Genomic DNA, 227,176 nt, shown 5'->3' with positions numbered 1-227,176 from the left:
ATTTATTATTTTTTTGATAGAAAATATAAATAATAAAAAAAGCGCTTATATAAAGCGCTTTTTAATAGATTCTAATTATATTATTTTTTTACCATTTCGGCAAGAATTTCAATTTCTCTTTCCGATGCATTTTTTGGATGATTTGAATATAATTTCAAAATTTCATCATCAAATTGATTTTTGAAATTTACTTCCTCAATATCTCTTAAATTTAAAAGTGCTTTTGATCGAACGTAAGTCGATTCACTTCTTAGAGACATCGTATATAATTTTTTAATATCGTCTTCTTCAAAATCTGTAGATTTCCAACTAGAATATTTCAAAAGAAACTGAGAAAATAATAACGAAGCTTTATTATTGTTGATATTCTTTTTTAATGAATTTTGTAATAATGAAAAACTTGAAACATTTTTGATGCTCTCCCCTATTGCACTTTCAATTGCAATACGTTCAGGTTTTGTCTCAACTTTAAAATATTTATTGATTTCTTTTAAAGAATTATTGATACTGTTTTCTTCTTTTTTACCTTTTTCTTCCCAGGCATCTTTCAATCCAACAGTTTTGTTAAATACTAGTTTTGAAGAAGTTGAGTCTTTATCAACAGTAAAATACCCTAAACGTTGAAACTGAAATTTATCTTCGTTTTGAGCTGTTGCCAAACTTGGTTCAACAAATCCTTTGATGATTTCTAATGAATTTGGATTGACAAAATCTAAGAAATTTTTCTCTTTATAACTGTCCGGAGCTTCATCTGTAAACAAACGATCGTACATACGAACTTCTGCTTCTACAGCATGTGCAATAGAAACCCAATGCAAGGTTCCGGATACTTTTCTTTGACTCGCTTCTGTTCCGCTTCCGCTTAAAGAATCAGTATCGTAAGTAACATGAATTTCAGTAATATTTCCGCTAGCATCTTTTATAACACTTTCTCCTTTAATGATATACGCATTTTTAAGACGTACTTCTTTACCTAAAGTCAAACGGAAAAATTTAGCCGGAGCTTCTTCCAAAAAGTCTTCTCTTTCAATGTATAATTCTCTTGAAAAAGGTACTTTTCTGAAACCTGCATTCTCATCTTCCTGATTATTTTCGGCTTCTAACCACTCTTCTTTTCCTTCAGGATAATTTGTAATGACCAATTTTACAGGATCTAAAACAGCCATTACACGAGGTGCAATTTTGTTTAAATCTTCACGGATACAAAATTCTAAAACGGATACATTTATTAAATTATCACGTTTTGCAATACCAATTGTGTTGGCAAAATTACGCAATGAAGCAGCCGTATAACCACGTCTTCTTAACCCTGAAATAGTTGACATTCTTGGATCATCCCAACCGTTAACGTGCTTTTCCTTAACTAGTTGCTGCAATTTTCTTTTACTAACAACTGTATGTGAAAGGTTACGTCTTGCAAATTCTCTTTGCTTTGGACGAATCTGATTTTCATCAATAATCTGGTCTAAAAACCAATCGTATAATTCACGGTGAGGCAAAAATTCAAGTGTACAAAATGAGTGTGAGATTTCTTCTAAATAATCACTTTGCCCGTGTGCCCAATCGTACATTGGATAGATTTTCCAATCGTCTCCGGTTCTATGATGATGCCTGTGCAAAATCCTGTACATGATAGGATCACGCATCAACATATTGGTCGATTTCATGTCTATTTTTGCACGAAGAATATGTGTTCCAGCCTCAAATTCCCCGTTTTTCATTCTTTCGAATAAATCTAAATTTTCTTCAACAGAACGATTTCTGTATGGACTATCAGTTCCGGTTGTAGACGGAGTTCCTTTTTGAATTGCCATATCTTCAGAAGACTGACTATCAACATAAGCTTTATCTTTTTTAATTAATAAAACAGCCCAATCGTATAATTGTTGAAAATAATCAGAAGCATAACGTTCTTCTGCCCAGGTATAACCTAGCCATTCGACATCTTTTTTAATAGCATCGACAAATTCCTGCTCTTCTTTTTCCGGATTCGTATCGTCAAAACGTAAATTTACAGGTGACTGATAATCAATTCCTAAACCAAAATTTAAAGCAATAGAACTTGCGTGTCCAATATGTAAATAACCATTTGGTTCTGGTGGAAAACGAAAATGAAGTTTAGTTTTGGAAAGACCTGATTTCAAATCTTCCTCTATGATTTGTTCAATAAAATTGAGTGATTTCTCTTCTGATGCCATTATTTTATAGTAATTTTAGCAAAGATAAAAAAATAGATGATAGATAGGGACTTAGGGTTCATAGACTTTGAATTAAATTTATTAGTATTTTTGTATAAATATTAAGCGTTATGAGACAATTAACTGTTACAATTCCAGACGATTTTTACGAAACTTTTATTAGTTTTTTTAAACATGTTCCTGATGTTTCTATTGATGAAAACACTACGAATGAAATTCCGCTATGGCAACAGGAAATGGTTTTAGAACGATTGAAAAATGCTAAACCAGAAGATTATATTAGCTGGGAAGAATCTAAAAAAAGACTCAACACTAAATGGAATAAATAAATGTATGAAATAATTATTCTCATACACGCTGAGCAAGAAGTAGATGAGACTGCTGAATATTACGAATCTTTATCAAATGGCTTGGGAACAAAATTCTTTAATGAATATCAAGATTATGTAGACACTTTAATAACATTTCCTTTTTTCGAGGAAAAATATAAAACAGTTCGTACATTACCATTAAAAAAATTTCCTTACACTATTCATTTTACAGTTGATGAGAAGAAAAAAATAGTTTTCATTCTAGCGTTAACATCTAATTACCAAGATCCAAATACTACAAGAATAAAATTATAAAAATGGGAGTTATAAAACTAAAAAACATTCGAACTTTCTCCTACCACGGATGTTTAATTGAAGAAGGAAAAATAGGATCTGATTACACTGTTGATCTAAAAATTAAAACCAATTTACAAAAATCAGCACAAACAGATCATCTATTAGATACTGTTGATTATGTACATTTGAACAGAATTGTTACTGAAGAAATGGCAATTCGTTCGCATTTATTAGAACATGTGGCCAAAAGAATCAATATTCGGGTACTTGCAGAAATAGAAATGATAGAAAAAACAACGGTTTGGGTTTCTAAAATAAATCCTCCTATTGGTGGTGATGTTGAATCAGTTACTATAAAAATGACGGAAATTAGAAAGTAATTCTTTCAGACAAAAAACTAATTTTTTAAAATAGTTACTTTTAAAGTTTTTAATTTTAAAGATTTTAGTTACTTTTGCCATCCGTTCAACTACGGCGTCGTGGCCGAGCGGCTAGGCTGGGCTCTGCAAAAGCTCCTACTCCGGTTCGAATCCGGACGATGCCTCTAAAACCTTCAAGGAAACTTGGAGGTTTTTTTATGATTAATTTTTAGAAAAAATTAGATAAAGATTTACGTTCGAATCCGGACAATGCCCTAAAACCTTCAAGGAAACTTGGAGGTTTTTTTGTGGTTAATTTTTTTTAAAAATTAAATAAAGATTTACGTTCGAAGCCGAACGATGCTTCTAAAAACCTTCAAGGAAACTTGGAGGTTTTTTTGTGCCTATTTTTTCGCATTTTATGTCATTTCTGAAATGACAAGATTGCGTCAAACCCGCAATTATCTTTGTCAAAGTTTCAAACTTTGACAAAGATTTAGAACACAAAAAAACCTCCGAAATTCAGAGGTTTAATTTTATATTTTAAGGTTATTAACAACTACTTCTTCTCAATCTTCTCAAAAGCATTTCTAACCATTTCTTTTTCACCTGGAAACCAGCCTTGTGTTATTAAAACCAATCCAAAAATCATTAAAACAATACTAATTACTTTTTTAATTTTTAGAATATTTCTTGGTGTCATTTTAGATTTTAATTGTTTGGCTAATAGTATCTTAATACAGTCAACTAGCAAATAAGTAATAATAACTGAAGTAAAAAAGGTAAACATTCTTGAGTTTTGCATTTCTAATTTTGGTCCCACAGAAATGATAACTGCAAGCCAAAAACCCAAAACTCCAATGTTAATAACGTTGAGTAAAAAGCCTTTTATAAACAAACTACCATAATTTCTTTTTATAATATCACGATCTATTTCTTCGTCATCAATTTTTTCTTCATTTCTTAATCTTACGAAAGAAATAATTCCATAAGCCACCATTATAATTCCACCAAAAATAAAGAGTGCCGGTTTATCTTTTAAACTCTGAATTAATCTGTAACTCCCTAAATAAGCAATTGCTATAAAAAAAATATCACCTAATACTACACCAAAATCAAAGACAATTGCAGCTCTGAACCCTTTTGTAATACTGGTCTCTAATAGTATAAAAAATACCGGGCCTACCATAAAACTCAGGAAAATTCCCCATGGCAGCCCAGCTAAAATATCATTTATCATTCAAATACAAATTGATTTATTTTACTTCTTCAATCTTACCACCAAGAACAGTTTTTTGATTGATTTGTTTTGGTTTTCCGTAAATATAAATAGAGCCTCCTGCGCTAACTTTTGCATCAACAAGAGTAGAAGCATTCACATCTGCTTTTCCTCCCGCAGAAACGCTTACTTTAGTTTGAGAGGTCGCTAATTTACTTCCTAGGAAATATCCGCCGGCTCCTAAACTTGCATCAAGGTTATCTGCTTTACCGGTTACAGTGATTTCGCCGCCAGAAACAGAACTTACTTTCAACTTATCAACATTCAAATCTACATTAATTTTACCACCTTCCTGAGCACTTACTTTAAATGAAGTTGCTTTCAATGTTTCCTTGCTGGTAACTTCTGCACCTTCATTCACATCGATTAATTCAATGTGTTTATAATACAAAGTCACTTCAAGATCATTTCCTGAAAGAAGTTTTGGAAAAGGCATTCTTATTTTTAAAATACCATTTTTATTAACAGCTTCTAATTCTGTTTCTCTTGCTCCTTTTATAACAACTTTATTTTCAGAAGACTGAACTAGTTTTACACTTAATTTATCATAAACTTTCACTGTATCAAAATCACCTAATTCTTTAGTAACCTGACCAAAAGACATTTGTGCAATAAAAATTGCAGCTCCTATTAATAACTTTTTCATCTCTCTATTTTTTTAATTTAACAACTATTCTGCTCTTCTTAAAAAATGGAAATCCAGTTGTTTTTTAACCAAATCTGCATTTTTTACTTTAACATAAATTTCATCTCCCAATTGCAATATACTATTTGAAGTTGCGCCAACTAAAGCATATTGCTTTTCATCGAAAGTATAATAATCATCTTTAATTTCTCTGATTCTTACCATTCCTTCACATTTGTTAGAAACAATTTCAACATAAATTCCCCATTCTGTAACTCCTGAGATAACTCCCAAAAATTCTTCGTCCTGGTGATCCTGCATATATTTAACCTGCATGTATTTAATACTATCACGTTCAGCATTTGTTGCTAAACTTTCCATATTAGAACAATGCAAACATTTTGTTTCATAAACTTCATCATCTACAGAAGCTCCATTATCCAGATAATATTGTAGCAAACGATGTACCATAACGTCAGGATAACGACGAATTGGCGAAGTAAAATGACTGTAATAATCAAAAGCTAAACCATAATGACCAATATTATCTGTTGAATATTTGGCTTTACTCATACTTCTAATTGCAAGAGTATCAATTAAGTTTTGCTCTTTTTTACCATTTACTTCTTCCATCAATGCATTCAAAGACTTCGAAATATCACCTTTGTTACGGAAATCAATTTTATAACCAAATTTAGCAATTACGGTTTGCATCGCAATTAATTTGTCTTCATTTGGTTCATCGTGAATTCTGTAAACAAATGTTTTTTTCTGTTTTCCAATGTATTCAGCTACTTTTCTATTGGCTAAAAGCATGAATTCTTCAATCAAATGATTGGCATCTTTAGAAACTTTAAAGTAAACTCCTTCTGGTTCACCTTCAGCATCTAAGTTGAATTTTACTTCTACTTTATCAAAAGAAATAGCACCATTGGCCATTCTTTTCTTTCTTAAAATCTTAGCTAATTCATCTAATTTTAGAGTTGCATTTTTTATTTCATCCGAAACTGTATAAGATTCTCCGGTAATAGAAACATCAACTGGAATAGTACTATCTTTTGTTTCAATGATATATTGCGCTTCTTCATAAGCAAAACGCTGATCAGAATAAATTACAGTTCTACCAAACCATTGGTTAATAACCTGAGCATTTTCTGAAACTTCAAATATGGCAGAGAATGTATATTTCTCTTCATTTGGACGTAGCGAACAAGCAAAATTGGATAAAACTTCAGGAAGCATCGGCACTACTCTATCTACTAAATAAACAGAAGTTGCACGTTGATATGCTTCATCATCTAAAATTGTTCCTTCTTCCAAATAATAAGAAACATCGGCAATATGAATACCAATTTCGTAGTTTCCATTCTCCAACTTTTTGAAAGACAAGGCATCATCAAAATCTTTTGCATCTTTTGGATCTATCGTAAACGTAAGCGTATCACGCATATCACGACGTTTTGCAATTTCAGATTCCTGAATTGAAGTATCTATTTTTTGAGCATAAACCTCTACTTCTACCGGAAAATCTGCAGGTAAACCATATTCTGCCAAAATCGCGTGAATCTCCGTATTATGTTCTCCTGGTTTTCCTAAAACCCTGATTACAGATCCAAACGGACTATCAGCTCTTTTTGGCCAGTCTTCAATTGTAACTAAAACAACATCACCATTTTCTGCTTCTCCAATTTTATCTTTTGGAATAAAAATATCCGTATACATTTTAGGATTTGCAGTAGAAACAAATGCAAAATTTGCCTGGATATCAATTACTCCAACAAACTCTGTTTTGTTTCTTTCTATAACTTCAATTACTTCACCTTCAGGTCTTTTTCCTTTTCTTCTGTTATAAACATAAACTTTTACTTTGTCTTTGTCTAATGCACGATTCAGATTATTGGTCGGAATAAAAACATCTTCTGTAAAATCAGGACAAATAAAATATGCCGTTTTTCTACTCGTCATATCAATTGTTCCTTCGTAATAATCCTGGCTTTCGACTTTTACTAAATATTTACCAGGTTCAGTCTCTATTATTTTCTTTGAAGCAGCCAGAATCTTTAAATCTTTTATAATCTGATTTCTGCTTTTTGTATCATCAAGTTCTAACTTTGCTCCTATCTGTTTATAATTGAATGCTTTATTTGGGCTTTGCGATAAAATTTTTACTATTTTGCTTGAGAAATCTTTCTCATTTTTTATCGGCTTTCTAATTTTCTTACTCATAAATCTTTTTCTTAAAAAGTTAAAATTACAAATAAGATACCACATTATAGATTTTAACAAATAAATTATTAAAAATATAACTTTCGTATCTTTATAAAAAGACACTTTATGGAAAGCTTTAAAACCATCGCAATATTTAATTATCAGCACGAAACAGTGGTTCTGAAACACTTATTAGAGCAAGAAGAAATTCCGTATTTTTTTGAGAACGAAATAACACTTTCGGTTGTTCCAATGTATACTTCGGCACTCGGCGGAATTAAACTTAAAGTTCATCCAAACGATTTCGAAGAAGTTCAGCAAATTCTTGACAATCTTAATAACCCTCTTAAAATCGTTTAAACAGTTTCTTTTTTTCAGTTTCAAAAATTTTTTTCTCTTTTCAAATTTCAAAGTTGTCAACATATATTAAATACAACAAAAAAGAAATTTTAAATTTAATTAATTTTTGATGGTTATTATAGCTTGTTAATATGTCGAATAAATTTATTTTTAAAAGTATTGAAATGAAGTTTCTCTTAGTTATATAGAGTTATCAACATAGTTATATTTTGCTAAATGATTAATTTATAAGACTTTTTGTATTTTAATTAACAACGGTTGACAACCAAAAACACATTCAATTTGTAGATAAGTTCATATGTTGATTTTTGTTGAAAATGGCATTTTTGATATTGATAACTTTTCTAAAAATTCATCAAACTTTATTAGGTTTTTTGATTCCGGTTTTGGATTAGGTTTTTTTTCGACACAACCAAAAAATACTTCTAATTTTCTATCTTAACTTATTAACAAATAATGTTAATTTAAAGTTAACTGAATATCAACGAATTAGGTTTAGGTATTAACATTCTAAAATTTTAACAAAAAAGTAAAATATTCTTAACTGATTTACAGATAATTACAAGTTATTAAAATTGTTGATAACGTATAAGATTTTGATATGAAGTAAGTTATAAATTTAGTTTTTTTTACCGCTAATTTCACGAATGTACACGAATTATATTGATTTGTTAAATTGTGTTCTAAAAAGGTTTAAAAGAAAAATATTAGTGAAAATTAGCGGAATTAGTGGCAACCATTTATTAATTAAGTAAATTTGCAATACACAACTTAATAGTATTTAAAATGAAAATTTCGATAGGAAACGACCACGCAGGACCGGATTATAAAAAAGCAATCGTTGCAATGCTTAAAGCAAAAGGATATGAAGTAACCAATTACGGAACAGATTCTGAAGATTCTGTTGATTATCCTGATTTTGGACATCCGGTAGCAAATGATGTGTCTGAAGGAAAAGCTGATTTTGGAATTGTCATCTGCGGAAGCGGAAACGGAATTGCCATGACCGTTAACAAACATCCAAAAGTAAGAGCTGGTTTATGCTGGACTAAAGAAATTGCTTATTTAACACGTTTACATAATGATGCCAATATCGTGAGTATTCCGGCACGTTTTACCTCGATTCCACAAGCAGTAGAAATTGTTGAAACGTTTTTAACAACCGCATTTGAAGGAGGAAGACACCAAAACAGAGTGAATAAAATCGCCTGTTCGTAAAAAGTCAAAAAAATCGGGTGCTACGCACCTATAAATAAACACACCGGGCGGATTTTTAATTCATCCGGTTTTTTATTTAAAAAGCTTAAAAATTAATAAATTAACTAACTGATAAATAGTTATTTGTAGAGTTGTTAACAATGGAAATGTTTATATTTTATGGGTTAATTTTAGATAAACCAATACAATTTGAATCAAAAGAATTATCCCAAATTTAACAATAAAAGAAGATTTACTCGTTTTATGTCTAAACAATAACATGGCTAACAATAATCCGATTGAACCTCCAAAAAAAGCGATTGTAAATAATGTATTTTCAGGAATTCGGTATCTGTTTTTAATGGCTAAATATTTGTCATATCCTGCAATCACAAAGGTTAGACAAGTTATAATTAAAAAATACGCGAATAAAACTTCCATAGGCTTAAAATTAAAAACAAAGATATTATTTTAGCAGAATTATTGATTAATTTGCTTCTTTATTTTAACAAGTAAATTATATCATTTTGTAATTAAGAATTATTTCATTAAAAGTTATGACTAATATTCAATTCATTGCCAAGACTGTTCAAACAGCAGCGATTAACATTCAAAACACGGTAAAACTGTTAGAAGAAGATTGTACGATTCCGTTTATTTCCCGTTATCGAAAAGATACAACCGGAAATCTTGACGAAGTTCAGATTGAGCAGATAGCAAAACTTCATAAAGAATATGAAGCGATTGTAAAACGTAAAGAAGCAGTTTTAAAATCGATCGAAGAGCAAAAAGCACTTACACCCGAATTGAAGCAAAAAATAGAGCAAAGTTTTGATTTACAAGAAATTGAAGATTTTTATTTACCTTTTAAAAAGAAGAAAAAAACAAAAGCCGATGTAGCTCGCGAATTTGGTTTAGAACCATTGGCAAAAATAATCATGTCTGAAAATGATGTTGATGTTGATTTTATTTCGACACAATATTTAAATGAAAATGTCATTAATGAAGAAGCCGCAATGCAGGGTGCACGGGATATTATCGCCGAATGGATTAATGAAAACATTTATGTTCGTAAACAACTGCGACGATTATTTAGTAGAAAAGCAACAATAGGAACTAAAGTTGTTAAAAAGAAAAGCGAAGAAGAAGGAGCCCAAAAATTCAGTCAGTATTTTGATTGGGAAGAACCGTTGACAAAAGCACCATCTCACCGATTATTAGCAATGCTTCGTGCAGAAAATGAAGGTTTTGTAAAAATGAAAGTTGATGTTGATATTGATGAGGCTTATGATATTATTGACGAAATAATCATTAAAAAACAAAATAGTACAACGGCGCATTTGCAATTGGCAATTGAAGATAGTTATAAACGATTATTGAATCCGGCGATTGGAAACGAAACCTTACAAGAAGCAAAAGCAAAAGCCGATGCCAACTCAATTCAGGTGTTTGCGAATAATTTAGGTCAGTTATTATTGGCGCCGCCTTTGGGCGAAAAACGAATTTTGGCAATCGACCCTGGATTTAGAAGTGGTTGTAAAGTAGTTTGTCTGGATGAAAAAGGCGATTTATTATACAACGAAACCATTTATCCACATGCACCGCAAAATGAGGAAGCAATGGCGATTAAAAAAATTCGTTCTATGGTAAATGCGTATCAAATTGATGCCATTTCTATCGGAAACGGAACGGCTTCGAGAGAAACTGAATTTTTCATAAAAAAAATCGCTTTTGACAAACCCGTTCAGGTTTTTATCGTTTCTGAGGCTGGAGCTTCGGTATATTCGGCATCAAAAATTGCACGTGAAGAATTCCCAAATTACGATGTTACCGTTCGTGGTTCGGTTTCTATCGGTCGACGACTTTCAGATCCTTTGGCCGAATTGGTAAAAATCGATCCAAAAGCCATTGGCGTAGGCCAATACCAACACGATGTTGATCAAACTAAACTAAAAGAAGAATTAGACAATACGGTAATTCGCTGCGTGAACTCGGTTGGAATTAATATTAACACGGCTAGTAAACATTTGCTAAGTTATGTGAGTGGAATAGGAGAGAAGCTTGCAGAAAACATTGTGCAATATCGTTCAGAAAACGGGCCGTTTGAAGATAGAAAACAACTTAAAAAAGTGCCTAGATTAGGCGATAAAGCATATCAGCAAGGTGCGGCTTTTATTAGAATTTCGAATGCAAAAAATCCGTTGGATAATTCTGCAGTTCATCCCGAAGCTTATCCGGTTGTGGAAAAAATGGCAAAAGATTTAAATCTTTCGGTAAACGACTTAATTGCAAACAAAGAGAAAACGGCCTTAATTAAAGCCGAAAAATATATTACACCAGAAATTGGTTTATTAACTTTAAAAGACATCATAAAAGAGCTTGAAAAGCCAGGATTAGACCCAAGAAAGTCTGCGAAGGTTTTTGAATTTGATGCAAATGTAAAATCGATCAAGGATTTAAGAACCGGAATGATTTTACCGGGTATTGTAAACAACATTACCAACTTTGGCTGTTTTGTTGATATCGGAATCAAGGAAAGCGGATTGGTTCACATTTCTCAGCTAAAAGCAGGTTTTGTAAGCGATGTAAATGAGGTTGTAAAATTGCACCAGCATGTTGACGTGAAAGTGACTGAGGTTGATGAGGATAGAAAGAGAATTCAGTTGACGATGGTTCTTTAAATCTAAATTCCAATTCTGTATTTTTGTTAAATTCAAAAATAAAAAAATCCCAAATTACGATTGTAGTTTGGGATTTTATGTTTCTGGGATTATTTCAAAATCACCTTTTTGGTAATACTTTTATTTTCGTTTGAAATTTTTATCAAATACAAACCAGACGAATGATTGGTCAAATTAATTTCGGTGGTTTCGGCATTTGTTTTTTGTTCGGAGATAATTTTTCCTTGCGGAGAAATTACTGAAATCACAGATTTTTCGGGAGCAAAAACAGTAAACTTATCGGCACTGGGATTTGGATATAAAGTAACAGTCGAATTTTCTAACTCAAATTTATCATTTGATAATGTTGCATTCAATGGTAAATAAAAGTTACCCGTTAATAACAAAGAATATAATGTTTTTAACGTGTGATTAAAATAACTGTTAGGCTCGTTTAAGTTTTTTAAATCAGTATAAGAAGCATCAAGATGCGTTTGATTTTCTCCACCCATTGCAGCGCAGGCAAAAGCTCCAACAAAAGTTGCATTATGCCATTGTCCTATTAAAGAACCATTTTGGTTGTAGCCATCTTTTATATTGGCAGATCCGCCCAAATTTACGCGAACAAAATCGGATGATTTTTTAGAATAGGTTTTAGCATCGGCATTGCCAAACCATAAATAATCTACAGCAATACGCCATGGAGTTCTGGCCGCATCATACGTATAGGTCTTTCCTCCGTTATTATAGCCTCCAGCTTCAGAAGAATAAGCTCCGGATGCCATGCACCAATCAGAAACTAATCCGCCAGTGGCATTATTTACTGTTAAATTGCTATTGATAATGGTATAAGATTTAGCAGCAACCGAATTCCAAAAAGCCGTATCGTTTGTAAAAGTTCCAAAAACTCTGTAATAGGCTGGTGAGAAATAAGAAGGATTGGTGATTTGGCTTCCGCCGAATTGATCTCCGGGCTTTAAAACAAAAGTATTTGCTTCGACTTCATGTGCTTTAATAGTAGCGATTAATGTTTTGGCATCCGTTTTATAATTGATATTTCCGGTGCTTGCCCATTGATAATCGGCTACGATAAGAGCAAAAGCTGCGTCCAGTTCAGCATCTGTTGCACCATTGGGGCCGTCAATTCCGGAACAGCCATTGATTTTCCAGTTCATAACACCGTTTGAATTGACATTGTCTTTATAATACAGCCAAAGTCCGTCGAAGAGCGTTTTATCGGCCATATAAACAGACAAAAGCATTCCATAACCAATTCCTTCAGAAACAGTTTTATTAGGATCGTCAAATTTTATTCGTTTTCGGCCATTTGTACAATCTGCAACAAAATTGTTTTTCCAGGTATCATAATTAGTCTGAGCATCCTGGCTATTTTTGTTGGTTGCCATAAGGCCATTTCCATAAACTTTGTTGGCAGGAAAAGGCTGAGTAGGGTTTTGTGAATAACTTTTGAGACACAAAAATGCAATACTTACTAAAAGTAGGTTTTTCATAAAATATTATTTATTTGATTTAGGGACTCTAAAAGTAAGAATTTTTAGATATAAAAAAAATCCCAAACAACAATTATAGAATTGTTGTTTGGGATTTTCAATAAATTTGAAGGTTATTATTTAGTTTCCTCTTCTTGTTTTTTAGCAGGCGCAGGTTGATCGTCTTTAGCAGCGTTTTTAAATTCCTTAATTCCACTTCCTAAACCTTTCATTAATTCTGGAATTTTTTTACCTCCAAAAAGTAATATCACAATACCTACTATAACAAGGATTTCTGTAAGACCTAATCTTCCCATGGTTGTATATTTAATGCCGAAGCAAATTAATTCTTAATTTTGACGCAAAGTTATATAGAATATACGAACAACAAGTGTTTTTGGATTAAAAATTTATTTTTTAGAGCGTTAAATATTTTATAAAATAAGTAAATTAATACGCTTGCCAATTTTTGTCTGATATTAACAAGGCGATTAATTATTATATTTGCGAGTATATCTTATAACAATGGCAAGGAAAAAACGCGATTTACGGAAAAAATTATATACAAAAAATCGATTGGTAATTTTGAATGAAGATACTTTTGAAGAGATTTTTTCATTTAAACTAACCTTAATGAATGTTTTTGTAGTTTTTTCTTTGGGTGGAATATTCTTAATATTAGTAACAACTTTTATTATCGCTTTTACTCCATTAAGAGAATTTATTCCGGGATACTCTTCAACGCAATTAAAAAAGAACGCAACACAATTGGCCATTAAATCAGATTCTCTGGCTGTTGCTTTAAAGAAAAACGAAGCTTATATAAAAGGAATTCAAAAAGTATTGAGAGGCGAACTGGAGTATGCAAAATTCAATAAAGATTCTATTTTATCAGAAGCAGAAGAGACTCCGCACCTTAATATGAAAGCCTCAGAAGAGGAAATTGAATTGAGAGAAGAAGTAAATAATATAGAAAAGGAGTCAGGCGGTACTGGAAATAAAAACAAAAAAGCCAAAAAATAATCAATACAATGTCAATTAAATCAGTAGCAGCAAAATTATTTGCCGGCAAAATATACCATCAAACCAAAACCTGGGCCAATAAACCTGTTGAAACACAATTGGCAGTTTTTAAGAATTTAATCAAAGATGCAAAAAGGACTGAATTTGGGATTGATCATCATTTTGATAAAATAAAAACGTACGAAGATTTTAGGAAAAATGTTCCGGTTCGCGATTACGAAGATCTAAAAACCTATATCGACAAAGTTAGAGCAGGCGAAAAAGATATTCTCTGGAAAGGAAAACCACTTTATTTTGCCAAAACATCCGGAACAACATCCGGGGCAAAATATATTCCGCTTACCAAAGAATCAATGCCTACGCACGTAAATGCAGCGCGAAATGCTATTCTTCATTATATTAATGAAACCGGAAATGCAGATTTTGTAGACGGAAAAATGATTTTTTTGCAGGGAAGCCCTATTTTGACTGAAAAATACGGAATTAAATTTGGAAGACTTTCCGGAATCGTGGCGCATTTTGTTCCTAAATATCTGCAGAAAAACCGAATGCCTTCGTGGGAAACCAATTGTATAGAAGACTGGGATACAAAAGTAAATGCAATTGTAGACGAAACAATTAAAGAAGACATGTCGGTTATTTCCGGAATTCCGGCCTGGGTTCAAATGTATTTTGAGCGTTTACAGGAAAAAAGCGGTGGAAAAAAAATAAGCGAGATTTTCAGGAACTTTAATCTGTTTATTTACGGTGGCGTAAATTACGAACCATACCGAGCCAAGTTTGAACAAATGATTGGTAAAAAAGTCGATAGCATTGAGTTGTTTCCAGCTTCAGAAGGATTTTTTGCCTATCAGGATTCACAAAAAGAAAAAGGAATGTTGTTGCTTTTAAACTCAGGAATTTTTTACGAGTTCATTAAAGCCGATGAATTTTTTACAGAAAATCCAAAAAGACATACTATTGGCGAAGTAGAAACAGGTGTAAATTATGCTTTAATAATTTCTACAAATGCCGGACTTTGGGGATATAATATAGGAGATACAGTTCAGTTTACGTCTTTGTTTCCGCATCGTGTAATTGTTTCGGGCCGAATTAAACATTTTATTTCTGCTTTTGGCGAACACGTTATTGCCAATGAAGTCGAAAAAGCGATGAAAGAAGCAACAGAAGCAACAAAAACGGTTATAAACGAATTTACAGTTGCACCACAAATTAATCCGTCAGGCGGATTACCCTATCACGAATGGTTTGTAGAATTTGAAAATGAGCCGGAGAATATGCAAGTTTTTGAAGAAGCAATTGACAATTCGATGCGAAAACAAAACATCTACTACGATGATTTGATTACCGGTAATGTTTTAAGAAAAGTGGTTGTAACCAAAGTTTCTAAAAACGGATTTCAGGAGTATATGAAATCGCAGGGAAAATTAGGCGGACAAAATAAAATTCCGAGATTATCAAACAATAGAGATATTGCAGATAATTTGAAATAGGAAAAATAAAATGGATAAACATATTTCATATGAGCAAATTAAAAATCGTGAATGTGATTTTTATAGTTCAATATCGTTTTTTTTCTGAGGAAGAAGGAGGAAGAAAAATAAATCCTGGACAAGGTTATCGTTCAGATTTTATGTACGCGGAAGATGAAAAATCTATAAAAATATGGATGATCTGGCCTGAATTTTTAGATAATGAAAATAATGTAATTTTAGATAAATCTATACATGTTTCAACTTTCGGGAAAGCCAAAATGTGGATCGTAACCGGAGTAAATCAAGAATTACACAAATCAAGAATTAAAATTGGGAAAAAAGGTTATTTTATGGAAGGCCCAAGGAAAGTAGCAGAATGCGAGGTGATTGAAATCTTAAGATTGAAATAGCAAAAGGTTTATTTATGAAATATAAATATTATTTGAGACCTGGATATAAATCTCAAGATCTGTTAATTGAGATAGTTAGTGGTGCCGAAGACGAATATTTTCTCACAGACTTATTAGATTCACTTTCAGAAATAAATCCAAAAGTTGATAAAATGAATGACCTTTGGATGAATGATGAAATTGAGATAGAAGTTAGCTCAGATATTGGTTTATTCTATGTTTCAAAAGACATTTGGGATCTGGCTTTTATAATGTCAGATAATCAGGAATGTATCAATAAGATAAATTTGATTTTACTAAAAGATAAAAATTTCCATAAAACAGAAGTTAACTTCGAGGATTATAAATAACAATACAATAATAAATAGTTTAAAATTATCAAAATAAGAGCGATAATTTGAAATAGAAAACTTAAGATAAATTCTTCTTCTAAATTTTTTAAATTGCAGATAATAAATTACTTACCATAAAATTATATTGTAATAACAGTTTAGTAATAATGATGTTTTGCAGAGTTAACGTTTTTAATTCCTATTTTCGCTAAAATTAATAATACTCAGATTAATCTTCTAAAACAGAAGATTTTTAAAATATAAAGCATGAAAGAAACCAAACATATATCAAGATCAAGAGCGCAGGAATCATCTGCAGCGATTGAAAAAATGTACATAACAATGCGTCACTTATTCAACCGTGGTTTTTATAAACCTATGGGAGTTTCTGGGGATAGTTTACGCGAATCATTATTGGCTTTGCGTCCGGAAATTTACGGAAACATTGGTGAAGAAAAAGTAGAACTTAATGGTCTTTTATACGTTATAGAGCGTCTTCCGATAGGAATTGAACAATGTCGATTTATTAATTTAACTTCAGATGAAGGATATTCTAAATCACATTTTCAGGCCATTGTTCCTCCAAAAAGAAGAAGAAATTGTTATCGAATTGATGAGGAACAAATGAATGTTGAAATCACCCGAGGACGATCTGACATTTATGATATTCTGACGCATTTGACTTTTATTTTTATCGAATCGCACAAAATAAAAAACAGAGTTTTATTGGATGACGGTGGCGAAGTTTCGCGCGATTGGATGAAATTGGAACAAGCTGTATTACAAACGAAAAAGCTTTCTTTAATAGAAAAAGAAAAAGCAATCTCACATGTTGCCAATATTTTAGGCAGAACATTTGAAGAAGTTTTGGATATTTATGATGCTTTTGGATCAGAAAATGCTCCGGATCGTTTTTTGCACGTTATTTATTGGTTAGGAAAACTAGCGATAGAAGAAATGATCGATAATAATAAACGTACAATCACTTTTAGTCCTGTTTTGAGAGAACGTCTTGGACATCATATTCATGGTGAAATCTGGGCAACAAATATCAAGGAAGTTTTAAAAGCTAATAGCCTTTTAAAGCGCCCAATTCATGTGATAAGTGCGAATATGCACAGTGTAATGAATTCGATTTTTGCAACGCCGTTGTTGAAAACAAAATTCAAAGACAAATCTGATTTCTTTATTTATGAAGAACTAAGCAAGTCTGGCGCAAAAGAACTTAGAGCACACGTTGAAGAACTGGCGTTGAAAAACGGAATGATTTCATTACCGGATAGTTCAGGAACAAATATTGATGTTCAAATTTTTGACACGGCCAAAATTGACTGGTCAAAAACGGCATTTTCATATGGAAATATAGATGAAGAAAAACCTGTAATTATTGTAATGGATTATGCATTTGGCGAGCAGGCTTATGAAACTATCGACGAACTTTTAAAACCGTATAAAAAAGAAACGTTACTAAATGTAAAATCAGTTTCGATAATGGGTAAAGCCGGAATTCTGGAAGGCGGAAAAGGCGATATTATGATTCCGTCTGCGCATATAAATGAGGGAACGGCAGATAATTATTTCTTCGAAAATGAATTAACAGGCGCTATGTTTGAAGGTAACGACATTGCTGTTTTTGAAGGCGCAATGGTTACTGTTTTAGGAACATCATTGCAAAACAGAGATTTGCTAAAATTCTTTCACGAGTCGACCTGGGGAGTAATTGGTCTTGAAATGGAAGGTTCTTATTATCAAAAAGCAATACAATCGGCATCAAAAATTAGAAAAAGCGTGCCGCATGATATTAAAGTTCGCTATGCTTATTATGCTTCAGATAACCCATTGGAAACCGGAAGCACACTTGCTTCGGGCGGATTAGGAACAACTGGTGTAAAACCAACTTATTTGATTACTATTAAAATTTTGGAACAAATTTTCAACGTAAAATAAAAACCTAAATGAGTACAAAAGTACCCCAAAATACCACAGATCAGGAAATTGATATTTTTCAGCTTTCAAAAAGTATTGGTAATTTTTTTGATAGAATTAATGCTGCAATTTTTCAGTCGATTCAATTTTTTGTTCGAAACTGGGTTGTTGTTCTGATTTTGCTTATAGTTGGTTTTGGTTTTGGATGGTACTTAGATTCCAATAAAAAATCATTTGAAAATCAGGTAATTGTTACACCAAATTTTGGAAGTGTTGATTATTTGTATTCTAAAATCGATTTAATTCAATCTAAAGTTATTTCTGGAGATACTTCTTTCTTAAAAAATGTGGTAGGAATTTCAGATCCAAAATTAATTAAGAAAATAGAGATTAAACCTGTTGCTGACGTTTATAAATTTATAGAAGACAAAGCGCAAAACTTTGAACTTATAAAATTAATGGCTGAGGTTGGCGAAGTAAGAAAAGTTTTAGAAGATAATGTAACGAGTAAAAACTATACTTTTCATACAATTTCTTTCGTTTCAGGTAAAGCTATAAATGAAAAAGAAGTAGTTGAACCGTTGATGAAATATTTGAATGATTCTGAATATTTTGCCGCAATTCAAAAAATAGGATATAAAAATCTGGAACAGCAAATTGCTCAAAACGATACGATATTGCTACAGATAGACAATGTTTTAAACGGATTTTCGAATAAAGTAAAAGGAGGTTCAAACAACGACAAACTGATTTATTACAACGAAAATTTACAGCTAAACGATATTATAAAAACCAAACAAAAATTAGTTACAGATCAGGGAGAAAACAGATTAAAATTAATAAGTTTTGACAAAACCATTAGAGAAATTAATTCGACGCTTAACATAAATGATAATAAAATTACAAATGGAAAGCTCAAGTTTTTATTTCCAATTTTCTTCATATTTATTTTTGTCCTTATCAGCTTATTTTCTAAATTTTACAGCAAACAGCAGAGAATTCATAATACAAAATCAATTTAAAGGATATTCTCTTTAACATACACCAATTGAAAATCAATATCATATTTGAGAAATTATCTCGAAACCCATTTTTAAAACAAAGTTTTGCCACTTTGCTTTTAAGGGTTTTTGGAGTTCTCTTGTTGTTTGGTTTTACAGTTCTTCTAACCAAATCTTACAGCCCAAAATTAGTAGGGCAATATGATTTTGCAAGATCGTTTTTGATATCGGTTAGCAGTATTTGTATGTTGGGCTTTGATCAGTCCATTTTATATTTTAAAGGGAAATTAGCCAGTGACAATGCGATTTCAGAATTGAAAAAGATTTACGCTAAAATGGTAAAGATGCTTTTTGCAACTTCTGTACTTGCATTTATTATAATTCTAATGATCGATGACGAAATAGTGAATGGTTATTTTAGTGATTCTGAGGTATATCTTATTTTTCTAAAAGGTGCTGCAACCTTATTTTTTTACGGGCTTTCAATATTAAATACAGAAGTCATAAGAGCTTTAGATAAACTCTACATTGCAGAATTATTCAGAAACATTCTCAAATATATACCGCTCATAATAGGTTCTATCGTTTTGCTTTACTGGAATAAGGAAAACTATTTGGTTGATGTTTTCTTTTGGGGATTTGTTTTATTAGCAATAGTGAGTTCAGCATTGGTTTTACATTATTTTAGAAAAGTAAAAATTGTAAAAACAGCTTACAGTATTTCTAGTAAAGAAATTTTTTTTAAATCATATCCAATTGCCATCAGCAGCATGGCTATGTTTTTATTAATGTGTTTTGATATTATGTTTTTAAAAAAGTACCGTAATGATGAAACAGTTGCCTTTTATTCTATTGGAGTCAAATTAATGACTATTGTTTCTGTAGTTATTTTGTCAATCAATATTACGATTTCGGCTAAAATTTCAGAATATTTTTCAAGTGAGAACAAAGCAGAACTAATAAAAACATTAAGAAATAGCTCGCGTTTAATTTTCGGAATTACAGTTCCGGTAATTATTGCAATGTGCATTTTTTCAGAAAATATTCTGAACTTTTTTGGCCATCAATATGTGGTCGCCCAACAGGCATTTTTAATTTTAATAATAGGTCAGGGAGTTTGTTCTGCATTTGGAGCCGCTCCTGTTTATCTAAATATGACGGGAAGACAGCATGCTTTTCAGGTTATTTTGATAATCGCTGTTATAATTAATTTTATAATGAATCGATTTTTAATTCCTGTTTATGGCATGAACGGTGCCGCAATTGCATTTGTTTCCAGCTCTTTTTTTTGGAATTTTATGGTTGCGATAATCATTTATAAAAAAGATAAAATAATAGTTTTTTTGAATTAAAATGAAATAAATGAGTAATCAGGAAAAAGCTGTTTTTTTTAGCATTATTATTCCGGTTTATAATGTGGAGGATTATCTAAACCAATGTTTAGACAGTATTTTATGCCAGATCTATTCTAATTATGAAATTGTTTTGGTCAATGACGGTTCTACAGATTCTTCTTTTCAAATTTGTCAAAAATACCAGCAAATTTCATCACACATACAATTAATTAACAAAGAAAACGGAGGTTTGTCAGACGCCAGAAATAAAGGCTTATTAGCGTCAAAAGGCGATTATATTATTTTTACAGACAGCGATGATTACTGGTCAGGAGATTCTGTTTTAAGGGATTTGAATAATCTGATCGAAGAATCAAATCCGGATTTGATTATTCATGAAGAAAGCCGTTTTTTTTCTGAAAAGGATGTGCATTGCAAGTATAACCAGCGTTTTATTAAAAACAAAACAGGAAAATTAGATGACGAAATAATCAACTTGGTTTATTATGATTTGTATGTTGCATCTGCCTGGGACAAAGTAATTAGAAGATCAATTTTAATAGATAATCAATTGTTTTTCCCCTTAGGGCGAAAATCTGAAGATATTGAATGGTGCGGCCGATTAATGCATTACATTGACACTTTTAGTATTTACTCTAAATCATTTTACATTTATCGTCAGGTTAGAAAAGGATCTATAACTACAAACGTAACCGAAAAACATATTGAAGATGTTTATTTTATGGTAAAAAATGGTTTAAATGCACCAAAAGCAAATTCTGAAAATATTAATCAGGCGATAGAAAATTATTGGGCTTTTAATTATGTTGTAATTTTAAAAGATTTTTATGTACTCTCTTCAAAAACGAGAAGTAATATTTGGAATGATATAGTTTCCTGGAAGTATTTGCTTCAAAAAAAGCGAAATTTAAGAGTTGATAAAGTGGTAACTTTTTATCAATATTTACCGTTCACAGCATTGATACTTTTTTTAAACGGATATAGAATTAAAACAATTTTGTTCAAGAAATACAGAGCTTTAAAATAAAAAATAAGTATGCAGAAAAATATTAAAAAAAGCACCGCAGCATTTTTGCTTATTGCGATGGCCAATTTGGTTGTTGCATTTGCCGCTTTTTTTATTTTGCCACCCCGTTTTTTTTATGATGCAGCCATTATAGCCTATGATAAAGGAAATTTGATAGGATATTTAGGAAGTTATCCCCTTTCAATCTTATTCTATAAAATTTCAGGGTTCCGTTATTTGCCATTTCCCGTAATAGCGTTAATTCAATTCCCCGTTTTGATGTATGTTTTGTATAAAATTGGTATTCCCGATAGATTTGAAAAACTTAATGTCAAGAACATTTTGGTTTATATGGGAATTTTAATGATTGCCATTTTTATCTCAATGCCATCAAAAGAATTTATAACCTTTTTATACGTAACGCCAATTGTTTTTTTGTGTATGAATGATGAGGTATCGCTAAAGAAAACAGTTGTATATACCATTTTAATGTTGTTGTTTTTTGGAGCAATTTTTCGTCCTTATTTTGCCTTAATTCCTATTATTGGCGGCGGAATGTATTTGCTTAGTTTGATAAGCTTTAAGAACAAAACGATAACAACAATTTTTTACGGTTTATTAATTGCCTTTTTTTTATCATTGAGCCACGGTATTATAAAAGGAAAATATCTTTCAGAAATTAGTCGTGAATTGGTAAACAATGACCGCGTAGGTTCTGCAGATGCAAATTCTATGATTGTTTCGCCTGTAAAAACAGATACCTGGTATGGAGAAATGGTGAGTGTTTTTTACGGCTTTTTTACAGTGAATGTTCCTTTAAATGGATTAAAATATATATTTTCTCCTCAAATTATAATCTTTATAATTTGGCAGCTTTTGTTGTTTTACATTTTATTGGTTCGCTTTTCTAAATGCCTAAAAGAAAGAAAAACGTATTCAAAAGAACTTCTGATTTTATTGATTCTTTTTTCCTTTTTTATTGTTCAGGGTGTATTCGAACCAGATTTAGGTACTGCAGTTCGACATAAAATAGGCATTTTTCCTTTAATTTATTTTGCGTTATACTATGAATCTTTCCGAAAAGAACTTCAATAAAATATTCCATGTTTTTTTATGTCTCATCGCTGTTGCGATGATTTTTAGAAAACCATGTTCATTGCTTATAATTTTATTTGCTGTTTTTAATTTGGTTTTTATTCGAAAGTTAAAATTTACCAAAACGAGCCTTATTTTAATGGCCTGTATTGCTTCACCTGTATTGTTGGAGTTATTGTTTTTTTGGAACAACGATTCTTTTACAAAAGGACTAAAAGCAATAGAAAAAAGCACTTCGTTATTATTGTTTCCAATTTTTATTATTGGTAATTATCAACGCATTAATTTTTTGAGAATAACACAAATTTACAGCATTGCAACAACAATTTTAATGTCGTTGTTGTTTATCCGTTTTAATGTTATTTATCCCGAATTGATGAATAAATACCTTAACGGAATCGATTTATGGGAAATGGGATATCAATTTGCAGACAGTATTGGCATTCATGCTCCGGCTTTAAATATGCACTTGGCTTTTGTTTCGGTTTGTGCTCTGTTTTTTGTTTTTTACAGTATTAAAAATGAGGAAAAAAGAAGTTTTAAGATTATTCGATTAATTGTTTTTCTTTTATCATTTTTCTTCGTCCTTTTTGTGAATACCAGAATAGCATTGGTTAATGTTTTGGCTGGATTTGCGATTGTTTTCTTTCTTGAATTTAAATCAAAAATAAACGTAAAAAAAACGGCAATAATTTCAATAACAACTTTGATTTTACTAGGAAGTGTTTTGTTTTTCTTCGTTCAGAAAAATCCATATATGAAAGAGAAATATTCTAAAACAACTTTTGCTTATATGGATAAAGTAGGGAAATTGGATGAAATTGATCATCCTGAAATTAAGGTTTTCAATTCTTTTGTAACCCGTCTTTCTATCTGGAAATCTGCTTGGGAATTGTCTGAAAAAAATCTTCCTTTCGGAGTTGGAGCATCTGACGGAAAGCCGGAATTGGTAAAATATTACAAACAAACCAATCAGCATTTTTTGGCTAAATATGAATTTCCAACACACAACCAGTTTCTTGATTTTTTATTAAAGTTCGGGATTCTGGGACCTTTGGTTGTTATTCTTTATATTTTCACAATAGGATATTTGGGCTATAGTTTGAAAAACGCGATAATACTTTCATTTTTTATGATCTTCTTTACTTCAAATTTAACCGATGATTTTTTACTTCGTTTTGATGGAATAGCTTTCAGTGGATTATGGTTTTCTATTTTTGCAAGTTATTGGCTTCAGCAGAAAACGATTCTTGATAAAGGGCAAAAAGCTGCTTAAAATTTTGATTTGTATCAAATAAATCTTCGCATCTTTTTAATGCTTTTTTTCCAAAATCAGCTCTTGTTTTATTCTCTTTTAGAATTTCAAAATAATTTTCAAGTTCATTAATATCATCAAAAAGAAATCCTGTTTGATTCTGCAGTACAATATCTTTATTACCAATTATATTGGTTGCAATAACTGGTTTTTCTAAAACCATTGCTTCTAATAATGCAATTGGTAAGCCTTCCCAAAGAGAAGTTTGGAGATAAATATCGATTGAATTTAAAGCTTCAAAAACGATATTTTTATCCATAATCCATCCGGTAATCTTAATATTTTCAGAAGTAATTAAATGGCTTAGTTCGCCATTGCCTATCCAGATAAAATTAAAATCCGGAAACTTTAGGGCAATATCATTAAATAATTTAGGGTTTCTTGCGGCTGTGATTCGGCCTAAAATGCCAACAGTTAATTTTGAGTTTTGATGAGGTAAAAAGTATTCACGAATAGGCGGAATATCTACACCATTTCTCACCAATTTTGAGGGACCAATTTTTTTAGCAATTTCAAATTCGGTATCGCCACATGCCACAATTGTTCCGCCAAATAATCTCTGAAAATTTTTTTCAATGATCGAATATAATTTTCTGGAAGATTTTGAAATATCAGTTCTTAGAAAAGCATATCCGTGAGGCGTATAAAAAACTTTCTTTTTTTTGAATAGGAAAAAATAAGCAATTCGACCTAAAACACCTGCTTTTGATGAATGAAGATGAATTACATCAGGATTAATTTTTTTAAGTTCTTTAATTAATTTAAAAATAGATTTTAGATCTTCAAAAGGAGAAATCTCCCGAACCATATCGAGATGAATCAGATTAACACCATTTGAAAATTCAGAGTTTACTTTCTCAGAACTAATTCCTTTTCTATTACTGCTGTAGACAATAGTGGTTTCTACATTTTTACTTATTTCATCATCTCCAAAAAAATTAGACAAATCTCTAAAATAAGTATATACACCACCTTCTAGTGCTTCAACGACATGTACAACTTTCAAAATAATTAAATTTAGTTTAGTAAAAGTAGAATAAAGCAATTAATAATGAATTAAAAATTGAATCTCTCTTTGCATAAAAATTAAGTCAATTTAAAGGCAGGATATTTTATTACATTTGTGGATATTTGCAGAGATTATCAAAACCAATAGGTTCAATAAAACCATTATGAAAAGAATACTTATTACCGGAGCGGCGGGTTTTTTAGGATCGCATTTGTGCGATCGATTTATCAAAGAAGGATATTTTGTTATTGGTATGGATAATTTAATAACCGGTGATCTTAAAAACATCGAACATTTATTCAAATTAGAGCACTTTGAGTTTTACCATCATGACATCACTAAATTTGTTCATATTCCGGGAAATTTAGATTATATATTACATTTTGCTTCGCCGGCAAGCCCAATCGATTATTTAAAAATTCCGATTCAGACATTAAAAGTTGGATCATTAGGAACACATAATTTATTAGGTTTGGCCCGAGTTAAAAAAGCAAGAATTTTGATTGCTTCAACTTCTGAGGTTTATGGAGATCCTTTGGTTCATCCCCAAACCGAAGAATACTACGGAAACGTAAATACAATTGGACCAAGAGGAGTTTATGACGAAGCCAAACGTTTTCAGGAATCTATAACAATGGCTTATCATACTTTTCACGGTGTTGAAACCAGAATCGTTCGTATTTTTAACACTTACGGACCAAGAATGCGTCTCAACGACGGTCGTGTAATTCCGGCATTCATTGGTCAGGCACTTCGTGGCGAAGATTTAACCATTTTTGGAGACGGAATGCAAACGCGTTCTTTCTGCTATGTTGATGATCAGGTTGAAGGTATTTTTAGATTGCTTCATTCTGATTATGTTTATCCCGTAAATATTGGAAATCCGGATGAAATCACAATTAAAGATTTTGCCGAAGAAATTATCAAACTTACCGGAACAAATCAAAAAGTGGTTTATCATCCGCTGCCAGTAAACGATCCGTTACAACGTCAGCCAGATACAACCAAAGCAAAAGAATTGTTAGGTTGGGAAGCAAAAGTAAGCCGTTCTGAAGGAATGAAAATTACATATGATTATTTTAGATCACTTTCAAAAGAAGAACTTTCAAAAGAAGAGCACAAGGATTTTTCGAATTATATAAAATAGCTATTATAAGTCAGGCTATTTAAAATCACATGTGCAATAAAATGATTGTATAGAGGAACAAATTATGACAGTATTTCAAACAGGAAGATACTCAAAATATATCAGGCCAATTAGTATTTTAATTGATCTGACAATTATTACAGTATTAAGCTTTTTTATATTTAAAGAGCTGGTTTCAAATATGTTGGTTTTTGTTTTGTATCAATATGTTGGCTGGGGTTTAATAGCTTTTTCAACACATTTTTATGATGTGTACAGGTTTACAACTCCAATTGAAATTGCCGCAAAAATGCTAAGACAGGAAATTTTATTTCTTCTCGTTGTAATTGCATTTTTTCCTTTTTCGCCACAAGTTGTTTTTAGCCAAACTGCCATTATAATATTTATAGTGTTAGCGATATTATTGGTAACAATTTTTAAATTCTCATTGTTTTTTTATTTAAAAGAGTACAGAATAATTACAGGAAGCAATTATCGAAGTGCTGTTATAATAGGTTTTACAGAAGAAGCAATTCGATTAAAAAACCTTTTTGAAACCAGAAAAGATTATGGATATCGGTTTTTGGGATATTTTTCGGATAAGAAATCAGGCGAGAACATCACAGGAAAATTGACAGATTTAAAACCTTTTATAATTGAAAATGAAGTAGATGAAATCTATTGTTCTTTGAATGAAGTATCAAACAAATATTTGAAAGATTTGATTGATTTTGCCGATGAAAATAATAAAACAATAAAGTTTATTCCAGACACAAAAGAGATTTTTTCAAAGAATTTAAAAATAGATTATTACGATTTTTTCCCTGTACTTTCGTTAAAGCAGACCATGCTTAATGAACCGGCAATACAAGTATTGAAACGTACTTTTGATGTTGTTTTCTCTATTTTAATCATTGTGTTTGTATTATCCTGGCTAGGCCCAATATTAGCAATTCTAATAAAATTAGAGTCTAAAGGCCCGGTTTTTTTCACACAGGGAAGACCTGGATTAGGAGAAAATGAATTTGTATGTTATAAATTTCGCTCTATGCGAATTAATAAAACAACCGAAACAGAAGCTTCAAAAAATGATCCCCGAGTTACGGCAATTGGTCGTTTTATGAGAAAAACCAGCATAGATGAATTACCGCAATTTATTAATGTTTTAAAAGGAGATATGTCGGTCGTTGGGCCAAGGCCACATCTTTGGTCGCAGAATAAAGAATACGGAAACAAAGTAAAAAAATATATGATTCGTCATTGTGTTAAACCCGGAATTACCGGATTGGCACAGGTTAGTGGTTTTAGAGGTGAAATCACAATAGAAAGAGACATGATTAACCGAATTAAATTTGATGTTTTTTATATCGAAAACTGGTCTCTTATTTTAGATTTGAAAATAATTCTTCAAACCGTAATCAATATTTTTAAAGGCGATAAAAAAGCATATTAATGAATGAATTAGTTTCAATTATAACGCCAACTTTTAATGCCGAAAAATTTATTCGGGCAACGATAGAATCTGTGCTAAATCAGAGTTATCAAAATTGGGAAATGATTTTGGTTGATGATGCTTCTACAGATAAAACTGTTTCGATCATAAAAGAATTTGCTCAAAAAGATAACCGTTTAAAATTAACCGAGTTGCCTAAAAATTCAGGAAATGGTTTTGCGAGAAATATAGCTTTAGAAATAGCAACAGGAAAATATATTGCTTATTTAGATGCAGATGATATTTGGTTGCCGATAAAATTGGAAAATCAGATCAAGTTTTTGAAAAACAATAATTTACCCTTTACTTTCAGTTTTTATGATTGTATAGACGAAGAAGGAAATTCTTTAAACAGGCGAGTTGAAGCACCTTTAGAATTGACTTATGATCAATTGTTTTTTTGCAATTACGTTGGCAACTTAACCGCAATTTATGATGTAGATTTTTTCGGAAAGATCGTTATCGAAGCGACTCAAAAAAGACAAGACTGGCGATTATGGCTTACAATTTTAAAACAAATTGAAGTAACGAAACCAGTACCAGAGATTTTAGCCCTTTACAGAATTAGGAAAGATTCCATATCCTCTTCAAAATTCAAATTGATAAAACACAATTTTGGCGTTTATCGGGATTTCCACGGATTCAATTTTGTGTTTTCTGTTTTATTGATGACGCGATTTTTATTTACTCAGTTGATTATTAAGCCTCGATATATAAAGAAGATTTAGTTCTTCAAGGTCGCAAATTGCGACCTTGAAGAATTTCGTTTTTATTTCAATCTTGATGTCACAATTTGTGACATCAAGATTTGAGTTTAATTTTAAGATCACAATTTGCGACCTCCAATAAATCATTATTTCTTATATCCAATTTTCACTCTTTCACTTTCATTTTCTTTTTTTTCTGTCAATTCATCCAAATAAGAAAAAACCAACTCTATATTTTTATCATGATTCTCCAATTTCTTTTGAATCTGTAAAATGTCGACTTTAATTTCTGTTGTGTCCTGAAGCATTTGTCTTACTTTTGTGAAAATGCGCATAATTTGAATATTGGTTTGAATTGCTTTGTCGCTTTTCAATATACTTGAAAGCATTAAAATACCATGTTCTGTAAAAGCAAATGGTAAATATTTTAAGTTTGATCCTCTACCATTCTTCAAGGTCACAATTTGTGACCTTGAAGAATCATATTCTATTTTGGTAAGCTCAAACATGAAATCTTCTGGAAATCTTGACAAATTTCTTTTAACAGCTTGTTTTAAAACTTTAGTTTCAATCTGATAAAGTGAAGCTAAATCGCTATCAAGCATCACCTTTTGATTGCGGATAAAATATATTTTGTTTGAAATAGTTTCTTCAGAAAGTAAAGATTGATCGTCCATAAGTTTTAATTAAAAAAACAAATGTAAGATTTTATTTATATTATAAATACGATTTGAATTGCTTTAATTTACCACGATTGGTTCTTTCTAAAACATTTTTTCGGGTAAAAGTGAAGTTTAAATTTGGTTCAAGATAAAGGGCAATTGCTTCTTTTATTTTGTGAATTTGTTCTGCAGTTAATTGATTTTCAGAAACATATTCAATTTCAAAAGAATCTAATTTGGTTTGTTTGATAATAAATTCTTTTACATTTCCATCATCTTCAATGATGCTTTTTGTAACGTAATAAAATGTCAAGCCAGGAGATTTTTTTCCGCTTGGTAAAATGGCAACATCGTTTGTTCTACCAACCAATTTTTTTAAGATTGGTTTTTGCGGAGTACTTTTTTCATCCAAAATTCCAATGTCTCCAATATCATATCTGATAAATGGATTTGCTTTATTGAAAAGAGAAGTAATTACAATTCGGCCTTCTTTTCCGTAAGGAAGAATCTGATTATTTTCGTCCAAAATTTCAACAAATAATGTTTCAGCATTTATTTGCCATTCGCCTTTTGTATTTTCAAAAGCAATCAAATCCAATTCTGAAGCTCCGTATTCATTGATAATTGGAATACCGAATTGTTTTTCCAACAATATTTTATCCGATTCAAAAAGCATTTCCGAAGTAACAAAACAAGCTTTTAAAGTCGGACAAATTTCACGTAAAATGATATTTCTTTTTTCTAAAAATTTAGCAAACAAAACGATCGAACTCGTGTAACCATTGATATAATCGAATTTTTTCGTTTTAAATTTTCCCAGGAATTTTTCTAAAACTTCATCAGATAAATCAAAAACCGGAAAGCGAAAACGTCTGCTCAAAAAATCCTTAAAACGTTCTTTTTGGTATCCAATAAAATCCATTGGAATGCCGTAAAAACGCGCTTGGTACGAATGATTGAAATCAATATTAAACCATCCAAAACGCATAATATTCGATGCCCACGTCAGAGCGTGAGAATATTTATCTTTGGCAAAAACAAAAGGAGTTCCGCTAGATCCGGATGTTTTGTTGAGGTAAACGTTTTTTAATGTATATCCTTTAGAAAGTCTTTCTACAAGTGGTTTTTGTAAATTTTGCTTGTTTAAAATGGGTAAATCTTCCCATTTGATATTCGTTTTATTTCCAACTAATTCCTGGTAAAAAGAATTGTTTTGTAAATGAAAATCAACAATTTCTCTTTTTTTATCCTGAATGAATTTCGCATGTTCCTCAGTAGATAAATTCACAATTGATTCTAATTCGGCTTTTGCCTTCTTTATCGGAAAACCATTTAATTTTAAGGAAAGATCGAAAAGTGACAGCATTTTTTGAAGATAAATTTTCACCAAAAATAATATTTACCAATTACTAATATAGAAGAATCAACAACTTTTTAAGATTTAATTATTTTTTACGTACAAAAGCAATTATTTTTGCACCACAACTAAATACAACTATACCATGACAATTTTACTATTGGGATCAGGCGGAAGAGAACATGCTTTTGCGTGGAAAATGATTCAGAGTCCGCTTTGCGAAAAACTTTTTGTTGCACCAGGAAATGCGGGAACAGCTGCAATTGCTACAAATGTTGCAATGTCTCCAACCGATTTTGATGCTATAAAAGCATTTGTACTAAAAGAAAATGTAAAGATGGTTGTTGTAGGGCCAGAAGATCCGTTGGTAAAAGGGATTTATGATTATTTTAAAAACGACGAAAGTTTACAACATATTCCGGTTATTGGGCCATCAAAATTGGGTGCTCAATTAGAAGGAAGTAAGGAGTTTGCTAAAGAATTCCTGATGAAACACAATATTCCAACCGCAGCTTACGATAGTTTTACTGCTGAAACGGTGGAGAAAGGATGTGCGTTTCTTGAAACTTTACAACCTCCATACGTTTTAAAAGCGGATGGATTAGCAGCCGGAAAAGGTGTTTTGATTATTCAGGATCTTGAAGAAGCTAAAACTGAATTGAGAAACATGCTGGTTCACCAAAAATTTGGAGCAGCAAGTTCAAAAGTAGTTATTGAAGAATTTTTGGATGGAATTGAGTTAAGCTGTTTTGTTTTGACAGACGGAAAAAGCTATAAAATTCTTCCAACCGCTAAAGATTACAAACGAATTGGAGAAGGCGATACAGGATTAAACACAGGCGGAATGGGAGCAGTTTCTCCGGTTCCTTATGTTGATGCTGTTTTGATGGAGAAAATTGAAACAAGAATCGTAAAACCAACAATTGAAGGTTTCCAAAAAGACGGAATCGAATATAAAGGTTTTGTATTTATTGGTTTGATTAATGTAAAAAATGAACCAATCGTTATTGAATACAATGTAAGAATGGGAGATCCTGAAACTGAAGTTGTAGTGCCAAGATTAGAATCTGATTTGGTTGAATTATTCTTATCAGTTGCTAATCAGGAATTAGATTCTTTCGAATTAAAAGTAGATCCAAGAAGTGCGACTACAATTATGGTAGTTTCCGGCGGATATCCTGAAGATTTTGAAAAAGGAAAAGTAATTACAGGATTAGAAAATATTACAGATTCTATTGTTTTTCATGCAGGAACAAAATTAGATGGCAAAAATGTCGTTAGTAATGGAGGACGTGTATTAACAGTAACATCTTATGGAGATGATTTCCAACAAGCCATAAAAAAATCTTACCAAAACATAGATAAACTAAATTTTGATAAGATGTATTTTAGAAAAGATATTGGCTTCGACTTACTTTAAAAAAGAGTGAGCTGTAGTATCTTGGTTTTCTGTTCCAGCGTCATCAAAAATGCGTAATTGTTTAATCCAATAAACGATTGCGCATGAGCAGATGATCATAAAAATCCAGTTAATTGTATTTGCACCAAACCATGTAACAAGTTCTAAGCGACGTAAAAAGTCAAGTGGAGCAAATAAAATGTTAACGAATAAGTATTGTATTCCTTCAAAAAAAGCTGTCATAATTTCTAAAATTATATGTTATTTATTGTTGTGTAACGCATTGAAATCAAATTCAGATTATAGAATCTTTTTTCAACTTGTTGGTTTTACTTTTTAAACAAGTATTATATTTACAATCACAAAAGTATAAAATATCCTTATGATAACAAGTGTTTTTAGAAAATCTACGCCATTAAATTATTCGTTGGTCGTAATTTTAATACTGGTTTTCTTTTTTCTGTTTCAATTTCAGGAACCATCATGGATGAGTTCTTCATTTTTGGCGTTTCAGAAAATAAGTTTATTGTGCTTTATATTTGCTTCTTTTTTTCTGATAAATTTTATTGTAAAAAAGAACGGACTCAGTAAAGACAATGGTTACGCGATATTTTTTTACTTATTGTTTATATTGTTTTTCCCCACAATATTTAATAATGCAAATGTAGTATATGCCAACTTTTTTGTTTTGCTGGCACTTCGACGATTGATTTCTTTACAATCTTTAAAAGCTTCAAAAGAAAAAATATTTGATGCTTCTTTTTGGATTTTAATAGCTTCTTTATTTCAATTTTGGTCTATTCTTTTCCTGATATTGGTTTTTATATCGATTATTTTTCACGTTTCGCGCGATTATAGAAACTGGGTTTTGCCATTTATAGCACTTATGGCCGTTGCGGTTATCTTTTTACTGATCTCTTTAATCTTCCATATTAACGCAATTGAATTTTTTCAAAAACGCGCTGTGGTTGATTTTAATATTGATTATTTTAAAAACAATTACGAAAACGGAGCACTATCAATTTATGTTGCCGTGTCATTATTTTTTGTCGTTTCGATGTTAATGACTTTTTCAAACAGACCTCAAATTGTGCATTCTTCATACAAAAAAATCGTAGCCTGTTTTTTTATAGCGGCTTTTGTTTTCATTATTTCGCCAGATAAAAGCAACGATTTATTATTGTTCAGCATTGCTCCTTTAACAATGATGGCGGCAAGTTATGTCGAATATGTGCAGCAAAAATTAAACAGCGAAATTGTATTTTATACTTTAATTGCGTGTAGTTTATTTACTTTTTTCAGCCAATTATAATTTGCTGCCGTAAGCAAGATCACCGGCGTCGCCCAATCCCGGAACTATATAATTTTTTTCATTCAGTTTTTCATCAAGAGACGCAACCCAAAGATGACAATTGTCCGGAAGATTTTTTTCAAGATAAGCTACACCTTCCGGAGCTGCAATAACGACAACAATATGAATTTCGTTTGGAGTAGCATTCTGAACCAATTTTTCATGAACTGCCACTACTGATTGTCCCGTCGCCAACATGGGATCAAGAAGTAAAACTGTTTTATTATTGATATTTGAAACGGCTTGATATTCAACCCGAATTTCGAACTCATGATCGTTATTCGGATGATATCTGCAAGCAGAAACAAAACTATTTTCAGCATGATCAAAATAATTTAAAAAGCCATTATGCAATGGTAATCCGGCTCTTAATATTGAACATAAAACCAAATCATCATTAATTTCGGTAGTTTTTTTAATGCCAAGCGGCGTTTGAATATCTACATTTTTATATGACAAATTTTTGCTTAATTCATAAGCCATAATTTCGCCAATTCGTTCGATATTTTTTCTAAAACGCATACTGTCATTTTGAACATTTACATTTCTGATTTGACCCAAAAAATGATTTAAAACGCTATTATTTTCAGATATATAATGAATTTTCATGTGGAGTTTTTAGAATTATCAATGATTTGTGATACTAAAATGAAAAAACCAACGTTTTTTTCACAGCATAAAAGTATAAAAAGTATCTTTGCTTCTCTAATAATTAAAGACATGTTTTCAAAATTAGCATATTCTGTTTTCGAACAAAGCATCAAAGATTATCACCAGTTTGATAACGTTGATCAACCTATAAACAATCCATATTCTAAGGATAAATTCGAGCATTTATTATATTTAAAAAACTGGATTGACACTGTTCAATGGCATTTTGAAGATATTATTCGTGATCCGCAAATTGATCCGGTTGCAGCATTAACTTTAAAAAGAAGAATTGATGCTTCGAATCAGGAACGTACAGATATGGTGGAATATATTGACAGTTATTTTTTGCAAAAATATAGTGATGTAAAAGCAAAAGATGGTGCAAAAATCAATTCTGAAAGTCCGGCCTGGGCTTTTGACAGATTATCTATTTTGGCTTTAAAAATTTATCACATGAACGAAGAAGCTACTCGTGCTGAGGCTTCACAAGAACACAGAGATAAATGCCAGGAAAAATTAAACATTCTTTTAGAGCAAAGAAGTGATTTGTCTACAGCTATTGATGATTTGTTGGCAGACATCGAAAGTGGAGAAAAATTCATGAAAGTGTACAAACAAATGAAAATGTACAACGACGATGAATTAAATCCTGTTTTATATCAAAATAAAAAATAATTGGCAAAATTGTCCAATATTAAGCATATAGCCGTCATGAGACTTTCCGCAATGGGAGATGTCGCCATGACGGTTCCTGTTTTACGCGCTTTTGTAAAACAATATCCGGAAGTTAAACTAACAGTAATTTCACGTCCGTTTTTTAAACCATTTTTTGAAGGAATTCCCAATCTGGATTTTTTTGCTTTTGATGAAAAAGAACGTCACAAAGGTTTCGGAGGACTTTTACGGTTGTTTCAGGATGTCCGGAAATTAAAAATTGATGCTTTTGCAGATCTTCATAATGTATTACGATCTAAAATTGTGAGTTTGCTTTTCGCTTTAAGCGGAAAAAAAAGAGCCACTGTTGACAAAGGCCGTGAAGGAAAAAAAGAATTAACCCGGGCAGAAAATAAAATATTCAAACAATTGCCTACAATGTTCGAAAGACATGCAAAGGTTTTTGAAGAACTTGGTTTTCCTCTGGATTTATCAAAGGCAACTTTCCCTGAAAAGGCAAATTTGAGTGTAGAGATTATTGGCGGTCAAAATCAAAAATTAATTGGAATTGCACCTTTTGCACAATATGATTCTAAAGTTTACCCTTTGGATTTAATGACTGAAGTTATTACAACTTTGGCACAAAACCAAGATTATAAAATTTTGCTTTTTGGCGGAGGAAAAAAAGAAATCGAAATATTAGATTCACTTTCACAACCATTTGAAAATGTAATAAACATGGCTGGAAAAATTAAATTTCAGCAGGAATTACAACTAATAAGCAATCTCGATGTAATGCTTTCTATGGATTCCGGCAATGCACATATTGCAGCAATGTTAGGCGTTAAAGTTATTACGCTTTGGGGCGCAACGCATCCTTATGCTGGATTTTTGCCGTTTAATCAAAGCTTGGAAAATGCTTTAACTTCAGACAGAAATCAATATCCGAAATTGCCAACATCTGTTTACGGAAATAAAATTGTTGAAGGTTACGAGGATGCTATGAGAACGATTTCTTCGAAGACTGTTGTTGAAAAGATTCAGCGGTTATTATAAAAATTCCCAAATAGAAATATCTAAAAAAAATTCCAAATCCTAATTGTAAAGTTGGGATTTGGAATTTTTTTATTGGAATTTAATTTCTCATAAATCAAGAAAAAGATATCCTATTGGTTTCTTTTTGTTTTTATCGACTACGATTTTAACAAAATGATTTTCTTTTTCGGTAGCGAGTAAAATGTGTTCAAAATCTTCGGTCGAATTTCTGTAAACCTTGTGTATCAATTGAGATTCTTTGATTTTATTTGATAAAATTTTAGCAGCTTTTAATTCACTTATATAAGGCCAAATATTAAAAAAACTATCGGTAGAGACTGATATTTCTGCCATTTCCCCAGTTATTGTCGAATTATACTTTTCTTTCGAAAGTAGTTTAGGAACTTTTCTGTTTCTTCTTTTTTTAATTATAAAGTAGACACAAAACAAAGATGTTACAACAAAAAGGAATATAAAAGTTAAACGGAGGTAGTGATGCATTGCCATAATTTAATGTTTTAAACGTGTTGACAAATAGAAATAGCTTTACATAGATAAAAATGTATCAGCTTTTGAAGTACTAATATACTAAAATTTTAGCTCGTTTTTTAAAAAATACTTAAAATATAACATGCTTTTTTATCAATTACACATAGCGGTTTTAATTTTAAATTGGAATTTTAATTTTCACAACCAAATTTTTTCATCACGGCATCTTCCATAAATATAACTTTTAAGATTTGAAATTGTAGCTTGATAATCAGGAACTTCAAAGCCAAATCTTTCGTGTTCCATTTGTGCTTTTTCAATTTCGTTACAGCCTTTTATAACTTCCCTAAGCATGTCTAGCATTGCCATTTCTTTATTATTGTTTTTTTGAAATTTAAACTCCACAATTTCATCTTGCAGTTCTTCACAATAATCAATAAGTTTTACAACTTCAGGTTCATCTAAAAGGTATTCCTTACTTTTAAAAATTTCACGTACTGATTTCATAATAGCTAATATTAAATTCCAATCCCGAAGTCTCGGGATAAATCCCAAATTCCAATTTGACAAAGATTGCTAATAATTACAAACAAAAAAAATTCCAAATCCCAATTGTAAAGTTGGAATTTGGAATTTAATTTTTTATTGGAATTTTAACCTCTAAACATCATCATAATCTACATAAATAGATTCTGAAGTTGGGTGAGCCTGACAAGTTAAAATTAAACCTGAAGCAATTTCTTTATCGGTTAAAATAGAATTTTTAGTCATTTCCGCAGTTCCGGATGTTACACGCGCTAAACAGCTGCTGCAAATTCCGCCCTGGCAAGAATACGGAGCGTCGATTCCTTGTTTTAAAGCTGCATCAAGAATGGTTTGTTTTTGAGACATTTCAAAAGAAACTTCATCATCATCAACCAAAACAGTGATTTTTGTATGTCCTTCTAATGAAGTTTTTATTTCATGTTCCTGAGATGAAGAAGTAAAAAGTTCAAATTTAATTGCGGAATCTTTTACGTTTTTCTCTTTCAAAATCGACGAAACGGTATTGATCATTTCTTCAGGACCGCACAAGTAGAATTTATCAAATTCAAGTTCTTTGTGTTTGTTGTTCAAAACAAAATTTACTGCCGATTTTTCGATTCTGCCAAACAATGCGTTTTCAGCTTTAGCCTGACTAAAAACAAAATGTACAAAAAAGCGTCCTACATATTGCAATTGCAAGTCGTGCAATTCCTGGTAAAAGATCGCGTCTTCTGGAGTTCTATTTCCGTAAACTAATACAAATGAGCTTTTTGGCTCACTTTTTAATATCGATTTTATAATAGAAAGTACTGGAGTAATTCCGCTTCCGGCAACAAAAGCGGCATAATTTTTTTGTCTTTCGACATCTGGTTCAAAAGTAAATTTTCCTTCTGGCTGCCCTACTTCAAGAACGTCTCCTGCTTTTAATTTAGTATTGGCAAATTGCGAAAACAAACCGTTTTTTACTGCTTTTACAGCAATTCTTAGTTCGCCGCTTTCTGGCGCTGAGCAAATAGAATAAGCACGGCGAATTTCTTGATTATCAAGAGTTAACTTTAAGTTTACATATTGTCCGGCAATAAATTTATAATCTAATTTTAGTTCTTCGGGAACATTAAAAAGTATCGAAACCGCATCGGCAGTTTCACGTTTTACCTCTTTAATTATAAGTTTTAAGAATGAAGGCATGATTTAATTTTTATGCAAAAGTAGCAAACGGCGCTTAATTGATAGATACGAATTTATTATTTTTAACTTTTTTTGTAATGTTTTCTTACATTTGGACTCTTACTATAAACTCAAAACCAAAACAATGATTAGAAAGTTTATTTATCTGGAATGGAAAGCCTTTACCAGATCTGCATCTTTTGGAGCAAATCTGGCCATGAAAATTTTAATAGGCTTTTTAATGGTCTATTTCTCGGTCATCTTTATCGCAATGGGCGTTGGTACCTTTTACCTGCTCAAAGAAATGAATTTTGAACCATTATCAACAGTCAATAGATTTTTGATTTATTATTTTTTATTCGATTTGGTCATTCGTTTGTTAATGCAGGCAATTCCTGTTCTTAATATAAAACCGTTATTGGTTTTACCTTTTAATAAACCTACAATTGTTCATTTTTCATTGGGTAAAACAGCTTTGTCCTTTTTCAATTGGGTTCATGCGCTTTTCTTTGTTCCGTTTGCAATTGTATTAATAATAGAAGGTTATGATATCATTGGAATTGCGTTTTGGCTTTTTGGGATTTTCTCTTTAATATATATCAACAATTTTCTAAATATTATTTTAAGCAATATCGATAAATTATTTGTTGTTTTTATAGCAATTGCTTTGGTTTTAGGAATAGCCCAATATTATAAATTATTTGACATTACAGTTTTTACAACACCATTTTTTCAGGGACTTTATAGCAAAAAGGGATTATTTTTAATTCCGGTTTTAATTTTAATTGCGTTGTATCAGTTTACGTTTAAATATTTTAAAAACAATTTATTTTTAGATGCCGGACTTTCTAAAAAAGAAGATATTGCAACGACCGAAAATTTAGTTTGGCTAAATCAATTTGGAACTTTAGGAACGTTTCTTAAAAATGATATTAAATTAATCCGAAGAAACAAAAGATCAAAAACGACTCTTATTATGAGTTTTTTCTTTTTGTTTTACGGATTGATCTTTTTTGGAAACACACATCAACCGGAAATCATGCATATTTTTGCCGGAATATTTGTTTCGGGCGGATTTTTATTTGTCTTCGGACAGTTTGTACCAAGCTGGGACAGTTCGTATTATCAGTTAATGATGACACAAAACATTCCATATCGCGGATACATTACTTCAAAATGGTGGCTGGTTGTAATTGCCACTTTTATTTCGACAATTTTAGCATCATTTTATCTTTTGTACGGATGGGAAATTTATTTAACCATTGTCGTTGGAGCCATCTATAATATAGGAGTCAATTCGCATTTGGTACTTCTTGGAGGTGCATTTACAAAGACTCCAATTGATTTAAGTAATGCCGGAGGCGCTTTTGGAGACAAAAAAGCATTTAACGTAAGCGCCATGTTGTTGACTTTACCAAAATTATTATTGCCTTTGGGATTATACGGCATCGGACTTTATTTAGGAAATAAAAATCTCGGATTACTTTTAGTGGCAGGAGCAGGGGTTTTGGGTTTTATTTTTAGGAACAGTGTTTTTTCATTAATCGAAAAAAGATATAAAATAGAAAAGTATAGTACTATCAATGCTTACAAACAAAAGAGTTAATTAGACAATGTGCCAATTGATGATGAGATAATTTATCAGATTTTTTAATCTAAAATCAATCCCGAAGCTTCGGGACTAAAATCTAAAATTACAGATGATACAAGTAAATCAGCTTTCAAAAATATATAACGGAACAACAGTTTTAAACATTAAATATCTTGAAATACCAAAAGGTCAAAGTTTTGGATTAGTGGGAAATAACGGAGCAGGGAAAACTACTTTTTTTAGTTTACTGTTAGACCTGATTCAGCCATCAACAGGAAATATTAAAAGCAATAATATTGAGGTAAATACAAGTGAAAACTGGAAATCATTTACAGGTTCATTTTTAGATGAAAGTTTTTTGATTGGCTATTTAACTCCCGAAGAATATTTTTATTTTATTGGAGATTTGCGCCATCAAAATAAAGCAGATATAGACGCTTTGTTAGCCGAATATGAAGAGTTTTTTAATGGAGAAATTCTCAACAACAAAAAATATCTTCGTGATTTGTCTAAGGGAAATCAGAAGAAGGTGGGGATTATTGCCACACTTATAGGAAATCCTGAAGTTGTTATTCTGGATGAACCGTTTGCAAATTTAGATCCGACAACTGTAAGCCGATTGAAAAAAATTATAAAAGAGCTGGCACAAAATCCAAACGTTACAGTTCTGGTTTCCAGCCATGATTTGCAGCATACAGTGGAAGTTTGCGATCGTATTGTTGCACTTAATAAGGGTGAAATTGTAAAAGATATTCAAACATCAGAAGAAACCTTACAAGAACTCGAATCGTTTTTTGCTGTTTAAAGTACAGTTATATCAAAAAGAAGCGTAATTTTACGGGGCATTATACTAAAAATCCTTTTTAGAAGTTAATTGATTTAAAATCTTTTCTATTGAAAAAGAATACTCTTAAATATAGTTCTGCTTTGGCATTTCTGTTTGTTTTGATAGCTTGTTCTACCAAAAAGAACACTTTTTTGTCAAGAAATTCTCACGCTTTAAGTACAAAATATAATATTTTGTACAATGGCGGTATTGGTTTAGACAAAGGCTTAAAATCTATTCAGGCAGATAATAAGGATAATTTTTGGAAGATGCTTCCTATTGAAAAAATGCAGGTTGATGAAAATTTTTCTGAAGAAGGAAAAGCAAAAAATGCAGATTTTGAAAAAGCAGAAACCAAAGCAACAAAAGCCATTCAGAAACATTCTATGAATATTGGGGGAAGAGAAAAAAACTCCCAAATTGATGAGGCTTACTTAATGTTAGGAAAAGCCAGATACTACGACCAGCGCTTTATTCCTGCCTTGGAAGCATTCAACTATATTTTATATAAATACCCAAACAGCAGTAATATTTATACAGCAAAAATCTGGCGCGAAAAAACCAATATGCGTTTAGGTAACGATGCCATTGTAGTAAAAAACATCAATCTTTTATTAAAAAATACGGATTTAAATAAGCAAACATTTTCGGATGCAAATGCATTATTAGCAGAAGCTTTTTTAAATTTAGAAGAAAGAGATAGTGCTGTGACGAAGCTTAAAATTGCAGAAGAATTTTCTAGAATAAACGAAGACAAAGCGCGCTATCGTTTTATTCTTGGACAAATGTATCAGGAAATTGGAAAAAAAGACAGCGCCAATTATTTTTATGATGGTGTAATCGATATGAACCGCAAAGCCGACAGAAAATACATGATGCATGCGTATGCTAAAAAAGCGCAGATGTATGATTATGAAAATGGCAATGACACAATATTTTTAAAAACCTATAATGATTTAGTAAAGGATCGTGAAAACAGACCTTACTACGATGTCCTTTTTTATGAAATGGGGGTTTTTTATGATAAAAAGAAACAGCAGGAAAATGCTTTGAAATTCTATAATAAATCATTAGCCAGAAAATCGCAAGATTCATATTTAGTAGCTTCGACTTATAGAAATATAGGAGATATGTATTTTAAAAATACAGATTATACAATGGCTGCAAAATATTATGACAGTACATTGGTAAAATTAGATCCGAAAACGAGAGAATACGCTTTTATTCAAAAAAACCGAAAAAACCTGGATGACGTCATTAAATATGAAGCAATTGCCAAAAGAAATGACAGTATTATAAAAGTTCATGATTTACCGGCACCAGATCGAAAAATTTATTTTGAAAATTACATCGCTGAATTAAAAAAGAAAGATGAAGCCAAACGTATTTTAGAAGAAAAGGAAAAAGAAAGACTGGCAAACATAGAACGTAATTCAAATTCTGGTGGCGGGCCAACAGCTGTGAATCCTGCATCAATAGGAAAACCTTCAGATCCAAATGTAGGAGCGATTATGCCGCCTGACGGAAATTCGACGGTAAGTACTTTCTATTTTTATAACCCTACAACAGTTGCCTACGGTAAGTTGCAGTTTAAAAAAATGTGGGGCAACAACCGAACTTTAGGAACAAACTGGAGATTGGCAGCTGTAAAATCTGCAAATAATGTTGCATTAAATGATACTTTAAATAACAATCCGGATGCGATGAACGCATTAAAAGACACCATTGTTATTGAAAAGTACACCACAGAATTTTATGAAAAACAGCTTCCAACATCTCAAATTGTAATGGACAGCATTGGCAAAGAACGAAATTTTGCTTACTATCAGTTAGGACTTATTTATAAAGAAAAATTTAAAGAGTATAATTTAGCAAGCGATAAGCTGGAACAATTATTAAAAAACAATCCTGAAGAGAAATTGGTTTTGCCATCGATGTATAATTTGTATAAAATCTATCAAATTACAAATCCTGCTAAAGCCGAAGCTATAAAAGCAAATATTACAGGAACTTATCCAAATTCGAGATATGCGCAAATTTTGAATAAGACAAGTGAAGATGATTTAATTACACCCGACAAAGAATACAAGAAATGGTATAAGCTGTTTGAAGAAGAACAATATTATGTTGTTTTAGACAATATTGATAATTTAATAAATCAATATTCAGGTGATGAAATTGTTTCTAAATATGAATTGTTGAAAGCGAATACTTTAGGAAAGACAAATGGTTTAGCGGCTTATAAAAAAGGTCTTGAAGCAGTTGCAGATAATTATCCAAATACCGAAGAAGGAAAAAATGCACGCGAAATCCTGGAGAAACAAATTCCGAGTTTAGAAAAGCTTGATTTTACAACAGTTGATAATAAAAACTGGAAAATTTTATATCAGGTTTCTAGTACTGATTCTCAAATAAGTAAAAAAATTGAAGAAGCAATAAGAGTATTTTTATTAGTTGAAAATTATGAAAGATTAACAACTTCTGTAGATAAGTACAATAAAACCTACAATTTTGTAGTTATCCATGGAATTAAATCAGAGGCGTATGCAAATGATGTTGTTGGAATCTTAAGAGATGATAAAAAATATAAAATTGCACAGCCAGGAATTATTATCTCGAGTGACAATTATAAAGTTATTCAAATCAAGAAAAACATTGAAGCGTATTTAGCCCCCAAAAATCCATAATAAAATGTTTGACAAAGTAAAAAAAAACGGAACTGAGCAATTAGGTAAAACAAACAGAATTGTAGAAGGCACATCCATTATTGGCGATATTGTTTCTAAAGCCGATTTTAGGTTAGATGGAGAGTTAATAGGAAACTTTACATCACAGGGAAAATTAGTAATTGGTGCAAGTGGTGTTATTAAAGGAGAAATTATTTGTAACAATGCCGATATTGAAGGAGAATTTCATGGAAAAATAAAAGTACTTGAAATTCTTAATATTAAGGCAACAGCAAGAATTCATGGAGAAGTTGCTGTTGGAAAATTATCTATTGAACCAGGAGCCGAATTTACAGCTACTTGTACGATGTTGAAAAACAATAACGAAGTAACAAATAAAGATGGAAAAGGAGCCCAACAAAAACAGGCGGAATAAATGGTTGCCGCTAATAAATATTCCCGTTCAAATGGGAATTATTATTTTTTTGTTTTCCTATTTTGGTACTTGGTTAGATGAAAATCATCCAAGTCCCAAAGTTTATTATAATACGATTTTTGTAATGCTTGGTGTTGGACTTGCCTTATATAATGTTATTCGGCAAGTAAACGACATTAATAAAACAAAGTAAATTACGTTTAAAAGTGCTTTAAATAAATATTGCATCTTTGCATAAAAATTATTTCAAATGCTTTTAAAAATTTACAAACCTATTTTACAATTGTTCTTTTTAGCTTTAGCAGCATATATTTTGCATAAAGCAGCTTTTTTACTTTTAAAAGTTAACCCCCAAAACTTTTATTATAGTATAGAATTTTTGTATTTAATTTTTTTCGGAATTTCCGCATTGTTATACCTTATATTATTAATAGTAAAAAAGAAGAATTTTGAAATTGTTGGAATGGTTTTCCTGTTCGGGACCTTTACGCAAATGTTATTAGGATATTTAATTTTGAGACCTATTTTAGAAAGCAAATCGGAAGAGGTCATGATTGAGAAAATCAATTTTTTTGTAACATTTATTTTATTTTTGTTATTTGAGACGCTTTTAACTGTCCGATTATTAAATGAAAAGCGTTAAAATAACGATTCTGTAAAACAAGGTTTAAAAATAATTTTTCATATCCTTTTGAATATTAATAAAAAATGTACCTTTGCACCAAATTTCAGAAACGTAAAAATAAGATTTTTAACAGATATGGTGATTTCAAACAGACCGCTTAAATTTATTCTTGCAGCTTTAGTAGCTTGTCTTCCAGTATCGGGTTTTGCAAACTCAGAGAATGACACAACGCATGTACAAACTGAGGTAGCTCATGAGGAGAAAGTTGTTTCACATGATAATCATGCAGAAGCAGAACATGTAGCACAGGATCCAAAAGCAAAAGTTGATGCTTTTATTGATCACCACTTACAAGACTCTCATGACTTTGTTTTCTTTTCAGATGATAAAGAAAATAAGCATTATGGTTTTCCATTACCGGTTATTCTTATTGACGGAGGTTTGAAAATTTTCTCGTCTTCAAAATTACACCATGGAGAAGAAGTTGCAGAAGTTGATGGAAACTTCTACAAACTCGTTCACGGTAAAATATACAAAACAGATGCTGCCGGAACAATTACTTTTAATGAGCACGGACATCCTGAAAATGAAAAACCGTTAGATTTTTCTATTACAAAAAATGTTGTGTCAATGCTTTTTGTTGCAGTACTATTATTCTTCATGTTTACCGGTTTAGCCAAGTCATATAAAAAAGGACCAATCCCAACTGGATTTGGCAGAGTTTTAGAACCGCTAATTATTTTTATCAGAGACGAAATCGCTGTTCCAAATATTGGTGAAAAAAAATACAGAAAATATATGGGTTACTTATTAACCGTATTTTTCTTTGTATGGGTGTTAAACTTATTAGGTATGACTCCACTAGGAATTAACGTTACAGGAAATATTGCAATCACGGTTTGTTTGGCAATGTTTACTTTCATCATTACACAATTTAGTGCAAACAAAGATTATTGGGGACACATCTTCTGGATGCCGGGAGTTCCTGTACCTATGAAAATTATCCTTGCACCAATCGAGGTGTTAGGAACATTAACAAAACCATTTGCTTTATTAATTCGTTTGTATGCAAATATTACTGCAGGTCACGTAGTAATTATGAGTTTAATTGCGATGATTTTTGTTGGAAAAAATTTAGCTGCAGATTTGCCAATTTCTTTAGGATTAACATTATTTATTTCTGTTATCGAAGTTTTAGTTGCATTTTTACAGGCATTCATTTTCACTATGTTATCATCACTATTTATAGGTATGGCTGTTCAGGATCATGATCATGCACATCACCATGAAGATGAAACAGCAATCATTTAATTTTTTTAGAAGTTTAATTTTATATATATAAATACTTATGGGAACAATTCCAACTTTAGTAGGTGCAGGTTTAGTAGTAATCGGTGCAGGTTTAGGTTTAGGTAAAATCGGTGGATCTGCTATGGACGCGATTGCTCGTCAACCAGAAGCTGCTGGTAAAATTCAAACTGCGATGATTATTATCGCGGCTTTATTAGAAGGTTTAGCATTTGCTGCTTTAATCTTAGGAAAATAATAAAGAAGAAAATAACAACATCTTTAACGGTTGGTTAAAGGTGTTGTTACCTTTTAAAAAAAGAAATTAAATATTTTAATATAGTATAAAATGGATAAGTTAATTAACGATTTTTCATTCGGTTTATTCTTTTGGCAAGCTTTAATCTTGTTGGTTTTAATTTTACTTTTAGTAAAATTTGCCTGGAAACCTATCATGCAATCTATTACAGATAGAGAAGAAGGTATTAAAGATGCATTACTTTCTGCAGAAAATGCAAAGAGAGAAATGGAAAACTTACAAGCTGATAATCAAAGAATTTTGAATGAAGCTCGTGCTGAACGTGACGCGATGTTGAAAGAAGCTCGTGAAATGAAAGAGAAAATGATAGCTGATTCTAAAAACGAAGCACAAGAGCAAGGTCAAAAAATGATCGAGCAGGCAAAAGCTGCTATCGAAAATGAAAAAAATGCAGCAATGGCAGAATTGAAATTACAAGTTTCAACACTATCATTAAGCATTGCTGAAAAATTATTGAAAGATGAATTATCTAACAAAGAATCTCAAACTAAATTAGTAGAGAAAATGTTAGGTGACGTAAAGTTAAACTAAGATTATGGCAAGTACAAGAGCAGCAATTCGTTATGCAAAAGCAATTCTAGACTTAGCAAACTCTAAAGGTGTTGCCGAAGCTGTCAATAACGACATGAAGTCAATTGCATCAGCAATTGAAACAAATGAAGAATTGAGTACCTTTATTCAAAACCCAACTACTAAGGTTGAAGTAAAAGAAAGTGCTCTTTTAGAAGTTTTTGCAAATGTAAATGGAGTTACTAAAGGTTTATTTCATTTATTATTTGAAAACAAAAGATTCGAAATTTTAGAAGCAATTGCTTTAGAATATAAAAAATTATTTGATGAAAACAATGGTGTTGAAGTAGCAACAGTTACAACAGCAATTCCAATGGATGCAGCATTAGAAGCTAAAGTTTTGGCTAAAATTGCAACATTATCAGATAAGAAAATTACAATTGAAAATGTAGTAGATCCGGCAATTATTGGAGGATTTATTTTAAGAATAGGTGATAATCAATATAATGCTTCTGTGGCAAACAGATTGCAAGTATTAAAAAGAGAGTTAAGTAATTAGTTTTATTACACATAAAAGTGTCTAAATTATAAATTAAGATGGCGGAAATCAAACCTGCTGAAATTTCAGCAATATTAAGAAAGCAAGTAGAAGGTTTTGAATCTGGTGCTACGCTAGAAGAGGTAGGAACAGTACTTCAAGTTGGAGACGGTATTGCTCGTATTTACGGGCTATCGAATGTACAATATGGTGAGTTAGTTGAATTTGACAACGGACTTGAAGCTATTGTATTGAACCTTGAAGAAGATAATGTTGGTGTGGTACTTTTAGGACCATCAACAGGAATCAAAGAAGGATCAACAGCAAAAAGAACACAACGTATCGCTTCTCTTAAAGTAGGTGAGCAAATGGTAGGACGTGTAGTAAACACTCTTGGTTTTCCAATCGATGGAAAAGGACCAATTGGTGGAGACTTATACGAAATGCCTCTAGAAAGAAAAGCTCCTGGAGTTATCTTCCGTCAGCCGGTAACTGAGCCATTACAAACAGGAGTAAAAGCAGTTGATGCTATGATCCCGGTTGGTCGTGGACAACGTGAGCTTGTTATTGGTGACCGTCAAACAGGTAAATCAACTGTTTGTATCGATACAATCTTAAATCAAAAAGAATTTTACGATGCAGGAAAACCTGTATTTTGTATATATGTTGCAATTGGGCAAAAAGCTTCAACTGTAGCAGGAATTGCTAAAATGTTAGAAGAAAAAGGTGCAATGGCTTATACCGTTATTGTTGCTGCAAATGCTTCTGACCCAGCTCCAATGCAAGTTTATGCTCCTTTCGCAGGTGCTGCAATTGGAGAATATTTTAGAGATTCAGGTCGTCCGGCACTTATTGTGTATGATGATTTATCTAAGCAAGCTGTTGCTTACCGTGAGGTTTCTCTTTTATTAAGAAGACCACCGGGACGTGAGGCATATCCTGGAGACGTTTTCTACTTACACTCTCGTTTATTAGAGCGTGCTTGTAAAGTAATTGCTGATGACGGAATTGCTAAAAACATGAACGATTTACCAGATTCTATTAAGTCTATCGTAAAAGGTGGTGGTTCATTAACTGCATTGCCAATTATTGAAACTCAGGCTGGTGACGTTTCTGCATATATCCCAACAAACGTAATTTCGATTACAGATGGTCAGATTTTCCTTGATGGAGATTTGTTCAACTCTGGAGTTCGTCCTGCAATTAACGTAGGTATCTCTGTATCTCGTGTTGGAGGTAATGCTCAGATTAAATCAATGAAAAAAGTTTCTGGAACTTTAAAATTAGATCAGGCTCAATTCCGTGAATTAGAAGCTTTCGCTAAATTTGGTTCTGACCTGGATTCTGTTACATTAAACGTAATTGAAAAAGGAAAAAGAAACGTTGAAATCTTGAAACAAGGTTTGAACGATCCTTATCCTGTTGAAAACCAAGTTGCAATTATTTATGCTGGATCTAAAAACTTATTAAGAAACGTTCCTGTAAATAAAGTAAAAGAATTTGAAGCTGATTTTATTGCTTACTTAAACAGTAAGCATAAAGATACGCTTAACGCGTTGAAAGCTGGTAAATTAGATGACAACATTACTGATGTTATCGAAAAAGCAGCAAAAGAAATTTCAGCAAAATATAACTAATAAGATAATTGTCAATTAGATAATTAGAATCTTTAAGAGTTTTCTAATTATCTAATTTTCAAATTGTCACATTCTTTAATCGACAAATGGCAAATTTAAAGGAAATCCGTAATAGAATTACTTCCGTTTCATCGACGATGCAAATTACATCGGCAATGAAAATGGTTTCTGCTGCAAAGCTTAAGAAAGCACAAGATGCAATCACTGCAATGCGCCCTTATGCCGAGAAATTAACGGAGCTGTTACAAAATCTTTCTGCTACACTTGATGGTGAAGTAGGTGGTGATTACACAACTCAACGTGAGGTAAAAAAAGTATTGCTTGTTGCTATAACTTCAAACAGAGGTTTATGTGGAGCATTCAATTCAAACGTAATTAAAGAGATTAAAAACCGTACCGAATTTTACGCTGGTAAACAAGTTGACGTTTTTGCTATTGGTAAAAAAGGAAATGATGTTTTAAGTAAAACACATAAAGTTCACGGTCATCATAATGCAATTTTTGATCATTTAACTTTTGAAAACGTTGCCGGAATTGCTGATAATCTTACAGAAAAATTCTTATCTGGAGAATACGACAGAATTGAATTAATCTACAATCAGTTTAAAAATGCTGCAACTCAAATTGTTCAGACAGAGCAGTTTTTGCCTTTAGCTCCAATTAAATCTGATACTGCAGTTTCAACAGGAGATTATATTTTTGAACCTTCAAAAGAAGAAATTGTATTGACTTTGATTCCTAAATCATTGAAAACACAACTGTATAAAGTTATACGTGATTCATTTGCTTCAGAACACGGAGCGCGTATGACAGCTATGCATAAAGCAACTGACAACGCAACTGAATTAAGAAACCAATTGAAATTGACTTACAATAAAGCACGTCAGGCAGCTATTACAAACGAGATCTTAGAGATCGTTGGTGGAGCAGAGGCTTTGAACGGATAATTTATTCAAGACATACAAAAAAAGCGCCGACAATTAATTGTCGGCGCTTTTTATTTATAGTAGTTTGTAGTTTTCTTTTTAAAACTTATAAAATGGTGATTCTCAATTCATTCATAAACCGAGAATCAATACCATTTTATAAAATTACTAGACAGATAAAAATCTGCAGTGCTTTGTCTTTCATGGGAACAAACTAGCTTTATTAGTCCCAATGCTCTGTTTTTTTAAGGGTTACATTTCAGCAGAATCAATCCCTTTTGCTTTGTCTTTTATGGGAACAAACTAGCTTTATTAGTCCCAATGCTCTGTTTTTTTAGGGTTACAATACAGCAGAATCAATCCCTTATGGCTTTGTCTTTTATGGGAACAAACAAGCTTTATCAGTCCCAGTGCTTCCTTTTTTATAAGGGTTGTATTTAGCTTTCTCAATCCCTGTATTACAAATTTAAGAAGATACGTTGTAAAAAAAGTTATATAATTTTTATGAAAATTTTATACATTTCACATGTTTTAGTTTTGTATCTTATAATTGGCTATAAAAAAAATTGAGTATTTTTGACTTCCATTTACTATTATAATGAAATTACAGATACAAGAACTCACCACAATTAAGGAAATGCTGCAGCAAATTGAAACGATGCGGTTTCTTTATCCTAATCTTTCCATTGAGAAATATGAGGAATATCTTTCTCAAATGGTGCCTCATAACTATATACAGATTGGAGTTTTTGAAAATGAAGTTTGTCTTGGAATTACCGGCTGTTGGTCGGCAACAAAATTATGGACAGGTAAATATCTTGAAATTGATAATTTTGTAGTTAATCCTGAATTTCGTTCAAAAGGAATTGGAAAAATACTAACGGATTATATTGAACAAAAAGCAATAAATCTCGATTGCAGCAGTATTGTCCTGGATGCTTTTACTGGAAATTTTGCGGCGCACCGTTTTTACTACAATCAAGGTTATGGACCAAAGGGTTTTCATTTTGTTAAAATTTTAGACGAAAAAAAATTAACAGTATAAATTATGTCTAAGTTTTTTTATTGAATCAACAAAATCAATAATAAACGAAAGAATTGGTTATTTTTGTCTTACAAACTTTATTACATACATATTTTGGGATTATATAAAAATCTATTCAAACAAACGGCTATTTACGGATTAGCGACAGTATTACCCCGAATGCTAAGTTTTTTATTAGTGCGGCTTTATACCGGGATTTTACCAACGGCTGAATACGGAGAAGTTTCGATTGTTTTATCATGGATGGTTTTCTTTAACGTGGTTCTTTCTTACGGAATGGAAACCGCTTTTTTTAGATTTTACAGTGCCGAAGAAGATAAGCAAAATGTAATTGCAACATCAACTATATCAATATTTTGGTCGTCAATTGGATTTCTTTTTGCAGCATTAATTTTTAGAAATACCTTAGCAAATTGGGCAGAAGTCGACGCACAATATATCACTTATTCGGTTTGGATATTGGTATTGGATGCTTTGGTTTTGGTACCATTTTCAAAACTAAGAGCCAACCAAAGACCAATGGTTTATGCAGCAATAAAAATAGGAAACGTAGTAATTAATATGCTGCTTAATTTCTTCTTTTTAATATACCTGCCAAAACTTGCAGCTGCAAATCCTAATTCGGTTTGGGATAATTTATATGTAGAAAATTTCCAGATTGCTTATATTTTCATCGCAAATCTATTGGCAAGTTTAGCCACATTTGTTGTGCTTTCGCCAAATTATCTTTATTTGGGCAGAAAATTTGATCCCGTACTTTGGAAAAAAATGATGAAATACGGTTTACCAATTTTGGTTGCCGGTCTTGCATTTGCAGTAAACGAACATTTCGATAAAATTTTACTTGGATATTTGTTACCTGAAAATTTAGCGAAGTCAGAAGTTGGAGCTTATTCGGCCTGTTATAAATTAGGTTTGTTCATGGTTTTATTTGCAACCGCTTTCAGATTAGGAATTGAGCCTTTCTTTTTTAGTCATGCAAAAAATGAAAATGCCCCGCAAACATATGCAGTAATCACAAAATATTTTGTGATTTTCGGATCGCTAATTTTATTGGGAGTAATTGTTTTTGCAGATGTTTTAAAATATCTATTGCTTGATAATAAATCCTATTGGGAAGCCATGAAAGTAGTTCCATTAATTATTCTGGCGAACTTCTTTTTGGGTATTTACAACAATCTATCGGTTTGGTATAAGCTGACGGACAAAACAAAAATAGGCGCTTACATTTCTATAGTTGGCGCAATCGTAACTTTGGTTTTAAATTATATGTTAATTCCAAAATACAGTTATTATGGTTCAGCAATTGCAACCATTTCCGCTTACGGAAGTATGATGTTGATCTCATACATTTTAGGAAATAAATATTATCCAATACCTTATGATATGAATAAAATTGGCGCTTATTTGGGCATTTCAATTCTGTTTTCGGCAATTTCTTTTTATGGATTTAGAGAAAATTATTTTGTTGGAATCCCGTTATTACTAGCGTTTATCTATTTTGTTTATCATAACGAAAAAAACACAATCAAAGGAATTATGAATAGAAAGTAATCTTACTTTTTAATCTTTTAAAAATAAAAATGAAAATACAAATAATCAATAAATCACAGCACGCATTACCTAATTACGAAACAATTGCTTCGGCAGGAATGGATTTACGTGCGAATTTAACCGAATCAATAACATTAAAACCATTAGAAAGAACCATTGTAAAAACGGGACTTTTTATTGAATTGCCAATTGGTTACGAAGCACAAGTAAGACCAAGAAGTGGTCTGGCTGCAAAAAAAGGAGTAACCGTTTTAAATTCTCCGGGAACTGTTGATGCTGATTATAGAGGAGAAATAGGTGTAATTTTAGTAAATTTATCAAACGAAGAATTTGTAATCGAGAACGGAGAACGAATTGCACAATTGATTATTGCCAAACACGAAAGAGCAGAGTGGATTGAAGTTGGAGAACTTTCTGAAACATCAAGAGGCGAAGGCGGATTTGGAAGCACAGGAGTGAAGTAGTTTTTTAGTTTTTAGTAATCAGTTTTCAGTCGCAGTTTACAAACAACAGTTTATAAACTTTGCGATCTTTAAAATGAAAAAACTTAGAAATCTTTGCGAATCCCGATAGCTATCGGGATTGCGAACTTTGCGGTAAAAAATTAGAACAAATTTAATTTTTACGCCAGCATCATAATTTGAACTAACCAAACTGAAGATTTTAAATCTTCCCATATTAAATAATTTCAAAATGAAAATAATCGTTCCAATGGCGGGTCGCGGATCAAGACTTAGACCACATACATTAACAGTACCAAAACCATTAATTCCGGTTGCCGGAAAATCTATAGTGCATCGTTTAGTTGAAGATATTGCCAAAATATTAAAAGAACCAATTGAAGAAGTGGCTTTTATTTTGGGAGATCCTGCTTTTTTTGGCGATGATCTTGTAGAAAGTTTAGAAGAATTAGCTGGAAGTTTAGGAGCAAAAGCCTCTATTTATCGTCAGGATTTGCCTTTAGGAACCGGTCATGCGATTATGTGCGCCAAAGAATCTTTATCAGGTCCTGCTGTAATTGCTTATGCAGATACTTTGATCAGAGCAGATTTTGAATTAGATCCTTCTGCAGATGCTGTAATTTGGGTAAAACAAGTAGATCAGCCGGAAGCATTTGGAGTTGTTAAATTAAACAGTAACAATGAAATAATAGAATTGGTAGAAAAACCAAAAGAATTCGTAAGCGATCTTGCCGTTATCGGAATCTATTATTTTAAAGAAGTTGGCGATTTGAAAAAAGAACTTCAGGGTGTTTTGGATAATAATATTCAGAATGGCGGTGAATATCAAATTAATGACGGAATCAAAGCAATGATGGCTAACGGAAAAGTTTTTAAAACTGGAAGTGTAGACGAATGGATGGATTGCGGAAACAAAGATGTAACTGTAGAAACTAACACCAGAATGTTAGGATTTTTACATAATGATGGCGAACATTTAGTAGATTATAACGTAACTTTAGATAACTCAACGATTATTCCGCCGTGTTTTATTGGCGAAAATGTAGTGTTGAAAAATACAACAATTGGTCCAAACGTATCTTTAGGAAATGGATGCCATGTAAGTGACAGCGTTATTAAAAACAGTTTGGTACAAACTTTTTCGCAAATAAAAAATGCTAACCTGGACAATGCAATGATCGGAAACCACGTTAGTTATGATGGTAAGTTTACAAGTATTAGCATTGGCGATTATTCTGTTTTAGAATAATAATTTAAAAAGAAATTATGTAAATGATGAAAAAAAGAGTTTTAGTAATTTTAGTATTCGCTTTGTTCAGCAATGCATTTTCGGTTATGGCGCAAACCAATCCGGAAGATATTGCTATGGCAACAGATGAATATCAGGACTCTTTTTATGAATCATTGAAACAAAAAGGAATTGAAAATTACGACAAAGCAATCGTATCATTAGAAAAATGTATCAAACTAAAGCCTAATGATGCCGTAGCTTATTTCGAATTAGGCAAAAATTACCTGTCTTTAAAAGATTATGGTAATGCCCAAAGTTCTTTTGAAAAAGCGACACAATTAGATCCAAAAAATAAATGGTACTGGCTTGGAATTTACGATGTAAGTTACGAAACCAAAAACTATCCTTTGGCAATCGAAACGATTCAAAAAATTATTCCGTTTGACGAAGAATATAAAGATGATTTAATTTCGTTGTATATGATTTCAAATCAGTATGACAAAGCGCTTACAACGATTAATGAAATGAACGATAAGTTTGGAAAATCTGAAGATCGCGATCGTTATAAAATGCAAATTTTATCGCAGGGAAAATATCAAAATGCAGAAGGTTCAAATTTAATTGATCAGATTAAAAAAAATCCGAAAGAAGAATCAAATTATATAGATCTGATTTCTTTGTATTCAAAATCAAATGAAACAGATAAAGCTTTGGATGTTGCAAAACAATTGGCAAAAGAAATTCCAACATCAGAGTGGGCGCAGGTAAGTTTGTTTAAAGTGTACTTAGATGCTAATCAGGCTGACAAAGCGATTAATTCGATGAATATAATTTTGGCAAGCTCAAAAATTGATTCGAAAATAAAACATCGAACGCTAAATGAGTTTTTAATTTATACCAATAAAAATCCGCAATATGCTCCGGCTTTAGAAAAAGCAATTGGTTATTTTGATAATGACCCGAACGTTGATGTTGCAAAAGAAATAGGAAAATTTTATCATAGCAAAAATCAGTTTGAAAATGCAATTAAGTATTATGAAAAAGATTTAAGCGCCAATTCAGATACAGATCGTGAAACCAATTTGCTTTTGCTTGATGCTTATACACAGGCTAAACAATTTGAACCTCTGACAAAAAGAGCCATGATGATGATTGAAGTTTACCCGAGTCAGCCGCAATTTTACTATTTTGCCGGAATGGGAAGCAATCAGCTCAAGCAATTTAAAAATGCAAAAACCGTTTTAGAAATGGGATTGGATTATGTGGTTGATGATGCTAAGCTGGAGGCAAATTTTAATTTTCAATTAGGAGAAGCTTATAATGGATTGGGAGACGCTAAGAAAAAAGAGGAATACTTTTTGAAGGCAAATGAGTTATTAAAGAAAAAGAAATAAAAAGAGAAGTTCAAGATGAAAAAATATATAGCATTTGTATTGGTATCAGTTTTTATGATTTCATGTAAATCTAAAGCTGTTGCGGTACAAAACAATACGACAGAAGTTGCACCAAAAACGGATAACAAAGTAGTAGAGAAACATTACGACAATAAACTAGATTTCAAAACATTATACATAAAAGCAGCTGCCAGATATGTTGATGAAAAACAAAGTCAGAATGTTACTGCAGAAATTAAAATTGAAAAAGATAAACAGATTTTAATAAGCGTTCGTTTTCTTGGAATCACAATGGCAAAAGCATTGATTACACCAACAAGCGTAAGCTATTACGAGAAAATAAACAGTACCTATTATGAAGGAGATTTTACCAGTTTAAGCAAATGGCTGGGAACAGAACTTGATTATAGCAAAGTACAAAATTTACTGGTTGGAGAAGCTTTAGACGATTTAAGAAAAGGAAAATACATCCAGACCATTGTAGAAAACATGATTCGTTTAGAAGATGAAAAAGAAACTAATCTGAAAAAAGCTTTCTTTCTTGAACCTGAAAAATATTTGCTGCAAAAAGAGCAGATTTCTCAGGCAACAGAAAATATTATGTTAGAAATAAAATATGCTGATAATAAAACTTTCGATCAGGGAAATCTTCCAACAAGTATCGAAATTAATGCAATTCAGCCGAAAGGAAAAACAGACATCAATTTAAATTACAATAATATTTCGTTTAATGAAGAACTTTCTTTCCCTTATAGCGTACCGGGTGGTTATAAGAAAGTTTTAATTAAGTAAATTTGCAAAAAGAAAAAGATAAACATGCCGAAATTTCTCCTCAGCCTAATTTTTATATGTGCCACAACTTTTGGATGGGCACAGGATTCGCAGCAAGAAAAACTTGAACAGCGAAAAGCTCAGATTCAGCAGGAAATTAGAGACAACGAAAAAATGTTGCAATCTGTAAAGAAAAAAGAAAAATCAGCAGTAAATGTGTTTTTAATTCAGGCTAATAAAATTAAGCTGAAAGAAAAACTTATCAATACAACGGCAAAACAAGAAAAGATTCTAAATAACGATATGTATATTAACCAATTGAAGGTTAATAAACTAAACAGAGAATTGGCTATTTTAAAAGAAGATTATGCCAAAATGATTTTAAAATCGTACAAAAGCCGCTCTGAACAAAGTAGAGCCATGTTTATTTTATCTTCAGAAAGTTTTCTGCAAGCCTATAAAAGAGCACAATACTTAAAACAATATACCAATTTCAGAAAAAATCAAGGTTTAGAAATTGAGTCAAAAACCAATGAATTAGTTGATTATAATACCAAATTGGACGGACAAAGAAAAGTTAAGAAAAAAATTATTGCTGAAAACGAAAAAGAAAAGCAAAGCTTAGAAGTTGAAAAGAAAGAACAGCAAAAATTGGTTAACGAAATTAAAAAAGACAAAAATAAAATTATTGCCGATACAAGATCTAAACAGCAGGAATCAAAAAGAATTGACGCAAAAATTAAGGATCTTATCCGTGAACAAATTAGATTAGCCAATCAACGGGCCGAAGAAGAGAGACGTAAAAGAATCGCAGAAGGTAAAGCCAGCGAAGCAGATAAAGCTGAGGCTGCAGCGCCTAAAAGTTATTCATCAGATAGAATTACATTAACCCCGGAAGGTAAAATTTTAGCTGCCGATTTTAAAGCAAACAGAGGAAAACTGCCTTGGCCGGTAGAGAAAGGATTTATATCTCTTGGCTACGGAGATCAGCCACATCCAGTATATCCAACATTGACGGTTCATAACTCTGGAGTAGAGATTACTACAGAACAAGGAGCAAATGCGCGCGCAGTATTTGAGGGAGTAGTATCAAAAGTTATAGCCTTGTCGCCTGTAAACAAAGCTGTTTTTATTCAGCATGGAGATTACTTTACAGTATATCAAAATCTAAGTCAGGTATCTGTTGAACAAGGTGACAAAGTAAAAGTTAAACAAAGTATTGGAAAAGTAAGAACAAGTGGCGATACCGGAAAAACAATTATTAAGTTTTTGATTCTTCAAAACACATCAAATAATAATCCGGAAGGATGGTTACAAAACAGATAAAAAAAGGGAGCAATTGGCTCCCTTTTTTATAAGTATTTAATTAGCATATTGTTCAAGAAAATATTTTACAACATCTGTAGTTGTAACAATTCCTTTAAGCTGACCATTATCTACAACAGGCAAAGCATGAAAATCTTCTTTCACAAAAATTTCTGCCAAATCCCTAATTATAGTATCAGATGAAACGGTTTTGGGTTTTGAAGTCATAACCTGCGAAATAGTAAGCATGTCGAGAATGGCTTCATCTGCACCTTCCTGTCCTTCAAACAAAGCACCGAAAGTTAATCGGTTGATATCTGTTCGGCTTATAATACCAATTACATCTTTACCCCGAACAATTGGAATGTGTCGAATAGCATTTTTTCTTAATAGCTCAACAACATTTTTTAAGTTGTCATTTTCATTTGCAGTCACTACGGTTTTGGTCATGATATGACTGATTGGTTCTCGCTTTTTCATAGTTAAAGAGTTTATTATTCTATCAAAGATGTATAATAATTCTCATAAATAATATGATTTTTATCATCACCAAACAATGAACCAACTAGAGGATTTATTGGTTTTTTTGATGAAAAAGATTGAAATTTGAAATAAAGAAGATAAGAATGTAAAAATCATTCTATTGTTCATTTGAAAATTGCATTGATGAAATTTAAAAATAGTATTTTTGCAGTATGGAAACAAATAGACAGAAAAAAATAGGCGGTGTCATCCAGAAAGATCTGGTTGATATTTTGCAAGGTGAAGTGCGAAAAAACGGAATTAGTAATTTGGTAATTTCGGTATCCAAAGTTAGTGTTACTTCAGATTTATCTGTGGCAACGGTTTATTTAAGCATTTTTCCTCAGGATAAAGCGAAGGAAACTTTAGAAGGAATAAAATCAAATACCACATTAATCAAACACGATTTATCACAACGTGTACGTTTACAATTGCGTCGTGTACCAAATCTGGTATTCTTTATCGATGACTCATTAGATTATATTGAGAAAATTGACAATGCTTTATCAAACAGAGAAAACCCAATAGAAAACCGTGATCTTTTAGAAAAAAGAAGAAAATCATAAATTGAATTTCCCCCTTTACATAGCCAAACGTTACATTTTTAGCAGAAGTAAAAATAATGCTATTAATATTATCAATCGTATTGCCAGCTTAGGAATCATAGTTGGTACAATGGCTTTGTTTGTGGTTTTATCTGTTTTTAGCGGATTAAAAGTCTTCAGTCTTTCGTTTACAAACGAAATAGATCCTGACTTAAAAATGACAAGTACAATTGGAAAATCATTTTTGATAACCCCGGATCAGGATAAACAGCTTAAGAAAATTGACGGAGTTGCTTCGTATACCAAAATTATCGAAGAACGTGTTTTGTTTCTATTTAAAGACAAACAGCAGGTTACATATTTAAAAGGAGTTGATAGTCTTTATCCCGTAGTAAATGACATCAACAAAAAACTTTTTAACGGTCAATGGATTAAGCCTGAAACGTATCAGGTTGTTGTGGGTTATGGAATTGCCCGAGATTTCTCAATGGGAATTTTAGATTTCGAAAACCCGCTGCAGATATTTGCGCCGAAACCCGGAAAAGGAGCTTTTGAAAATCCCGAAGAAGCATTTAATAAAACCGATGTTTTACCGGTTGGAATTTATTCCATTAGCGAAGATTTAGATTCTAAATATGTATTTGCTGATTTAGGTTTAGCACAGGAATTACTGATGTATAAGCCTAATCAAATTTCGGGAATTGAATTTCATTTAAAAGAAAATGCAAATGAAAGCGCAATCAAAACTCAACTAGATAAAATTTTCAAAAACAAAATCACTTTAAAAAATAGAGCGCAACTAAATGAATCTCTATATAAAATGCTTAATACCGAAAATATTGTCGTTTACCTGATTTTTACTTTAGTAATTATCGTGGCACTTTTTAACTTGGTTGGAGCATTAATTATGATGATTTTAGAGAAAAAAGGAAACTTAAAAACCCTTTTTAATTTAGGAACTGAAATTAAGAGTATCCGAAAAATATTTTTACTGCAAGGAACTTTGTTAAGTGTTTTTGGTGGAATTGTTGGACTTGTTCTGGGTATTATTTTAGTCCTGTTACAACAGCAATACGAGCTGATTATGATAACGCCAACTTTAGCATATCCGGTTGTTTTTAATCTGGAAAATGTATTGATTGTGATGACAACAATTGTTTCGCTTGGTTTCGTAGCATCTTTAATTGCAAGCAGTCGCGTAAGCAAAAACTTATTAGATTAATATTTCTTCCTAAAAATATTACTATATTTATCCTCTCAAAAAGTACAGCCTTATGATTGTTTCTGCTTAGTCCTAACTTATTTCTTACAATAATTAGGATACTTACGTTTATTTTCTTGAGTTCAGATATAGTGTATCTGGGCTAATCTTATCATTTATCCTAACAAATCATGACAGAAACTACAATAAAGAGAAGTTTATTTTCTAAAATTTTCACCACATTAACACAAGCATTAAAAGGCGATGAATCTTTTGATTACACCGCCGGAAGTATCAAAAAAGCAGTTATTTTATTAGCCATTCCAATGGTTTTAGAAATGATGATGGAATCCGTTTTTGCTTTAGTCGATTTATATTTCGTCGGACATTTAGAGCACAGTAGTTTTGCAATTCAAACCGTAGGTTTAACCGAATCTGTTCTTACTATTATATATTCCCTCGCAATTGGAATGAGCATGGCGGCAACCGCAGTTGTGGCAAGACGTATTGGAGAAAAAGATCCTGTCGCAGCGGCAAAAGCAGGAATGCAGTCCATCATTATTGCATTTGCTGTAAACAGTGTGATGAGTATTTTCGGAGTTATCTATGCTAAAGATATATTAATGTTGATGGGAGCATCTGCAGATGCTGCAGAACATGGTTACCGTTTCACACAAATTATGATTGGCTCAAGTTTATGTATCATGCTTTTATTCTTAATTAATGGAATATTTCGTGGAGCAGGAAACGCAGCAATTGCCATGAAAAGTTTATGGCTGGCCAATATTTGCAATATTATTTTATGTCCAATATTAATTAACGGTCTTGGACCAATTCCGGCATTTGGATTAACAGGTGCAGCTTTGGCTACAACTTTAGGAAGAAGCATTGGAGTATTATACCAAGTGTATCATTTGTTTTCGGGAAACAATGTTTTAAAAATCAAAATTGCCTATTTCGCACCAGATTTCAACCAGATAAAAGCATTAGTAAAAATTGCAGCTCCGGGGATTTTACAATTTGTAATAGCATCCTGCAGCTGGATTTTTCTGGCACAATTAGTAGCAACAACCGGAGGCGATCACGGATCTGCGGGCTATCAAACTGCGTTGCGAATTATGATGTTTTTCATTCTTCCGGCTTGGGGGTTAAGTAATGCCGCCGCAACTTTGGTCGGGCAAAATTTAGGAGCCAAACAAATTGAACGTGCCGAAAAATCTGTGTTTACAACAGCTAAATACAACGTGATTTTTATGGCAACCATTATGGTTATTACCTTATGTTTTGGAAAATATATTATTTCATTTTTCACGAATGATGAAATGGTCCGAACAGTTGCAGTTGAAGCTTTACAAATTATGAGTGTAGGATTTATTTTCTACGGAATTGGAATGGTTTTAATAAACACTTTCAATGGAGCAGGAGATACCTGGACACCAACGGGAATTAATTTCTTCGGATTTTGGTTGTTCCAAATTCCGTTAGCTTATGTATTAGCAAAACATTTTAATATGGGGCCAACAGGAGTTTTTATCGCAATTCCAGTTGCCGAAACAGCTATAACTTTAGCAGGGATTTTCTTTTATAAAAGAGGAAAGTGGAAACGCATTCAAGTTTAGTTTTAAAATAAAAAAAGGCCTTCAAATTTTTTCAAGATCTTTTTTGTAAGAAATTTACATTAATTTTGTTTTTGTAAAATTTAATGTTTCTTATGATTAAAATTAATTTAGAAAACACTTTTGAAGCTATATATGTAAGTTCTAATTTCGATGTTTATATTTTTGAATCTAACTTAAAGAATAATAAAATAATTCAACTTAAAGTTAAGTTTACAAACATTGCTGATTCCTTATTACCCAATGTTTACAATTTGGCTTTTGGTCCATTTGATGAGTCTGGAAAAATAGATGATTCTATAAATCTTAAACATAGAGATAGCAATAAAGTTTTTTCGACCATTATCTTGTTTTCTATCATCTTTTTAAAAAATAAACCTCATGCAACGATTGGTATAGATGGTTCAAATGATTTACGAGCTAATTTATATCACAGAATGTTTAGATATAATTACAAAAATTTACAGGATTTTATAGTTATTATTGGAGTAGATTGGTACGTGAGATTATTAAGAAATGGATTAATTGAGTTAGATGTTGATGGATCAGCTTTTTTTAAACCAAAACCAGAGCCATTTGATTTTAAAAGAAAATCACATGATCTTTACAGATATTATATGTTTAATTTAAATCAATAATTTTTAAATTTGCTTTATGAAAGATTCAATCCAAAATAAGATTAATAAAATTCAAGAAATTGCATTAGCTTCCGAGATGAAAAAAAACCTGATGGATAGTAATATCATTGAGTTTCATAATGATGATAATTTGTCTAAATCTATTAGAAATGCTAAAGAAGCTGAATTGTTTTTTTCCGATTTAAAGTCAGCAATTGATCTTGCAAAAAGGAATTCAACAAAAATGTTTTAGAATAAATGGCATTCTCTATACTTAAATTTACAAAAAAAGACCTTCAAATTTGAAGGTCTTTTTTTGTAAAGTAGATCTTTGTCAAAGTTTCAAACTTTTGACAAAGATTATATATTTTAAACAAACTCATATCCTGCATAAACCTGTTCAATTTCTTTCATAATAGCAAAAAGATTTTCAGGTTCATCAGTTGTAACGAGTTTTTGTTTGTATTCTTTAAAAGAGTGGATTCCTTTGAAATAATTGGTATAATGACGTCGCATTTCAACAATTCCCAAACGTTCGCCTTTCCATTCCATCGACCACATTAAATGGTTTCTGGCGGCTTCTACACGATCAATAACTGTTGGTGCAGGTAAATGTTCTCCGGTTTTAAAGAAATGTTTGATTTCGTTAAAAATCCACGGATATCCAATTGCGGCGCGGCCAATCATGATGCCGTCAATTCCGTATTCATTTTTATATTTTAATGCTTTTTCAGGACTGTCGATATCGCCATTTCCAAAAATTGGCATTGTAATTCTGGGGTTATTTTTTACACGTGCAATATGCGACCAATCGGCGTGGCCTTTATACATTTGCGCGCGGGTTCTGGCGTGAATTGTTAAAGCCTGAACACCAATATCCTGAAGTCTTTCTGCAACTTCATCAATATTAATAGAACTGTCATCCCATCCCAAACGGGTTTTTACCGTTACAGGCAAATCAGTACTTCTGATAACGGCTTTTGTCAAACGCACCATCAAATCAACATCTTTCAAAACTCCGGCTCCGGCTCCTTTACAAACCACTTTTTTTACCGGACATCCAAAATTAATATCAACCAAATCTGGTTTTACTGTAGAAACAATTTTAGACGAAAGCGCCATTGCTTCTTCATCTCCACCAAAAATCTGAATTCCAACCGGACGTTCGTAATCAAAAATATCCAGCTTCATTCGACTTTTGATAGCATCGCGAATCAATCCTTCCGATGAAATAAATTCTGAATACATCATGTCAGCGCCATGCGTTTTGCATAATCTGCGAAACGGCGGATCGCTCACATCTTCCATCGGTGCGAGTAATAAAGGAAATTCGGGTAATTCTATGTTGCCAATCTTGACCATCTTCAATATTTTGTGCAAAATTACAACATTTAGTTTAATTTGTACCAAATTGAGGTTCAAAGGTTCAAAGTAACAAAGTTGCAAAGGTTTTATATTGAGAGGCGAAATCTTTGTCCCTCTGAACCTCTGCAACTTTGCACCTTTTTATTGAACTCTATAATCAAAAAAGCGAATTGGTTTTCGGCTCATCGGATTAAAAACCAAAGGATTTAATATTTCTTTTGGAGCAAATTCTATTTTTGGAGTTACTCTTAATTTGGCTCTAAAGTGATCTTTTATTTCTTGTAAAAATTCAGGGGTTTGATTTTTGGCAGCGATTTTTATCAGGATTTCATCTGTTCCTAAATCGTTGGTAGAGATTTCGATAATATGGTTTTCGATGTTATCAAAATCGCTCAAAACATCATTCATCGCTGGCGGATAAAGCGTAGTACCTTTATATTTAATCATTTGCTTTTTACGGCCCACAACCGGACCAACACGAACGGTATTTCTTCCGCACGCGCAAGGTTCATTATGAAGCTGTACAATATCTCCGGTTTTAAAACGCAATAAAGGCATGGCTTCAATACCCAAAGTAGTAAAAGTCAACTCGCCAATTTCACCATTTTTTACCGGATTATTTTCTTCGTCCAAAACTTCAATAATAATTAATTCCGGATGATGATGACCGCCAATACCATGTTCACATTCTGTAAAAGCAGTACTCATTTCTGTCGAAGCATAAGTCGAAAACAACTGAATATTCCATTTTTCAGTGATTTTTTTAGACAAAGTATTCATCGAAAAATCCTGATTTCGTAATGATTCGCCAATGCAAATTGCACCTTTTATGCTCGAATTATTATAATCAATTCCATGTGCTTCTGCATATTCAATTAACTTCAATAAAAAAGAAGGAACCGTAATTAAGTACGAAGGTTTGTATTTTAAAATAGAATCCCATTGCAATTCCGGAATTCCCGCACCAACGCGAATAACACCAACCTGCAGTTTTCTTAATCCTAAAAAGTAGGCAAGACCAGCCATAAATTTTCGGTCAATTGTTGTCATTAATTGTACAACATCGCCTTCTGCAATTCCGGCGCAGGCAAACGAAATCGCTTCGTTATAAGCCAGTCGGTCCAAATCAGAATCGGTTAATCCAAAAGTAACCGGATCACCCAAAGTTCCTGAAGTCGAGGCATAATCGATAATTTTATGCTGCGGAACACACACAAAATCATCATTATATTGTTGTAAATCTTCTTTTGTCGTTACAGGTAAATGCTGTAAATCTTCCAGCGTTTTAACTTTCGAAATATCGATATTCTGACCGGCAAAAAGACGTTTGTAAAAAGGAGAATTTTGACTGATATAAGATAAAAGTTCGGCTAATTTCTGCTCTTGAAAATTTTTAATTTGTTCTAAAGAATCCTTCTCTATTGTTGGAATCGTGTTCATTTTCTTTTGAGTTTTTTTAAATATTTTTCAATTGCTTCTTTATCAGGAACAGTTGTAATTTCTTTGGTTAATGCTTTTTCAAAATTGCTTTGCGCAAACTGAAAATATTTCTGTTCGTAAAAATACAATCCCGCTTTATAATACACAACCCAATAATCCGGGTTTAAAGATTGGTAATTCTGAATAAATTCGAAAGGAATTTTCGTTTTATTCTTCAAATACAAATCCATTTTGTGATCTTCAATTCTAAACTTTTGATAGTTTAAAAAAGCCGTAGTTTCTAAAAAAGGATCTTTGGCAATATTAAGGTTTTCTTCTTCAAATGAAACAGGAAGATCTGTTTTTCTTTCTTTAAAAATCGAATCTAAATTATAACACACAAACTCGCCCAACTGATAGGGATTTGAAGAAACCCATACTAATTTTTCTTTCGGTTTAAAGATAACTCCGTGATGTGCCATTAATTGATTTAGTGCTTTTTCGTTACCATAACCCAGTGCTATATTTTGTAAACCATCTTTATTTCTCAAAATATCAGCTGCTATTTTTGGATTAATTTTTGGGTTTTCGCTAAAAAGTTCCTGCATTCTGTCATAACGATATTTCGAATGACTGTTGGCAATTTGCGACAGATTTCTTTCATCGTTTTTAAAAGCATCACTTTGAAAATGGTTTGAACAAATTAATTGATTGCTGTTTGCGACATCAAAAACATCCATTTTTTCGGGAGAAACTTCAATCAAAACGGCTTTATTATCGTGTGCACTTCCAACCATAATAGATTCTGAAACAAACAATTGTCTTTTTTTTGCAATTGCAACTGCTTCATCAATATTCTTTGCGTGCTGTAAAATCTCCCGGGTTAAAATCGAAATTGGTGTTTTGGCAATTATCGGAATTTTCGATTTTCCGGCATTGATCGTTACCGTTAAACCTTCCTTATTCATTCCCGAAACCGTACCCACCATTCCGGGCCAGGTAACCGTCATAAAAGGATAACCCTCTTTCGGATTTATAAACGCGACGATTTTATTTTCTGCGAAAGCATCATTTACATAAAAATCAAAATTACGGCCGAGAATTAAATTTCCATCTTCAGATTTTTCACCCCAGGCAGCAAAAGACGAACAGCCAACCAAAGCCAAATCCTGTAAAGCGTGACCAATGTCGTGTGCGGCATGCAGGTATAAACTGCGTTGATATTGGGGTGCGATGTTATTGAAATCCTGCGAAGTGTATTGCGAAACGCCGTAAATTTCCGTTTGATATTCATTGGGAACATTCAAATATAATTTTCGATTGTACCATTTTAGAAAATTCCGAAGTAAATTTTGCTGAAATTTTGAAGGAACAATATCTTCAATTCTGCCGAAAAATATTTGTTCCTGTTTCTTTAAAAGTGAATCTGATAAAGCGCCGGTTGTAAGTCCGATTTCTAATGGATCACCTTCAACATACAATTCCCAAAGGCCTTGTTTGTTTTTTAAAAGTGAATTTTTTCCAGATGTAAAAAGTGCATTTGAATGTTTTGTTACAACTGGTTTTACAGTATTATAATTCGAAATTTCCGGCAAATGATGCATTGATTTTGAGGTACCACAAGAAACAAATATCAGTATAAAAAATATAAAGGATATATGTACAAACTGGTTTCTCATAACACTTTTTTTATTCAGATGCCTGATTGATTTTAGTTACTAAATATTCTTTTCCAACAATTTCAGAACAGGTTACAACCGCTCCAATTGTTACGCCTAAAACGCCATGCATATTAATACTTTGACCTGTAAGGTAAAGATTGTCCAGTTTGGTTTTTGACGGAATCAAGGTTTTCATCGGGTTGCTGGCATCCTTTACATAACCGTACATATTGCCATTGCTGCCGCCAATATAATCGCGGTAAGAAAGCGGGGTAGAAGTATGAATCGACTGAATGCATTCTTTAATTCCCGGAAATTTTATCTCGATTTCTTTTAGAAACTTTTCGACTTTTCTGGCTTTAAATTCTTCATAACTTTCGCCACGATCACTTTCTTCGGCAGTTGTATTAAACGTATTTACCCAAGGAGCAACATCATCATATTTCATGTAGGTAATAAAAGTCATTCCCTCCGCCCATTCTTCCTGCTTTTTAGAAGCATTCATAGAAGCCATAAATGCTTTTGGCCAGGATTCTTCATCATATTCATGACAAGTCCAGACTTCGCTGCTTTTCTTAAAATGATAATGATTATGGTTGATGTATTTAAAAGTTTCCGGTTTAAAAACAATGTATAAACTGAACGCAGAAATAACACCTTCGAGACTTTGAACACGGCTGAAAAATGATTTTCTAAAATGTTCCTCGCCAACCATTTTCAAAGTAGTTTTAGGTTCAATGTTCGAAATAAAATAGGATGCAGAAACCTGAGTTCCGTCTTTCATTTCTACAGAAGTTACTTTGTTTTCTTCAACATTAAATTTGACAACTTCTTTGTATTTATAAAATTCTCCGCCGTATTTTTTGAGCTGTTTTAAAAGCTGTTTCGTAATCTGACTTCCGCCATTAATGCAGCGCCAAGAACTTTGTATGTATGAGTTTACCGAAAGGGCATGAACGTAAAAAGGCGATTTATCCGGAATACCGGCATACAAAAAATTAGAACCCGCCAAAACCGCTTTTAGTTTTTCATTTTCAGTAAAAGCGTCAATGGTTTCTTTTGCATTTAACGACAGGATTTCATTGTCATATTTTCCTTCCCATTGCAAATTATAAAGAGGAAAAGATTCGCAGATTACTTTTATTTTATCACAATATTTTTCGATGTTTTCTTTTTCATCCGGAAAAAACACACCTAACTGATTGACAAAATTATCGTAACCCTGTGCGTGTGGATATTCATTTTCATCATCATCAAAAGAGATAATATCAAAACCATTATCGTCCATTTTTTTTAAATTCAAATGATCGATAATACCCAGATATTTAAAATATTTATGCAGATTTTCCCCTTCACTTAAACCACCGATATAATGAATTCCGGTATCAAAAATGGTTTTATCGCGAACAAAAGTCTGCAGATTCCCGCCGTATTGATTGTTTTTTTCGAGCACGCAAACGCTGTAACCTTCTTTGGCCAGAATAATTGCCGAGACCAAACCGCCTAAACCGCTGCCTACAATTACAACATCATACTGCTCTTTCATTTAATTTTTCTTTAATACAATTATATTATTTTCTTCCAAATCAGAAGAAAAACCAAAGTTAAGCAATGTGTTTTTTAAACCTGAATTATCGATTAAAATAATAGTGGAAGTTACAGCCGCAATTTTTTCGATATCGCCAATTTTTTCATCAGAAATTAAAACGGCATCATATTCATTTTGTAACGCCAATTCGATACTTTCTAAATAAGAAATTTTTCTTTTTTTGAGGAAATAATTGGTTTTTGCAACCAATCGTTTTTCTTCGTCATTGATAAAAGAAACTACTTTTCGCTGCGGTTCCTGCAATGTCAGTAAAACATCCAACTGCCCATAATCATTTGCTAAATGCAATATTTTGGCTTTCGCCGAAAGATGTTTATTAAGACGATGATAGATTTCTAAATGACTTTCGAGATTGCTTTTCACACTTTTTATGACTTCCATTTCCTTATAATCATAACTGTGAATCAGCATTTTTTTGAAGTATGTCGGACCTTCAAATTCCTGACGAATCTTGCGATATTCTTCTTTGAAAAATGAACTTAATTGTTTCGTTCTTTCCGCATAATTTTTTCCGAAAGAAAGATTATCAGGCGCAATTCTTTCTAGAATAGAAACCGTAACCTGACTGTGATGAATAACAAAATCACCTTTCGGAATTGCTTCTGAAGCACCATGAATAACAACAGGAACTATATCCAGATTAAATTCTTCGGCAAGGAAAAAAGCACCTTTATGAAAACGCTTAATCTGATTGCTTTCTGAACGGGTTCCTTCAGGAAAAACCATTAACGAATATCCTTCGTTTACTTTTTGGCGCAAATGTTCAACGCCTCCTTCAATTCCTTCAGAAACCGGATAAAACCCTGCTTTTCTAACCGTTCCGCCAAAAATAGGAGAATTATAAACCCAATCGCTTACCAAAAATATAATTTTAGGACTCAGCATTCCCATTGCCAGAATATCAATAAATGAGGTATGATTGGCAATAATTATGGCTGGTTTTTCGAAAGTTTCATTGTATTTATTGATAACTTTTTTATGAAGAAAAGGATTCGAATACAAAACCGAATTCATGAATTTTGAAATGAAATAACGGAACGCCTTCATTTTCGTTTTCTCTTTCATTGGAATAATCGGCATGATTGTGATGCTGAAAAGCGACATTAAAATTCCGCCAAGACCATAATAGGTAAATGAAATTACACCATGAATAAATGTTCGTAAAACAAAAGGAGGATTTCCTTTTTTCGAACGATTTGATATAAATAATTTAAAGAGAATCGGGTAGAAGATAAACGTAATAATCAATGCCGCAAAAACCCCAATTAAGGAAACCGATGAAATAGATCTAAGTGCCGGATGCTCTGCAAAAATCATCGCGCCAATTCCTAAAATAGTGGTGATAACGGCCAAAATTATTGACGTTCTGTAAATCGCAATTTCGTTTTTTTCGTTTGTGTATTCTTTTTGTAACGCACTTGTCATGAAAATACTAAAATCGACACCATGACCAAAAATCAAAGTGCAGACAATCATACTGAAAATGTTCATCTGAATACCAAAAATGCCCATAATTCCTGCCGTAACAATTCCCGTTAAGGCAATCGGAATACAGCTCACAATAACCAATTCGATTCTTCGGAAAAAGAAAAACAAGATCAGAATTACGGCAACAAAAGAATAATTGACCAGCGAATTAAAATCGGTTTTTAAAGTACTGAAAAACGTTTCATTCATTTGTTGACGGTCAATCGCAATAATATTATTTTTGGCTGTAGCCGATTTTACAAAAGTATCTCGTTGGTCCGGTTTTACTTTTACTAAAGTTGAAATTGTATAAAAACCATTTTTTTCCGTCACAAATTCTTTCAGTTGCAACGCCTGAATTTTTAAATAATCGTTTGCAGAAATGGGTTTGAAATCAAAATCTAAATGCTCAAAAAAGATGGAATAAGTTGTTGGTTTGAAACCTAATTTTGAACCTTCTGCAATTAATTGAGATTTTAAAAGTTCTTTTTTATTCGTGTTCCAAAACGAATTCCATTGTTCTATTTTTTGCTTTTGCTCTTTTTGCGAAAGCATAATTCCTCCAACCGAACTGAAATTTAAAATTTTATCCTGTTGTTTTTCTTTCGATAAAGATGAAAAAAGCTGGTTGTTGTTTTGCAAAACTTCTTCCATGCTGTTTCCGTAAGCGGCAACATAAATAGTTTTTGAAGTTAAACTCGTGCTTTCTTCCAGATCTTTTTCGGCAGCTTTAATTTCCTTTGGAACAAAATTTAATTGCGACAAATCGTTATTGAAACCAACATTATTATAAGTAAAAAAGCAAACAATGGTAATTAGAACGCAAAAACCAATCAGGAATTTATTGTTGTGAAACGAAAAATGAGCCAGTTTATCGATGACATTTTTCTTGTGATCAAAATTGTTTTCTTTTGGTTTGTACAAATGCGGCACAATCAAAAGAGAGAAAAATGCAGAAGCCATAACAATCACGGCGGCAAAAATTCCCAAATCGTTCAACGCGTCAGATTTTACAAAAAGCAGGCACAAAAACGCAACGGCAGTTGTTGAACTACTCATAATTACCGGCATTGTAATGTCTTTGTAAAGTGTTTTTACATCGCTGTTATGTTTGTAATGCGTGAGAATATGAATGGAATAATCGATCGTAATTCCTAACAAAATAGAACCAATTCCCAATGAAATCGCTGAAATAGTTTCTTTTACGAAATATAAAAACGCAACGGCAAACAAAGCACCAAAAACCGTGGGAAGAAAAATAATAAGCGGAATGAATATTTTTCGATAAAATAAAATCAAAATCAACATCAGCGTAAACATGGCGATTGATGTTGTTAGAATAATATCGCTCTTAATTTGATTGGCATTGGCAACGGCAATTAAAGCCGAACCAAAATAACTTATAGAAGTTTTGGTTTTATATTGCTGATTTAAATTATCCTGAATCGATTTTAATTTTGCCGCAAAAATGCTGTTTTTTTCTGTTTCGCTCGAAGGAAGATTTGATGTAATAAACAGCAATAATTTCTTTTTGTCTTTCGTCATTACAAAACCATTGTCGAGCGTAAAATCGTCGCCAATATTTAATTGTTGTAATTTTTTTAAAGCGATAAAAGAAATCCCAAGCGGATCCTGCAGAATAAAATCTTTGGTTATAAATCCTGAAGGAGAAATAATAGATTTGTAATTTCCCTGAACTGTTGCCGCAATACTGTCTTTTCGAAGTTTATTCTCAATCGTCGCATAATCTTTATTATCTAAAAAAAGCGGCAGATTATTGTATACAAAATCAATAGTTTCCTGAATATTTTCTTCGTCAACTTTTCCCTGAATTCCGGTTACGTAAGGTTTGCAGGATTTGGCAACGCTGTCTGAAAATGCAGTTGCCATTTGTTTTAAATCTTCGTCGGTTCCGTTTTTTTCGAGTTTGAAAATAACGGTAATTTTATCGGCAAAATTAAGTTGTTTAAGCACTTTTGCCGTAACATCTGCCTTATCGTTTGTTGGGATAAGTTTGGTAATATCTTCTTCAAATTTAATTTGTGAAGCAAAAAAACCGAAAGCAAAAAGCATCAAAATGGCCAGAAAAACCGACAAGGATTTTCTTCGGTTTACAAATAAATGAATGGCGTAGAAATAGTGATGCATGATTGTTATTTTTTTCCGCCACGAATTTCGCGAATTTCCACTAATTAATTCGTGCTAATTTGTGAAATTCGTGGCAACTCGACACAGATTGTAAAATCATTTTAATCCTTGTAATCTGTGGCAAAAACTTTAATTATTGTTGTTTTTTCTTAGAGCTAAAAGCGGCTAAAAGTATATAACTTAAAAGCCCTGATGTTAGCGCTAAAACGGATGCTAAAGTAAGACTTCCAACGATATATTGCGTAGCATTTTTTTGAATATCGTCGAGCGTAATTGTACTATCTAAAATTAGTGGGGCATCGGTTGAAACAAAAAAGCTTCCCATTTTTAGCGAACCGTAGATAACAAAAGGGATAAAAGGGGGAAAGCTTACATTGGATGCCATATAAGAGATGACTTTATTGAGCTTAAAAATTGTTGCAAAAAATAAAAGCAAAACGGTCTGAAACCCCCAAAATGGGGAAATTCCTATAAAAACCCCCAACGCAATTGCAGCCGATTTTTTAAAATTAGAATCACCGCTTTCTAAAATGTCTTCAAGAAAGAATTTTTTAAAGCCTTTTTTTTTTGCTCTTCTAAAAAAATCCCTGGGTTTGATGTACAACAAAGCGTTTAAAACCAAAACCGTATTTAAAATACTGATTCTTGTAAAATCCTTAAACGGACGAAAATGCGAAACCCGTTCTGCAGGATCGTATAAAATCTGGATCGGAATGTTTTTTACCACAATTCCTTTCCACGCAGACCGCACAATGACTTCAATTTCAAATTCAAATTTATTGGTGTAAAATTGCTTTGGAATTAATTTGAGCGGATACAATCTAAAACCCGATTGTGTATCTTCGAGTTTAATTCCAGTTTCAAATTGGAACCAAAAATTCGAAAATTTATTTCCAAAACTACTTTTCTTTGGCACATTTTCCTGTGTCATATTACGGCTTCCAATCAATAAAGAATTAGGTTCTTTTTGAATTTCGGCAATAAAATTCGGAATGTCAGAAGCAAAATGCTGTCCGTCAGAATCGATCGTGATAGCATATTCGAAATTCATTTCGATTGCTTTTCTAAAACCATTTCTTAACGCTCTTCCTTTTCCTATATTTTTTGGATGGTGAATTTGCGTGAATTGCGAATATTGTTTTAATATTTCACTGGTTTCATCGGTAGATCCGTCATTAACAATAATGATATTTTGAGTGAAATCTAAAATAGAATCCAGCACTTTTTTTAGCGTTTTGTGATTATTGTAGGTTGGCACAATAACACAAAAATTAGTAGAATTAAGTAATTCCTGCTGAGATAAAGTTGGTTGCATGGGGGGATTTTTTCTTTATCTACTTCACAAATTGTTTCTCTTTTTCAGAAAAACTTTTTGATTGTAAAACAAAGTCTTTTAGATATTCTTTCAAGGCACCGCTTTGTTCTGCGTAATGTGTTGTAATGAATTTTTTGTCTTCTTTGATATTCTTTTTATATCCCGTAATCCCTGGCACATCTTCCTGAATACTCAATCGAATCATTCTGATTTCGATATTGTTTGGATCGCTTTTTAAAGTTGCCTCAAGAAGTTTTGCACCTTCTTTAAAACGCGAAATTTTACTTCCAATTAAACTTTCAAACTTAGAATCGACCAAAATTGAAGCCGCTTTGTAGGCCACTAAAATTTTCTCGTCGCTGTTTGCAATTCCGGCAAGTTTCTCTGTAAATTCTTTAGCATTCGCTTCTGATTTAGCAACATCAGGATACATTTTTCGGATAGCTGCCAAATCTGGATTTACGGCAAAATTAATCCATAAAAGTAGTGAGAATAGTAATTTCATAATTATAATTTTTTGTACACATTGCTTAATTTCAAGGCAATGGTGTCGTTAAAATAAGTCGTGTTTTTCACTTTAACCAAATCATCTTCGGTTGTAACAATGTCAAGTTCCAAGCGCAATTCCGGAGTTGCCTCAGGATTAATAAGCGCCATGAATTTTACATTCGACAGCGTTTGAATCATCAAAGTACTTTCAGTTATTTTCTCTGTGAGTTCTTTGATAATCTGAATCATGCAAACGCCGGGCATGATAGGATTTCCAGGAAAATGGCCTTTAAAAACATCATGTTTTTCATTGACCAAAATCGTAATTGTATATTTAGAATCAGTTGTTTTTTCTTCTGACAGAACTTTATAAAAGTCTTTTAAAACCATATTTATTTTTTATTTTACTTTAAAAGTATAACTAATACCAATCTGGAAAACCTGATTTAAAATTAAATCTTCATAATAATAATTATCGTCATTATCATATTCAATGCCATCATAACCATAAATATCAATAAAGCCTTGCTTAAATCTTGCTTCAAATGTTAATCCGTTTGGCAAAGAATAACCTACTCCTGCGATTATAGAAAAATCAAAATCGATAGGATTAAAACCATATCGGCCAAAATTATCACTTGTTTTAAAATCTGCAGATGGACCGGCTAAAATGTGAAAACCTTGTCCGCCAAAATGAAATTTAGCCACCGCATCTAATGAAAGATAGTTTAATTCATATTTTGTTCTCGTTCCAAAGTCAGGATTTTGTTCACTATAATATCGACCTTCAGAACCTTGTCGCGAATAGGTTAATTCAGGTTGAAGTGTGAAATATCTATTGAATTTTATAGCCACTAAACCGCCGGCATAAAAATCAGATTTTAAACCATTGTCATCAATATTTGTTAATCTTGAAAGATTTAAACCTCCTCGTAAACCCGGACTAACCGTTACCTGAGCTTGAGACGTTAGAATTCCGATAAATAAAATAAAAGCAAGTGTAGTTATTTTTCTCATTTTAATTTTGGTTTAAATTTCTACTCCGATTTAAAATAATTTAATTCAATTTTCAATTTGATATTCTGATGGATAATCTCAATTTTTTCGGCAAAAATATCGTTTTCCGAATTAAAAAGAAGCGTTATTTTTTCTTTTGTTTTCGACGAATTAATGACTTTCTCTAATTTACGATCTTTTTTTGATATAAAAAGATAATTATCTCGTTTTCCGTAAGCAGATTTGTAAATATCGTCTGACTCGTTTTCAAATTGCTCCTGAATCTGATACTCTTTCTTTAAAAGCAGTCGAAAATCGTCTCTTAAAGTATTGACTAAAATTTTGCGGTCTAACTCTGATACAATTGAATTGACTTTAAAAGTATTTTCAGAAATTTCAAAATCCAGCAATTTGTTACCAAACTCTGTTGTAAAAACTACGCGGTGTGTAGTGTCATTTATTTTCTTGGCAATAAAAATTCCGGTTAAATCATGACCATAAACCGTAATGTTTGCTTTATAAACATAATCGGTTTTAGAATCTTTAAAATAGGGAACTTCAAAAGATGTTTTGTCTAATTTTTTTGGGGTATAATTTTTTGTGACCGAGCCACAAGAAATCAAGATAATTGCCAGAAAGCAATTAATTAGTAAAAACTGAATCGTCGATTTTTGCATTGATCACTTTATTTTTAAGTACAATTCTGGTATAATCTTCAGATGATTCCAATAGTTTTACTTGTTCTACCGTAGCCTCTTCTTTGTCAAAAGTTAGTTCAATTTGTTTTATGTATTTTTTTAAAGTAGCATCTTTGGGAACAAACTTCGCAATGTTTTGTCCTTTCAATTTAAAATACGAAATGGTAAATTCTTTGTCGTCAAACATGTTTCCGCTAACGCTTCCGATAATTAGCTTATTGATGCGGCTAAAAATTTTGCTATTGCCAATATCGACTGCACTTTTTTTGCCTTCGTCATTAATAAGGATTTTACCGTTTTTAAAAACGATACTGTAATTGTACGGTTTTTTATATTGCCATTGAAGCAGATTTGGTTCCTTAAAAATCATTTTCCCTGATGTCTCGATATCTTTAGACAAGAAATCTAAATGTTTGTACTGAACAAAATCAGTACTTAACGTTTTGATTTTTTTAGAAACCACATTTACGTCTTCCTTAAAAGAAGCAATTTCTGCAGCCGTCATTTTTTGTTCCTGAGCAAACAAATTGCCTGAAATAAACAGGATAAGTAGAGCTATTTTAGTTTTCATATTTTGTAAAAATTGTGCTTAAAAATTTCTGCCGCTCCCGATAGCTATCGTGATAAATGATTAACACAGATTATATTAAAAAAAATCCGTTTTTATCAGCGTTTTCGCTTTAGCGAATCTGTGTTATCCGCGTTCAATTTCATAAGCTTTAAGATTCAAAAGTTCTTCCGTCGAAATCACTTTATAATTGTTTTGCTGTAAAAATTGCAAAAACTGTTCCAATACTAAAACAGAGTGTGATGCCGTATCATGCAAAAGTACAATTCCACCGGGAGAAATACGTTTTATTATGCGATTGAAAATTAAATTTTGATTTTTTGTTCCGCCGTCAAGCGAACGAATATTCCAGCCAATAACTTTATGTCCGGTTTTTTTAAGAGCTCTCCGAATCGAAGGTGTTGTAACTCCGTAAGGCGGACGAAAGAAATTTATTTTTTTTGAAGTATATTGTTCTAAAAGCGCATCCGTTTTTTCAATTTCTTTCCTGATTGTTGCAGCATTATAGAAATCAAAAAAAGGAGAATGGTAATACGAATGATTTCCAACCAAATGTCCGTCGGCAATAACTTGTTTTAGAATTTCAGGATGGGCTTCAATGTTTTTTCCGATGCAGAAAAATGTCGCTTTTACATTGTATTTTTTTAGAAGTTCTAAAATTTCCAAAGTATAAATACTCGGACCATCATCAAAAGTAATGGCAATTTTTTTTTTTGTTTCAGATGGATTATTGCAGTACGCTTTTACGTGATAATCAGAAGATATTCGGGCAGAACCAACAGCATTAATTCCTAACCAAATCAAAATAATTAGAACAAACCACCAAATATTTATTGCTGTATAAAAATTCAAAAGAAACAATAAAAGCAATAAAAGGACAAAAAATAGTGATATGTTTTTGTGCGTTATCATTTTGAGATTAACGTAAAACTATGATTTTTTCCGTTTAACTGATTGTACAGTAAAATGGTTTTGTAAGCTGGTTTTTCAACTGAATTTACTTTTATAATTTCCGGAATTTCCTGAGTTTTCAATACTTTCGCCGCCATCCATAAAGCAAAAGCCGAAGCCGTATCGTATTCGCCGCTTAAATGTTTGTAATACAATTGAGGTGTATTTGCAAAAGAGTTTTCGCCAAGATTTTTATAATAAACTTCAAAATCGATATTACCGTCGTATCCTAAAACCAAAGCGTCAATATCTGAAATTTCCAGGTTATTTGCTTTTAGAAAAGATAATGTTTCCGCTTCAACTTCGTTTGCTTCCAAAGTATTTAGAATTGTAACATCCAAAATTTCTGCATAAGTAGTTTCTTTTCTTTCATTTTCTAAAACAAAAAAACTGGCGCCTTCTCCATAAACCGCTCCGCTTGTATCAGAATCTAAAAGATTGTAAGGCTGTTGATTATCTGGTTTTATTCTTCCTGACAATTTAAAAAGCGCCGTAGTATAATCACCATTTTCATCAACTCCGCCAACCAAAACCGATTGCGCTTCGTCTTCTTCAATTTGCATTTTTGCATCTATAAGAGCAGATTCAAAAGAAACAGCTCCGTTTACATACGTAAAATTATATCCTTTACATTGCTGTAAAAGTGCAATTTGCGCACCAACAGTATTATGAGTTGACTGAATAAAAGATGTTGGTGTTAAAAACTCTTCGTTATTATCTAAAATGTTTTTCAGGAATTTTTCAGAATCTTCGATACATCCTAAACCTGTTCCGGTAATAATGGCGTCTACGTTTTCAATATTTGCATCTTTCATGGCTATTGCCGAAGCTACAATTCCGTTTTTTACTCCTTTTGCCATTCTTCTGGCGGCAGCCGGAGAAATAAAATCTTTGTAAACCGGCGGAACGATTTTAAGCACGTTCTCGTCGTGATTGTGTACCGCTTCTTCTAAAAAAACAGTATCAAATGTTTTTTGAGTCGAAATACAGCCGATTCCATTTATATATGTTTTTTTTAGTTGCATTTTGAAAATATAAGAGTAGAACAATTTCCTCCAAAACCAAATGAGTTGGATAAAACATGTTCGATATTTTTATTTTTTAAAGAAGTCTGTGGTTTCAAATCAAATTCTTCCATTGGAGTTTCAAAATTCAAATTTGGGTAAACCACACTATTTTGAATTGCCAATACACTATAAACAGCTTCAATTGCTGCTGCTGCTGCAAGGGTATGTCCGGTAAAAGGTTTTGTCGAGCTAAAATCAGGAACTGTTGCATCCTCGTAAATTCTTTTGATTGCTCTTCCTTCAGATAAATCATTATTTGGAGTTGCAGTTCCGTGCACATTGATGTAATCAATTTGCGACGGTTTTAAACCTGAAACTTCAAAGGCTTTTTTCATGGCTAAATAAGCGCCATCACCATTTTCTGAAGAAGCAGTTTGGTGAAAAGCGTCGTTTGCATTTCCGTAACCGGAAACACGGGCCAACACTTTTTTATTTTGTTTCTCAACAACTTCATCAGATTCTAAAACTAAATATGCAGCGGCCTCACCAAGATTTAATCCTTTACGGTTATTGTCAAAAGGTTTATTATAATCGTCAGATAAAATCATCAAAGTTTTAAATCCGTTGATGGTAAATTTAGCCAAACCATCAGTTCCGCCCACGATAACGCGATCCAATTTTCCGGTTTTGATTAAACGAGCACCCAGCATAATTGCATTTGCTGCAGAGGAGCAAGCGGTGCTTATTGTAGTAACAATTCCTTTTAATCCTAATTCTTCGGCAATCTTATCAGCGACATCTCCGCCATCATGACAAGTAATGTATTTAACAAGTTCAGGATGTGTGAAATAATCGTAATAATGTTTTTCAGTCATATCCATTCCGCCTACACTTGTAGCCGAAATAAGCCCGGTTCTGAATTCATTTATAGATGTAATTCCTGCATTTTCAACAGCTTGTTTGGCAGCAATAGTGCCAATCATAGCCGTTCTGGAAAAGTTATTATCTTCGGTAAGTTTCAATTCGTTGACCAATTCGTCATTGGTTTTTTTAATTTCACCTACTTTAATAATATCGGCATGAACAGTCGAAATATTTTCGATACGGGTAACGCCAATTTTATTTTCAATTAACGAAATATAATTTTCCTCGACTGAATTTCCAATCGAAGAGATAATTCCCATTCCCGTTATAGCAACACCTTTATTCATTTTAGATTTCTGATTTTAGATTGTAGATTATTCAATCTTTGTCAAAGTTTTAAACTTTGACAAAGATTCCTGAATTTTAAATTTAGACTATTGTTTAGGTTTGCAAAAAAATGAAACCCATTAGATTTTGAATATTTCGCTTTAAGAAATCTAAAATCTAAAGTCTAAAATCTACAATACTATTTAGTTCTGTTAGCGCTAATATAAGCAGCCATACTTTCTATAGATTGAAAAATGGTTTTTCCTTCTTTCGGGTCAACCAATTTAATACCATAATCTTTATCTAAAATCACGATTAATTCAAGCGCATCAATCGAGTCTAAACCTAAACCGTCTCCAAACAAAGGATCGTTATCAGCAATATCTTCAATTGCAATATCTTCAAGGTTAAGAGTAGTAATGATTTTGTTTTTTAATTCTTCTTTTAATGCTTCCATGATTATTTATTATATAATGTATTGATAGTTTCGTTTTTATATTTTTCGTTTTCTTCTTTACTAATGGTGCAAAGAAATGCTTTATAATTGTCATTAAAAAATTCAACCCAGCCGCAAAGCACTGTTTCTGCTTTGTTTGAATTCAGCAGAATGTTGGAATAATTCGACATAAATTCAGGATTGAAGGCCTCAAATATAAAGAAAGAATTTTCACTTTTCAGCTGATGACGAATACTTATTTCGCCCAGACAAATATTTGGCAGCGTATAAACGAAAACCGCCGGACTCGGAAAATAGTTTTCTTTATCAGAAATAGATTCCTGATACTTAACATCTGTATCTAAACTCGACGATTTATTGGCCAAAACCAAAGCAATATTATTTTCTTTTTCCGTTGAAATAATCGGACTCAAAAGCAATTCAGATCCTAAAAAAGCCAATTTGCTCAAAGCATCCATTTTAAAAAACTTCGGATATTGAATGTCAAAATTACGATACGCTTGTTTTGAAAAATCGCCAAAATCAGTTGGTTCAATTTTGAATACAGAAGTTCCGTTCAAAACAATTTCGTCGTTTTGAATGGTGATGTAGGATTGTATGTAAGTATTTTGAGTCATTGTTTTTATTTAACACTAATTCCACGAATTGGCACGGATTTAAAATATGTTTTAAATTTCACAAACTCAAAAAATGAAATTCGTGAAAATTAGTGAAATTCGTGTTTTATTTCACTTTTTCAAAAACCACAGCCGTATTACAACCTCCAAATCCAGAAGCTGTCTTTAAAAAATAATCAATATTTCTTTCTTGGTTTTTCTCAATAACATTTATCGTTTCGCTTACGCCGATTTCATCAAAACCTTTTGATTCAAAAAGCATATTTTTATTCGCGGATTCAATGGCAATTACGGTTTCTAACAATCCCGAAGCGCCCAAAGTATGACCGTAAAATCCTTTTAAACTATTTATTGGAGCTTTTTGCAAATTCAAACGACTTAATGCAATCGCTTCCATTTCGTCATTAAACGGTGTTGCGGTTCCGTGAGCCGAAATATAATCTAATTGATCAGTATTAATTTGAGCTTCTTTTAAAGCATTCTGAATACTTCTAAACAAACCTTCACCTGTTCTTGACGGACCCGAGATATGATTGGCATCGTTTATCGAACTGTCTCCAATAACTTTTATTTTAGCGTCTTTGGCTTCCGCCGAAACTAAAACTGCTGCTGTCGCTTCGCCTAAACTTACGCCGGTTCTGTTTTTAGAATATGGTTTACAAGGCAAATCGCTCATCGCTTGGAAAGCATTAAAACCCGATAAAACAAACTCAGAAACTTCGTCGCCGGCAACAACAAAAATGTTGTCGTACAATTCAGACTGAATCATTCTTTTGGCAATGGAAACGGCTAAAATTCCAGAAACACAAGCGTTTGAAACTACAATTGGTTGTGTTTTGAATCCGAAGAAATCAGCAACATTTTTTGCCAAAACATCTAAATGTGCGTTGTTGAAACTTGCTTCAGAATCTTCTTTTAATGCCGTAACATTTCCTTTTGTAGTGGAAAGTATAAAAGCAGTTTTCGAATTTAATTCAATTCCAGAGTTTTTGATAATCGGCTCTAAAGCCAAAATCATCATTTTTTCTAAGCGGGAATATTTTTTGTCAGTGCTTATTTTTTCAAAAGCACTATTTATTTTTTCGGTAGAAATAATAGACGCGTAAAATGAATTTGGCATTAAAGAAACATCGCCGTGCAGTTGAATTCCGGATTCGCCACGCAAAATAGCTTCAACGTTCGATTCAACATCAAATCCTAAAGGTGTGATACAATTGGTTTCGGTGATGTATATTTCTCTTATCATTTTCTCTTTTTTTCCTGGCTTAAAATTAGCCACAGATTGTGCGGATTAAACAGATTTACACAGATTTTTTTATTTCTTAATTCGTGAAAATTAGTGTAATCCGTGTTTTTATTTTAATAATCCAACTTTTCGTTTCCAGTTTTCGTAAAACTCAGGATTCGTCAACATTAAATTTCCTTCTTTATCTAAAAATACCTGAACCGTTTCACCCGTGCAGGCAACATCTCCTTTTGCATCAATAATTCTAAAACGATAAATCATTTTGGCAGCAGGCGTATCAACAACCGTTGTTTCTATTGTTACCACATCGCCATAGCGCAAAGATAATTTATGTTCGCATATTGATTTTACAATTGGAGTAGTGTAACCGGTTTCTGCAATATCAAGATACGTAAGTCCGTGTTGGCGGCCAAACGCTTCTCGTCCATCTTCAAAATAGGTAATATAATTGCCGTGCCAAACGATTCCAAGCGGATCAGTTTCGTTAAAACGAATTCTGATTTCGTGAGAAACGGTTAGGGAAGTGGCTTCGTTATACTGTTCTTTTCTTTTTGTCATAAAATAATGCGATGGATGTTGTGATAATAAAAAACAAAAACAATAAACTTATTTTTGGTATGATTTCTAAGAAAGAGATGTTGCGTAATAAAACATCATAAAAAGCTTCTAATGCCCAATTCATTGGTGAAGATTTGGCAACGATCTGCATGATTTTTGGCATTGCAAAAACAGGGACCCAAACACCGCCAATAGCAGCTAAAATGATAACACTTGTTGCGCCAAAAGGAGCAGATTGTTCTTGTGTACTGGCAACAGTTCCCAATAAAATTCCGAAACCAATTGCTGCAAATCCTGAAAATAAAGCCACAATACTCATTAAAAATAAATGACCTTCGATGTTTAATGACGGCAAACCAATATGAGGAAATAGAAAAACCGCCACAGCAACCATCATATAAAACTGGATCATACAAATGGCGGAATAAGTAATTGTTTTTCCGATAATCACAATAAGATTAGAAGACGGATTGGTTCTTAAACGAACAAATGTTCCTTGTGTTTTTTCTTTTACTATATTAATAGACAACGGAATTACAATAAAAAATATGGCAAAAAGAGTCCAGGCCGGAACGTTATGTTGCACCGAATTTGGTCGAACTTCTTTGTTGTTTATTGTTGGAATTATTTCTTTGAAAGAGATAAAACTTTTTTGTTCGAAATCGGCATTTCCTTCTCCCAATTGATTTTGAAATGTTTTGTAAATTGATTTTGATTCGATTTGAGAAATCATTTTATCAATCGAACTCATTACCGCATTTTTAAAACTTAACTGAACCGCCGGATCAAAATAAAGTTTTACTTCTTTTTCTTTGATTATTTTTGGAGTAGCAGGTTTTGCAACACTATCTGTTAAACCCATATTGCTCAAAATGTTGTCTACATTCTGATCAATTTTGGCTTGTAAATCAATGCTTAATTTGGAAGGAATTACAATGGCAAGTTTATATTTTCCTCTGTAAACAGCTTCTTTAGCAATCTCTTCTGTAATAGGCTGATTGTCGATTTGCGTTACGACAGTAAACAAACTGCTTTTTTCAAGATTTTCAAAAACAGTTTTAGAAACATCGCCTTTATCATTATCGATTAGTAAAATTTCAATTTTAGAATCGCTTACGGTTTTAAAAGTACTGTCTTGTATCAATGTAACAGTGATAACAAGCACCAGCGGCATGACAAACAGAATAATTAAACCTCCCAAATCCCGTCTTAACAACAAGAATTCTTTTACTACAGACATCCAAATTTTATAGCTCATCTCTAAAGTCTTTACCGGTTAATGAAATAAAAACTTCTTCAAGGTTTCTTGCTTTTTCAGTAGAAGAAATTAAGCTCGAAGGCGTGCCTTGTGCATAAATTTTGCCTCGGTCTAAAATGGCAATATTGGTGCAAAAATCTTCGGCTTCAGCCAAATGGTGCGACGTATAAATAATGGTTGTTCCGTTTTGGTTTAATAATTTCAAATAATCTATAATAGCATTTTTCGATTGAACGTCAACACCAACGGTTGGTTCATCTAAAAATAAAACTTTTGGATTGTGCAGAATTCCGGCAATCAAATTAACTCTTCGTTTCATTCCGCCCGAAAAAGTTTCGATTCGTTTGTCTGCGAACTTTAATAATCCTAAAAGGTCTAAAGTTTCTATTACTTTATCTTTTAAATCAGAACCTTTTAAGCCGTACATACTTCCAAAATAATGCAAATTTTCTCTGGCCGTCAAAGTCGGATATAAAGCATATTCCTGAGGAACAACGCCAATGATTTTTTTTATTTGTGAAGAATCGTCAGTGTAGTTTAAACCATCAATTGTAAAATGTCCTGAAGTTGGTTTTACCAATCCGCAAAGCATAGAAATTAAAGTGGTTTTTCCGGCACCATTTGGGCCTAACAAACCAAAAATACTGCCTTCATTTATATGCAGCGAGACTTCGTTCAAAGAATACATTTCTGCATTTTTGTACTTTTTCGAAAGAGATTCTATTTTAATTATTGACTGCAAAATATATTAGCTTATGGCTTGTTTTAGTTTTTTGAAAAAGATTTCTTCACGATTGGCAATGTCCAAAAGTTCATCTGCGATGGTGTTGTAGGCATCTTCTTTTGCACTTCGGTTTTTGTAAATACGAGAAGCTTCAACAGCAAAATCGCGCCATGAATCTCCAATTAAAGTCATTTCTTTTGAGAGAGTTTTCAATTCTTCATTATTTAAAATAACAGACGCTTCCTGTAAAAAAGCCGCATATATAAAACGGAAACCTCCGCCGCCGGTTCCTATTTCTTCCTGCATACGAACCATTTGTGCCAAATAGTGATTGGCTTTTTTAGTACCGTGTTTTATAGGCCATTTTCTAATTTGTTTCGATACAAATTTAATTCCGCGTACACCAACAATTGGCATTGGCGCCAGCATATCGCGACAGGTGTTTTTGATTCCTTTGATGATCGCGCTTTTCAAATCGACAGCTGCCGGAATGTGAATTGGATAATACATTTGTCCTCTTGGCGCAAAAGCACCTTTGGCAAAACGTACTTTGTCAAGTTCATCGTGTGTAAGTGTGGTAACGGTTTCCATAACAGGATCGCTCACTAAATAATCGGTTTCGGTTTTTCCGTAAACGACTAGATTGTGTGCGTTAAAATGAAAGCGATATTCATCAGGAAAATAACTTAAATGATACACGCCAACTTGTAATCCGGTTGGAATATTGTTTTTTAAATTTTCATCCAATGCTTTATTTGCATTTGTTGGCGATGAAAATTTTTGTCTTTTTATTTTTAAGTTTAAACGACTTGCCAGTTTATTAAAAATTTGTCCAGGCAAGGTTCTGTAACTAATTGCCGGCGCATGATTTACTTTTATAAAAGGCAAATACACAAAAAAAAGTCCGGAACCAATACCAAAAACCATCGGTTCACTAATGTTAAGGCCGTTGTTTTTTAACAAATTCGAAGCTACTCCGTTTTCGCAATGAGCAGATTGATGATGTGTGAAATTAACTTGCATTAGTCTGTTTTAATATTTTTTAATTCTGCTACCGAAATGTCAAAAGCATCGGCATATTTTTTTAAAATTTTATCGTTTAATTTGGCAAAAACTTCGGGTTTAAAATGTCTTTTTACACGCCATTTCCAAAGTCCAACGTAACTTGCCAAAATAGTCAAATCCATTTTGTTAAGTTCCATATAATAACAAATCGGACTGGCTTCGCCGGTTTCGACCTGCATTTTTGCTTCGGCGATTCGTTCGTTTATATCGTCAATAGAGTTGGAAAGTGCAATTGTTTTTGGCTCCCAGCCAGTACTTAAAGTTGTAGTGTAGTTTCCGTTTTCATCGGTTGCATACAAAAGTTCTTTAACGTTGTTTTTAGTTAAGTTGCTTTTGTCCTGCGGTACTTTTTCTTTTTCCATAGCATGTAATTTAATTTTTTAGAGATATAATGCCAATGCAATACATAAACTAATTATTAAAAATCCCAGATTAGCGAGCGCTAAATTTCTTTCTTTTTTTATAAATAAATCATTTCTACGAGCAATCCCATAGAACATTTGACTTATCAGGAATATTATGATAAACATTCCCAAACCTCCATCAACATGTTTTACACCGACATTGTTTTTTGAATGAACAAATTAATTTCGCATTCTAAAAGTTTTTTATCGTCTGATAAACTCTCGCAGCTCATCGTACATAAAGTATAATCTTCACCTACGAATTTCGAAACCAAATTTGCTTTGGTTATAATGGTATCGCCCACTTTTGGCAATTCGTGTATTTTTAAATTTTTTATTGCGCTGATAAAACCAAGAACATTTACGTTTTCATTTTCGGTTCCGTCTTCTTCAAAAAAATATTTTTTACCTACAATTGACGAACAGGTTTGTGCTGTATTTTCGATTAAACCGGCTTCAATAAAAGCACCTTTATCAACAAAAATATTGTCGTCTTTTATCAAAAATATGGTTTCTACAAAATCTGATTCAATTTCCAAAATTAAATCCACCATAAGCAACGGTGCCCGGTGTGGTAAATAGTTCTGAATGTCGACAGCAGCAATATTCATACTTATATTATTTGGCTAAAACGGTTTTCATTTGCCCTTTAGCGATTTCTTCATTGTTTAATGTCGTAACGATATCAACCAAAGTAATTCCGCCAAATTCCTGCAATATAGTTACAGTTGACTGAATTGTATCGTTTATTTCGGGTAATTTTTTTATTTCAATGTCTTTAATAGAACCAATGTATCCTGTTGGAGCAATTTCGTTTCTTAAAAAAAATCCGTAGCCGGTATGCAAAGCCACAGATTGTGCCATGTGTTCGATTAAACCGGCTTCTAAAAAAGTATTATTATCAAAAAAAATATTGTCGGTTTGAATCTTTAATCCCGAAACCAATGAAGTTTCGGTAAAGGAATACATTTTGTCTACCATTACAAAAGGAAACTTTTGTGGCAGTAAATTTTCGACAGCATTTTTTTCTAAAAGTAAAGTTCTTTCCATTAACAAACGGTTAAATAAGCATAGGCAAAAGAAAATCTTCCACTTTCAGGAACAGATAAAAGAATACGATCGCCTTTTTTTAGTTTTCCAGAATTCATCAATTCTTCTACAGCCAAATAAATAGAGGCCGAACCTACATTTCCTACTCTTGAAAGGTTCATAAACCATTTCTCGTCAGCCATTCCAATTCCTTTTTCGCTTAATCCTTTTTTTAATCCTTCAACAAAAAAGTTAGATGAAACGTGCGGAATAAAATAATCAACCTGATCTGATGTAATATTATTTTTAGTCATGGCATCATACATACTTTCAGCTCCTTTAGAAAGTATAAATTCGTCCAATAATTTTACGTCTTGTTTAATAGCAAAAACAGATTCGTTTAGTAATTCTTCCGGCTCATAATCGCTCCACGATTTAATTTCGCCGTTTTCTAATTTATCTCCACCGGCATACATACAAGTCTCTAATTCAAATGCGTATGAAAAAGCTTCCATCCATTCGATTTTTAGGGAAATGTCTCCGCTTGGTTTATTTTCCAATAAAAAAGCTCCTGCTCCGTCTGATAACATCCAACGTAAAAAATCTTTTTTGAAAGCAATAATAGGCTGCTCTTCAAGGGTTTTTAAATTGCTTACTTCCTGACTGTATTTTTTAGCAATTAGCCAGGTCGAAACTTTTTCTGATCCTGTACAAACAGCATTTTTTGAATTTCCAGATCTTATCGAAAGAAAACCAAATTTTAAAGAATTCATTCCGGCGCAGCAAACTCCTGTTGATGAGTTTAATTCTACCGATTTATTTTGAAGTAAACCATGAACCATTGCGGCGTGTGACGGAAGGAAAATATCTGGTGTTGAGGTTCCACAAGAAAGTACTTCTAAATCCTGAGCTGTGAAATTTTCATCAAATAACTGCACAATTGCATTACGTGTTAATTCGGCATTGCTGTGTGTGCTTTTTCCCGTTTTGTCTACAGCGTAATAGCGGCTTAAAATTTTATTATTGCGTAAAATAATACGTCTTGCTTTAGAAGCGGTATCATTAATAAGACCTAAATAACTTTCCATTTCATCATTTGAAACAGCTTCGTTTGGCAAAAATTTTGCGGCTTTGGTAATATATACTTCAAACATAATCTACTTTCGTCTTCTAAACTCCTTTATAATATTGAGTTTCTTTTTTTATGGTTTTTAACTTAATGGGGTATGTAATAAGGTGCAATATATACACTATTGGTGAGATTAACCATATCGCGAGGAATAAATAAACATTAAATACTTTAAGAAGCAGTTTTCTGTTATTTTTATTTTTATAAATCAGATTTGACCATTTATTAAAAATTTTATTCGCTGTTTTGTCAACAGTTACAAGATACGAGCTAATTTTTACCGCACCTATTCCTGTTAATTTTGGCTGTAAATTCTTAAGATTGTCTTGTTGAAACTCAGAAAGCATTACTTTTCCAAATTTTTCCGATTCCTGTATGTCTTTTTCTGAAACTCCCGGTAGTGGGAAAATTCCCAGATATTTTTTCTTTACTCCCGAGAACATCCATTCGACAATAGTAATAACACTAATCAGGTTTCCAACTCTGTCAACCAAAGCTACATTTCCTACTAATTGTGCGTTGGCTTCCTTTAGTAAAACTTTAATTTTTTCCTGTGCCATAATCCACATATTACGAGAACCGCTAATGGTAATAACCGGCGTATCGTTTAATATCTTTTTTCCATCGGCACTTTTTAGAAATGAGTTTATTGGAATAGATGGTGACAAATACCAAACCTGATAATGAAAAAGTATCAGGTCAAATTTTGTATTTAGAATTTCTTCTGATATTGGTTTTAGTTCTCGTGGAATTTGAAGAAAAGATTCTGGAAAAGCATCAAAAAAAGAATCCTTGTCCCATGGAAAAGGGAAGGGTTTTTCTAGTTGAATTTCGTGAAACGTTACTTTTATATCTTCTGAATTTAAGAAGGGTTTTGCAATATTTCGTGCAATTTCTTTCAGTTGTCCAGATTGGGAGTAATAAACAACAAGAACATTTTTCATTTTAGATTGGTGGCTTTTTGGTTTAGTTGCAAAAGTAATTAATTTTATGAGACAAATTTCCTGATTTTATCGCTTCGTTTTGTATGAACCCAATCCGGCCATGAAGCAGGATCTTCGGCATCATAAATTCTGATTTTTTGGTTTTCATCTTCAATTAATAATTCGTCTGAAGTGCATTCTAAAATGGCTGCTGCAGCTGCAACGCCAGAGTATGAAGCGCCTGCAACGCCGTGAGATAAAGTACACGAACCGCAAAGAAATAAATGCTCTATTTCGGTTTTGTTTTTATAAGCAAAAGGACCAACCTGATTTAAGGTTTTTTCGGTTCCGTAAACATTTCCTTTTGTCGAATTAATGTAAAATTCATTTGTTTTTGGAGTTCCTAATTCTGCCTGAATAATATGCTGTTTTGCATTCGGAATTATCTTCTCGACATTATTCATTAATTTATTAGTGATTTTTTCCTTGAAGATTTTATATTCTTTGTTATGATAGTCTTGTAAACCATTAAAATCTTTCAAATGATCGTAATTGACATAAGTAACGATTTCGAAATTATGATATCTTCCGTTAAAACTGGCAGGATCTTTAAGCGTTGTACAACTTATAAAAACGGCAGGAAATGAATCTCCCTCGTCAATATTATTGCTCATTAAATTTTCAAAATTCTCATCGTCATGTTCGTCTTTCATCATCCAGATATTTCCGGAATCTATTTGAAATTGAGTAACATCTATATCTAATGTTAAAAATAAAATTAAAGACGTAACAGAATATTTTGTTTTCTCTAATTTCTTAATCAGTGATTTACTTAAATGTTCCTTGTCAATTAAATTTAGGTAAGTGATGCTGGGATCAGCATTTGAGACAATATTTTTGGCTAAAATTCTCTCGCCATTTTCAAGCTCAACGCCAAATGCTTTTTTATTTTCGATTAAAATTTTCCTGACATTTTGTTTTACCCTTACTTCTCCGTTATGTCTTTTTATTCCGTTTGTCATGGCTTTAACGATTCCGCCACCGCCGCCCATTGGATAAAAACCGCCATCAAAATAATGGTTCATAACAGAACAATGAACAGGAAAACACGCTCTGTTTGGGGGAAGTCCGTGATCGCCACATTGAATATTGAGAACAGATTTTAACTTCGCATCTTTGACATGCCAGCCAATTACTTTTTTTAGGGGAAATAAAGCAAATTTTCCAAAATGTTTAGTTCGGAAAGGAACTGTAATATTTTGCCAGAAACCTTTTAATTTCGGAATTAACTGCAGTTCATACGCTACTTTTTGAACAACGGTAAGATATTCGTTTATGTTTTTTTCTTCGTGTGGAAAATGGGAAGAAAGTGTTTTTTTAAGATTGTCGATTCCTGCCGGTAAGTCAAAAATTTCATCTCCAATTAAACAATGTTCATAGGCATTTTTGTTCATTCGAAAAAAAACCATGTCGTTGGCAATTCCTAAACCGCGATATAATTCATTGGTAGATTGACCTTCTTCCATCAATCCTACATAGTGAACACCCGGACTAAAACGCTGACCATTTAATGTAAAACTATGACTCCAGCCACCAGGAACGTAATGCTGTTCGAGTACTAAAACTTTTTGTCCTGCTCTTGCCAGACATATTGCAGTTGCTAATCCTCCAACTCCTGAACCGATGATAATTGTGTCAAATTCCTGCATATTCTGTTTTAAGCGTTTAAGGATGAAAGAATGACTTTTTAATTAAAAATTGAGAATTAAAAATTAAAAATTGTTTGGCGTAATTACCGCTAAGCTAAATCAATACAAAGCTTTGCGAACTTTGTGTTTTTATAAAATCCGATATGTAAAAAACTTTGCGAACTTTGCGGTTAAATAGCAATTGTTTACTTTGACTTTAACTGATTCCAGAAATCAAAATAATTGAACCATTGCAACGGATATTTTTGAAGCATAGATTCTACACTTTCAATATATGATTTTAAAAGGGCTTTTTCGTCACGATGTTTTACAACCGCTTCGCGGGCATATAAATGATAGTGTAAGTTGGGCTCTTTCATTACATAAACAAAAACAACCGGAACTTTTAAGCGCGATGCAATTAAAAACGGACCTGCCGGGAAATTAGCTTCTTCGCCTAATATTTTTTCTGACAGCGATTTTGTTCCTTCAAAATAACGATCGCCAGTAAAACAAACCAGTTCATTATTGGCCAAAGCAGCATTGATCTCAAAAATATGGGATAAATCTTCTCTGATAATGATGAATTTTACGGTAGGTTTTTGAGTAACGCTTTCCAGATAATTCTTAATAGCAGAATGTTCTAAATCTGTAGTAACCAGATTAATTTGAAAATCGATGTCGATATCACCTAAAAAATGTTCGGCGATTTCAAAATTTCCAATGTGCGCGCTAATCAAAACGCCGCCTTTTTTTTCTGCTAAAAGGTTTTTTAAAATTTCGATTCCGTCAAATTCGTAGGTAAATTTATTTCGCATTCCTGCCGAAATAGAAATTTTATCAATAATGGTTTGCCCAAAAGTGTAATAACTTTTGAAAACCATTTTTTTAGATTTGAAATTGGAATATTGCAGCCTTTCTTTAAAATAATAAGAAATTGCCCTGTTGCTTTTCTTTAAGAACAAAAAGTAATAAGAAGCAACAAAATAAAGTAATACATAAGCGGACTTGACACCCGCTTTTTGTATTAAAAAAACGAATATTTTATAGCCTAAAACTGTTCCTTTTGATTTGCCATCCCATTGACTCATTAAACAGCTTTAGCTTTTAGTTTGTTTTCTATAAGGTCGTAGAAAGTTTGAAAAGAGGAAATTCCAACAAAATCAGCTTCAACTAATTTTACACCAAAGGTCGCTTCAATAGAAACAACTAAATCAACATAGTCTAAACTATCTAACCCTAGTGTATCTTTTAAATTTGCGTCTGGTTCAATGTCATCATTGTCTACTTCAAATTCATCAACCAAAAAACCATTAATTTTTTTTATTATTTCTTCTTTATTCATCGCTTCATTTAAACTTTTTAACTACCAGTGCAGAATTGGTTCCTCCAAATCCGAAGGAATTCGACAAAAATATATCAATTTTTCTATTTAACGTAGTTTTAACTAAATTTAATTTAGCTGAGTCTTCGTCTGTGTTTTCCAAATTGATATTGGGAGCTATAAAATCGTGCTGCATCATCAATGTCGAATAGATAATTTCGCTTGCTCCGGCCATCCAGCATTCGTGACCGGTCATTGATTTTGTTGAGCTTACATAAGGATTGCTTTCGCCAAAAACTTCAAAAATAGCTTTTGCTTCATTGCTGTCTCCAACAGGGGTTGAAGTCGCATGCGCATTGATATAATCGATATCGGCAGCTTTTAATTGTGCATCATCAAGCGCTCTTTGCATAGCGGTTGCAGGGCCTTCAACATTTGGGGTCGAAATATGACCACCGTTTGATGAGAAACCGTAGCCCGCAACTTCTGCAATAATTGTTGCGCCACGTGCAATTGCCGACTCGTAGCTTTCTAATATTAAAGTTGCACCACCACCACTCGGGATTAATCCGTCGCGATCAGCATCAAAAGGCCTTGACGCTTTTTGGGGTTCACCTTCTCTTGCAGAAAAAACACCTAAACCATCAAAACTGCACATGGCATATTTGTTGATTTCCTGTGCGCCTCCACAAATAATAATATCCTGAAAACCGCTTTTTATTAAAAAATAAGCCAGTCCAATAGAATGGGAACCACTTGCACAAGCTGCACTAATGGTAAGATTAATGCCACGAAGTTTGAAAATCGTAGACAAATTCATCGTTACTGTAGAATTCATCGATTTAAAAATTGCACCAGAACCAATTAGGGCTGTATCTTTTTTCTCACGAACAATATCTGTAGCATCGATAATAGCTTTTGAGACACTATCATTTCCGTACATAATACCTACTTCGCGATCGTCAAAAAAAGCATCATCAATATTGGCATTTTTTAATGCTTCGATGGTAGCCATGTACGCATATTCGGTTTCTTCACCAATACTCATACGTTGTCTTCTGGTCAATAAAGATTTTAAATCGGTTTTAGGCACCATACCCGTTAAGGCTGATTGAAAACCAAATTCTTTTCTTTCAGAATCAAACTGAATACCAGATTTTCCGTTATATAAAGACTCCTTTACTTCATCTAAAGAAGTACCTATACAGGAATAAATTCCCATTCCGGTAATTACAACTCTCTTATTCATGGTCTTTTTATAAGTAATTTTTTAATCCTTAAGTATATTTTTTAAACAAAGTCACCAAAGTTTTTTTTAATCTATTCTTTAATTTTTTTAATCTCGCAAAGACGCTAAGGGTTTTCTTTATTTAAGTTTTTTAATAAAACTTTGCGACTTAGCGTCTTTGCGAGCAATTTTCGGTGTTAAAGGAAAAAACTTAAAATAACTTGGTAAACATGGGAGAAATATAATATTTCTAAGAATATATTCCTCCGTTGATGTTAATAATTTCTCCGGTAATATAGCTTGATTTTTTTGAAATCAAAAAGCTTACCAAATCTGCGACTTCTTCGGCTTCGCCAAAACGATTTACGGGAATTAGTTTTAGTAATTCTTTTTCGTCTAATTGGCTCGTCATGTCAGTTCGTATAAAACCCGGCGCAACTGCATTAACAGTAATGTTACGTTTTGCAACTTCCTGGGCAAGTGCTTTTGTAGCTGCAACAATAGCCCCTTTTGCTGCCGAATAATTGGTTTGACCTGCAGTTCCTTTTACTCCCGAAACAGAAACCATATTTACAATTCGTCCATATTTATTGCGCAGCATTTTTTGAATAAAAAACTGCGTAACATTAAAAAATCCGTTAAGACTTGTGTTTACAACGCCGTTCCAGTCTTCGGGAGTCATCCACATAAAAAGACCATCTTTTGTAATTCCGGCATTGTTTACAATTGCTTCAACGATGGCTTCAGGATTCGCTTCCTGCCATTGCGTTAAAGTTGCTTGTACCTGTTCAAAATTAGAAACATCAAAACCTAAGATTTCTCCGGTTGCGCCTAATTTTTGAATTTCCTGCAAAGTTTCTTCTGCAGCAGTTTTGTTAGAATGATAATTAATCAGAATATGATAGTTGGATTCAACCGCTAATTTTTTGCAAATAGCACTTCCAATTCCTCTTGAACCACCCGTTACTAATACACATTTCATTGATGTAAATTTTATTTTTTATAGAACACAAGTGTGTTATTTTTTCTTTTTAGTTGCTGGTTTTGATCCTGATTTTGCTGGTTTTGTTTCCGCTTTTGTCTCTGGTTTCGCTTTTTCAGTAACGACTTCATTTGGGGTATTTTTTTCTGCTGTTTTAGAAAATAATTCAGCGTTTTCAAACCATTGATTACCTACTACAGTTCCATCAGGTTTAAGAAATCCCCATTTTCCTTCGTTTTTTACTCTGGCAAGACCATCAATAAATCCTTTGTCTTGTTGTACAAATAGAGCAATGACGAATCCGTTTGAAGTAATACCATATTGCGTTGGAATAACTAATTTTCCTGTTTCATTGATAAAACCCCAATTTTTTTCTTTTATAGGAGCCAGTCCGTTTGAACTGAAAACTTCTGCATCACTATAAGTTGGCGGAATAACAAATTCTGCTTTTGGGTTTATATATCCCCATTTAGATCCCACACAAACCGGAGCTAAATTTTTCGAGAACGCTTTTGCTTTATCATAAATAGGAGTAATTACCCAATTTCCTTTAAGGTCAATGAATCCAATTTTACCGTTCTTTTTGGCATAAGTCAGATCTTGTGTTTCAAAGTCCCAGATTTTTTCGGCACCATCAACAGCAATAAAATTTCCGGCACTTACAATTCCAAACGTTTTATCTTTTCTTGCCCAGGTTGTATTTTTAAAATAGTTTCCTATTTCGTCATACGAAGGTTCTATTAGTTCCTTACCTGAAGCATTAATGATTCCCCATTTTTTATTGTTTTCAACTCTGGCAAAACCATTTTCAAAAGGTTTTATCTGATCGTATTTTGGTTCTAAAACAACGGTCATTTTTGAATTGATTAATCCAATTTTATTGGCTTGTTTTATAAAGGCAACACCATTATTAAAATCAAATAATTTTTCGGAAGCAGGCGCTTTAAGAATTTCTCCTTTTGTATTGATATAAACCCATTCCTTCTCTTTTTGTACAATAGCAACTCCGCTGTTAAAATCTTTGGCATTTTCAAAAGATGCAGGAATTACCCAGCTTCCTTTGGTATCAATAAATCCCCATTTTCCACCATTTTCGACAGCAGCTAAACCATCAGAAAAGCTTTTTGCAGACTTGTATTGAGGTTCTATTTTAAAAGATCCATCTTTAGAAATATATCCAATTTTTGAATTCTTTTTAACTAATGCCAATTCCTGACTATTAACAAATTGAATAACGAATAGCAACAAAAAAATAAGTGGTTTTTTCATGGTTTTAAAATTCAATATTAATAAAAAAGTAACGCTTAACTATTGATAAGATAATCTTTTACCTGCTGAACAAACGGATACATTACCTGATCTTCCTTAAATACAGGAATTATTTTTCGCACATCGTCATACCATTTTTTGGTAACTGATGAAATTTTATCTTTTTGCTGTAAATAATCAATCGCCTGAACAATTGTAATTAATTCGATAGCCAAAACTTCAAAAGAATTCTCAATTACTTTTGATGTAATTACTGCCGAGTTGGTACCCATACTTACAATATCCTGATTGTCATTGTTGTTCGGGATACTATGAACGTACATTGGGTTTGATAACATTTGGCTTTCGGCAGTTGTTGAGGTTGCAACAAACTGAACTCCCTGCATTCCGAAATTAAATCCTAATGTTCCTAAATTAACAAAAGGAGGAAGGATTTCGTTGATTTTTGAATTCAGCAAATAATTCAACTGACGTTCTGCCAACATCGTTAATTTGGTAATAACAATTTTTAATTTATCCATTTCAAGCGAAATATAATCGCCGTGGAAATTACCTCCGTGATAAACGTGTTTGTTTTTTACGTCGATAATCGGGTTGTCATTTGCCGAGTTAAATTCGTCTTCTAAAATAGAAGCTACATTATTAATAGTCTCCAAAACGGGACCTAAAATTTGAGGCACACAACGCAATGAATAATATTCCTGTACTTTTTCCTTGAAGATTTCTTCGGTATTTTCTCCAGAATATAAATGGTCTTCTCTTTTACGGATTAAAGTACTGTCAGAAAGGTTAGCTCTCATTTTTGCAGCCACTTCCTGTTGTCCTTTATGACGTTTAGTTTGGTTTAATTCTTCAGAAAAGTGATCGTCATAAGCCTGAACTAATTCGTTAATGGCACAAGAAGCTTTTAATGACCAGTCTAATAATTTATTAGCATGATGCACATTTACAACTCCAATTCCGGTCATTACAGAAGTTCCGTTAATTAACGCAAGACCTTCTCTGATTTCTACCTGAATAGGTTTTAAACCTTCAATTTCAAAAACTTCTGAAGTTGGTCTTCTGTCTCCTTTATAAAAAACTTCGCCTTCTCCAATTAAAACTAAAGCCAAATGGGATAGTTGTACTAAATCTCCACTTGCTCCAACACCACCGTGTTCAAAAATTAACGGAGTAATATCTCTGTTAATTAACTCAGCCATTAAGTGAATTACAGAAGGGTGAACTCCTGAATTACCTAATGATAAGGTGTTTAATCGCGCCAAAATTGCTGCTTTTGCACAAACCGAGCTTAACGGTTTTCCTGTTCCTGAAGAGTGGCTTCTGATTAAATTATATTGTAACTGAATCTGATCTGATTCTTTAATTCGATATTGAGCCATTGGGCCAAAACCAGTATTCACTCCATAAATAACTTTGTTTCCTGAAAATTCTTTCAGGAAATTAAAGCTTTCATTTACTCGATTCAATACAACGTCGCTCACAACAACTTTGTTATTTCCAAATATTATGGACTCGAATTCTGCTAAACTTAAATATTCATTAATTGTATTCATTAAATTGTTTTTGGTTGTGCTAATTTAATTTTATTTATCAAAATAATTGTAGTTATTTTGATGATGGCAAATGTAGTTTAATAATTGATAACATTTTTAATATGATAAAGGAGTTTGTAGATGTTTTAGTAATAGGTGCAGGACCGTCCGGATGTGTTTCGGCATCTTATCTACACAAAAACAATATTAAGATAAAAGTTGTAGAAAAAACAAAATTCCCAAGACTGGTTGTTGGCGAAAGCCTAATTCCCAGAGTAATGGATCATTTTGAGGAAGCAGAACTTTTTGAATGCCTGGATGCAATGAATTTTGAAAAAAAACTCGGAGCTCGTTTTATCAGAGGAGAAGAAATTTGTGTTTTTGATTTTAGCCAGAAGTTTGGAGAAGGCTGGGATTGGACATGGCAGGTGCCAAGAGCTGATTTTGACAACACAATGGCTCAGGAAGTTATTAGAAAAGGAATAGATTTGGAATTTGAAACAGAAGTTCTGGAAGTTTCTTTTGAAGGAAAAAATTCGAAAACAATTGTAAAAGATAAGGACGGAAATTTAAAGGAAATTCACGCTAAATTTATTATCGATTCCAGTGGATACGGACGTGTATTGCCAAGACTTTTAGATCTCGATACGCCATCAAAATTAGATCCGCATTCTTCGATATTTACACACGTAAAAGACATCAACAGACCGGAAGGCGAGGAAGGAACTCAGATTTCATTTGATATTCTGGAAACCGAAGTTTGGTTATGGGTAATTCCTTTCTCTAACGGAAATACAAGTTTAGGAGTTGTTGGACCAACAGATTTTATCAATTCGCTTTCAGAAAATAAAGATAATGCTGAAGCTTTAAGAAATGCAATTCAAAAATCGGATTATTATATTAAAAGATTTAAAGGAACAGAGTTTTTGTTTGAACCGGTAAAACTGGAGAATTATTCAAGAGCCGTAAAAAGAATGTATGGTGATGGTTTTGCCTTAACAGGAAATAGTTCTGAATTTTTAGATCCTGTGTTTTCATCTGGGGTTGCGTTTGCGACTGAATCAGGAATGCTGGCAGCAAAATTATACATCAAAGAATCGCAAGGAATTGAAGTGGATTGGGAAGTTGAGTTTACTGAATATATGAAACGCGGAATTGCTGTTTTTACCACTTACGTGAAAGAATGGTACACCGGAAATCTTCAGACTTTATTCTTCCATCAACCGGAAAACCCTGAAGTAAAAGAGAAAATATGTTCGGTTCTCGCAGGTTATGTCTGGAACGAAGAAAATCCGTTTGTAAAGAAACACGATCACGTGATCCAGAATATGGCTTATTTACTGAATATGCAAAAAGAACAAAACGAAAACCCTAGTGCAAACTAGGGTTTTTTGTTTATTAAATTTTATTTGTAAGCTTTTTTCAGAATCATTTGTGAAAGTGATTTTGCTGTTTTAGCATATCCTTCTCCAAGTCTTGATTCATTGCTGTAATTATTTCCCCATTGATCTCCGGGAGCTTCCTCGCTTGTAATTTCCAGCAAAACATTTGATTTATTTGCAGTTTCAACAAACTTTAAATTAGTGGTTACTTTTGCCGGCTGTTTCATAATTCCTGCATCCCAACCCGGATAAAGCCATACTGTTTCAACAATTAATGTATATGGTGTATTTAAACCTTCCTGAAAATTTAGATCTTTTTTCTTTTTAGCTAAAACCACATTGGCTAATTCTAAAAATTTTGGACTCCAGATTAATTCCGGTGAAGAGGCCCATCTCTTTTTCCAGGCATCTCCGTTTCCTTTTATTTTTGTATTTAATTCTGCAGTTCTTTCTTCTACATATTGAGCTTCAGATTTTTTTTCTTTCATCATAGTAAAATGACTATAATCAAATTCTACGTTGATTTCTTTTTGGTCTTTCAAAAAATCGAAATTTCCTTTTGCAATATTCATATCCTGAGCAAACGCAGCGCCCGAAATAAACAATAAAGATAATACTAGTTTTTTCATAAAATTGGTTAAAAAGTTAAGGACCAAATGTAAACGTTTTTTGATAATAAACTATTTTATAAACCATTAATTGTACGTAAAATAGAATTATTTCAACTCAAATATTTTTTCCATCAAAACCCATTTCTCACCTGGTTTTGCCCACGGTAAAGCTTGCTGAAATTTCCACATTAAGTTTTCCCATTCCTGAACTTTTGGGTTTGCAGCATCTGATTTTGATTTTTTTTCGAATGAAAAATCAGCGCCGGCTTCAATAATCATAAAGAGTCTGTTTCCTGTACAATAAATATCCAGAACAGATATTCCAGTGCTTTTGATGCTTTCTGCTATTTCCGGCCAAATGTTTTGGTGTAGGGTTTTATATTCGGCAATTAAATTAGAATCATCTTTTAAATCTAAGGCTAAACAGAATTTTTGTGTGGTCATAATATATAGTAGAAAAGTTAGATTATTCAAATAAGATATCTGAACGAGTAATTTACAAAAAAAAGACTGTCGTTTATAGACAGTCTTTTTATACTTCAAAAAATAATATAGTAAAAAATTATACTACCAGAATTTAACATACAAAGCCACAATAATCAATAATGTAATTACGATTAAAACTGTAGTTTGTGGTTTTACTTTAAACATTTCAGAGTCAATTTCAAACGCTTTAGGATTTACTTTTGGCCCAGCGAAACTAATCAAAATCATCGCCAACATGGTAAAGAAGAATGATAATCCCATACAGATATGGAACGGAATTTCGAAAGCTCCTTTTCCGTTAGGATAAGCTGTATATAATAATGTATCGTTTCCAAATAACATTGGAGCATATTCGTTGAATAATACTGATAAAACAAATCCTAAAATTACACCCACAATTGCAGCAGTTCCGGTTGTTCTTTTCCAGAACATACCAAGGAAAAACATAGCAAAAACTCCAGGGCTAATAAATCCGGTGTATTTTTGGATATAAGTGAATCCACCAACTCCGCCAATTCCTAAAATATCATTCCATGTAAATAATACTGCTAAAAGCATTGCAGCAAAAACGGCAATTCTACCAATATTTACCTGTTGTTTTTCGCCAGCTTCTTTTTGAATATATTTTTTATGAATATCTAATGTATAAATTGTAGAGATACTGTTTACTTTTCCAGCCAATGAAGCCACAATTGCAGCAGTTAAAGCCGCAACAGAAAGTCCTTTTAAACCTGTTGGCAAGAACGTTAATACAGCAGAATAAGCGCCGTCTTTTCCTCCAACCAATTGAGGTAAATGTCCGTTTTGGTATAAAACGAAAGCAGCAATACCAGGCAACATTACGATTAATGGCATTAATAATTTTAGCATACCTGCAAATAAGATACCTGTACGTGCAGTTTGTAAATCGGCACCAAGAGCTCTTTGCGTAATGTATTGGTTACATCCCCAATAGTTTAAGTTGATGATCCAGATACCTGCAACATATGACATTAACCCCGGGAAAGTTAAATATTTGTCTATTTCAAGTTGAGATGACGTTGCAGTTGGTTTTGGAATTATCATTTTGAAATGCTCAGGAGCTTCTCTCATTAAAACTTTAAAACCTGCAATTGCATTTTCGCCTACGCCAAAATATTGTCCAACAGTTGTAAGTGCGATATAAGAAGTTACCAAACCTCCGATGATTAAAACAGCAACCTGAATAACGTCAGTATAAGCCACAACTTTCATTCCTCCAAGAGAAATAAGCAATGCAAATAAAGCCAATCCAACCATAATAACATGAAGATATTCTCCTCCGGCAAGACCATTAATAGCAACAGCTCCTAAATATAATATTGAAGTTAAATTTACAAAAACATACAAAAACAACCAGAAAACGGCCATAATCAATGCAGTCGATTCGTTATAACGTGTTTTTAAAAATTGAGGCATAGTGTAAATCTTATTTTTAAGATATACAGGAATAAACCAAACGGCAACAATAATTAAGGCAACAGCAGCAAGCCACTCGTATGCAGCAACGGCAATTCCTAAAAAGAAACCTTCACCACTCATCCCGATGAATTGTTCTGCCGAAATATTTGAGGCGATTAAAGATGCACCAATAGCCCACCAGGTTAAATTTCCTTCAGCCAAAAAATAAGCTTTAGCATCTTGTTCGTCTTTTTTACGTTTATGGTAAATTGTATAACCGTAGACCGATACTACGATAAAGTAGATAATAAATACCGCATAATCTGCGAAAGCAAGGTTCTGGTTCATTGTTAGTAGTCTTTTAAAAATTAGTATAGGGTGATTGTTTGTTTAATTTGTTTTAAAAAGTTTAATTTCTAAAACTGGTTTTTTTATTGTTTAATTCAATTTTAAATATGATATGTGTTTTTATTCTCTTGTTTTTTTATGAAAAAAAGAACGAAAGCCAAAAGTAAAATAAAAATCCAGATATCTGCCAAAAACAAATGTGTTTTTTACATTTATACAGAACATAATTGTGTTAAATTTATTTGTTTTATTTACTTATGCTTCTTCAAAGCGGCTTTTTTCTTTGTTTTTATAATGTACAGTCGATAGTTCTCTTAAAATTTCGGCACTTTTTTCGGGAGTAATATCTCGTTGCGATTCGCCTAACATTTCGTAACCAACCATGAATTTTTTTACACTTGCAGATCGTAGCAAAGGCGGATAAAAATGCATGTGAAAATGCCATTCAGGATGCTCAAAACCATCGGTTGGTGCCTGATGGATTCCTGATGAATATGGAAAAGAAGTGTTGAATAGATTATCGTATTTTGTCGTTAATTCTTTTAGAATTGTAGCATAAGCAAGAGTTTCCTCTTCTGTAAGATCAGTGATTTTGCCAAAAGATCTTTTGCTGATAATCATTGTTTCATATGGCCAGATTGCCCAAAACGGAACCAAAGCCACAAAATGATCATTTTCAATAACAATTCTTTCGCCGGATCTTAATTCGGCCTGAAGGTAATCGGAGAGTAATGTTTTCTGATTTTTATCGTAATATGCTTTTAAACTGTTATGTGTTTTTTCAACCTGAGTTGGCAATGATGACTGCGCCCAAATTTGTCCATGCGGATGCGGGTTACTGCAACCCATAACGCTTCCTTTATTTTCAAAAATCTGAACGTGATTAATGTATTTGATATTTCCTAAATCTGTGTATTCTTTTTGCCATGTTTTAATGATGTTTTCAATTTCATTAATACTCATTTCCGGCAACGTAAGGTCGTGTCTTGGTGAAAAACAAACCACTCTCGAAATTCCGCGCTCAGGCTGTGCTTTAAAAAAGGTGTGTTTAATATCTTCTTCAAAAATAATTTCATCCTGTTTCATTGCGGCAAAATCATTTTCAAATACAAAACTGTCTTTGTAGTCGGGATTGCTCACCCCGTTTGCACGAACATTTCCGGGGCATAAATAACAGGTTGAATCGTATTTTGGCAATGCTTCTGTTGCTACTGTTTCATTTTGTCCTTGCCACGGACGTTTTGCGCGATGAGGTGAAACTAAAACCCATTCATTAATTAAAGGGTTGTAACGTCTGTGCGGGTCTTCGTTAATGTCAAAATTTTTCATTGTTGTGGTATTAAAGTAGTGTTGTTCCGTTTGCGATTTTTACATCGTAAAATTTTAGTTCGATACCAAATATATCTAAATAAAGATTTGCAAACTTATTTTTTACCTCATTTTCGTGACCTTTTTTTATTAAATTTATAGTACAGCCACCAAAACCACCTCCCATTAACCTCGAACCAATCACGTTATCGTCTGCTTTTGCAGTATCTACAAGCATATCCAGCTCTTCACAGCTTACTGTATATTCCTGAGATAGACCATAATGCGTTTCAAAAAGCAATTGTCCTAAAAGTTCTATATTTCCGTTGTCCAGCGCTTCGCAGGCTTTGGTAACACGCTTAATTTCTTTAACCACAAAATGAACTCTTTTAAAAACAGTTTCATTCATTTTGTCGCGAATGCTCAAAACCTGCTCTTCTGTACAATCCCTGAAACTTTTTACTTCAGGAAAATTATTTTTTATGATGGATAAACCTTCTTCACATTCAATTCTTCTTGTATTATATTCTGACGTAAAAAGCGAATGTTTTACATTACTGTCAAATAAAACCAAAGAATAATCTTTGAAATTGGCATCGTGATATTCAAATTCAAGTGTATTGCAATCTAATTTTATAACCTTATTTTCAAGACCGTGTACGCTCGAAAACTGGTCCATAATTCCGCAATTGATTCCCACCCAATGTTCTGCTTTTTGTCCCATCAAAGCAATATCAACCTTATTAATAGTAAGATTGTAAAGTTCTTTGATGCCGAAAAGCATTCCGCATTCTAAAGCCGCAGAAGAGGATAATCCTGAACCCACCGGAATATTGCTGCTAAAAACACAATTAAAACCTTCAAATGAAAAGCCATTATCCTGCAATTGTTTAATAACACCGCGAATATAATTGGTCCAGACTACATCGGTTAATTGAATTTCCTGAGTTAAATCAATTTCGAATTCTTCATTTAAATCAATCGCAATTACTTTTGATTTTGAAGAATTGCTTTTTTCGAATGCAAAACAAATTATTTTGTCAATAGCGGCAGGTAAAACATAACCGTCATTATAATCTACGTGTTCTCCGATAATATTAATTCTGCCTGGAGAAAGTACAATTTTTTGAGGAGCAGATCCAAACGTTTTCTCAAAAAATGTGGTTGTGTTTTGTATTAAAATGTCATTCATTGGGTAATAAATAAATATTATTTTTTTATGATTTCTAGCTTATTTTCTGAAACTGATAAACTGTTTTTTGATGGTATTGTTCTCCTTTTTTCAAAACCGAACTCGGAAAATGTTCATGATTTGGCGCATCCGGAAAATTTTGCGTTTCAAAACAAATTCCGCTTGACGGATGATAATCAGCGTTTTCTTTTCCTTTCAAAGTATCAAAACAATTTCCGCCTACATACACATGCACACTTGGCTGATCTGTAAACACATTCATTTTAAAATTGTTTTTTGTACTGAATAATGTCGCAGCAATTTCATTTTTAGATTCAATTACAAATGAATTATCAATAACGGCCGGACATTTTTTTGCAGATCTGAAATCAAAAGCATGACCAGGAAGAGCAGTGAATTTTCCAGAAGGAATATTATCAGGTTTTGTCTCTAAAATTTTATCAGAATTGACAAACATTTCCTGATCCAGAACTGAAGAATCATGACCGTTGAGGTTAAAATAACTATGATGTGTCAGGTTTATAATCGTATCTTCTGTAGTTATTGCCTTATATTCTAATTGTAATTCGTTTTCTTCGGTTAATGTATAAGTTAAGCCGACTTGTAATTCTCCGGGAAAATTTTCGTCTAAATTTTCACTTAACAAACGCAGCGTTATAGATGGATTTTTACCATGTGTTAAATTAGTAAAAGACCATACTTTTTTTCCAAAACCTTCATTTCCACCGTGCAAAGTATTGCCGTTGTTATTTCCGGCCAATTGAAAAGACGTATCATTTAAAGTAAAATTTCCTTTATTGATTCTTCCCGCATAACGCCCAACTGTGGTACCAAAATAGGGTGCGCTCGGCAAATTATAAGATTCAAGATAAGCCTCCAGATTATCAAAGCCCAAAACAACATCTGCGAGTTTTCCGTTTTCAAGAGGAATTTGTAATGAAGTAACGGTTGCACCATAATTAATGATTTGTACTTTCATTCCGTTTTCATTTGATAATTCAAAAGAATAAATCTTCTCTCCGTCAGGCATTAAACCAAACAATTTAGCTGAAGATATATCGATTAAATGCGATATGTGTTTTAATTCCATCAAAAAATTATTAAAAATGAAATCCAAAAATAGAAACATTTTAAAATTTTACATACCAGTACCTACCAGTTTTTAGTATATTGCACAAAAATTCTTTTTTTATGAATATAATTTCTATTCAAAATAATCTCGGCCTTCCAAAATATAAACAGATTATTCTTTCAATTGAAAAAGCAATCGAAGAAGAAAAGTTGGTAAAAGGCGACCGCCTGCCATCGGTAAATAAAGTTTGTCTGGCTTTTAATTTATCTCGTGATACAGTTTTGTTAGGTTATGATGAACTCAAAAAAAGAGGTATCATTTATGCCATTCCCGGAAAAGGTTATTACGTTAAAAGCGTTGAAATCACTATCAAACAGAAGATTTTTCTACTTTTTGATGAGTTAAACAGCTTCAAGGAAGATATCTATAATTCGTTTTTAAAGAACATCGGAAAAAATGTTCAGGTCGATATTTTCTTTCATCATTTTAATGTTCCCGTTTTTCAAAAGCTTATAAACGACAGCAACGGAAATTACACCAAATACATTATCATGCCCACCAACTTAATCGATATAGCTTATTCGATAAAAACCCTACCAGTAGGTGACGTAATTATACTCGATCAAACCAATCCTGATTTAAAAATATATCCTGCTATTTATCAAAATCATCAAAAAGATATTTTTGAAGGTTTGGTAAAAGGAAAGTCAAGATTGAATAAATACAAAAAATTGATTTTGATTTTTCCGGGATTTAGAGAACCATTGGGAATGAAAATTGGCTTTGAGGATTTTTGTGTCGAATATGATTTTGAATCTGAAATAATAACCGAATTTACAAACAGAGAAATTACGATTGGGGATCTTTACATTATTCCGAATGACAGAGATTTGGTTCGCGTAATCGAAAATGCCAGGGATCAAAACCTGAAATTGGGAAATGATTTTGGAATTATTTCCTATAATGAAACACCGCTTAAAAAAATTGTAGCAAACGGAATTACCACGATTTCAACTCATTTTGAAGCCATGGGAAAAATTTTGGCAGAAATGGTTTTAAAAGGAAAAAGAGAACAAATAGAAAATAAATCTTCGTTGATTATGCGAAACTCATTATGATTTTTAATAACACGAATTTCACTAATTTACACAAATTCCAATCGCTGGCTTTGCTTGTGAAATTAATTACACAAACAAAAATTCGTGATAATTAGTGAAATTCATGTTTTATTTCACAGTACAAACAAGTTTTGTTTAATAAATCAGCAAGCTTTTAATTAAAAAACAATTTATTGTTTTAATAGAATTATTTTATATACATTTGTAAATGTAAATTCTACACTTATTTTTTGTTAATGTGGATTAAAAAGAAAAATAATTTGTTAGTTTTTTAATTAGTAGTTTTATTGAAGGAAAAAACCCTGAAAGATTGTAGCTTTCAGGGTTTGTTTTTTTAAGGTATTTTTTTCACTTTTTTATAAGTTCAGAACAAAATCGTTCAATAGCTTCTCCTCGTATTTTTCTTTGTTGAAAGTGTAGAGATAAGATCCTTTTCGGGAAGACTGCATATCTTTTTCGTCTAGTTTATTCAGGATTTCCAGAGAATTGATTTTGCTGATGAAGTTTCGTTTATCTAATTCCTTACTCAAAATGGCTTCATATAATTCCAGTAATTGTCGCATCGTGAATTTTTCAGGCAGCAATTCAAATCCAATTGGTTTAATCGAAGTTCTGTAACGTAATCTTCTAATGGCATTTTTTACCATTTCATTGTGGTCGAAAATTAAATTTGGTGCTTCAGCAATAGGAAACCATTCTGCATGGTAATTTTTAATAAGCTCAGTATTGTGATTTTCAATATTAATCAATGCATAATAAGAAACTGAAATAGTTCTTTCAACCGGGTCACGATCGATTTCACTATAGGCATACAGCTGCTCCATATATATATCATTCAACCCTGTATAAGTATTCAAAATTCTGATGGCAGCGTTATCCAATACTTCATCGCGTTTTAAAAAACCACCAATTAAGGACCATTTTCCCTTTTCAGGTTCAAAGTCCCTTTGGATAAGAAGAATTTTCAATCCCTGATGATCAAATCCAAAAATGATACAATCTACTGCTAATAAAACCTTATCTGCAGAGCTATAACTGTTTAGCATATTCTATAATTTATTGGTAAATATATAAACTTCCTCATAGGTTTCATAATTTTATTAATGTAGATTTTACACTTACATAATCAATGAGTCAAAAATAGAGTTAAAAAACTGACTTTTAGCAAAAAAGAGCATTCAAATTTCCTTTTTATGGTTCTTTTAGGACAAAAACAGGATAGTTACAGGACGCTTTTTTGAAAAAAACTCAATTAAAATGAAAAAACCAACACACTTAAAATAAGTTTTTATTTACAAAAATAATATTTTTTTCATTTTAAATACTTAAAAAACAGCGCATTCATAAATCTTTTTTTACTGCCGTTTTTTTGATTAAAAAAGCGCTTTTTAGTAAAAAGTGTATATTTTACACAATTAACATTCAAAAAACGTTTCTTTTTTAAAAATAATGTTAATTTTTTAAATGTTTATTTCACACTTAAATTATGAGATATATTTTTTTTCACTCTTTTTTTTATGATATTAATTTGTTTTTCACTCTTTTTTTTATTTAAATTTACAAATGTAAGATTAACACTTATAATAACCACACTAACCAACCTTAAAATTAACCAGTATGTCAAACCACAAATTATTGTTGTATTGCAATTATTTATTGCCAAAAAAAGAATGGCTTTTAGCAGTATTAATGCTGCTATTTTCTGCTAATCAATTGTCTGCTCAAGGCAAAGAAATTAAAGGAATTGTTACTTCGGCACAAGACAATTTGCCTTTGCCGGGCGTGAACATTATGATAAAAGGAACAAAAACAGTTGCCGTAACTGGATTTGATGGAGAATATATAATTAAGGCATCTCCAAATGATGTTTTAGTTTTTTCATTTATAGGATTTCAAAACAAAGAGATAGCGGTAGGCGGTCAGTCAAAAATTGATGCGGCGCTTACAGAAGATACTAACAAATTAAACGAAGTCGTAGTTATTGGGTATGGAACACAAAAGAAATCAGATCTTACAGGATCTGTAAGTGTTGTCAACCTGGAATCGGCTAAAAAAACGGTAACTTATGATGCTGCAAAAATGCTTCAGGGCCAGGTACCGGGAGTTACAGTACAATCATCAGGAGAACCGGGTGGTTTTGTCAATGTAAAAATTAGAGGTATAACTTCATTCACCAATAATAATCCGCTTTTTGTTATTGACGGAATTATGGTTGATGCTCCATACGATTTTGCGCCGGGAGAAATAGAATCGATGCAAGTTTTAAAAGATGCTTCTTCGGCAGCTATTTACGGTGTTCGTGGAGCAAACGGAGTTGTAATTATTACCACAAAAAAAGGAAAATCCGGCAGAATGGATATCAAATTTAAATCTATTGTCGGGCTTCAGGATGTGGCTAAAAAATGGGATGTAACAGATCGTGTAGGATATCAAACGATTACTAACGAAGCAGAAAGAAACAGAGATCTTAGAGCCGGAGTTGCGGTAAGTATTGCTCCGGGAAATAATCCGGCAAGTCCTTCTTATATTTCAAATGTCGATACCGATTGGCAAAAAGAAGGTTTACAAACCGGAGTTGTACAAAATCAGACTCTTACATTTGGCGGAGGAGCAGAAAGTATCATGTACAGTTTTAATGTTGATTATTTTAAAAACACCAGTTACTTCAAAACGCCACAAGATTATGAAAGACTGTCTACCAATTTAAATCTAAACGGTAAAAAAGGAAAATTCAAATACGGGGCAAAAATCGCTTACACTCAATCTGATAAAGAAATATTTAACGAATATAATGTTGGTCAAACAGCTATTAGTGATTTATTAGGCGCTATACCAACAATGCCTGTATATGATTCTAACAGGCTGGGTGGTTATGGAGGTACAGATAACCTGACACAAAGAGCAATTTCGATGAACCCAATTGGGTATAATAATCTGATTGAAAATACCGGAAAAAGAAATCGCTTTATTGGTGATATCTGGGGTGAAGTCGAAATTGTAAAAGGACTTAAATACAAACTAGATGTTAGTTACGACAGAACCGATTGGGAAAACAGAAAATTTATTCCGCCAAGCGATTTAGGATGGTATTATATTACAACAAATGATGAAGCTTCTTTAGATGTTGCCAATGGAAATGAGTTGAGAACTTTCATGAACAATATATTAACGTATGAAGTTTCGCTTGGCAAGCACAAAATCGAAGCTTTGGCAGGATGGATTCAGGAAAGAAGAGATAATTACAACCATTGGTCAAAAGGTGTAGGATACGAACCAGGTGAAATTAGTATGCTTCAATATGCGGATTCGAGAGACGCGGGAGAAACTAAATTTACAATTACCGGAATATCCTATATCAGCAGATTAAATTATTCTTATGACGACAGGTATTTGCTTCAGGCAAATTTCAGACAGGATAAAACATCGCTTTTTAGCGAAAAAAATAATTCGGCAAATTTCTATTCCTTTTCAGGAGGATGGAAAATTAGCAACGAAAAGTTTTTAAAATTACCAGACTGGATCAGTAACATCAAACTTAGAGGAGGTTATGGAACATTGGGTAACAATACAATTCCGCAATACTTTTTTGCTTCAACAGTAAACAGTTTTGCAGGTTATGATTTTAATAATGAGCTTGCTCCGGGAACAACCGTAGTTGCAGCACTTGACCCGAATGTAAAATGGGAAAAAACAAGCAGCGCCAACGTTGCATTGGAGTTAGGTTTTCTTGATAACGACTTACAATTTACTGCAGAGTATTTTACAAAAAAAGTTACTGATATTTTAGTTAGAGTGCCTTTGCCTTTTTCTACAGGAGCTTTTCCGGCAGATATTTTTACCAATGCAGGAGATATGCAAAATCATGGTTTGGAGTTTACAGCATCATACAGTAATCATCACCATAAATTTAAATATGATATATCGGCCAATTTCGGAACATTGAAAAATGAAGTCACCAAAATTGGAGTTAATGGAAACCCGCTTTACGGAACATATTCTAAAACAGAAGTAGGAAGATCTGTGGGAGAACTTTTTGCCTGGGAAGCGATTGGAATTTTTCAAAATGCGGCCGAAGTTACCTCTTCTCCAACCCAAACCGGAGCAGCACCGGGAGATATCAAATTTAGAGATGTAAATAATGATGGAATTATTACTGATGCCGACAGAACATTTCAGGGAGTATCAATTCCTAAATATGGTTTTGGTTTAAATTTTAGCGCTTCGTATTCAAATTTTGATTTCTCGATGTTCTGGCAGGGAAGTGGCGGAAACAAGGTTTTTAATGCCATGTACCGCAATTTAATGATAGGACAATACACGAATCATCATGTAGATGAATTAAATTATTGGACACCTACCAATACCAATACCAATATTCCCGCTCCTGTAATTGGCGACCCAAATGGAAATGCCAGAGAGTCAAACAGATTTATAGAAAGCGGTGATTATGTAAGGTTACAAACGATGGAAATTGGATTCAACATTCCTTTGAATGATAAATTTATTCAAAAAGCCAAAGTTTATATCAACGGTCAAAACTTGCTGACCATTTCAAAATATAAAGGTTATGATCCTGATTTTAATAGCGAAGGATTACTGTCAAGAGGATATGATGGAGGATCTTTTCCAAATCCAAGAACAATTTCTTTAGGAGTAGAGGTAAGTTTCTAAACTGATTTAACCAATTTAAAACGTATTACAATGAAATATAATATATATAATTATATAGCTGTTTTCTTTTCACTTGCTATGCTTACAACCGGCTGTGTTGAAAATGAAGATTTAGTACAGCTTGATCCAACTAATGATGCAGTAGATTCATTTTGGAAAACAGATCAGGATGCGCTGGAAGGAGTAAACGCCGCTTACGGAAGTTTACTAACAGACGGAACTTACATGCGCAGTACACCGCTTTTATTAGATGCAAAAGCAGATGATGCCCGTACAAATAGTCCGTGGGCATCGATGTATAATGTGGGACATTTCAATTCAAATGTTGCTGATGCCGCAATTTACGGCTGGGCTTTTGAAACCTATTATCAGGGAATTTATCGTGCCAATCAGGTTTTAACAAATGTGCCGAATATTGCATTTACAGACGGAGCATTAAAAAACAGAATATTAGGACAAGCCTATTTTTTAAGAGGATTGTACTTGTTTCATGCCGTAAACTTGTTCAAAAATGTTCCTTTACCAACAGAATTAGCTGTTTATTATCCACAAAAAACACAGGCAGAAGGCTGGGCTCAGGTAATTTCTGACTTTAAAACGGCTGCCGAATTATTACCAACTTCATATGATGGTGTTTCAGGTCTTGATGCAGGCCAAAAAGGACGTGCTACAAAAGGTGCCGCTTTAGGATATTTAGGAAAAGCTTATTTGTTTACCAAAGATTTTACGAATGCCAGAACAACATTCAAACAAGTTATAGATCTTGGAATTTATTCACTGGTTTCAAACTACCGTGATAATTTTACTACTGCCAACGAAAATAATTCAGAATCTCTTTTTGAAGTGCAATTTAGCAGAGATGCCGGTGGTGTCGAACTAGGTTGGGGCGGTGCTCCGGCTTCTGGTTGGGGAAAAACTTCGGCAAGAGCCATAACGTATGCACCAAGAGCTTTTGGGTGGACAGATGTACAGCCAACATGGGCACTTTTTAACGAATATCAGGAAGAAAAAACAACGGCAAATACAATCGATCCGCGTTTGGATGCTACGATATTTTATAACAAACCGGGAACCAAATTATACGGTAAAGATTTTGCGGTATTTTATGCTTCAAGTCCGGCCGATTTAAATGATTTATTCTGTAGAAAATACCAAAATTCAGATGGAGAATTTGCAGACGAATACGATTGGCGTTCCGGTATCAACGAGCGATTATTGCGTTATGCCGATATTCTTTTAATGTATGCAGAATGTTTAAACGAAACAGGTGACACTCCCGGAGCCTACGGATATATTCAAATGGTACGAAACAGAGTGGGTTTGCCGGATTTGGCTACTGTAAAACCGGGAATGACACAGGATCAAATGAGAGATCAGATTGGTCATGAAAGATTTTTGGAATTTCCTCTTGAAGGACATCGTTTTGATGATATTCGCCGTTGGGGATGGCTTCAGGATGCCACAAAATTAGAATGGCTGAAATCAAGAGATGCAGAATTTAATTCTTATCTGCCAGGAAGAGAATATTTCCCAATTCCACAATTGGAAAAAGATAACAATCCGGGAATAATTCAGAACGACAGTTATTAAAAACAGTTTTCAGGACCGTGCAAACTGAGACTGAAAACTAAATTTAACCATTAACTTAAATTATATCACAATGAAAACAATAACAGGTTTGGTTTTATTCGCAATATTATTAGGAAGTTGTCAAAATGAAGACATTGTTTATCCAACAGAAGAAACAAGTGCTGCAACTCAAAATTCAGAGGTTAAAAATATAACAGCAAAAACAGTCAGCGGAAACGTCCCGTCACATGACCCGAGTACGATTATAAAAAGCGGTGTTAATTATTATGTTTTCACCACAGGAGATAATATCCCAATGACATATTCGACAAATTTAACCAACTGGACATGGGGAACCTCAGTGTTTACTTCAACGCCAAGCTGGATAACAGGATATGTTCCGGGTTTTACCAAAACATTTTGGGCGCCAGATTTGGCGTGGTTTAATAACAGATGGAATATGTATTATTCCTGTTCTACTTTTGGGTCTGCAACTTCAGCAATTGGGTTGGTAACGGCTCCGTCAATTTCACAAAGTGCAGGAACAAAATGGACAGACAGAGGCGTTGTTATTGCTTCGTCATCAGCTTCAGATGTAAATGCGATCGATCCTTCAATTTTAGTCGATGGCAGTAATGTTTATATGGCTTACGGTTCCTGGCACGCAGGTATTGGCGTAGTACAAATTAACGTTTCAACAGGTAAACCAACAGGAACAAGAACCATTGTAGCAGGTGGAAATAGTGCTTCGTGGGAAGCTCCTTGTTTAATTAAAGAAGGAAGTTATTACTATATGTTCGTCAATCGAGGGTCTTGCTGTAATGGCGTAAACAGCACTTATTATATTGTTGTAGGTCGTTCAACAAGTCCGTTTGGACCTTTTACAGATAAAAACGGAGTCAATTTAAAAAACGGTGGCGGAACAACAGTTTTGGCAACACAAGGAAATTATATTGGTCCGGGACATTTATCCAGAATTACAGGAACACAAAAAGGAGCTGTTCATTATTATGATGGAGCCGATAACGGAAATCCAAAACTTGAGATTGTCTATTTTACATGGTCATCAGGATGGCCGGCACTTTCGTATTAAATTTTAATATCAGAGGAAAGATTCACAAACTTTCCTCTTTATCACATAACAAATAATTATCCACACATGAAAAAAGCATTTTTAATCACATTCCTTATTAGTATTTGTAGTCAGTTTAGTTTCGCTCAAGGCGGAACTACCGTAGTAGCCATAAAAAATAATGCAGATGCACCAACCATCAATAAAAATATTTACGGACATTTTGCTGAACATTTAGGACGCTGTATTTACGGAGGATTTTTTGTGGGAGATACTTCAAAAATACCAAATACGAAGGGTGTAAGAAATGATATTATTGCAGCCTTAAAAGATTTAAAAATTCCGAATTTAAGATGGCCGGGTGGCTGTTTTGCAGATACTTATCACTGGAAAGATGGCATTGGACCAAAAGAACAGAGACCAACAATCGTAAACCAATGGTGGGGCGGTGTAACCGAAGACAATAGTTTTGGAACACATGATTTTCTTAATATGTGCGAACTTCTTGGTGCAGAACCATATTTATCTGGAAACGTAGGAAGCGGAACCGTTCAGGAATTATCTGATTGGGTTCAATACGCCAATTTTAGCGGTAAAAGCCCGATGAGTGATTTGCGTAAAAAAAACGGAAGAACCGAGCCATGGAAAGTTAAATTCTGGGGAATTGGAAATGAAGCCTGGGGTTGCGGAGGAAATATGACAGCAGAATATTATGCCGGAGAATATCGCAAATTTGCCACATTTATGTCTGATTGGGAAAATACAGGCGGAATTACCAGAATCGCTTCAGGATCAAACAGCGCCGATTATAATTGGACAGAAGTTTTAATGAAAAATATTCCGCTAAATATGTTGGGCGGAGTAGGCGTGCATCATTATGCCGTAATAGATTGGGGTAAAAAAGGAGAAGCCGTTAATTTTACCGAAGAAGGTTATTTTAAAACCATGAAATCAGCCTTAAAAATGGAAGAATTAGTTACAAAACATTCTGCCATTATGGATAAATACGACCCAGAGAAAAAAGTAGCCATGATGGTTGACGAATGGGGAGGCTGGTATGACGTAGAAAAAGGTACAAATCCCGGATTTTTATACCAACAAAATACAATGAGAGATGCGGTTTTAGCTGGATCAACTTTAAATATTTTCAACAATCATGCAGACAGAGTTCGTATGGCCAATTTAGCACAATGTGTAAACGTTTTGCAAGCCGTAATCCTTACAGACAAGGCTAAAATGATTACAACGCCAACGTATCATGTTATGAAAATGTACAGCGTTCATCAGGATGCAAAACTATTGCCGGTAAACTTTCAATCGCCATTATATACTTTCAACGGAGAAACACTTCCGGCAGTTTCGGCATCAGCTTCAAAAGATAAAAATGGAGCAATTCATATTTCATTAGTAAATGTAGATGCAAAAAATAAAAACAAAGTTGAAATTGACTTAAAAGATCTTGGGGTTAAAAACTTTACAGGAACCGTTTTAACATCGGCAAAACTTCAGGATTACAATTCATTTGATACGCCAAATAAAATTATACCAACAGTTTTTAAAGGTTTCGAAAACAAAAAAGGAAAATTAGAAATCACAATTCCTCCTTTTTCGGTTGTTGTTTTAGAAGGAAAATAAAAATCTAAAAAGATGAAAAAATCAAATTCCATTATAAAAAAAGCATTCAAATTAGGACTTTTTTTGCTTGCAGCGATTGTTGTAAGTTGTTCTAATGATGATCCTGCTGCCGAAATTCCGGATCCGCCTGTAGTTGTTGATCCGCCTTTGGTTACGCCAGTTTTTCCGGGACCTGCTTATGCAGATAATTATACTTCAATTTCAAGTTGGGGAAGCAGGGCACAATGGAATTTAGCCAACGTACATGATCCATCCGTAGAAAAATCAGGAGAATATTATTATATGTATCAAACCGATGCTTCTTACGGAAATGCACATGAAGGCAACGGACATTTTTTTTACAGAAGATCAAAAGATTTAATCAATTGGGAATTTATGGGATCTTCAATGGCGCAGGCTCCGGCTTGGGTAAAAGATTCGCTAAACAACAAAAGAGCAAGAATGTCGCCTGCCCTTCCTCCTATCGAAAACCCGAATTATGCATATTGGGCGCCGTGCGTTCGAAAAGTGGGAAACAAATTCAGAATGTACTATAGCATTGTCGTAACGAATCCGATTGTAGGATCAGACACTAATACATCCTGGTCAGAACGTGCTTTTATTGGCTTAGCCGAAACGGACGATTTGGCTTCAAATAATTGGACAGATAAAGGAATGGTCGTTTGTTCTGAACCTGATGGGGTAAAAAGTTACGTTAGAAACGGAGGAAACGATTGGGATGCTTATTTTAAATTCAACGCCATTGATCCGAGTTTTATCGAAACACCCGAAGGTGATCAGTATTTAATTTACGGTTCGTGGCATTCCGGAATTGCAGCTTTAAAATTAAATCCAACCACAGGAAAACCGGATAAATTACAAACAATAGATGATTACGGAGTGCGAATTGCAGGACGCGGAAACGTAAATACAAACCGCTGGCAGGCACTCGAAGGTCCGGAAATTATCTATAATCCCGACACGCAATATTATTATTTGTTTTTGGCTTATGATGAATTATCAGTTGCATACAACACACGGGTTGCACGTTCAAAAAGTATTTTAGGGCCATATTTAACCAATACAGGAATGAGTATTACCACTGGAGCAGAATGTTTCCCGATGTTGACGCATCCCTATTCTTTTAAAAATCATACCGGCTGGGTTGGTTTTGCGCATTGCGGAATTTTTCAAAATTCAACAACTAAACAATGGTATTATGCTTCGCAGGCTCGTTTGCCAGAGGGAGTTCCCGGAATTAATGTTTCGAATGCTATAATGATGGGACATGTTCGCGGTATTCAATGGACAGAAGATGGCTGGCCCGTAGTAGAACCCGAACGTTATGCAGGAGTGCCAACAACCGCTTTTGCCGAAGCCAACATCATTGGAACATGGGAACAAATTACAATGAATTATCAATACAAAACCATTCAAAAATCGATAACAATTAATTTAACCGCTGATAAAAAAGTAAGTGGAGATGTTACAGGAACATGGTCATATGAAAGCACCAAAAAAATCCTGACGATAAATGGAGTAAAATGCAACGTAATTGATGCCTGGGATTGGGAATCGGCAACCAGAAAAGTAACCTTGAGTTATTCTGGTTTGACCGCTGGAGGATTACCTGTTTGGGGTAAGAAAGTGAATTAAAAAATTTCAAGTTTTAAATTTCAAATCCAAAAAAACAAAAAATAACATAGATTTAAAGAAAACAGTTTGGATTATTGAAAGCTCCGTAGGAGCATAATGTTTATAGCAATTATAGTATGTTTTTTTTATTAGCTCCAGCGGAGCGATATCTAACTTTTTTTAATTGACGAAAATATGTCACCCCGATGGGGCTCTTACGAAAAACAAATAGAATTTCTATAAACATGTCGCCCCGCTGGGGCTTACTTTATAATAAATTTAAAAGAATTAAAGATCAAAAAAATCTGCTCCCGATAGCTATCGGGACTGCGTGAAAAAATATTTAACGCATAGCAATTATGTATTAAAATAAATCATAATGAAAAATACAATTACAAGCCTATCACTTTTAGTTTTGCTTGCATTCTGTCCAACAGTTCAAAGTCAAATTGACCCTGCAAAATTCAATAATCCTATTATTAAAGATCAATATACAGGCGATCCCGCGGCATTGGTTTACAAAGACAAAGTCTACTTATATGCGGGTCATGACGAAGCGCCAAATGATTTTCATTTTTATAAAATGAACGAATGGGTAGTGTATTCTTCATCAGATATGAAAAAGTGGGAATCGCATTCCGTGCCGTTGAAGGCGAGTGAGTTTAAATGGGCTTCTGGTGATGCATGGGCTTCGCAGGTTATTGAAAGAAACGGAAAATTTTATTGGTATGTAACCGTTTCTCACGGAACAATTCCCGGAAAATCAATTGGAATTGCAGTTTCAGACAACCCAACCGGGCCTTTTAAAGATGCATTAGGAAAAGCTTTAATTACAAATGATATGACAACGCATACCAAAATAAGCTGGGATGATATTGACCCAACAGTTTATATTGATGATGATAATCAGGCGTATTTAATTTGGGGAAACACAGTTTGTCATTATGCTAAATTAAAAGAAAATATGCTTGAATTAGACGGACCAATTCAAACAATAGATTTACCGCATTTTACTGAAGCACCCTGGATTCACAAACACAAAGGCTGGTATTATTTGTCTTATGCTTATGAATTTCCTGAGAAAATTGCCTACGCCATGAGCAAGTCAATTACAGGGCCGTGGGAATTTAAAGGAATTTTGAATGAAATAGCCGGAAACAGTAACACCAACCATCAATCGATAATTGATTTTAAAGGACAATCGTATTTTATTTATCATAACGGAGCAACGCAGCCAAATGGGGGAAGTTTTAGAAGATCTGTCTGCGTTGATAAATTGTTTTATAATAAAGACGGAACAATGAAAAGAGTGGTGATGACATCTGAAGGAATTCAGTAAAAAGTTTTCAGAATAAAAACAGACCAAACTTAAATTTTCTTATATCACTTATATGGTTTACAAAAACATAAAATATATACTTTCTGTTTTAATGATGCTGATGGTTTCGGCTTTGTTTGCACAGGAAATTGTGGTACACGATCCGGTTGTCATCAAACAAAAAGATACTTATTATTTGTTTTGTACCGGAAAAGGAATCAGTGTTTTTAGTTCGAAAGATTTAAAAAACTGGAATAAAGAAGCACCGGTTTTTACAGAAAAACCAGTTTGGGCAGATGGTGTTGCAGCCGATTTTAAAAATCATATTTGGGCGCCGGATATTTCATTTCATAATAATACATATTACCTCTATTATTCTGTTTCGGCTTTTGCCAAAAACACATCGGCAATTGGCGTTGCAACCAATACAACCTTAGATTCAAAAGATAAAAATTACAAATGGATCGATCAGGGAATTGTGATTCAGTCGCAGCCCAATCGTGATATGTGGAACGCCATTGATCCCAATTTAATTTTTGATGAGAACAATACGCCTTGGTTATCATTTGGTTCTTTTTGGGAAGGATTAAAAATGGTAAAACTAAATCCGGATTTAAAATCGATTGTACAGCCACAGGAATGGCACACGATTTCAAAACGTAAAAGAACTTTCGAATTACCAGATTCTGATCCCGGCGATGGCGCGCTCGAAGCTCCTTTTATCTTCAATAAAAACGGTTATTATTACCAATTCCTTTCTTGGGATTTATGCTGTCGCGGAGAAAAAAGCACCTATAAAGTTGTTGTTGGAAGATCTAAAAATGTGACCGGACCTTATGTAGATAAAGATGGAAAACCATTAAATGAAGGCGGAGGCAGTTTAGTAGTTCAAAGCGACGAAAATTACTTTGGCGTAGGCCATAACAGCGCTTATACGTTTGATGGTAAAGATTATATTTTTTATCACGGCTACGAAAAGAAAACCAACGGAACGCCAAGATTAATAGTTAGAGAAATGATTTGGGATGCTGATTTATGGCCCGTTTTGAAATAGAATATAGAACACAGAATATAGAACATGGAATATAGAAGATAGAGGCAAGAAGAAAGAATCAAGATTTTGCCAAGATTAAGGGATTAAAAGATTAGAAAAAAATCTGCTAAATCTGCCAGATCTGCGTGAGAAATTTTTTAAACACATACATATCTATTTGTCTTTAAGTAAATGAAATGCCTTTTTTAGCGCTCAAAAACTATGTTTCTATGTGTTTAAATAAAGATATAGTTAAAAAAAAATAAAAATCCGTTTTAACCCGCGTCATCCGCGTGCCATAAAACACAAACAAAATAAAAATGAAGTCCAATTTAATTACCAAAATTACCCTTTGCGGTTTATTGCTGAACGGTTTTTATGCATCGGCACAAAAAAACAATCTTCAGGTTGAAGCTGGTAAAACAGTAACGAAAATTCAGCCAACGATGTATGGAGTATTTTTTGAAGATATCAATTTTGCTGCCGATGGAGGTTTGTATGCTGAAATGATCAAAAACAGATCGTTTGAATTTGAAACGCCGATGATGGGTTGGAAAGAACCAAACAGCGACCGACATAAATTAAATGAGCAATCCGGAATTGCCAATATTATTCAGTATTCTCAAAAAGGAACAAATCATAATTACTGCAGGGTTACGGTAAAAGATGCCAGCGGTTATGAATTGATAAATGAAGGTTTCAGGGGAATGGGAATCAAAAAAGATTTGCATTATAATTTGTCTCTGAAAGCTTCAAAAATATCCGGAGACATTTCGAAGATTAAAATTCAATTCATAGATAAAAATAAAAAGGTTTTAGGTGAAACTTCGATTGCACCAACCTCAAAAGACTGGACAAATTATACAGCACAATTAACGGCAACTGCAACAGAAGCAAAAGCACAAATTAGAATCACTTTTGAAGGAACCGGAGTTATAGATTTAGATGTGATTTCGCTGTTTCCGGAAGATACCTGGAAAGGCAGAAAAAACGGAATGCGTGCTGATTTAGTACAATTATTATACGATTTGAAACCAGGATTTTTACGTTTTCCGGGAGGTTGTATTGTTGAAGGAAAAACGTTGGCATTGCGTTACCAATGGAAAAAATCGATTGGAAATGTAGAAGACAGAGAAACGATGATTAACAGATGGAATACGGAATTTGCACACAAACTGGCACCGGATTATTTCCAGAGTTTTGGTTTAGGATTTTATGAATATTTCCAGCTTTCAGAAGATATTGGAGCTTCTCCATTGCCAATTTTAAGCTGTGGAATGGCTTGTCAGTTCAACACAGGAGAATTGGTTCCGATGGATCAAATCGATCCTTATGTGCAGGATGCTTTAGATTTAATTGAATTTGCCAATGGTGATCAAACTACCGCCTGGGGAAAAGTGAGAGCTGATATGGGACACCCAAAACCATTCAATTTAAAATTCATTGGAGTTGGAAATGAGCAATGGGGACCAGATTATATCGAGCGTTTCAAAGTGTTTCAAAAAGCCATCAAATCAAAATATCCAAACATTACTATTGTGTCCGGAACAGGACCATTTCCTGATGGAGATTTCTTTGATTATGGCATGGCAGCACTTAAAAAACTGAATGCAGAAATCGTTGACGAGCACTATTATAAAGACCCGGCATGGTTTCGAAAAAATGTAACACGTTACGACAATTACGATCGTAAAGGACCAAAGATTTTTGCCGGAGAATATGCAGCGCAAAGTGTAGCAATTGCAAGTCCGGATAACAAAAACAATTGGGAATGTGCTTTTTCTGAAGCCGCTTTCATGACCGGAATGGAGCGCAATGCTGAGGTCGTTCATTTAACTTCTTATGCGCCTTTGCTGGCTCACGTTGAAGGCTGGCAATGGACACCGGATATGATTTGGTTCAATAATTTACAATCTTACGGGACGCCAAATTATTATGTCCAGAAATTATTTTCAAACAATAAAGGAACCGATTTAATCAATATTACAAAAGACGGAAAAGCGGTAACGGGACAAAATGATTTGTTTGCATCTGCAGTAAAAGATATGAATTCTAAAGAAGTAATTCTGAAAATTGTGAATACTTCTGCAACGGCTCAAAATGTTTCAATTGATGTAAAGGGAACAAAATTAGATACAAAAGGAACAGCTATAATTTTAAAAGGAGATGGATTGAATGACGAGAATTCTTTTGAAACTCCAACTAAAATTAGTCCAAAAGAAAGTGAATTTAAGTTGAAAGGGAGTCAGGTTCAATATGATTTTCCGGCGTACTCGGTTACTGTTTTAAAAATTAAGATGAAGTAATCGCAACAGAATAAATGTATAAGCAACGTTTATTTTCTGTTTTAACCTTAAATGCCTGTTTTGATGCATTATTTGTAAAAAAATCAAGCACTTATTTTTGTTAAGTGTTTTTTATACACTTATGAATTATTTATAATTATATTTGCGTTATTAAAAATTAATTTCGAATGAAAAATTACGTTATAGGATTGGACTACGGAACAGATTCTGTTCGAGCGATGTTAATAGATACTGAAAATGGGCAGGAGTTAGCATCAAATGTTTCTCATTACAAAAGATGGAAAAACAAACAATATTGTGACGCATCGATAAATCAGTTTCGTCAGCATCCTTTGGATCATATTGAAGGATTAGAAAGCACGATTCAGAATGTTATAAAAGAAAGTAAAGTTGATCCTTCTTTGATAAAAGGAATTTGTATTGATACAACAGGATCATCGCCGGTTCCGGTTACGAAAGAGGGAATTCCGCTTGCTTTGACAAAAGGTTTTGAGGAAAATCCAAACGCAATGATGGTTCTTTGGAAAGATCATACTTCAATCAACGAAGCAAATGAAATCAATGAATTAGCAGTAAGCTGGGGAGGAGAAAACGTAACAAAATATGTTGGCGGAATTTATTCATCAGAATGGTTTTGGGCAAAAATCCTGCACATTGCCAGAGAAGATGAAGCGGTTAGAAATGCAGCACACACGTGGATGGAACACTGCGATTTAATGACGTATTTGTTAATTGAAGATAAAGATTTAAAAACCTTTAAGAGAAGCCGTTGCGCAGCGGGTCACAAAGCCATGTGGCACGAAGATTGGAATGGTTTGCCTCCGGTTGAATTCTTAGAAAAACTTCATCCGTATTTAGCAACGCTTCGTGGAAATTTATATGATGAAACGTATACTTCTGATTTAGTTGCCGGAAATTTAAGCAAAGAATGGGCAGACCGTTTAGGACTTTCAACAGAAACAATTGTGGCTGTTGGAACTTTCGACGCGCATTCTGGAGCGGTTGGAGCAAAAATTGGAGAAAATACTTTGGTTCGCGTTATGGGAACTTCAACCTGCGATATTCTGGTAGGTTCTTATGATGAAGTTGGAACAAAAACCGTTCGCGGAATCTGTGGTCAGGTTGACGGATCTGTAATTCCAGGTTTTATTGGTCTTGAAGCGGGACAATCTGCTTTTGGAGATTTATTAGCCTGGTACAAAGAATTATTAATGTGGCCAACGGAACATTTATTGACTTCTTCTTCAATATTAAATGAAGAACAAAAAGAACAACTAAGAGAAGAATTCAGCGATAAATTAATTGTAGAATTGACAAAAGAAGCAGAGAAAATTCCGGTTTCAGAAAGTCTTCCAATTGCTTTAGACTGGATTAATGGAAGAAGAACGCCAGATGCCAATCAGGAATTAAAAAGTGCAATTTCGAATTTATCTTTAGGAACAAAAGCACCACATATTTTTAAAGCTTTAGTAAACGCAATCTGTTTTGGAGCGAAAAAAATCGTGGATCGTTTTGAAGAAGAAGGAGTGAAAATTGACAGCGTAATCGGAATTGGTGGCGTTGCCAGAAAATCGCCTTTTATTATGCAGACTTTAGCTAACGTTTTAAACAAGCCAATTAAAATTGCAGCTTCAGATCAGACTCCGGCTTTGGGAGCGGCGATTTATGCAGCAGTTGCAGCCGGAATTTATCCAAACGTAATCGAAGCAAGTCAAAAAATAGGAAGCGATTTTGATGGAGAATATTTCCCTCAATTAGACAAAGTAGCAGCTTACAATAAATTATTGATTGCTTATGATCAATTAAGTGCTTTCGCAGATCCATCTATTAAAATTACACAAAATGAGTTCTCTTTATAAAGATTTAAAACAAGAATGCTACGAGGCGAATATGCAGTTAAACGCATTGAACTTGGTAGTTTATACTTTTGGGAATGTAAGTGCCGTGGACAGAAAAAATGGTGTTTTTGCCATTAAACCAAGCGGCGTTCCCTACGAAGATTTAAAACCGGAAGATATTGTTATTGTCGATTTTGATAATAACATTATTGAAGGAACAATGCGTCCGTCATCTGACACAAAAACGCATGCTTATTTATACAAAAACTGGCCAAACATTGGAGGCGTTGCTCATACACATGCAACCTATTCTGTAGCTTGGGCACAGTCTCAGCAAGATATTCCAATTTTCGGAACCACGCATGCTGACCATTTAACGGCAGATATTCCATGCGCGCCGCCAATGGCAGATGCACTTATAGAAGGAAACTACGAACACAATACCGGAATTCAGATTTTGGATTGTTTCAAAGAAAAAAATCTTTCGTACGAAGAAGTAGAAATGGTTTTGATAGGAAATCACGGTCCGTTTGCCTGGGGGAAAAACGCAGCAAAAGCAGTTTACAACAGTAAGGTTCTTGAAGTCGTAGCCGAAATGGCGTACCTGACTTTACAAATAAACCCAAACGCACCAAGATTAAAAGATTCATTAATAAAGAAACATTACAACCGCAAACACGGAAAAGATTCGTATTACGGGCAGTAAAAAAGTTTCAGGTTTCAGGTTTTTTTTGTTTCAAGTTATTGGAACGTGACACTTGAAACCTGAAACAAAGAAAACTTAAAAATAACAATTCGAGATTTTCAGATTCCAACAAACTTGAAACCTGAAACTTGAAACAAAATAAACAAAAGAACATGATTGATATCTCTCAAAAAGAAGTATGGTTTGTAGTAGGAAGCCAGGAATTATACGGTGAAGAAACTTTAAGAAAAGTGGCGGAGCATTCGCAAATAATTGCAAAAGGATTAGATGCAACATCTAGTATTCCGGTAAAAGTAGTTTATAAAGATGTTGTGAAATCGCCTGCGCAAATTTTAGATGTTTGTTTAGCGGCAAATTCTGCTAAAAACTGTATCGGAATTATTGCCTGGATGCACACTTTCTCACCTGCAAAAATGTGGATCGGCGGATTGAGCATTTTGAAAAAACCGTTATGTCATTTACATACACAATACAATGCTGAAATTCCGTGGGGAACTATCGACATGGATTTCATGAACCTGAATCAATCGGCTCACGGAGATCGTGAATTTGGTTTCATCATGTCAAGAATGCGTAAAAAACGCAAAGTGGTTGTAGGACATTGGGAAGATGAAAGGGTTCAGAAAAAATTAGGTATCTGGACAAGAGTAGCTTTGGGTTGGGATGAACTTCAAAACTTAAAAGTAGCCCGTATTGGAGACAATATGCGTGAAGTTGCCGTAACGGAAGGTGATAAAGTAGAAGCTCAAATTCGTTTCGGAATGTCAGTTAACGGTTTTGATTCTTCAGATGTCACTAAATATATTGAGAAAGTTACGGATAAAGAATTAAATGATTTATTGGCAGTTTACGAGCAATCATACACTTTGACTGATGCTTTAAAAGAAGGCGGGGCGCAAAGAAGTTCATTAGCGGAAGCGGCAAAAATTGAATTAGGTTTAAGAGCTTTCCTTGAAGAAGGAGGTTTTGGAGCTTTTACAGATACGTTTGAAAATTTGGGTGTTTGGAAACAATTACCTGGAATCGCAACACAAAGATTAATGGCCGATGGTTATGGTTTTGGTGGAGAAGGAGACTGGAAAACAGCGGCAATGGTTCGTGCCTTAAAAGTAATGAACGTGGGTCTTGAGGGAGGAACGTCTTTCATGGAAGATTACACATACCATTTCACACCGCAAAAATCATATGTTTTAGGATCTCACATGTTGGAAATTTGTCCATCAATTGCTGATGGAAAACCTTCTTGCGAAGTGCATCCTTTAGGAATTGGCGGAAAAGAAGATCCTGCTCGTTTGGTATTTAATTCGCCTGCCGGAGATGCAATTAATGTTTCTTTGGTTGATATGGGAACTCGTTTCCGTTTAATTGTAAACGAAGTTGAAGCGATAAAACCAATGGCTGAATTGCCTAAATTACCGGTTGCAAGAGTTTTATGGGATTGTAAACCAAATCTTGATATCGCTGCAACGGCCTGGATTTTGGCTGGTGGAGCGCATCACACAGTTTACAGCCAGTCATTGACAACAGAATATATGGAAGATTTCGCTGATATCGCCGGAATCGAATTATTGGTTATTGATGAAAAAACGACAATTAGAGATTTCAAAGATAAAATTAACGCCAACGAAGCTTACTATCATTTGTTTCAACATGGATTATAGTCTGAGGGACTAAGGTTCTAAGTTGCTAAGATTCTAAGGTTTTTTGCTACTTTTAACATCTAACATTTAACCAATTAAAAATATCATTTATGAATGTATTAAAACGTTATATTTTTGGAATTGGCCTACTGAGTTTGGCTTTCATTTCAGTTCAATGTAAAAACGATAAAAAAATGGATGACACTACAGTTTCTTCAGATAAAAAAGCTACAGTTACAATTGAGAAATCTTCTTATGGAACAACTGGAAAAGGAGAAAAAGTCGACAGTTATAAATTGAAAAACCAAAACGGGATGGAAGTTGATATCATCACTTTTGGAGGAAGAATTACAGATTTAAAAGTACCTAATAAAGAGGGTGTTTCGGAAAATGTTGTAATCGGATTTGATAATTTGGCTCAATACGAAAAAGCGAATCCATTTTTTGGAGCTTTGATCGGAAGATACGGAAACCGAATCGCTAAAGGGAAATTTACTTTAGACGAAAAGGAATATCAATTGGCAATAAACAATGCGCCAAATGCTTTACACGGTGGACCGCAAGGCTATTTTAATGTGGTTTGGAAAGCTGATGAAGCAAAATCCGGAGATGCGGCAACTTTGAAATTATCTTATTTAAGTAAAGATATGGAAGAAGGTTATCCTGGAAATTTAAAAGTTTTTGTAACGTATACATTGACAAATGATAATCAATTAGAAGTTTTATACGAGGCGACTACAGATAAGAAAACAGTTGTGAATTTAACGCAGCATTCTTATTTCAATTTATCAGGAGATTTTACAAAAACAATCTTAGATCACGAATTGACTTTGAATGCAGATAAATTAGTTCCGGTTGATGCGACTTTAATTCCGACAGGAAAATTAGATGATGTTGCGAATACGCCTTTCGATTTCAGAAAACCAAAATTAATTGGAAAAGATATCGAAGTAAAAAACGAACAGTTAGAAAGAGGAAAAGGTTACGATCACTGCTGGGTATTGAACAATCCTGAAAAAGGAAAAACAATCATAGCAAAAGTATATCACGCAGCAAGCGGAAGAGTTTTGGAAATGACAACAGATGAACCTGGAATTCAGTTTTACTCTGGAAATTTCCTTGACGGAACTTTGCCAATGCCAAAAGGCGGTACGTTCGCACACAGAACAGGTTTATGTCTGGAAACAGAACATTATCCAGATTCTCCAAACCAGAAAAACTTCCCGACAACGGTTTTAAACCCGGGAGAAAATTATAAAACTAAAACTACCTTCAAATTCTCTGTTCAGAAATAGTTTTGGAATTATGTTAATTAGTTAGTAATTCTCTAAGAAACCTCGAAAGTTATGCTTTCGAGGTTTTTTTATTTGTAAATAATGAAGATGAATAACTATAAAATAGACCTTGTTAATTCGTGCTATTTTTTCTTACATTTGGGAGATAACTATCTAAAAAAACCTCTTACTTATGAAAAAATCAATTAAATTATTACTTCTTTTATTAATCTATTCTATAGGTGCAATAGGAAGCGCTCAGGTTCAGATGAATTATAAATTTGACACGCCTTATGGTAAAAATACCGCTGTTGGAAAATTTACTGAAATTAATGGAGCTAAAATCTATTATGAAGAATATGGAAAAGGTGAACCTTTGTTATTGATTCATGGAAATGGAGGAAGTATTGAATCAATGGGAAATCAAATTGATTATTTTAAAAGTAAATACAGAGTTATTGTTGCTGATAATAGAGGCCAAGGTAAATCGGAGTTGAAAACAGATTCTTTGACATACGTTCAGATTACAAAAGATATAGAGGAATTAGTTAATCGCTTAAAACTTGATTCGATAAGTATTATTGGATGGAGTGATGGTGGAATTGTTGGTTTGCAAATGGGTATTTCTGGCAAGTCAAAAATAAAGAAAATTGTGGCTATGGGGGCAAATTTAAGACCTGATGCTACAGCTGTTAATTCGTGGGCTACAAATGATGTACAGAACATGAGAAAAATGATTGTGTCAAAAATTAAAGAGAAAGACACTAGTGAGAATTGGAATCTACAAAAACAGCTTGCCGGACTTTTGGTAGATCAGCCTAATATTGCAACTAAAGATTTATCAAAAATTAAAGCAAAAGTACTCATAATAGCAGGAGATAAAGACATTATTAAAAATGAACATTCGGTAGAAATTTTTGAAAATATACCTAAGGCACAGTTATGTATTATGCCTGGCGAAACTCATTTTGCACCGGCTTCAAGTCCGGAAGTATTTAATGCATTAGCAAATAAGTTTTTATCAGAACCGTTTAAAAGACCAGATTCAGATTGGACTAAATGGGGTAAATAAAAGCAGATCAACAGAATTGTGTTATTTTAGCCATGAATTTCAAGTTCATGTAATTCGTGGCTAAAAAAAACAAAAAATGACTTTCAAACATATATTCAAAGCAACATTAAATTGGGCTTCAAATCAAATCCAGGAAGATTCAACAAAAAGATTTTATAGCAAAAATCATCAAATTAAAATTGAAGGAAAACCAATTTTAAATGTTTCGGCAGCAAAAGCGTTCAAAGGCGATCCTGAATTATACAATCCCGAAGATTTGCTTTTGAGCAGTTTGGTTTCCTGCCACATGATGTCCTATTTATATGTATGCTCTCAAAATGGAATAGAAATTCTCGAATATTCAGATAATGCAGAAGCAACGCTCGAAGTTAATCCAGATGGGAGCGGGCGTTTTGTTGCCGTAAGATTAAATCCGAAAGTAAAAATTTCGAATCCAGATAAAGTCGAATTGGCTATTGAACTTCATACAAAAGCAAATCAATTGTGTTTTATCGCTAATTCATGCAATTTTCCTGTTTTGCATGAGGCGAGTTGTGAGACCAATTAAGAGATATTCCGTGTAAATATGAAATTATCTTATTTAGTAATTTTAGAATTAAAAGAAGTGTAAATCCCTTAAAAAAGTTATTTTTACCCAAAAATTTTACCAAAACTAAAGTAAAATTTTAAATTCACATATAAACTGAAGAATGTTTTTTAACTCAATTAATTTTGCAGTATTTCTGCCTATAGTATTTGTTCTCTATTGGTTTGTTACAAATAAATCGCTTAAACTTCAAAACATTTTACTCTTATTTTCAAGTTACTTTTTTTATGCCTGCTGGGATTGGCGTTTTTTATTCTTACTTGTTTTTTCGACTTTATTAGATTATTACACAGGAATTAAAATGTATGAAGCAAAAAGTCAAAAAAGTAAGAAGTTTTGGTTTTGGTTGAGTGTAGCTGTAAATCTTGGATTTCTCGGTGTTTTTAAATATTATAATTTTTTTGCCAGTTCTTTTGCTAATGTAATTTCGGGCTTTGGATTTTCTATAAGTCCGTTGTTTTTAAAAGTGATTTTGCCTGTCGGAATTTCCTTTTATACTTTTCATGGACTGTCATATGTAATTGATATATACAAAGACCGAATTAAACCTGAGAGGAATTTTGTTGATTATTCTGTGTTTGTGAGTTTCTTTCCATTATTGGTGGCAGGACCAATCGAACGTGCCACACATCTTTTACCACAAATAAAAAAGGAAAGGAATTTTGACTACTCGAATGCAGTCGATGGATTGAAACAAATTTTATGGGGATTATTCAAAAAAGTAGTAATTGCTGATCAATGTGCAGAATATGCTAACATAATATTCAATAATTCGGGTGAGTACTCAGGAAGTACACTTCTTGTTGGAGCAATATTTTTTACTTTTCAAATTTATGGGGACTTTTCAGGTTATTCTGACATTGCAATAGGTACAGCTAGGCTTTTCGGAATTGATTTATTGAGGAATTTTGCATTTCCTTATTTCTCAAGGGATATAGCCGAATTTTGGAGGCGTTGGCATATATCTTTGTCAACCTGGTTTAGAGATTATCTATACATACCTTTAGGCGGAAGTAAAGGAGGAAACTGGATGAAAGTTAGGAATGTTTTTATAATATTTCTTGTAAGCGGTTTTTGGCATGGGGCAAATTGGACATTTATTGTATGGGGGTTTCTGAATGCTTTATTTATTTTGCCTTCCATAATTTTTAATACTAATAGAACTAATCTTGACATTGTCGCTCAGGGAAAATATTTTCCAACGCTCAAGGAATTAGTATCAATGTTTTTTACATTTAGTTTAACTGTTTTTGCATGGGTTTTTTTTAGAGCAGAAAATTTATCACATGCTTGGAATATAATCACGAAAATATTTTCAAAAAGCTTATTTGTACATCCTATGTATGATAAGGATGATTTTGTTAAGCCTCTAGTATTATTGATAATTATTTTTATATTAATAGAATGGTTGGGAAGGGAAGAACAATATGCGATTGAAAAATTAGGTAAAACATTCCCTAAAGTTATAAGATGGGTATTCTATTACGCTATTATATTTGCTGTGTTTTATTTTGCCGGCTCCGAGCAACAATTTATTTATTTCCAATTTTAATTATGAGAAAATTTACTAAGCGTGTCATTGTTTTTTTGGCACCAATTATTTTGTTAACCATATTTATGGAAATTTTGTCAAGAAGAATACCAAATGATTATTCATATAAAAATAAATATTTAGAACATAATTCAGACAAAATTGAAATTCTTTTTTTAGGTAGTTCACATACATATTATGGTATTGATCCACTGTACTTCAAAAAGAAAAGTTTTAATGCAGCACATGTTTCACAGTCATTAGATTATGATTTAGCTATTCTAACAAAATATAAAAACTGGAGTAATCTTAAATATATTGTAGTGCCGGTTGATTATTTTTCCCTTTATTCAACGCTTGATTCTGGAGCAGAAAGATGGCGAAAAAAAAAATATAAAATATATTATGATATAGATTTAAATACAAAGATGTTTTATAATTTCGAGATAATCGATGGAAAATTAAAGGATCATTTCTCTAGAATTAAGAGGTATTATAGTAAGGGAATAGATGATATAACTTGTAATAAATTAGGCTGGGGTACAAGACATAAGTCAACTGAAAGCAATGATTTAAATGAAACGGGAATGGAAGCGGCAAAAAGACATACTTTAGATATAGAAAATAATGTATGTTATAAAGAGAATATAGAAAGATTGAATAAGATTATTCAGTTTGCCGAATTGCGAAAGATTAAAGTAATTTTTATTACTTCACCTGCTTATAAAACATATGTAGATAATCTTGCACCAAAACAAATAAAAAACACTATTTATACTATGACCCAGTTGTCAAATAAAAATAAAAACACTTCTTATTATAATCTGCTTAATGATAAGTCATTTGTATATAAAGATTTTTATGATGGGGATCATTTAAATGAAATAGGAGCAAAAAAATTATCAGGAATTATTAATAATTTAATCAATAAAGAAGAATAATAAAAACAAGATTAGTGTTTTTCCCCTGAAGTATTATTGTCCTCAACTTTTGAACCTGATCCAATAAAAAGTTATAAAACCAAAAAAACCTCTTCGAAAGAAGAGGTTTTTGTACCCGGAGCCGGAGTCGAACCGGCACGGTTTCCCACAGGTGTTTGAGACCAGCGCGTCTACCAATTCCGCCATCCGGGCTTAGCAGACGAAAAAACAATCAAATAAATCAATTATTTTAACGCAATAGAATAAGTAATTATGATGTCATAACTGTGCTTATTCCTTTAACACGGTGCAAATGTAAAAAATTAAATTAAATGTTCTACTAAAAATACTTAAATTTTTCCTTTCAGTCTCCAATAAATTTTCTAAATTTGCACCTCGTTAAAACGACGCACACACAACTAACTACAAAACAACAAATTATAATGTCGCACCTAGAACCAGAAGCTAAAATTTTTGCTTGTTCAAAAAGTGTTTATCTTGCAGAGAAAATTGCCGAACAATACGGAATTCCACTAGGCAAAGTAACGATGTCAACGTATAGTGATGGAGAATTTCAGCCATCTTACGAAGAGTCAATCAGAGGATTACGCGTTTTTATCGTGTGCTCAACTTTTCCATCTGCTGATAATTTGATGGAATTATTACTAATGATTGATGCTGCAAAACGCGCATCAGCAAGACATATTACAGCTGTTATGCCTTATTTTGGTTGGGCAAGACAGGATAGAAAAGACAAACCAAGAGTTCCGATTGGAGCAAAGTTAGTGGCAAATTTGCTAACCGCTGCAGGAGCAACAAGAATAATGACAATGGATTTGCACGCAGATCAAATTCAGGGATTCTTTGAAAAGCCGGTAGATCATTTATTTGCATCAACCATCTTTTTGCCATATGTGCAGAGTTTAAATTTAGAAAATCTAACAATTGCATCTCCTGATATGGGAGGTTCAAAAAGAGCATATGCTTACTCTAAGTTTTTAGAATCAGATGTAGTAATCTGTTATAAACAAAGAAAAGCAGCCAACGTTATCGACACTATGGAGCTAATAGGTGAAGTAAAAGGTCGTAACGTAATATTAGTAGACGACATGATCGATACTGGTGGAACATTAGCAAAAGCGGCAGATTTAATGATCGAAAAAGGAGCATTAAGCGTTAGAGCAATTTGTACACACGCTATTTTATCAGGCGGCGCTTACGAAAAAATTGAAAATTCGAAATTAAGCGAATTAATAGTTACCGATTCTATCCCGTTAAAGAAAGAATCAAACAAAATTAGAGTAGTGAGTTGTGCACCTCTTTTTGCTGAAGTAATGCACATGGTGCACCACAACAATTCCATCAGTGGAAAATTTATAATGTAGAAGCAGTAAGCTTTAAGCCTTAGGCTATAAGCTTTATTACTTAGTGCAGAAAAAGCTTAAGGCATATTGCTTAAAGCTTATAGCAAATTAGAATATTTATTAATAACTATATTTTTTTACAATGAAATCGATTACAATTAAAGGATCAGAAAGAGAAAGCGTGGGCAAAGTGTCAACTAAAGCCTTACGTAATGCTGGAGCGGTTCCTTGCGTGTTATACGGAGGAAATCAAGCAGTACACTTCTCAGCAGACGCTGCAGCGTTCAAAAACTTGGTTTACACTCCAAACGCACACACAGTTGTGATTGAGCTTGGAAAAGGAAAATCATTCAATGCAATTTTACAAGATATTCAGGTTCACCCTGTATCTGACAAAATTTTACATATTGACTTCTTTCAATTATTTGATGACAAAGAAATCACTATGGAAGTTCCTGTAAAAGTTGTTGGTACATCAAAAGGTGTTCTTGCAGGTGGTGTTTTACGTTTAAACACTCGTAAATTAAAAGTAAAAGCTTTACCTAAAGATCTTCCTGATTTTGTTGAAGCTGACATTACTCCACTTGAAATGGGTAACAAATTATACGTTACTAAAGTTGGTAGCCCAGAATACAAAGTGATGCACCCTGAAAATACAGTTGTAGCTCAGGTAAGAATTTCTCGTGCTGCTATGAAAGCTGCTCAAGAAGCTGCAAAAGCTGCAAAAGCTCCTGCAAAAGGAAAGAAAAAATAATTTTTTTTCAAATCAATACAAAAGCATCAATCGAAAGATTGGTGCTTTTTTTGTTTTTAGAAGTTCTGAGTTGCTAAGATGTTGAGGTTCTAAGTCTTCTATCCGGTGTCAAGCTGAGCGATCCCGAGGCTTCGGGAGAAACCCTTTTCTGTTTTTGTGCTTTTTTTGTCTTTAATTTTTTTATTCCATAAGATTGGGATTTGGAATTTTAAAATTTGGAATTTAATTTTTAGAAGCAGAAACATTTGGATTCCAAGACCTAACGTTCCTGCCATCCGCTATATCTTTTCCTGGCTAAAGAAGCCAGAAAAAGGATACCACTTCTGTCAGGGCTAGCCAGAGATTTAGTTTTTATAAGATTCTAAGTTGCTAAGATACTGAGTTTCTAAGTTATGAAAGTCTACAGTATTGTCAGACTGAGCGGAGTCGAAGTCTCGCAAGAAACTCGACAATCTAAATTGAAATACTTTGCGGAACCTCGACTCCGCTCAGTCTGACAAAAAGGAAACATAAATTAATACTATAAAAAAATCTGCATAAATCGGTTAAATCCGTGTCATCCGCGTGCCATCTCCACGCACTTTGCGTAAAACCTTGCAAACTTCACGGTTAAACGGCAATACAATTCAAATTATCTAATTGACACATTTTCTAATTACCAAATTAACCCTATTTTTGCAGACATGATAAAATGGATAACAAAACTGTTTTCATCAACACAAAAAGAAGAGAACACAGACAATATGAAACCGGAGGTTCACGAACACCCAAAAAACAATATAAAAAGCGTGAGTAAAAAATATTTAATTGTAGGACTTGGTAACATCGGTGCCGAATACGTAAATACAAGACATAATATAGGATTTAAAGTCCTTGATTTTTTAGCGAAAAAAGAAGGACTTTCTTTTGAAACCGTAAAATTGGGAGCTTTGGCTGAATATAAATTTAAAGGAAGATCTTTTTTTCTGCTTAAACCAAACACTTACATGAATTTAAGCGGTAAAGCCGTAAAATATTGGATGGATAAAGAAAACATTCCGCTAGAAAATATTTTGGTGATTACAGACGATTTAAATTTATCTTTTGGAACCATCCGAATCAAGCCAAAAGGCAGTGATGGCGGTCATAACGGACTAAAAAACATTAATCTGATATTAAATACGCAAAACTACACCCGTTTTAGATTTGGTATTAGTGATCAGTTTAAAAAAGGACAACAAATCGATTATGTTTTAGGTGATTGGGATGAAGATGAAAAAGCAAAATTGCCGGAACGTTTGGAAGTTGCTTCAGAAATTATAAAATCTTTTGGAACTGCGGGTTTAGAAAATACCATGACCACTTTTAATGGAAAATAAAGATTTCCAACTATTTAGGTATTAAAAAGCTAAATAATCGATTAATTAAATTGAATTATAACGAAATAGTATTTTCTATTCCAAAGTTAAATGTTTAAATTTGGGATAAATTATTATAAACCATAAAATCAAATATCATGGCTTTTGAATTACCACAATTACCTTATGCATATGATGCATTAGAACCACATATTGATGCACGTACAATGGAAATTCACCATTCAAAACATCATAATGCATACACAACAAATCTTAACGCTGCAATCGCTGGTACAGATTTGGAAGGAAAAACAATCGAAAACATCTTAATCAACCTAGATAAATCAAACGCAGCAGTTCGTAACAATGGTGGAGGTTTTTACAACCACAATTTATTCTGGACTGTAATGACTCCAAATGGTGGTGGATTACCAACAGGTGATTTGTTAGCTGCTATTGAATCTTCTTTTGGAACTTTTGAAGAGTTTAAAGCGAAATTTGCTAAAGCTGGTGCAACACAATTTGGTTCAGGATGGGCTTGGTTATGTGTACAAAAAGGTGGAAAATTAGATGTTTGCGGAACTCCAAATCAGGACAATCCATTAATGCCGGAAGTTGGTTGCGGTGGAACTCCAATTTTAGGAATGGATGTTTGGGAGCATGCTTATTATTTAAATTATCAAAACAGAAGACCAGATTACATCGAAGCTTTTTTTAATGTAATTAACTGGACAGAAGTTGCAAGAAGATATGCTTTAGAGAAATAGTCTTTTTTCGAGATAATAGAATAAAGAATATAGAGAATAGACGGATGACTTAAGGTTATTCGTCTATTTTTTTTGTCTATACTTTTTTCTCTTTATTAAAAATAAAAAAGGTGGAATTTCTTCCACCCTTTTTGCCCCAAATCTACCATATACTTAACCTACTAATGTAATGGTATTATAAAAATAGAATAGTTAAATTTTAATACCAACTATTTTAGATGAAGTGCAAATATAATCGATGAAATGCGTATTTTCTTACTTTGGTCATTCGTTGAGTTTACTCCAATAAAAAAGGTGAAATTTCTTTCACCCTTTTTGCCCCAAATCTACCATATACTTAACCTACTAATGTTATGGTATAGTAAATATATAATAGCTATATCGATTTCACAAATATTCTAGACGAAGTGCAAATAAACCCGATGAAATACGTAATTTCTTACTTTGACAAAACTTATTGGAGTGTTTTTGAGTTTATTCCAATAAAAAAGGTGGAATTTCTTCCACCCTTTTTGCCCCAAATCTACCATAAACTTAACCTACTAATGTTATGGTATCCCAAAAGTATCTTAGATGTGCGATTTTGCCAAACATATGGGATGAACGGCAAAAAAAACCGATAAAGTGCACAATTTAACCTTTTGTTAGTATTTTTTTAATACGCTCGTGCGTCTTTACCTTCATAAAAATTCATGAATGCTCTGTTTACAACACGGTTTCCACCAGGAGTTGGATAGTCTCCTGTGAAATACCAGTCTCCAAGATTTTTAGGACAGGCAATATGCAGATCTTCCACCTTTTGGAATATAATTTTTACTTCAGCATTAATTTCCGGAGAACTTAACATTTCTGCAATTTTATCTGAAATTTCTTCCGGAGTAAATTGGTCATAAATAGCTGTTACGTAATTTACAACATCTGTATCAAGATAATTTTCCTGAGCTTTACATTTTGCATAAACTTCATCAACTATATGGTATAGATTTCTTTCTTTCAGTAAAGCAAGAGCAGCTCTAAAGGCAACAAGACCTTCTAGTTTCGCCATGTCAATTCCGTAGCAATCAGGGTAACGAATTTGTGGTGCCGATGAAACGATTACAATACGTTTTGGTTTTAAACGATCCATCATTTTAATGATACTCATTTTTAATGTTGTACCACGTACGATACTATCATCAATAATAACCAAATTATCTGTTGGTTTGATAACGCCGTATGTTACATCATAAACGTGTGCTACCAAATCATCACGGCTGCTGTCTTCTGTAATGAAAGTTCTTAGTTTAGCATCTTTAATAGCAACTTTTTCAGTACGAATTTTTACAGCCAATAATTCTTGCAATGTTTCAGCTGTAAGCGTATTTCTGTTTTCCAGAATATAATTATTTTTTCTCTGATTTAAGAAATCCTGAGCTGCTTCAACCAAACCATAAAATGAAGTTTCGGCAGTATTTGGAATATAAGAGAAAACAGTATTGTCTGTATCACTGTCAATTGACTTAAGAACTGCTGGTAAAATTAGCTTTCCTAAGTTTTTACGTTCCTGGTAAATTTCAGCATCACTTCCTCTGGAGAAATAGATTCTTTCGAAAGAACATGCTTTTTTTACGGTTGGTTCCAGAATTTGTTCCATCGAAACTTTTCCGCTTTTCTTGATAATCAAAGCATTTCCCGGCTCAATTTCCTGAACGCTTTCAAAAGGAACATTAAATACAGTTTGAATTACAGGTCGCTCAGAAGCAACAACCACCACTTCATCATCCTGATAAAAATAAGCAGGACGAATTCCGGCTGGATCTCTAAAAACAAAAGCATCACCATGACCTAATAATCCGGCCATTGCGTAACCTCCGTCTAAATTTTTTGCAGAGCGTGCTAATATTTTTGCAATATCCAATCGGTCTGCGATTACCGGAGAAGCTTCTCTTTTAGAATAACCTTCTCCTTTACAGTCTTGGTATAATTGCATTACTTCTTTATCTAAGAAATGTCCAATCTTTTCCATTACTGTCACAGTATCGGCCATTTCTTTTGGATGTTGACCAAGTTCCACTAAGTTTTCGAAAAGTTCTTTAACATTCGTCATATTAAAGTTCCCTGCCAAAATCAAATTACGGTGCATCCAGTTACTTTGACGCAAAAATGGATGAACACTTTCGATGCTGTTTTTTCCGAAGGTTCCGTAACGAACATGACCTAAAAACAATTCTCCTATATAAGGAATGTTTGCTTTTTGAGCGGCAACATCATCTGCATATTCCGGATGAGCACCTAACTCTTCATTGATACGATCGTTGATTTGGGCAAAAACATCCTGAATTGGCTGTGCATGATTCGAACGAACTCTGCTGATGTATCGTTGTCCCGGATCAACATCTAGTTTGATGCTTGCAAAACCGGCACCATCTTGTCCGCGGTTGTGCTGCTTTTCCATCATCAGATACATTTTTTGTATTCCGTAAAAAGCAGTCCCGTATTTTTCTTTGTAATATTCAAGCGGTTTCAGAAGTCTAACTAAGGCTATACCACATTCGTGTTTTAACGCGTCGCTCATTGTGTTTTGTATTTGTGTTGTTGTAAGTTGTGTGTATTAACGTAATAAAAAAGCCCCGTGTTATCGAGGCTTTCGGGCATTATATTTCTATGTCAAACTGCGTTAACGATTTAAATTGCTGTAATCGAATCGCTACTTCAGCTTTGCTTAATGTTTCCATCCTTTCGGTTCCAAATTTCTCCACACAAAATGAAGCTAAATTCGAAGCGTAAATTATTGCATTTTTCATGTTGCCAAACGAAATGTTTTCGCTTTGTGCAATAAATCCAGAAAAACCACCCGCAAAAGTATCTCCGGCTCCTGTTGGATCAAAAACATCTTCTAATGGTAATGCCGGTGCAAAAAACACTTCTCTATTATGGAATAAAAGTGCGCCGTGCTCTCCTTTTTTGATCACCACATATTTTGGTCCCAATTCCTGGATCTTAGCCGCAGCTTTTACTAATGAATATTCTCCTGAAAGTTGTCTTGCTTCTTCATCATTGATTGTAATAACATCTACACGTTTAATTACTTCTAATAATTCCGGTAAAGCACAATCCATCCAAAAATTCATAGTATCTAAAACTACCAATTTTGGTTTTTTCTCCATTTGATCCAAAACACTGCTTTGTACTAAAGGATGTAAGTTTCCTAACATCACAACATCGGCATCTTTATAATTTTGAGGAACTTTTGGTTGAAAGTCAGCCAAAACGTTTAATTCTGTAACAAGAGTATCTCTTGAGTTTAGATCGTTGTGATACAAACCGCTCCAGAAAAAGGTTTTTCCGCCTTTTACAATTTCGATACCAGAGATATCAATATTTTTTGAAGTTAAAAGATCTAAATGTTCTTGTGGAAAATCGTCGCCAACTACAGAAACAATGGCCGATTGCAAGTTAAAAAATGATGCGGATAAACCAATGTACGTTGCAGCACCACCTAAAATTTTATCTGTTTTTCCGAAAGGAGTTTCAATCGCGTCGAAAGCAACCGTTCCAACAATCAATAATTTATTCATTTTATGAATTTCGAATTAGGGTGCAAAGATACTTCATAAGTTACAATATTGCAACGGTTTAGGTTCGCAAAATTTTCATAAAAAAACAATATCGTTTGCGGGGCTAAAACTATTGTAAATGAATAGATTAAATTAGATTTTTTGGAGTGCTTAAAATAAGGTTTTAGGATTTAAATTGCAATACTTAATTGAAAAATCTTCAATATTTATTTCAGTTTTCTAAAAGAAGAAATTTTTCTTTTCCCACTTAAAACGCCAAGAATGGTAACATGATTATTTTTGATTTTAAATATAATAAGCCATGTTTTGTAGGAAGCTTCTCTGTAGATTTTATTTTTTGTCGGTAAGTTTTCACATTGAGCATAAATTAGTGGATCATGAACTATTTTGTTCATAATCTTATTTATTCCATTACCAATTTTAATTGAATTTAGGGGTTGATGTTTTACGAAGGCAATATAATCAACAATCTCTTCTAAATTTTGGAAATACCTCTCCGATATATCTAACGTATATTGTTTTGGATTTTGAGTTTTTTCTCTTCCCATCTTTCATTAAACTTTTCTAAAGACATTGTTGAAGTATTTTCAGCAGTTTTTATCCATTCTGCAAAATCTTCTTTAGATAAATTGTTTTCAATTTGATCGGTTTCATTCTCAAAATCAATAGATACTTTCAGGACTTTTCCAATGTAATTTTTTGGAATCTCAAAAGAAAGATTCACAATTTTATCTTTAGGAGTAATGGTTTTCTGTATCATTTTCTTTTAAATTAATGAACAATACAAAATTACGATAAATAAAATTCACAATTATTGATTTTAAAAGTTTTTAGTCAGATTTAACAACTTTACAACTCGTACTTCTTATCAAAATAATTCTTCAAAACACCAACCTGAATTAAAATCATAAAAGGCACAATCAGGACAGCATATAAAATATTTTTTGAGAGATGGATTCCTGAAAACACAGCAGAGAATCTTTCTGTATAAGATTTATCAATCACCAAATTAGATTGAGTTCCTGAAAAAAGTGATGCGTAAACAATTAAGGAAATTAAACCAAAACCAATTAAAATCCAGATTGTTTTAGAAATTAAAGGTTTGTAGCTTTTAGCTTTACTTTTTTCTGCTACCAGAACCTGAGCCATTATTTTTGAAGTAAAGTCCATAGATGGTGACTCCAAAGTATTTTCGGTCATCATTTTATCAATAAGATTTTCTATATTTTTATCGCTCTCTTTCATAATAATCTAATAGTTCTGGTTCTAATTGCTTTTTCAAAATTACGGCTAATTTCTGTCGGCTTCTAAATAATTTTACTTTGACATTATTAGCATTGATATTCATGATTTTTCCGATTTCTTCTAAACTCTGATCTTCAAAATAAAATAAAGTTAGCAGGAAATTCTCTTCCCTTGGCAGCAAATTCAAACAATTTTGAATCGTTTGCTTTCGTTCTTTATCTTCTAAAGCACTCAAAGCATTATCCATTGTTTTAATTAAATGTGCCGAAAATTCATCTATCGAAATATTATTATCTTCTTTTTTGTTTTTCTTCAAACGATCTAAACACGTATTATAAGCTACTCTGTAAATCCAGGTCGAAAACTTAGAATCACCTTTAAACTTCGCTAAAGAATTATAAGCTTTGATAAAAGTATCCTGAGCAACTTCTTCGGCTTCTTCTCTGTTTTTAATCATTTTGAGTGCCAAAGTAAAAATCATGTTTTTATAACGATCCACCAGCACGGCAAACGCATTTGTTTCGCCCTGCAGAATTTTATCGATATAATACTGATCTTCTAAAGTACTCATATTATATAGGACGACGGTTATTGTAATTAGGTTACAATCATTTGAAAATAAATTTCAATTTAGAACAAATTATTAACGGTACAAATTCATGGTTAAAATTATAAATAGAAATATTTTAGACAAAGTTCAATTATATAATAGTATTATAAGATTAAGTAGTTCGAATCTTAGAAACCATAAAGGCAATCAAAACCCCAAAAATCCCTATAAAAGCAAAGGAAAATTGCAGTCCGAAATTTTGAGCAATATGACCAATTATTGGAGGTCCCATAAGGAAACCAAGAAAACTTACACTTGAAACAATCGTTAAAGCTTCTCCCGGTGGAACTGTTGGGTTTTTTCCTGCCATACTATAAACAGTAGGCACAATTGTGGCAACTCCTAAACCAACTGCCATAAAAGCAATTGTACACGGAATAATATAAGGGAGAAAAACGGCTGTGAAAAGTCCGGCAGAAATCATGACACCGCTAATTTGCATGACGCGTTCGCGGCCAAATTTATTGATTAATCCGTCTCCTAAAAATCTTCCTCCTGCCATAGTAATCATAAATGAGGTATACCCTAAAACTACCAAAGGTCCTGGTGCCTGTACAATATCTTTAAAATAAACACCGCTCCAGTCGAACATTACGCCTTCACTGGCCATACTGCAAAAACCTATTACACCAAGCCAAAGCAAGGCGCTATCCGGCTTTGTAAATCGTTTTTTAGAGTCTGTTTTATTTTTGATTTTTTCTTTGGCTCTGACCAAAAATTTAAAATTAAAAGCGACCATAAGTAATACCACAACACCCACAATCATAAAATGATGTAATGGTGTAAGATTTAGAGCCAACATTCCTAAACCAACCAAAGCGCCTGTGAATCCGGCGAAACTCCACATGCCATGAAATGCCGACATGATTGTTTTTTTGAAAAGTACTTCGGTATAAACACCTTGTGTATTTACAGCGATATTGGCTAAGTTTCCAAAGATTCCGAATAGAAATAAACCTAATGATAATTGCAATGCAGTTGTTGCCAATCCTAAATTAACCAGACATAAAACGTACATAATTAAGGAGAAAACCAAAATGCGATGACTGCCGAATTTAGTGACCATTTTCCCTGAAAAAGGCATGATAATTAACTGCCCCACCGGAAGCGCAAAAAGTATAGATCCCAAATCACCCTCGGTTAAATGCAAGGCGGTTTTGATATCCGGAATTCGGCTTGCCCAGGTTGCAAAACTCAATCCCATTCCAAAATAAAACATTCCGACAGCAAATCGAATTCGTTTTAAATAAGAGGCTTTTGCTTCTCTAAATACTTTCTTGATTTTCCCTTTGGTCTGGAAAAGTGATAACGGATTAAAATCTATCAAAGCTTACGGTTTTTGGGTTTGGCACTATAAAAATAATAAAAACCTTCTTTATAGACTATTTATCTCCCGTTGTTCGTCTATTTATAACGTTATTGTTTATAAATTGTGAGCTTTTTGCCCACGGATTTTACAGATTAAACGGATTGTCGCTGATTTTTAATCTTTTCAATCCGATTAATCTGTGGCAAAAAACTAGTCATATAATGACAATATTATTTGTAGAGGTATACAGCAGTGCGTCATTTTTTTTATTGATAATAAAATTTTCAAAAGAAAAATCAGCGACAATCCGTTTAATCGGCCAAATCCGTGGGCAAATTAATCACTTTTCGCTCTGCATTACTTGCAATTGCAGCTTCGATGATCTGCATTACTTTTACACCGTCTTGTGCGGTAACGGGTTCTGCTTTATTGTTTGCAATTGAATCGTAAACACCATCAAAAAACGAAAAATAATTCCCCTGAAGTGTTGGTATTCTGTCGCGAACTAATTCTCCGTTAATTTCTGTATGCAAAAGCCCCTGAAAGATTTCCGGTTCTGTCCCCCAGTCTTTTAAATTAGGTTTTTTGCCCAGTTTCAATTCATCTTCCTGAACATCGCCGCGAGGTTTTAAGAACGAGCCTTTTTTACCATGAATTGTATAGGCAGGATTGGCTTCTCTAACAAAAAAACTGGCTTTTAAACGGACTCTGAAATCTTCATAGATTAACAATAAATCGATCCAGTCATCGACCAAAGAATTTTCTCTGGTGAAACGAATATCTCCAAAAACTGACTTTGGAGAACCAAACAAACAAACCGCCTGATCGATTAAATGCGGCCCTAAATCTTTGAGTATTCCTGCTCCGTCATTTACGGTTTCTTTGTGTGCTTTGGCACTTAATAAAGGATTGTATCTGTCAAAATGAAATTCGGCTTCGACTAAATCACCCAAAACGCCATCATTAATTACTTTCTGAATAGTTTTAAAATCGCTGTCCCATCTTCTGTTTTGGAAAACGGCCAATTTTAATCCTTTTTCTTTGGCAATTTTGGCTAGCTCTTCGGCTTCTGCTACGGTTGTTGTAAAGGCTTTTTCGACAACGGCATGTTTTCCGGCCAAAAGCACTTTTTTAGCATATTCATAATGTGTTCCTACGGGTGTGTTTACGATAACCAAATCGACATCATCTGCCAATAAATCATCGATTGTTGGGTAACTTTTTACGGCTGGATAATCTTCCTGAATGAGTTTTTTACTTCTTTCCCAAGAACCTAATAATTCAAAACCTTCATGAATATCTAAAAACGGAGCGTGAAAAACTTTCCCCGACATTCCGTATGATAATAGTGCTGTTTTTATTTTTTGCATGATATAATTTTTATCAAAATAAGTTTAATTTTTTCTACCATTAAGATATTAAGTTTCATTAAGCTTTGAACTTAATTTTCTTAATCTCTTAATGGTTCAAATTAAAAACATTTATGTTTAGTTAAACTTTAGCGCGTGCGTATTGTTTTGGCCAAAGGATATCTTCGTTTAGCTCTTTGGCGAAATGCAAAGGCAAATTCGGATCTCTTAGCGATTCTCTGGCAAATAGAACTAAATCGGCCTGATTGTTCTGTAAAATTTCTTCGGCTTGATTTGCTTCTGTAATTAAACCAACTGCTCCGGTTAAAATAGCAGCTTCGTTTTTAATTTTTTCTGCAAATTCAACCTGATAACCTGGCTTTAATGGAATTTGCTGATGTGAAACCAATCCTCCAGACGAAACATCAATTAAATCAACTCCTTTTTCTTTTAATATTTTCGAAAGTTTTACAGATTCTTCCGGATTCCATCCGCCTTCTGCCCAATCTGTGGCTGAAATTCGAATAAACAAAGGCAAATCTGATGGCCATTCTGATTGAACTGCTTCCAGAATTTCTAAAGTAAAACGGATTCGGTTTTCGAAACTTCCGCCATATTCATCTGTTCTTGTATTGGTTAATGGCGATAAAAACTGGTGCAATAAATAGCCGTGTGCTCCATGAATTTCCATAACCTGATATCCGGCTTCGACTGCTCTTTTGGTTGCTGCTTTAAAATCTGACGCTACTTTTTGAATACCAACTTTATCTAAAGCTTCCGGCTGAAAAGGTTCTTCTTCATGATACGCGATCGCACTTGGTGCAACAGTTTGCCATCCGCCATGAACGAAGTCTAACTTTTTATTGCCCATCCACGGAGCCGAAACACTTGCTTTTCGACCTGCATGTGCCAATTGTATTCCGGGAATTGCATTTTGAGAAACAATAAATTCGTTGATTGTTTTTAGTTTCTCAATGTGTTCGTCTTTCCAGATTCCTAAGTCTGAAGGAGAAATTCTGGCTTCGGGAGAAACCGCTGTAGCTTCCTGAATAATCAAGCCAACTCCACCGCTGGCACGGCTTCCTAAATGAACCAAATGCCAATCGTTTGCAAATCCGTCAACTGAGGAATATTGACACATAGGAGAAATAACGATCCTGTTTTTTATAGTAATTTTTTTTATAGTAAGTGGAGAAAACAATTTTGAAGCCATAGTTGTAACTTTTAATGAATTTGGGCTACCTATTAGGTACGATAGTGTTTAAAAAAGTAAAGTTAAAGCTTCTTCGTAAAACAAGAAATCTAAATGTTTATTAATTAACAAACATTTAAAACCTTATGTATTATCTTGCACTATCAAATTAAAATAGAAACGTTACTTTTGTGCGTTAAATTACGAACTAAAAATACAAAATGGATATAGTTATCAAACTCTCTCAATTTCTATTGAGTTTATCTTTACTTATTATTCTTCACGAATTAGGACATTTTATTCCTGCAAAATTATTTAAAACAAGAGTTGAAAAATTTTACTTATTTTTTGATGTTAAATATTCGCTTCTAAAAAAGAAAATTGGCGAAACTGAATACGGAATTGGATGGCTGCCGCTTGGAGGTTATGTGAAAATTTCGGGAATGATCGACGAAAGTATGGACAAGGAACAAATGGCTTTGCCGCCTCAACCGTGGGAATTTCGTTCTAAACCGGCATGGCAGCGTTTGATTATTATGTTGGGAGGAGTTACGGTAAACTTTATCCTGGCTTTTATTATTTATATCGGAATGGCATTTGCTTACGGCGATACGTATGTAGCTAATTCTGATTTAAAAGATGGTGTTTATATTGAAAATCCTGCTATGATTAAAGCTGGTTTTAGAACCGGTGATAAAATTATTTCTATTGATGGAAAAAAGGTAGAGAATTTTGACAACGATATGAATATGAATGTAATCATGTCGAAACACGTTTTAATTGAAAGAAACGGACAACAACAAACGATCAATATTCCGAATGATTTTGTAGATCAATTGTCTAAACATGAAAAAGGATTGCTTGTAGGTATCAGAATGCCGTTTGTTGTAGGTAAAGTTGCTGAAGAATCTAAAAATACGGCTTTGAAACCAAAAGATCTAATTGTGAGTCTGAATGGGCAAAAAGTAAAATATTTTGATGAGGCAAAGGTTATTTTAGAGGCTAACAAAGGCAAATCTATTCCTGCGGTTGTATTACGCGACCTAAAAGAAACTCCAATCACTGTAAACGTTTCTAAAGACGCAAAATTAGGTGTTGTTGTTGGAGGTTTGGATATTAAATCTCTGGAGAAATTAGGCTACTATAAAATAAGTACAAAAGAATACAGCTTTTTCGAATCTATTCCGGTTGGACTTACAAAAGGTAAAGACCAATTAGTAGGTTACGGAAAACAATTGAAAATGATTTTTAATCCTGAAACAAAAGCATACAAACAAGTAGGTGGTTTTGCGGCGATTTTTAACATTTTCCCGACTTCATGGAGCTGGGAAACGTTCTGGTCGATCACGGCTTTATTGTCGATTATGCTTGGAGTTATGAATTTATTGCCAATTCCGGCGCTTGATGGTGGTCATGTGATGTTTTTATTATACGAAATAATTAGTGGCCGTAAACCAAGTGATAAATTCCTTGAAAACGCCCAAATGGTTGGTTTCGTATTACTTATCACACTGCTTTTGTTTGCTAACGGAAACGATATTTACAAGGCAATTGTAGGCAAGTAAAAATATTTGATAAAAAGTGTGAAAATATTTTTGGGAAATTAAAAATTCGACTATATTTGCACTCGCTAAAAAGAGCAACAACTTCCTCCTTAGCTCAGTTGGTTAGAGCATCTGACTGTTAATCAGAGGGTCCTTGGTTCGAGCCCAAGAGGGGGAGCAACTTTTTTTAGCAAACATATTTACCTTTAAGGTGATTCCTCCTTAGCTCAGTTGGTTAGAGCATCTGACTGTTAATCAGAGGGTCCTTGGTTCGAGCCCAAGAGGGGGAGCTTATTAAATACCACTTACATATGTAAGTGGTATTTTTTTTGATATTTACTCAAAGTATCTTGTTAATCAGAACCCCGATAGCTCTATCGGGACAAGAGGGGGAGCTTAAAAAAAAAAGACTATCAATCGATAGTCTTTTTTTTGTTTTATATCCAAGCTTAGTTTTTAACCAGTTTAGTGCCCTTCAATTCATTACTACTCATGTTTACACTTTCAAACATACGCATCATTTCATCAGCTTTATCCTTTTGGTTAATTGCTTTTAATGCCTGCGCGTATCTATAATAGTAAATTGACTCTAAATCAGAAGTCATATTAAACAGTTCTTCGTAGTATTTAGCCGCCATGAATAAATCACCATTAAAATAAGCCTTGTCTGCGACTTTTGTAAGCATCATTATAGATTTATACCCCTTGTCTAAAACTTTTGCATAGGTGTCAATTATATCTATACTTATATATTTTTGATCTTCCGTAGGAGCAATTACTTCTACTTTGACTGGCTCGATTTTTATAGCGCTGGTATCAATAATACTTTTTGACTGTAATGCTAATGCTGTATTAACTTTTTTTACTTTGGCTTTTCTGTATATCGGAGTTACTGTCCTGGTATTATTTGGTCCCAGATCGTTTGTGTAGACCATATCTAATTTTGAAACTTCGTATTTTGTAATTCTTTTTCCGAAAGTCATATTAATAACTTCTTCTACATAATACCCCACAATAACGAGATCATCTTTGGGTGCCGTTTCAGCTTTTGAAGCTGCGTTTTTGCTTGTGGAAGCCATTGCAATATCATTCGTTGTTTGTCCGTAAATATGAAAAGAAAGAACAGACATAGTTGCTATAAAATATCGTACATAAGCTTTCATAATAGATTAAATAAGATTATTATCAGTGAAAACATTATGTAAATATACTGATTTTGAATAACTTATGATTTATGTTTGCCTTAAATTGCCTGAAAAACCGTTTAAGTGTAACTTTCTTTCACTTAAAAGGTTTGCAATTGTTTTTATAATAGATACAAAATTGCCAACTGTACGAAAAATTGTATTTTTGTTTCACGTACTGTAATTAAGCAATAAGACTTATAAAAACACTAAAAATGTATCGTACACAAAAAAACGTGTAATGTACTATCGCCCTAATTTCTCAAGAATTTTAAATATCTTTGAATTATGAGCACACTAACAAAACCAAATCATATAGGGCGAAAAATTAGCCGTATTCGTGAACTTCGAGATATGAAACAAGAAGCATTAGCGCAAGCTTTAGGAACCAACCAACAAGCTATTTCTGCTATTGAAAACAGTGAAACAATCGATGATGAAAAACTGAAAGCAATTGTTGAAGTTTTAGGTGTTTCTGTTGAAGGAATTAAAAATTTCTCTGAAGAAGCGGTTTTAAATATTATTGGGAATACAATTAATAATCACGATAATGCTTCTTCATTTAATTATGGTTGTACTTTCAACCCGCTTGATAAAGTTGTGGAACTTTATGAGCGTTTGGTTTTGGCTGAAAAAGAGAAAGTTGAATATTTGGAGAAATTGTTGAAGAAGTAATTCTGTCTGTAATAAATCTATGTATGGAGACTTAATAATTCATTAAAGTCTACTTTGAAATATGCAAAAAGATGTTTGACTCAATAAAAGGATTCATTACAATTGCATTTTTCTTAGAATTATTACACATTGCTTTATAAGGACCTTTGCCTATAATACGTTTGTAATCTTTATCCTTACTAAATAAGTTTTTTATGATAAACTCAAAAAAAGTAAATGGAGAAATCAGCTTTGACATTGGAAATCGTATATCATTAATCGCGCCGATTTGAATTTCGCACTTATGATGCGATTCTACTTTTGAATCAAAATCCACTCTTAAATGAGAACTATTAGTTGACAAATACTTATATTCAAATCTACCCAAAAGTAAAGATTCAACATTTTCATTATTACCAACTTCAATAGATTCTGCGATGAGAGTCTTTAATTTATTATCATCCATTTTTAATTCAAATTGATGATTTAGTATATTCCAAATATCATAGTAATACTCCATCAAAACCTCATCTTCTGAATCGCTTAACAACGTTTCAATCTCATCTTTATCTTCTCTCAAAACCACAGGATAAGGATAATATGCCATTTTCACTTTTTGAAGCGTTTTGCCTTTATATAAATAATAAAATTGAACACACCCTTTATCATCTTTCAGAAGAAAGCTATATTGTCTATTTTTTATGATATATTCAAATTCTTTAGCGTAAATATTTTTAAATATCCCTGCGCTATAATTTTTCCAACTTATTTCCGACGATGAATTTTTTGCATAATTTTCTGTAACAATTAAGGTTCTAAATACCTTTTTAATTAATTCTAAATCTTCGTAAATATTATCTATGGTCATTGATTATTTGTCTTTTTTCATTTTTTGAATTTCATCTAATAAGGCTTGATTTTGCATTAATTTCTCGATAAGAAGAGCTCTTGATGTTTCGTCTGAAAACAAATTATTAATCTCATTATCAACCTTTTCAATGTTCTTATCACTCGATAATATAATATATTTTCTTTTTATATCCTCTATGGATGGAAAAGTAAAATTAAATTTTGGATAATCTTCCTGTATGCTCGAAATTTCTTTCTCTAGTACATCATTCTGCGTTCCTTCACCATATAAATAGCACCATCCCCTTGATCTTGTGATTGATACAAAAATTGCATTTCTCATTCGTAAAGTGTAATCATTTACAGCTTTCTGCGAATTTAATATGAAAACTATATTTGTCTCATTTCCTTTTGCCCTAAAAGGAGTACTTAATGTGACAAAACCTTTTTCTTTAAAGGCATCATTGCTTTCAATATAGCCAGGAGTAATCGCTTTTACACCTTTTATATCTAACTGTTGACGTATATGCTGAAAGTGTGCTTTTGAATTTTTTGTATCAAGATTTATAATTAAAATTTCCTCTGGCTCAACTTTTTGATTATTGATTAACCAAAACACTTTATTTACAACTTCATTCAGCTGTTCATTAGTATTATCACATTTCTTAAATTGAATTAGCTTTTGTTCATCTTTAGAACCATAAGATTGTAATAATTTTTCCAAATTGTTCCTACTAAAAGTTGATTCTCTTTCTACTACTACCTCATCATCTTCCTGGAAACGAAGTTTATTTGGCTGAATAACGGTATATCCTCTAGCTTCCCAATCTTCTTTAAGATCCATTGGCATCTTACTGTTTTTTGAGTATATTCCAAGTGCTAGTCCATGTGCAACCATTAAATTTATTCGAGGATTTCTATATGAGTTAGGGAGAACAAAATCCTTCTTAATTTTTCCTTTATATTCTCCATCTAAATCTGAATTTAAAATATTTGGCACCTTAAATTCATCATAACCAAATAACTCTTCAGGTTCTTTAATTTTAAGCTCTGTCAAAGATTGAAATTCATCATATGCCCAAACAATTCTTTTTAATTTTTTCTCTTCATCGCTATATTTAGTAAGATGATATACTGTTTCAAAAAAAGAAGGTGAAAAATCTTGGGCTTCATCTATTAACACAATATCATATTCTGGTATTATTTTGCTTCTTCCATTAGCTAATAAATCTGAAAATATTTTTTCGAGAGGATCTTCTGCCCCTTTGACATTCATAAAATTAAGTGGTTTAATACCTATCGAATTCGCAGTATTATAATAAACCCCTGGCTTGCTACTTCCTCCCCAAGCATGAAAAATATGAAGTTTATTCCAATCTGGCATTTTCTTTACTTCATTAAAATAATATTTAGTAATTAAGCTTTCAACTTGATTATACATACTAGCAGTATTAAAAACGAAAAGTATTTTCATTTCTGGAAAAAACTTATGAGCCAATGCTGCTTTCATACACAAAATAATAGTTTTCCCTGTTCCAGCTAATCCTCTTACACGCTGTGGACCTGAAGGAATTTGCAAAGCAATTTGCCTTTGTACAGAATCTAAAATAAATGTATTATCTAAAGATTTTTTTATAAACTCATTTATATTTTCTGGTTCTTTCTCGATCTTTTTTTTATTCACTTTCGAATAAATATCAGATCCATCCAGTATTGAATTAATTATATCCAATACAGATGATTCTATTCTGGAAGACTTAAAAAAATCGGAAATATTTTCCGAAAAATTATCTGCAGCTAAAAATCCATTAATAAGCGGGTATTCACATTCATTTAATTTTTGAATTTCTTCAAAAGTATTTTGAGTAAATATTATATAATTATTTATTTCAAATTTTTCTTTCCAATTTCCTTTTCTTACATCAAATAAATTTTTATTTTCTTTTAATTTATTTTCAATCTCTTGCTTATAAAAATTAAGGATCAAATCTCTTGACTCTATATATTCATTATTTTGAATTTCCCAAAATTCATTTTCTTCATCAAAACCTATAATTTTATCATATACAATATCGATTATAATAATACCATAATCTTCCGAACGAATAATAAAAGAAGGAGTTTCTTCCATAGATTTACCTAACGAAGGAGTTTTATAACCCATAATTCCTTTATTATCTTGAATTTTATCAACTATCAAGTCCCAAATTTGATTTGCGAATAAGTTTTCTTCTAATTCAATATTACCAGCTAAAAATTCCATGCAGATGTATTTATATTTTTATGTAAGATAAGATATCTCAATGATCAAATGTACAAAAATACAGACAACATGTTCATTTAGTTTTATAAAAATAGATAATATTTAAAATGAGATTATTGCTACTATTTTCACCAAAAAAGCGCCACAATTACTTGCAGCGCTTTTTTCATATCAGTAAAAGAAAAACTCTTTTTAAACCCCCAACTTCTTAGCAATCTCAGTAGGAATCCCACCTTTATTTACCATTAAAGCAGTAGTTTTATATTTTACGAAATTTTTGGTACAAACAAGAAACCTTTGTAGTCGTTTGTTTCTCCCCAAGAATTTTTTACGATGTAATATTCTTTTATCACCTTCCTGACTTCAAGGAAGTGATATTTTAATTCCATCGAATTCGATGGAATTAAAAAACAGGATTAAAACAAAAAACGCTACAATTACTTGTAGCGCTTTCTCAATATTCTAAAATTAAAATAAATTTAAACCCCCAACTTCTTAGCAATCTCAGTAGGAATTCCTCCTTTGTTCACCATTAAAGCAGTAGTTTTATATTTTACGAAATTTTTGGTTACGAACAAGAAACCTTTGTAGTCGTTTGTTTCTCCCCATGAATTTTTTACGATGTAATATTCTCTTCCGGTTTGATCTTTTGCAAGACCAATAATGTGCATTCCGTGATCGTCTGTAGTAGTGTAGTTGTCAAACGCAGCCTGACGCATTTCCGGAGTAATTTCCGGTTCTGGTTTTGGTCCGTTAAACATGTCTGCTTTTTCTTCAGCAGTCATGTCGTCGAATTTTTTTGTTGGAACATAAGCTACACCATTTTTCCAGCTAAAGCTTTTCTCGCTTACGTCTGTTGCCCACGCTACCGTATATCCTTTTTTCAACGCATTGTCGATAACATCGGTCATGTCGTTTACTTTTACGTTGTAAACCTGATCAAACGACCAGTTGTCCGGTACCATCATCGTTGTTTTTTGGTAGTATGGTGCAGTTGTAAAAGATGACATTTCAACGTAATCATCAGGATTAATTCCTACTACCTCTTTTGCAAAAGATTGTGGCGTGTAGTTTTTTCCTTTGTAGGTAAAATTATCCGGCACTTTTCCTAAATAAGAATCGATAACGGCAGTGTATGCTTTTTGCCAGTTTGGCGTTAACTCACCATTTGGGTTTTTAACTACAGCAGTCAAAACACCTTCGATAAGTGCGGCCATTTCGCCAAATTTATTTTTATCGGTTCCGTAGTTTAAACCTGTGTAAACTTCTCTTGGTACGGCTCCGTATTTTTTATACATATTGGTTACATCGTGCAAAGCACCTCCGTCACCCAAAGTAACCGCGCCATGCATGCGAACATAATTAATTCCTTTTTCAACATAAACGTTTCTGGCAGAGTAAATTTGAGACAATTCTACAGGCTGTTTTCCTAAACGAATCATTTCTGACTCTAAAAAAGAGTTTGTAGCGTAACTCCAGCAAGTTCCTGACGAGCCTTGTGTTTTTACCGAAGTTGTTCCTAAATTAATTTCTTCTGTGAATTTAAAGTTCTCTTTACTTTTATCACTTGCATTTAACTTTAGTGAGTTAACCAAAACGTCTTGTGCAAAAGAACTGCTGACACCAACAAAAAATGCCGACGCAACAAAAACTGATTTCAACGTAATTTTATACATAATCAATGATTTAAATAGTTGACTAATTAGTCTACTACATTTTATTTTTGTTACAAATCAATTAAATATTACATTATTTGTGCGTTGTATAACCGTTAATTTTTTCATAATCTTTTTGTTAAGCGATATAAACTTACAAATTCTGCAATAATATCATGTCCTTTAAAATCAATACTAAATCTTATTCTTTATTTTTTAAATTAGTGGTATTTTGCCCGTTGTAAAAAAGCCACATCCACCCAAAATGTACGAACTCCAAAAAGAGAAATACTTAGGCAATACCAAAAAAATATTCGACAATACGCAGGGAATTGCAGTTGTTGAAACGGAGTATCAAAACAAGGTTTATGAGGGCTGGCATTCGCACAACAATGCACATATTACACTTTTCCTGAAAGGCGGAACTACCGAAAAACGAAAAAATTTTAGCGAAACAGTAGGTCCGGGTTCCTTGTTATTTTATCACAGCGATGAATTGCACCTGAATCAAAATACCCTTTTTCCGTCGCAAAACATCAACATCGAAATAGAAGAAAAGCTGTTGAAAGAACTTCAGATAAGTGAATCGATAATCGAAAAATCGGTTCAAAATGCAACACTTACCAAATTTATAATCCTGAAGATTTTTAAGGAAAGTCTGGTTTCCGATGCTTTTTCCGGCGACACGATCAACATGTTATTTGCACAATTAGCGAATTCGAACGCTCATTTGGAACGGTTTGAAAAAAGTCCGTTTTGGGTAAAGAGTTTGAATGAATTATTAAATGATTGTTGGAATGAAAATCCAAACTTGCAGGATCTGGCGCAGGTTTTAAACTTAAATCCAATTACGATATCAAAACATTTCCCGAAATATTTTGGCTGTACTTTGGGCGAATACATGCGCAGGATCAAAATAAACCGTTCGCTTTCGCTGATACAATCCAATCCGGGTAATTTAACCGAAATTGCTTTTCAATGCGGATTCTCAGATCAAAGTCATTTTATCAGAACATTTAAAAGCCAAACCGGTTTTTTACCCAAACAATTTCAAAAATTATAAGAGAGGCAAATTTCATTCTATTTTTTGGTTTTGATGCTGTTTACATTTGTTTCAAATTAAAACCAAAATCAAAATGCAAATTCAAACTCTTACCACAAAGCAAAAAATATTTAATTTTCCGTTAGTCAAAATTATTCTTGCATTAATTGTCACAATGGCTTTGGTCATTATCGGACAGCAAATTACAGGCAAATTATTAGGATTAACTTCTCTTGACAGAAACTACAGAAATCTTATTAAAGGAATTTTGGTTTCGGTTCTCGCTTTAACGGGATATATTCTTTTCTTTAAATACTACGAAAAAAGAAAAGTAACTGAATTAGCCACAAACGGTCTTGCCAAAAACTTAATCATCGGAATTTTGATTGGCGTTGTTTTACAATCGCTGACTATTTTGGTTATTTACGCCACCGGAAGTTTTAATATTGTGGCTGTAAATCCTGTATCCTTTATTATTATTCCGCTTACAGTTGCTTTTACGGCTGCCATTCTTGAAGAAATTTTAATTCGCGGTATTCTTTTCAGAGTTCTGGAAGAAAAACTGGGAAGTTATATTGCTTTGGCTATTTCGGCTATAATTTTCGGAGCGCTTCATTTATCAAATCCGGGCGCAACATTGGTTTCTGCTTTATGTGTTTCAATTGAAGCCGGAATATTATTGGGTGCCGCTTTTATATACAGCAGAAATTTATGGTTTCCGATAGCGATTCATTTTGCGTGGAATTTTATGCAATCGGGCATTTTTGGCGCAATAACATCGGGAAACGAAAAAGCAGAAAGTTTATTGGTTACTAAAATCGAAGGTTCTGTGTGGATTACCGGAGGAGAATTTGGTCCCGAAGGAAGTTTTCAGGCGATTATATTTTGCTCTATAGCTTCGGTGATATTACTTTTTTTATGTTATAAAGAAAACAAGATTGTGAAACCTTATTGGCAAAAATAAAAATTGAATCTAAATAGCAAACCCGACAGTCCGAGGCGTCAGACTATCGGGTTTGCCATGCGACTTTAACGCATCCAGTTGCTCCCGAATACTATATAATATGCCCAGTCTTCCGGGCCTTTTGCGACGTCAACACCCATTCTGAGTTTAAATTTTCGTGCCAGTAAATACCTGAAACCTGTTCCGTAACTGTATACGACGGGTTTAGCAAAAGCCTGATCCCAATTGTCAAAAGCACTTGCCAGACCACCGTAACCCATAAGGCTCCATCTTCGGTATACATCCCATCTCAATTCGAGTTCGGTTACGACACTTGTTTTTCCCTGATATCTTGCAGCGGGAATTCCTCTTAAATTAATTCCCGGTAAGAGATAAAAAGGTGGTTTCCCAAAGGCTTGTTCCCCTTCAATTCGGAGTCCGCCAATTAATTTTTTGGTTACAGGATAATATCCAATTGCCGAAAGATTAACGCGCCAGGCATCATAATCACTTCCAATGACATCATCAGACCAAAAGAAATCTGATTGTATGCGAATTCCTTTATCGGGGGTAAAAATATTGTCCCGTCCATCAAACTGAATAGCCCCACCAAACTGACTTACCAAACTATTAATGTCTTTTGGTTTGACAAAAGAGGGTGGAAGATCCAGATTTAAATCCGGCAATGTTATATTAGAATTTAGAAATAAATATTGCGGACCTGCGCTCCATTTTGCATTTCTAAATTGTTTCAGCCATTGTGTGTAGAATATGGTAGACTTAAAATTGAGCTTAAATTCTTTATCGTTTCCATTGGGTAAATTTTCATAAAAAGAGAGGTTCATGTCGCCATAACCTGCCATTACCCGATATAATATTCTCGATTTTATTAAAGTACCGGAACGAAAGGCGCCCACCATCCAGCTTTTGTTTTCGGTATACATTCCGATTCCTCCTGTAATATCGGGATTTATAAATCGTTTTTTGCCGTTTTCATCAACAACAGGTGCGTGCTTTTTTAGAAAAACAGGAACAATTGCACCTCCAATTCCTCCCAGAGCCGGTTCTGTTATAATTGTTGGAACCACAATAAAACCGTGTGCATAAATAATGTAATCGCTTAAATCGAATGCGCCATCAAGAGAATCTTTTACGCTAATATGATGCTTTTGTCCTCTTATAGTTTGAAATGAGAAAAAGCATATCATTAACATGAAAACCATTCTCTGAATAATTTTTTCTTTTTTAATGATAAAATCTGAAGATGTATTTCTCATTTCAAGTCATTTAAGATTTATCTTATTTCAATAAAAAACAGCAACTTTAATCGTTATTCTTCTACTACTTTTGCCAGGCTAAAAACATGTGCGAGTGTAAGGAAAAAGGTGTTTCCCTGAAAACGGTTTACAGCTTCAAATTCAGAAACCCAGCGTAATCCTGCTGAAGTTTTAGAACCTATATGAAAATAGTTTACTTCGGCTCCTATGCCTGCAATTCTGTCTTTTGCAGGTTCAAGTACAGAATTACCAACCGGTATTTTGTCGGGTGATATTTTTCCTTGTAAATAATAAATTGCCCCGGCATTGAGTATTCCTTTTGGTGCTGTTTTTTCTGCATTCATCAAATAAAAAGTTTTTCCTAAACCTCCTTCAATACTTAAAATATCTCCGGTTTTTATATCTGTATCTTTCTTTTTACCGTTTATTTCATACGCCGCCAATGCGGAAAAATGAAAGGTCTTTTTATCATTGAAGAATAGAGTTGTTCCTGCTGAAAATTCATTCATAAACATTCCCAGACCCGCATTGTCAGAAGCTCCTGCTGTAAATTTTCCGGTAGGAAGGTATATTTGGTAACTAAATACAAAATCGGCTCTTTTGTTATGCCAGCCCAATTGTACAGGTTGTACAAACATATCTGTAAAGGCTAGTGAGTTTTTGGCATCCAGAGAATTTCCCTGAATGGTGTTTGATGCAAAAGCCAATAAAATACTAGCGCCATAATTAGCGCCCAAGATTTTAAAGTCGCTTATATATGATGCTCCGGCTCCTGTTATAAACATCGTGATATCAGGATTTGCAACTGATTTATCTCCATTGGCATTGCGCAAAGAGCAAGCATCATAAAGATAACCCGGAACATACACACTTAAAGTTTTAGCCGGTGCCTGGGTTCCGGATTGTAAACCCATTGCACCAAGAATATGTCCGCCTTTAAGCTGAGCATTTCCGGTAAAATAAATCAACAAAAGAAAAAGTGTAAGAATTAATTTTATGGGTTGTCTGCGGGTATTAAAATTCGTTTTCATCTTGTTTATTTTAAAATTAATGAAACCTGTATTGCTTTATTATTCATACTTTATCTAAGATTCTTTTAAATAAAAAGAAGAACTTGTTTTCTCAGAATTAATTCTGATTATCTTAAAATATTCTGAAGGAGATTTACCCGTATGTTTTATAAAAGCTCTAAAACAGGTAGTTCTTGATTTAAATCCCGATCCCCAGGCCATACCTTCAAGAGATAAATCTTTCCATTCGGGATCATTTATTTTGTCTTTAAAAAATTCGATTCTTTTTAAATTGACATAGTCCTGAAAATGAAGATTAAATTCTGAATTTATTAAATTAGAAAGATGATGAACTGAGATTCCTGTTTCATCAGACAAATCACGAATAACAAAATCTTTTTTCAGGAAAAGTTTTTTTGTAGAAAAAATATAATCCAGTTTTTCGAGATATTCCTGTTTTTTATCAGGGGTTAATTCCTTTACTAACGGCAAATTATTTTTGATTTCTTTTGTTTTTATGACCGATGAAGTATCTGTAACAAAACTAAACTGATTACTTGTTTCTTCACTTATTTCATTATTAAAATCGTAAAAAACCTGAGGTTTGAAATAAAGCCAGCCTACTGTAAAAACAAGTACTGCAGAAATTAATATATAACAGGAAAAGTCAAGATTATTAACCTGATTCATCAAAAAATAATGTACAAAAAGGGTAGAAAACAAAAACAAAATCATCAAATTATAAACTCTTATCCAACTTAATATTTTTACACGCTGGAAATGATTTTCTTTAAATTTTTTCAAATCATAATTTAAAATCATCATTGTCTGGCAAAAAGCATACAATAACCAAACTGTGAGACTTAACATAGAAAACGGGTTCTGTACTTTTACAGAAATATAATCAACCACATGAATATCAACATAATTGCCAATCCAGACAAAAATGGTTAAACCAAAATAAAGCAGAAAGGGTAAAAAATGCAGCCAATCGTATTTTTTAAATATTTTACCCGAAAACAAAACTGTTCTGACATAAAGAAATGCAGAAGGTGCCACCAAAAAAATAAAAGATTTGGTGATCATAAAAAGATCAGGGAAATGCTTAAAAATAGTAGCTGATAAATAAAAATTATAAACACTGACAACAGCAAGGCTAAACAAGAACAGTCCTAGAAAAAAACTTTTTGAGTAATTTTTTCGTGAAAACAGAACCATAAAGGAGGTAGCAAAACCAACCAGTGTCGCTATAAAAAAGAAAAGTGAAAGTACGATATCAACCATATGTTTAAGTTTCAATTATTAATATTGCTTCAACATGGATTATTTGTTAAAGACTATACCTGCCTTAAAGCAAGTATAATCTCTATATAACAAATCTCTGAAAAGGTTTATTTTTTAGCTAAACCAGGAGGGAAACCTGCCAATATTTTTTTGACAGAACTCGCTATAAATTCTTCGGGATTGTCTGGTTTATTATCAATTTGTGCATTTCCTATTCCCTGCCAAACTAATTTTTGTGTTTTTGTAGAGACGATATCAATTACCAGAGAGCCATCTACATAATCGTAAGTATTAAATGTTGTGGTACCGCCGCCCATCATGGCTCCGCCGCCCCAGTATCCGTATGGACGGTACATTCCGCCATAGCCATAAAAATCAGAGTTTGCCGTAACAGATTGTTTGTTTTTTAAAATAGAAACTGCATTTACTTTTAAGTCAGGAGTACTGCTTTCTGTAAAGCCTTTGGCGATCATTTCAGAACGAATGGCTTTTGTAACACGGTCTACGTTTAATTGGTTAACCTGTCCTTCCTGTGCTTTTAAATCATAAACTGCAAAGGTTTTATATTCGCTAAAATTGGCAGCGTGGTCATAATCTGATGTAACATTTACGGTTGGTGAGCAACTGTAAATTAGGCCCAAAAAGAATATTGGGATTATTCTTATAGATGTGATTTTCTTTTTCATCTTATAGTATTTAAATTAATGATTAATTGAGTTTAACTTCTAATTATTTTAAAAAAAATGCTTCAAAACTGTGAAAGAATGAGGAAAGGGCGTTTATACGGTGTGAGTGTGGCGTAAATAGCTAGAAAACAAATAATTGCAGAACGTCAAAGATAAATCTTTTTTTTTAAATTCGTTGGGCAACAAATAAGCGATTACTTTTTCTAAGTATAAACTTAAACAAATTAATTCAATATGTAATAAAAATACTTCTTTTTTTGTTGCCGAATGTTTTCTTGTTGTTAATAATTTCTGTTGTTTATAAAATTATATTGCTGTCGAAATTGGTAATCTTCCCTCTTTTATTGCTTCCAGCATCTTGGTATAATCGGCATCATTTTGATCTGCATACGAAATAGAAAATTTTGCTATTGCACTGGCAAATTCATTGCTGTTTCCTATATAACCGGACAATACAGAAGGATCACCTGTTCGTGCATGCGCTCTTGCTAATGCCCAGCCACATGCTTTTGCATAATCTGCCATATTTCTTGCTTTCATAATTTCGAGAACCGGTTTTACCTTTGCGTCCCGAAGCTGGCGGATATAAAAAAACTTGTTCTGATCATCCTGCGTCCATCCTAAAAGCATATCCGATGCAGATTGCATTAGTTTTTGCCCCATAACAATTCGTTCGCCCTGATGCTTATACTTATTTTCGATTTTAAGATTTGGCTCTAATACGCTTTGTCTGGCTTCTTTAAACTGCAAAAAAATGGGTTCGCCCGTTGCCGACATTAATAAACTTATGCCGCAAACTGTTCCTACACTTCCTACACCTACCACCTTCATTGCAACGTCATGCAGTGTATATCTGCTTAATAAAACCTGTTTATCATCTGGTAATGACTCCATATATTTTTTGTGCGCGGTTTCTACTTCACGGATAATTCTTTTTCCTTCTTCTCCTGTTGGATGAAAAATCAAAGGCGGATCATCTTTTATTCTGGCACGATATCCATCCTGATAAGTCATTTTTGCAAATTCTTTTTCATGAGCTGTATACTCCGACGCTTTTTTTATTCGCTTATGCTGAAATTCTTTTATTTCTTCATCTTCGCCTCTTTCAATAAGTTCTGCCAGATCAATATCGGCATACCAAATTTGAAGTGCCGATAATTTACTGTATTCGAGCATATGTCTTTTGTAACTATCGGCCACATGCCAGGCAAATTCTTTGCAGTTTTTATTCGAGAATTTTCTCCATCTTCCTGCAATTGCAAAACTGGTGGCGAGTCTTTTTATATCCCATTCCCACGGTCCGGGAAATGTTTCATCAAAATCATTTATATCAAAGACCAATTTTCGTTCAGGAGTTGCAAATCCTCCAAAATTCATTAAATGACAATCTCCACACAGCTGTAAATGAATTCCTGTGGTGGGAGTTTGCGCTAAATCTGACGCCATAATTGCTGCTGCTCCCCGAAAAAATGAAAATGGCGATTCCATCATTCGGCTATATCGTATCGGTAGCAAACTTTCGACTCTTCCTATATTTGTTTCAATAAGAATGTCAACCGGATTTTTTCTGTTTTCAGATACTTTCCATTCCTGATGTGCGTTTCGGGCTATAACTTTTCTAATTGCTGTGCCTTTTGCGTACCGTTCTGTTTTTGAAGCAACGGGATCAAATAAATTCTCGATTTTATTTTCGAATTTTTCAGGCATAAAAGGTGTTTTTATTATTTTACTTCCTTAATATCATCCATTTTCCAGCTTTTATCAAAATAAGCTGCAGTTGGTCCATAAAAACGCATATAAGTAAACCAATGTTTTCCTGGTAAAGTCTGTACCCAGTTTTTATCTTTTCCGGTTGGCGCTTTTGGTCCGAAATACAAATCGACAGAACCATCAGCATTTTTTATTAAATCCTTACGGGAAGATAAATCGGCATTTTTTTGAGGATTATCAATCAGACAGCGTGTCGCTACATCATAAATCGTAATCGACCAGAAATTTACAGCCGGAGGATTTGCCGGCACATTCAACGTATAATTTTTTCCACCATCAAGCCAGTTTCCTGTATTATCAAAATAAGAGCCTAAATAGGCCTGACCCACATTTGGAATTTTGGTAATCATAGCTTTTGAATACGTAACTGCTTCGTAGAAATAGGAGGTTCTTTCGAAAAATTCATCATAATTATCCGCATGTTGTGATGGATCTTTTATAATCATCACGTAATCCCATTTTTTGTCTGGCCAGTGTTTCACGTCTTTAAAACGTTTTTCGAATGAATTTGCCATTGCCATTTGCTGTCCTTTTTCAGCAGCAGCAATTAAAATTTTCTTTTGACGCTCATCTGGATTAAAAGGTTTTCCTTTTTCAATACCCAGATTTCTAAGCCAGGCTATAAAAAAACGGTCGCGATCTTCTACGGGTTCATTTTGTAAAATGGCATGAAGACGTTGCCAATAAGCAATTCCGGTTGGTTGAATTCCGTACCATTTTTTACCTGCTGGCGGACTAACTACTTTAGTTGGCAAAGGATTGGCGCGTTTATCATAAGGATAAATTTTTACCTGCTTAACCAAAGTTTCAGTTGCTTTTGGATCAGGATCTAAAGCTCTAAAACCAAAAAACATATTTACCGTCGTACAAGGAACTACAAAATATCCTGCTGGTTTAAAGTCTTTCATAGTCGGCGGTACCAAAATATATTTCCCTCCCTTTCCTTTATCTGGTCCCATCTCACCAATAACTGCCTGCTCACGCTGCCAAAAATCTCCCAATCCTCCAGCGGTATGTCCCGCAGGCATTTCGATAACAGTTGGACCATTGGCAGCAAGATCTATAAATGAAATGATATAAGGAGTCGTGGCATTTCCTGTCAAAATCCCCAGACGGTCATTATAGGTGTTGTAAAAAATAAGATCATTGCTTGTTGCATTGAAGGTTTTGTATTGAATATGCTGCCATTCGGCGAAAGCCACAATTGGTAATCCCCACAAATAACATTGAGTTGCCTGCTGAAAATCCATTTCGTCAAATAATTTCGGAATAGATTCTTTTGAAGGTAATTCTCCATCCATTTTTATTTCAGTTCCAGAAGTTGAAACCTGTGTTGAAGCAACATTTTCTGTTTCTGCTTTTTTACATCCAAAATTTAAAATAAGAGATGAAAAGACGATAATTAAGAGATGTTTGTTTTTCATAATGCTAGATAATTAAATGCGGAGATTTTAAATTTATTTCACTTCTTCAACATCATCCATTTTCCATGTTTTATCAAAAAATCCTTTTTCAGGCCCATAGAAGCGGGCTAATAATTCAAATTTTCTTTTAGGATCTGTAGGAACCCAATTGGATTCTTTTCCTTCAGGCACTTTGGCTCCAAAATAAATATCAACAGAACCGTCAGGATTTTTCTTTAATCCCGGGGTGGTAGATGCCCGGCTTGAATATTTCATATCTAAAATAAGGGCATGTGTTTCACGATCATAAGCCGTTATGGACCAATATAATTTTACAGGAACTTTAGCAGGTAAATGCACTTTGTATAATTTTGAACCATCAAATGACTGATCGTTTTTATCTTTTACAGTCATTAAATAAAACTGACCTGTACCTAGCTTTTTTGCACTAAAATATGCCATAGAATAACTTATTGCTCTTTCATCAACAGGGTAAATATTAGGAGCAAGATAATTTGACATAATAGCTTTGACCACATCTTGCGACGCTGGAAGTGCCCAATTTGTACCTTCATAAAAAGGAGGTGTAAAGATTTTTTCATACCTCTTGTCAATCCAGCTATGAGCGTCTTTTATTGCTGCATTCAGAATTTCCTGTCTTCTTGCATCAGCCTGAAAAGTCTTTCCTTTTTCTATACCAATTGTCTTTAACTGATCGATCATTACTAAATCTCTTTGTAACCAAGGCTCTCGTTGAATAAACTGATTTAATACTTCAAAAAAATGCAAATTATACGGAATAGTATTTCCAAATGAAGCATCAATCAAATCTACAAATGTGGTTTGTGGAGGATTATTGGCTTGGGAAAGAGGATATATTTTTACTTTTTTTCCATACTCAATTGCTCTCTTAATATCATTTGAACTACCATCTGTAAGATTGGATCTAAGTATTGCAAAACCTGTATAAGTTGAAGATGGCATTGGGATATATCCAAAAGGCACTGCATCTTTATAATTAGGAGGAAGAATGAGGTATTTACCACCTTTGCCTTTGTCTACACCAGCGGGACCAATATCTTCTATAGCGGTTTGCCAGCCATCATCTAAGCTGCCTGTTAAAGACGAAACACCATCTACAGCGGGAATTTCCAGAACTACTGGACCTTCTCTTGTATCATATAACGGATTTATATAAATGACATCGGGATTTGGTGTTAGTGTCTGATTTTTAGAATTAATTAATCCTGACCAGTAAATAATCTGATTATAGTCTCCTTTTACTTTTAAAAGACTTTCGTGCATCAATTCAGAATTAACCGCAGGCATTCCCCATATAACAGCTTCAACGGCACGATTATAAATTAATTGTTCCTCAAAATCTACAGGCTTAAATGTTGTTGTCTGACTAGTATCAGCAACAATAGCAGTTTCGTTTTTTTTGGTAGATTGAGTGCATGCAGCTAAACAGCTTACCAATACAAGTGATAAAATTTGTTTTTTCATTTGTGTTGTTTTTGATGAAAAACTTAAAGTCAATTTTTTACGAACCCGGAAATACAAAAGCCACAACGGCTCTCAATCCCCAATCAGGTCTTATGTTAGAATGGCCTACAATTGGTATTAAGGGCATAACAGCAAATTGCATTGTTTGGCCTCCTAATTTTGTAATGGCTCCAACATTTGGGCTAATCGTTATAAGTGTTGTATTTCCTTCCCAGTTTTGTGTAATCTCTGAGGTAATACCCAAACTTGCACCGCTTTTGTAACTATGAGTTAAGAATATCTGTGTATAAAACTGATTAAAATCGGCTCTGTCTTCACTTCCTGCCACTGACCATATCTGATTTGCAATAAAACCTATCGAAAGTCCTTTTCCCTGATGCATGACCAAAACACTTGGCCCGATTCCAAATTTTTCTGTTCCCAGAAATTTATCTGTAGCCGTTGGTACCAAAAAAGCAGGACCAACTCCCAAAATAATTCCCTTAGTTTTAGGAGCAAAAAACGCTGTAACTGTTGCGTCGCTTAAACCAAACTCATGTGTGTTTTCTCCGGTAACATCCTGCTGATCTACCACCGGAAGAATATATCGTGTAATTAAATTTAAATTATCGCTCAATTTAAAAGGAATTACAGGCTGTATATTTATTTGGTATTTTGATCCATTGTAAGCACCGATTCCATAAGTTAAATTATTCTGCAAAGGAACACTTATCAAACTCGCCACCGGATTGGCCAATTTATCTGCCAGTTCCTGAGCACTGGCTCCTGCTTTCTCTTCTTGCGCAAAAACACTACAACTTAAAAGAAAACAAAATGTAGTGTACAGGTATTTGTTTGAAATATTAGACAATGGGCTTTTCATGATTTTCTTTCTTTAGAAGATTCTTATCAATATTAAAATCAGTTTATTTATCCGGAAATACTTTTTTCCAATCGTCTTTCATACTGATGACATGATATTTATATTTAGCAGCAGTATTTAAGGAAAGGTTATCTTTTTCCTGATAACTATATTCTCTAATCGAATCGTTATGATTTACCAGCATTTGAAAGGAAGGATATTTGCTTCCCTGAGAATATCTTAACATGGCAAGATCACCGGCACCACCTTCATTACCGCAAGCAAAAACAGGTCTTTGACCAATATGAAGCTGTATTCCAACCGGTTTGCCAACCTTATCATCAAAAAGATCAAGAGCAGGTTCTCTGACAATGTTGTTTGTGGCATCATCAAATTTGTATTTGAAAGAAGTACCCACAACTTGTTCTTTGGGGATTCCGTAAAAATCAGCAGAAATCGCTCTTACTAATTCGATCGTTCCACCTGTTACAATAAAAGTCTTGAAGCCATTTGCACGCAAATAATTCAAAAGCTCCAATTGAGGCTGGTATCTGATTTGTTTTAGGGTAACATTTTTACCGGGATATTTGGCACCTGTAAAAAACTCTTTTGTCGCGGCTTCAAACTCGTCTTCGGTCATGCCTGTATGAGTTGCAGCAACTAATTCGATTAGTGCTTTATCGCCTCCTTTTTCAAAGAAAGTTTTGTCTTTTTCAATCACTGCCTTAAAAGGTTGTTTTTGAGCCAATGCCGGATTGGCTTCCACCATTTTTTTTACCCTGTAAAAAGCAAATAATTCCTGAACATAAGGTTTTTCAGCCCAAAGTGTTCCGTCATTGTCAAAAGTCGCGATTCTATTTTCTTTCGGAATAAAATCAGGGCTTCCTTCCTTAGTTACTTTTGTAACATAAGCTATAATTTCCTTTTTTATTGTACCGTCATTCCAGCTTGGTAGCGGATCGCTGCTAGTTGCAACTACTGCTGTACTGTCATTAGAATTAGCACTTGTAACAGTATCAGTTTTTTTACAAGAAACAAGCAATAATAAAAATAGGGGCACGATATATATATTTCTATACATGATGATACTATTTAAGTGAAAAGAAACAGGACTATTTAAAATCCTGTTTCTTTAAAGTTATTATTATTTCTTTTTTGATGCTGCTTCATCCTCTTTTAACTTAGGAAGTACATTTTTCTCAATATATTTCTGTGCTTTAATATCTTTCATAGCCTCTTCCATAATTGTATAAGCTGAGAAGCTTGGCGGAATTGATCTTGGCGGATATTCTTTAAATGTTTCTGCAAATACAACTACATCTTGTATTGCGCCATACATTAGCTGAACGTGATTCAACTGCCACTCCCAAAAACTATTCGAAGTGATATCGGCTCTTTCAAAAGGATCTTGGTACAAATTGAATATTTTTTGTAGGCGCAGTTTAGTAAAAGGTTCTGCCCAAACTCCCATTGTACCTCCCAAACGTTGTTCTGCAAAAACATATTTATAATCACCTTCTCTCAAACCAACCAATAAGCCATCATCATCTGTATAAAAGAATTTATCTCTGGCACTTTTTTGCGTTTTGCCACGTAAAAAATTACTTTGATCAAAGCCATCTAAATGCACTTTGTAATTTTTTCCGTTTGCACTGTAACCCTTTAAAAGTTTATTAGTTAAGTCTGGTTCACCTGCAATTGATGCTAAAGTTGGAATCCAGTCATTGTGAGACATTAATTCAGTTGTAACTTGTCCCGGTTTAATTACTCCCGGCCAACGTACTAAACATGGAACACGGTACGCACCTTCCCAGTTAGTATTTTTTTCTGAGCGAAAAGGCGTCATCGCACCATCAGGCCATGTATTCATATGAGGACCATTATCTGTAGAATAAACTACAATCGTATTATCAGCAATTCCTAAATCATCTAATGCTTTTAAGATATCTCCAATTGTTAAATCGTGCTCGATCATACCATCAATATATTCACTGTCTCCATGAGTATATTTTCCTCTATGTTCTGCTCTAACGTGTGTACGAAGGTGCATACGTGTAGCATTGAACCAACAGAAAAATGGTTTCCCGGCAGCGGTTTGTCTTTTAATAAAATCGATTGCTGCTGCAGATGTTTCATCATCTACAGTTTCCATTCTTTTTTTAGTAAGAGGGCCCGTATCTTCTATTCTTTGTTTTCCAACTCTTCCAAATCGAGGATCTGTGGTTGCATCATCAACATTTGTTGCAGTACATTTTAATACTCCTCTAGGTCCAAATCTTTTCAAATATTCAGCATCTTTAGGGTAATCCGGCAATTCCGGTTCTTCTTCGGCATTTAAGTGATACAGATTTCCGAAAAATTCGTCAAAACCATTTACAGTCGGTAAGCTTTCGTTACGATCTCCTACGTGATTTTTACCAAATTGTCCTGTAACATACCCTAAGTTTTTCATAATTCCGCCAATAGATGGATCTAATTGGCTCATTCCCATAGGTGCTCCCGGAAAACCTACCTTTGTAAGTCCGGTACGAAGACCATGCTGTCCTGTTAATAAAGCAGCACGTCCGGCAGTACAGCTTTGTTCTCCATAATAATGTAAAAAACGTAATCCTTCGTTTGCCAGACGATCAATATTAGGTGTAGTATATCCCATTATACCATCACTGTAAGCACTTATATTAGTGGTTCCAATGTCATCTCCCCAAAGTATTAGGATATTGGGCTTTTTTGAATTCTGCGCCTGAATTTCAACTACTGAAAAACATATTAATGCAAATAACATTGCATTCTTAAATCTCCATTTAAAATTTATTTGTTTCATGGTAATAAAAATTTATTAATAATCTTTTTGTATATATGGTAATGTGTAAATCAGAGAATAATTTCTTAAGTAATGCTAAAAAAAATGTGTTCTTGTTTAGTGAAATACAGATTGATTATTTACATATTATTTCGAAAAATTGAACAAGAAATTTCTTAACTTTTTTTTAAGTATCTCAAAATTAATTAATAAAAAACCGAAAAATTGTATCGAAAGAGGTTCAGGTTGTTTCATTTTATAAAATGAAACGACATAAATGCTTTATTTAGTTGCATTTTCACATTCTGTAAAAATAAAAAGGGGACAAAGCAAAAAAGAGTAGAAAAAACACTTTATTAATCGGAAGACTATATCTATAAATTCAGATTGTGATATAGTGTTTTGATTTTAAAAAATAAAAAAGTATTTAACGCAAAAAAGCCATCAAAATTGATGGCTTTTATTTTATTTTCAAAACGAAAATTATTCTATTTCAGAAACTCTCATGGTGTTAACCATTCCTTTATCTTTAATTGGCATTGCTGCAAGGTTAATTAAATAATCCCCTTTTGAAGCGTATCCTTTTTGAACTGCAATTTCGTTAACATCAGTTACAGTATCATCTGTACTTTCGTCTTTATCGTAGAAGTATGATTTTACTCCCCATAATAAATTCAATTGTGTTAAGATTCTTTTGTTTGAAGTAAATACTAAAATATGTGCTGATGGTCTCCACGCTGAAATCTGGAAAGCTGTATAACCACTATTTGTTAAAGTACAAATTGCTTTTGCTTTGATTTCATTTGCCAATAAAGCTGCCTGATGACAAACTGTTTTAGTAACAAAACGTTTTGTTTTAATTTGCGGTGTGTTTTGCGGAACCTGAATAAGTGGAGAATCTTCAACTGCCTCACAAATTTGAGTCATTTTTTGAATTACTTGTACAGGATAATTTCCTGTAGCAGTTTCTCCAGACAACATTACAGCATCTGCTCCATCCATTACTGAGTTAGCAACGTCATTTACTTCTGCTCTTGTTGGCGTTAAACTTGTAATCATTGTCTCCATCATTTGAGTAGCAACGATAACAGGAATTCTAGCCGTTTTTGCTCTGCGAATCAAATCTTTTTGTACCAATGGAACTTCGTGTGCAGGAAGTTCAACTCCTAAATCTCCACGGGCAACCATAAGGCCATCACAATAAGCAATAATTTTATCTATATTTTCAAGTGCTTCCGGCATTTCAATTTTTGCAACAATTGGAATTTTGTACTCAGAATGCTTAGCAATTAATTCTTGTAAATCTTGTAAATCACGAGGTGTTTTTACAAACGAAAGTGCGATCCAGTCTACTTTTTGTTCAATAGCAAAAATAGCATCTGCAATATCTTTTTCAGTTAAAGCCGGTAAAGAGATTTTAGTGTTTGGTAAATTAACTCCTTTTTTAGATTTTAATTCTCCACCCTGAATTACTTTAGCAACAACTTCAGTTTTTTTATCCGTAGAAATAATTTCAAAAATAAGTTTTCCGTCATCAAGCAAAATACGCTCTCCAGGATTCACATCATTTGGAAAGTTTTGGTATTTCATGAACACTTTTTGTGCTGTTCCTAAAATATCTTCTGCAGTTGTAAAAGTAATTAAATCACCATCGTGTACAACAGTTCCTTCTTCCATTACACCAACTCTAAGTTTTGGTCCCTGCAAATCTCCAAGGATTGCAGTTGTATAACCAAACTCGTCGTTTAAGCCTCTAATGATATTAATTTTGTCTTTTACTCCTTCGTAATCTGCATGCGAAAAATTGATTCTAAACACATTAACCCCTGCTTCGATCATATCCTTGATAATCTCTCTCGTACTACATGCAGGCCCAAGTGTAGCTACAATTTTAGTTTTTTTGTTTGTTAGCATTTTTTTTAAAAAATTAAATTGTTCTTTGATTTTATTTTATTGGTATCAACAACATAAATAGCTGCGATGCTCTCGATGGTATTTAATTGTTGTTGAATTTCTGAAAAATCAATAGCCTCTTCACTATTCTCTATTTTCAGGAAAAAATCCACCTTTTTAAATTCAGGAAGTAAATGAATTGTTGTTGAAACCTCACTTGTTTCATTGGAAAACAAATTCTGGAAATCATTTGTACTCACTGAAATGATTTCATTTTTATTCTGAATCAGATTCCATGTAACGGCTTTCTCAGAATCATAATAATAAAACCTAGAAAAATTTGCCTCACCTTCCTTAGTTTGAGCATGGATCTCGTTTTTGCTCTTACTTAAGTTGATCGGAAGTTTTTTATTGATAAAATAGGCTAATCTATAATCTTCTATCGAAGTATGAATTGCCATTAAATAATAATCAATTTCGTCAAATTCGTCTAAATCCAATCTATGAATTGCCATATCATGAAAAATCTAGGTGTAAATATACTATTTCTATTGGAGCATCAATAGTTAAGACGCGGTTGTTTTTGTTAATTTATAAACGAAAACGTTATAGCTTTAAGAAAGTTAAAGCATTTTTGTGGTTATTTCTTATCTATTTTTTCCTGAAAAGCAAAATAAGCTCTTTGCGATGCCTTTTCTTCAGCCTTCTTTTTTGAAGTAGCTCTTGCTCTAGCAATTACTTTATCGTCTATACTTAATTTTACACCAAATAAGCGTTGTCCGTCTATACCATTATCTTCAAAAATGTCATAATGAAAGATTCTCTTTTCTTTCTGACACCATTCGATAACCAAACTTTTATAACTAATTACTTTTCCTTCAAGTCTTGCGATGTCAACATAAGGTGTAATGACTCTTTTTTGGATAAACTTTTCGCAAAACGCATAACCGCGGTCTAAGTAGATAGCACCAACAAGTGATTCAAAAATATTACCATGAATATTTTCTCCAAAATGCTGTACTGGTACTTTGCTCTCTACAAACCGAACCAGATTTAAGTCTTTACCTAATTCATTCAAATGCTCACGACTTACAATTTTAGAACGCATTTTGGTTAAATAGCCTTCATCTCCATTTGGTGCTTTGTTAAACAAATGTGCAGCAATCACGGCACTTAACATGGCATCACCTAAAAATTCTAGTCTTTCATAATTTATCGCATTTCCTTGCTCATCCAATTTGTTTGAAGAGCGATGCGTAAACGCTTTCTTATAAAAATCAATGGAAACAGGCTGAAAACCAAGTATTTTCTGAATAGTGTCAAAAAAAATCCCGTCTTCTTGAGAACGGGATTTTGAAAATATTTTTTTGATAATATTCATAGACAAAACTAGTCAACTAATTTTTTAAACAATACACAAGCATTGTGTCCACCAAAACCAAACGTATTACTCATGGCAACATTTACCTCTCTTTTTTGAGGTTTGTTAAGAGTAAGGTTTAAGGCAGGATCAATGTTTTCGTCAACAACCGTATGGTTAATCGTTGGAGGAACTAGGCTGTGTTGCATTGCTAAAATAGAAGCAATAGCTTCAATAGCTCCGGCAGCACCAAGTAAGTGTCCTGTCATCGATTTTGTTGAGTTGATATTGATATTTTTTGCATGATCACCAAAAACAGCGCTGATTGCTTTTAATTCGGCAACATCTCCTAATGGAGTAGAAGTTCCATGAGTATTGATGTGATCAACATCTTCAGGATTCATTCCAGCATCTCTTAATGTATTTTTCATTACTGCAATAACTCCAATTCCTTCCGGATGTGGAGCTGTTAAATGGTAAGCATCAGATGACATTCCGCCTCCGCCAACTTCGCAATAAATTTTTGCGCCTCTGGCTTTAGCATGTTCATATTCTTCAAGAACCAAAGCTCCTGCTCCTTCTCCTAACACAAAACCATCTCTGGTTGCATCAAAAGGTCTCGAAGCTGTTTCCGGACTTTCGTTTCTTGTTGATAAAGCATGCATAGAGTTAAAACCTCCCATGCCTGCAATAGTAATAGCAGCTTCTGAACCACCAGATACAATTACATCACACATTCCTAAACGAATGTAGTTGAAAGCATCAATTAAAGCATTTGCAGAAGATGCACATGCAGAAACAGTAGTATAATTTGGACCCATATAACCATTACGCATCGAAATGTGTGCTGGTGCAATATCGGCAATCATTTTAGGGATAAAAAACGGATTGAATTTTGGTGTTCCGTCTCCTTTAGCATAATAAATAACTTCTTCCTGAAAAGTTTCTAAACCTCCAATTCCTGCTCCCCAGATAACACCAACTCTTGTTTTGTCGACATTATCATTAGTAAGTCCGGCATCTTTAATAGCTTCATCACTTGCAGCAACTGCATATTGAGCGAATTTATCTAATCTACGAGATTCCTTGCGATCCATGTAATCTTCAATGTTGAAGTTTTTTACTTCGCAGGCAAATTTCGTTTTATGCTTCTCTGTATCATAATACGTGATAGGAGCGGCTCCGCTAACTCCATTCACAAGTGCCTCCCAGTAATCCTGGATATTATTCCCGATCGGAGTAAGAGCACCTAATCCTGTTACAACAACTCGCTTTAACGTCATAAATATGTATTTTGTACTTTAAACAAATAAAACCCACGCTTTCTTAATTGTATTGTTACTTAAGAGCCATGGGAATTACAATATAAATATATCTTTTTGATTGAAAATCAATCGAAATTTAAATTTTAAAAAAAATAATAACACCCGATCCTTAGAAATTTCAAAAATCAAAAGTCAAATTCCAATTGGAATTTGGAATTTCAAAAATTGGTATTTTTAGAAACCGGGTGCAGTATTATTATTTTTTAGCTTCCTCGATATAAGAAATAGCTTGACCAACAGTAGCAATGTTTTCTGCTTGATCGTCTGGAATTTGAATATCAAATTCTTTTTCGAATTCCATAATAAGCTCAACAGTGTCTAATGAGTCAGCTCCTAAATCATTAGTGAAGCTTGCTTCTGTTACAACTTCGTTTTCGTCAACACCTAATTTGTCTACGATAATCGCTTTTACTCTTGATGCAATGTCTGACATAATCTTTAATTTTAGAATTTAATTTGTTGGCAAAAATAAAAAACTTTATTTTAAAACAACTATTTAGTTTATAAATGTGATACTAATTTATAAAATTAATTTCAAGAAAGCCCTTTTAATACTATTTATTTTCGATTTTTATTCCGTTTTTTGCATTCTCAAAATAAATCATATTATGAAAAAAATTGTTGTTTTTGCCTCAGGATCAGGAACTAATGCAGAAAATATTATAAAGTATTTTTCAAAAACTAAAATTGCAAAAGTTGTTTCTGTATTTACCAATAATGCTGCGGCAAAAGTCATCGAAAGAGCAAAAAATCATCAAATTCCTGTCGAAATCTTCTCAAAAAACGAACTTTTGGAACGAAACGTACTACAAAAAATACAAAAAATCGATCCGGATCTGATAGTTTTGGCTGGCTTTTTACTCAAGTTCCCCGAAAACATAATTGAACAATATCCAAACAAAATTATAAACATACATCCCGCGCTTTTACCTAATTATGGAGGTAAGGGAATGTATGGAATGCACATACACAGAGCTATAATTAATAATAAAGAAAAAGAAACCGGAATCTCTATTCATTATGTAAATGAAAATTATGATGAAGGCGGTATTATTTTTCAGAAAAATGTAGTTCTAACAGAAGATGACACCCCAGAAACGGTGGCTGAAAAGATTCACGAATTGGAACAAAAGTATTTTCCAGAGATTATTCAGACTATATTGGAAAAATAAATTTCAATTTTGGATAAGTTGAAAAATCTAAAATCTGAATTCAAAAATCTACAATCTAAATAAATGGATCACGAAGTACATATATATACTGATGGCGCCGCAAAAGGAAATCCCGGAAACGGTGGTTACGGCGTTGTGATGGAATTGGTTGGAACACCACATAAAAAAGAATTTTACGAAGGTTTTCGTTTGACAACTAATAACAGAATGGAGCTTTTGGCCGTAATTGTTGGTCTGGAAAAATTGAAAAACCCAAATATGAAGGTTTTGGTTATTTCAGATTCTAAATACGTAGTTGATTCTGTTTTGAAAAACTGGGTATTAGGCTGGGAGAAAAAGAAATTTGCCGGCAGAAAAAACCCCGATTTATGGAAACGTTTTTTAATTGTGTACCGAAAACACCAAGTCGATTTTAAATGGATTAAAGGCCACAACAATCACCCTCAAAACGAACGTTGCGATCAATTGGCTGTTATGGCATCAATGCAGCCCAAACTTTCTATTGATGAATATTACGAAAACATAGGTTCAAAAATGGAATAAAAATAACGTATCGGGAAAATCATTTCCTGATACGTTATTCAAACTACTAACTTAAAAAATATCTTTATTCTTTATCTAAATCTTTGGCGGTTTTAAATCCTGACAATAAGCCAACTCCGGCCATGATAAAAATGATTGAAGGATAAACAGCGTCGTCATCTAATGAAGTGTAAGTTGTAATTAATAAGGCAAGGAAAATTCCAACGCCGCTTCCTATTAATAAAAAAGCTAAATTCACAACAAAAACTTTCCACGCAGAACCTCCTTTTCCAGCCCCCTTCAAAAAGATACTGGCATCGACCCCTTTTTCTATAAGCGCCATACGCTCTCTGTTTCTGGTTGAGAAAAAAAGATAGACAATCCCAAAGATCATCGCAAAAAGACTAACTGGTATTAATACTTGTGGTCCCATAATTTTTATGTTTTTATAATTGATTGATACCCATATGACGACAGGTTTTAAATTAAGGTTACAACGATTTCAAAATAAATTCAAATTTTTAAATTCCATCTGCTAAACCTCGGGGTAAAAGTCACTGGTAATGAGTAATTCAAAGTTTTTGTTTTATCTTAAAAAAAACTTGCTACTCTACTAATTTTCGAGAAGTAGTTTACTTGTTTAAAAATAATTAACAAGAAATAACTTATTTATTGTTTTTTGTTTTACATTTGAATTTTCAGACTCTATCCCAAAAATCAATTTTATTCTTTGAATGAGGAATTGAAATGAATTTTCACCAAATTCATTTTCGTTCAAAAAATATTTATTCAAATAAATTGGTTTTTCATGAGGAAAAAGTACTTAATCTTTTTTATTTTATTGCCTTTCAGTCTGGTTTTTGCACAACAGGAAACAGTTATTTCCGGATTAGTACTTGATGCTAAAACGCAAGATCCACTTTCAAATGTTATTGTAAGCATTCAAAATTCTTCTATTACAGAACTTACAAAACCAAACGGAAAATTCGAATTACATGTGGCACTGCAAGGGCAGCAATTGCTTTTATTACGTAGTCAGGGTTATAAAGATTTGCTTCTAAAAGTTAGCTCAAATCTGGGAATAGTTAATCTGGGAACATTGCAGATGGAAGAAAGTTTTTCTGATGAAATTCCGGGAACATTAATCACCTTATTAGAAAGTGATTTGTCTGATGACAATAGTTCTTCTGAAATGACTTCGGGCCTTTTACAATCTTCGAAAGATGCTTTTATGCAGGCTTCTGCTTTCAGTTGGGGTCAGGCCCGATTCAGGATTCGTGGTCTCGATAGCGAAAACGGAACCATGATGCTTAACGGAATGACCATGAATAAATTATATGATGGCAGGCCACAATGGAGCAATTGGGGAGGCTTGAACGACGTACTTCGAAATCAGGAATTTTCAATAGGAGCTGCTTCATCAGATTATACTTTTGGCGGAATATTAGGAACTCAACAAATTTCGACAAGAGCTTCATTATACAGAAAAGGGGGCCGACTTTCGTTTTCAGGAAGCAATACAAGTTATAATTGGCGGGCCATTGGTACTTATGCATCGGGAATGAATTCTCACGGTTGGGCTTTTGCTATTTCTGCAGGAAAACGTATTGGAAATGAAGGCTATTTTGACGGAACTAATTTTGATGCAGAATCTTTTTTTATAAGTGTCGAAAAGAAGTTAAACAATAAACACTCTCTAAACTTCACCGGATTTTATACGCCGGGTTCGCGCGGAAAAAACTCAGCCAATACTAATGAAGTTACACAATTGACAAACGAAAAATATAATTCGTATTGGGGTTTTCAGAATGGAGAGAAACGCAATGCAAGAATTAAGAAGATCGAAGAACCATTGTTGATGCTTAATCATTATTATAAAATAAATGAAAAAACAAATTTGAACTCAGCTGTGATGTATCAGTTTGGAAAAGTAGGGAACAGTACAATTGATTATCAAAATACAAATAGTCCCGATCCTGTTTATTATCGAAAATTACCTAGTTATTATACTTCACTTTACGCAAAAGATAATGGCGAGTTTTCGGGAGAATTTACTCCGGATTATGAAAATGCCGAAAAAAGCAGAACTATATTTTTACAGAATTCTCAAATCAATTGGGACGAACTGTATCGTGCCAATCAGAAATCAATAAAAAACTCAGAAGGAATAATTACAGGTTATGAATCCGGACAAAGTCATTACGTTTTATATGAAGACCGAACGGATGATAAAACATTTGCAGCCAATACAAACCTGAATATTCAACTTACAGAAAACAGTGCTTTTGATGGTGGAATCACATTTAGGAATTTAAAATCACATCAATTTCAATATCTTTTAGATTTACTCGGAGGGCAATATTTTGAAGATATTGATGCTTTTTATACTGGAAATGAAGCACAATCAGATTTACAGAATCCAAATCGTCGGGTAAAAGAAGGTGATACATATGGCTATAACTATAATTTTCTGGCAACAACAATTGAAGCTTTTACACAGTTTAAATTCAACTACAAAAAAATTGATTTCTATTTGGCACAATCTTATTCTGTTTCAGATTATCAAAGAGAAGGATTGTACCAAAACGGAATTTATCCAACTACTTCTCTTGGAAAAAGTGAAAAAGTGAATTTTGAGAATTTTGGTTTCAAAGGCGGATTAACGTATAAAATTTCGGGAAAACAATGGTTGTTTTTTAACGGAATGCATCTTACAAGAGCTCCTTCAATTCGAAATACATTCTCAAATTCTCGTTTAAATAATTCAATTGTTGCAGGTATTGAAAATGAAAACATAAGTAGTGTTGAAGGGAATTATGTTTTTCGCTCACCTAAACTTAAAACAAGAATTACAGCGTATTACACTTTAATAGAAAACACAGCGAAAACTTCCTTTTTTTATGCCGAAGGGATTTTTGACAGAGGTGCAAGCTATAATAATACAGATGCTTTTGTGAGTCAGACATTGACGGGGCTTGATAAGAAGAACATTGGATTGGAACTGAGTTTTGAATATCAAATTTCATCAACATTAAAAACAACTTTATCAGCAGGTTACGGCAATTACACTTACGTAAGTAACCCGAATGTTTCGATAACAAATGATGCAAATGCAGCGAAAGGAGATTTGCAAGCTTTTGATTTTGGAGAATCATATCTTAAAAATTATAAACAATCCGGAATGCCTCAACAAGCTTATTCATTAGGATTAGAATATCGTGATCCTAAATTTTGGTGGCTTGCAGCGAATATTAACTATTTAACAGAAAGCTATATTGATGTTTCGCCAATTGCCAGAACAGCCAGGTTTTATAAAAACTCAATAAGCGGACTTGTTTTTCCTGAAGCAACAGAAGAGCGGGCATCACAATTATTGAAACAAGAAAAATTTGACCCCATTTCATTACTCAATATATCAGGAGGTAAATCCTGGCGTATTTATGGGAAAAATATCGGACTTTTTATTAGCGTGAATAATGTTCTTGATTGCACTTATAAAACAGGAGGTTTTGAGCAAGCCCGAAATGCCAATTTCAGAGCCCTTAATCAGGATATTTCAAGCGGAACACCATCGTTTGGACCTAAATATTATTATGGATATGGAAGAACATATTTTGTCAATCTTGCCATCAATTTATAAAACTTAAAAAACAGATTCTTTATGAAAAACAGATTTTTAAATTCATTTTTCGCATCATTTTTCCTCATTTTTTGTTCTTGTAGCAGTGAGGTAGAAATCCCTAAATTAGGTTGCACACAGCCGGATATAACAATAAATCAAACAGTTGAAAAGGTTAAAAACATTTCTGGTTCAACTCCTAAAGTATATAGTTATGATGATGTGATTGAGGCTTACGTTGTATCAAGTGATGAAGGTGGGAATTTTTTTAAAACAATTTCCTTTCAAACATTAGCTACTGACAAAATACCGGCAATAGGATTTAGTACGCCCGTTGATGTAACAAACACTTACATAGATTTTCGCATCGGAAATAAAGTTTACATAAAGCTTAAAGATCAATTTACAGATTCGTATTATGGTGCGTTGCGTATTGGAAGTTTATACGTAAGTAACGCAGGCGACCCAACGATTGGAAGAATTTCGCAAAATGATTATAAAAATGTTCTGAATGCTTCCTGTAACGTTATTGAAGAAGATCAGTTAGTACAGCAAATTTCGATAGAAGAAGCAATAAATGAGAGCAGATTAAATACATTAATAGAGTTAAAAGATGTTCAGTTTGCAGAAGCCGCAATTGGCAGACATTATTTTGAGGAATCGAATAATGTAGGCGGTGCTACTAACTGGAATTTAAGTGATAAAACAGGAAATCAGCTTATCTTTAGAACTAGCAGTTATGCCAATTTCGCCAGTAATATTGTGCCCGATGGAAGTGGAAAAGTTCGTGGTATATTGACAAAATTTGGTTCAGATTATCAGTTAATGCCCAGATTCGCAACTGATGTTGTAATGACAGGAAAGAGAAGCGTTCCGTTCTTTTCAGAAGATTTCCAATCTGTAAAAAACAATGTCAATTTTGCTCTTGCAGGTTGGAGCAATATTGTAGAAAAAGCATCAAAGTTGTGGAAAAGTATGCTGTATGCCGGTAATGGATATGCCGAGTTTAATACCACAAGTACAACTGCTGCAGAAAATATTGCATGGCTTGTTTCTCCTAAAATTAATATGAAAGGTTATAAAAATGCAGTCTTATCTTTTAGAAGTGCTCAACATGATTTAAAAGTAGATTCACCTTTGAACTCTTTAGAAGTTTATGTGTCAACCAATTTTGACGGATCAAGTATTAGCAAAGCAAAATGGACAAAATTAGAAGCCAGATTTCCTTCGTTGTCATCGCCGGCTCGTGAATTTATGAGTTCAGGAGGAATTGATTTATCTGCTTATTCGGGAAATATTCATATTGCTTTTAAATACATTGGTTCTGGTAAAGACAAAACGCTTAATGGTGCTTTTATGGTGGATGATGTTAAGATTTTTGGAGAAAAGGAAGAATAAGTTTTTTAATAGTGAAATTAATTGACTGATTTCTAGTTGATTTGGTAAAAAAGTATAGTTTTTAAACTACAAACTGTTAAAATTTGATAGAATTTTGTATTTTGGTCATCCCAAATTGATACAAATACTATGAAAACCTATTTTATTGCCATCATAATGATGGTTTTTCCATGCTTAGTGCAAAGTCAGGATCAGGACAAACCTGTTCAATTAAAACAGATTAACATTGTAAAAACAAATTACCAAAACTTTAAAGACGGTGAAATTGTAAACAAAACAGTCGTTTTTAAAGATGGTAAAATTCAAACAATTACTACTTCAGATGTTGTGCAGCATTTCTTTTATAACCCAAAAGGATTGTTGGATATGACAGTAAAAGACAAAGTAGGAAGCGATTGGAAAGAAGTTGTAAATTATACCTATAATGCTGATAACAACATTACAAAATTTGTAAAAAAATATCAGGAAGGCAGTGATTATATTACAAAGACTGTAACTTTTACTTATGAAGGAGCAAGAATAAAAGTAATTACTAAAAAAAGCACAAATCACCAGAATATTCTTGAAGACATTGAATATATTGTTGAAAACGGAATTATAGTAAGACGTACTTCTCGTGATAGAAATAAGGCGATTATTGGTAAAATCGAATATGCTTACACCAATGATAATGTTGTAAGACACAGAGGTTTGGTTGGAGATAAAATATCTAAAACATTTACTTTTGATGACAAAAAATCTGTAGATGCCTTAATCGTTCAGAATTTATTTGGCGATAATTACAAAGTAATTGTTCCAATGATTTCTTATCACGAAGAAGAATTTGCTTTTGAATCAATTTCATACAATAACGAGACAAATTTTAGTCCTTCATCGACAGTTTTGGTTGGTGTAAGCAAAAAATACAAATACAATAAATTAAATTTTCCAATCTCTTGTTCTCAACTTGAAGAGAACGGAATTGTAAAGACAGAAAAGACTTTTATTTACGAATAAACAGACTTTTAAAATAGACTTTTAACCATTTAAAAGTTAAGTTTCATTTAGAATAAACTCTTTATGAATCTTAATTTCTAAATGGTTTTATTTTTTATAAAAAGTCAAATTCTTAAATAGAACTTAAAAACAGAATTCTATAAGCGTTAGTAGCTTACAAATCATTAAATTTGCACCTTATTCAAAGCTATGTTAGAAAAAGAAGTTATAAATTTTGAAAGAACAGCCATTGTAGGTATTGTTACTCAAAATCAAAGTGAAGAAAAACTAAACGAATATCTTGACGAATTAGAGTTTTTGACATTTACCGCTGGTGGTGAAGTTATAAAACGTTTTTCGCAAAAAATGGAACGCCCGAATCCTAAGACTTTTATGGGTACGGGTAAAATTGAAGAAATCAATCTTTTCATAAAAGAAAACGACATATCGACTCTAATTTTTGATGATGAATTATCGCCATCTCAACAAAAGAATATTTCCAAAATTATTGATTGTAAAATCTTAGACAGAACCAATTTGATTCTGGATATTTTTGCGCAAAGAGCCGAAAGCTCTTACGCAAGAACACAGGTAGAATTGGCACAATGTATTTATTTATTACCAAGACTTTCCGGTTTATGGACACACCTTGAGCGTCAAAAAGGAGGTATTGGTATGCGTGGTCCCGGTGAAACGGAGATTGAAACGGATAGACGTATTGTACGTGACAGGATTTCGTTGTTGAAGGAAAAAATCAAAACAATCGATAAACAAATGGGGGTTCAGCGTAGTAATCGCGGTGCGATGGTGCGTGTGGCTCTGGTTGGTTATACCAATGTTGGAAAATCGACTTTGATGAATGCGATTGGTAAAAGCGATGTTTTTGTTGAGAATAAATTATTTGCAACTCTTGATACAACAGTTCGAAAAGTGGTGATTAAAAACTTACCATTCTTATTGTCAGATACGGTTGGATTTATTAGAAAATTACCAACACAATTGGTTGATTCTTTTAAAAGTACACTTGATGAGGTTCGCGAAGCCGATTTGTTGTTGCACATTGTAGATATTTCACATCCCGATTTTGAGGATCATATCGAATCTGTAAACCAGACTTTGCAGGATATTAAAGCTCATGAAAAACCTGTTATTATGGTTTTTAATAAAATTGATGCTTATAAACATTTGACGATTGATGAGGATGATTTAATGACGGAGAAAACTCCAAGACATTACACGCTCGACGAATGGAAAGCAACATGGATGCATCGTTTAGGTGAAGATAATGCCTTGTTTATTTCGGCTACTAATAAAGAGAATTTTGAGGAATTTAGAGAACGCGTTTACGAAGCTGTTCGCCAGATTCATATTACGAGATTCCCTTATAATAAGTTCTTGTATCCGGATTATAAAGATGCAATCGAAAAAGAAGAACAAGAACAAGATGAAGAATAAATAAATTTTTTTACCGCAAAGAGCGCAAAGATTTTATATTATAGATATCATAAAACATAAAGTTCGCAAAGCTAAATCAATATATAGCTTTGCGAACTTTTTTAGTATATAAACTGAACTTTTAAAAAAAACTTTGCGCTCTTTGCGGTAAAGTTGGTTTTATATATTAAAATCCAAAATTAATTCCTAAACCAAATACTTCTCTCGTTTGGAAACCCTGAAAGGCATTATCATCATAAATAGCCTGAAATGATAAATTAGCCGATAAATATTTATTGACTTTCATGACAATATTTAATGAGTAATCAATATCTACATTTTGTGGATCTTCAAGATAATTTGAATATAAGTTTAAAGTGTTTTCGGCAGTTACATTCGTCATGATTGCCAATTTATAATAAAGGGAAGAATAGAAACCTAATTCGTAACGCATAGTTTTATTGGCATCAACTCCAAAATAATCTCCGTCAACATATGGCAAACCAGTTTTCTGATCAATTCCGGATGTGTAAGCACCGTCTACAAAGGTGAATTTTGATGTTAACGGGGCAAAATTTATTTTTAAGTTAGCATCTTTTGTCCAGTAAATACCGGGACCTGTTGTAAGATAACCAGGAGACATAAATTTGGTGCTTTCGGTTCTTATTTCTTTACCGTTTTCATCCTGACCATAAATATATCCTGTGGTAAATTGCGTTCTAAAATTCAGAAAATAAGAATAATACCATTGACCAAGGGCTTTTTTACCAACAATTGAATTTATTTCTAAGCGGTCATCTGTTTTTTTTTCGAAATCAGCATTTCTGGTTTGCAGAAGTCCGTATGAAGCTAATATTTTGTTGTCCCAGGTTAAATCATCTTTTTTGTAGTTGAAATCGTAGTTGATTCCAAGAGTTCCTGAGAAACTGTCTTCGCCTCCGGCTATCCAGTTATTAAAACTTGATTGATTTAATAAAAGCGATACAGTTCCTTTGGTTTTCCAACCTTCACCTTCAATTGTATCATTTATTTTTTTTACTGCTTTTTCGGTATTTTGAATTAATTCCTTTTCAGTATTTTGGGCCTGAGCAAAAGTAAAGTTTAATAAAATGAAGGCTAATAACGTTATCTTTCTCATCGTATCTAGTTTAAGTGTATATTAACAAATATACTAAAAACCGTAGAAAAGTTAAGGATATATTAAGTAGAAAAGAAAGTTATTTCTTAGATTCTTTGTACAAAGGTACCGCAGAACATGCTTCTCCGTACATAATACTTCTGGCAAATGGCTGCAAATATGTAGTTGCCAAAATATAAGCACGCATAGGAACAGGTTTTCTGGAACAGCCTTTTACGATTACAGGCTTGTTTTTGTATGCCGAATAATCTATTGTAGGTAAAATTTCTTCGTATAAACTTCCGTCAAGATCTTCGATAGTTCCGTTAACTACTTTTTTGGCATAAGGAGCCAATTGTACCGCCACTAAAATTAAAGCCCAAGCTGGAATAATAGCATCTGTACTGCAATGAACAGCAACGTATTGATCCTGATATTGCGACCAATCATGATTTTTTAAATGCTCTCTAAAGTCTTTTTCTTTCAATAAAAAACCTTCTAAAAGCCATTGTGAAATATCGATTTGCACACGATGTCCTTTTGGATAATAATCCTCAAGATCAAAAACTTCCAAAGCGCTATTAGCGACTTTATTGATAATTTCTTCCATATGAAAAGTTAGTTTCAGGTTTCAAATTTCAGGTTGCGTGAACTTGAAATTTGAAACCTGAAACAAATTTTTATTAAAGCATTCCTAATTCTAATTTTGCTTCTTCGCTCATTAAATCTTTGCTCCAAGGCGGATCAAAAGTAATTTCAACATCAACATCTTTAATGTTTTCGATCGTTTTTACTTTTTCTTCGACTTCTCTCGGTAAACTTTCGGCAACCGGGCAGTTTGGAGATGTTAACGTCATCAAGATTTTTACTTCGTAATCTGTATTCACCATTACATCGTAAATTAATCCTAATTCGTAAATATCAACAGGAATCTCAGGATCATAAATGCCTTTTAAAACTTTTACAATTGATTCTCCTAATTCGTTTGTGTCTATTTCTTGTTCCATTTTTTTGTTTTTTGTTTTTCTCACCATATAAGTTATATAAGTTCATTTAAAACTAGACGCTTATATTAAAATATAGATGTTTTTATTTTCTTTTTTTAATCTTCCAGCCAGCGATATAATTCGTTGACATATGTTTTTTGACCTTCGTGATAAATATTTGTTACATTGAAGTTTATCATTAATCCAATTGGGGATTTCAAAAGTTTCATATAAGACATTAGTTTTGCAACATGAATTGGTATGATTTTATCAACTGATTTGAGTTCTAAAACCAAGCAATCGTCAATGAATAAATCACATCTTAAATCTGATTCTAATTCTAATCCTTTGTATTCAATTGGTATTATTAATTCTGATCGAAAATCAATACCTCTCAAAGACAATTCTTTAATCATACATTTATGATAGATACTTTCTAAAAGTCCTGGCCCAATATTTTTATGAACTTCAATCGCTGCTCCATTAACTTGGTATATTAAATCAGTTAAATATTTCTTTGTTATCATTTATTTTTTTGAGCAATAATAACAATTAAAATAAGATAAAACTTACTTTTTTACAGAATAAATTATAAGATTCTTTTATATGAACTTATATAACTAATATGGTTTAAAAAAGAAATTTAGTTATTTTTTGCATTAAACGCCAGAGCGTACATTTTGATGTTTTTAATCATAGATACCAAACCATTTGCACGAGTTGCCGATAGATGTTCTTTTAAACCAATTTCATCAATAAAATCAGTATCGGCATTTATAATATCTGCTGCTTTTTGATTGGAGAAGGCACGAATCAAAATTGCGATAATTCCCTTCGTTAAAATAGCATCACTATCAGCAGTAAAAATAATTTTATCACTGTTTTCTTCGCCGTGTAACCAAACTTTTGACTGACAGCCTTTGATTAAATTCTCGTCGGTTTTATATTTTTCTTCGATTAATGGAAGGCTTTTTCCTAATTCGATGATGTACTCATAACGCTGTACCCAATCATCAAACATCGAAAATTCATCTATTATTTCGTTTTGTATTTCTTTTATTGTCATAACTATTCTTTCGTAAAATCAGTCAGCAAATTAACCAGTTTCTCAATTTCCTTTGGAGGAAAACCATTGTCAAAACCTTTAGTTTCGTATGTTTTCTGATTCTGGGTTATTTTTAAATTTCCAATTGCAGCACCGTCGTAAAAACGTTTTTCAGTTGGTGCTTTTAAATTTGGAATGCTATCTAAATTTATTTTTTCAAATTCGGAAACAATTTTGTTCCACTTTGCAGTATCTATTTTGCTTTCTACAGCTTCTCCACCTCTGGTGTTTGTGATTGAAACAGTTTGATTTTTAACTACTACTGTTTTGTATAACCCTCGAGAAACAGCTGAATATTCTATTTCGGTTGATGTCATATCTGCTTTTTTTTGGCTTGAACAACCAGTTCCAATACAAATAACTAAGAGCAATAAAGATATTATTTTCATAAAAATGTTTTTTTTAGCTTAACATGGTTTGTGCTTTTTTAACGGCTTCTACCATTTGGTCAATTTCTTCCTTTGTGTTGTAAAATGAAAACGAAGCACGAATGGTTCCCGGAATACAGAAGAAGTTCATAATAGGCTGTGCACAATGATGACCGGTTCTAACGGCAATTCCTAATTTATCGATAATCGAACCAATATCGTATGGATGAATTCCATCAATATTAAACGAAACGACCGAAGCTTTATTTTTTCCGGTTCCGTAGATTTTCAAACCTTCTATTTCAAGTAAACGTTTTGTAGCGTACTCTAAAAGTTCGTTTTCGTATTGTTGAATATTTTCAAAACCAATATTATTTAAATAATCTACAGCAGTTCCTAAAACAATTCCTCCGGCAATATTTGGAGTTCCGGCTTCAAATTTATGAGGAAGATCGGCGTAAGTTGTTTTCTCGAAAGTCACTTCTTTGATCATTTCACCGCCACCCTGATAAGGAGGCAATTTATTTAACCATTCTTCTTTTCCGTATAAAATTCCGGTTCCGGTTGGACCACACATTTTATGTCCGGAAAAAGCATAAAAATCACAATCTAATTCCTGAACATCAGGTTTTAAATGCGGAACAGCCTGTGCGCCATCAATTAAAACTGCAGCGCCAACTGCATGTGCTTTATCAATAATATATTTGATAGGATTGATGATTCCTAATGCGTTCGAAATATGATTTACCGTAACAATTTTTGTTTTTTCTGAAAGTAAAGCATCAAAAGCTTCGATGATTAATTCTCCGTTTTCATTAATCGGAATCACTTTTAAAATGGCGCCTGTTTTTTCGCATAACATTTGCCATGGTACAATATTACTATGATGCTCTAAAGACGAAACAATAACTTCGTCACCCGGTTTTAAAATCGAGGCAAAACCGTTGGCTACTAAATTGATTCCGAATGTTGTTCCCGAAGTAAAAAGTACTTCGTGAGCAAATTTTGCATTTATATGGTCTTTCACTTTGCCACGAGAAACCTCGTAAGCATCAGTAGCTAATTGACTTAAAGTATGAACACCACGATGAATGTTGGCGTTTATTTCCTGATAATATTTGACTTCGGCATCAATCACAATTTGTGGTTTTTGCGAAGTTGCTCCGTTGTCGAAATATACTAATGGTTTTCCGTTTACTTTTTGTGTAAGAATTGGAAAATCAGCTCTTATTTTTTGAATATCTAGCATGTCTTATTTAGAAAAAATCTATTTACAAAAGTACTAAAACTAAATTGGTTTCTCAATTAAAACTATAATTTCCTTTTATGGTACGATCGATTGGAGGAGTAAATATCAATTATGTAATTTTAATTCTATTTTTTCAATTATATGAAATGTAATTCAAAATTGACTCCTAAAATCGTGACCATAAATTAATTATATTGCATTAAAAATAGTTGCATCATTTATGAAAAAATTTCTAAAATTACTCGTTCTCGTTTTAGTTCTCGCATTTCTGTATTTCGGATTTACAACTTATCTAAAACTGGATTTAATTTCCGGCTTTTCAGCCAAAAGTATTGCTTCGGGACATTTTATTGATAATCGTTCGAAAGAATTAATCGAAAAAACAGACAATGATATTGACATGATTGATTTGGCGACAAATTCAATTAATGATGCCGGAAAGTTTGCGACTTCTAATGTTTATGGTCTAAAAGAAAGAAAGGCAATTTACAGAGAAGGTCTGGGAGCAACTTTGATTAATGATGATTACGATATTTCGAAACCTTATTTATTACCAAAACGAACAAAATTAGTTAATAATCTTCCTTTTCCTTACGGGAATAATGAGCCAAAAGACACTACGTTTTCAAATGTAGATTATTCGAAATTAAAGAGCGCTGTAGAAAATGCATTCGACAAAACAGGAGGGAAATCAAAACGTACACGAGCGGTTGTAGTTTTATATAAAGATAAATTGATTGCCGAAAAATACGATACCGGTTTTAATAAAGACAGTAAAATTTTAGGCTGGTCGATGACAAAAAGTATTACTAGTTCGGCTTTTGGAGTGCTTCAAAAACGAGGGAAAATAGACATTTATAAACCGGCACCAATTACAGAATGGCAAAATGACGATCGCAAAATTATCACAATAAACGATTTACTTCACATGAATTCCGGCTTAGAATGGGAAGAAAATTATAGTACGATTTGCGACGCGACAAAAATGCTTTTTCAGGCTGAAGATATGGGAAAAGTGCAATTGGATAAACCAGCGCAGTTTAAACCAAACACACATTGGAATTACTCATCTGGAACAACTAATTTATTATCCAGAATTTTAAGAAATCAGTTTAAAACACAACAAGAATATCTTGATTTTTGGTATAGTGCCGTAATCGACAAAATCGGAATGAATTCGATGATAGTTGAACAAGATATGAGCGGAACTTTTGTTGGTTCGTCTTACGGATGGGCAACGCCAAGGGACTGGTCAAAATTTGGATTATTATATTTAAGAAAAGGAAACTGGAACGGCGAACAAATCTTAGACGAAAGCTGGGTAAAATACACAGCAAGACCAACAAATACTTCTGAAGGGAAATATGGCGCGCAGTTCTGGCTAAACGCTGGAGGTAAATTTCCGGATGTTCCGCGTGATATGTTTTATTGCAGTGGTTACCAAGGACAAATGGTGGCGATTATTCCGTCTTTAGATATGGTAATTGTGAGAATGGGAGTTAGAGAAGGTGACAAAAGCTTTGACTTTAATGGGTTTTTGAAAGAGGTTATTGAAAGTGTGAAGAAATAAACAATAGTTATGATAAAGAACAAAGTTTTACAGTCGGTTTTAATGATAATTGGAGGTTGGTTTTCAATCGGCTTAGGTTATTCTACTAATCTAGGTTATTCGATAATAAATACATTTTGTTTTTTAGGAGGTATTGTATTGTTTTTTATTGGAATTATAATGTTTATTATTGCAGTAAGAGATTAAAAATTTAACATCTAAAGAGCCAGGTAAAAAGCGCAAAGTTCGCAAAGTTTTGTATAAACCTTTGCGAACTTTGTATAACCTTTGTGACTTTGTGGTAAAACTAAACTACAAATCAAATCCTAAATTCACGCCCAGTTTCATGGCAATAATTTTAGTAATTCTTTGTTTTAATTCCGGTATTTTAATGCTTTCGATTACTGCATTTGAGAATGCGTACATCAATAAAGCTTTAGCTTCTTTTTTTGGAATACCACGAGATTGCATGTAGAACATTGCAGTTTCGTCAAGTTGTCCAACGGTACAACCGTGAGAACATTTTACGTCATCAGCAAAAATTTCCAATTGTGGTTTTGCATTGATAGTTGCTTTGTCACTCAATAAAATGTTGTTGCTTTTTTGGAAAGCATTTGTTTTCTGAGCCTCTTTTTCTACCAAAACTTTTCCGTTGAAAACTCCTGTAGAACGATCAGAAAATATTCCTTTATAATCCTGGAAACTTTCGCAATTTGGCGTTGCGTGGTTTACCAAAGTATAATGATCAACGTGCTGTTTGTCGTTTAAGATAGAAATTCCGTTAAGAGTACTTGTCAATCTTTCACCAAAATGATAAAAATTTAAGTTGTTACGCGTAAGATTTCCTCCAAATGAAAAAGTATGTACATAAGCATGACTTTCTTGTTGTTGAGAAACATAAGTGTTGTCAACTAAATTAGCTTCGCTATTATCGTTTTGAATTTTGTAATAGTCAACAATCGCGCGTTTTTGAGCAAAAATCTCTGTAACCGAATTGGTTAAAACTGGATTTTCGTTTAAGCTCTGATGACGCTCGATAATTTGAACATGTGAATTTTCACCCACAATAACCAAATTTCTTGGCTGAACCATTAACGCAGCTTCATTTCCTGTTGAGAAATACATAATCTCAATTGGTTTATCAGCTACTTTCTTTTGCGGAATATTGATAAAAGCTCCTTCAGATGCAAAAGCAGTATTTAACGAAGTCAAGCTGTCATCTTTGCTTGCAATTTGGTTGAAGTAAGTATCAATTACCATTTTATATTTTGGTTTGGTCAATGCCGATGACATCAAACAAACATCGATTCCGTCATGTGTTGTAGAAGACAAATGCGAACTGAAAACACCATCGATAAACACTAATTTATATGTGTCGATTTCGTGTAAAAAGTATTTTTTTACCTGATTAAATTCAATTGCATTTTCCTGCTTAGGAAAAACCGTAAAGTCATTTTTTAAAATGGCGTTTAGCGATGTATATTTCCAAGCTTCTTCTTTTTTGGTTGGGAAACCTTTATTTTCGAAGTTTTTTAAGGCATTTGTGCGAATGTCATGCAAATCTGAATGTACATCGACACGCTCTTCAAAAGCCATAAAAGACGATACTAATTTTTCTTTTAAATCCATTTTCTTAGTTGTTTCCTTCGGAGTTTCAGGTTTCAAGTTTCAGGTTGATATACTGGAACTTATTTCCTTTGAACTCTTTTTTATTGAGATAAGTGATAAAGTTTTTTATTTTGCCACTTAAGTTTTCATAATCTGTTTTTAAAACTTCAAATTTTTGTTCTGAAATATATTCAAAATCAAAAACTCTATAAAGTTGAGATCTTGTTTCTCCGGCCGAGCCTTTTGCGATTGATAAAAATTGTCGAAATTCTAAATTTCCATCTCTTTCAAAACCTTCAGCGATATTATCCATTACTGAACCTGAAGAAGCTTTTATTTGATTTTTAAATCTAAAATCTGATTTTAACTCTGTTTCAACTGCAATGAGGTGAATTTCTTTTGATAACCTTCGAGCTTCTTTCCAAATTTGTAAATCTTCAAATCTATTAATTGTTGCCATAATTCCTGTTTTTTTATCTAAGTTTAAACCTACAAAAATAGTTTAAACTTGAAACTAAAAAAACCTGAAACCTGAAACAAAAAATTTAGTTTTCTGCTTTAATCCAGTCGTATCCTTTTTCTTCCAGTTCGTAAGCCAATTCTTTTCCTCCTGATTTTACGATTCTTCCGTTGTAAAGAACGTGAACGAAATCTGGAACGATATAATCTAACAAACGTTGGTAGTGCGTGATTACGATAATTGCGTTTTTCTCGCTTTTCAATTTGTTAACTCCGTTAGCCACAATTCTTAAAGCGTCGATATCAAGACCAGAGTCGGTTTCGTCTAGGATGGCTAATTTTGGTTCTAACATTGCCATTTGAAAAATTTCGTTTCTTTTTTTCTCTCCTCCCGAAAAACCTTCGTTTAATGAACGAGACAAAAATTTACGGTCAATTTCTAACAATTCAGATTTTTCACGAATAACTTTTAGCATTTCGTTAGCCGGCATTTCTTCCTGACCGTTGGCTTTACGAGTTTCGTTGATTGCTGTTTTCATGAAGTTAGTTACACTTACTCCAGGAATTTCTACAGGATATTGAAACGAAAGGAAAACCCCTTTGTGTGCTCTTTCTTCTGGAGCAAGATCAGCAAGATCTTCTCCGTCAAGGAAAACTTGTCCGTCTGTAACTTCGTAGTTTTCGTTTCCGGCAATAACAGCCGAAAGTGTACTTTTTCCAGAACCGTTTGGTCCCATGATGGCGTGTACCTCGCCAGCTTTAACTTCTATATTAATTCCTTTTAGGATTTCTTTATCACCAATTGAGGCGTGAAGGTTTTGTATTGATAACATTGTTTTTTTATTTTATATAAATGTCAATTCTATTTTTGTTGTTTGGTTTAAGATGTTGGCATTAAAATGCGCGTGTCCTAAATATTCCATGCCTAAATAATCGGCTGATTTTTTGAACGGAATGTAAAAACTTTCCTCAATTTCATCGTCGTGAGAATTTGAGATCACGCCAATTTTCTTTCCTCTAAGCTTTCTTCCGGTTTCTTTTTCAATTCGAATTAAATCCGAAAAACGATCAAAGAAAACCTTCATAATTCCACTCATATTATACCAATATATTGGCGTTGCAAAAATTAAAGTGTCATAATTTTCGATGATGCCTTTTATTAAAGGAAAAAAATCATCTTCTCTGTTTTTGCTTTCGTAATCGTAATAGGAAATATTAAAATCACTCAAATTAATTACTTCTATTCCGTGTTCTTTAGAAATTTCGTCTACAATTTTTGTTGTATTTCCGTTTTTTCTTGATGAACCTAAAATGATGACTGTTTTATTTCCCATCTTGCAATTATCCAACAGATCCTTCTAAAGAAATCTCTAATAATTTTTGAGCTTCAACAGCAAATTCCATTGGTAATTTGTTCAATACATCTTTACTGAAACCGTTTACAATTAAGGCAATCGCTTTTTCAGTCGGGATACCTCTTTGGTTGCAATAAAAAACCTGATCTTCTCCAATTTTACTTGTAGTTGCTTCGTGCTCGATTTTTGCCGATGGATTTTTACTTTCGATGTAAGGGAAAGTATGCGCTCCACAATTATTCCCCATTAAAAGAGAATCACATTGCGAAAAGTTTCTTGCATTCTCAGCTCTTGGGCTAATCTGCACTAATCCACGGTAACTGTTTTGTGATTTACCAGCCGAAATACCTTTAGAAATAATAGTCGATTTAGTATTTTTTCCTAAATGGATCATTTTAGTTCCTGTATCGGCTTGTTGGTAATTATTGGTAACGGCAATTGAATAAAATTCTCCTACCGAATTGTCTCCTTTTAATACACAAGAAGGATATTTCCAGGTTACAGCAGAACCTGTTTCTACTTGTGTCCATGAAATTTTAGCGTTTGTTTCGCATAAACCTCTTTTGGTTACGAAATTGTAAACCCCACCTTTTCCTTCTTTGTTTCCTGGGAACCAGTTTTGAACGGTAGAATATTTAATTTCTGCATCATCCAAAGCGATTAATTCAACTACAGCGGCGTGCAATTGGTTTTCGTCACGACTTGGAGCAGTACAACCTTCAAGATAAGAAACGTAACTTCCTGCATCTGCAATAACAAGCGTTCTTTCGAATTGTCCTGTTCCTGCCTGATTGATTCTGAAATAAGTTGAAAGTTCCATTGGGCAACGAACGCCTTTTGGAATATAACAAAAACTTCCGTCAGAGAAAACCGCTGAGTTTAATGCTGCGTAGAAGTTGTCTTTTTGAGGTACAACAGTTCCTAAATATTTACGAACCAATTCCGGATGTTCTTTTATTGCTTCAGAAATTGGACAGAAAATAATTCCTTTTTCTCCCAAAGTTTTCTTGAAAGTGGTTGCCACAGAAACAGAATCGACAACAATATCCATAGCGACATTGTTCATCATTTTTTGTTCATCGACAGAGATACCTAACTTTTTGTACATTTCTAAAAGCTCAGGATCTACATCATCTAATGTTTTTGAAGGATCTACTTGTTTTGGTGCAGAATAATATGAAATTGCCTGAAAGTCAGGTTTTTCATAATGAACATTTGCCCATTCCGGTTCGATCATTTCTTTCCAGGCACGAAAAGCCTCGATGCGCCAGTCGGTCATCCATTGTGGCTCTTCTTTTTTAAGAGAAATTGCTCTTACGATATCTTCGTTTAAACCAATAGGAAAAGTCTCAGACTCAATATTGGTATAAAATCCGTATTCGTATTCTTTGGTTTCGAGTTCGATTTTTAAATCGTCTTCAGTATATTTTGACATTTTTTAGTTTTTTAAAACGCTTTAAAAAGAAATTCAAATCGTTTAAATTTGTGCTTAGATTCTTTTAATTTATAGTGAAAAAGATTCACCGCAACCACAAGTTCTGCTTGCATTTGGGTTATTAAATACAAATCCTTTTCCGTTTAACCCTCCTGAAAACTCCAGAATTGTTCCGGCTAAATATAGAAATGATTTTTTTTCAACTGCAATTGTTATGTCGTTGTCTACAAATATTTTATCGTCGTCGCCTTTGGTTTTATCAAATTTTAAATCATATGACAAACCAGAGCATCCACCGCTTTTCACACCTACGCGTACGTAATCGTGAGCGGCATCAAAACCATCATCACTCATCAAGTCGATGATTTTCTTTTTGGCTGTATCAGAAACTTTTATCATTGTTTATGGTATTTGTTTTTCCTTCATTTTAATTTGCATTTAAAAATGGTAATGAATTTATTACATTTTAAAGTGCTGTATTTCAATGTTGAAATTAAATTATCTGCAAAGATACGACTTAAAAACCTTTTTCCATAACGCTTCACATTATTATAACAAATGTTAAAATAGATAATAGTTATTTTGTGAAATCAATCTGTTCTCAAGGCATTATTTTCATTTGTTTTTTAAAAATTGTAAAAAAAAGAAAAAAATGATGTTTTTGTAAGATTTACTTATCAATTATTCTGGTTAAATGTTAAAAATGGGTATTTATACGCATTGCAGGTTGTTAATTATAGGATATTTTTGCAGAAAATTGTGAGTAATTATGAAAAAACAGAATAAAAACAATTGGTTTAAAGTTCTTTTGGCAATCTTCTTAGTTTTTGGGCTAGGGTCTACGCTTTTTATTTTAAGTAAAGAATCATATGAAATTGTAGAGAAACCTATAAAAAGAAGAAGTGATGAAGCCCTAAGATTGAGCCTTGAAGCGCTTGCGCAAAAGAATATTTTAGATTCTTTAAATACTTTAAAATTAGCTTACGATGTAGCGATTCTCGAAAAAACAGCTTTATCTCAGGAATTGGAGCTGGAAAAAATAAAGGTAGAAAACTTAATCGAAATTCTAAAAATTTCCAGGAATCCATCTACTTTACAAATAGAGGTTTATCGTAAGCAATTGTCAGATTTAAAAACTTCATTAGAATCTAAGATTGTAGAAATTTCAAATCTAAAATCTCAAAATAAAAATTTATTAACCGAAATCGAGAGTCAGAATGTTGTAATGTACAAGCAAAAAGCTGAAAATGATACTTTAATTTCTAAACAAAGAAAGTTAGAATCAATTTTAAAAGATGCTTCAAAGTTATCTCTAAATGGATTTAAGGTGGTAGCGCTTCGTGAAAAAAAATCTGGAAAAGAGCTTGAAACAGACAAAGCTAAAAATACTGATAAACTTAAAGTAAGTTTTTCTGTTAACGGAAATTCTGCTGCCAAAACAGGAAAAAGGGTTTTTTATGTTCAGGTTTTAGATCAGAAAAACAAAGTTCTGGGCGAAAATAAATTGGTTGAATTTGACAATGATAAAGCACTTGTTTACAGTTTTATTGTAGCGCTAGATTTTCAGGGAAAACCTGCAAATGTTTATGGAGTTTTAAATTCTTATGATTATGAATTTCAAAAAGGAACTTATTTTGTCAACTTCTTCGATAAACAGGAAATTATGGGAAGTTCTTCGATTACGCTTGAATAGTGATTTTGGGCCACAGATTAAACAGATTTTACTGATTTACACAGATTCTTTTCAATCAACCAAGCTTTATAAGCCTTTCTGAGAATAAAAAAACACAGTGAAAATCAGCAGAACCCGTAAAAATCTGTGGGTAATTTTATATATGCCTGAGAATATTATGATTGAATGCTTAGCATAAGGAGATTGGATTTCCTAGTTTTGTTTTTCAATTAGAAATATACTCTTATGAAACTTTACCCGATAGAATCCGGAAATTTTAAATTAGATGGTGGTGCTATGTTTGGTGTTGTACCAAAAACAATTTGGAACAAAACGAATCCTGCCGATGCCAATAACTTAATTGATATTGCAGCGAGATGCTTGCTTATTGAAGACGAAAATCGCCTGATTTTGATTGATACCGGAATGGGAGACAAACAATCTGAAAAGTTTTTTGGATATTACTCGCTTTGGGGTTCACATTCTATAGATAAATCGTTGGCAAAATATGGTTTTCACCGAGATGATATTACGGATGTTTTTATGACACATTTGCATTTTGACCACTGTGGAGGAAGTGTTCAGTGGAATTCGGACAAAACGGGATATGAGCCAGCGTTTAAAAATGCCAAATACTGGAGCAACGAAAATCATTGGGAATGGGCAACAAAACCAAATGCTCGTGAAAAAGCTTCTTTTTTATCAGAGAATATTTTGCCAATGCAGGAAAGTGGACAATTGAATTTTATTGAAAGACCAAATGCTGATTTTGGGTATTCAAAAGAATTAGGATTTGACATTTTTTATGTTGACGGTCATACTGAAAAACAAATGATTCCACATATAAAATACAAAGACACAACAATAGTTTTTTGTGCCGATTTATTGGCAACAGCCGGCCATATTCCGTTACCGTATGTAATGGGTTATGACACAAGGCCTTTATTGACAATGCCTGAGAAATCAAAATTCTTAAATGCTGCTGCAGATCATAATTACTATTTATTTCTGGAACACGATGCACACAATCAGATCATAACGGTCGAACATACCGAAAAAGGTGTTCGTTTAAAAGATGTTTTTACTTGCGAGGATATTTTGTAAAGAAATTTAAAACATAAAAAAAATCCCATTTTCATGAATTTGAAAATGGGATTTTTTAGTTTGTAATTGTAATGGTTAGTTGGTTTTAAACTTCCAAACCTGACCAATAGTTTCTCCTCCTTTATTGTCTTTTACGACAACTTTCCAGAAGTATTCTTTTGTGGCTTCAAGTGTAACTGCATATGAGGTTGAACTTGCATTCTCGCTTACTTTTGCTGTAGGAGGATTTGTTGTTCCAAAATACACATCATAAGTTAGAACATCTGTAGCGTCAACATCCGTAGCTTTCCACTGTAAAGTGGCAGTTGCTGTAGTTAATGCAATATTTATTGATGGTTCAACCAATTCCGGGGCAAAAGGCAAATGATTAACTACAGCTTCACCAGAAGTATAAAGTTTAAAAGTGGATGAAGAAATGCTTGACAAACCTTTGCTGTCAGTTGCTTTTATTCTCCAGTAATAAGCCGTATTTTTCTCTAATGGAATAGATGTATTATTTGTTGCAACATCAACTGTTTTTACAATTTGAGAAAATGAATTATCTTTCGCAACCTCAATGTGATATGTTATAGCGTCGTTATTAGCATCTGTAGAAGCATTCCATTGAAAACTAACAGTATTGTCTACACATAATTTATTATCTGTTGGAGCAACTAAAGTGGGTACAGTTGGAGCTTCATTTTGAGGAGTTTCAGGGTCATCGCTTCCGCCACCACAAGCTGAAACAAGCAAACCAATAATTGATAAGTATATAAAATTCTTCATTTTTATTTTTTTATAATTTTAATGTATTCCGGAGTTTCTAAATAGATTTTGGCGGCATAAATTCCTGAAGGCTGATTTTCAAGATTTAATTGTGCTTTTCCGTTTTCGACGTTATAGGCTTTAGTCGAAACTAATTGACCTCCAAAATTGTATAACTCTATTTTAACTTCATTTTTGCTCGTTGGAATTTCAATTTCAAACTTTCCAGAAGTTGGGTTTGGATATGCTGATAAAACACCTCCAACTTCCAAAACACTTACTTTTTTAGAAAAAGTACCTTCGCAGGCTTTTGCTGTTGCAACCTCTATTAATCCGCCTTTTTCTAAGTTTACATTAAAGTTTGTATCAGTTGTCTGAAACTGTTCTGAACCATCAACATATACTGTAAAAGGAGCAGTTCCTTCAATAATTTCTACTTGTACATTTTTAGAAGTTACGGTTGATTTCCCTGCAGCAGAAGCAGCTTTATTAATTGTTACATTAAAGTTTTGTTCAAAAAATTCGTTAGGAATAGTAATTGCAATAGTGTAGTTTCCTGGAGTTAAATTGGAATAATTCAAAGCGTTATTGGTAAACGCTAATGTTTTTCCGTTAATTTTTGCCTCATAAGCATAAGTTTCTTTGGCAGTGATATTTATTTGGCCATTATTTTCACCAAGACAAGTTTCTGCTTTTGCCTCTACAGTAAAATTATTTGCAGGAAGAGTAAGAGGTCCGGCACAATCTTCAGAAAATCTAACATTAGGATCTGCATAATAAGACCAGTTTGTTTTGGCATATTTAGCGTCAGTAACCTGAATACATTTTAGATCTGGATTGTTTTTGTAATTAGGAACATCAAGATTGATGTAAAGCTCTTTTATGCCATTTTGTAAATTTAAACTGGTAAGCTTGTTATTATTACAATTTACATAATGTACCTTCTTGTTTTTTGAGATATCAAAAGTAGTTAACTGATTATTGTAAAAATCAACATATTCTAACGCTAAATTATTTACAGGGTTTAAAACTGTAAGTTTATTATTTGAAACTAGTAAATAAGATAATAAAGTGTTTTTTGTTATATCTATTTCAGTAAGTTGATTTTTAGATAAATAAACCTCAGTTAATTTTAAATTTTTAGATAAATCAATAGTAGATAAATTATTATCACCAGCAGATAATTTTTTTAATTCAGGTAAAAACGTAACATCCAATTCATTTAATTGAAGCGATGTGCATTCTAATTCCTTAAGTTTTAGATTTTTCGAAATGTCAAATCCAGATATTGTATTTGTACCACAAGAAAGGATTGCCAGATTGATGTTTTTTGTAACATCCAAACTAGTTAATTTATTATTTGAACAATTTAGATCTAATAAGTTTGTTGATGCAGTTATGTTTATGTCAGTTAATAAATTGCCACTGCAGTTAAAGTAAACTAAACTTGGTTTACTAGTTGCGTCTAATTCGGTTAATTTATTATTTTCAACATATAACTGCACTAAGTTGTTTTGATTAGTAAGATTCAGACTTGTTAATTCATTGTTGCTGCAAGCTAATAAAGCTAATTTGTTGTTTGTAACATCCAGATTTTTTAATTTATTACTTTTACAGCTAATTTGATCTAACTTTTTATTGTTAGATATATTCAATTCTGTTAGGGCATTGCGAGAAACATCTATATAATACAAATCTGTATTATTTGAAATGTCTAAAGATGTTAACTTGTTTGAAGAACAGTTCAGGTTATTCAACTTTGTATTTTTGCTAAGATCTAAATTAGTCAGTTGATTACCTTCACAGTATAATTGTGTTAATGCAGTATTTTTAGAAACATCCAGTTTAGTGATTTTTCCACAACCGCCGCCATTGCTTGTAATACAGCCGTTTCTGCATTCTAAAACCTCTAATGCAGTAAAATCTTCTATACCAGTTAAATCAGCAACTAGTGTTGGCTCAACTTTTAATGACTTTACAGTAGCAATTCTTGGAGTTAACACTTTTCCATCAGGTTCACCGGAATCGATACCTAACTCAATCAATCTTTTTTCAAACTCTTTATCAGGAATAAGTGTATATGATGGTGCAGAACACGCTGTTGAGGTATAATTAAAGTATAGATCTTTTTTTGTCCAGTTTTGTGTTGAATAATTTACATCGTCAACTTGTACGCAATACAAATTTGGGTTTCCTATTAAATTTATAGTTGTAATTTTGGTATTGTTACCGTTTTTTAAGTTTATTTCACTTAATGTGGTAGTGTATTGACAAATCACTGTATTTAAATTAGTGTTTTTAGATAAATCCAGTATTTTAATCTGACCCCAGTTGCAATTAAAATAATTTAATTTTAAATTTTTAGAGACATCAATGCTTGTTAGCTTTTTTGTTCCACAAGAAATTGATGTTAAATTGATGTTTTTTGTAACATCTATATTTGCTATTTCTGTATCAGAAAAATCAACACGATCTAATAAAATATTATTAGACAAATCAAGAGTTGTCAATGGATTTATAAAACAGTTAAGCTGAAGTAAATTCAGGTTTTTTGAGACATCAATTGACGTTAATGAATTAGAGTCACAATATAAGGCGTATAGATTTGTATTTTTAGAGACATCTAAAGTAGTTAATTTGTTATTGCTTACGTTTAAAAGACTTAATCCTGTATTTTTACTAACATCAAAAGAAGTTACTTTTGTACCTGAACAAGTGAATGTTGTTAAAGCCTGATGTTTTGAAATATCAATTGTATCGATTAAAGTGTTATCTAATGATAATTTTTGCAGATTAGGGTTGTTAGTTATGTTAATTGCAGCTATTTTATTTTCTCCACAATCTAATGTTGTTAGTTTTTTATTATTAGAAACATCTAAACTGGTCAATTTATTTATGGAACAATTTAAAGATATTAGGTTAGTGTTTTTAGAGACATCTAATGTTTTTAATAAACCATCAGCTTCTGCAGTGGGATAATAATAATTACCTCCAGTTGCAGACAATGTTTCCAGAGCTGTAAAATCCTGAATTCCTGTTAAATCAGAAACTACCCTGGTATCGACTGTTAATGATTTAACGGTTTGAATTTTCGATGTTAATACTTTTCCATCTATTGCACCACTGTCAATACCTAAAGAGATTAATTTTTTTTCGAATTCAATATCTGGAATCAAAGTATATTGCAAAGGAATATCCGCAACATCTACAACAGAAACATTGTCAATTAAAACTTCAGAATTTGCAGAGCCGTTAGCGTAGATATCTACTTCAATGTTTTCTGAAACAGTCGGGGTATAATCAAATTCAATTTTTCTCCATTCTGTAGAAGAAAAAGTAACATCAGATTTTTTAATTATTTCTTCTTTGAAAGTACTTGGTTTATGGTATAAACTCAAATCAACAGAAGATAAAGCTCCTCTTAAAATCTTATGGTATAAAGTTACACGATAGGTTTTATTTGCCGTAACAGGAAAATATTCGCTGTTAATGTAATTGAAAGTTCCGGTAACAATACTTACATTGACACTTGATGAACCATTTTGAGCTGTTGTGCTCTGAGAAACAAATCCACTAAAATAACGATACCAGTTGTCTGGCTGCGAGGATGAAGACCAAATTTCAAAGTTTCCGTTCGGGACTAAATTGGTCTGCGCATAAAAAGAAAAATTTGCTAATAATAGCAACAAGAGTAGTTTTGTTTTCATAGATTACATTTATGGTTTTGGAAATACAAGAATACGAATTACAATTGGGGTTTTATTACGGGATCCCGTATTAAAAAACAAATAATTTTATATCTTTTTGATTGTGCTTAACGTGTTGATTTAAAGATAAATCAACTGTAAAATATAGATGAGAAATGTTAGCTTAGAAGATATTAAAGTAAAAAAAGTCTCATTTTCAAGTAAATGAAAATGAGACTTTTTTAGCTTAAAGAATTCAATTATTCTACTATAATTTTTTTAGCAGATGCTGCGTCACCATTAATCAGGTATATATAATAAACACCTTTTGGCAATCCAGATAAATTGATTGTATTATTTGTGTTATTTGAATTTAGAGTAAATGTTTTTACTAATTGCCCTAATTCATTATAAACATTTGCTTTCTCTAAAATGATATTGCTAATATTTACTTCTCCATTCGTTGGATTTGGATAAATCGTGGCTTTGGTAAAAGCAGGATCATTAACACCTAAATTTTTACAAGTATTAGAATAAGTTGTGGTTGCTTCTTTAATATTTGACCAATTGGCATTCGAATAATCAGCATCATCAACCTGTATACAACTAAGAGTTGTAAGTCCTAAAAAACTTGTATATAAATCAGATGCTGCATTTTTACCGGTTTGTGTTGGCAGGATGAAGTTTCTGTTATTACCATTTCGTAAGTTTAATGATACCAATGGATTATTTGCTACATAAACAATTGTAAGTTTTGTATTTTCAGATAAATCTAAAGTGGTAAGCTGATTTGAAGAAGCATTTAATGTTTCTAAAAGACCATTGTTGCTTATATCTAAAGTTTTAAGTTGATTATTACTCACATCCAGATAAGTCAATGAAGTAAAATATTCAATACCTGATAAATCAGATATATTACTGTTAGAAAGATCTAAAGAAGTAATTGAGTTTAAGTTTGAAGTTGTCTTTCCGTTTAAACCATCTGTATCAATTCCTAAATCAATTAATTTTTGTTCGAAATTTGAATCTGAAATTACAACAAAAGAATCTGAACAATCTGCACTATAGTTTGCTGTGGCGTCTTTTTTAGCACTCCAGTTTGTGTTGGCATACGCTACATCATCAACTTGAATACAAGCTAAATTTGGATTGTTTGTAAGATTTAAATATGCAAATTTAACATTGTTTGCATTCTTCAAATTTAGACTCGTTAATTGATTAGAATTAGAATATAAACCGACTAAAGCAGTATTTACGCTAACATCCAAAGTGGTTAGCTGATTTTTTGAACAATTTAAAAATTCTAAAGCTTTATTTTTACTTATATCTAAATTTGTTAATTGATTAGATTGACAATATAGCTCTGTTAGAGTAGTGATTTTAGAAATATCCAATTGGGTTAATTTATTTTCGCGACAATCCAGCAGTTTTAAAGCTGTATTCTTACTTACATCTAAACTGGTTAATTGACTAGTATTACAGCCCAAAAATGTTAACGCAGTATTTGAGCTTACATCCAAAGCAGTATATTTGTTTGAACCCGAATCTAATTTTGTTAACGCTGTATTTGCTTTTACATCTAAAGCTGTTAATTGATTTGCATAGCAGCTCAAATTAAGTAAGGCAATATTATTACTTACGTCTAAGTAGGTTATTCTATTGTTGTTACAGTCTAGAGTAGTCAGGGCTATATTTTTACTTACATTTATTGTTGTTAATGAATTTTGACCACAATATAAATCAGTTAATGATACAAAGTCTTGTATTCCTGTTAAATCAGAAATATTACTTTTGGTAAGGTCTAAGAACTTTACAGTGCTAATATTAGAAGTAAGGACTTTTCCATCAACAGTACCAGAATCAATACCTAAATCAATTAATTTTTTCTCAAAATTTGGATCAGGAATTAAAGTATAATTCGCAGTATCTCCAGGAACATACAAAGCAGCAATTTCTTCTGGAGTCAATACACGATTCCAAATAGCAATATCATCGATAGTTCCTTTAAAGCCTTCCTTTACAGTATCTCCGAAAATTCTTTGCCCAATTCTAAAGATGTTTCCAATAGTATTTAAACTCACTGCTTTTTGATCAACAAGTTTACCGTTTACAAATATTGAAATTTTAGTTCCATCATAAGTAACCGTAAAAAAATACCAACTATCGTTAGCGTAATCAAAATTGTTGATGTAAAAGTCGTCATTAGAAAAACTCGCTCCGCTTATCATTTGAAGATAACCTTTACTATAAATTGAAAGAGAAAGTCTTTGCAATTTGGCTAAAGTGCCATAATCGAAAATAGATACGTCATATTTATTAGGATCAGAAAAAGTATCGTTTGTTTTAAACCATCCCGAAATTGTTCTTGCAGCATTGTTTTTAGGAATATTTGGTATAACAGCATCAATGTAGGTGTTTACGCCATCAAAACTATAGGCAGTATTGCTATTTCCAAATCTGTCTGATGTTAAAGTAGCTGCTGTAACAGTTCCATTTACTCCGTTTCCGCTTGTATCATTTGCATTTCCATTAAAAGGATAATAAGCAACCAAACCATTTGTTGGTATTTGCTCATTTCCTGAAGTCTTTATAATTGTTACATCGACTAAAGCTCTTATACTTTCACATACGTCAACTGTTTGTGAAACATAATATTTACCAGTTTGCAATACAGTTGATAAGCTTAAAGCAGTTCCTCCTGCAGGAACACTATACCATTTTAGATTACTTCCATTAGCTTTTAAATCTGCAACTGTAGCATTATTATTTAACGTTTGTGCATTAGCAGTTGGAGGAAATGGATTACCTGCAGTTATTGTTATAGTATTCGAGGTTATACATCCATTGGTATTTCTCGTATTTACGATATAATTTCCTGGTGATAAATCAGTAAATAGATTTGAATTTTGATAAATAAAATCCGGTGAAATCGCATATTGATATGCTTGTGTTTCCCCAGTTGTGCTAACAGTTAGAGTTCCACTATTATCGTTACAGACTGCGTTTGAAACTGTTACAGTTGCAACAGGTAGTGTTGGTTGTATAATAGTAAAAGCTTTTGTGATTGATAATGAAGCAGCATCTGTTACTGTACAAGAGTATTCACCAGCGCTCAATCCAGTAATCGAACTGGTTGTTTTTCCATTAGACCAAAGATAAGTATATGGAGCTGTCCCGCCCGAAACATCTGTTACCGAAGCTGAGCCATTATTGAGGCCAAAACAGGTTATATTGGCTTGAGATGTTGTCATTGTATATGAAGATGGGCAATTTACTTTTGCGGGAATAGTAATATTAAGACGTGATCCTGTAGCCAGTTGTCCATCATCATTACTTCCACAAGTCCATACAGTCGAATCTGTTTTCAAGGTAACGGAATAACGATCTGATCCGGAAGCCATTTGCCAATTGTTGTCACTTCCTACTTGTATAGGTATAAGACTATTGGTAGTTGTGCTATTGCCGTATTGACCATACGAATTAGCACCCCAAGCCCACAATGAATTATCAGTTTTTATAGCAAATGCAAAACCCGATCCTGTGTCTATAGTTTTCCAAGTTGTCGATGTTCCTATTTGTCTGGGAACATTTTCTGCGACAATTGTACCAGTTCCTAACTGCCCTGAATTATTATTTCCCCATGCCCATAAAGTACCATTTGTTTTTACAGCAATCATATAGTTACCTCCGGCAGATATTGTTTTCCAATCAGTTGTTGTTGATATCTGTGTGGGAACATTTTTATTATTACTACTGCCATCACCCAGTTGTTTTTGATCATTATTTCCCCAAGCCCATAAAGAGCCATCTGTTTTTATAGCAACAGTAGAGTTACCTCCGGCAGATATTGTTTCCCAAGTAGCTGTTCCTATCTGTGTAGGAACATTTTTGCTTGTATTAGAACCATTACCTAATTGTCCATAATAATTATATCCCCATGCCCATAAAGTACCATTTGTTTTTAGAGCAATTGCGTGGGTGGTTCCCACAGATATTGTTTTCCAATCAGTAGAAGTTCCTATTTGGGTTGGAATGCTTTTATTTACAGCTGTACCATCTCCTAATTGTCCGGAACTATTATTCCCCCAAGCCCATAAAGTGCCATCTGTTTTTACAGCAATTGTATATCCCCATCCTAATGCTACTTCTTTCCAGTCATTATCAGATCCTATTTTAGTAGGGACATAACTACTTGTGCTAGTGCCATTACCAAACTGTCCAAACGAGTTATCTCCCCATGCCCATAAAGTACCATCAGTTTTTAAAGCAAGTACATATGTATTTCCCGCAGCTATAGATTTCCAGCATTGAGCATTTATTTGTAAACAAGAAAATATTAAAATTAAAAGTAAAGTTTTTTTCATAAATTGGATTTTGCGTTTTTGGTAGTACAAGAATACGAATTTGAATTTACATTTTATTACGGAAAGACGCATTAAAGAGATTAATATGAAATCGTTAGCATACTTACCTCAGTGAAAATACATTTGTAAATAAAAGCTTTCTTTTATTGCAAAAAGCGACTTAAATTGCTGCAAATAAATCATAACACAGTGTTAACTGTTAGTTTTTTGTAACAAAAAAGTATAATTTAGACCCATCTTTTAACTTTACATTTATAATATAGATACATGAGTCATATAAAACCTCTCAAATTATCTGCTTTTGCATTACTTGTTTTAGCAGGTTGCAGCGCTACTATGCAAGCGCAAGTTTCAACTTCTAAAGAATTTATTACAGCTCCTTTAGCGGTTGTTAAAAAAGCTCCGGTTACCGAAAATGAATTAAAAAGATGGAGTCATCTTGACCTGATCAAAGATTCGATTCCGGGAATGAGTGTTGATAAGGCTTATGCCGAATTATTACAAGGAAAAACAGGTAAAAAAGTAATTGTAGGTATCGTTGATTCTGGTGTTGATATTGAGCACGAAGATTTGAAAGGAATGATCTGGACAAATCCTAAAGAAATTGCCGGTAACGGAATCGATGACGATAAAAACGGATTTATAGATGATGTTCACGGATGGAATTTCCTTGGAAATGCTGTCGCTGAAAATCTTGAAATGACTCGTATCATCAAAAAGAAAGATGACGGATCTGCTGAATACAAAAATGCATTAGCTCAGTATACTGAAAAATATGAGAAGGCATTAAAAGATAAAGAGCAGGTAGATTTTTTATTAGACGTTCACGCAACGATTAAAAAAGAGTTAAATAAAACGACTTATAAAGTTGAAGATCTAAGCACTATTACTTCTACAGATCCAAAAGTGACAAGAAGTAAAATGATCATGACTCAGGTTTTTACAAATGCAGGACCAACTTTTGATCCTGAAGCTGATTTTGAAGAATACAGAGAACAAGTTTACGATCAGTTAAATTATAACTTAAATAAAGAATTTGACGGAAGAAAAGTCGTAGGAGATAATCCTGAAGACATCAAAGACAGTCATTATGGTAATAATATTGTTTTTGGTCCCGACAAAGAAAAAGCACTTCACGGAACACACGTTGCAGGAATCATTGCACAAATTCGTGGTAATAATTTAGGCGGAGACGGAGTTGCTTCGAATGTTGAAATCTTAACCGTAAGAGCCGTTCCTGATGGTGATGAGTACGATAAAGATATCGCATTGGCAATTCGCTATGCGGTGGATAACGGAGCAAAAGTAATCAACGGAAGTTTCGGAAAAAGTTTTTCTCCGCATAAACAATGGGTTTACGATGCAATTAAATATGCTAAGAAAAAAGATGTTTTAATCGTTCATGCTGCTGGTAATGACGGTTATAATATCGACGAAACAAAAAACATCAACTATCCAAATGATTCTGAAGACAACATCAAAGAATTTTCAGATAACGTAATTACTATTGGTGCAATTAATAAACAGTATGGAGAAAGTGTAGTAGCAGGATTTTCAAACTTCGGGAAAATAAATGTTGACGTTTTTGCTCCGGGTGAAGAAATTTATGCAACAGTGCCAAACAATAAATACAAGTTTTTGCAGGGAACTTCAATGGCATCACCAAATGCGGCTGGAGTAGCGGCATTAATTCGTTCTTATTATCCAAAATTAAAAGCTTCGCAAGTAAAACAAATTTTAATGGATTCAGGAGTTGCGCTTCCGGCAAAAATATTTTTAGGCGAAAGTGAAAATCCAAATCAGGAACCTGTAGCAGTTTCTTCTGCAGAGTCATCAAAAACAGCTAAAATGGTAAATGCTTACAATGCATTATTAATGGCTGAAAAAATGTCTAAAAAATAATACCATAAATATACTAATCCAGTGGAAGAGTGCGAACTCTTCCATTTTTTATTATAAAAATCATGCATAAAATTATTCTACTTTCTTTTTTGAGTTTTGGTTTAAACTCAGCTTTTGCACAAAGCGCTCCGTATTGGCAACAACATGCCGATTATAAAATGGAGGTTTCGATGGATGTAAAAAACTATCAATACAAAGGAAAACAAGAGTTGGTTTATACCAATAATTCTCCTGATACTTTAAGAAAGGTGTTCTATCATTTATTTCCAAATGCATTTCAGCCTGGAAGTGAAATGGATGCCCGCCTTCATTTTATAAAAGATCCGGACGGAAGAATGGTCAATAAAATAAAAGGTGCTGATGGAAAAGATGTAAAACAAAGCAGAATTGAAACTTTAAAACCAAATGAAATCGGTTTTTTAAAAATTAACAATCTTAAACAAGATGGTGTTTCGGCCCAAACAAGAGTTTCCGGAACAATTCTGGAAGTAACTTTGGCAAAACCAATTTTACCAAATTCTAAATCGACTTTTACATTAGATTTTGACGGACAAGTTCCAGTTCAGATTCGTCGTTCCGGAAGAAATAATTCAGAAGGAGTTGAATTGTCAATGTCGCAATGGTATCCAAAATTAGCCGAATTTGACTTCGAAGGCTGGCACGCAGATCCATACATCGCAAGAGAATTTCACGGTGTTTGGGGTAATTTTGATGTAAAAATTACAATTGATAAAGAGTATACAATTGGAGGTTCAGGATATTTGCAGGATAAAAACGAAATCGGTCACGGTTACGAAGATGCCGGTGTAACGGTTACATATCCTAAAAAAGCAAAAACATTAACGTGGCATTTTATAGCGCCAAATGTTCATGATTTTACCTGGGCAGCTGATAAAGAATATACACATGATATTGTAAAAGGACCAAATGATATCGATTTGCATTTCTTCTACAAAAACAATCCAAAAACAACCGCAAACTGGAAACAATTAGAACCTCTAATGGTGAAAGTTATGGAGTATTACAATCACAGAGTTGGACAATATCCATACAAACAATATTCATTTATTCAAGGTGGAGATGGCGGAATGGAATATGCAATGTGTACGCTAATGTTAGGAAACGGAACACTGGAAGGAATTCTTGGAACTGCAACTCATGAATTAGGACACTCTTGGTTTCAACACATTCTGGCTTCAAACGAATCTAAACACCCATGGATGGATGAAGGTTTTACAACCTATATTGAAGACAGCGCTTTGAATGAATTAAAAGGAGATAAAAAAGAAGTAAATCCGTTTAAAGGAAATTATGCTGCTTATTATCAATTGGTTCAATCAGGAAAAGAGCAGCCACAAACAACACACGGTGATCGTTACGATGAAAACAGACCTTATAGTATTTCATCTTATATAAAAGGAAGTATCTTTTTATCGCAATTAGAATATGTAATTGGAAAAGAGAATCTTGACGCTACTTTAAAAAGATATTTTAACGATTTCAAATTCAAACACCCAACTCCAAATGATATCAAAAGATCGGCAGAAAGAGTTTCAGGAGCTGAGTTAGATTGGTATTTAACCGATTGGGCTCAAACAGCCAATACAATTGATTACGGCATTAAAGATGTTGCTGATAATGCAGGAAAAACTACCGTTACTCTGGAAAGAATTGGAAGAATGCCAATGCCAATAGATTTAAAAGTAGAATATACAGACGGAACTTCTGAAAACTTCTACATTCCGTTAAGAATGATGAATTTCATCAAACCGAATCCAAATCCAAACGAAAAAAGAACAGTTTTAGAAGATTGGGCTTGGGCACAGTCAAACTATAGTTTTGCAATCGATAAAAACAAAGCAGCAATCAAAAAAATCACAATTGATCCAAGCGGATTAATGGCTGATATTAAAGCTGCCAATAATGTTTTTGAGGTGAAGTAATTTACTTGATAAAATAACAAAAGCCCTTAAAATTAATTTTTTAAGGGCTTTTCTATTCAGTAATGAATTTATAAAACAGGTTTTATATCAGTTGCAATATCATTTTGTCTATTCTTTTTTAAAGGAAACATTTTTCTGTAACTTAATACTCTCCATAGCCATTCAACCGGGCCATAATTGAATTTTGAAAGCCACCATTTGCTTATGAACAGCTGAATTGTAAAAACAAAAACAGCTAAGAAAAAGTAAAACCAATAAGGCAGTGTATTGTAAATTTTGAAACCAATTCCTGAGAAAAGAAAACACGCAATAATATTTTGCATCAGATAATTGGTCAGCGTCATTTTACCGCTTACTCTAAAATAACTAAAAATTGTTTTGAGTTTTCCGTTGGTATACAACAAACAAATTCCAGACGAAATACAAAGCATCGTATTTATTATGATCCAAAAAACGGGATGAAAAACCGTGAAAATTATTTTCTGCTTAATTGCAATTTCAAAAAGAGCACCTGCAATTATGGCCAGAATTAACGTAATTAAAAAAGTTCTTTTTAATAGTTTTTTAAATTCAGGTAAACGATTAAAAAAGTTAATTTTTTGGGCATAAAAACCTAAAAGCATAAGAGCAAACATCACAACATGAACCGTAACAGCATAACGAAGACTAATCATTTCCTGATAATAAGTTCCCAGTAAGTTAAATTGAAATACATCAAGCCAATTATCAGAATAAAATAGTTTTAAATATTTAGCCGTAGACTGTACATCGGGTAATGTTTGTTTTATCGAATTAATATAAGCGCTAAGAAACGGAACAGATAAAAGAAGTATTCCGCAAGTTATTAAAATTGTTTTTGGAGAACTTCTGTAAAAGAACAAAAGTAACAACCCTAAAAAAGCATAATCTTTTAAGATATCGCCCAGCCAAAAAGCAGAATTTATAAAAGCAAAAAGAAATAAAATAAACATTCTCCAGCAAAAAAAGGAAACAGGATTTTTACCTTTTTCTGCAACATTATTAATAAGAACTGCAAATCCGTATCCAAATAAAATGCTTAACAAAGTCCAGGATTTAGCAGAAAAAAAATAAAGATTGAAATAACTGATAATCTCAGAAAAAATACCTTTTTTCATGATAAACCGTTCTAATCCAATGTAGCGGAAATCAACATAATTTCCTATTGCAACTCCCAATAAAGCCCAGCCTCTTAAAATATCAACAATAGCGGTTCTTTTATCTTCCTGAATGGGCTGAAATGAATTTGTCATAAATTAAAATGGTTTTTTGGTATAAATGTTTTTGGTTTAATTTGTTCAAATGTAAGAAAATAATTATAAAATCAATTTTTATAACATTATGTGAAATCAAAATATGAGATAAAAAAATCTCGAAATAAATTCAGCATTTCTTGTTTTAGACCGTTCTTACTTCCGAAATAATTTCCGACTGTTTTTTCTTCTTAAACGGAAATAATTTTCGATAACTAGCACATCTCCAAAGCCATTCAATTGGTCCGTAATTGTATTTGGACAACCACCATTTACTTATAAATAATTGAAGAATAAAGACAAAAATAGCCAGTGCAAAGAAAAACCAATAGGGCATTGTCGCTTTGATTCCCAAACCAATTCCGGAAAAAATAAGAGCCGCCAGAATATTTTGAGCAATATAATTAGTCAAAGTCATTTTGCCGCCGAAACTAAAATAACTGAAAACCGTTTTGAGTTTTCCATTAACGAATAACAGCGTAATTCCGGTTGCGATAAAAACCATTGTACTTAAAATCAGCCAGAAATACGGGTGGAAAAATTTGAGAAAGCCCGCTTTGTATTCAATAGCGACGAAGAAAACAACACCAATTATAATGGCAATAACTAAGCTGCTTATAAGTACATATTTCAAAAGTTTTTTCATTTCGTTCAGCCTGTCAAAAAAGTTTAATTTTTGAAGCATAACCCCAAAAAGCATACAGCCCAGCATTACAATATGTGCCGTAATAGCATATCCGGGAGCAATGATTTGTTGGTAAAAAGAAGCCAGTAAATTAAATTTAAAAAATTCCAGCCAGTTTCCGGAATAATACAATTTTAAATATTCAGGATTTGAAATAATGTCTATTCTTTCAAAATTAAAGCTTTTGATATAGGCCATTACAAAAGGAATAATAAGAATAAGGACAGCAGAAATAATACCTAATGTTTTTGCCGAACATTTATAAAAAAGCAATAATACAAGTCCTAAAAAAGCATAATCCTTTAATATGTCCCCAAACCAAAAAGCAGAATGAATAAAAGCCAGTATAAAAAGCAAAAACATTCGCCAGCTAAAAAAAGTAACAGGGTTTTTGCCTTTTGCGGCGACATTATTAATTAAAATAGCAAAGCCATAACCAAATAAAATGGTTAATAAAGTCCATGATTTTCCTGCGAAAAAAAACTGATCAAACTTAGATAATATTTCAGATAAAACACTATTGGTTTCGTTTGGTACACTAATATGCGGAAGACCGCAATAATTGCCAATAACTACACCTAATATGGCCCAGCCACGAAGAATATCGACAATAGCAGTTCTTTTGCCTTGTTCGATAGGATGATAAGAATTTGTCATTTGATTAACGTTTTTGTTGTGATTTGATTGATGATTTTAGATAAATTTGAAATTATTCTGATACAGCCAAAAATAAGAAATTATGCAATCGAATAATTATCTTTAAAATATCTTTCATAAAAAAAGCGTGATAATCTAAAGAATTACTTTCAGATTATCACGCCTTAAAGGGTTGATAGATAATGGAGCTTAACTCAAATGTTCAAGCATATCTTTTGTCATCGATTCAAGATCAAAGGTATGTTTCCAGTTCCAGTCTTCTCTTGCAGAACTGTCATCGATACTTGCTGGCCAGCTGTCCGCAATTTTCTGGCGGAAATCAGGTTCGTAAGTAATCTCAAATTCAGGAATATGTTTTTTAATTTCAGCAGCAATTTCAGTTGGAGTAAAACTCATTGCAGCTAAATTGTATGACGAATGTATTTTGATATCTTCCGCAGGAGCTTTCATGATATTGATGGTCGCTTCAATCGCATCATCCATATACATCATTGGCATTTTGGTTTCTGAAGATAAAAAGCATTCGTATTTTTTATCGGCAATAGCCTTATAAAAAATATCAACCGCATAATCTGTAGTTCCACCGCCCGGAGGAGTAGACCAGCTAATTAAACCAGGATAACGAATACTGCGAACATCAACACCATAAATATTATGGTAATATTCACACCATCTTTCACCCGCTTGTTTGCTGATTCCGTAAACCGTTGAAGGTTCCATTATGGTGTATTGAGGTGTATTTTCTTTTGGAGTTGTAGGACCAAAAACGGCAATACTTGATGGCCAGAAAATCTTTTTTATTTTTTTTGCTTTTGCCAGATTCAAAACATGAAAAAGAGAATTCATATTTAAATCCCATGCAAATGCAGGATTTTTTTCAGCCGTCGCTGATAAAAGAGCTGCCATCAAATAGATATCAGTAATTTGATGTATTTCAACAAGATGCTCAATTTGATTAAAATCTAATGCATTGACCACTTCAAAAGGCCCTGAATTTACAACGTCAGTATTTAATTTTCGAATATCAGAAGCAATTACATTTTCTGTTCCGTATAACTTACGCAGTTTTTGAGTCAACTCTGTCCCAATCTGACCGCAAGCGCCAATGATCAATATTTTTGGATTCATTTATGAAGATTTAGTCTTGCAAATATAACGTTTTCGCAAATAATTTTATTTTTTACATCACTAAATTATAAAATTAACAACAATGAAGTTTGTTTTTTAGATTATTCGTTGAACCTGTTAAAGCGCATTTGCTACGAATTCACGAATTTTCTTTTTTTGGTAGATTAATAAATCAATAAAATTCGTGAATTCGTGGCTATTAAATAGTCGTTAAAGTTTACGTTTTGTAATGAAAATCAGAATTCGTAATTGTAAATTTACTTTGTAACTTTGTAGCTTAATGTTTTGCCAAATGAAATATAAAATATCTCTTTTTTTACTTTTAATTTTTGTGTTGAATTCTTGTCAGAATGAAAACGAAAAGCGTCGTGCTGAAAACGAAAAAGAAGCAAAAAAGAAAGAAAAAATCTTCGATAATATTAATAAAGCCTGGGTTTTTATTGATGAACCGATCAATGAAGTCTCGGAAAAAAATGAAAGAGAATGGACTGAATGGCGTGATTTTTTAAAAGAAATTGGAGAGAAACCGAGAAAGACAATTGGTGCGTTTCAAAAAAAATCGGCAGCAATTTCAAAAAAAGCAATGGCTTTAAATACCAATATTCCGCCACAATTTAATCAGCCACAAATAAAAAGCCGAATTTCTATTTTGATTACCAAAGTCAAAATGATGGATTTATTTATTCATTTAAATCAAATTCCGGATGAAAAAGTTACTTTTTTAATTGGAGAAATAAATAAGGAAATGGTTTCTTTAGAAAGACAATTTGACAAAATTGTAGAGAAAAGTAAAATTCCAAAAGAACAAGGAGAAGAGGATTTCCTGAGAATGTTAGATACAACACGTGCCATTCCGAACACAACAGCAGCACCAATAATGCCGCCGCCACGAAATATAGATCAAAATTCACCAAAAGTTGAGTAAAAACGCCTTATATACTACGTATGACAATTTGCCTAAAATACAGCAGATTGCCACACAATTACTGGAACAGAATCAGGTAAAAATGCATCTTAGCGGATTGTTAGGATCGGCTGTTTCATTTATAATTCGCGGAGTTTTCAAAAAAACCGAATTGCCTTTTTTAGTTGTTTTAGACAATAAAGAAGAAGCGGCTTATTATTTAAATGATTTAGAACAAATGATTGGCGAGCAGGATGTATTATTTTATCCCGCTTCATTTCGTCGTCCGTATCAGGTTGACGAAACAGATAATGCCAATGTTTTGCTTCGTGCTGAGGTTTTAAACAGAATAAATTCCAGAAAAAAACCAGCCATCATTGTTACGTATCCCGAAGCACTTTTTGAGAAAGTAGTTACGCGTCAGCAATTAGATAAAAACACCTTGAAAGTGGCTTTAAACGATAAAATTTCGATTGATTTTATTAATGAAGTTTTGTTTGAATACGAGTTTAAAAGAGTTGATTTTATTACAGAACCAGGAGAATTTTCGGTTCGTGGAGGAATTGTAGACGTGTTTTCTTTTTCAAATGATCATCCGTATCGAATTGAGTTTTTTGGAAATGAAGTAGACAGCATTAGAAGTTTTGATGTTGAAACGCAATTGTCGGTCGAAACACATAAAAAAATTACGATTATCCCGAATGTTGAAAACAAGATATTTCAGGAAAACCGTGAAAGCTTTTTAGATTATATTGCCGAGAAAACAGTTATTTTCATTCAAAATACAGACGGACTTTTTAGTCAGTTAGACAAACAATTTGCAAGGGCAGAAGAAGCTTTTGAAAAACTTTCAGGAGAAATAAAACACGCAACTCCTGAACAATTATTTTTAAATCAGAGTTCGTTTATTAAACGCGCTTTGGATTTTTCGATTGTAGAATTGGCTTCAAAACCAATTTTTAAAACGGCAAAAAAATTCGAATTTCATTTTCAGCCTCAGCCATCCTTCAATAAACAATTTGATTTATTGCTGAATAATTTGAGCGAAAATCATTTTAACGGATATAAAAATTATTTGTTCTGTTCGAATGAAACGCAGGCAAAACGTTTTCATGATATTTTTGAATCGCTTGATGAAGCTAATTCTGAAAACATCAGAAAACAGTATAATACTATTGTACTGCCTCTTTACCAGGGTTTTATTGACGAAGAAAATCAAATAACGGCTTATACAGATCACCAGATTTTTGAACGATATCATAAATTCAACATTAAAAACGGCTATTCTAAAAAGCAAAATATTACGCTGAAGGAATTAACCGCACTTTCGGTTGGCGATTATGTAACGCACATTGATCACGGAATTGGGAAATTTGGAGGCTTACAGAAAATTCAGGTGGAAGGCAAAACGCAGGAAGCCATTAAATTGGTTTATGCTGATAATGATATTGTGTATGTGAGCATTCACTCGCTTCATAAAATCTCCAAATACAACGGAAAAGACGGAACGCCACCAAAAATTTATAAACTAGGATCGAACGCCTGGAAAATTTTAAAACAAAAAACTAAAGCGCGCGTCAAACATATTGCGTTCAACCTGATTCAGTTATATGCAAAACGTCGATTAGAAAAAGGTTTTCAGTTTGCGCCGGACAGTTATCTGCAAAACGAATTAGAAAGTTCGTTTATTTATGAAGATACGCCGGATCAAACCAAATCTACGCAGGAAGTAAAAGCTGATATGGAAAGCGATCGCCCAATGGATCGTTTGGTTTGTGGTGATGTTGGTTTCGGAAAAACAGAGGTTGCGATTCGTGCTGCTTTTAAAGCGGTTGATAACAGCAAACAGGTTGCGGTTTTGGTGCCGACCACGATTTTGGCCTACCAACATTACAGAACTTTTACAGAAAGATTAAAAGACATGCCGGTTTCTGTTGGCTATTTAAACCGATTTAGAACTGCAAAACAAAAAACGCAAACTTTAAAAGATTTAGCCGAAGGAAAACTGGATATTGTTATCGGAACGCATCAATTGGTTAACAAAAATGTAGTTTTTAAAGACTTAGGTTTATTAATTGTCGATGAGGAACAAAAGTTTGGTGTAAACGTAAAAGACAAATTAAAAACGATTGCTGCGAATGTTGACACGCTGACATTAACAGCAACACCAATTCCGCGAACGCTTCAGTTTTCGTTAATGGCTGCGCGCGATTTGTCAGTAATTACAACGCCTCCGCCAAATCGATATCCGATAGAAACGAATGTTGTTGGTTTTAATGAAGAGATTATTCGTGACGCGATTTCGTATGAAATTCAACGAAACGGACAAGTTTTCTTTATCAATAACCGCATCGAAAATATAAAAGAAGTTGCCGGAATGATTCAGCGTTTGGTACCAAATGCCAGAGTTGGAATTGGTCACGGACAAATGGATGGAGCCAAACTAGAGGAATTAATGTTGGCTTTCATGAACGGAGATTTTGATGTTTTGGTAGCAACAACAATTATCGAAAGTGGTTTGGATGTACCAAACGCCAACACGATTTTCATCAACAATGCCAATAATTTCGGATTATCAGATCTGCATCAAATGCGTGGTCGTGTTGGTCGAAGTAATAAAAAAGCATTCTGTTATTTCATCTGTCCGCCATATTCTTCTATGACCGAAGATGCGAGAAAACGTATTCAGGCTTTGAAACAATTTAGCGAACTGGGAAGCGGTTTTAATATTGCCATGAAAGATCTTGAAATTCGTGGTGCCGGAGATTTATTAGGTGGCGAACAAAGTGGTTTCATCAATGAAATTGGTTTTGATACGTACCAAAAAATCATGAACGAAGCCATCGAAGAATTAAAAGAAAACGAATTTAAAGATTTATATCCTGAAGAGAATAATATCGATACCAAAGAATATGTGAAAGACATTCAAATCGATGCCGATTTTGAGCTTTTATTTCCAGATGAATACATTAATAATGTGTCAGAACGTTTGGTTTTATATAACGAATTGGGTGCCATAAAAGATGAAGCCGGATTACAGGAATACGAAAGAAAACTAATTGATCGTTTCGGGCCATTGCCAAAACAAGCAACAGCATTACTAAATAGCATTCGTATAAAATGGATTGCTACAAAAGTGGGAATTGAAAAATTAGTCTTGAAACAAGGCAAAATGATAGGTTATTTTGTTTCAGATCAGCAATCAGATTATTATCAATCGTCTAAGTTCAGAAACGTTTTACAATTTATTCAAAAGCATAGTTCTCTCTGCAAAATGAAAGAAAAACAAACCGTAAACGGACTACGTTTGCTCTTAACTTTTGAGAATGTAAAATCAATAAAACGAGCTCTAGAATTGATGGAATTGTTTGAGGAATAAACGTATCTAAAATGATAGCCACGAATTCACGAATTATTTCAAAATTGATTCGTGAATTCGTGGCGAAAAAAACTAATCTAAACATATTCTAAATTCTAAATATTAAGATTTATTTATCTTTTACTTAAGAAAAAACTTAGAAGTAATAAGGTTTCTTTGGATGAAATTTCCAAACCAACTTTATATGCAATACCACTTTATTCTTTTGTTTTTATTTTTTGGATTAACTTCAATTTTTGCCCAGGAAAAACCACAAATTATAGCTGTTGACACTTTAAAATCTGAAACCATTGATCCGCTTCGTCCAGCCAAAGCCGCATTTTATTCGGCTATTTTTCCGGGTTTAGGGCAGATTTATAATAAAAAGTACTGGAAACTTCCTTTAGTTTACGGAGCAATTGGAACAAGTGCTTATTTTTATTTTGACAGTCAGAAAAACTATAATATTTACAGAGGCGAATATAAAAACAGACTTGCAGGAAACACAAGTGATTCTGAATATTTGTCCAGATTAAGTGAAAGTCAATTAATAACTGCTCAAAAGCAATTTCAAAGAAACAGAGATTTGTCAGCTTTGTTTGTTGTAGGGTTTTATATCTTGAATATAATAGACGCTAATATTGATGCCGCTTTATCTCAATTTAATGTAAGTGAGAATTTAGCTTTTAAACCCGCTGTAAACAGAAATGTTTTAACTTCTGAAAATGATTTTGGAGTTGCATTGAATTATTCATTTTAGAAAAAAGGTTATCGCGAATTCTACAAATTCCCACGAATTAAATTTAGTTTTACATATAAAAAAATTAGTGCTAATTAGTGAAATTAGTGGCAAACAAAAAATAAAAGCCCGAATGAGGTTTTTGATGAAAAATATTTTTTAAAAATTTTCAGATTTTTTGAAGAAATGAACTGTTTTGTCATCCTGACGGAGGAAGGATCACACTAGTAGATCGACAAAGATTGGCGATTTTGTTTGCGGAGTTTCTCGTGTGATTTCTCCCTTCGCTCGAAATGACAAAAACATAGCATACACCCTGGCACTCCTTTGCGGTTAAGCCCAAAAAAAATCACCCGAAAAGAGTGATTTTGATGGTTAAAGCGTATTTTGGTTTAGATAATTTCATCATGAACCTGAAAAAGACTCGCATTGATTTTAATGCTTTGCTCTTTAGTTCCTGACTGTATTTATAGAGATGCCGAGTTCCTGACTTATTTCTTCGTAACTCATGCCTTTCTTTAGTAGCATTTTAAAAATTTGTTCCCTTTGCAGGTAATTTGTTGTTGTCTTATTTGTTGACAGGTTAGCAAATATATAAAAATATAATTCTCAATAAATAGCATCTAAAAAAACTTAATTAATTTTTATTTGCTGAAATTTTAAAGAATGCCTAGTAATGGCGCGTATAAATTGATTTAACGAGCGTTTAAAATTTTTAATGAAATTTGTTAAAAAACTATAACTACTGAAATTTACAAGGAATATTCTTATATCTGACTTTTGAGCAATTCAATTTGCAAATATGTTTAAAAGAAAAAATCCTTTTATCTAAAAGACAAAAGGATTTATAAGTACAGAATTGTAAGATTCTATTTTTTTATTTTAATTAGTTTTTCAAATCTTTGATAACTTTAAAAGCAACATCAACCTGATCTTCTCCAACTAAAATGGTGAATTCATTTGAAGTTGAAATTACCTCATTTATAATTATTCCTTCCCAAGCCAAACGCTGGAAAATGAAATAATAAATACCAGGAACTACGATGTTTTCTTTTGGTAATTTTACTGTTATTGAAGCCAGATTATCTAATTTCTGAATTAGTTTTTCGCGCATAAAATGTTTTTCAACTAAATGATTTACGCTGCTGCTAACCACGATGTTAGTTTCATTTACACCACGGGATGAGGTATAAAAAATATCAGATAAAACATTAATGTCCGAAATTAAATCTGCTTGTTTGTTCAATACGGTTTCTGAAGCTGCAAAGGTGTAATCTGTTAATTCAGAACGAACCGTAATCTCACCAATATTCTTAATTACCTTATTAATTTTATGGTTCAATTTAAAATCTAATTCTTCTGTGAGCCGTTTTAGCGACATTACAACGGCGCCTTGTTTCACTTCTTTACCAAATTCACTTTCAAGTTCTGTCATAATGTTCCTGGACAGAGAAGTTAAGTTGATAATTCCAAGCGACAATGCATTTAATAAAAAGGGCTTTGTTTTGATGTAATTTTCTACAATTGATGAAACGGTTTTCATAATTCTTTTTTTTTTTTTGTAACTTAATTGGGTTGGTTTAGTTTAATAGGGTTGTTATAAAACCTTGCAAATATAAATAAAAAAACAATTTGTTACAAATATAACAATAAAAAATTATGTTAAAAATGGTAAAAAGCATCTGTAAGATGTTCAATTGCAAATGTTTCATCCTTTTTTTGTACGGCAATTATGTCAAAACGAATTTCTAAATCTTCTTCAAAATCCTTTTCCCTATAGTTTATGTAGGCATTTATTGCTTTTGCCAGTAATTGAATTTTTTTTTGCTTGACAAAATCTTGTGGCAACCCAAAATCGGTACTTGATCTTGTTTTGACTTCTATTACGGCTAAAAAATTATCTTTTTGAGCGATTATATCTATTTCTGCCTTCTGAAAAACCCAGTTTCTATCGAGTATCTTATAACCATTTTCGCGAAGATATTCTACCGCAAGTTCTTCTCCTTTTTTTCCGAGTTCGTTGTGTTCAGCCATTTTTGCTTTTTAGCCACGAAGTCGCAAAGACACAAAGTTAATTTCTTTGCGTCTTTGCGACTTCGTGGCTATTTTGAGTTTATATTATTTCTTAAAATTAAGTGTACTTCCGGATGCGTTTACATCAATTGTAACGGTGCTTCCCATTATTAAAGCTCTGTTATCCTGAATATGACCTGCCGGGAAATTAAAAATTACCGGGATATTGTATTTTTTAGTAACGTCATCAACAATTTCAACTGCATTTTTTCCCCATGGCACTTCGTTATCTTTCATTTTGGTCATGGCGCCAACTACAATTCCTTTTAGGTTTTCGATACAGCCATTTCTGCGTAAATTCATCATCATACGATCAATATGATATAGATATTCGTCTAAATCTTCAATAAATAAAATTTTATCCTTACAGTCTATTGCCGATTGTGAACCTAATAAACTGTATAAAATAGACAGATTTCCACCCACTAATTCGCCGGTTGCAGTTCCAAAACGGTTCATTTTATCCGGCCCAACAGAGTAGGAAAGAGGTTCGCCAAACAAACTCGATTTCATTGAGCTAATAGCTGCAGGAGTCGCACGCGGGATCGTTACGGGCATTACACCATGAATTGATTTGTAACCCATCGTATTTAAATGGTTGTGTAAAACAGTAACGTCGCTAAAACCAATAATCCATTTTGGGTGTTGTTTAAATTTGGTAAAATCCAAAAGATCAATCATTCTAACGGTTCCATAACCACCACGAACACACCAAATTGCTTTGATATTTGGATTGTCTAATTGTTTTTGAAAATCAGCGGCACGCTGTTCATCAGTTCCTGCAAGTTGATTAAAATCGAGTCCAATTGTAGTTCCCACAACAGCTTCCAGACCCCAGCTATGCAATAAATCGATGGTAGGCTTTAAGTTGTCATCGATATTTTTTCTGGCAGTTGCTAAAATGGCTACTGTATCTCCTTTTTGTAAATAAGGTGGTGTTATCATGTTTTGTTGAGATTGACAGGTGAATGATTGTAAGGCAAAAATAAGAAATACGAATTTACAGCAAGCAAAGTGTTTCTTTAAGTGACGGAAATTATTCGTTTTCATATTTTTCTTTTGCTTAAAATTATAAATTATTTTTTAAATCAGATTTTGGTTAAATAATTAACCGCCATATTGGTTTTGCAATTTTTCTAAAAGCAGTATTAATCCTTTGTCGGCTTCTTCAGATTGAACATTGGCAAACAGAATAAAAGCTTTGTTTATTGCAGGGCAAATATACACTTTGGTTAAAAAAGTTCCCGGATTTCCATTGTGAAAAGAATATTGTAATTCATTATTCTTTTTAATTTCAGATTCCCATCCAAACGAAAATTCGAATAAACCAAAATGCATATAATTAAATTCTTTTGCGGTAAAATGTTTTGATTTTCCCAATAAACCCTCCAATTGCATTTGCGTAAATTTACAATAATCAGGCAAACTAACATTTACATTTCCTGCCGATGAAAGCCAGTTGAGTTTGTAATTTAATGCCGGAGCTTCGGGCTTTAAATCTTCATTATGTCCCCAGGGCTGTTTGATGTCTTTTAAATTTGGCTGACCAAAATCAAAATCGATATTTAAACTTTTGCCTAATTCTTTTACCAGAGTTTCATAAGCTTTGCCTGTTGCTTTTTCGAGCATTAGTCCGGCAGCAACATAACTTGGATTTGACCAATAAACATCTTGTTTTTCTGAAATAACCGGATTTTGTTTAAAAAACCAGGCGATAAATTTATAACGCTGTTGCTGATCGTTTCCCATAATTTCTTTTTGGGTCGGCGTTTCATTTCCGTAAGACCATGTCGGTATGTGGGCTCTAAAAGTGATAAAATCCTGTAAAGTAAAATCGTAAGTAGCAGGATTACTTTTTGCCTTTAATTCCGGATATAAATCAAAGAATTTTGTATCCCATTTTATTTTTCCTTCTTTAACCAAAACAGCAGCAATATAACTTGTAATAGTTTTTGTAAGCGATCCTAAACGAAATTTATCATCCAGATTTGCTTTAAAATTTGTGTTAATTCGTTGATATCCCAAAGCTTCGATTTCTATAATTGAATCAGATGAAACAACGGCATAAGCCAATTCGGGAATATGATATTTTATTCTGATGCTATCTGCAAATGAACTTTTTTGCTGACTATGAGAAAGGTTGAAAACAATAAATAAAACAGCAGCAAAAAGATTTTTTTTCATTTTTTAATAAAGGAATTGAGTCAGCAAGTTACAAGACAAATTGCAATAAAAAAACACAAAACGAAAATTAAAATAAATATAATTTTCTTACAAATAATTAAATGCTTTACTTTAGATTTTTATTCAACACCAATGACACATAAGCGTAAAGTAAAGTTCTTATTCGTATTCTTTTTTTCAATTTCGTGTTTGTTTGCACAATCTAAAAAGTACACAATTCACACCGTAGCTTTTTATAATTTCGAAAATCTATTTGATACTATAAATGACCCAAGTACAAATGATGACGAATGGACGCCAGCTGGAGTTCAAAATTGGACGAAAGAAAAATATCAGCAAAAATTAAAAAACCTTTCAATCGTTTTATCGGATATTGGAACTCCGGAGAACCCAAACGCACCAACAATAATTGGTGGTTCTGAAATTGAAAACAGAGGTGTTTTAGAAGATTTAATCAAAGAACCCAAATTGCTTAAATTCGATTACGGAATCATTCATTTTGATTCTCCGGATAAACGAGGAATTGATGTGGCATTATTGTATCAGAAAAAAAATTTTAAGCCAACATCCTATTCAAACATACCTTTATATATTTTCAAAAATAAAGAGGCTATCAAAGAAGATGAAAAGGAAGAAACTGAAAACGAGGAAGTAAAAATAAAACCTCAAAACAATAGGGTTTTTACAAGAGATCAGCTTTTAGTGACTGGATATTTAGATGGTGAAGAAATAAGCATTATAGTCAATCACTGGCCGTCGCGCTCTGGCGGAGAAAAAGCTTCGAGTAAATTTCGGGAAGAAGCGGGTAAATTAAACAGAAGAATTATCGATTCGCTACAGCGTATAAATCCAAATGCCAAAGTAATTACGATGGGAGATTTAAATGACGGACCATATAATAAAAGTGTAAAAGATGCTTTGGGCGCAAAAGCAAAAAGGGCAGATGTTCCTGAATTTGGAGTTTATAATCCTTTTGAAGAAATGTTTTATAAAGGAATGGGAACTTTGGCTTTTCGGGATTCCTGGGATATTTTTGATCAGATTATAATATCAAAATCATTGATTGATCCTGATTTTGATTCTTTTAAATTTTGGAAAGCCGGTATTTTTAACAGATCCTATCTAATTCAAACTTCGGGTAAATATAAGGGGTATCCGTTGCGGCATACATTGACAGAAGTTGGTTTTAGTGATCACTTTCCGGTTTATATTTATTTGATAAAAGAAATGCATCTATAGGGGTAATTTTAGAGGCGAACCGCAGCGCGTCTACATTTCTATAATGAAAACTGATAAGATGTACTGCGGTGCGTCTCTACAAATTTCACTATCTTAGCTTTTCATAAAATTCTGAAAGAAAATGTCAATAGCAAAACCTTTTAACCTTACCAAATGGATCGACGAAAACCGTCATTTACTTAAACCGCCTGTTGGAAACAAAAATCTTTATGTAGATTCGGGAGATTATATCGTGATGATTGTTGCAGGTCCAAATGCCCGAAAAGATTATCATTATAACGAAACCGAAGAACTTTTTTATCAGCTTGAAGGAAGTATAAAAGTGGTTATTCAGGAAGATGGTGAACGCAAAGAAATGGAATTACATGCGGGTGATATGTATCTTCATCCTGCAAAAATCCCACATTCTCCTGTTCGTTCCGAAGGTTCAATAGGTTTGGTAATCGAGCGCAAACGTGCCGGAAAAGGGTATACTGATGGATTGCTTTGGCATTGTGATAATTGCAATCATAAATTATATGAAGTGTTTTTTGAATTGCATAATATAGAGAAAGATTTCCTGCCACATTTTGAACATTTCTATAACTCTGAAGATTTAAGAACCTGCGATAATTGCGGAACTGTAATGGAAAGTGATCCTAGATTTGTTGCGAAGAAATAGTTTTTTAGGAGCTAATCTAGCTATTCGTTCCAATCTGTTGTGTCCGTCGCAACTAACACAAAAGGATTTCCACTTCTATCTGGGCTAATTCATTATAGTAATATTTTTATTTAAGAAAGAATAATACTATATTTGTATCATAAATGAAATAAAATTAAACCAAAAATGATACAAGAAATTATCACATATAAAAATATAGTTAATAGTATTGAGGATTTAATTGATAAGTCTCCATTTAAAAAAGCTTATATTATTGAAAAAGCAGGTATACCAAGTCCTACTTTTTATAGAAAGCTAAAAACCCAAACCTTCACTCCGGATGAGATGCTTTCTATAGCAAAAATACTTTCTCCAGTAGAAAATTTCCGATTAGAACTAAAAGCAGAAATCGAACAAGGTAAACTTGATCTAAAGAATGGGGATTTTATAACCCATGAGGAAGTATTAGAGGAATTGAAAAGAAAAAAACTGATATAAATTTTACAAATTAAACATGTCTATTGGTTGTTGACGATTATTCCAAAAAGCAATTAACGTAATAAAGTTTTCTTCTACTTCGTAATATAGGGTAATTTGTTTTGAAATCAATATTTCTCGACATTCCAAATCGGGCCTGTATTTTCCTAATTGAGGGTTGTTTTCCAGTATTTTAGTAATGTGCATAACATTTTTTATAAACTTTTTAGCAATCAAAGGAGTCCAATAGTGTTCAAGATAATTCTGAATACTATCAAAGTTATATTTTGCTTTTTTAGACCAAATAATTTCCATTCAAATTTTAATTATTGGCTAAATTATAAAAATTAACTTACAAATTTATAATTCAAAACGTTTCCCTTGTTCAGGATAAATAATCTTCAATCCTAAATCGTTTTGATTTTTGATTTGCTCTTTAATTTTAATGATGTTTTTTGTTGGAGGTTTTAAATGTGTAATGATAATTTTAAAACCTTTCAAAGTATCTTTTCCTGCAAGTTCTTCCAAAACATGCATTTCCTGCATTAAATAATTAGGCGTTAAATGTCCAAACAGAAATTTATCTGGCTGTTCATTTGGGAAAGAAACTTCAATAAAAATTCCTTTCAATTGTTTGCTTTTAACAAGTGGAGCAATTGCAGTCCATAAATCGCGTAAATCATTGCTTTTTTCAACAGCGTCTGGTCCTGTATCGCCGAGATATAGTGCATAATCTTCATTATTTTTAATTAGAAAAGCCGTGCTCTCAAAAGGGTTTACATGACTTAGCGGAAAAGCCTTTACCGTCATTTTTGTGTTCGTTAAAGGAGTTTCTTCGCCAATGTTTAAAGTTTGAAAATGGTATTTTTTCAAAGGAAAACCAACTCCGGCATCTCCAAAATTTGCCCAGGTTTGATCGTTAAAATAATGGTTTTCCATCATTTGCATGCATTTGTCAGTTGCGTAAACAGTTTTTGATGAATCGGCAGGAGAATTAATGATTAAGCCTGATACGTGATCTAAATGTGCATGCGAAATCAAATATCCTTTTATATATTTTCGTAAAACGTCACTTGTAGAAACTTTAAAAACCTTGTTTTCAATTGCTTTTTCAATTCCCGCATTTACAGTTCCGGCGTCAAGGCAGATATAATCCTTTGTATTTATTGGAGCCAATAAATACGCAGAAAGATTTTTTTCGTCGATTCCGCCTTTTATTCCCAATGGAACAACTTGAAAAGAAGCTTTTTGTTCTTTTTGAGAAAATGCATTAAATGAGATTAAAAGGAAACAAAGTAAAAGCCTGTTGAAAGTGGTCATGTCCGGATTTTTTTAGGATACAAATTTCATTAATTAAAGTGAATAAATAGAGGCTTTTTCCTGAAATTCATATGAAATAACGCTAAATTTACGTTTATTTTAAAATATCATTTAAATTGTATTTTAATTCGAAAACAATATCTTTACATAAAAATATAACAATTTTAACTAAAAAAGTTACAATGACAACAATAGCATCGCAATTTGGAATGAATGAGGCTCTGGATAAATTGGGCATCAAATTGATAAATGAAGGAACATCAACAGGGATCAATAATTTTTCATCAGGAGAAGTTTTAGATAGTTTTTCACCTGTTGACGGAAAATTGATTGCTTCGGTAAAAATGTCAACTCAGGAAGATTACGAAAAAGTAATGCAGGCTGCAACAGAAGCTTTCAAGACATTTCGCTTAATTCCGGCTCCGCAACGTGGAGAAATTGTACGCCAGTTTGGAGAAAAATTACGTCAGAATAAAGAATCTCTTGGTAAATTGGTTTCTTATGAAATGGGAAAATCATTGCAGGAAGGCTACGGAGAAGTTCAGGAAATGATTGACATCTGTGATTTTGCGGTTGGGTTATCTCGACAATTACATGGTTTAACCATGCATTCTGAAAGACCGGGACACCGTATGTATGAGCAATATCATTCATTGGGTGTTGTAGGGATTATTTCGGCATTTAATTTTCCGGTTGCAGTTTGGGCCTGGAATACAGCTTTAGCATGGATTTCAGGAGATGTTTGTGTTTGGAAACCTTCTGAAAAAACACCTTTATGCGGAATCGCTTGTCAAAATATTATTGCTCAGGTTATCAAGGAAAACAATTTACCAGAAGGTATTTCGTGCCTGATTAATGGCGATTACAAAATAGGAGAATTAATGACGGCAGATACACGAATTCCGTTAATTTCTGCAACAGGTTCAACCAGAATGGGAAAAATCGTAGCTCAGGCAGTTGCAGGGCGTTTAGGGAAATCGCTTTTAGAATTAGGAGGAAATAATGCCATAATTGTAACTCCGGATGCAGATATTAAAATGACCGTAATTGGAGCAGTTTTCGGAGCTGTAGGAACGGCAGGACAACGTTGTACATCGACGCGTCGTTTAATTATTCACGAAAGTATTTATGATAAAGTAAAAGATGCTTTGGTTGCGGCCTACAAGCAATTACGTATAGGAAATCCGCTTGACGAAAACAATCACGTTGGACCGTTAATCGATACCCATGCAGTTGAAATGTATGCAATTGCATTAAATAAAGTTGTTGCCGAAGGAGGAAAAATTCTGGTTGAAGGTGGAGTTCTTTCAGGAGAAGGTTATGAAAGTGGATGTTACGTAAAACCTGCAATTGCCGAGGCTCAAAATTCATTTGCAATTGTACAGCATGAGACATTTGCTCCGGTTTTATATTTAATTAAATATTCGGGTGATGTAGATAGTGCTATCGAAATTCAAAATGGAGTAGGTCAGGGATTATCTTCGGCTATTATGACAAACAATTTGCGTGAAGCTGAGAGATTTTTATCAATAGTTGGTTCTGATTGTGGTATTGCAAATGTAAATATCGGAACTTCAGGAGCTGAAATAGGTGGAGCTTTTGGTGGAGAAAAAGAAACCGGAGGCGGACGTGAATCAGGTTCTGATGCCTGGAAAATTTACATGCGTCGACAAACCAATACCATTAATTACACGACGAGTTTGCCATTGGCACAAGGAATAAAATTTGATTTGTAATTAAATTAAATGATAATTAAGAAAAAGGCTTCCAAATACGGAAGCCTTTCTTTTAAAATTTAGTTAGTAATTATTTCTTAAGAATGGTTTGATTAATTGTACCATTGGATGTGTAAATTTTCGCAAGATAAGTTCCGTGAATAAGTTTGCTTATATCGATACTTTCGGTATTTTTCCCTGATGAATTGACCAATGTTCCCGAAATATTATAAATCTCGATTTTTTCTACTGTTTGGTCTGAATTAGAAAGGTATAATACATTGGTAACAGGATTAGGGTATAAAACAACTTTTGCAGTTTCTGTTTCTGCAGTTGGTATTTGTGCTATACGTAAAGTGCTTCCGCTATATTGCGTGTTCATATAGAATAAGTTAGCTGTATCTTTTTTTGTTATTGTATGGTTTCCTGCAGCAAGTGTCACAGTCACAATTCCTCCTGAAGCAGTTTTATCTACGTTGTCCACTTTAATTGTTCCCGCCGCTTCAACAAATACCAAAGTCAAAGTGCTTGACTGAGTAGTTGTAAAAGTTATGCTTGTAGAAGACTCAATTTTAAGGCATTGTGTCAATGTTAAACCATTATATGTTACAGTGCCTTTTGTTGTCGAGAGATTTCCTGTTATGTTGTAGAAAGAACTCGTTTTTCCTGAAGTTGTAAAATTGTGTATTTCATTTCCACCTGGATTATTTGTTGTTACCGTTATTGTTCCAGATCCTGTTGCAGCTGTTCCGGATGATCCGGTTGTAGCGATTGAATAAGATAAAGTTGCAGTTGGTGTTCCAGTAATTGTGATTGTTTTTGCGGTTGTATTTTTCACAAAACTAATTCCCGATGCCGGTAATCCTGTTACTGTTGCATCTGTTGCGCTACCTCCCCATGTAAATACGATTGAACCTATTGCAGTTCCGCTCGCAACTGTTTGATTATTATTACTGGTTGAAGTTAAAGTTTGTGTTGAAGTTGCTGTAACAGTTATAGTTCCAGATCCCGTTGCTGGTGTTCCTGTTCCTGTTGTAGCAATAGAATAGGTTACAGTTGCAGTTGGTGTTCCTGTAATTGTGATTGTTTTTGCTGTTGTGTTTTTCACAAAGCTTATTCCTGATGCAGGTAAACCGGTTACAGTTGCATCAGTTGCGTCTCCTCCCCATGTAAATACAATAGAGCCTATTGCTGTGCCACTTGTAACGGTTTGGTTATTGTTTGAAGTTGAAGTTAAAGTTTGAGAACTTACAGGAGGATTATTCGTGCCATCCTGAACAAATACTAAAGTTGTCTGATAATTTACAAGGGCAGCTTTAAGGCCTGTATTAACAGCATCTGCAGTATCATCGACAGCATTATTGAAAGTCCATTTTAAATCTCCGCCAGAAACGCGCCCTGCATATTGCATTACATTTGTTTTTGCAGTTTCAGGGGTATCAGGAGTGTAAGAATACATAACACTCGAATTAGTATCAAAATTGTTGTAAGTATTAGCGCCCTGTTTAGATTTTATACTGCTGCTGATGGTTTCGTTTCTTGTTAAAGCAATATAAGCATCAAATTCAACCGGATTTGTGCTTGCGTCATAACCTACAAAACGTGTTTGCCCGCTAATTGTATTGTTGAATGCTTTTATTGTTCCGCCATTTTCACTTGAGAAAGTTCCTTCAGCCCCGTTATATACATCAGTTCCCTGCATCGAAGTTAGCATTGGATATTTGCAATTACGGAAAAAGTTATTTTCAACAAAAACAGATGAACCTAATGTTGATCCTACGCCGTATTTTGAATTTCCATCATAATAATTATTGTAAACGTGAGCTGAATAATAACGCACACGAGGATGACGAGAATCAGAATGATCGTACCAATTGTGATGATACGTGATGTATAATCCCGCAGTTGTTCCTTCGCTTAATCCTAATAGATTTGATTTTCCCGAATCCCAAAAATGATTATATGAGAACGTAACATAAGTTGATTTTTTACAATCCATAGCTCCGTCTCCTTTTACCTGATCAGCATCACTTCCTGCATCTCCATAGAATAAATCGCAGTTGTGTACCCAAACATAATCGTTGTTTTGCTGTAATCCGATGTTGTCACCTTCGCTGCTATTACAGTTCATAGTTCCAATATTTCTGATTTCGATATTAGAAGCGTTTTTAATTCTTATTCCCCATCCGTCGGCTACAGCATCGTTTCCAATACCTTCAAGAGTAATATAGCTGGATGCGTTTTTATTATTTTCTATCGCTATATCGCCACTTTGCATATACGATAGATCTGTAATTTGTCCCACCAGACGAACAATTAGTGGGCGTAAATCCTGGCCTTTCTTGTATCCATCCAAAATAGTTTGTAAACCTACGCAGGGATTTGTTGTTGCTCCCGTAACATTTAGTGATACAGTGTTTTTTGTTTGTTCTGTAATGTATAGGATTACAGCATTACTTTTTATCGTACCATCAGCATTGTAACCACCTGGCACACGTCCGTTTGAAAAAGCGAAGCCAGTTCGGTCCTGTGCTTTCACAGTAAGAGAGCCTGTTGTTGTGCCTGTTCCTTCTGTTCCTGAAATTACAGGTTTTATTTTTACGGTGTAGGTGCCGGCTTTTAGCCCGGGAATGTCCGCACGGAAATAAGATCCATAACTGCGAATAAGCTGATTGTCAATTTTTCGATCAGTAATTCCTTCGCCTGTATAGTATACATTATACGATTGAGCATTGCTTACAGGTTGCCATTTTACAAATACAGATTCGAGCCATCCTGTAGATTCGGTAATTTGTTGCGCCCATGATTGCATAGATAGCAAAAAAATCAAAATTAGTAAGTTTTTTTTCATAATAGTTGGTTTAAGGTTAGTAAAGAATAATTTGTGGTTATTTACTAATTACAAAAAGTGGTTTTATTGTAATCGATTACACAAAAATAAATAAAATTTCGATATTCAAAATATTTTTATCATAAAAAAACCTGACAAACACAAATTAATAAATGTATAGTTGGAATGTTTTAAGATTGTTTAGCA

203 protein-coding genes, 4 tRNA genes and 1 pseudogene are annotated in these 227,176 nt (G+C 33.1%); 94 read left to right on the top strand and 114 right to left on the bottom strand.

Annotated elements, in window-relative coordinates; genetic code table 11:
* Nucleotides 1-80 precede the first annotated feature (80 nt).
* A complete protein-coding gene (locus AC4FQ3_RS16965) occupies nt 81-2,198 on the bottom strand; it encodes a glutamine--tRNA ligase/YqeY domain fusion protein (RefSeq protein ID WP_491182614.1) in 2,118 nt (705 codons plus the stop codon).
* A 110-nt stretch (nt 2,199-2,308) separates the two neighbouring features.
* Between AC4FQ3_RS16965 and AC4FQ3_RS16960 the strand changes: the two genes are divergently transcribed.
* The 4 genes from AC4FQ3_RS16960 to AC4FQ3_RS16945 all read left to right on the top strand — a co-directional run bounded on the left by AC4FQ3_RS16960 (nt 2,309) and on the right by AC4FQ3_RS16945 (nt 3,350).
* Complete coding sequence (locus AC4FQ3_RS16960) at nt 2,309-2,527, top strand: hypothetical protein (RefSeq protein ID WP_491182613.1); 219 nt, start codon at nt 2,309-2,311, stop codon at nt 2,525-2,527.
* Nucleotides 2,528-2,824 (top strand): hypothetical protein, encoded by a 297-nt coding sequence (locus tag AC4FQ3_RS16955; protein ID WP_491182612.1) that lies wholly within the window; start codon nt 2,528-2,530, stop codon nt 2,822-2,824. It begins immediately after the preceding gene.
* 2 nt (nt 2,825-2,826) lie between these two features.
* Complete coding sequence (folB, locus tag AC4FQ3_RS16950; RefSeq protein WP_491182611.1) at nt 2,827-3,186, top strand: dihydroneopterin aldolase; 360 nt, start codon at nt 2,827-2,829, stop codon at nt 3,184-3,186.
* 93 nt (nt 3,187-3,279) lie between these two features.
* Nucleotides 3,280-3,350 (top strand) — tRNA-Cys (locus AC4FQ3_RS16945).
* A gap of 374 nt (nt 3,351-3,724) precedes the next feature.
* Here the strand turns inward: AC4FQ3_RS16945 and AC4FQ3_RS16940 are convergent.
* The 3 genes from AC4FQ3_RS16940 to rnr are packed head-to-tail and all read right to left on the bottom strand — an operon-like array spanning nt 3,725 to nt 7,295.
* Nucleotides 3,725-4,405 (bottom strand): LysE family translocator, encoded by a 681-nt coding sequence (locus tag AC4FQ3_RS16940; protein WP_042564906.1) that lies wholly within the window; start codon nt 4,403-4,405, stop codon nt 3,725-3,727.
* A gap of 16 nt (nt 4,406-4,421) precedes the next feature.
* Nucleotides 4,422-5,090 (bottom strand): head GIN domain-containing protein, encoded by a 669-nt coding sequence (locus tag AC4FQ3_RS16935; protein WP_491182610.1) that lies wholly within the window; start codon nt 5,088-5,090, stop codon nt 4,422-4,424.
* Nucleotides 5,091-5,114: 24 nt separating this feature from the next.
* On the bottom strand, nt 5,115-7,295 hold the full coding sequence (gene rnr / locus AC4FQ3_RS16930) for a ribonuclease R (RefSeq protein ID WP_042564904.1): 2,181 nt from the start codon (nt 7,293-7,295) through the stop codon (nt 5,115-5,117).
* Between the two features lie 108 nt (nt 7,296-7,403).
* Here rnr and AC4FQ3_RS16925 point away from each other — a divergent pair, with 108 nt between their 5' ends.
* Nucleotides 7,404-7,637: a putative signal transducing protein gene (locus AC4FQ3_RS16925; RefSeq protein WP_042564903.1), complete on the top strand. Its 234-nt coding sequence runs from the start codon at nt 7,404-7,406 to the stop codon at nt 7,635-7,637.
* Between the two features lie 786 nt (nt 7,638-8,423).
* The gene (gene rpiB / locus AC4FQ3_RS16920) at nt 8,424-8,855 is read left to right on the top strand and encodes a ribose 5-phosphate isomerase B (RefSeq protein WP_029271350.1); all 432 of its coding nucleotides are present in this window, start codon (nt 8,424-8,426) and stop codon (nt 8,853-8,855) included.
* 150 nt (nt 8,856-9,005) lie between these two features.
* Here the strand turns inward: rpiB and AC4FQ3_RS16915 are convergent, their stop codons facing one another.
* Nucleotides 9,006-9,275 carry a DUF1294 domain-containing protein gene (locus AC4FQ3_RS16915; protein WP_491182609.1) on the bottom strand — a complete coding sequence of 90 codons (270 nt, stop codon included), beginning with the start codon at nt 9,273-9,275 and terminating at the stop codon, nt 9,006-9,008.
* A 116-nt stretch (nt 9,276-9,391) separates the two neighbouring features.
* On the opposite strand from AC4FQ3_RS16915, the gene AC4FQ3_RS16910 reads away from it, so the two are divergent.
* Nucleotides 9,392-11,515 (top strand): Tex family protein, encoded by a 2,124-nt coding sequence (locus tag AC4FQ3_RS16910; protein WP_042564901.1) that lies wholly within the window; start codon nt 9,392-9,394, stop codon nt 11,513-11,515.
* 89 nt (nt 11,516-11,604) lie between these two features.
* Here the strand turns inward: AC4FQ3_RS16910 and AC4FQ3_RS16905 are convergent, their stop codons facing one another.
* Entirely contained in the window at nt 11,605-13,005 is a 1,401-nt protein-coding gene (locus tag AC4FQ3_RS16905) for a glycosyl hydrolase family 8 (RefSeq protein WP_491182608.1), read from the bottom strand.
* A 116-nt stretch (nt 13,006-13,121) separates the two neighbouring features.
* Nucleotides 13,122-13,301 (bottom strand): Sec-independent protein translocase subunit TatA/TatB, encoded by a 180-nt coding sequence (locus AC4FQ3_RS16900; protein ID WP_042564899.1) that lies wholly within the window; start codon nt 13,299-13,301, stop codon nt 13,122-13,124.
* 208 nt (nt 13,302-13,509) lie between these two features.
* On the opposite strand from AC4FQ3_RS16900, the gene AC4FQ3_RS16895 reads away from it, so the two are divergent.
* The 10 genes from AC4FQ3_RS16895 (at nt 13,510) to AC4FQ3_RS16850 (ending at nt 23,883) form a co-directional block, all read left to right on the top strand.
* On the top strand, nt 13,510-14,007 hold the full coding sequence (locus AC4FQ3_RS16895; protein WP_491182607.1) for a peptidase: 498 nt from the start codon (nt 13,510-13,512) through the stop codon (nt 14,005-14,007).
* An 8-nt stretch (nt 14,008-14,015) separates the two neighbouring features.
* Nucleotides 14,016-15,500, top strand: coding sequence for a GH3 auxin-responsive promoter family protein (locus AC4FQ3_RS16890; protein ID WP_491182606.1), 1,485 nt, complete (start codon nt 14,016-14,018; stop codon nt 15,498-15,500).
* Nucleotides 15,501-15,529: 29 nt separating this feature from the next.
* A complete protein-coding gene (locus tag AC4FQ3_RS16885; RefSeq protein ID WP_491182605.1) occupies nt 15,530-15,892 on the top strand; it encodes a hypothetical protein in 363 nt (120 codons plus the stop codon).
* A gap of 14 nt (nt 15,893-15,906) precedes the next feature.
* The gene (locus AC4FQ3_RS16880; protein ID WP_491182604.1) at nt 15,907-16,242 is read left to right on the top strand and encodes a hypothetical protein; all 336 of its coding nucleotides are present in this window, start codon (nt 15,907-15,909) and stop codon (nt 16,240-16,242) included.
* 249 nt (nt 16,243-16,491) lie between these two features.
* Nucleotides 16,492-18,171 carry a DUF6909 family protein gene (locus AC4FQ3_RS16875; RefSeq protein WP_042564895.1) on the top strand — a complete coding sequence of 560 codons (1,680 nt, stop codon included), beginning with the start codon at nt 16,492-16,494 and terminating at the stop codon, nt 18,169-18,171.
* Between the two features lie 8 nt (nt 18,172-18,179).
* Nucleotides 18,180-19,172 (top strand): hypothetical protein, encoded by a 993-nt coding sequence (locus tag AC4FQ3_RS16870; RefSeq protein ID WP_491182603.1) that lies wholly within the window; start codon nt 18,180-18,182, stop codon nt 19,170-19,172.
* A gap of 26 nt (nt 19,173-19,198) precedes the next feature.
* Nucleotides 19,199-20,503: an MATE family efflux transporter gene (locus AC4FQ3_RS16865; RefSeq protein WP_491182602.1), complete on the top strand. Its 1,305-nt coding sequence runs from the start codon at nt 19,199-19,201 to the stop codon at nt 20,501-20,503.
* 10 nt (nt 20,504-20,513) lie between these two features.
* A complete protein-coding gene (locus tag AC4FQ3_RS16860) occupies nt 20,514-21,533 on the top strand; it encodes a glycosyltransferase family 2 protein (protein ID WP_491182601.1) in 1,020 nt (339 codons plus the stop codon).
* Between the two features lie 9 nt (nt 21,534-21,542).
* On the top strand, nt 21,543-22,607 hold the full coding sequence (locus AC4FQ3_RS16855) for a hypothetical protein (RefSeq protein ID WP_491182600.1): 1,065 nt from the start codon (nt 21,543-21,545) through the stop codon (nt 22,605-22,607).
* 139 nt (nt 22,608-22,746) lie between these two features.
* Nucleotides 22,747-23,883 (top strand): O-antigen ligase family protein, encoded by a 1,137-nt coding sequence (locus AC4FQ3_RS16850; RefSeq protein ID WP_491182599.1) that lies wholly within the window; start codon nt 22,747-22,749, stop codon nt 23,881-23,883.
* Here AC4FQ3_RS16850 and AC4FQ3_RS16845 read toward each other — a convergent pair.
* The gene (locus AC4FQ3_RS16845) at nt 23,819-24,928 is read right to left on the bottom strand and encodes a glycosyltransferase (RefSeq protein WP_491182598.1); all 1,110 of its coding nucleotides are present in this window, start codon (nt 24,926-24,928) and stop codon (nt 23,819-23,821) included. The genes AC4FQ3_RS16850 and AC4FQ3_RS16845 overlap by 65 nt on opposite strands.
* Before the next feature lie 166 nt (nt 24,929-25,094).
* Between AC4FQ3_RS16845 and AC4FQ3_RS16840 the strand changes: the two genes are divergently transcribed.
* The 3 genes from AC4FQ3_RS16840 to AC4FQ3_RS16830 all read left to right on the top strand — a co-directional run bounded on the left by AC4FQ3_RS16840 (nt 25,095) and on the right by AC4FQ3_RS16830 (nt 28,277).
* Nucleotides 25,095-26,078 carry a UDP-glucuronic acid decarboxylase family protein gene (locus AC4FQ3_RS16840; RefSeq protein WP_491182597.1) on the top strand — a complete coding sequence of 328 codons (984 nt, stop codon included), beginning with the start codon at nt 25,095-25,097 and terminating at the stop codon, nt 26,076-26,078.
* A 64-nt stretch (nt 26,079-26,142) separates the two neighbouring features.
* Entirely contained in the window at nt 26,143-27,510 is a 1,368-nt protein-coding gene (locus AC4FQ3_RS16835; protein ID WP_491182596.1) for an undecaprenyl-phosphate glucose phosphotransferase, read from the top strand.
* Nucleotides 27,510-28,277 carry a glycosyltransferase family 2 protein gene (locus AC4FQ3_RS16830; RefSeq protein ID WP_491182595.1) on the top strand — a complete coding sequence of 256 codons (768 nt, stop codon included), beginning with the start codon at nt 27,510-27,512 and terminating at the stop codon, nt 28,275-28,277. The genes AC4FQ3_RS16835 and AC4FQ3_RS16830 overlap by 1 nt, the downstream gene beginning before the upstream one ends.
* Before the next feature lie 125 nt (nt 28,278-28,402).
* On the opposite strand, the gene AC4FQ3_RS16825 is transcribed toward AC4FQ3_RS16830, so the two are convergent.
* The gene (locus AC4FQ3_RS16825) at nt 28,403-28,933 is read right to left on the bottom strand and encodes an ORF6N domain-containing protein (protein WP_491182594.1); all 531 of its coding nucleotides are present in this window, start codon (nt 28,931-28,933) and stop codon (nt 28,403-28,405) included.
* Nucleotides 28,934-28,973: 40 nt separating this feature from the next.
* Nucleotides 28,974-30,284, bottom strand: coding sequence for a phenylacetate--CoA ligase family protein (locus tag AC4FQ3_RS16820; protein ID WP_491182593.1), 1,311 nt, complete (start codon nt 30,282-30,284; stop codon nt 28,974-28,976).
* A 136-nt stretch (nt 30,285-30,420) separates the two neighbouring features.
* On the opposite strand from AC4FQ3_RS16820, the gene purD reads away from it, so the two are divergent.
* Nucleotides 30,421-31,695 carry a phosphoribosylamine--glycine ligase gene (gene purD / locus AC4FQ3_RS16815; RefSeq protein WP_491182592.1) on the top strand — a complete coding sequence of 425 codons (1,275 nt, stop codon included), beginning with the start codon at nt 30,421-30,423 and terminating at the stop codon, nt 31,693-31,695.
* On the opposite strand, the gene AC4FQ3_RS16810 is transcribed toward purD, so the two are convergent.
* Nucleotides 31,687-31,917, bottom strand: a complete 231-nt coding sequence (locus AC4FQ3_RS16810) for a DUF6341 family protein (RefSeq protein WP_017496855.1) — start codon at nt 31,915-31,917, stop codon at nt 31,687-31,689. The two genes, purD and AC4FQ3_RS16810, sit on opposite strands and share 9 nt — an antisense overlap.
* Nucleotides 31,918-32,056: 139 nt before the next feature.
* Here AC4FQ3_RS16810 and AC4FQ3_RS16805 point away from each other — a divergent pair, with 139 nt between their 5' ends.
* Complete coding sequence (locus AC4FQ3_RS16805) at nt 32,057-32,986, top strand: DUF6427 family protein (protein ID WP_073394460.1); 930 nt, start codon at nt 32,057-32,059, stop codon at nt 32,984-32,986.
* Here the strand turns inward: AC4FQ3_RS16805 and upp are convergent.
* Nucleotides 32,981-33,634, bottom strand: coding sequence for a uracil phosphoribosyltransferase (gene upp / locus AC4FQ3_RS16800; protein ID WP_073394461.1), 654 nt, complete (start codon nt 33,632-33,634; stop codon nt 32,981-32,983). The two genes, AC4FQ3_RS16805 and upp, sit on opposite strands and share 6 nt — an antisense overlap.
* Nucleotides 33,635-33,745: 111 nt before the next feature.
* Between upp and AC4FQ3_RS16795 the strand changes: the two genes are divergently transcribed.
* Nucleotides 33,746-34,351, top strand: a complete 606-nt coding sequence (locus tag AC4FQ3_RS16795) for a DUF4254 domain-containing protein (RefSeq protein ID WP_042564958.1) — start codon at nt 33,746-33,748, stop codon at nt 34,349-34,351.
* A gap of 36 nt (nt 34,352-34,387) precedes the next feature.
* Nucleotides 34,388-35,386, top strand: a complete 999-nt coding sequence (locus tag AC4FQ3_RS16790) for a glycosyltransferase family 9 protein (protein ID WP_117614814.1) — start codon at nt 34,388-34,390, stop codon at nt 35,384-35,386.
* 87 nt (nt 35,387-35,473) lie between these two features.
* Here AC4FQ3_RS16790 and AC4FQ3_RS16785 read toward each other — a convergent pair whose 3' ends face one another.
* The 3 genes from AC4FQ3_RS16785 to AC4FQ3_RS16775 form a co-directional block, all read right to left on the bottom strand.
* A complete protein-coding gene (locus AC4FQ3_RS16785) occupies nt 35,474-35,719 on the bottom strand; it encodes a hypothetical protein (RefSeq protein WP_242607193.1) in 246 nt (81 codons plus the stop codon).
* A gap of 333 nt (nt 35,720-36,052) precedes the next feature.
* The gene (locus tag AC4FQ3_RS16780) at nt 36,053-36,361 is read right to left on the bottom strand and encodes a hypothetical protein (RefSeq protein ID WP_491182591.1); all 309 of its coding nucleotides are present in this window, start codon (nt 36,359-36,361) and stop codon (nt 36,053-36,055) included.
* Nucleotides 36,362-36,514: 153 nt separating this feature from the next.
* The gene (locus tag AC4FQ3_RS16775; protein WP_491182590.1) at nt 36,515-37,567 is read right to left on the bottom strand and encodes a 2Fe-2S iron-sulfur cluster-binding protein; all 1,053 of its coding nucleotides are present in this window, start codon (nt 37,565-37,567) and stop codon (nt 36,515-36,517) included.
* Between the two features lie 124 nt (nt 37,568-37,691).
* Between AC4FQ3_RS16775 and AC4FQ3_RS16770 the strand changes: the two genes are divergently transcribed.
* From AC4FQ3_RS16770 to AC4FQ3_RS16680, 19 genes are all read left to right on the top strand, one after another.
* On the top strand, nt 37,692-39,152 hold the full coding sequence (locus AC4FQ3_RS16770; protein ID WP_491182589.1) for a DUF5687 family protein: 1,461 nt from the start codon (nt 37,692-37,694) through the stop codon (nt 39,150-39,152).
* Between the two features lie 94 nt (nt 39,153-39,246).
* Nucleotides 39,247-39,942 carry an ABC transporter ATP-binding protein gene (locus AC4FQ3_RS16765; RefSeq protein ID WP_491182588.1) on the top strand — a complete coding sequence of 232 codons (696 nt, stop codon included), beginning with the start codon at nt 39,247-39,249 and terminating at the stop codon, nt 39,940-39,942.
* 89 nt (nt 39,943-40,031) lie between these two features.
* Nucleotides 40,032-42,650, top strand: coding sequence for a type IX secretion system periplasmic lipoprotein PorW/SprE (gene porW, locus AC4FQ3_RS16760; protein ID WP_491182587.1), 2,619 nt, complete (start codon nt 40,032-40,034; stop codon nt 42,648-42,650).
* Between the two features lie 4 nt (nt 42,651-42,654).
* Nucleotides 42,655-43,065, top strand: coding sequence for a bactofilin family protein (locus AC4FQ3_RS16755; protein ID WP_302094132.1), 411 nt, complete (start codon nt 42,655-42,657; stop codon nt 43,063-43,065).
* A complete protein-coding gene (locus AC4FQ3_RS16750) occupies nt 43,031-43,258 on the top strand; it encodes an AtpZ/AtpI family protein (protein ID WP_042564874.1) in 228 nt (75 codons plus the stop codon). The genes AC4FQ3_RS16755 and AC4FQ3_RS16750 overlap by 35 nt, the downstream gene beginning before the upstream one ends.
* A gap of 57 nt (nt 43,259-43,315) precedes the next feature.
* Nucleotides 43,316-43,708, top strand: coding sequence for a hypothetical protein (locus tag AC4FQ3_RS16745; protein ID WP_491182586.1), 393 nt, complete (start codon nt 43,316-43,318; stop codon nt 43,706-43,708).
* Between the two features lie 117 nt (nt 43,709-43,825).
* The gene (gene atpB / locus AC4FQ3_RS16740; RefSeq protein WP_491182585.1) at nt 43,826-45,001 is read left to right on the top strand and encodes a F0F1 ATP synthase subunit A; all 1,176 of its coding nucleotides are present in this window, start codon (nt 43,826-43,828) and stop codon (nt 44,999-45,001) included.
* 37 nt (nt 45,002-45,038) lie between these two features.
* A complete protein-coding gene (gene atpE, locus AC4FQ3_RS16735; RefSeq protein ID WP_008465835.1) occupies nt 45,039-45,236 on the top strand; it encodes an ATP synthase F0 subunit C in 198 nt (65 codons plus the stop codon).
* Between the two features lie 90 nt (nt 45,237-45,326).
* Nucleotides 45,327-45,827, top strand: a complete 501-nt coding sequence (locus AC4FQ3_RS16730) for a F0F1 ATP synthase subunit B (protein WP_302094134.1) — start codon at nt 45,327-45,329, stop codon at nt 45,825-45,827.
* Nucleotides 45,828-45,831: 4 nt separating this feature from the next.
* Nucleotides 45,832-46,365 (top strand): ATP synthase F1 subunit delta, encoded by a 534-nt coding sequence (gene atpH, locus AC4FQ3_RS16725; protein ID WP_073394469.1) that lies wholly within the window; start codon nt 45,832-45,834, stop codon nt 46,363-46,365.
* Between the two features lie 38 nt (nt 46,366-46,403).
* Nucleotides 46,404-47,981: a F0F1 ATP synthase subunit alpha gene (gene atpA, locus AC4FQ3_RS16720; RefSeq protein ID WP_042564870.1), complete on the top strand. Its 1,578-nt coding sequence runs from the start codon at nt 46,404-46,406 to the stop codon at nt 47,979-47,981.
* A gap of 86 nt (nt 47,982-48,067) precedes the next feature.
* The gene (atpG, locus tag AC4FQ3_RS16715; RefSeq protein ID WP_491182584.1) at nt 48,068-48,928 is read left to right on the top strand and encodes an ATP synthase F1 subunit gamma; all 861 of its coding nucleotides are present in this window, start codon (nt 48,068-48,070) and stop codon (nt 48,926-48,928) included.
* A gap of 577 nt (nt 48,929-49,505) precedes the next feature.
* Nucleotides 49,506-49,952 (top strand): GNAT family N-acetyltransferase, encoded by a 447-nt coding sequence (locus tag AC4FQ3_RS16710; RefSeq protein WP_491182583.1) that lies wholly within the window; start codon nt 49,506-49,508, stop codon nt 49,950-49,952.
* A 93-nt stretch (nt 49,953-50,045) separates the two neighbouring features.
* Nucleotides 50,046-51,506: a lipopolysaccharide biosynthesis protein gene (locus AC4FQ3_RS16705; protein ID WP_302097437.1), complete on the top strand. Its 1,461-nt coding sequence runs from the start codon at nt 50,046-50,048 to the stop codon at nt 51,504-51,506.
* Between the two features lie 29 nt (nt 51,507-51,535).
* Nucleotides 51,536-51,970 (top strand): dUTP diphosphatase, encoded by a 435-nt coding sequence (gene dut / locus AC4FQ3_RS16700; RefSeq protein ID WP_042564863.1) that lies wholly within the window; start codon nt 51,536-51,538, stop codon nt 51,968-51,970.
* 229 nt (nt 51,971-52,199) lie between these two features.
* Nucleotides 52,200-53,216, top strand: a complete 1,017-nt coding sequence (locus tag AC4FQ3_RS16695; RefSeq protein WP_042564862.1) for a sugar phosphate nucleotidyltransferase — start codon at nt 52,200-52,202, stop codon at nt 53,214-53,216.
* A gap of 26 nt (nt 53,217-53,242) precedes the next feature.
* The gene (locus tag AC4FQ3_RS16690) at nt 53,243-54,592 is read left to right on the top strand and encodes a tetratricopeptide repeat protein (RefSeq protein ID WP_491182617.1); all 1,350 of its coding nucleotides are present in this window, start codon (nt 53,243-53,245) and stop codon (nt 54,590-54,592) included.
* A gap of 15 nt (nt 54,593-54,607) precedes the next feature.
* A complete protein-coding gene (gene lolB1 / locus AC4FQ3_RS16685) occupies nt 54,608-55,384 on the top strand; it encodes a lipoprotein insertase outer membrane protein LolB1 (RefSeq protein ID WP_491182582.1) in 777 nt (258 codons plus the stop codon).
* A 24-nt stretch (nt 55,385-55,408) separates the two neighbouring features.
* Nucleotides 55,409-56,689 (top strand): murein hydrolase activator EnvC family protein, encoded by a 1,281-nt coding sequence (locus AC4FQ3_RS16680; protein WP_491182581.1) that lies wholly within the window; start codon nt 55,409-55,411, stop codon nt 56,687-56,689.
* A 36-nt stretch (nt 56,690-56,725) separates the two neighbouring features.
* On the opposite strand, the gene AC4FQ3_RS16675 is transcribed toward AC4FQ3_RS16680, so the two are convergent.
* The gene (locus AC4FQ3_RS16675; protein ID WP_042564858.1) at nt 56,726-57,148 is read right to left on the bottom strand and encodes a CBS domain-containing protein; all 423 of its coding nucleotides are present in this window, start codon (nt 57,146-57,148) and stop codon (nt 56,726-56,728) included.
* A gap of 215 nt (nt 57,149-57,363) precedes the next feature.
* On the opposite strand from AC4FQ3_RS16675, the gene rbfA reads away from it, so the two are divergent.
* From rbfA to AC4FQ3_RS16650, 5 genes are all read left to right on the top strand, one after another.
* Nucleotides 57,364-57,756 (top strand): 30S ribosome-binding factor RbfA, encoded by a 393-nt coding sequence (gene rbfA / locus AC4FQ3_RS16670; protein WP_042564857.1) that lies wholly within the window; start codon nt 57,364-57,366, stop codon nt 57,754-57,756.
* A 1-nt stretch (nt 57,757) separates the two neighbouring features.
* Nucleotides 57,758-58,957, top strand: coding sequence for an ABC transporter permease (locus tag AC4FQ3_RS16665; protein ID WP_073394476.1), 1,200 nt, complete (start codon nt 57,758-57,760; stop codon nt 58,955-58,957).
* Between the two features lie 170 nt (nt 58,958-59,127).
* The gene (locus AC4FQ3_RS16660) at nt 59,128-60,555 is read left to right on the top strand and encodes an MATE family efflux transporter (protein WP_042564855.1); all 1,428 of its coding nucleotides are present in this window, start codon (nt 59,128-59,130) and stop codon (nt 60,553-60,555) included.
* A 92-nt stretch (nt 60,556-60,647) separates the two neighbouring features.
* On the top strand, nt 60,648-61,190 hold the full coding sequence (locus AC4FQ3_RS16655) for a DUF6934 family protein (RefSeq protein WP_491182580.1): 543 nt from the start codon (nt 60,648-60,650) through the stop codon (nt 61,188-61,190).
* A 16-nt stretch (nt 61,191-61,206) separates the two neighbouring features.
* Nucleotides 61,207-61,422, top strand: coding sequence for a hypothetical protein (locus tag AC4FQ3_RS16650; protein ID WP_491182579.1), 216 nt, complete (start codon nt 61,207-61,209; stop codon nt 61,420-61,422).
* Nucleotides 61,423-61,538: 116 nt separating this feature from the next.
* Here the strand turns inward: AC4FQ3_RS16650 and dusB are convergent, their stop codons facing one another.
* From dusB to flxA, 33 genes are all read right to left on the bottom strand, one after another.
* Nucleotides 61,539-62,531 carry a tRNA dihydrouridine synthase DusB gene (gene dusB / locus AC4FQ3_RS16645; protein WP_073394480.1) on the bottom strand — a complete coding sequence of 331 codons (993 nt, stop codon included), beginning with the start codon at nt 62,529-62,531 and terminating at the stop codon, nt 61,539-61,541.
* A 144-nt stretch (nt 62,532-62,675) separates the two neighbouring features.
* Nucleotides 62,676-63,974, bottom strand: a complete 1,299-nt coding sequence (gene flxY, locus AC4FQ3_RS16640) for a flexirubin biosynthesis putative acyl-CoA ligase FlxY (protein ID WP_318801377.1) — start codon at nt 63,972-63,974, stop codon at nt 62,676-62,678.
* On the bottom strand, nt 63,971-65,557 hold the full coding sequence (locus tag AC4FQ3_RS16635) for a C45 family autoproteolytic acyltransferase/hydrolase (protein ID WP_491182578.1): 1,587 nt from the start codon (nt 65,555-65,557) through the stop codon (nt 63,971-63,973). Before AC4FQ3_RS16635 ends, flxY begins: the two co-directional genes overlap by 4 nt.
* 85 nt (nt 65,558-65,642) lie before the next feature.
* Nucleotides 65,643-67,160 carry a phytoene desaturase family protein gene (locus AC4FQ3_RS16630; protein WP_491182577.1) on the bottom strand — a complete coding sequence of 506 codons (1,518 nt, stop codon included), beginning with the start codon at nt 67,158-67,160 and terminating at the stop codon, nt 65,643-65,645.
* Nucleotides 67,161-70,838, bottom strand: coding sequence for a 1-acyl-sn-glycerol-3-phosphate acyltransferase (locus tag AC4FQ3_RS16625; protein WP_491182576.1), 3,678 nt, complete (start codon nt 70,836-70,838; stop codon nt 67,161-67,163). It abuts the gene before it with no gap.
* Nucleotides 70,839-70,971: 133 nt separating this feature from the next.
* On the bottom strand, nt 70,972-72,153 hold the full coding sequence (locus tag AC4FQ3_RS16620) for a DUF2062 domain-containing protein (RefSeq protein ID WP_491182575.1): 1,182 nt from the start codon (nt 72,151-72,153) through the stop codon (nt 70,972-70,974).
* Between the two features lie 19 nt (nt 72,154-72,172).
* On the bottom strand, nt 72,173-72,658 hold the full coding sequence (locus AC4FQ3_RS16615; RefSeq protein WP_073394486.1) for a hypothetical protein: 486 nt from the start codon (nt 72,656-72,658) through the stop codon (nt 72,173-72,175).
* A 2-nt stretch (nt 72,659-72,660) separates the two neighbouring features.
* A complete protein-coding gene (locus AC4FQ3_RS16610; RefSeq protein ID WP_042564846.1) occupies nt 72,661-73,032 on the bottom strand; it encodes an ApeI family dehydratase in 372 nt (123 codons plus the stop codon).
* Nucleotides 73,033-73,041: 9 nt separating this feature from the next.
* Nucleotides 73,042-73,659, bottom strand: coding sequence for a porin family protein (locus AC4FQ3_RS16605; protein ID WP_491182574.1), 618 nt, complete (start codon nt 73,657-73,659; stop codon nt 73,042-73,044).
* A 20-nt stretch (nt 73,660-73,679) separates the two neighbouring features.
* A complete protein-coding gene (lolB2, locus tag AC4FQ3_RS16600; RefSeq protein WP_491182573.1) occupies nt 73,680-74,315 on the bottom strand; it encodes a flexirubin biosynthesis protein LolB2 in 636 nt (211 codons plus the stop codon).
* Nucleotides 74,281-74,907: a flexirubin biosynthesis/transport protein LolA2 gene (gene lolA2, locus AC4FQ3_RS16595; protein WP_302094149.1), complete on the bottom strand. Its 627-nt coding sequence runs from the start codon at nt 74,905-74,907 to the stop codon at nt 74,281-74,283. The genes lolB2 and lolA2 overlap by 35 nt, the downstream gene beginning before the upstream one ends.
* Before the next feature lie 123 nt (nt 74,908-75,030).
* On the bottom strand, nt 75,031-75,816 hold the full coding sequence (locus AC4FQ3_RS16590) for a polysaccharide deacetylase family protein (RefSeq protein ID WP_491182572.1): 786 nt from the start codon (nt 75,814-75,816) through the stop codon (nt 75,031-75,033).
* Nucleotides 75,813-76,880, bottom strand: coding sequence for a beta-ketoacyl synthase N-terminal-like domain-containing protein (locus tag AC4FQ3_RS16585; RefSeq protein WP_491182571.1), 1,068 nt, complete (start codon nt 76,878-76,880; stop codon nt 75,813-75,815). The genes AC4FQ3_RS16590 and AC4FQ3_RS16585 overlap by 4 nt, the downstream gene beginning before the upstream one ends.
* Nucleotides 76,871-78,073: a beta-ketoacyl-[acyl-carrier-protein] synthase family protein gene (locus AC4FQ3_RS16580; RefSeq protein ID WP_491182570.1), complete on the bottom strand. Its 1,203-nt coding sequence runs from the start codon at nt 78,071-78,073 to the stop codon at nt 76,871-76,873. The genes AC4FQ3_RS16585 and AC4FQ3_RS16580 overlap by 10 nt, the downstream gene beginning before the upstream one ends.
* A 179-nt stretch (nt 78,074-78,252) precedes the next feature.
* Entirely contained in the window at nt 78,253-78,510 is a 258-nt protein-coding gene (locus tag AC4FQ3_RS16575) for a phosphopantetheine-binding protein (RefSeq protein WP_042564839.1), read from the bottom strand.
* 2 nt (nt 78,511-78,512) lie between these two features.
* Nucleotides 78,513-79,127, bottom strand: a complete 615-nt coding sequence (locus AC4FQ3_RS16570) for a 3-oxoacyl-ACP synthase (RefSeq protein ID WP_491182569.1) — start codon at nt 79,125-79,127, stop codon at nt 78,513-78,515.
* 106 nt (nt 79,128-79,233) lie between these two features.
* A complete protein-coding gene (locus AC4FQ3_RS16565) occupies nt 79,234-80,373 on the bottom strand; it encodes a beta-ketoacyl synthase N-terminal-like domain-containing protein (protein ID WP_491182568.1) in 1,140 nt (379 codons plus the stop codon).
* A 108-nt stretch (nt 80,374-80,481) separates the two neighbouring features.
* Nucleotides 80,482-80,931, bottom strand: a complete 450-nt coding sequence (locus tag AC4FQ3_RS16560) for an acyl-CoA thioesterase (RefSeq protein WP_491182567.1) — start codon at nt 80,929-80,931, stop codon at nt 80,482-80,484.
* A complete protein-coding gene (locus AC4FQ3_RS16555) occupies nt 80,906-82,189 on the bottom strand; it encodes an ABC transporter permease (RefSeq protein WP_491182566.1) in 1,284 nt (427 codons plus the stop codon). Before AC4FQ3_RS16555 ends, AC4FQ3_RS16560 begins: the two co-directional genes overlap by 26 nt.
* On the bottom strand, nt 82,179-82,877 hold the full coding sequence (locus AC4FQ3_RS16550) for an ABC transporter ATP-binding protein (protein ID WP_302094156.1): 699 nt from the start codon (nt 82,875-82,877) through the stop codon (nt 82,179-82,181). The genes AC4FQ3_RS16555 and AC4FQ3_RS16550 overlap by 11 nt, the downstream gene beginning before the upstream one ends.
* Before the next feature lie 60 nt (nt 82,878-82,937).
* Nucleotides 82,938-83,936: a BtrH-related acyltransferase DarH gene (gene darH, locus AC4FQ3_RS16545; protein WP_491182565.1), complete on the bottom strand. Its 999-nt coding sequence runs from the start codon at nt 83,934-83,936 to the stop codon at nt 82,938-82,940.
* On the bottom strand, nt 83,936-84,340 hold the full coding sequence (DarG, locus tag AC4FQ3_RS16540) for a flexirubin biosynthesis protein DarG (RefSeq protein WP_042564833.1): 405 nt from the start codon (nt 84,338-84,340) through the stop codon (nt 83,936-83,938). The genes darH and DarG overlap by 1 nt, the downstream gene beginning before the upstream one ends.
* A 191-nt stretch (nt 84,341-84,531) precedes the next feature.
* The gene (locus tag AC4FQ3_RS16535; RefSeq protein WP_491182564.1) at nt 84,532-84,993 is read right to left on the bottom strand and encodes a hotdog family protein; all 462 of its coding nucleotides are present in this window, start codon (nt 84,991-84,993) and stop codon (nt 84,532-84,534) included.
* Nucleotides 84,994-85,000: 7 nt separating this feature from the next.
* Nucleotides 85,001-85,432: a hotdog family protein gene (locus AC4FQ3_RS16530; protein ID WP_491182563.1), complete on the bottom strand. Its 432-nt coding sequence runs from the start codon at nt 85,430-85,432 to the stop codon at nt 85,001-85,003.
* Nucleotides 85,432-86,565, bottom strand: a complete 1,134-nt coding sequence (darB, locus tag AC4FQ3_RS16525; RefSeq protein ID WP_491182562.1) for a dialkylresorcinol biosynthesis protein DarB — start codon at nt 86,563-86,565, stop codon at nt 85,432-85,434. Before darB ends, AC4FQ3_RS16530 begins: the two co-directional genes overlap by 1 nt.
* Before the next feature lie 16 nt (nt 86,566-86,581).
* Nucleotides 86,582-87,484: an NADPH-dependent FMN reductase family protein gene (locus AC4FQ3_RS16520; RefSeq protein ID WP_491182561.1), complete on the bottom strand. Its 903-nt coding sequence runs from the start codon at nt 87,482-87,484 to the stop codon at nt 86,582-86,584.
* A 44-nt stretch (nt 87,485-87,528) separates the two neighbouring features.
* Entirely contained in the window at nt 87,529-89,172 is a 1,644-nt protein-coding gene (locus tag AC4FQ3_RS16515) for a phytoene desaturase family protein (RefSeq protein WP_491182560.1), read from the bottom strand.
* Nucleotides 89,173-89,357: 185 nt separating this feature from the next.
* On the bottom strand, nt 89,358-90,242 hold the full coding sequence (locus tag AC4FQ3_RS16510) for a lysophospholipid acyltransferase family protein (protein ID WP_042564826.1): 885 nt from the start codon (nt 90,240-90,242) through the stop codon (nt 89,358-89,360).
* Complete coding sequence (locus AC4FQ3_RS16505) at nt 90,242-90,496, bottom strand: acyl carrier protein (RefSeq protein WP_042564825.1); 255 nt, start codon at nt 90,494-90,496, stop codon at nt 90,242-90,244. Before AC4FQ3_RS16505 ends, AC4FQ3_RS16510 begins: the two co-directional genes overlap by 1 nt.
* A 4-nt stretch (nt 90,497-90,500) precedes the next feature.
* Nucleotides 90,501-91,724 carry a beta-ketoacyl-[acyl-carrier-protein] synthase family protein gene (locus AC4FQ3_RS16500; RefSeq protein ID WP_073394505.1) on the bottom strand — a complete coding sequence of 408 codons (1,224 nt, stop codon included), beginning with the start codon at nt 91,722-91,724 and terminating at the stop codon, nt 90,501-90,503.
* 229 nt (nt 91,725-91,953) lie between these two features.
* Nucleotides 91,954-92,685, bottom strand: a complete 732-nt coding sequence (gene flxB / locus AC4FQ3_RS16495) for a flexirubin biosynthesis SDR family reductase FlxB (RefSeq protein ID WP_042564823.1) — start codon at nt 92,683-92,685, stop codon at nt 91,954-91,956.
* Nucleotides 92,686-92,721: 36 nt separating this feature from the next.
* Complete coding sequence (locus tag AC4FQ3_RS16490) at nt 92,722-93,954, bottom strand: WG repeat-containing protein (RefSeq protein WP_491182559.1); 1,233 nt, start codon at nt 93,952-93,954, stop codon at nt 92,722-92,724.
* Between the two features lie 35 nt (nt 93,955-93,989).
* Complete coding sequence (gene flxA, locus AC4FQ3_RS16485; RefSeq protein ID WP_491182558.1) at nt 93,990-95,510, bottom strand: flexirubin biosynthesis tyrosine ammonia-lyase FlxA; 1,521 nt, start codon at nt 95,508-95,510, stop codon at nt 93,990-93,992.
* 101 nt (nt 95,511-95,611) lie between these two features.
* On the opposite strand from flxA, the gene AC4FQ3_RS16480 reads away from it, so the two are divergent.
* Nucleotides 95,612-96,874 carry an NAD(P)/FAD-dependent oxidoreductase gene (locus tag AC4FQ3_RS16480; RefSeq protein WP_073394509.1) on the top strand — a complete coding sequence of 421 codons (1,263 nt, stop codon included), beginning with the start codon at nt 95,612-95,614 and terminating at the stop codon, nt 96,872-96,874.
* Between the two features lie 20 nt (nt 96,875-96,894).
* On the opposite strand, the gene AC4FQ3_RS16475 is transcribed toward AC4FQ3_RS16480, so the two are convergent.
* The 6 genes from AC4FQ3_RS16475 to AC4FQ3_RS16450 form a co-directional block, all read right to left on the bottom strand.
* Nucleotides 96,895-97,500, bottom strand: coding sequence for a hypothetical protein (locus tag AC4FQ3_RS16475; protein WP_491182557.1), 606 nt, complete (start codon nt 97,498-97,500; stop codon nt 96,895-96,897).
* A gap of 87 nt (nt 97,501-97,587) precedes the next feature.
* A complete protein-coding gene (locus AC4FQ3_RS16470; protein WP_491182556.1) occupies nt 97,588-97,926 on the bottom strand; it encodes an L-rhamnose mutarotase in 339 nt (112 codons plus the stop codon).
* Between the two features lie 123 nt (nt 97,927-98,049).
* Entirely contained in the window at nt 98,050-99,735 is a 1,686-nt protein-coding gene (locus tag AC4FQ3_RS16465) for a sodium/sugar symporter (protein WP_491182555.1), read from the bottom strand.
* Nucleotides 99,736-99,990: 255 nt separating this feature from the next.
* Nucleotides 99,991-101,064: a UDP-glucose--hexose-1-phosphate uridylyltransferase gene (locus AC4FQ3_RS16460; RefSeq protein WP_073394512.1), complete on the bottom strand. Its 1,074-nt coding sequence runs from the start codon at nt 101,062-101,064 to the stop codon at nt 99,991-99,993.
* A 10-nt stretch (nt 101,065-101,074) separates the two neighbouring features.
* A complete protein-coding gene (gene galK / locus AC4FQ3_RS16455; protein WP_491182554.1) occupies nt 101,075-102,235 on the bottom strand; it encodes a galactokinase in 1,161 nt (386 codons plus the stop codon).
* Between the two features lie 34 nt (nt 102,236-102,269).
* Nucleotides 102,270-103,325: an aldose epimerase family protein gene (locus AC4FQ3_RS16450; protein ID WP_491182553.1), complete on the bottom strand. Its 1,056-nt coding sequence runs from the start codon at nt 103,323-103,325 to the stop codon at nt 102,270-102,272.
* Between the two features lie 101 nt (nt 103,326-103,426).
* Here AC4FQ3_RS16450 and AC4FQ3_RS16445 point away from each other — a divergent pair, with 101 nt between their 5' ends.
* Complete coding sequence (locus AC4FQ3_RS16445; protein ID WP_491182552.1) at nt 103,427-104,425, top strand: GntR family transcriptional regulator; 999 nt, start codon at nt 103,427-103,429, stop codon at nt 104,423-104,425.
* A gap of 356 nt (nt 104,426-104,781) precedes the next feature.
* Here AC4FQ3_RS16445 and AC4FQ3_RS16440 read toward each other — a convergent pair whose 3' ends face one another.
* Entirely contained in the window at nt 104,782-105,471 is a 690-nt protein-coding gene (locus AC4FQ3_RS16440; RefSeq protein ID WP_042564814.1) for an NUDIX hydrolase, read from the bottom strand.
* A 571-nt stretch (nt 105,472-106,042) separates the two neighbouring features.
* Here AC4FQ3_RS16440 and AC4FQ3_RS16435 point away from each other — a divergent pair.
* From AC4FQ3_RS16435 to AC4FQ3_RS16360, 16 genes are all read left to right on the top strand, one after another.
* Nucleotides 106,043-109,096 (top strand): SusC/RagA family TonB-linked outer membrane protein, encoded by a 3,054-nt coding sequence (locus AC4FQ3_RS16435; RefSeq protein ID WP_491182551.1) that lies wholly within the window; start codon nt 106,043-106,045, stop codon nt 109,094-109,096.
* Between the two features lie 30 nt (nt 109,097-109,126).
* Nucleotides 109,127-110,686, top strand: coding sequence for a RagB/SusD family nutrient uptake outer membrane protein (locus tag AC4FQ3_RS16430; RefSeq protein WP_491182550.1), 1,560 nt, complete (start codon nt 109,127-109,129; stop codon nt 110,684-110,686).
* Nucleotides 110,687-110,756: 70 nt separating this feature from the next.
* Nucleotides 110,757-111,758, top strand: a complete 1,002-nt coding sequence (locus AC4FQ3_RS16425) for an arabinan endo-1,5-alpha-L-arabinosidase (RefSeq protein ID WP_491182549.1) — start codon at nt 110,757-110,759, stop codon at nt 111,756-111,758.
* A gap of 66 nt (nt 111,759-111,824) precedes the next feature.
* Nucleotides 111,825-113,372 carry an alpha-N-arabinofuranosidase gene (locus tag AC4FQ3_RS16420; RefSeq protein WP_491182548.1) on the top strand — a complete coding sequence of 516 codons (1,548 nt, stop codon included), beginning with the start codon at nt 111,825-111,827 and terminating at the stop codon, nt 113,370-113,372.
* 12 nt (nt 113,373-113,384) lie between these two features.
* Entirely contained in the window at nt 113,385-115,007 is a 1,623-nt protein-coding gene (locus AC4FQ3_RS16415) for an arabinan endo-1,5-alpha-L-arabinosidase (RefSeq protein WP_491182547.1), read from the top strand.
* Between the two features lie 358 nt (nt 115,008-115,365).
* The gene (locus tag AC4FQ3_RS16410; protein ID WP_491182546.1) at nt 115,366-116,325 is read left to right on the top strand and encodes a glycoside hydrolase family 43 protein; all 960 of its coding nucleotides are present in this window, start codon (nt 115,366-115,368) and stop codon (nt 116,323-116,325) included.
* Between the two features lie 52 nt (nt 116,326-116,377).
* The gene (locus AC4FQ3_RS16405) at nt 116,378-117,358 is read left to right on the top strand and encodes an arabinan endo-1,5-alpha-L-arabinosidase (protein WP_491182545.1); all 981 of its coding nucleotides are present in this window, start codon (nt 116,378-116,380) and stop codon (nt 117,356-117,358) included.
* A 299-nt stretch (nt 117,359-117,657) separates the two neighbouring features.
* Entirely contained in the window at nt 117,658-119,643 is a 1,986-nt protein-coding gene (locus AC4FQ3_RS16400; protein ID WP_491182544.1) for an alpha-L-arabinofuranosidase family protein, read from the top strand.
* 167 nt (nt 119,644-119,810) lie between these two features.
* Nucleotides 119,811-121,502, top strand: a complete 1,692-nt coding sequence (locus AC4FQ3_RS16395) for a ribulokinase (RefSeq protein WP_491182543.1) — start codon at nt 119,811-119,813, stop codon at nt 121,500-121,502.
* A complete protein-coding gene (locus AC4FQ3_RS16390) occupies nt 121,486-122,187 on the top strand; it encodes an L-ribulose-5-phosphate 4-epimerase (RefSeq protein WP_042564807.1) in 702 nt (233 codons plus the stop codon). The genes AC4FQ3_RS16395 and AC4FQ3_RS16390 overlap by 17 nt, the downstream gene beginning before the upstream one ends.
* Before the next feature lie 152 nt (nt 122,188-122,339).
* Complete coding sequence (araA, locus tag AC4FQ3_RS16385; protein ID WP_042564806.1) at nt 122,340-123,848, top strand: L-arabinose isomerase; 1,509 nt, start codon at nt 122,340-122,342, stop codon at nt 123,846-123,848.
* Nucleotides 123,849-123,937: 89 nt separating this feature from the next.
* Nucleotides 123,938-125,122, top strand: coding sequence for an aldose epimerase family protein (locus AC4FQ3_RS16380; protein WP_491182542.1), 1,185 nt, complete (start codon nt 123,938-123,940; stop codon nt 125,120-125,122).
* A gap of 172 nt (nt 125,123-125,294) precedes the next feature.
* The gene (locus AC4FQ3_RS16375) at nt 125,295-126,173 is read left to right on the top strand and encodes an alpha/beta fold hydrolase (protein WP_491182541.1); all 879 of its coding nucleotides are present in this window, start codon (nt 125,295-125,297) and stop codon (nt 126,171-126,173) included.
* Between the two features lie 76 nt (nt 126,174-126,249).
* Complete coding sequence (locus tag AC4FQ3_RS16370; protein WP_491182540.1) at nt 126,250-126,720, top strand: OsmC family protein; 471 nt, start codon at nt 126,250-126,252, stop codon at nt 126,718-126,720.
* A 142-nt stretch (nt 126,721-126,862) separates the two neighbouring features.
* Entirely contained in the window at nt 126,863-128,311 is a 1,449-nt protein-coding gene (locus AC4FQ3_RS16365; RefSeq protein ID WP_491182539.1) for an MBOAT family O-acyltransferase, read from the top strand.
* Nucleotides 128,312-128,313: 2 nt separating this feature from the next.
* Entirely contained in the window at nt 128,314-129,231 is a 918-nt protein-coding gene (locus AC4FQ3_RS16360; protein ID WP_491182538.1) for a hypothetical protein, read from the top strand.
* A 112-nt stretch (nt 129,232-129,343) separates the two neighbouring features.
* Here AC4FQ3_RS16360 and AC4FQ3_RS16355 read toward each other — a convergent pair.
* Nucleotides 129,344-129,423: transfer RNA gene (locus tag AC4FQ3_RS16355), tRNA-Leu, on the bottom strand.
* Nucleotides 129,424-129,653: 230 nt separating this feature from the next.
* Between AC4FQ3_RS16355 and AC4FQ3_RS16350 the strand changes: the two genes are divergently transcribed.
* From AC4FQ3_RS16350 to AC4FQ3_RS16335, 4 genes are all read left to right on the top strand, one after another.
* Complete coding sequence (locus AC4FQ3_RS16350) at nt 129,654-130,595, top strand: ribose-phosphate pyrophosphokinase (protein WP_042564801.1); 942 nt, start codon at nt 129,654-129,656, stop codon at nt 130,593-130,595.
* Nucleotides 130,596-130,716: 121 nt separating this feature from the next.
* Complete coding sequence (locus AC4FQ3_RS16345) at nt 130,717-131,328, top strand: 50S ribosomal protein L25/general stress protein Ctc (protein ID WP_042564800.1); 612 nt, start codon at nt 130,717-130,719, stop codon at nt 131,326-131,328.
* Between the two features lie 683 nt (nt 131,329-132,011).
* Nucleotides 132,012-132,686 carry an aminoacyl-tRNA hydrolase gene (gene pth, locus AC4FQ3_RS16340; RefSeq protein WP_491182537.1) on the top strand — a complete coding sequence of 225 codons (675 nt, stop codon included), beginning with the start codon at nt 132,012-132,014 and terminating at the stop codon, nt 132,684-132,686.
* 137 nt (nt 132,687-132,823) lie between these two features.
* Entirely contained in the window at nt 132,824-133,432 is a 609-nt protein-coding gene (locus AC4FQ3_RS16335; protein ID WP_042564798.1) for a superoxide dismutase, read from the top strand.
* Between the two features lie 655 nt (nt 133,433-134,087).
* On the opposite strand, the gene AC4FQ3_RS16330 is transcribed toward AC4FQ3_RS16335, so the two are convergent.
* The 9 genes from AC4FQ3_RS16330 to AC4FQ3_RS16290 all read right to left on the bottom strand — a co-directional run bounded on the left by AC4FQ3_RS16330 (nt 134,088) and on the right by AC4FQ3_RS16290 (nt 142,715).
* Nucleotides 134,088-135,986 (bottom strand): amidophosphoribosyltransferase, encoded by a 1,899-nt coding sequence (locus tag AC4FQ3_RS16330; RefSeq protein ID WP_491182536.1) that lies wholly within the window; start codon nt 135,984-135,986, stop codon nt 134,088-134,090.
* 79 nt (nt 135,987-136,065) lie between these two features.
* The gene (locus tag AC4FQ3_RS16325; RefSeq protein WP_491182535.1) at nt 136,066-136,989 is read right to left on the bottom strand and encodes a PfkB family carbohydrate kinase; all 924 of its coding nucleotides are present in this window, start codon (nt 136,987-136,989) and stop codon (nt 136,066-136,068) included.
* A 206-nt stretch (nt 136,990-137,195) separates the two neighbouring features.
* Nucleotides 137,196-137,537: a type II toxin-antitoxin system RelE/ParE family toxin gene (locus AC4FQ3_RS16320; RefSeq protein WP_491182534.1), complete on the bottom strand. Its 342-nt coding sequence runs from the start codon at nt 137,535-137,537 to the stop codon at nt 137,196-137,198.
* Nucleotides 137,495-137,749, bottom strand: a complete 255-nt coding sequence (locus AC4FQ3_RS16315) for a hypothetical protein (protein WP_073394530.1) — start codon at nt 137,747-137,749, stop codon at nt 137,495-137,497. The genes AC4FQ3_RS16320 and AC4FQ3_RS16315 overlap by 43 nt, the downstream gene beginning before the upstream one ends.
* Before the next feature lie 89 nt (nt 137,750-137,838).
* Entirely contained in the window at nt 137,839-138,234 is a 396-nt protein-coding gene (locus AC4FQ3_RS16310; RefSeq protein WP_491182533.1) for a hypothetical protein, read from the bottom strand.
* Nucleotides 138,218-138,805, bottom strand: coding sequence for an RNA polymerase sigma factor (locus AC4FQ3_RS16305; RefSeq protein WP_463459243.1), 588 nt, complete (start codon nt 138,803-138,805; stop codon nt 138,218-138,220). Before AC4FQ3_RS16305 ends, AC4FQ3_RS16310 begins: the two co-directional genes overlap by 17 nt.
* 151 nt (nt 138,806-138,956) lie before the next feature.
* Nucleotides 138,957-140,171: an MFS transporter gene (locus AC4FQ3_RS16300; RefSeq protein WP_491182532.1), complete on the bottom strand. Its 1,215-nt coding sequence runs from the start codon at nt 140,169-140,171 to the stop codon at nt 138,957-138,959.
* A gap of 293 nt (nt 140,172-140,464) precedes the next feature.
* Nucleotides 140,465-141,523, bottom strand: a complete 1,059-nt coding sequence (locus AC4FQ3_RS16295; RefSeq protein ID WP_491182531.1) for a Gfo/Idh/MocA family oxidoreductase — start codon at nt 141,521-141,523, stop codon at nt 140,465-140,467.
* Nucleotides 141,524-141,644: 121 nt separating this feature from the next.
* Nucleotides 141,645-142,715 (bottom strand): NADH:flavin oxidoreductase/NADH oxidase, encoded by a 1,071-nt coding sequence (locus tag AC4FQ3_RS16290; RefSeq protein WP_491182530.1) that lies wholly within the window; start codon nt 142,713-142,715, stop codon nt 141,645-141,647.
* Nucleotides 142,716-142,915: 200 nt separating this feature from the next.
* On the opposite strand from AC4FQ3_RS16290, the gene rseP reads away from it, so the two are divergent.
* From rseP to AC4FQ3_RS16275, 3 genes are all read left to right on the top strand, one after another.
* Nucleotides 142,916-144,259: an RIP metalloprotease RseP gene (rseP, locus tag AC4FQ3_RS16285; RefSeq protein WP_073394535.1), complete on the top strand. Its 1,344-nt coding sequence runs from the start codon at nt 142,916-142,918 to the stop codon at nt 144,257-144,259.
* A gap of 83 nt (nt 144,260-144,342) precedes the next feature.
* Nucleotides 144,343-144,416 (top strand) — tRNA-Asn (locus AC4FQ3_RS16280).
* A 38-nt stretch (nt 144,417-144,454) separates the two neighbouring features.
* A tRNA-Asn gene (locus tag AC4FQ3_RS16275) sits at nt 144,455-144,528 on the top strand.
* 159 nt (nt 144,529-144,687) lie between these two features.
* Here AC4FQ3_RS16275 and AC4FQ3_RS16270 read toward each other — a convergent pair.
* Entirely contained in the window at nt 144,688-145,401 is a 714-nt protein-coding gene (locus AC4FQ3_RS16270; RefSeq protein WP_491182529.1) for a hypothetical protein, read from the bottom strand.
* Nucleotides 145,402-145,710: 309 nt separating this feature from the next.
* Here AC4FQ3_RS16270 and AC4FQ3_RS16265 point away from each other — a divergent pair, with 309 nt between their 5' ends.
* The gene (locus tag AC4FQ3_RS16265; RefSeq protein WP_491182528.1) at nt 145,711-146,097 is read left to right on the top strand and encodes a helix-turn-helix domain-containing protein; all 387 of its coding nucleotides are present in this window, start codon (nt 145,711-145,713) and stop codon (nt 146,095-146,097) included.
* Nucleotides 146,098-146,146: 49 nt separating this feature from the next.
* On the opposite strand, the gene AC4FQ3_RS16260 is transcribed toward AC4FQ3_RS16265, so the two are convergent.
* The 4 genes and pseudogenes from AC4FQ3_RS16260 to AC4FQ3_RS16245 all read right to left on the bottom strand — a co-directional run bounded on the left by AC4FQ3_RS16260 (nt 146,147) and on the right by AC4FQ3_RS16245 (nt 150,864).
* On the bottom strand, nt 146,147-146,944 hold the full coding sequence (locus AC4FQ3_RS16260) for a DUF2290 domain-containing protein (RefSeq protein ID WP_491182527.1): 798 nt from the start codon (nt 146,942-146,944) through the stop codon (nt 146,147-146,149).
* A 3-nt stretch (nt 146,945-146,947) separates the two neighbouring features.
* Nucleotides 146,948-149,188 carry a DEAD/DEAH box helicase gene (locus AC4FQ3_RS16255; RefSeq protein ID WP_491182526.1) on the bottom strand — a complete coding sequence of 747 codons (2,241 nt, stop codon included), beginning with the start codon at nt 149,186-149,188 and terminating at the stop codon, nt 146,948-146,950.
* Nucleotides 149,189-149,380: 192 nt separating this feature from the next.
* Nucleotides 149,381-149,535: pseudogene (locus tag AC4FQ3_RS16250) on the bottom strand (C1 family peptidase); the annotation flags it as partial.
* Nucleotides 149,536-149,667: 132 nt separating this feature from the next.
* Nucleotides 149,668-150,864, bottom strand: coding sequence for a C1 family peptidase (locus AC4FQ3_RS16245; RefSeq protein ID WP_073394539.1), 1,197 nt, complete (start codon nt 150,862-150,864; stop codon nt 149,668-149,670).
* Between the two features lie 244 nt (nt 150,865-151,108).
* Between AC4FQ3_RS16245 and AC4FQ3_RS16240 the strand changes: the two genes are divergently transcribed.
* Nucleotides 151,109-151,906, top strand: a complete 798-nt coding sequence (locus AC4FQ3_RS16240; RefSeq protein ID WP_491182525.1) for an AraC family transcriptional regulator — start codon at nt 151,109-151,111, stop codon at nt 151,904-151,906.
* A gap of 73 nt (nt 151,907-151,979) precedes the next feature.
* On the top strand, nt 151,980-152,849 hold the full coding sequence (locus tag AC4FQ3_RS16235; RefSeq protein WP_491182524.1) for a CPBP family intramembrane glutamic endopeptidase: 870 nt from the start codon (nt 151,980-151,982) through the stop codon (nt 152,847-152,849).
* 65 nt (nt 152,850-152,914) lie between these two features.
* On the opposite strand, the gene AC4FQ3_RS16230 is transcribed toward AC4FQ3_RS16235, so the two are convergent.
* From AC4FQ3_RS16230 to AC4FQ3_RS16160, 15 genes are all read right to left on the bottom strand, one after another.
* Nucleotides 152,915-154,105 (bottom strand): BamA/TamA family outer membrane protein, encoded by a 1,191-nt coding sequence (locus AC4FQ3_RS16230; RefSeq protein ID WP_491182523.1) that lies wholly within the window; start codon nt 154,103-154,105, stop codon nt 152,915-152,917.
* A gap of 53 nt (nt 154,106-154,158) precedes the next feature.
* Nucleotides 154,159-155,136, bottom strand: coding sequence for a SphA family protein (locus tag AC4FQ3_RS16225; protein ID WP_491182522.1), 978 nt, complete (start codon nt 155,134-155,136; stop codon nt 154,159-154,161).
* A 54-nt stretch (nt 155,137-155,190) separates the two neighbouring features.
* Nucleotides 155,191-156,174, bottom strand: coding sequence for a helix-turn-helix domain-containing protein (locus tag AC4FQ3_RS16220; protein ID WP_491182616.1), 984 nt, complete (start codon nt 156,172-156,174; stop codon nt 155,191-155,193).
* A gap of 332 nt (nt 156,175-156,506) precedes the next feature.
* Nucleotides 156,507-157,085: a DUF4136 domain-containing protein gene (locus AC4FQ3_RS16215; protein ID WP_491182521.1), complete on the bottom strand. Its 579-nt coding sequence runs from the start codon at nt 157,083-157,085 to the stop codon at nt 156,507-156,509.
* A 306-nt stretch (nt 157,086-157,391) separates the two neighbouring features.
* A complete protein-coding gene (locus AC4FQ3_RS16210) occupies nt 157,392-158,792 on the bottom strand; it encodes a DUF2252 domain-containing protein (RefSeq protein ID WP_491182520.1) in 1,401 nt (466 codons plus the stop codon).
* A gap of 14 nt (nt 158,793-158,806) precedes the next feature.
* Nucleotides 158,807-160,279 (bottom strand): DUF1254 domain-containing protein, encoded by a 1,473-nt coding sequence (locus AC4FQ3_RS16205; protein ID WP_082036947.1) that lies wholly within the window; start codon nt 160,277-160,279, stop codon nt 158,807-158,809.
* Nucleotides 160,280-160,312: 33 nt separating this feature from the next.
* Nucleotides 160,313-161,764, bottom strand: a complete 1,452-nt coding sequence (locus AC4FQ3_RS16200) for a DUF1254 domain-containing protein (protein ID WP_491182519.1) — start codon at nt 161,762-161,764, stop codon at nt 160,313-160,315.
* 37 nt (nt 161,765-161,801) lie between these two features.
* Complete coding sequence (locus AC4FQ3_RS16195) at nt 161,802-162,626, bottom strand: hypothetical protein (RefSeq protein ID WP_491182518.1); 825 nt, start codon at nt 162,624-162,626, stop codon at nt 161,802-161,804.
* A gap of 43 nt (nt 162,627-162,669) precedes the next feature.
* On the bottom strand, nt 162,670-163,686 hold the full coding sequence (locus tag AC4FQ3_RS16190; protein ID WP_491182517.1) for an HAD family hydrolase: 1,017 nt from the start codon (nt 163,684-163,686) through the stop codon (nt 162,670-162,672).
* 63 nt (nt 163,687-163,749) lie between these two features.
* The gene (locus AC4FQ3_RS16185; protein WP_073394548.1) at nt 163,750-165,426 is read right to left on the bottom strand and encodes an arylsulfatase; all 1,677 of its coding nucleotides are present in this window, start codon (nt 165,424-165,426) and stop codon (nt 163,750-163,752) included.
* Nucleotides 165,427-165,888: 462 nt separating this feature from the next.
* Nucleotides 165,889-167,319, bottom strand: a complete 1,431-nt coding sequence (gene pyk / locus AC4FQ3_RS16180) for a pyruvate kinase (RefSeq protein WP_073394549.1) — start codon at nt 167,317-167,319, stop codon at nt 165,889-165,891.
* Between the two features lie 5 nt (nt 167,320-167,324).
* On the bottom strand, nt 167,325-167,813 hold the full coding sequence (locus tag AC4FQ3_RS16175) for an IPExxxVDY family protein (protein WP_042564775.1): 489 nt from the start codon (nt 167,811-167,813) through the stop codon (nt 167,325-167,327).
* Nucleotides 167,814-167,938: 125 nt separating this feature from the next.
* Nucleotides 167,939-168,679, bottom strand: a complete 741-nt coding sequence (gene rnc, locus AC4FQ3_RS16170; RefSeq protein WP_073394550.1) for a ribonuclease III — start codon at nt 168,677-168,679, stop codon at nt 167,939-167,941.
* 8 nt (nt 168,680-168,687) lie between these two features.
* Entirely contained in the window at nt 168,688-169,941 is a 1,254-nt protein-coding gene (gene fabF, locus AC4FQ3_RS16165; RefSeq protein WP_042564773.1) for a beta-ketoacyl-ACP synthase II, read from the bottom strand.
* A 238-nt stretch (nt 169,942-170,179) separates the two neighbouring features.
* Complete coding sequence (locus AC4FQ3_RS16160) at nt 170,180-170,416, bottom strand: acyl carrier protein (RefSeq protein ID WP_007137004.1); 237 nt, start codon at nt 170,414-170,416, stop codon at nt 170,180-170,182.
* Nucleotides 170,417-170,591: 175 nt separating this feature from the next.
* On the opposite strand from AC4FQ3_RS16160, the gene purN reads away from it, so the two are divergent.
* Both purN and rnhA read left to right on the top strand, forming a co-directional pair.
* Nucleotides 170,592-171,155, top strand: coding sequence for a phosphoribosylglycinamide formyltransferase (gene purN, locus AC4FQ3_RS16155; protein ID WP_042564772.1), 564 nt, complete (start codon nt 170,592-170,594; stop codon nt 171,153-171,155).
* 63 nt (nt 171,156-171,218) lie between these two features.
* Entirely contained in the window at nt 171,219-171,698 is a 480-nt protein-coding gene (gene rnhA, locus AC4FQ3_RS16150) for a ribonuclease HI (RefSeq protein WP_491182516.1), read from the top strand.
* Between the two features lie 64 nt (nt 171,699-171,762).
* Here rnhA and AC4FQ3_RS16145 read toward each other — a convergent pair whose 3' ends face one another.
* Nucleotides 171,763-172,110 (bottom strand): DUF6249 domain-containing protein, encoded by a 348-nt coding sequence (locus tag AC4FQ3_RS16145; RefSeq protein ID WP_491182515.1) that lies wholly within the window; start codon nt 172,108-172,110, stop codon nt 171,763-171,765.
* Between the two features lie 375 nt (nt 172,111-172,485).
* Here AC4FQ3_RS16145 and AC4FQ3_RS16140 point away from each other — a divergent pair, with 375 nt between their 5' ends.
* The 4 genes from AC4FQ3_RS16140 to hflX all read left to right on the top strand — a co-directional run bounded on the left by AC4FQ3_RS16140 (nt 172,486) and on the right by hflX (nt 179,124).
* The gene (locus AC4FQ3_RS16140; RefSeq protein ID WP_491182514.1) at nt 172,486-175,317 is read left to right on the top strand and encodes a TonB-dependent receptor; all 2,832 of its coding nucleotides are present in this window, start codon (nt 172,486-172,488) and stop codon (nt 175,315-175,317) included.
* A 21-nt stretch (nt 175,318-175,338) separates the two neighbouring features.
* Nucleotides 175,339-176,694 (top strand): DUF5689 domain-containing protein, encoded by a 1,356-nt coding sequence (locus tag AC4FQ3_RS16135; RefSeq protein WP_491182513.1) that lies wholly within the window; start codon nt 175,339-175,341, stop codon nt 176,692-176,694.
* A 129-nt stretch (nt 176,695-176,823) separates the two neighbouring features.
* On the top strand, nt 176,824-177,690 hold the full coding sequence (locus tag AC4FQ3_RS16130) for a hypothetical protein (RefSeq protein WP_042564767.1): 867 nt from the start codon (nt 176,824-176,826) through the stop codon (nt 177,688-177,690).
* Between the two features lie 189 nt (nt 177,691-177,879).
* Entirely contained in the window at nt 177,880-179,124 is a 1,245-nt protein-coding gene (gene hflX, locus AC4FQ3_RS16125) for a GTPase HflX (protein WP_491182512.1), read from the top strand.
* Nucleotides 179,125-179,290: 166 nt separating this feature from the next.
* On the opposite strand, the gene AC4FQ3_RS16120 is transcribed toward hflX, so the two are convergent.
* The 7 genes from AC4FQ3_RS16120 to AC4FQ3_RS16090 all read right to left on the bottom strand — a co-directional run bounded on the left by AC4FQ3_RS16120 (nt 179,291) and on the right by AC4FQ3_RS16090 (nt 183,928).
* Nucleotides 179,291-180,241 carry a DUF3078 domain-containing protein gene (locus AC4FQ3_RS16120; RefSeq protein ID WP_491182511.1) on the bottom strand — a complete coding sequence of 317 codons (951 nt, stop codon included), beginning with the start codon at nt 180,239-180,241 and terminating at the stop codon, nt 179,291-179,293.
* 79 nt (nt 180,242-180,320) lie between these two features.
* Complete coding sequence (locus AC4FQ3_RS16115) at nt 180,321-180,830, bottom strand: DUF2480 family protein (RefSeq protein WP_042564764.1); 510 nt, start codon at nt 180,828-180,830, stop codon at nt 180,321-180,323.
* Between the two features lie 73 nt (nt 180,831-180,903).
* On the bottom strand, nt 180,904-181,227 hold the full coding sequence (locus tag AC4FQ3_RS16110; protein WP_017494560.1) for an SUF system Fe-S cluster assembly protein: 324 nt from the start codon (nt 181,225-181,227) through the stop codon (nt 180,904-180,906).
* Nucleotides 181,228-181,322: 95 nt separating this feature from the next.
* Nucleotides 181,323-181,733 (bottom strand): GxxExxY protein, encoded by a 411-nt coding sequence (locus tag AC4FQ3_RS16105; RefSeq protein WP_302094223.1) that lies wholly within the window; start codon nt 181,731-181,733, stop codon nt 181,323-181,325.
* 116 nt (nt 181,734-181,849) lie between these two features.
* Nucleotides 181,850-182,272 (bottom strand): SufE family protein, encoded by a 423-nt coding sequence (locus tag AC4FQ3_RS16100; protein WP_491182510.1) that lies wholly within the window; start codon nt 182,270-182,272, stop codon nt 181,850-181,852.
* A 2-nt stretch (nt 182,273-182,274) separates the two neighbouring features.
* Complete coding sequence (locus AC4FQ3_RS16095) at nt 182,275-182,700, bottom strand: hypothetical protein (RefSeq protein WP_042564761.1); 426 nt, start codon at nt 182,698-182,700, stop codon at nt 182,275-182,277.
* A 13-nt stretch (nt 182,701-182,713) separates the two neighbouring features.
* Nucleotides 182,714-183,928 (bottom strand): aminotransferase class V-fold PLP-dependent enzyme, encoded by a 1,215-nt coding sequence (locus AC4FQ3_RS16090; RefSeq protein ID WP_491182509.1) that lies wholly within the window; start codon nt 183,926-183,928, stop codon nt 182,714-182,716.
* Nucleotides 183,929-184,148: 220 nt separating this feature from the next.
* Here AC4FQ3_RS16090 and AC4FQ3_RS16085 point away from each other — a divergent pair, with 220 nt between their 5' ends.
* On the top strand, nt 184,149-185,498 hold the full coding sequence (locus AC4FQ3_RS16085) for a serine hydrolase domain-containing protein (protein ID WP_491182508.1): 1,350 nt from the start codon (nt 184,149-184,151) through the stop codon (nt 185,496-185,498).
* 291 nt (nt 185,499-185,789) lie between these two features.
* Here the strand turns inward: AC4FQ3_RS16085 and sufD are convergent, their stop codons facing one another.
* The 6 genes from sufD to AC4FQ3_RS16055 all read right to left on the bottom strand — a co-directional run bounded on the left by sufD (nt 185,790) and on the right by AC4FQ3_RS16055 (nt 190,733).
* Nucleotides 185,790-187,106, bottom strand: a complete 1,317-nt coding sequence (gene sufD / locus AC4FQ3_RS16080) for a Fe-S cluster assembly protein SufD (protein WP_042564757.1) — start codon at nt 187,104-187,106, stop codon at nt 185,790-185,792.
* A 25-nt stretch (nt 187,107-187,131) separates the two neighbouring features.
* Nucleotides 187,132-187,545, bottom strand: a complete 414-nt coding sequence (locus AC4FQ3_RS16075; protein WP_491182507.1) for a four helix bundle protein — start codon at nt 187,543-187,545, stop codon at nt 187,132-187,134.
* Between the two features lie 85 nt (nt 187,546-187,630).
* Nucleotides 187,631-188,377: a Fe-S cluster assembly ATPase SufC gene (gene sufC / locus AC4FQ3_RS16070; protein ID WP_042564756.1), complete on the bottom strand. Its 747-nt coding sequence runs from the start codon at nt 188,375-188,377 to the stop codon at nt 187,631-187,633.
* Between the two features lie 12 nt (nt 188,378-188,389).
* Nucleotides 188,390-188,878: a flavodoxin family protein gene (locus AC4FQ3_RS16065; protein ID WP_042564755.1), complete on the bottom strand. Its 489-nt coding sequence runs from the start codon at nt 188,876-188,878 to the stop codon at nt 188,390-188,392.
* A gap of 7 nt (nt 188,879-188,885) precedes the next feature.
* Complete coding sequence (gene sufB, locus AC4FQ3_RS16060) at nt 188,886-190,334, bottom strand: Fe-S cluster assembly protein SufB (RefSeq protein WP_042564754.1); 1,449 nt, start codon at nt 190,332-190,334, stop codon at nt 188,886-188,888.
* A 69-nt stretch (nt 190,335-190,403) separates the two neighbouring features.
* Entirely contained in the window at nt 190,404-190,733 is a 330-nt protein-coding gene (locus AC4FQ3_RS16055; RefSeq protein ID WP_035686721.1) for a HesB/IscA family protein, read from the bottom strand.
* A gap of 370 nt (nt 190,734-191,103) precedes the next feature.
* On the opposite strand from AC4FQ3_RS16055, the gene AC4FQ3_RS16050 reads away from it, so the two are divergent.
* Together AC4FQ3_RS16050 and AC4FQ3_RS16045 are read left to right on the top strand one after the other, a co-directional pair.
* Nucleotides 191,104-192,027 carry a DUF8428 domain-containing protein gene (locus AC4FQ3_RS16050; RefSeq protein WP_491182506.1) on the top strand — a complete coding sequence of 308 codons (924 nt, stop codon included), beginning with the start codon at nt 191,104-191,106 and terminating at the stop codon, nt 192,025-192,027.
* 225 nt (nt 192,028-192,252) lie between these two features.
* Nucleotides 192,253-193,110 (top strand): MBL fold metallo-hydrolase, encoded by an 858-nt coding sequence (locus AC4FQ3_RS16045; protein WP_463459216.1) that lies wholly within the window; start codon nt 192,253-192,255, stop codon nt 193,108-193,110.
* A gap of 75 nt (nt 193,111-193,185) precedes the next feature.
* Here AC4FQ3_RS16045 and AC4FQ3_RS16040 read toward each other — a convergent pair whose 3' ends face one another.
* The 3 genes from AC4FQ3_RS16040 to AC4FQ3_RS16030 all read right to left on the bottom strand — a co-directional run bounded on the left by AC4FQ3_RS16040 (nt 193,186) and on the right by AC4FQ3_RS16030 (nt 201,904).
* Nucleotides 193,186-193,875: a glycoside hydrolase family 78 protein gene (locus AC4FQ3_RS16040; protein WP_491182505.1), complete on the bottom strand. Its 690-nt coding sequence runs from the start codon at nt 193,873-193,875 to the stop codon at nt 193,186-193,188.
* Between the two features lie 2 nt (nt 193,876-193,877).
* On the bottom strand, nt 193,878-197,561 hold the full coding sequence (locus AC4FQ3_RS16035; RefSeq protein ID WP_491182504.1) for a T9SS type A sorting domain-containing protein: 3,684 nt from the start codon (nt 197,559-197,561) through the stop codon (nt 193,878-193,880).
* Between the two features lie 239 nt (nt 197,562-197,800).
* Nucleotides 197,801-201,904, bottom strand: a complete 4,104-nt coding sequence (locus tag AC4FQ3_RS16030) for a LamG-like jellyroll fold domain-containing protein (protein ID WP_491182503.1) — start codon at nt 201,902-201,904, stop codon at nt 197,801-197,803.
* Between the two features lie 267 nt (nt 201,905-202,171).
* On the opposite strand from AC4FQ3_RS16030, the gene AC4FQ3_RS16025 reads away from it, so the two are divergent.
* The gene (locus tag AC4FQ3_RS16025; RefSeq protein WP_491182502.1) at nt 202,172-203,806 is read left to right on the top strand and encodes a S8 family peptidase; all 1,635 of its coding nucleotides are present in this window, start codon (nt 202,172-202,174) and stop codon (nt 203,804-203,806) included.
* A 62-nt stretch (nt 203,807-203,868) separates the two neighbouring features.
* A complete protein-coding gene (locus AC4FQ3_RS16020) occupies nt 203,869-205,749 on the top strand; it encodes a M1 family metallopeptidase (RefSeq protein WP_491182501.1) in 1,881 nt (626 codons plus the stop codon).
* Nucleotides 205,750-205,817: 68 nt separating this feature from the next.
* Here the strand turns inward: AC4FQ3_RS16020 and AC4FQ3_RS16015 are convergent, their stop codons facing one another.
* The 3 genes from AC4FQ3_RS16015 to AC4FQ3_RS16005 all read right to left on the bottom strand — a co-directional run bounded on the left by AC4FQ3_RS16015 (nt 205,818) and on the right by AC4FQ3_RS16005 (nt 209,490).
* The gene (locus AC4FQ3_RS16015; protein WP_471732941.1) at nt 205,818-207,020 is read right to left on the bottom strand and encodes a DUF418 domain-containing protein; all 1,203 of its coding nucleotides are present in this window, start codon (nt 207,018-207,020) and stop codon (nt 205,818-205,820) included.
* 145 nt (nt 207,021-207,165) lie between these two features.
* Nucleotides 207,166-208,362, bottom strand: a complete 1,197-nt coding sequence (locus AC4FQ3_RS16010) for a DUF418 domain-containing protein (protein ID WP_491182500.1) — start codon at nt 208,360-208,362, stop codon at nt 207,166-207,168.
* Nucleotides 208,363-208,551: 189 nt separating this feature from the next.
* A complete protein-coding gene (locus AC4FQ3_RS16005; protein ID WP_042564744.1) occupies nt 208,552-209,490 on the bottom strand; it encodes an L-threonine 3-dehydrogenase in 939 nt (312 codons plus the stop codon).
* 292 nt (nt 209,491-209,782) lie between these two features.
* Here AC4FQ3_RS16005 and AC4FQ3_RS16000 point away from each other — a divergent pair, with 292 nt between their 5' ends.
* The 3 genes from AC4FQ3_RS16000 to AC4FQ3_RS15990 all read left to right on the top strand — a co-directional run bounded on the left by AC4FQ3_RS16000 (nt 209,783) and on the right by AC4FQ3_RS15990 (nt 214,512).
* Nucleotides 209,783-210,415 carry a hypothetical protein gene (locus tag AC4FQ3_RS16000; RefSeq protein ID WP_491182499.1) on the top strand — a complete coding sequence of 211 codons (633 nt, stop codon included), beginning with the start codon at nt 209,783-209,785 and terminating at the stop codon, nt 210,413-210,415.
* Entirely contained in the window at nt 210,408-213,773 is a 3,366-nt protein-coding gene (gene mfd, locus AC4FQ3_RS15995; RefSeq protein WP_491182498.1) for a transcription-repair coupling factor, read from the top strand. Before AC4FQ3_RS16000 ends, mfd begins: the two co-directional genes overlap by 8 nt.
* A gap of 184 nt (nt 213,774-213,957) precedes the next feature.
* Nucleotides 213,958-214,512: a DUF5683 domain-containing protein gene (locus AC4FQ3_RS15990; protein WP_491182497.1), complete on the top strand. Its 555-nt coding sequence runs from the start codon at nt 213,958-213,960 to the stop codon at nt 214,510-214,512.
* Between the two features lie 429 nt (nt 214,513-214,941).
* Here AC4FQ3_RS15990 and AC4FQ3_RS15985 read toward each other — a convergent pair whose 3' ends face one another.
* The 5 genes from AC4FQ3_RS15985 to AC4FQ3_RS15965 all read right to left on the bottom strand — a co-directional run bounded on the left by AC4FQ3_RS15985 (nt 214,942) and on the right by AC4FQ3_RS15965 (nt 218,748).
* Nucleotides 214,942-215,028 carry a helix-turn-helix transcriptional regulator gene (locus AC4FQ3_RS15985; protein WP_491182615.1) on the bottom strand — a complete coding sequence of 29 codons (87 nt, stop codon included), beginning with the start codon at nt 215,026-215,028 and terminating at the stop codon, nt 214,942-214,944.
* A gap of 349 nt (nt 215,029-215,377) precedes the next feature.
* Complete coding sequence (locus AC4FQ3_RS15980) at nt 215,378-216,034, bottom strand: aspartate kinase (protein ID WP_042564741.1); 657 nt, start codon at nt 216,032-216,034, stop codon at nt 215,378-215,380.
* Between the two features lie 119 nt (nt 216,035-216,153).
* A complete protein-coding gene (locus AC4FQ3_RS15975; RefSeq protein ID WP_491182496.1) occupies nt 216,154-216,525 on the bottom strand; it encodes a YraN family protein in 372 nt (123 codons plus the stop codon).
* Between the two features lie 84 nt (nt 216,526-216,609).
* Nucleotides 216,610-217,509 (bottom strand): S66 peptidase family protein, encoded by a 900-nt coding sequence (locus AC4FQ3_RS15970; protein ID WP_491182495.1) that lies wholly within the window; start codon nt 217,507-217,509, stop codon nt 216,610-216,612.
* Nucleotides 217,510-217,671: 162 nt separating this feature from the next.
* On the bottom strand, nt 217,672-218,748 hold the full coding sequence (locus tag AC4FQ3_RS15965; protein WP_491182494.1) for a serine hydrolase domain-containing protein: 1,077 nt from the start codon (nt 218,746-218,748) through the stop codon (nt 217,672-217,674).
* Between the two features lie 132 nt (nt 218,749-218,880).
* Here AC4FQ3_RS15965 and AC4FQ3_RS15960 point away from each other — a divergent pair, with 132 nt between their 5' ends.
* The 3 genes from AC4FQ3_RS15960 to AC4FQ3_RS15950 all read left to right on the top strand — a co-directional run bounded on the left by AC4FQ3_RS15960 (nt 218,881) and on the right by AC4FQ3_RS15950 (nt 221,125).
* Nucleotides 218,881-219,987: an endonuclease/exonuclease/phosphatase family protein gene (locus tag AC4FQ3_RS15960; RefSeq protein WP_491182493.1), complete on the top strand. Its 1,107-nt coding sequence runs from the start codon at nt 218,881-218,883 to the stop codon at nt 219,985-219,987.
* Between the two features lie 121 nt (nt 219,988-220,108).
* Complete coding sequence (locus tag AC4FQ3_RS15955; RefSeq protein ID WP_042563242.1) at nt 220,109-220,648, top strand: 3-hydroxyanthranilate 3,4-dioxygenase; 540 nt, start codon at nt 220,109-220,111, stop codon at nt 220,646-220,648.
* Nucleotides 220,649-220,813: 165 nt separating this feature from the next.
* Nucleotides 220,814-221,125 carry a hypothetical protein gene (locus AC4FQ3_RS15950; protein WP_042563243.1) on the top strand — a complete coding sequence of 104 codons (312 nt, stop codon included), beginning with the start codon at nt 220,814-220,816 and terminating at the stop codon, nt 221,123-221,125.
* A gap of 3 nt (nt 221,126-221,128) precedes the next feature.
* Here AC4FQ3_RS15950 and AC4FQ3_RS15945 read toward each other — a convergent pair whose 3' ends face one another.
* A complete protein-coding gene (locus tag AC4FQ3_RS15945) occupies nt 221,129-221,419 on the bottom strand; it encodes a type II toxin-antitoxin system RelE/ParE family toxin (protein ID WP_042563244.1) in 291 nt (96 codons plus the stop codon).
* 45 nt (nt 221,420-221,464) lie between these two features.
* Complete coding sequence (locus AC4FQ3_RS15940; protein WP_491182492.1) at nt 221,465-222,424, bottom strand: MBL fold metallo-hydrolase; 960 nt, start codon at nt 222,422-222,424, stop codon at nt 221,465-221,467.
* Between the two features lie 182 nt (nt 222,425-222,606).
* Between AC4FQ3_RS15940 and amaB the strand changes: the two genes are divergently transcribed.
* Complete coding sequence (gene amaB / locus AC4FQ3_RS15935) at nt 222,607-224,160, top strand: L-piperidine-6-carboxylate dehydrogenase (RefSeq protein WP_491182491.1); 1,554 nt, start codon at nt 222,607-222,609, stop codon at nt 224,158-224,160.
* Between the two features lie 70 nt (nt 224,161-224,230).
* Here the strand turns inward: amaB and AC4FQ3_RS15930 are convergent, their stop codons facing one another.
* Nucleotides 224,231-226,990 carry a pectate lyase family protein gene (locus AC4FQ3_RS15930; RefSeq protein ID WP_491182490.1) on the bottom strand — a complete coding sequence of 920 codons (2,760 nt, stop codon included), beginning with the start codon at nt 226,988-226,990 and terminating at the stop codon, nt 224,231-224,233.
* Nucleotides 226,991-227,176 lie beyond the last annotated feature (186 nt).

The organism is Flavobacterium sp. AK-345 (assembly GCF_058310175.1).
Note: the sequence above shows the minus strand (reverse complement) of the source record. Positions and strands in the feature narration are given on the sequence as shown.

What these genes read in the sequence shown, in the direction of transcription:
- AC4FQ3_RS16265 (WP_491182528.1), top strand. Translation starts at nt 145,711, where the DNA reads ATGAGCACACTAACAAAACCAAATCATATAGGGCGAAAAATTAGCCGT.
- rbfA (WP_042564857.1), top strand. Translation starts at nt 57,364, where the DNA reads ATGGAAACAAATAGACAGAAAAAAATAGGCGGTGTCATCCAGAAAGAT.
- atpG (WP_491182584.1), top strand. Translation starts at nt 48,068, where the DNA reads ATGGCAAATTTAAAGGAAATCCGTAATAGAATTACTTCCGTTTCATCG.
- AC4FQ3_RS16490 (WP_491182559.1), bottom strand. Translation starts at nt 93,954, where the DNA reads ATGAAAAAACCACTTATTTTTTTGTTGCTATTCGTTATTCAATTTGTT.
- AC4FQ3_RS16135 (WP_491182513.1), top strand. Translation starts at nt 175,339, where the DNA reads ATGAAAAACAGATTTTTAAATTCATTTTTCGCATCATTTTTCCTCATT.
- AC4FQ3_RS16310 (WP_491182533.1), bottom strand. Translation starts at nt 138,234, where the DNA reads ATGAAAGAGAGCGATAAAAATATAGAAAATCTTATTGATAAAATGATG.
- AC4FQ3_RS16040 (WP_491182505.1), bottom strand. Translation starts at nt 193,875, where the DNA reads ATGAAGAATTTTATATACTTATCAATTATTGGTTTGCTTGTTTCAGCT.
- AC4FQ3_RS16575 (WP_042564839.1), bottom strand. Translation starts at nt 78,510, where the DNA reads ATGGAAGCATTAAAAGAAGAATTAAAAAACAAAATCATTACTACTCTT.
- AC4FQ3_RS16895 (WP_491182607.1), top strand. Translation starts at nt 13,510, where the DNA reads ATGGCAAGGAAAAAACGCGATTTACGGAAAAAATTATATACAAAAAAT.
- AC4FQ3_RS16915 (WP_491182609.1), bottom strand. Translation starts at nt 9,275, where the DNA reads ATGGAAGTTTTATTCGCGTATTTTTTAATTATAACTTGTCTAACCTTT.
- AC4FQ3_RS16190 (WP_491182517.1), bottom strand. Translation starts at nt 163,686, where the DNA reads ATGTATAGAAATATATATATCGTGCCCCTATTTTTATTATTGCTTGTT.
- AC4FQ3_RS16420 (WP_491182548.1), top strand. Translation starts at nt 111,825, where the DNA reads ATGAAAAAAGCATTTTTAATCACATTCCTTATTAGTATTTGTAGTCAG.
- AC4FQ3_RS16205 (WP_082036947.1), bottom strand. Translation starts at nt 160,279, where the DNA reads ATGAAAAACAAACATCTCTTAATTATCGTCTTTTCATCTCTTATTTTA.
- AC4FQ3_RS16175 (WP_042564775.1), bottom strand. Translation starts at nt 167,813, where the DNA reads ATGGCAATTCATAGATTGGATTTAGACGAATTTGACGAAATTGATTAT.
- AC4FQ3_RS16375 (WP_491182541.1), top strand. Translation starts at nt 125,295, where the DNA reads ATGAAAAAATCAATTAAATTATTACTTCTTTTATTAATCTATTCTATA.
- rnc (WP_073394550.1), bottom strand. Translation starts at nt 168,679, where the DNA reads ATGAATATTATCAAAAAAATATTTTCAAAATCCCGTTCTCAAGAAGAC.
- AC4FQ3_RS16890 (WP_491182606.1), top strand. Translation starts at nt 14,016, where the DNA reads ATGTCAATTAAATCAGTAGCAGCAAAATTATTTGCCGGCAAAATATAC.
- rseP (WP_073394535.1), top strand. Translation starts at nt 142,916, where the DNA reads ATGGATATAGTTATCAAACTCTCTCAATTTCTATTGAGTTTATCTTTA.
- AC4FQ3_RS16885 (WP_491182605.1), top strand. Translation starts at nt 15,530, where the DNA reads ATGAGCAAATTAAAAATCGTGAATGTGATTTTTATAGTTCAATATCGT.
- flxY (WP_318801377.1), bottom strand. Translation starts at nt 63,974, where the DNA reads ATGAACACGATTCCAACAATAGAGAAGGATTCTTTAGAACAAATTAAA.
- sufB (WP_042564754.1), bottom strand. Translation starts at nt 190,334, where the DNA reads ATGTCAAAATATACTGAAGACGATTTAAAAATCGAACTCGAAACCAAA.
- AC4FQ3_RS16745 (WP_491182586.1), top strand. Translation starts at nt 43,316, where the DNA reads ATGCTTTTAAAAATTTACAAACCTATTTTACAATTGTTCTTTTTAGCT.
- AC4FQ3_RS16910 (WP_042564901.1), top strand. Translation starts at nt 9,392, where the DNA reads ATGACTAATATTCAATTCATTGCCAAGACTGTTCAAACAGCAGCGATT.
- AC4FQ3_RS16405 (WP_491182545.1), top strand. Translation starts at nt 116,378, where the DNA reads ATGGTTTACAAAAACATAAAATATATACTTTCTGTTTTAATGATGCTG.
- lolB2 (WP_491182573.1), bottom strand. Translation starts at nt 74,315, where the DNA reads ATGCAAAAATCGACGATTCAGTTTTTACTAATTAATTGCTTTCTGGCA.
- AC4FQ3_RS16860 (WP_491182601.1), top strand. Translation starts at nt 20,514, where the DNA reads ATGAGTAATCAGGAAAAAGCTGTTTTTTTTAGCATTATTATTCCGGTT.
- atpH (WP_073394469.1), top strand. Translation starts at nt 45,832, where the DNA reads ATGGCAAGTACAAGAGCAGCAATTCGTTATGCAAAAGCAATTCTAGAC.
- AC4FQ3_RS16710 (WP_491182583.1), top strand. Translation starts at nt 49,506, where the DNA reads ATGAAATTACAGATACAAGAACTCACCACAATTAAGGAAATGCTGCAG.
- AC4FQ3_RS16020 (WP_491182501.1), top strand. Translation starts at nt 203,869, where the DNA reads ATGCATAAAATTATTCTACTTTCTTTTTTGAGTTTTGGTTTAAACTCA.
- AC4FQ3_RS16145 (WP_491182515.1), bottom strand. Translation starts at nt 172,110, where the DNA reads ATGGGACCACAAGTATTAATACCAGTTAGTCTTTTTGCGATGATCTTT.
- AC4FQ3_RS16090 (WP_491182509.1), bottom strand. Translation starts at nt 183,928, where the DNA reads ATGCTAGATATTCAAAAAATAAGAGCTGATTTTCCAATTCTTACACAA.
- AC4FQ3_RS16610 (WP_042564846.1), bottom strand. Translation starts at nt 73,032, where the DNA reads ATGGTTTTAAAAGACTTTTATAAAGTTCTGTCAGAAGAAAAAACAACT.
- purD (WP_491182592.1), top strand. Translation starts at nt 30,421, where the DNA reads ATGACAATTTTACTATTGGGATCAGGCGGAAGAGAACATGCTTTTGCG.
- AC4FQ3_RS16635 (WP_491182578.1), bottom strand. Translation starts at nt 65,557, where the DNA reads ATGCATCATTTGCCGGAAATTTCGAATTATAATACTGTAAAACCAGTT.
- AC4FQ3_RS16430 (WP_491182550.1), top strand. Translation starts at nt 109,127, where the DNA reads ATGAAATATAATATATATAATTATATAGCTGTTTTCTTTTCACTTGCT.
- AC4FQ3_RS16350 (WP_042564801.1), top strand. Translation starts at nt 129,654, where the DNA reads ATGTCGCACCTAGAACCAGAAGCTAAAATTTTTGCTTGTTCAAAAAGT.
- AC4FQ3_RS16335 (WP_042564798.1), top strand. Translation starts at nt 132,824, where the DNA reads ATGGCTTTTGAATTACCACAATTACCTTATGCATATGATGCATTAGAA.
- AC4FQ3_RS16965 (WP_491182614.1), bottom strand. Translation starts at nt 2,198, where the DNA reads ATGGCATCAGAAGAGAAATCACTCAATTTTATTGAACAAATCATAGAG.
- AC4FQ3_RS16400 (WP_491182544.1), top strand. Translation starts at nt 117,658, where the DNA reads ATGAAGTCCAATTTAATTACCAAAATTACCCTTTGCGGTTTATTGCTG.
- AC4FQ3_RS16435 (WP_491182551.1), top strand. Translation starts at nt 106,043, where the DNA reads ATGTCAAACCACAAATTATTGTTGTATTGCAATTATTTATTGCCAAAA.
- AC4FQ3_RS16935 (WP_491182610.1), bottom strand. Translation starts at nt 5,090, where the DNA reads ATGAAAAAGTTATTAATAGGAGCTGCAATTTTTATTGCACAAATGTCT.
- AC4FQ3_RS16530 (WP_491182563.1), bottom strand. Translation starts at nt 85,432, where the DNA reads ATGGAAAGAACTTTACTTTTAGAAAAAAATGCTGTCGAAAATTTACTG.
- AC4FQ3_RS16775 (WP_491182590.1), bottom strand. Translation starts at nt 37,567, where the DNA reads ATGCCTTCATTCTTAAAACTTATAATTAAAGAGGTAAAACGTGAAACT.
- AC4FQ3_RS16015 (WP_471732941.1), bottom strand. Translation starts at nt 207,020, where the DNA reads ATGACAAATTCATTTCAGCCCATTCAGGAAGATAAAAGAACCGCTATT.
- AC4FQ3_RS16515 (WP_491182560.1), bottom strand. Translation starts at nt 89,172, where the DNA reads ATGCAGGAATTTGACACAATTATCATCGGTTCAGGAGTTGGAGGATTA.
- AC4FQ3_RS16770 (WP_491182589.1), top strand. Translation starts at nt 37,692, where the DNA reads ATGATTAGAAAGTTTATTTATCTGGAATGGAAAGCCTTTACCAGATCT.
- AC4FQ3_RS16780 (WP_491182591.1), bottom strand. Translation starts at nt 36,361, where the DNA reads ATGAAATCAGTACGTGAAATTTTTAAAAGTAAGGAATACCTTTTAGAT.
- AC4FQ3_RS16785 (WP_242607193.1), bottom strand. Translation starts at nt 35,719, where the DNA reads ATGGCAGAAATATCAGTCTCTACCGATAGTTTTTTTAATATTTGGCCT.
- AC4FQ3_RS16210 (WP_491182520.1), bottom strand. Translation starts at nt 158,792, where the DNA reads ATGCCTGAAAAATTCGAAAATAAAATCGAGAATTTATTTGATCCCGTT.
- flxA (WP_491182558.1), bottom strand. Translation starts at nt 95,510, where the DNA reads ATGAATACAATTAATGAATATTTAAGTTTAGCAGAATTCGAGTCCATA.
- AC4FQ3_RS16810 (WP_017496855.1), bottom strand. Translation starts at nt 31,917, where the DNA reads ATGACAGCTTTTTTTGAAGGAATACAATACTTATTCGTTAACATTTTA.
- AC4FQ3_RS16470 (WP_491182556.1), bottom strand. Translation starts at nt 97,926, where the DNA reads ATGACCACACAAAAATTCTGTTTAGCCTTAGATTTAAAAGATGATTCT.
- AC4FQ3_RS16215 (WP_491182521.1), bottom strand. Translation starts at nt 157,085, where the DNA reads ATGAAAAAGAAAATCACATCTATAAGAATAATCCCAATATTCTTTTTG.
- AC4FQ3_RS16120 (WP_491182511.1), bottom strand. Translation starts at nt 180,241, where the DNA reads ATGAGAAAGATAACGTTATTAGCCTTCATTTTATTAAACTTTACTTTT.
- AC4FQ3_RS16460 (WP_073394512.1), bottom strand. Translation starts at nt 101,064, where the DNA reads ATGAAAAATTTTGACATTAACGAAGACCCGCACAGACGTTACAACCCT.
- darH (WP_491182565.1), bottom strand. Translation starts at nt 83,936, where the DNA reads ATGCAAGTTAATTTCACACATCATCAATCTGCTCATTGCGAAAACGGA.
- purN (WP_042564772.1), top strand. Translation starts at nt 170,592, where the DNA reads ATGAAAAAAATTGTTGTTTTTGCCTCAGGATCAGGAACTAATGCAGAA.
- AC4FQ3_RS16320 (WP_491182534.1), bottom strand. Translation starts at nt 137,537, where the DNA reads ATGGGAAGAGAAAAAACTCAAAATCCAAAACAATATACGTTAGATATA.
- AC4FQ3_RS16580 (WP_491182570.1), bottom strand. Translation starts at nt 78,073, where the DNA reads ATGAATAAAGGTGTTGCTATAACGGGAATGGGAATTATCTCTTCGATT.
- AC4FQ3_RS16555 (WP_491182566.1), bottom strand. Translation starts at nt 82,189, where the DNA reads ATGAGCTATAAAATTTGGATGTCTGTAGTAAAAGAATTCTTGTTGTTA.
- AC4FQ3_RS16035 (WP_491182504.1), bottom strand. Translation starts at nt 197,561, where the DNA reads ATGAAAACAAAACTACTCTTGTTGCTATTATTAGCAAATTTTTCTTTT.
- AC4FQ3_RS16255 (WP_491182526.1), bottom strand. Translation starts at nt 149,188, where the DNA reads ATGGAATTTTTAGCTGGTAATATTGAATTAGAAGAAAACTTATTCGCA.
- AC4FQ3_RS16245 (WP_073394539.1), bottom strand. Translation starts at nt 150,864, where the DNA reads ATGTATAAAATTACGTTGAAATCAGTTTTTGTTGCGTCGGCATTTTTT.
- AC4FQ3_RS16185 (WP_073394548.1), bottom strand. Translation starts at nt 165,426, where the DNA reads ATGAAACAAATAAATTTTAAATGGAGATTTAAGAATGCAATGTTATTT.
- AC4FQ3_RS16345 (WP_042564800.1), top strand. Translation starts at nt 130,717, where the DNA reads ATGAAATCGATTACAATTAAAGGATCAGAAAGAGAAAGCGTGGGCAAA.
- AC4FQ3_RS16940 (WP_042564906.1), bottom strand. Translation starts at nt 4,405, where the DNA reads ATGATAAATGATATTTTAGCTGGGCTGCCATGGGGAATTTTCCTGAGT.
- AC4FQ3_RS16500 (WP_073394505.1), bottom strand. Translation starts at nt 91,724, where the DNA reads ATGAATAAGAGAGTTGTAATTACCGGAATGGGAATTTATTCCTGTATA.
- AC4FQ3_RS16445 (WP_491182552.1), top strand. Translation starts at nt 103,427, where the DNA reads ATGAATATAATTTCTATTCAAAATAATCTCGGCCTTCCAAAATATAAA.
- AC4FQ3_RS15930 (WP_491182490.1), bottom strand. Translation starts at nt 226,990, where the DNA reads ATGAAAAAAAACTTACTAATTTTGATTTTTTTGCTATCTATGCAATCA.
- AC4FQ3_RS15955 (WP_042563242.1), top strand. Translation starts at nt 220,109, where the DNA reads ATGTCAATAGCAAAACCTTTTAACCTTACCAAATGGATCGACGAAAAC.
- AC4FQ3_RS16570 (WP_491182569.1), bottom strand. Translation starts at nt 79,127, where the DNA reads ATGACTCAAAATACTTACATACAATCCTACATCACCATTCAAAACGAC.
- sufC (WP_042564756.1), bottom strand. Translation starts at nt 188,377, where the DNA reads ATGTTATCAATACAAAACCTTCACGCCTCAATTGGTGATAAAGAAATC.
- AC4FQ3_RS15950 (WP_042563243.1), top strand. Translation starts at nt 220,814, where the DNA reads ATGATACAAGAAATTATCACATATAAAAATATAGTTAATAGTATTGAG.
- AC4FQ3_RS16550 (WP_302094156.1), bottom strand. Translation starts at nt 82,877, where the DNA reads ATGTATTCTTTGAACGAAGTCTCGCTGCATATAAATGAAGGCAGTATT.
- galK (WP_491182554.1), bottom strand. Translation starts at nt 102,235, where the DNA reads ATGAATGACATTTTAATACAAAACACAACCACATTTTTTGAGAAAACG.
- AC4FQ3_RS16870 (WP_491182603.1), top strand. Translation starts at nt 18,180, where the DNA reads ATGAGTACAAAAGTACCCCAAAATACCACAGATCAGGAAATTGATATT.
- rpiB (WP_029271350.1), top strand. Translation starts at nt 8,424, where the DNA reads ATGAAAATTTCGATAGGAAACGACCACGCAGGACCGGATTATAAAAAA.
- lolA2 (WP_302094149.1), bottom strand. Translation starts at nt 74,907, where the DNA reads ATGAAAACTAAAATAGCTCTACTTATCCTGTTTATTTCAGGCAATTTG.
- AC4FQ3_RS16755 (WP_302094132.1), top strand. Translation starts at nt 42,655, where the DNA reads ATGTTTGACAAAGTAAAAAAAAACGGAACTGAGCAATTAGGTAAAACA.
- AC4FQ3_RS16410 (WP_491182546.1), top strand. Translation starts at nt 115,366, where the DNA reads ATGAAAAATACAATTACAAGCCTATCACTTTTAGTTTTGCTTGCATTC.
- AC4FQ3_RS16010 (WP_491182500.1), bottom strand. Translation starts at nt 208,362, where the DNA reads ATGACAAATTCTTATCATCCTATCGAACAAGGCAAAAGAACTGCTATT.
- AC4FQ3_RS16330 (WP_491182536.1), bottom strand. Translation starts at nt 135,986, where the DNA reads ATGAGCGACGCGTTAAAACACGAATGTGGTATAGCCTTAGTTAGACTT.
- AC4FQ3_RS16065 (WP_042564755.1), bottom strand. Translation starts at nt 188,878, where the DNA reads ATGGGAAATAAAACAGTCATCATTTTAGGTTCATCAAGAAAAAACGGA.
- sufD (WP_042564757.1), bottom strand. Translation starts at nt 187,106, where the DNA reads ATGGATTTAAAAGAAAAATTAGTATCGTCTTTTATGGCTTTTGAAGAG.
- AC4FQ3_RS16055 (WP_035686721.1), bottom strand. Translation starts at nt 190,733, where the DNA reads ATGATAAAAGTTTCTGATACAGCCAAAAAGAAAATCATCGACTTGATG.
- AC4FQ3_RS15980 (WP_042564741.1), bottom strand. Translation starts at nt 216,034, where the DNA reads ATGAAAACCGTTTCATCAATTGTAGAAAATTACATCAAAACAAAGCCC.
- AC4FQ3_RS16835 (WP_491182596.1), top strand. Translation starts at nt 26,143, where the DNA reads ATGACAGTATTTCAAACAGGAAGATACTCAAAATATATCAGGCCAATT.
- atpB (WP_491182585.1), top strand. Translation starts at nt 43,826, where the DNA reads ATGGTGATTTCAAACAGACCGCTTAAATTTATTCTTGCAGCTTTAGTA.
- AC4FQ3_RS16115 (WP_042564764.1), bottom strand. Translation starts at nt 180,830, where the DNA reads ATGGAAGAAATTATCAATAAAGTCGCTAATAGCGCTTTGGAAGTTTTT.
- AC4FQ3_RS16535 (WP_491182564.1), bottom strand. Translation starts at nt 84,993, where the DNA reads ATGAATATTGCTGCTGTCGACATTCAGAACTATTTACCACACCGGGCA.
- amaB (WP_491182491.1), top strand. Translation starts at nt 222,607, where the DNA reads ATGACAACAATAGCATCGCAATTTGGAATGAATGAGGCTCTGGATAAA.
- flxB (WP_042564823.1), bottom strand. Translation starts at nt 92,685, where the DNA reads ATGAAATGTGTATTAGTAACGGGTGGTTCAAGAGGAATTGGAAGTGCT.
- AC4FQ3_RS16630 (WP_491182577.1), bottom strand. Translation starts at nt 67,160, where the DNA reads ATGAAAGAGCAGTATGATGTTGTAATTGTAGGCAGCGGTTTAGGCGGT.
- AC4FQ3_RS16820 (WP_491182593.1), bottom strand. Translation starts at nt 30,284, where the DNA reads ATGCTGTCACTTTTCGATCTTTCCTTAAAATTAAATGGTTTTCCGATA.
- AC4FQ3_RS16850 (WP_491182599.1), top strand. Translation starts at nt 22,747, where the DNA reads ATGGCCTGTATTGCTTCACCTGTATTGTTGGAGTTATTGTTTTTTTGG.
- AC4FQ3_RS16230 (WP_491182523.1), bottom strand. Translation starts at nt 154,105, where the DNA reads ATGAGAAATACATCTTCAGATTTTATCATTAAAAAAGAAAAAATTATT.
- AC4FQ3_RS15945 (WP_042563244.1), bottom strand. Translation starts at nt 221,419, where the DNA reads ATGGAAATTATTTGGTCTAAAAAAGCAAAATATAACTTTGATAGTATT.
- AC4FQ3_RS16955 (WP_491182612.1), top strand. Translation starts at nt 2,528, where the DNA reads ATGTATGAAATAATTATTCTCATACACGCTGAGCAAGAAGTAGATGAG.
- AC4FQ3_RS16830 (WP_491182595.1), top strand. Translation starts at nt 27,510, where the DNA reads ATGAATGAATTAGTTTCAATTATAACGCCAACTTTTAATGCCGAAAAA.
- AC4FQ3_RS16605 (WP_491182574.1), bottom strand. Translation starts at nt 73,659, where the DNA reads ATGAGAAAAATAACTACACTTGCTTTTATTTTATTTATCGGAATTCTA.
- lolB1 (WP_491182582.1), top strand. Translation starts at nt 54,608, where the DNA reads ATGAAAAAATATATAGCATTTGTATTGGTATCAGTTTTTATGATTTCA.
- AC4FQ3_RS16690 (WP_491182617.1), top strand. Translation starts at nt 53,243, where the DNA reads ATGAAAAAAAGAGTTTTAGTAATTTTAGTATTCGCTTTGTTCAGCAAT.
- AC4FQ3_RS15990 (WP_491182497.1), top strand. Translation starts at nt 213,958, where the DNA reads ATGCAATACCACTTTATTCTTTTGTTTTTATTTTTTGGATTAACTTCA.
- AC4FQ3_RS15970 (WP_491182495.1), bottom strand. Translation starts at nt 217,509, where the DNA reads ATGATAACACCACCTTATTTACAAAAAGGAGATACAGTAGCCATTTTA.
- AC4FQ3_RS15965 (WP_491182494.1), bottom strand. Translation starts at nt 218,748, where the DNA reads ATGAAAAAAAATCTTTTTGCTGCTGTTTTATTTATTGTTTTCAACCTT.
- AC4FQ3_RS16750 (WP_042564874.1), top strand. Translation starts at nt 43,031, where the DNA reads ATGGAAAAGGAGCCCAACAAAAACAGGCGGAATAAATGGTTGCCGCTA.
- AC4FQ3_RS16200 (WP_491182519.1), bottom strand. Translation starts at nt 161,764, where the DNA reads ATGAAAAAACAAATTTTATCACTTGTATTGGTAAGCTGTTTAGCTGCA.
- AC4FQ3_RS16360 (WP_491182538.1), top strand. Translation starts at nt 128,314, where the DNA reads ATGAGAAAATTTACTAAGCGTGTCATTGTTTTTTTGGCACCAATTATT.
- AC4FQ3_RS16650 (WP_491182579.1), top strand. Translation starts at nt 61,207, where the DNA reads ATGAAAGATTCAATCCAAAATAAGATTAATAAAATTCAAGAAATTGCA.
- AC4FQ3_RS16105 (WP_302094223.1), bottom strand. Translation starts at nt 181,733, where the DNA reads ATGATAACAAAGAAATATTTAACTGATTTAATATACCAAGTTAATGGA.
- AC4FQ3_RS16790 (WP_117614814.1), top strand. Translation starts at nt 34,388, where the DNA reads ATGAGACTTTCCGCAATGGGAGATGTCGCCATGACGGTTCCTGTTTTA.
- upp (WP_073394461.1), bottom strand. Translation starts at nt 33,634, where the DNA reads ATGAAAATTCATTATATATCTGAAAATAATAGCGTTTTAAATCATTTT.
- pth (WP_491182537.1), top strand. Translation starts at nt 132,012, where the DNA reads ATGATAAAATGGATAACAAAACTGTTTTCATCAACACAAAAAGAAGAG.
- AC4FQ3_RS16315 (WP_073394530.1), bottom strand. Translation starts at nt 137,749, where the DNA reads ATGATACAGAAAACCATTACTCCTAAAGATAAAATTGTGAATCTTTCT.
- AC4FQ3_RS16110 (WP_017494560.1), bottom strand. Translation starts at nt 181,227, where the DNA reads ATGGAACAAGAAATAGACACAAACGAATTAGGAGAATCAATTGTAAAA.
- AC4FQ3_RS16390 (WP_042564807.1), top strand. Translation starts at nt 121,486, where the DNA reads ATGAGTTCTCTTTATAAAGATTTAAAACAAGAATGCTACGAGGCGAAT.
- AC4FQ3_RS16100 (WP_491182510.1), bottom strand. Translation starts at nt 182,272, where the DNA reads ATGACAATAAAAGAAATACAAAACGAAATAATAGATGAATTTTCGATG.
- AC4FQ3_RS16590 (WP_491182572.1), bottom strand. Translation starts at nt 75,816, where the DNA reads ATGATAACGCACAAAAACATATCACTATTTTTTGTCCTTTTATTGCTT.
- AC4FQ3_RS16130 (WP_042564767.1), top strand. Translation starts at nt 176,824, where the DNA reads ATGAAAACCTATTTTATTGCCATCATAATGATGGTTTTTCCATGCTTA.
- AC4FQ3_RS16660 (WP_042564855.1), top strand. Translation starts at nt 59,128, where the DNA reads ATGACAGAAACTACAATAAAGAGAAGTTTATTTTCTAAAATTTTCACC.
- AC4FQ3_RS16905 (WP_491182608.1), bottom strand. Translation starts at nt 13,005, where the DNA reads ATGAAAAACCTACTTTTAGTAAGTATTGCATTTTTGTGTCTCAAAAGT.
- AC4FQ3_RS16085 (WP_491182508.1), top strand. Translation starts at nt 184,149, where the DNA reads ATGAAAAAATTTCTAAAATTACTCGTTCTCGTTTTAGTTCTCGCATTT.
- rnhA (WP_491182516.1), top strand. Translation starts at nt 171,219, where the DNA reads ATGGATCACGAAGTACATATATATACTGATGGCGCCGCAAAAGGAAAT.
- AC4FQ3_RS16005 (WP_042564744.1), bottom strand. Translation starts at nt 209,490, where the DNA reads ATGAATCCAAAAATATTGATCATTGGCGCTTGCGGTCAGATTGGGACA.
- AC4FQ3_RS16075 (WP_491182507.1), bottom strand. Translation starts at nt 187,545, where the DNA reads ATGGCAACAATTAATAGATTTGAAGATTTACAAATTTGGAAAGAAGCT.
- AC4FQ3_RS16240 (WP_491182525.1), top strand. Translation starts at nt 151,109, where the DNA reads ATGTACGAACTCCAAAAAGAGAAATACTTAGGCAATACCAAAAAAATA.
- AC4FQ3_RS16505 (WP_042564825.1), bottom strand. Translation starts at nt 90,496, where the DNA reads ATGAATAAAGAAGAAATAATAAAAAAAATTAATGGTTTTTTGGTTGAT.
- AC4FQ3_RS16370 (WP_491182540.1), top strand. Translation starts at nt 126,250, where the DNA reads ATGACTTTCAAACATATATTCAAAGCAACATTAAATTGGGCTTCAAAT.
- AC4FQ3_RS16395 (WP_491182543.1), top strand. Translation starts at nt 119,811, where the DNA reads ATGAAAAATTACGTTATAGGATTGGACTACGGAACAGATTCTGTTCGA.
- AC4FQ3_RS16520 (WP_491182561.1), bottom strand. Translation starts at nt 87,484, where the DNA reads ATGAAAAATGTTCTTGTTGTTTATTACTCCCAATCTGGACAACTGAAA.
- AC4FQ3_RS16560 (WP_491182567.1), bottom strand. Translation starts at nt 80,931, where the DNA reads ATGACAAAAAGAAAAGAACAGTATAACGAAGCCACTTCCCTAACCGTT.
- AC4FQ3_RS16260 (WP_491182527.1), bottom strand. Translation starts at nt 146,944, where the DNA reads ATGACCATAGATAATATTTACGAAGATTTAGAATTAATTAAAAAGGTA.
- AC4FQ3_RS15960 (WP_491182493.1), top strand. Translation starts at nt 218,881, where the DNA reads ATGACACATAAGCGTAAAGTAAAGTTCTTATTCGTATTCTTTTTTTCA.
- AC4FQ3_RS16140 (WP_491182514.1), top strand. Translation starts at nt 172,486, where the DNA reads ATGAGGAAAAAGTACTTAATCTTTTTTATTTTATTGCCTTTCAGTCTG.
- AC4FQ3_RS16025 (WP_491182502.1), top strand. Translation starts at nt 202,172, where the DNA reads ATGAGTCATATAAAACCTCTCAAATTATCTGCTTTTGCATTACTTGTT.
- AC4FQ3_RS16510 (WP_042564826.1), bottom strand. Translation starts at nt 90,242, where the DNA reads ATGAGTCAATGGGATGGCAAATCAAAAGGAACAGTTTTAGGCTATAAA.
- AC4FQ3_RS16795 (WP_042564958.1), top strand. Translation starts at nt 33,746, where the DNA reads ATGTTTTCAAAATTAGCATATTCTGTTTTCGAACAAAGCATCAAAGAT.
- AC4FQ3_RS16880 (WP_491182604.1), top strand. Translation starts at nt 15,907, where the DNA reads ATGAAATATAAATATTATTTGAGACCTGGATATAAATCTCAAGATCTG.
- AC4FQ3_RS16465 (WP_491182555.1), bottom strand. Translation starts at nt 99,735, where the DNA reads ATGAACCAGAACCTTGCTTTCGCAGATTATGCGGTATTTATTATCTAC.
- fabF (WP_042564773.1), bottom strand. Translation starts at nt 169,941, where the DNA reads ATGACGTTAAAGCGAGTTGTTGTAACAGGATTAGGTGCTCTTACTCCG.
- AC4FQ3_RS16855 (WP_491182600.1), top strand. Translation starts at nt 21,543, where the DNA reads ATGCAGAAAAATATTAAAAAAAGCACCGCAGCATTTTTGCTTATTGCG.
- AC4FQ3_RS16925 (WP_042564903.1), top strand. Translation starts at nt 7,404, where the DNA reads ATGGAAAGCTTTAAAACCATCGCAATATTTAATTATCAGCACGAAACA.
- AC4FQ3_RS16290 (WP_491182530.1), bottom strand. Translation starts at nt 142,715, where the DNA reads ATGGCTTCAAAATTGTTTTCTCCACTTACTATAAAAAAAATTACTATA.
- AC4FQ3_RS16195 (WP_491182518.1), bottom strand. Translation starts at nt 162,626, where the DNA reads ATGAAAAGCCCATTGTCTAATATTTCAAACAAATACCTGTACACTACA.
- AC4FQ3_RS16030 (WP_491182503.1), bottom strand. Translation starts at nt 201,904, where the DNA reads ATGAAAAAAACTTTACTTTTAATTTTAATATTTTCTTGTTTACAAATA.
- atpA (WP_042564870.1), top strand. Translation starts at nt 46,404, where the DNA reads ATGGCGGAAATCAAACCTGCTGAAATTTCAGCAATATTAAGAAAGCAA.
- AC4FQ3_RS16295 (WP_491182531.1), bottom strand. Translation starts at nt 141,523, where the DNA reads ATGCAAAAAATAAAAACAGCACTATTATCATACGGAATGTCGGGGAAA.
- AC4FQ3_RS16305 (WP_463459243.1), bottom strand. Translation starts at nt 138,805, where the DNA reads ATGAGTACTTTAGAAGATCAGTATTATATCGATAAAATTCTGCAGGGC.
- araA (WP_042564806.1), top strand. Translation starts at nt 122,340, where the DNA reads ATGATTGATATCTCTCAAAAAGAAGTATGGTTTGTAGTAGGAAGCCAG.
- AC4FQ3_RS16425 (WP_491182549.1), top strand. Translation starts at nt 110,757, where the DNA reads ATGAAAACAATAACAGGTTTGGTTTTATTCGCAATATTATTAGGAAGT.
- AC4FQ3_RS16625 (WP_491182576.1), bottom strand. Translation starts at nt 70,838, where the DNA reads ATGCATCACTATTTCTACGCCATTCATTTATTTGTAAACCGAAGAAAA.
- AC4FQ3_RS16440 (WP_042564814.1), bottom strand. Translation starts at nt 105,471, where the DNA reads ATGCTAAACAGTTATAGCTCTGCAGATAAGGTTTTATTAGCAGTAGAT.
- AC4FQ3_RS16730 (WP_302094134.1), top strand. Translation starts at nt 45,327, where the DNA reads ATGGATAAGTTAATTAACGATTTTTCATTCGGTTTATTCTTTTGGCAA.
- AC4FQ3_RS16615 (WP_073394486.1), bottom strand. Translation starts at nt 72,658, where the DNA reads ATGAAATTACTATTCTCACTACTTTTATGGATTAATTTTGCCGTAAAT.
- AC4FQ3_RS15940 (WP_491182492.1), bottom strand. Translation starts at nt 222,424, where the DNA reads ATGACCACTTTCAACAGGCTTTTACTTTGTTTCCTTTTAATCTCATTT.
- AC4FQ3_RS16565 (WP_491182568.1), bottom strand. Translation starts at nt 80,373, where the DNA reads ATGATAAGAGAAATATACATCACCGAAACCAATTGTATCACACCTTTA.
- dusB (WP_073394480.1), bottom strand. Translation starts at nt 62,531, where the DNA reads ATGGTCAAGATTGGCAACATAGAATTACCCGAATTTCCTTTATTACTC.
- AC4FQ3_RS16825 (WP_491182594.1), bottom strand. Translation starts at nt 28,933, where the DNA reads ATGGACGATCAATCTTTACTTTCTGAAGAAACTATTTCAAACAAAATA.
- AC4FQ3_RS16840 (WP_491182597.1), top strand. Translation starts at nt 25,095, where the DNA reads ATGAAAAGAATACTTATTACCGGAGCGGCGGGTTTTTTAGGATCGCAT.
- AC4FQ3_RS16450 (WP_491182553.1), bottom strand. Translation starts at nt 103,325, where the DNA reads ATGGAATTAAAACACATATCGCATTTAATCGATATATCTTCAGCTAAA.
- AC4FQ3_RS16695 (WP_042564862.1), top strand. Translation starts at nt 52,200, where the DNA reads ATGAAAATAATCGTTCCAATGGCGGGTCGCGGATCAAGACTTAGACCA.
- AC4FQ3_RS16380 (WP_491182542.1), top strand. Translation starts at nt 123,938, where the DNA reads ATGAATGTATTAAAACGTTATATTTTTGGAATTGGCCTACTGAGTTTG.
- AC4FQ3_RS16480 (WP_073394509.1), top strand. Translation starts at nt 95,612, where the DNA reads ATGATAAAGGAGTTTGTAGATGTTTTAGTAATAGGTGCAGGACCGTCC.
- AC4FQ3_RS16235 (WP_491182524.1), top strand. Translation starts at nt 151,980, where the DNA reads ATGCAAATTCAAACTCTTACCACAAAGCAAAAAATATTTAATTTTCCG.
- AC4FQ3_RS16675 (WP_042564858.1), bottom strand. Translation starts at nt 57,148, where the DNA reads ATGAAAAAGCGAGAACCAATCAGTCATATCATGACCAAAACCGTAGTG.
- AC4FQ3_RS16325 (WP_491182535.1), bottom strand. Translation starts at nt 136,989, where the DNA reads ATGAATAAATTATTGATTGTTGGAACGGTTGCTTTCGACGCGATTGAA.
- AC4FQ3_RS16655 (WP_491182580.1), top strand. Translation starts at nt 60,648, where the DNA reads ATGATTAAAATTAATTTAGAAAACACTTTTGAAGCTATATATGTAAGT.
- atpE (WP_008465835.1), top strand. Translation starts at nt 45,039, where the DNA reads ATGGGAACAATTCCAACTTTAGTAGGTGCAGGTTTAGTAGTAATCGGT.
- AC4FQ3_RS16585 (WP_491182571.1), bottom strand. Translation starts at nt 76,880, where the DNA reads ATGCAACTAAAAAAAACATATATAAATGGAATCGGCTGTATTTCGACT.
- AC4FQ3_RS16095 (WP_042564761.1), bottom strand. Translation starts at nt 182,700, where the DNA reads ATGAAAATAATATCTTTATTGCTCTTAGTTATTTGTATTGGAACTGGT.
- folB (WP_491182611.1), top strand. Translation starts at nt 2,827, where the DNA reads ATGGGAGTTATAAAACTAAAAAACATTCGAACTTTCTCCTACCACGGA.
- DarG (WP_042564833.1), bottom strand. Translation starts at nt 84,340, where the DNA reads ATGGAAAAAGAAAAAGTACCGCAGGACAAAAGCAACTTAACTAAAAAC.
- AC4FQ3_RS16160 (WP_007137004.1), bottom strand. Translation starts at nt 170,416, where the DNA reads ATGTCAGACATTGCATCAAGAGTAAAAGCGATTATCGTAGACAAATTA.
- darB (WP_491182562.1), bottom strand. Translation starts at nt 86,565, where the DNA reads ATGTTTGAAGTATATATTACCAAAGCCGCAAAATTTTTGCCAAACGAA.
- rnr (WP_042564904.1), bottom strand. Translation starts at nt 7,295, where the DNA reads ATGAGTAAGAAAATTAGAAAGCCGATAAAAAATGAGAAAGATTTCTCA.
- hflX (WP_491182512.1), top strand. Translation starts at nt 177,880, where the DNA reads ATGTTAGAAAAAGAAGTTATAAATTTTGAAAGAACAGCCATTGTAGGT.
- AC4FQ3_RS16960 (WP_491182613.1), top strand. Translation starts at nt 2,309, where the DNA reads ATGAGACAATTAACTGTTACAATTCCAGACGATTTTTACGAAACTTTT.
- AC4FQ3_RS16225 (WP_491182522.1), bottom strand. Translation starts at nt 155,136, where the DNA reads ATGAAAACGAATTTTAATACCCGCAGACAACCCATAAAATTAATTCTT.
- AC4FQ3_RS16765 (WP_491182588.1), top strand. Translation starts at nt 39,247, where the DNA reads ATGATACAAGTAAATCAGCTTTCAAAAATATATAACGGAACAACAGTT.
- AC4FQ3_RS16875 (WP_042564895.1), top strand. Translation starts at nt 16,492, where the DNA reads ATGAAAGAAACCAAACATATATCAAGATCAAGAGCGCAGGAATCATCT.
- AC4FQ3_RS16415 (WP_491182547.1), top strand. Translation starts at nt 113,385, where the DNA reads ATGAAAAAATCAAATTCCATTATAAAAAAAGCATTCAAATTAGGACTT.
- AC4FQ3_RS16900 (WP_042564899.1), bottom strand. Translation starts at nt 13,301, where the DNA reads ATGGGAAGATTAGGTCTTACAGAAATCCTTGTTATAGTAGGTATTGTG.
- AC4FQ3_RS16365 (WP_491182539.1), top strand. Translation starts at nt 126,863, where the DNA reads ATGTTTTTTAACTCAATTAATTTTGCAGTATTTCTGCCTATAGTATTT.
- AC4FQ3_RS16805 (WP_073394460.1), top strand. Translation starts at nt 32,057, where the DNA reads ATGATAACAAGTGTTTTTAGAAAATCTACGCCATTAAATTATTCGTTG.
- AC4FQ3_RS16050 (WP_491182506.1), top strand. Translation starts at nt 191,104, where the DNA reads ATGAAAAAACAGAATAAAAACAATTGGTTTAAAGTTCTTTTGGCAATC.
- AC4FQ3_RS16000 (WP_491182499.1), top strand. Translation starts at nt 209,783, where the DNA reads ATGAAATATAAAATATCTCTTTTTTTACTTTTAATTTTTGTGTTGAAT.
- AC4FQ3_RS16270 (WP_491182529.1), bottom strand. Translation starts at nt 145,401, where the DNA reads ATGAAAGCTTATGTACGATATTTTATAGCAACTATGTCTGTTCTTTCT.
- AC4FQ3_RS15975 (WP_491182496.1), bottom strand. Translation starts at nt 216,525, where the DNA reads ATGGCTGAACACAACGAACTCGGAAAAAAAGGAGAAGAACTTGCGGTA.
- pyk (WP_073394549.1), bottom strand. Translation starts at nt 167,319, where the DNA reads ATGCTAACAAACAAAAAAACTAAAATTGTAGCTACACTTGGGCCTGCA.
- AC4FQ3_RS16620 (WP_491182575.1), bottom strand. Translation starts at nt 72,153, where the DNA reads ATGCAACCAACTTTATCTCAGCAGGAATTACTTAATTCTACTAATTTT.
- AC4FQ3_RS16680 (WP_491182581.1), top strand. Translation starts at nt 55,409, where the DNA reads ATGCCGAAATTTCTCCTCAGCCTAATTTTTATATGTGCCACAACTTTT.
- AC4FQ3_RS16045 (WP_463459216.1), top strand. Translation starts at nt 192,253, where the DNA reads ATGAAACTTTACCCGATAGAATCCGGAAATTTTAAATTAGATGGTGGT.
- AC4FQ3_RS16475 (WP_491182557.1), bottom strand. Translation starts at nt 97,500, where the DNA reads ATGAAAAAACTAGTATTATCTTTATTGTTTATTTCGGGCGCTGCGTTT.
- dut (WP_042564863.1), top strand. Translation starts at nt 51,536, where the DNA reads ATGAAAATACAAATAATCAATAAATCACAGCACGCATTACCTAATTAC.